170 protein-coding genes, 3 tRNA genes and 4 pseudogenes are annotated in these 212,937 nt (G+C 33.6%); 94 read left to right on the plus strand and 83 right to left on the minus strand.

Going from position 1 to position 212,937, the window contains the following annotated elements:
- Positions 1-35: 35 nt before the first annotated feature.
- The 5 genes from ABD935_RS03930 to ABD935_RS03950 form a co-directional block, all read right to left on the minus strand.
- On the minus strand, positions 36-1,385 hold the full coding sequence (locus ABD935_RS03930) for a DEAD/DEAH box helicase family protein (protein ID WP_345190302.1): 1,350 nt from the start codon (positions 1,383-1,385) through the stop codon (positions 36-38).
- Positions 1,382-1,768, minus strand: coding sequence for a (deoxy)nucleoside triphosphate pyrophosphohydrolase (locus tag ABD935_RS03935; protein ID WP_345190303.1), 387 nt, complete (start codon positions 1,766-1,768; stop codon positions 1,382-1,384). The genes ABD935_RS03930 and ABD935_RS03935 overlap by 4 nt, the downstream gene beginning before the upstream one ends.
- A 10-nt stretch (positions 1,769-1,778) precedes the next feature.
- A complete protein-coding gene (gene polA, locus ABD935_RS03940) occupies positions 1,779-4,658 on the minus strand; it encodes a DNA polymerase I (RefSeq protein ID WP_345190304.1) in 2,880 nt (959 codons plus the stop codon).
- Positions 4,659-4,883: 225 nt separating this feature from the next.
- On the minus strand, positions 4,884-5,435 hold the full coding sequence (locus ABD935_RS03945) for a hypothetical protein (RefSeq protein ID WP_345190305.1): 552 nt from the start codon (positions 5,433-5,435) through the stop codon (positions 4,884-4,886).
- Positions 5,435-5,815 (minus strand): hypothetical protein, encoded by a 381-nt coding sequence (locus tag ABD935_RS03950; protein WP_345190306.1) that lies wholly within the window; start codon positions 5,813-5,815, stop codon positions 5,435-5,437. Before ABD935_RS03950 ends, ABD935_RS03945 begins: the two co-directional genes overlap by 1 nt.
- Before the next feature lie 298 nt (positions 5,816-6,113).
- Between ABD935_RS03950 and tsaB the strand changes: the two genes are divergently transcribed.
- Positions 6,114-6,788, plus strand: coding sequence for a tRNA (adenosine(37)-N6)-threonylcarbamoyltransferase complex dimerization subunit type 1 TsaB (gene tsaB / locus ABD935_RS03955; RefSeq protein WP_345190307.1), 675 nt, complete (start codon positions 6,114-6,116; stop codon positions 6,786-6,788).
- A gap of 61 nt (positions 6,789-6,849) precedes the next feature.
- Here tsaB and ABD935_RS03960 read toward each other — a convergent pair whose 3' ends face one another.
- The 4 genes from ABD935_RS03960 to ABD935_RS03975 all read right to left on the minus strand — a co-directional run bounded on the left by ABD935_RS03960 (position 6,850) and on the right by ABD935_RS03975 (position 11,372).
- The gene (locus ABD935_RS03960; RefSeq protein ID WP_345190308.1) at positions 6,850-7,665 is read right to left on the minus strand and encodes a mechanosensitive ion channel family protein; all 816 of its coding nucleotides are present in this window, start codon (positions 7,663-7,665) and stop codon (positions 6,850-6,852) included.
- A gap of 90 nt (positions 7,666-7,755) precedes the next feature.
- Positions 7,756-8,109, minus strand: a complete 354-nt coding sequence (locus ABD935_RS03965) for a DUF1304 domain-containing protein (RefSeq protein WP_345190310.1) — start codon at positions 8,107-8,109, stop codon at positions 7,756-7,758.
- Positions 8,106-10,211 (minus strand): thioredoxin domain-containing protein, encoded by a 2,106-nt coding sequence (locus ABD935_RS03970; RefSeq protein WP_425550196.1) that lies wholly within the window; start codon positions 10,209-10,211, stop codon positions 8,106-8,108. The genes ABD935_RS03965 and ABD935_RS03970 overlap by 4 nt, the downstream gene beginning before the upstream one ends.
- Positions 10,212-10,469: 258 nt before the next feature.
- On the minus strand, positions 10,470-11,372 hold the full coding sequence (locus ABD935_RS03975) for a NifU family protein (RefSeq protein WP_345190311.1): 903 nt from the start codon (positions 11,370-11,372) through the stop codon (positions 10,470-10,472).
- Positions 11,373-11,546: 174 nt separating this feature from the next.
- On the opposite strand from ABD935_RS03975, the gene ABD935_RS03980 reads away from it, so the two are divergent.
- A complete protein-coding gene (locus ABD935_RS03980; RefSeq protein ID WP_345190312.1) occupies positions 11,547-12,551 on the plus strand; it encodes a PorP/SprF family type IX secretion system membrane protein in 1,005 nt (334 codons plus the stop codon).
- A gap of 146 nt (positions 12,552-12,697) precedes the next feature.
- On the opposite strand, the gene ABD935_RS03985 is transcribed toward ABD935_RS03980, so the two are convergent.
- Entirely contained in the window at positions 12,698-12,838 is a 141-nt protein-coding gene (locus ABD935_RS03985) for a hypothetical protein (protein ID WP_345190313.1), read from the minus strand.
- On the opposite strand from ABD935_RS03985, the gene ABD935_RS03990 reads away from it, so the two are divergent.
- The 3 genes and pseudogenes from ABD935_RS03990 (at position 12,824) to ABD935_RS04000 (ending at position 14,304) form a co-directional block, all read left to right on the plus strand.
- On the plus strand, positions 12,824-13,015 hold the full coding sequence (locus ABD935_RS03990) for a hypothetical protein (RefSeq protein ID WP_345190315.1): 192 nt from the start codon (positions 12,824-12,826) through the stop codon (positions 13,013-13,015). The genes ABD935_RS03985 and ABD935_RS03990 overlap by 15 nt on opposite strands.
- Positions 13,016-13,102: 87 nt before the next feature.
- Positions 13,103-13,608: pseudogene (locus tag ABD935_RS03995) on the plus strand (LytR/AlgR family response regulator transcription factor); the annotation flags it as partial.
- Positions 13,609-13,788: 180 nt separating this feature from the next.
- The gene (locus ABD935_RS04000; protein ID WP_345190316.1) at positions 13,789-14,304 is read left to right on the plus strand and encodes a gamma carbonic anhydrase family protein; all 516 of its coding nucleotides are present in this window, start codon (positions 13,789-13,791) and stop codon (positions 14,302-14,304) included.
- 84 nt (positions 14,305-14,388) lie between these two features.
- Here the strand turns inward: ABD935_RS04000 and arsB are convergent, their stop codons facing one another.
- The 14 genes from arsB to ABD935_RS04070 form a co-directional block, all read right to left on the minus strand.
- Positions 14,389-15,435 (minus strand): ACR3 family arsenite efflux transporter, encoded by a 1,047-nt coding sequence (gene arsB / locus ABD935_RS04005; protein ID WP_345190317.1) that lies wholly within the window; start codon positions 15,433-15,435, stop codon positions 14,389-14,391.
- Between the two features lie 3 nt (positions 15,436-15,438).
- Entirely contained in the window at positions 15,439-16,071 is a 633-nt protein-coding gene (locus ABD935_RS04010) for an arsenate-mycothiol transferase ArsC (RefSeq protein WP_345190318.1), read from the minus strand.
- A gap of 40 nt (positions 16,072-16,111) precedes the next feature.
- Positions 16,112-16,444: an ArsR/SmtB family transcription factor gene (locus ABD935_RS04015; protein ID WP_345190320.1), complete on the minus strand. Its 333-nt coding sequence runs from the start codon at positions 16,442-16,444 to the stop codon at positions 16,112-16,114.
- Between the two features lie 164 nt (positions 16,445-16,608).
- The gene (locus tag ABD935_RS04020) at positions 16,609-17,085 is read right to left on the minus strand and encodes a DUF6155 family protein (RefSeq protein ID WP_345190321.1); all 477 of its coding nucleotides are present in this window, start codon (positions 17,083-17,085) and stop codon (positions 16,609-16,611) included.
- Positions 17,086-17,263: 178 nt separating this feature from the next.
- The gene (locus ABD935_RS04025; RefSeq protein WP_345190323.1) at positions 17,264-18,145 is read right to left on the minus strand and encodes an amidohydrolase family protein; all 882 of its coding nucleotides are present in this window, start codon (positions 18,143-18,145) and stop codon (positions 17,264-17,266) included.
- 283 nt (positions 18,146-18,428) lie between these two features.
- A complete protein-coding gene (locus tag ABD935_RS04030) occupies positions 18,429-20,066 on the minus strand; it encodes an SBBP repeat-containing protein (RefSeq protein WP_345190324.1) in 1,638 nt (545 codons plus the stop codon).
- A 379-nt stretch (positions 20,067-20,445) separates the two neighbouring features.
- Positions 20,446-21,225 carry a glutamate racemase gene (gene murI / locus ABD935_RS04035; protein ID WP_345190326.1) on the minus strand — a complete coding sequence of 260 codons (780 nt, stop codon included), beginning with the start codon at positions 21,223-21,225 and terminating at the stop codon, positions 20,446-20,448.
- Positions 21,226-21,571: 346 nt separating this feature from the next.
- Complete coding sequence (locus ABD935_RS04040; protein ID WP_345190327.1) at positions 21,572-22,072, minus strand: OmpH/Skp family outer membrane protein; 501 nt, start codon at positions 22,070-22,072, stop codon at positions 21,572-21,574.
- Positions 22,073-22,102: 30 nt separating this feature from the next.
- A complete protein-coding gene (locus ABD935_RS04045) occupies positions 22,103-23,101 on the minus strand; it encodes an OmpH/Skp family outer membrane protein (RefSeq protein WP_345190328.1) in 999 nt (332 codons plus the stop codon).
- A 175-nt stretch (positions 23,102-23,276) separates the two neighbouring features.
- A complete protein-coding gene (locus tag ABD935_RS04050; RefSeq protein WP_345190329.1) occupies positions 23,277-25,928 on the minus strand; it encodes a BamA/OMP85 family outer membrane protein in 2,652 nt (883 codons plus the stop codon).
- Positions 25,861-26,601: an undecaprenyl pyrophosphate synthase gene (gene uppS, locus ABD935_RS04055; protein ID WP_345190331.1), complete on the minus strand. Its 741-nt coding sequence runs from the start codon at positions 26,599-26,601 to the stop codon at positions 25,861-25,863. Before uppS ends, ABD935_RS04050 begins: the two co-directional genes overlap by 68 nt.
- A gap of 1 nt (position 26,602) precedes the next feature.
- On the minus strand, positions 26,603-27,289 hold the full coding sequence (porG, locus tag ABD935_RS04060) for a type IX secretion system protein PorG (protein WP_345190333.1): 687 nt from the start codon (positions 27,287-27,289) through the stop codon (positions 26,603-26,605).
- A 317-nt stretch (positions 27,290-27,606) separates the two neighbouring features.
- Entirely contained in the window at positions 27,607-28,491 is an 885-nt protein-coding gene (locus ABD935_RS04065; protein ID WP_345190335.1) for an NAD kinase, read from the minus strand.
- A gap of 167 nt (positions 28,492-28,658) precedes the next feature.
- Positions 28,659-29,318, minus strand: a complete 660-nt coding sequence (locus ABD935_RS04070) for a CBS domain-containing protein (RefSeq protein ID WP_345190336.1) — start codon at positions 29,316-29,318, stop codon at positions 28,659-28,661.
- A gap of 251 nt (positions 29,319-29,569) precedes the next feature.
- On the opposite strand from ABD935_RS04070, the gene ABD935_RS04075 reads away from it, so the two are divergent.
- The 7 genes from ABD935_RS04075 (at position 29,570) to clpX (ending at position 37,072) form a co-directional block, all read left to right on the plus strand.
- Entirely contained in the window at positions 29,570-30,286 is a 717-nt protein-coding gene (locus ABD935_RS04075) for a pyridoxine 5'-phosphate synthase (RefSeq protein WP_345190337.1), read from the plus strand.
- Positions 30,283-31,047 carry an alpha/beta fold hydrolase gene (locus tag ABD935_RS04080; RefSeq protein ID WP_345190338.1) on the plus strand — a complete coding sequence of 255 codons (765 nt, stop codon included), beginning with the start codon at positions 30,283-30,285 and terminating at the stop codon, positions 31,045-31,047. The genes ABD935_RS04075 and ABD935_RS04080 overlap by 4 nt, the downstream gene beginning before the upstream one ends.
- 87 nt (positions 31,048-31,134) lie before the next feature.
- Positions 31,135-33,108 carry an LTA synthase family protein gene (locus tag ABD935_RS04085; RefSeq protein WP_345190339.1) on the plus strand — a complete coding sequence of 658 codons (1,974 nt, stop codon included), beginning with the start codon at positions 31,135-31,137 and terminating at the stop codon, positions 33,106-33,108.
- A gap of 24 nt (positions 33,109-33,132) precedes the next feature.
- Positions 33,133-33,486 carry a phage holin family protein gene (locus ABD935_RS04090; protein WP_345190342.1) on the plus strand — a complete coding sequence of 118 codons (354 nt, stop codon included), beginning with the start codon at positions 33,133-33,135 and terminating at the stop codon, positions 33,484-33,486.
- Positions 33,487-33,620: 134 nt separating this feature from the next.
- A complete protein-coding gene (gene tig, locus ABD935_RS04095) occupies positions 33,621-34,949 on the plus strand; it encodes a trigger factor (protein WP_345190344.1) in 1,329 nt (442 codons plus the stop codon).
- 142 nt (positions 34,950-35,091) lie between these two features.
- Complete coding sequence (gene clpP, locus ABD935_RS04100; RefSeq protein ID WP_345190346.1) at positions 35,092-35,766, plus strand: ATP-dependent Clp endopeptidase proteolytic subunit ClpP; 675 nt, start codon at positions 35,092-35,094, stop codon at positions 35,764-35,766.
- Positions 35,767-35,839: 73 nt separating this feature from the next.
- Complete coding sequence (gene clpX / locus ABD935_RS04105; protein WP_345190347.1) at positions 35,840-37,072, plus strand: ATP-dependent Clp protease ATP-binding subunit ClpX; 1,233 nt, start codon at positions 35,840-35,842, stop codon at positions 37,070-37,072.
- Positions 37,073-37,470: 398 nt separating this feature from the next.
- Here clpX and ABD935_RS04110 read toward each other — a convergent pair whose 3' ends face one another.
- Positions 37,471-38,985 (minus strand): GH3 auxin-responsive promoter family protein, encoded by a 1,515-nt coding sequence (locus tag ABD935_RS04110; protein ID WP_345190348.1) that lies wholly within the window; start codon positions 38,983-38,985, stop codon positions 37,471-37,473.
- 43 nt (positions 38,986-39,028) lie between these two features.
- Here ABD935_RS04110 and ABD935_RS04115 point away from each other — a divergent pair, with 43 nt between their 5' ends.
- Positions 39,029-39,823, plus strand: a complete 795-nt coding sequence (locus tag ABD935_RS04115; RefSeq protein WP_345190350.1) for a DUF2797 domain-containing protein — start codon at positions 39,029-39,031, stop codon at positions 39,821-39,823.
- Between the two features lie 63 nt (positions 39,824-39,886).
- On the opposite strand, the gene rpsU is transcribed toward ABD935_RS04115, so the two are convergent.
- From rpsU to ABD935_RS04130, 3 genes are all read right to left on the minus strand, one after another.
- Complete coding sequence (gene rpsU, locus ABD935_RS04120) at positions 39,887-40,081, minus strand: 30S ribosomal protein S21 (protein ID WP_019387676.1); 195 nt, start codon at positions 40,079-40,081, stop codon at positions 39,887-39,889.
- Positions 40,082-40,153: 72 nt separating this feature from the next.
- On the minus strand, positions 40,154-42,826 hold the full coding sequence (locus ABD935_RS04125) for an AsmA-like C-terminal region-containing protein (protein WP_345190352.1): 2,673 nt from the start codon (positions 42,824-42,826) through the stop codon (positions 40,154-40,156).
- Between the two features lie 150 nt (positions 42,827-42,976).
- Positions 42,977-43,681 carry a queuosine precursor transporter gene (locus ABD935_RS04130; protein ID WP_345190354.1) on the minus strand — a complete coding sequence of 235 codons (705 nt, stop codon included), beginning with the start codon at positions 43,679-43,681 and terminating at the stop codon, positions 42,977-42,979.
- 70 nt (positions 43,682-43,751) lie between these two features.
- Here ABD935_RS04130 and folK point away from each other — a divergent pair, with 70 nt between their 5' ends.
- The 3 genes from folK to ABD935_RS04145 all read left to right on the plus strand — a co-directional run bounded on the left by folK (position 43,752) and on the right by ABD935_RS04145 (position 47,718).
- Positions 43,752-44,882 (plus strand): 2-amino-4-hydroxy-6-hydroxymethyldihydropteridine diphosphokinase, encoded by a 1,131-nt coding sequence (gene folK / locus ABD935_RS04135; RefSeq protein ID WP_345190355.1) that lies wholly within the window; start codon positions 43,752-43,754, stop codon positions 44,880-44,882.
- A gap of 80 nt (positions 44,883-44,962) precedes the next feature.
- The gene (locus tag ABD935_RS04140; protein WP_345190357.1) at positions 44,963-45,709 is read left to right on the plus strand and encodes an NIPSNAP family protein; all 747 of its coding nucleotides are present in this window, start codon (positions 44,963-44,965) and stop codon (positions 45,707-45,709) included.
- 368 nt (positions 45,710-46,077) lie between these two features.
- On the plus strand, positions 46,078-47,718 hold the full coding sequence (locus ABD935_RS04145; protein WP_345190358.1) for a sulfatase family protein: 1,641 nt from the start codon (positions 46,078-46,080) through the stop codon (positions 47,716-47,718).
- A gap of 107 nt (positions 47,719-47,825) precedes the next feature.
- Here the strand turns inward: ABD935_RS04145 and ABD935_RS04150 are convergent, their stop codons facing one another.
- The 4 genes from ABD935_RS04150 to ABD935_RS04165 all read right to left on the minus strand — a co-directional run bounded on the left by ABD935_RS04150 (position 47,826) and on the right by ABD935_RS04165 (position 52,531).
- The gene (locus tag ABD935_RS04150) at positions 47,826-48,443 is read right to left on the minus strand and encodes a methyltransferase domain-containing protein (protein WP_345190517.1); all 618 of its coding nucleotides are present in this window, start codon (positions 48,441-48,443) and stop codon (positions 47,826-47,828) included.
- 50 nt (positions 48,444-48,493) lie between these two features.
- Positions 48,494-49,807 carry a glycoside hydrolase family 117 protein gene (locus ABD935_RS04155; protein WP_345190359.1) on the minus strand — a complete coding sequence of 438 codons (1,314 nt, stop codon included), beginning with the start codon at positions 49,805-49,807 and terminating at the stop codon, positions 48,494-48,496.
- A gap of 22 nt (positions 49,808-49,829) precedes the next feature.
- Positions 49,830-51,854 carry a glycoside hydrolase family 2 TIM barrel-domain containing protein gene (locus tag ABD935_RS04160; RefSeq protein ID WP_345190360.1) on the minus strand — a complete coding sequence of 675 codons (2,025 nt, stop codon included), beginning with the start codon at positions 51,852-51,854 and terminating at the stop codon, positions 49,830-49,832.
- A 128-nt stretch (positions 51,855-51,982) separates the two neighbouring features.
- Positions 51,983-52,531, minus strand: a complete 549-nt coding sequence (locus ABD935_RS04165) for an RNA methyltransferase (protein WP_345190361.1) — start codon at positions 52,529-52,531, stop codon at positions 51,983-51,985.
- A 330-nt stretch (positions 52,532-52,861) separates the two neighbouring features.
- Here ABD935_RS04165 and mutS point away from each other — a divergent pair, with 330 nt between their 5' ends.
- The 3 genes from mutS to ABD935_RS04180 all read left to right on the plus strand — a co-directional run bounded on the left by mutS (position 52,862) and on the right by ABD935_RS04180 (position 55,752).
- Positions 52,862-55,471 (plus strand): DNA mismatch repair protein MutS, encoded by a 2,610-nt coding sequence (gene mutS / locus ABD935_RS04170; protein ID WP_345190362.1) that lies wholly within the window; start codon positions 52,862-52,864, stop codon positions 55,469-55,471.
- A 98-nt stretch (positions 55,472-55,569) separates the two neighbouring features.
- Positions 55,570-55,641: transfer RNA gene (locus tag ABD935_RS04175), tRNA-Gly, on the plus strand.
- 27 nt (positions 55,642-55,668) lie between these two features.
- A tRNA-Leu gene (locus ABD935_RS04180) sits at positions 55,669-55,752 on the plus strand.
- A 371-nt stretch (positions 55,753-56,123) separates the two neighbouring features.
- On the opposite strand, the gene ABD935_RS04185 is transcribed toward ABD935_RS04180, so the two are convergent.
- The 3 genes from ABD935_RS04185 to ABD935_RS04195 form a co-directional block, all read right to left on the minus strand.
- Complete coding sequence (locus ABD935_RS04185; RefSeq protein ID WP_345190363.1) at positions 56,124-57,017, minus strand: IS982 family transposase; 894 nt, start codon at positions 57,015-57,017, stop codon at positions 56,124-56,126.
- 272 nt (positions 57,018-57,289) lie between these two features.
- Positions 57,290-57,490, minus strand: a complete 201-nt coding sequence (locus tag ABD935_RS04190; RefSeq protein ID WP_345190364.1) for an Arm DNA-binding domain-containing protein — start codon at positions 57,488-57,490, stop codon at positions 57,290-57,292.
- 83 nt (positions 57,491-57,573) lie between these two features.
- Positions 57,574-58,398 (minus strand): universal stress protein, encoded by an 825-nt coding sequence (locus ABD935_RS04195; RefSeq protein ID WP_345190365.1) that lies wholly within the window; start codon positions 58,396-58,398, stop codon positions 57,574-57,576.
- A gap of 134 nt (positions 58,399-58,532) precedes the next feature.
- Here ABD935_RS04195 and rimP point away from each other — a divergent pair, with 134 nt between their 5' ends.
- From rimP to infB, 3 genes are all read left to right on the plus strand, one after another.
- Positions 58,533-58,994 carry a ribosome assembly cofactor RimP gene (rimP, locus tag ABD935_RS04200; protein ID WP_345190367.1) on the plus strand — a complete coding sequence of 154 codons (462 nt, stop codon included), beginning with the start codon at positions 58,533-58,535 and terminating at the stop codon, positions 58,992-58,994.
- Between the two features lie 12 nt (positions 58,995-59,006).
- Entirely contained in the window at positions 59,007-60,239 is a 1,233-nt protein-coding gene (gene nusA, locus ABD935_RS04205) for a transcription termination factor NusA (protein WP_345190368.1), read from the plus strand.
- A 93-nt stretch (positions 60,240-60,332) separates the two neighbouring features.
- Positions 60,333-63,110, plus strand: coding sequence for a translation initiation factor IF-2 (gene infB, locus ABD935_RS04210; protein WP_345190369.1), 2,778 nt, complete (start codon positions 60,333-60,335; stop codon positions 63,108-63,110).
- A gap of 67 nt (positions 63,111-63,177) precedes the next feature.
- Here the strand turns inward: infB and ABD935_RS04215 are convergent, their stop codons facing one another.
- Positions 63,178-63,576 carry an SPOR domain-containing protein gene (locus ABD935_RS04215; RefSeq protein WP_345190370.1) on the minus strand — a complete coding sequence of 133 codons (399 nt, stop codon included), beginning with the start codon at positions 63,574-63,576 and terminating at the stop codon, positions 63,178-63,180.
- Positions 63,577-63,795: 219 nt separating this feature from the next.
- Here ABD935_RS04215 and ABD935_RS04220 point away from each other — a divergent pair, with 219 nt between their 5' ends.
- The 13 genes from ABD935_RS04220 to queG all read left to right on the plus strand — a co-directional run bounded on the left by ABD935_RS04220 (position 63,796) and on the right by queG (position 85,617).
- Positions 63,796-65,088 (plus strand): c-type cytochrome, encoded by a 1,293-nt coding sequence (locus tag ABD935_RS04220; protein ID WP_345190372.1) that lies wholly within the window; start codon positions 63,796-63,798, stop codon positions 65,086-65,088.
- 34 nt (positions 65,089-65,122) lie between these two features.
- On the plus strand, positions 65,123-68,218 hold the full coding sequence (locus tag ABD935_RS04225) for a TAT-variant-translocated molybdopterin oxidoreductase (protein ID WP_345190373.1): 3,096 nt from the start codon (positions 65,123-65,125) through the stop codon (positions 68,216-68,218).
- A gap of 28 nt (positions 68,219-68,246) precedes the next feature.
- Complete coding sequence (nrfD, locus tag ABD935_RS04230) at positions 68,247-69,971, plus strand: NrfD/PsrC family molybdoenzyme membrane anchor subunit (protein ID WP_345190374.1); 1,725 nt, start codon at positions 68,247-68,249, stop codon at positions 69,969-69,971.
- A gap of 9 nt (positions 69,972-69,980) precedes the next feature.
- On the plus strand, positions 69,981-70,511 hold the full coding sequence (locus ABD935_RS04235; protein ID WP_345190375.1) for a DUF3341 domain-containing protein: 531 nt from the start codon (positions 69,981-69,983) through the stop codon (positions 70,509-70,511).
- A gap of 8 nt (positions 70,512-70,519) precedes the next feature.
- Complete coding sequence (locus ABD935_RS04240; protein ID WP_345190377.1) at positions 70,520-71,071, plus strand: c-type cytochrome; 552 nt, start codon at positions 70,520-70,522, stop codon at positions 71,069-71,071.
- A 23-nt stretch (positions 71,072-71,094) separates the two neighbouring features.
- Positions 71,095-72,462 (plus strand): quinol:cytochrome C oxidoreductase, encoded by a 1,368-nt coding sequence (locus ABD935_RS04245; RefSeq protein ID WP_345190378.1) that lies wholly within the window; start codon positions 71,095-71,097, stop codon positions 72,460-72,462.
- Positions 72,463-72,491: 29 nt separating this feature from the next.
- The gene (locus ABD935_RS04250) at positions 72,492-73,559 is read left to right on the plus strand and encodes a cytochrome c oxidase subunit II (protein ID WP_345190379.1); all 1,068 of its coding nucleotides are present in this window, start codon (positions 72,492-72,494) and stop codon (positions 73,557-73,559) included.
- A gap of 27 nt (positions 73,560-73,586) precedes the next feature.
- A complete protein-coding gene (locus tag ABD935_RS04255) occupies positions 73,587-75,380 on the plus strand; it encodes a cytochrome c oxidase subunit I (RefSeq protein ID WP_345190380.1) in 1,794 nt (597 codons plus the stop codon).
- A gap of 236 nt (positions 75,381-75,616) precedes the next feature.
- Positions 75,617-80,305, plus strand: a complete 4,689-nt coding sequence (locus tag ABD935_RS04260) for an Ig-like domain-containing protein (RefSeq protein WP_345190382.1) — start codon at positions 75,617-75,619, stop codon at positions 80,303-80,305.
- Positions 80,306-80,331: 26 nt separating this feature from the next.
- Complete coding sequence (locus tag ABD935_RS04265; RefSeq protein WP_345190383.1) at positions 80,332-81,294, plus strand: PorP/SprF family type IX secretion system membrane protein; 963 nt, start codon at positions 80,332-80,334, stop codon at positions 81,292-81,294.
- Positions 81,295-81,313: 19 nt separating this feature from the next.
- On the plus strand, positions 81,314-83,200 hold the full coding sequence (locus ABD935_RS04270) for an OmpA family protein (RefSeq protein ID WP_345190384.1): 1,887 nt from the start codon (positions 81,314-81,316) through the stop codon (positions 83,198-83,200).
- 421 nt (positions 83,201-83,621) lie between these two features.
- Entirely contained in the window at positions 83,622-84,644 is a 1,023-nt protein-coding gene (gene ruvB / locus ABD935_RS04275; protein ID WP_345190385.1) for a Holliday junction branch migration DNA helicase RuvB, read from the plus strand.
- Between the two features lie 52 nt (positions 84,645-84,696).
- A complete protein-coding gene (gene queG / locus ABD935_RS04280) occupies positions 84,697-85,617 on the plus strand; it encodes a tRNA epoxyqueuosine(34) reductase QueG (protein ID WP_345190388.1) in 921 nt (306 codons plus the stop codon).
- Between the two features lie 2 nt (positions 85,618-85,619).
- Here the strand turns inward: queG and ABD935_RS04285 are convergent, their stop codons facing one another.
- Positions 85,620-86,657 (minus strand): LacI family DNA-binding transcriptional regulator, encoded by a 1,038-nt coding sequence (locus tag ABD935_RS04285; protein WP_345190389.1) that lies wholly within the window; start codon positions 86,655-86,657, stop codon positions 85,620-85,622.
- 170 nt (positions 86,658-86,827) lie between these two features.
- Between ABD935_RS04285 and ABD935_RS04290 the strand changes: the two genes are divergently transcribed.
- From ABD935_RS04290 to ABD935_RS04310, 5 genes are all read left to right on the plus strand, one after another.
- Positions 86,828-89,455 (plus strand): TonB-dependent receptor, encoded by a 2,628-nt coding sequence (locus ABD935_RS04290; protein WP_345190390.1) that lies wholly within the window; start codon positions 86,828-86,830, stop codon positions 89,453-89,455.
- 90 nt (positions 89,456-89,545) lie between these two features.
- Positions 89,546-89,920 (plus strand): glutaredoxin domain-containing protein, encoded by a 375-nt coding sequence (locus ABD935_RS04295; protein ID WP_345190391.1) that lies wholly within the window; start codon positions 89,546-89,548, stop codon positions 89,918-89,920.
- A 6-nt stretch (positions 89,921-89,926) separates the two neighbouring features.
- Positions 89,927-91,276, plus strand: a complete 1,350-nt coding sequence (locus tag ABD935_RS04300) for an MFS transporter (RefSeq protein ID WP_345190392.1) — start codon at positions 89,927-89,929, stop codon at positions 91,274-91,276.
- 59 nt (positions 91,277-91,335) lie between these two features.
- Complete coding sequence (locus ABD935_RS04305) at positions 91,336-92,274, plus strand: carbohydrate kinase family protein (protein WP_345190393.1); 939 nt, start codon at positions 91,336-91,338, stop codon at positions 92,272-92,274.
- 10 nt (positions 92,275-92,284) lie between these two features.
- Positions 92,285-94,018 (plus strand): alpha-amylase family protein, encoded by a 1,734-nt coding sequence (locus tag ABD935_RS04310; protein ID WP_345190394.1) that lies wholly within the window; start codon positions 92,285-92,287, stop codon positions 94,016-94,018.
- Between the two features lie 20 nt (positions 94,019-94,038).
- Here ABD935_RS04310 and ABD935_RS04315 read toward each other — a convergent pair whose 3' ends face one another.
- Complete coding sequence (locus ABD935_RS04315; RefSeq protein WP_345190396.1) at positions 94,039-95,883, minus strand: hypothetical protein; 1,845 nt, start codon at positions 95,881-95,883, stop codon at positions 94,039-94,041.
- Between the two features lie 440 nt (positions 95,884-96,323).
- Here ABD935_RS04315 and ABD935_RS04320 point away from each other — a divergent pair, with 440 nt between their 5' ends.
- The 8 genes from ABD935_RS04320 (at position 96,324) to ABD935_RS04355 (ending at position 112,661) form a co-directional block, all read left to right on the plus strand.
- The gene (locus ABD935_RS04320) at positions 96,324-98,627 is read left to right on the plus strand and encodes an NADP-dependent malic enzyme (RefSeq protein WP_345190397.1); all 2,304 of its coding nucleotides are present in this window, start codon (positions 96,324-96,326) and stop codon (positions 98,625-98,627) included.
- Positions 98,628-98,684: 57 nt separating this feature from the next.
- A complete protein-coding gene (gene ruvA / locus ABD935_RS04325) occupies positions 98,685-99,266 on the plus strand; it encodes a Holliday junction branch migration protein RuvA (protein ID WP_345190399.1) in 582 nt (193 codons plus the stop codon).
- 6 nt (positions 99,267-99,272) lie between these two features.
- On the plus strand, positions 99,273-106,547 hold the full coding sequence (sov, locus tag ABD935_RS04330; protein WP_345190400.1) for a T9SS outer membrane translocon Sov/SprA: 7,275 nt from the start codon (positions 99,273-99,275) through the stop codon (positions 106,545-106,547).
- 319 nt (positions 106,548-106,866) lie between these two features.
- On the plus strand, positions 106,867-107,247 hold the full coding sequence (gene gcvH, locus ABD935_RS04335; protein ID WP_345190401.1) for a glycine cleavage system protein GcvH: 381 nt from the start codon (positions 106,867-106,869) through the stop codon (positions 107,245-107,247).
- On the plus strand, positions 107,240-107,617 hold the full coding sequence (locus ABD935_RS04340) for a VanZ family protein (protein WP_345190403.1): 378 nt from the start codon (positions 107,240-107,242) through the stop codon (positions 107,615-107,617). Before gcvH ends, ABD935_RS04340 begins: the two co-directional genes overlap by 8 nt.
- A gap of 60 nt (positions 107,618-107,677) precedes the next feature.
- Positions 107,678-108,397, plus strand: a complete 720-nt coding sequence (locus ABD935_RS04345) for an energy transducer TonB (protein WP_345190404.1) — start codon at positions 107,678-107,680, stop codon at positions 108,395-108,397.
- A 338-nt stretch (positions 108,398-108,735) separates the two neighbouring features.
- Complete coding sequence (locus tag ABD935_RS04350; protein WP_345190406.1) at positions 108,736-110,835, plus strand: gliding motility protein RemB; 2,100 nt, start codon at positions 108,736-108,738, stop codon at positions 110,833-110,835.
- Between the two features lie 440 nt (positions 110,836-111,275).
- A complete protein-coding gene (locus tag ABD935_RS04355) occupies positions 111,276-112,661 on the plus strand; it encodes an ATP-binding protein (protein WP_345190408.1) in 1,386 nt (461 codons plus the stop codon).
- Between the two features lie 382 nt (positions 112,662-113,043).
- Here the strand turns inward: ABD935_RS04355 and ABD935_RS04360 are convergent, their stop codons facing one another.
- A complete protein-coding gene (locus tag ABD935_RS04360; RefSeq protein ID WP_345190409.1) occupies positions 113,044-113,910 on the minus strand; it encodes an MBL fold metallo-hydrolase in 867 nt (288 codons plus the stop codon).
- Between the two features lie 153 nt (positions 113,911-114,063).
- Here ABD935_RS04360 and cyoE point away from each other — a divergent pair, with 153 nt between their 5' ends.
- The 15 genes from cyoE to ABD935_RS04435 all read left to right on the plus strand — a co-directional run bounded on the left by cyoE (position 114,064) and on the right by ABD935_RS04435 (position 127,049).
- The gene (gene cyoE, locus ABD935_RS04365; protein WP_345190411.1) at positions 114,064-114,957 is read left to right on the plus strand and encodes a heme o synthase; all 894 of its coding nucleotides are present in this window, start codon (positions 114,064-114,066) and stop codon (positions 114,955-114,957) included.
- Positions 114,958-114,959: 2 nt separating this feature from the next.
- On the plus strand, positions 114,960-115,541 hold the full coding sequence (locus tag ABD935_RS04370) for a cytochrome c oxidase subunit 3 (RefSeq protein ID WP_345190413.1): 582 nt from the start codon (positions 114,960-114,962) through the stop codon (positions 115,539-115,541).
- A 316-nt stretch (positions 115,542-115,857) separates the two neighbouring features.
- Positions 115,858-116,829: a cytochrome c oxidase subunit 3 gene (locus ABD935_RS04375; RefSeq protein WP_345190414.1), complete on the plus strand. Its 972-nt coding sequence runs from the start codon at positions 115,858-115,860 to the stop codon at positions 116,827-116,829.
- Positions 116,830-116,925: 96 nt separating this feature from the next.
- Positions 116,926-117,306 carry a cytochrome C oxidase subunit IV family protein gene (locus ABD935_RS04380; protein WP_345190416.1) on the plus strand — a complete coding sequence of 127 codons (381 nt, stop codon included), beginning with the start codon at positions 116,926-116,928 and terminating at the stop codon, positions 117,304-117,306.
- A 168-nt stretch (positions 117,307-117,474) separates the two neighbouring features.
- The gene (locus ABD935_RS04385) at positions 117,475-118,191 is read left to right on the plus strand and encodes a hypothetical protein (protein WP_345190417.1); all 717 of its coding nucleotides are present in this window, start codon (positions 117,475-117,477) and stop codon (positions 118,189-118,191) included.
- Positions 118,192-118,425: 234 nt separating this feature from the next.
- Positions 118,426-119,172, plus strand: a complete 747-nt coding sequence (locus tag ABD935_RS04390; protein WP_345190419.1) for an SCO family protein — start codon at positions 118,426-118,428, stop codon at positions 119,170-119,172.
- Positions 119,165-119,695, plus strand: a complete 531-nt coding sequence (locus ABD935_RS04395) for a DUF420 domain-containing protein (RefSeq protein WP_345190420.1) — start codon at positions 119,165-119,167, stop codon at positions 119,693-119,695. The genes ABD935_RS04390 and ABD935_RS04395 overlap by 8 nt, the downstream gene beginning before the upstream one ends.
- Before the next feature lie 173 nt (positions 119,696-119,868).
- Complete coding sequence (locus ABD935_RS04400) at positions 119,869-120,087, plus strand: hypothetical protein (RefSeq protein WP_345190422.1); 219 nt, start codon at positions 119,869-119,871, stop codon at positions 120,085-120,087.
- Positions 120,088-120,178: 91 nt separating this feature from the next.
- Complete coding sequence (locus ABD935_RS04405; protein ID WP_345190423.1) at positions 120,179-120,880, plus strand: ABC transporter ATP-binding protein; 702 nt, start codon at positions 120,179-120,181, stop codon at positions 120,878-120,880.
- Positions 120,873-122,102 carry an ABC transporter permease gene (locus ABD935_RS04410; protein ID WP_345190424.1) on the plus strand — a complete coding sequence of 410 codons (1,230 nt, stop codon included), beginning with the start codon at positions 120,873-120,875 and terminating at the stop codon, positions 122,100-122,102. The genes ABD935_RS04405 and ABD935_RS04410 overlap by 8 nt, the downstream gene beginning before the upstream one ends.
- On the plus strand, positions 122,095-123,345 hold the full coding sequence (locus ABD935_RS04415) for an ABC transporter permease (protein ID WP_345190426.1): 1,251 nt from the start codon (positions 122,095-122,097) through the stop codon (positions 123,343-123,345). Before ABD935_RS04410 ends, ABD935_RS04415 begins: the two co-directional genes overlap by 8 nt.
- A gap of 101 nt (positions 123,346-123,446) precedes the next feature.
- On the plus strand, positions 123,447-124,577 hold the full coding sequence (locus tag ABD935_RS04420) for an efflux RND transporter periplasmic adaptor subunit (RefSeq protein WP_345190428.1): 1,131 nt from the start codon (positions 123,447-123,449) through the stop codon (positions 124,575-124,577).
- A gap of 16 nt (positions 124,578-124,593) precedes the next feature.
- Positions 124,594-125,964, plus strand: a complete 1,371-nt coding sequence (locus tag ABD935_RS04425; RefSeq protein WP_345190429.1) for a TolC family protein — start codon at positions 124,594-124,596, stop codon at positions 125,962-125,964.
- A gap of 228 nt (positions 125,965-126,192) precedes the next feature.
- Positions 126,193-126,516 (plus strand): ArsR/SmtB family transcription factor, encoded by a 324-nt coding sequence (locus tag ABD935_RS04430; protein ID WP_345190430.1) that lies wholly within the window; start codon positions 126,193-126,195, stop codon positions 126,514-126,516.
- Between the two features lie 35 nt (positions 126,517-126,551).
- Entirely contained in the window at positions 126,552-127,049 is a 498-nt protein-coding gene (locus ABD935_RS04435; protein WP_345190431.1) for a DUF6428 family protein, read from the plus strand.
- A 548-nt stretch (positions 127,050-127,597) separates the two neighbouring features.
- Here the strand turns inward: ABD935_RS04435 and ABD935_RS04440 are convergent.
- From ABD935_RS04440 to ABD935_RS04450, 3 genes are read right to left on the minus strand one after another with little or no spacing between them, the layout of a single operon-like run.
- The gene (locus tag ABD935_RS04440) at positions 127,598-129,427 is read right to left on the minus strand and encodes a GNAT family N-acyltransferase (RefSeq protein WP_345190432.1); all 1,830 of its coding nucleotides are present in this window, start codon (positions 129,425-129,427) and stop codon (positions 127,598-127,600) included.
- 26 nt (positions 129,428-129,453) lie between these two features.
- Positions 129,454-130,740 carry an aspartate kinase gene (locus ABD935_RS04445; RefSeq protein WP_345190433.1) on the minus strand — a complete coding sequence of 429 codons (1,287 nt, stop codon included), beginning with the start codon at positions 130,738-130,740 and terminating at the stop codon, positions 129,454-129,456.
- 10 nt (positions 130,741-130,750) lie between these two features.
- Entirely contained in the window at positions 130,751-131,230 is a 480-nt protein-coding gene (locus tag ABD935_RS04450) for a GNAT family N-acetyltransferase (protein WP_345190435.1), read from the minus strand.
- Between the two features lie 121 nt (positions 131,231-131,351).
- Between ABD935_RS04450 and fbp the strand changes: the two genes are divergently transcribed.
- Positions 131,352-132,359, plus strand: coding sequence for a class 1 fructose-bisphosphatase (fbp, locus tag ABD935_RS04455; protein WP_345190436.1), 1,008 nt, complete (start codon positions 131,352-131,354; stop codon positions 132,357-132,359).
- Between the two features lie 64 nt (positions 132,360-132,423).
- On the opposite strand, the gene ABD935_RS04460 is transcribed toward fbp, so the two are convergent.
- The 9 genes and pseudogenes from ABD935_RS04460 to gltB form a co-directional block, all read right to left on the minus strand.
- On the minus strand, positions 132,424-133,329 hold the full coding sequence (locus ABD935_RS04460; RefSeq protein ID WP_345190437.1) for an IS982 family transposase: 906 nt from the start codon (positions 133,327-133,329) through the stop codon (positions 132,424-132,426).
- A 224-nt stretch (positions 133,330-133,553) separates the two neighbouring features.
- Positions 133,554-134,222 (minus strand): annotated as a pseudogene (locus tag ABD935_RS04465) (transposase).
- A 243-nt stretch (positions 134,223-134,465) separates the two neighbouring features.
- Positions 134,466-135,398, minus strand: a complete 933-nt coding sequence (locus tag ABD935_RS04470; RefSeq protein ID WP_345190438.1) for a hypothetical protein — start codon at positions 135,396-135,398, stop codon at positions 134,466-134,468.
- A gap of 33 nt (positions 135,399-135,431) precedes the next feature.
- Positions 135,432-136,388, minus strand: a complete 957-nt coding sequence (locus tag ABD935_RS04475) for a DUF6175 family protein (protein WP_345190439.1) — start codon at positions 136,386-136,388, stop codon at positions 135,432-135,434.
- 16 nt (positions 136,389-136,404) lie between these two features.
- Positions 136,405-136,926 carry a hypothetical protein gene (locus tag ABD935_RS04480; RefSeq protein ID WP_345190440.1) on the minus strand — a complete coding sequence of 174 codons (522 nt, stop codon included), beginning with the start codon at positions 136,924-136,926 and terminating at the stop codon, positions 136,405-136,407.
- A gap of 20 nt (positions 136,927-136,946) precedes the next feature.
- Entirely contained in the window at positions 136,947-139,130 is a 2,184-nt protein-coding gene (locus ABD935_RS04485; RefSeq protein ID WP_345190441.1) for a hypothetical protein, read from the minus strand.
- Positions 139,131-139,173: 43 nt separating this feature from the next.
- Positions 139,174-140,457, minus strand: coding sequence for a hypothetical protein (locus ABD935_RS04490; RefSeq protein WP_345190442.1), 1,284 nt, complete (start codon positions 140,455-140,457; stop codon positions 139,174-139,176).
- A 371-nt stretch (positions 140,458-140,828) separates the two neighbouring features.
- Positions 140,829-142,295: a glutamate synthase subunit beta gene (locus ABD935_RS04495; RefSeq protein ID WP_345190443.1), complete on the minus strand. Its 1,467-nt coding sequence runs from the start codon at positions 142,293-142,295 to the stop codon at positions 140,829-140,831.
- Between the two features lie 4 nt (positions 142,296-142,299).
- A complete protein-coding gene (gene gltB / locus ABD935_RS04500; RefSeq protein WP_345190445.1) occupies positions 142,300-146,814 on the minus strand; it encodes a glutamate synthase large subunit in 4,515 nt (1,504 codons plus the stop codon).
- A 494-nt stretch (positions 146,815-147,308) separates the two neighbouring features.
- Here gltB and ABD935_RS04505 point away from each other — a divergent pair, with 494 nt between their 5' ends.
- From ABD935_RS04505 to ABD935_RS04520, 4 genes are all read left to right on the plus strand, one after another.
- Positions 147,309-148,316 (plus strand): outer membrane beta-barrel protein, encoded by a 1,008-nt coding sequence (locus ABD935_RS04505; RefSeq protein WP_345190446.1) that lies wholly within the window; start codon positions 147,309-147,311, stop codon positions 148,314-148,316.
- Between the two features lie 83 nt (positions 148,317-148,399).
- Positions 148,400-148,738, plus strand: a complete 339-nt coding sequence (locus tag ABD935_RS04510) for a P-II family nitrogen regulator (protein ID WP_345190447.1) — start codon at positions 148,400-148,402, stop codon at positions 148,736-148,738.
- A gap of 23 nt (positions 148,739-148,761) precedes the next feature.
- Positions 148,762-149,982 (plus strand): ammonium transporter, encoded by a 1,221-nt coding sequence (locus ABD935_RS04515; RefSeq protein ID WP_345190448.1) that lies wholly within the window; start codon positions 148,762-148,764, stop codon positions 149,980-149,982.
- A 167-nt stretch (positions 149,983-150,149) separates the two neighbouring features.
- Complete coding sequence (locus ABD935_RS04520) at positions 150,150-150,488, plus strand: P-II family nitrogen regulator (RefSeq protein ID WP_345190450.1); 339 nt, start codon at positions 150,150-150,152, stop codon at positions 150,486-150,488.
- An 89-nt stretch (positions 150,489-150,577) separates the two neighbouring features.
- On the opposite strand, the gene ABD935_RS04525 is transcribed toward ABD935_RS04520, so the two are convergent.
- On the minus strand, positions 150,578-153,169 hold the full coding sequence (locus ABD935_RS04525; protein ID WP_345190451.1) for a phosphoenolpyruvate carboxylase: 2,592 nt from the start codon (positions 153,167-153,169) through the stop codon (positions 150,578-150,580).
- A gap of 300 nt (positions 153,170-153,469) precedes the next feature.
- Between ABD935_RS04525 and ABD935_RS04530 the strand changes: the two genes are divergently transcribed.
- The 3 genes from ABD935_RS04530 (at position 153,470) to nadB (ending at position 158,137) form a co-directional block, all read left to right on the plus strand.
- Complete coding sequence (locus ABD935_RS04530) at positions 153,470-155,278, plus strand: hypothetical protein (RefSeq protein ID WP_345190452.1); 1,809 nt, start codon at positions 153,470-153,472, stop codon at positions 155,276-155,278.
- Between the two features lie 353 nt (positions 155,279-155,631).
- Positions 155,632-156,558 carry a quinolinate synthase NadA gene (gene nadA, locus ABD935_RS04535; RefSeq protein WP_345190453.1) on the plus strand — a complete coding sequence of 309 codons (927 nt, stop codon included), beginning with the start codon at positions 155,632-155,634 and terminating at the stop codon, positions 156,556-156,558.
- A 1-nt stretch (position 156,559) separates the two neighbouring features.
- Positions 156,560-158,137: an L-aspartate oxidase gene (gene nadB, locus ABD935_RS04540; protein WP_345190454.1), complete on the plus strand. Its 1,578-nt coding sequence runs from the start codon at positions 156,560-156,562 to the stop codon at positions 158,135-158,137.
- Positions 158,138-158,178: 41 nt separating this feature from the next.
- Here the strand turns inward: nadB and ABD935_RS04545 are convergent, their stop codons facing one another.
- Entirely contained in the window at positions 158,179-158,511 is a 333-nt protein-coding gene (locus tag ABD935_RS04545) for a single-stranded DNA-binding protein (RefSeq protein ID WP_345190455.1), read from the minus strand.
- Positions 158,512-158,762: 251 nt separating this feature from the next.
- Here ABD935_RS04545 and ABD935_RS04550 point away from each other — a divergent pair, with 251 nt between their 5' ends.
- The 5 genes from ABD935_RS04550 to ABD935_RS04570 all read left to right on the plus strand — a co-directional run bounded on the left by ABD935_RS04550 (position 158,763) and on the right by ABD935_RS04570 (position 160,771).
- Positions 158,763-159,272: a DinB family protein gene (locus tag ABD935_RS04550; RefSeq protein ID WP_345190456.1), complete on the plus strand. Its 510-nt coding sequence runs from the start codon at positions 158,763-158,765 to the stop codon at positions 159,270-159,272.
- A gap of 14 nt (positions 159,273-159,286) precedes the next feature.
- Complete coding sequence (locus tag ABD935_RS04555; RefSeq protein ID WP_345190457.1) at positions 159,287-159,817, plus strand: GNAT family N-acetyltransferase; 531 nt, start codon at positions 159,287-159,289, stop codon at positions 159,815-159,817.
- Between the two features lie 2 nt (positions 159,818-159,819).
- A complete protein-coding gene (locus tag ABD935_RS04560) occupies positions 159,820-160,170 on the plus strand; it encodes a hypothetical protein (RefSeq protein ID WP_345190458.1) in 351 nt (116 codons plus the stop codon).
- A gap of 1 nt (position 160,171) precedes the next feature.
- Positions 160,172-160,417 (plus strand): hypothetical protein, encoded by a 246-nt coding sequence (locus ABD935_RS04565; protein ID WP_345190460.1) that lies wholly within the window; start codon positions 160,172-160,174, stop codon positions 160,415-160,417.
- Between the two features lie 105 nt (positions 160,418-160,522).
- On the plus strand, positions 160,523-160,771 hold the full coding sequence (locus ABD935_RS04570; protein ID WP_345190461.1) for a hypothetical protein: 249 nt from the start codon (positions 160,523-160,525) through the stop codon (positions 160,769-160,771).
- Between the two features lie 120 nt (positions 160,772-160,891).
- On the opposite strand, the gene ABD935_RS04575 is transcribed toward ABD935_RS04570, so the two are convergent.
- Positions 160,892-161,356 carry a CBS domain-containing protein gene (locus ABD935_RS04575; protein WP_345190462.1) on the minus strand — a complete coding sequence of 155 codons (465 nt, stop codon included), beginning with the start codon at positions 161,354-161,356 and terminating at the stop codon, positions 160,892-160,894.
- A gap of 256 nt (positions 161,357-161,612) precedes the next feature.
- Here ABD935_RS04575 and ABD935_RS04580 point away from each other — a divergent pair, with 256 nt between their 5' ends.
- A complete protein-coding gene (locus ABD935_RS04580; RefSeq protein WP_345190463.1) occupies positions 161,613-162,326 on the plus strand; it encodes a hypothetical protein in 714 nt (237 codons plus the stop codon).
- Between the two features lie 287 nt (positions 162,327-162,613).
- Here the strand turns inward: ABD935_RS04580 and ABD935_RS04585 are convergent, their stop codons facing one another.
- On the minus strand, positions 162,614-163,132 hold the full coding sequence (locus ABD935_RS04585) for a hypothetical protein (RefSeq protein ID WP_345190464.1): 519 nt from the start codon (positions 163,130-163,132) through the stop codon (positions 162,614-162,616).
- 318 nt (positions 163,133-163,450) lie between these two features.
- Between ABD935_RS04585 and ABD935_RS04590 the strand changes: the two genes are divergently transcribed.
- The 4 genes from ABD935_RS04590 to ABD935_RS04605 all read left to right on the plus strand — a co-directional run bounded on the left by ABD935_RS04590 (position 163,451) and on the right by ABD935_RS04605 (position 167,724).
- Positions 163,451-164,422, plus strand: coding sequence for an NAD-dependent epimerase/dehydratase family protein (locus tag ABD935_RS04590; RefSeq protein WP_345190465.1), 972 nt, complete (start codon positions 163,451-163,453; stop codon positions 164,420-164,422).
- A gap of 82 nt (positions 164,423-164,504) precedes the next feature.
- Positions 164,505-165,095: a HupE/UreJ family protein gene (locus tag ABD935_RS04595; protein ID WP_345190467.1), complete on the plus strand. Its 591-nt coding sequence runs from the start codon at positions 164,505-164,507 to the stop codon at positions 165,093-165,095.
- A 608-nt stretch (positions 165,096-165,703) separates the two neighbouring features.
- Positions 165,704-166,135 carry a deoxycytidylate deaminase gene (locus ABD935_RS04600; protein ID WP_345190468.1) on the plus strand — a complete coding sequence of 144 codons (432 nt, stop codon included), beginning with the start codon at positions 165,704-165,706 and terminating at the stop codon, positions 166,133-166,135.
- Positions 166,135-167,724: a S41 family peptidase gene (locus ABD935_RS04605; RefSeq protein WP_345190469.1), complete on the plus strand. Its 1,590-nt coding sequence runs from the start codon at positions 166,135-166,137 to the stop codon at positions 167,722-167,724. Before ABD935_RS04600 ends, ABD935_RS04605 begins: the two co-directional genes overlap by 1 nt.
- Before the next feature lie 104 nt (positions 167,725-167,828).
- On the opposite strand, the gene ABD935_RS04610 is transcribed toward ABD935_RS04605, so the two are convergent.
- The 3 genes from ABD935_RS04610 to ABD935_RS04620 form a co-directional block, all read right to left on the minus strand.
- Positions 167,829-168,434: an NAD(P)-binding domain-containing protein gene (locus ABD935_RS04610; RefSeq protein WP_345190471.1), complete on the minus strand. Its 606-nt coding sequence runs from the start codon at positions 168,432-168,434 to the stop codon at positions 167,829-167,831.
- Positions 168,435-168,624: 190 nt separating this feature from the next.
- Complete coding sequence (locus ABD935_RS04615; protein WP_345190472.1) at positions 168,625-168,825, minus strand: hypothetical protein; 201 nt, start codon at positions 168,823-168,825, stop codon at positions 168,625-168,627.
- Positions 168,826-168,904: 79 nt separating this feature from the next.
- Positions 168,905-169,492, minus strand: a complete 588-nt coding sequence (locus ABD935_RS04620) for a MarC family protein (protein ID WP_345190474.1) — start codon at positions 169,490-169,492, stop codon at positions 168,905-168,907.
- 336 nt (positions 169,493-169,828) lie between these two features.
- Between ABD935_RS04620 and ABD935_RS04625 the strand changes: the two genes are divergently transcribed.
- The 3 genes from ABD935_RS04625 to ABD935_RS04640 all read left to right on the plus strand — a co-directional run bounded on the left by ABD935_RS04625 (position 169,829) and on the right by ABD935_RS04640 (position 173,957).
- On the plus strand, positions 169,829-170,392 hold the full coding sequence (locus ABD935_RS04625; protein ID WP_345190475.1) for a DUF3109 family protein: 564 nt from the start codon (positions 169,829-169,831) through the stop codon (positions 170,390-170,392).
- Between the two features lie 484 nt (positions 170,393-170,876).
- Positions 170,877-172,151 (plus strand): ribonucleotide-diphosphate reductase subunit beta, encoded by a 1,275-nt coding sequence (locus ABD935_RS04635; RefSeq protein ID WP_345190476.1) that lies wholly within the window; start codon positions 170,877-170,879, stop codon positions 172,149-172,151.
- A gap of 15 nt (positions 172,152-172,166) precedes the next feature.
- Entirely contained in the window at positions 172,167-173,957 is a 1,791-nt protein-coding gene (locus tag ABD935_RS04640) for a ribonucleoside-diphosphate reductase subunit alpha (protein ID WP_345190477.1), read from the plus strand.
- Between the two features lie 81 nt (positions 173,958-174,038).
- On the opposite strand, the pseudogene ABD935_RS04645 reads toward ABD935_RS04640, so the two are convergent.
- The 4 genes and pseudogenes from ABD935_RS04645 to ABD935_RS04660 all read right to left on the minus strand — a co-directional run.
- Positions 174,039-174,308, minus strand: a pseudogene (locus tag ABD935_RS04645) (transposase); the annotation flags it as partial.
- Positions 174,309-174,468: 160 nt separating this feature from the next.
- Complete coding sequence (locus ABD935_RS04650) at positions 174,469-174,699, minus strand: hypothetical protein (protein WP_345190478.1); 231 nt, start codon at positions 174,697-174,699, stop codon at positions 174,469-174,471.
- Positions 174,700-175,000: 301 nt separating this feature from the next.
- A complete protein-coding gene (locus ABD935_RS04655; RefSeq protein ID WP_345190479.1) occupies positions 175,001-175,291 on the minus strand; it encodes a hypothetical protein in 291 nt (96 codons plus the stop codon).
- A gap of 99 nt (positions 175,292-175,390) precedes the next feature.
- On the minus strand, positions 175,391-176,626 hold the full coding sequence (locus ABD935_RS04660) for a 3-deoxy-D-manno-octulosonic acid transferase (protein ID WP_345190480.1): 1,236 nt from the start codon (positions 176,624-176,626) through the stop codon (positions 175,391-175,393).
- Positions 176,627-176,784: 158 nt separating this feature from the next.
- Here ABD935_RS04660 and ABD935_RS04665 point away from each other — a divergent pair, with 158 nt between their 5' ends.
- Both ABD935_RS04665 and galE read left to right on the plus strand, forming a co-directional pair.
- Positions 176,785-177,939 (plus strand): DegT/DnrJ/EryC1/StrS family aminotransferase, encoded by a 1,155-nt coding sequence (locus ABD935_RS04665; protein WP_345190481.1) that lies wholly within the window; start codon positions 176,785-176,787, stop codon positions 177,937-177,939.
- Positions 177,932-178,957 carry a UDP-glucose 4-epimerase GalE gene (gene galE, locus ABD935_RS04670; protein ID WP_345190483.1) on the plus strand — a complete coding sequence of 342 codons (1,026 nt, stop codon included), beginning with the start codon at positions 177,932-177,934 and terminating at the stop codon, positions 178,955-178,957. The genes ABD935_RS04665 and galE overlap by 8 nt, the downstream gene beginning before the upstream one ends.
- A gap of 93 nt (positions 178,958-179,050) precedes the next feature.
- Here the strand turns inward: galE and lspA are convergent, their stop codons facing one another.
- From lspA to ABD935_RS04690, 4 genes are all read right to left on the minus strand, one after another.
- Positions 179,051-179,572: a signal peptidase II gene (lspA, locus tag ABD935_RS04675; RefSeq protein ID WP_345190484.1), complete on the minus strand. Its 522-nt coding sequence runs from the start codon at positions 179,570-179,572 to the stop codon at positions 179,051-179,053.
- Complete coding sequence (gene fabD / locus ABD935_RS04680) at positions 179,569-180,465, minus strand: ACP S-malonyltransferase (protein ID WP_345190485.1); 897 nt, start codon at positions 180,463-180,465, stop codon at positions 179,569-179,571. The genes lspA and fabD overlap by 4 nt, the downstream gene beginning before the upstream one ends.
- 309 nt (positions 180,466-180,774) lie before the next feature.
- Positions 180,775-182,331 (minus strand): NAD(P)/FAD-dependent oxidoreductase, encoded by a 1,557-nt coding sequence (locus ABD935_RS04685; protein WP_345190486.1) that lies wholly within the window; start codon positions 182,329-182,331, stop codon positions 180,775-180,777.
- Between the two features lie 82 nt (positions 182,332-182,413).
- Positions 182,414-183,361 (minus strand): dihydrofolate reductase, encoded by a 948-nt coding sequence (locus ABD935_RS04690; RefSeq protein ID WP_345190487.1) that lies wholly within the window; start codon positions 183,359-183,361, stop codon positions 182,414-182,416.
- A gap of 319 nt (positions 183,362-183,680) precedes the next feature.
- Here ABD935_RS04690 and ABD935_RS04695 point away from each other — a divergent pair, with 319 nt between their 5' ends.
- Complete coding sequence (locus tag ABD935_RS04695) at positions 183,681-183,977, plus strand: isoamylase early set domain-containing protein (RefSeq protein WP_345190488.1); 297 nt, start codon at positions 183,681-183,683, stop codon at positions 183,975-183,977.
- Between the two features lie 133 nt (positions 183,978-184,110).
- Here the strand turns inward: ABD935_RS04695 and ABD935_RS04700 are convergent.
- The 4 genes and pseudogenes from ABD935_RS04700 to ABD935_RS04715 all read right to left on the minus strand — a co-directional run bounded on the left by ABD935_RS04700 (position 184,111) and on the right by ABD935_RS04715 (position 191,541).
- Positions 184,111-185,465 (minus strand): annotated as a pseudogene (locus ABD935_RS04700) (transposase).
- A 70-nt stretch (positions 185,466-185,535) separates the two neighbouring features.
- Positions 185,536-188,997, minus strand: a complete 3,462-nt coding sequence (locus tag ABD935_RS04705; protein ID WP_345190490.1) for a PPi-type phosphoenolpyruvate carboxykinase family protein — start codon at positions 188,995-188,997, stop codon at positions 185,536-185,538.
- A 147-nt stretch (positions 188,998-189,144) separates the two neighbouring features.
- A complete protein-coding gene (locus ABD935_RS04710) occupies positions 189,145-190,323 on the minus strand; it encodes an acyl-CoA dehydrogenase family protein (protein ID WP_345190491.1) in 1,179 nt (392 codons plus the stop codon).
- A 129-nt stretch (positions 190,324-190,452) separates the two neighbouring features.
- Positions 190,453-191,541 carry an SRPBCC family protein gene (locus tag ABD935_RS04715; RefSeq protein ID WP_345190492.1) on the minus strand — a complete coding sequence of 363 codons (1,089 nt, stop codon included), beginning with the start codon at positions 191,539-191,541 and terminating at the stop codon, positions 190,453-190,455.
- A gap of 74 nt (positions 191,542-191,615) precedes the next feature.
- On the opposite strand from ABD935_RS04715, the gene ABD935_RS04720 reads away from it, so the two are divergent.
- Positions 191,616-192,920 carry an amino acid permease gene (locus ABD935_RS04720; RefSeq protein WP_345190493.1) on the plus strand — a complete coding sequence of 435 codons (1,305 nt, stop codon included), beginning with the start codon at positions 191,616-191,618 and terminating at the stop codon, positions 192,918-192,920.
- Between the two features lie 33 nt (positions 192,921-192,953).
- On the opposite strand, the gene ABD935_RS04725 is transcribed toward ABD935_RS04720, so the two are convergent.
- From ABD935_RS04725 to ABD935_RS04785, 13 genes are all read right to left on the minus strand, one after another.
- Positions 192,954-193,634: a tRNA1(Val) (adenine(37)-N6)-methyltransferase gene (locus ABD935_RS04725; protein ID WP_425550197.1), complete on the minus strand. Its 681-nt coding sequence runs from the start codon at positions 193,632-193,634 to the stop codon at positions 192,954-192,956.
- 59 nt (positions 193,635-193,693) lie between these two features.
- Positions 193,694-194,224 (minus strand): ribosome maturation factor RimM, encoded by a 531-nt coding sequence (gene rimM / locus ABD935_RS04730; protein WP_345190496.1) that lies wholly within the window; start codon positions 194,222-194,224, stop codon positions 193,694-193,696.
- A gap of 178 nt (positions 194,225-194,402) precedes the next feature.
- Complete coding sequence (locus ABD935_RS04735; protein WP_345190497.1) at positions 194,403-194,921, minus strand: 30S ribosomal protein S16; 519 nt, start codon at positions 194,919-194,921, stop codon at positions 194,403-194,405.
- Between the two features lie 224 nt (positions 194,922-195,145).
- Positions 195,146-196,213 (minus strand): lactonase family protein, encoded by a 1,068-nt coding sequence (locus ABD935_RS04740; protein WP_345190498.1) that lies wholly within the window; start codon positions 196,211-196,213, stop codon positions 195,146-195,148.
- Positions 196,214-196,501: 288 nt separating this feature from the next.
- Entirely contained in the window at positions 196,502-197,722 is a 1,221-nt protein-coding gene (locus ABD935_RS04745; protein ID WP_345190499.1) for a glutamyl-tRNA reductase, read from the minus strand.
- A gap of 50 nt (positions 197,723-197,772) precedes the next feature.
- Positions 197,773-198,171 carry a c-type cytochrome gene (locus ABD935_RS04750; RefSeq protein WP_345190500.1) on the minus strand — a complete coding sequence of 133 codons (399 nt, stop codon included), beginning with the start codon at positions 198,169-198,171 and terminating at the stop codon, positions 197,773-197,775.
- 13 nt (positions 198,172-198,184) lie between these two features.
- Positions 198,185-199,057: a hypothetical protein gene (locus tag ABD935_RS04755; protein WP_345190502.1), complete on the minus strand. Its 873-nt coding sequence runs from the start codon at positions 199,055-199,057 to the stop codon at positions 198,185-198,187.
- Positions 199,054-200,373 carry an NrfD/PsrC family molybdoenzyme membrane anchor subunit gene (gene nrfD, locus ABD935_RS04760; RefSeq protein ID WP_345190503.1) on the minus strand — a complete coding sequence of 440 codons (1,320 nt, stop codon included), beginning with the start codon at positions 200,371-200,373 and terminating at the stop codon, positions 199,054-199,056. Before nrfD (ABD935_RS04760) ends, ABD935_RS04755 begins: the two co-directional genes overlap by 4 nt.
- Positions 200,370-201,362 carry a 4Fe-4S dicluster domain-containing protein gene (locus ABD935_RS04765; protein ID WP_345190504.1) on the minus strand — a complete coding sequence of 331 codons (993 nt, stop codon included), beginning with the start codon at positions 201,360-201,362 and terminating at the stop codon, positions 200,370-200,372. Before ABD935_RS04765 ends, nrfD (ABD935_RS04760) begins: the two co-directional genes overlap by 4 nt.
- Positions 201,363-201,384: 22 nt before the next feature.
- Positions 201,385-201,651, minus strand: coding sequence for a hypothetical protein (locus ABD935_RS04770; RefSeq protein WP_345190505.1), 267 nt, complete (start codon positions 201,649-201,651; stop codon positions 201,385-201,387).
- A gap of 5 nt (positions 201,652-201,656) precedes the next feature.
- On the minus strand, positions 201,657-202,571 hold the full coding sequence (locus tag ABD935_RS04775; protein ID WP_345190506.1) for a DUF5777 family beta-barrel protein: 915 nt from the start codon (positions 202,569-202,571) through the stop codon (positions 201,657-201,659).
- Between the two features lie 21 nt (positions 202,572-202,592).
- Positions 202,593-202,952 carry a hypothetical protein gene (locus ABD935_RS04780; protein WP_345190507.1) on the minus strand — a complete coding sequence of 120 codons (360 nt, stop codon included), beginning with the start codon at positions 202,950-202,952 and terminating at the stop codon, positions 202,593-202,595.
- 76 nt (positions 202,953-203,028) lie between these two features.
- The gene (locus ABD935_RS04785; protein WP_345190508.1) at positions 203,029-204,276 is read right to left on the minus strand and encodes an ethylbenzene dehydrogenase-related protein; all 1,248 of its coding nucleotides are present in this window, start codon (positions 204,274-204,276) and stop codon (positions 203,029-203,031) included.
- 241 nt (positions 204,277-204,517) lie between these two features.
- On the opposite strand from ABD935_RS04785, the gene dnaE reads away from it, so the two are divergent.
- From dnaE to ABD935_RS04815, 6 genes are all read left to right on the plus strand, one after another.
- Positions 204,518-208,924: a DNA polymerase III subunit alpha gene (dnaE, locus tag ABD935_RS04790; RefSeq protein WP_345190510.1), complete on the plus strand. Its 4,407-nt coding sequence runs from the start codon at positions 204,518-204,520 to the stop codon at positions 208,922-208,924.
- 5 nt (positions 208,925-208,929) lie between these two features.
- Positions 208,930-209,769, plus strand: coding sequence for a DNA damage-inducible protein D (gene dinD / locus ABD935_RS04795; RefSeq protein ID WP_345190512.1), 840 nt, complete (start codon positions 208,930-208,932; stop codon positions 209,767-209,769).
- A 592-nt stretch (positions 209,770-210,361) separates the two neighbouring features.
- Positions 210,362-210,679 carry a thioredoxin gene (gene trxA, locus ABD935_RS04800; protein WP_298237715.1) on the plus strand — a complete coding sequence of 106 codons (318 nt, stop codon included), beginning with the start codon at positions 210,362-210,364 and terminating at the stop codon, positions 210,677-210,679.
- Positions 210,680-210,826: 147 nt separating this feature from the next.
- On the plus strand, positions 210,827-211,369 hold the full coding sequence (locus tag ABD935_RS04805) for a ClpP family protease (RefSeq protein WP_345190514.1): 543 nt from the start codon (positions 210,827-210,829) through the stop codon (positions 211,367-211,369).
- Between the two features lie 137 nt (positions 211,370-211,506).
- On the plus strand, positions 211,507-212,436 hold the full coding sequence (locus ABD935_RS04810; RefSeq protein WP_345190515.1) for a DUF58 domain-containing protein: 930 nt from the start codon (positions 211,507-211,509) through the stop codon (positions 212,434-212,436).
- An 81-nt stretch (positions 212,437-212,517) separates the two neighbouring features.
- Positions 212,518-212,591, plus strand: a tRNA-Asp gene (locus ABD935_RS04815).
- The last annotated feature ends 346 nt before the right edge of the window (positions 212,592-212,937 follow it).

The following is a 212,937-nucleotide window of genomic DNA, read 5'->3' on the forward strand; positions in this document are numbered from 1 at the left end:
AAAAGCAATGAAATAAATCAGTAAAATGGTTAGATTTAGTGTGTCCAAAATTTATTTAGGACAGGATTGATTACATAATCATAATAATCTTCAGATATGTTGGCTGTTTCAAGTTGATTATTTACTGTTTGAACAGAAGCAAATACACATTCGAAATTTTCAGGAACTAATCCATCAACCCATAATTCACCAATATTATTGTTTCTTAAAACACCTTGAAAAGTTGAAAGTGATTTTTGTAAAATTTCTTTTCTATGTGCAAGAAAAAGAAGTTTTGCTGATTCATTATTTTGTTTGAAACGTTTATAGTCGAAAGCGGAAATTACAGTTTTTCCGGTTCCTGTTGCTGCTACGACAAGGTTTCTGAATCTATTATGGACTGTCCTTTCAACTTCTAATTTTTCTAAAACTTCCTTTTGATAAGGAAAAGGTTTTATATCAAAAAAAGCTGTTGTGTTTTCGTAAGGTTTACTAAACTTACTTTGCTTTAATGCGTCTTGAAGTTTCTTTTTATGAATAGAATCATCAAATAACTCGAAGTCATCACTTTGCCAATAAGCATCAAATGTTTTTTGAAATTTGTCAATTATGTGGCTTACTTCTTTAGTAGTAACTTTTAAATTCCACTCTAAACCATCTGTTAAAGCAGACCTTGAAAAATTAGAAGAACCAATATATGCAGTATGAAAACCTGAATTTCTATAAAAGAGATAAGCTTTAGCGTGTAACCTTTCGTTACTTGTGTTATATGATATTTTAACTTCGGTATTTGGTAGTTTAGAAAGTAACTGGATTGCTTTGTAATCTGTTGCTCCAATATAAGTTGTAGTGATTACGTTTAGTTTTCCACCACGTTCGGTGAAATCTCTTAATTCTTTTTCAAGAATTATTATTCCTTTAAACTTTATAAAAGAAACTAATAAATTGATTTTATCAGAAGAAAGTATTTCTTTTTTAAGTTCACTTTCTAATGATAATCCACCATTCCCACCAGTAAATAATTCGCTTTGAGTTAAAGTTGTATAAGGTGTTATTTCTTTTAGATGTAAATCTAAATTTGAAAAATGTGCATCTGCTTTTGAAAAAACAGCTTTTAGAATTTCACCTTCAATTTTTACTAAATCGTCATCAAACTCTTGTTTGCCTATTTCTTCTTTTAAAAGTTGTATTATTTTATTGGCTATTTGAATCTGTTGTTCAACTTTATTTTTTCCTAAAAGACCAAAGGAGTGCTTTAAAGTTTTCGATAAATGTATTGAAAGTACGTTTGAAGCTTCTTCTTTGTCAATTAAACTTTTCTTTAGAAAGAATCTATCTTTATCAAGTTCATTTAGTTTTTCAGATACTAGTTTTGTTACTAACTCTTCATATATTCCTTGATTCATAATTCAATAAATTCTTTTAAAATTGGTAAGTCAGCTTCAGCCCAATCTAAATTAATCAATTCATCTTTATCGGCAAGTAAAAAGCTACAATGTTCTCTTAATTTTAATTCACCAGAAAGATATTCAGCAATAAATGGAATCAATTTAATTTTAAAATCGGAGTATTGATGAGTAACAGGAGTCAATCTTTCTTTAACTTCAATAAGTATATTTAGTTCTTCTAAGATTTCTCGTCTAATACAATCTATTTCCGATTCTCCTAATTCAATTTTACCACCTGCAAATTCCCATTTCAAAGGAAGTTTCATCGTTTCGCTTCTTTGAACTGCTAAAATTTTATCTTCAAAATGAATGATAGCACAAGTGACAGAAATAGTTTTCATTCTCAATCTTCTAATGCGCCTCCAGCCAATTCACCCCAGTATCCACTTCAACATCAAGTGGCACATCCAAAACAAAAGCACTTTCCATTTCGGTTTTAACCAAGGTTTTAATGGTTTCCAATTCAGGTTTGTAAACATCAAAAACCAATTCATCATGCACTTGTAAAAGCATTTTGGTTTTATAATTTCCGGCTTCCAGTTTGTTGTAAATATTAATCATGGCAATTTTAATAATATCGGCAGCACTTCCTTGTATAGGTGCGTTAACGGCATTCCGTTCGGCAGCTCCACGAACCACAGCATTTCTAGAATTGATGTCTTTTAAATACCTACGACGCCCTAAAACGGTTTGTACATAACCATGATCTCGAGCAAAATCGACTTGCTCACTCATGTAGGCACGTAATTTTGGGTAGGTTTCGTAATAGGTGTCAATGAGTTCTTTGGCTTCACCTCGAGACATATCAGTTTGGTTGCTTAATCCAAAAGCAGAAACCCCATAAATAATCCCAAAGTTTACGGTTTTGGCATTACTACGTTGCTCACGGCTCACTTCATCTAAAGGCACATTAAATACTTTGGAAGCCGTAGAAGCATGAATATCTTCACCATTTTTAAAGGCTTCAATCATGGTTTCCTCTTTGCTTAAAGCGGCAATAATACGGAGTTCTATTTGCGAGTAATCGGCAGCTAATAAAATGTAATCTTCATTTCTTGGAATAAAGGCTTTACGCACTTGTCGTCCACGTTCGGTACGAATAGGTATGTTTTGAAGATTGGGGTTGTTACTACTCAATCGCCCAGTAGCAGCAACGGTTTGCATATAGTCGGTATGTACACGACCTGTAGCTTCTTCAACTTGGGTAGGAAGTGCATCTACATAAGTGCTTTTTAATTTAGCAAGTCCTCTATATTCCAATATATTTCGAATAATTTCGTGGTCTTTGGCTAAATAGCTCAAAATATCCTCGCCAGTAGCATATTGCCCTGTTTTGGTTTTTTTAGGTTTATCAACCAGTTTTAATTTTTCAAATAGAATAATACCTAGCTGTTTTGGTGAGGCAATATTAAATTCCTCGCCAGCAGCTTCATAAATACTTTTTTCAAGATTTAAAATATCACTGTTAAGGGCTTCCGACAAAGAATTTAAGAATTTTTCATCTAAATTAATCCCTTCCAATTCCATAGCAGCCAAAACACGAAGCAATGGAATTTCAATATCATCAAATAGTTTTCGGGTATTGGCTTCGGTTAATTCTTTTTCAAAATGTTCTTTTAGTTGCAGGGTAATATCAGTATCTTCAACAGCGTATTCAGTTAGTTTCTCTAAAGGCACATCTCGCATAGATAGCTGATTCTTTCCTTTTTTACCAATCAATTCTGTTATAGAAATGGGTGTGTAATTTAAATAGGTTTCTGCCAAAACATCCATATTATGGCGCATATCTGGATTAATCAAATAATGCGCTAACATGGTGTCAAACAGTTTACCTTTAACGTCGACATTATATTTTGCTAAAACTTTAATGTCGTATTTTAAATTCTGACCAATTTTTTCAATCGTTTCACTTTCAAAAAACGGACGCAGTTGCTCAATCAGTTCTTGGGCTTCATTTCTATCTTCTGGAAAAGGCATATAGAATCCTTTACCAACTTCCCATGAAAAAGCAATACCAACAAGTTCTGCGGTTAAAGGATTTAAACCTGTTGTTTCTGTATCAAAACATACTGCAGTTTGACTTATTAGATTTTTAATAAAAAGTTTTGTTGCCATCCCTGGCGCCACACTTTGGTAAAAATGTGAAGTCGTTTCAGCTGTTTTTCTTGCAAATGTTGAACTTGTTTCAGTATCTGTTTCATTTGAACTAGAATCTCCAAACAGACTAAATTGTCCAGCACCTGCCGAAGTCCCCTTTTGTCCTGCGGACATTTTCCCCGAAGAGGAAATCGTTTCTTTTTTATTTGAGGTATTAGGGTTCTGAGTCTCAGTCGGTGTTGTTTCTGTCTGAACCGCAAATGTTTTTGTGAAATTATCAATCAACCTTCTAAACTCTAACTCTTGAAATATTTCGGTGACTTTAGGAATATCAGGTTGGTCTAATTCAAAATCCTTAGCATGAAAAGTCACAGGAACATCTAGCATAATAGTCGCTAGCTTTTTTGAAAGTAAGCCTAATTCACCATTGGCTTCAATCTTCTCTTTCATTTTACCTTTAAGCTCGTGCGTATTGGCTAAAAGATTTTCCATACTGCCATAAGCTGCTAAAAACTTTTTTGCTGTTTTTTCTCCAACACCAGGTAGTCCAGGGATATTATCACTAGAATCTCCCATCATGCCTAAAAAGTCAATAACCTGTAAAGGGTCGGTGACTTCAAATTTTTTCTGAACTTCAGGAATGCCCCAAGTTTCGTAACCGCCGCCAAACATTGGGCGATACATAAAAATATTATCAGAAACCAATTGTGCAAAATCCTTGTCTGGTGTTACCATAAAGGTTTGGTAACCTTCTTTTTCGGCTTGTTTTGCAAGTGTTCCAATAACATCATCGGCTTCATAACCAACTTTTTCCATGATAGGAATATGCATAGCTTTCAGAATATCTTGAATAATGGGCACTGCAATTTTTATAGCTTCCGGCGTTTCATCTCTATTGGCTTTATAGGCCTCGAACATTTCAACACGATCTGCACTTCCGCCATTATCAAAACAAACGGCTAAATGGTCTGGGCGTTCTCGTTTTATAACATCTAAAAGCGAATTCATAAACCCCATGATCGCTGAAGTATCTAAACCTTTAGAGTTAATTCTTGGATTTTTTATAAAGGCATAATAGCCACGGAATATTAATGCGAAAGCATCAACTAAAAAGACACGTTTGTTGTCGGACATTGGTTTTGTTTTGAAAGAAACCAAAGCTACGAAAAGTTAGGCGTTTTTGATATTATGAGAATAGATGTTTTACTTGATAATTTAATTTAATCATAGTTACAATTAAATCTAATAACATTTTTATCTTGATATAAAAGAGATAATATGAATATTGACATGCGTAAAGCCCTATCGCCAAGTGATGATTTTGAATAAAAAATGGGTTATTAGCCCCGTATTTTTTATTTAATCAAAAATATGTTTTCCATATTTATATAATATTTCATGAAGGTTCTTATCATCTGTTTCGATTGAATAGATGATACCTTTAAAATAATCTATTCGATAATCTCCTTTAGCTGAAAATATCAATGTCTCTATATTGTTGGATTCAAATTCTTCAGATAAGGCTATTAAATCTGAATCGTGATTTAAATCAAAGGGTATTTCACTACCATCTTCCTTTATACCTATAAAACTAACTTCTCTTGCTCCGTTTCTAACTAAAAATCTTAGTTGAAGAAGCATTCTATAGTCAACATATCGATACATTGGTATTGTTGTGGTTTCTTCGGCAGAAAAAACATCGTCCTCCGTGTAATAAATAGATGTTTCATCCTTATCAACTACACCATTTGAATTAAATCCAGTTGAAGTAAACTCCGCAGCCGATGAAAAAGCAAAACCCTCAATATATCTATCTCCAAAAGTATAACGTTCTATTTTATATTTTTTGTCTTGTGTTATAAAAAGTGTTCCACCACCCTTTTTGTAAAAATAGTAATCTGTTTGCGTCATTACAGCATCCAAGGAATTATAACGTCCGTCACTTCTATAAAGAACCGAAGAGTAGGTTTCTTTATTTTTATTGATAGTTTTTTTCTTGCAATCACCATTCTAAAATCTAATTCTGCGTCTGAATCGTTTGCTCCAAATTCTCCAATAATATCAGAATCACCACGAAATCCAAGAGTTAGATTTGCATTAGGGAAATTTTCTTCATGCCATTTACCATTTTTAAGTTGATTTAAATTATATCCATTACAAGCATTATGGGGAGTCATGGAACGTACCGTTTTTAGCTCTACTAATTCTGCTGATGTTTCATCGTTAACGGGGTTTTCTGAATCGTCATTATCTGGAGAACAAAGGGTTAGAGGAAGTGTCGTCAGGGTCATAAATAAAAATTTGTAGCTGAATAGTAGAGTTTTCATTATTAGATATTTGTTATTGTTTCAGTTTTTGTTGTAAATAACTTTAATAAATAAAAAATATTACATTATTTTGTAGGAATTCGTTTAAAAACAGGATTATTCGTTAAAGAGTTTTCTTCAGAAAGAAAAGAGAAAGAATTTATGTTTAATGAATAATATCACCACTATAAGCTTATCACTTAGACACATTAATAAAGTTGCTCAAAAATATTAATGGGTAAAAACAATATCATAGTTTTGCACATACTTATAAATTGATAGTATGAACGTCTATATACTCAACATAGAAACCGCAACAACCAATTGTTCTGTATCCCTTTCAAAAAATGGTGAAACCATAGTGTTAAAAGAGGATAATGACAAAAATTATTCGCATGCTGAAAGATTACATGTTTACATTGATGACGTTTTAAAAGAAGCTAAAATAACTACTGAGGATATAGATGCTATTGCTGTTAGCAAAGGTCCTGGGTCTTACACAGGTTTGCGTATTGGGGTTTCTGCGGCAAAAGGATTATGTTTTGCGCTCGATAAGCCGTTAATAGCCATACCAACTTTAGAGGCGTTGGCAAATCAAGTTAAAATCAAGGATGGTGTTATTGTGTCTATGTTGGATGCGAGACGTATGGAAGTCTATTCTGCTATTTACGATTCAAATTATAATCAAATACGAGCTACTGAAGCTCAAATTTTAGATGAAATAGCTTTTAGTGATTATCTTGAAAATCAAAAGGTTTATTTTATTGGTAATGGTGTTGGAAAAACAAAGGCTTTAATCAATCATCCAAATGCCGTTTTTGTTGAAGATAAACTGCCTTCTTCAAACGAGATGAGTTTATTAGCTTGCACTAAATACAAAAAAGGCGATACTGAAGATGTTGCTTATTTCGAACCTTATTATCTGAAAGATTTTGTGGCTTTAAAGAAGAAAGCATAAAAAAAGACCTGACAGTTTTTTGAAACGTATCAGGCCTTGATATTATTTAGATAAATATTTTTTATCCTTGTTTTCTAATTTCAACTTGATGTGGGTAAGGAATTTCAATACCAGCCTTGTCAAGTGCTTCTTTTACGTTTTCAGTAATTCCAAAGTAAACATCCCAGTAATTGTCAGCAGTACACCATGGTCTTACTGCAAAATTAATTGAGCTATCTGCTAATTCAGAAACATTTACAGTAGGTGCCGGAGTTTTTAAAACTTTAGGGTGCGATGTTAAAACATTCATTAAAACGTCTTTAGTTTTTTTAATATCAGAATCATAACCAACACCAAAAGTTAAATCTACTCTACGCGTTCCTTCAGTAGTATAATTGATGATATTCCCGTTGGATAAAGAACCGTTAGGAATAATGATCTCTCTATTTGATAAACCAGTTAACTTGGTTGTAAAGATTTCAATTTCTTTAACAACTCCAATTTCTCCTTGAGCTTCAATTAAATCGCCAATTTTAAAAGGTCTGAAAATCATGATTAAAACGCCTCCTGCAAAATTCCCCAATGAGCCTTGTAAGGCTAAGCCAATAGCTAAACCAGCTGCAGCTAAAATGGCAGCAAATGATGTGGTTTCTACGCCAACAGTACCAAGTACAACAACTATTAGAACAATTTTAAACACCCAGCCTAATAGGTTTAATAAGAATTTTTGAAGACTCTCATCATAATCTCTTTTGGACATTAATTTTTTTGTCGTCTTCAGTATTTTTTTAATAACCCAAGAGCCAATAATCCATATTATAATGGCGCCCAGAACTTTTATTCCATATTCTGCGGCTAAATCAATCCATTTTTGTGTGTCAATACTTTCTAAATCCATAATGTGTGTTATTTTTTTGTTTTGCAAAATTAAAAACTAAAGTGTAGCTTTTTTTATTTTAATGATAAAAAATGATTAATTAATTTGAGCTTAAATTAAACTAGAAATAAGTGCTATAATAGCTGGAATAGATTGCACATAAAACAGCTTAATTTGCTTTGTAGAGTAAGACCCATAAATACCTGCAATAGTCACACAAATAAGAAAAAAATTAGCAAAATTTATGTCGTTTTGAATGATTGAAAAAATAAGCCCCGCCGCTAAAAACCCATTATAGAGCCCTTGATTGGCTGCTAATACCTTAGAGTCTTCTGCAAATTGTTTAGATTTCAATCCAAATGTTTTGATGCCTTTTGGTTTGGTCCAATAAAACATTTCTAAGACTAAAAAGTAGATATGCTCAAAAGCCACAAAAGCCACGAGTATAATTGTTAAAATAGTCATTCTTTTAAAAATTTTATGGCATCATTTACTTTTGAAACCGGAAGCTTACAGGCTTTATTTACACAAACGTAAATTAAAGTCTCTTCGGGATCAAATCTGTTTTCTAATAAAGGCATATTGTTTTCTGAAGTACTTCCAGCAATAAGTTTATTAGGAATATAGGTTTTGTTTAATTCTGATATTTTCTGTTTAGCGTCGGTGCCAACAATGGCCACTTCATAATACGGTTGTGCATAATTCAATATTAAATCGAACCAATTGGAGTAGCCAGATGGGTATTCTTGCATTTCTGGTTTTACATTATTAAGCATGGTCATAGCTGTTTTGCTATAATGTTCATTATCATAATAGTGTGATAGTTTAAATAGGTTTTTTGCCATAATTGAATTACTAGCAGGAATCACGTTATCTCGATACTCAATACTTCTTGAAACTAAAGACGCATCATTATTTGATGTGAAATAGAACATTTTGCTGGTATCATCAAAGAAATAATCAAAGGTATAATTAGCTAAATCTCTAGCGGTAGTTAGCCATTTTTCATCTAAAGTATTTTCATAAAGTGCTATAAACACATCTATAGTGGCAGCATAATCTTCAAGATAACCGTTGATGGAGCTTTTGTTGTTTTTATAATTATGATTTAATCCACCGTCTTCTCTTAACTGATTATTTAAAATGAAATTCGCATTTTTTTCCGCGGAAGCAAGATAATCAGCATTACCAAATACACGATAAGCATCAACGTAACCTTTTAGCATGAGTGCATTCCATGAGGTTAATGTTTTATCATCTAATCTTGGTTTTTCTCTTGTGTTACGGGCTTCTAAAAGTATGTCTTTCCATTTTATTTTCTTTTTATCTAAAATATCTTGAGTGATTTCATGTTTTTTAATAATCGATTCGTCATCATCTTTTCGAATTAAAACATAGTTGTCATGTTCCCAGAACCCGTAATTATTCACGTTGTAATAATCAGCAAAAATATTGAAATCTTCTTTTAGTAACACATTAAGTTCGTCTGTTGTCCAAACATAAAAAGCGCCTTCCTCAAGTTCGCCTTCAGATGTATTACTGTCAGCATCGAGTGAAGAGAAAAACGCACCATTTTGAGTGGTCATGTCTCGTTTTATGTATTCTAAAGTTTCGGTAACAACATTTTTATATAATTCGTTTTTTGTGATGAGGTAGGCATCTGCGTATAAACTAACCAGCTGCCCATTGTCATAAAGCATTTTTTCAAAATGTGGAACATGCCATTTAGAATCGACAGAATATCTTGAAAAGCCACCGCCAACGTGGTCGAAAACACCACCATAGGCCATTTTTTTGAGTGTTAGATTAACAAAATCCTGTAGCTTTTTGTCATTGGTTTGATGGGCATAGCGTAATAAAAAATGATAATTATTGGGCATCATAAATTTAGGGGCACGGTTCATGCCTCCAAAATTATGATCAAATTGCTTTGACCAATTTTTAATAGCATCTTCTATAAAAGGTTTTTCAAAAACAGGTTCGTTAGTATTAAGTTCAACAACGTCTAACGACTTGATGCCTTGTTCTAGCTTGTCGGCATATTCAAGCAGTTTTTCAGGGTTTTCTACGTATAATTTTGAGATTTGCTCTAAAGCATCCATCCATTGGTCTTTCTTAAAATAAGTACCGCCCCAAACGGGTCTGCCATCAGGTAAAGCAATAACATTCATGGGCCAACCGCCGCTTCCAGTCATGAGTTGTACGGCACTCATATACACTTGGTCAACATCTGGGCGCTCCTCTCTATCCACTTTTATATTAATGAAATTGGTGTTCATAACTTGCGCGACCAAGCTATCTTCAAAGCTTTCATGTTCCATGACATGGCACCAATGACAAGCCGCATAACCCACGCTAATAAGCATGAGTTTGTTTTCGGATTTGGCTTTGGTAAGTGTTTTTTCGTTCCAAGGATTCCAGTTTACCGGGTTGTGAGCATGCTGTAATAAATAAGGACTGGTTTCGTTTATAAGGGCATTTGTATATTGATGTTCCATAGATTCTGAATTCTGACCTTTACATCCAGCAATTAAAATAATAATGACAATTATTTGGAGATACTTCATAAGTCAAAGTTAGCAAAATAAATAGGTATAGCATAAAAAAAGCGTCCAGAAACTGAACGCTAAGTTTTTATATAGAAGTTGATTTACTCTACTTCAAAAGTGATTTTTAAGTTTACTCAAAAGTCTGTAACCTCGTTGTCTTTTACACTAGTACTTTGGTCTTGCACATATACAGAAGGTTGTTCTTAATGCTTTTAAGTAATAATTAATTTAGCACTTTAAAGCTAACTAATTTTGGCACACATAAATTAAAAAAGGTCACCCATTTATAGCCTCTACCATATCAACTTTTCCTGGAAGCATTTCTTTTAGCATATTTTCAATACCGCTTTTTAGGGTGTAAGTTGAAGACGGACAGCCACTACAAGCACCTTGAAGCAATACACTTACATTTTTAGTGTCCGCATCATAAGAAATAAATTGAATGTTACCACCGTCACTGGCTACGGCAGGTCTTACGTACTCTTCTAGAATGTTTATTATTTCTTTTGAGGTATCATCAAGTGTGTCAAAATGAGAGTCTACTTGTTTTGTTGATTTTTTCAAAGTTTCAGCAGCTTCTGGTAAAACGACTTCTTTTCCGTTTTCAATATAATTTTTAATAAATTCACGTAATTCAATAGTGATGTCTTGCCATTCTGCCATATCGTATTTTGTGATTGACACGTAGTTTTCATCAATAAAAACACTTTTCACAAACGGAAAATGAAACAATTCAGTGGCTAAAGGTGATAGTTTTGCATGATCAATGGATGTAAATTCAAATAACGCGGTTACTATTTTTTTGTTAGCAACAAACTTCATCACTGCTGGATTGGGCGTGCTTTCAGCATAAATAGTTACAGGAACTTTTTTTGGAGCAGCAGTGTCTTCAACAACTACGCCACCATCATTTAAATAGGCTTCAATTTGTTCTGCAACTTCGTCTTGCACATCATTCCATTCAACAATATCATAACGTTCAACAGCTACGAAGTTTCCAGAAATGTAAACTTTTTTAACAAAAGGTAAATAAAATAATTGTTGTGCTAAAGGCGATGCTTTTGCTTCGTCTATATTATTAAACTCAAAACTTTGATGTTGCGTTATAAATTGATTTACTTCGAATTTAACTATGGCATTATTGGATGTTTCTTGCACGGAAACCTTGAAAGTGTTCATTTTAGCTAATTTTTGACAAAAATACTAAAAGAAAACTTTAGATATCCATATATTTGAGTTTTGTTGCCTGTTTAAAGGACTTGAAAGATAAAGGGAAGCTTTATCTTTTTTATGTGTAATTTTTTAAGAATCAAGACGTTTGTATTAAACCAAACCTACTTGGGAATAAAGTTTATGAAATTAAAAAATATCATTTTAGTAGTGATAGTGTCACTATTCACTCATATAGCAACTTCACAAGAAGGTTTGCCAATTTACACGGATTATCTAACAGATAATTATTATTTAATTCACCCGTCCATGGCTGGTATTGCTAACTGTTCTAAGGTAAGGCTAACAGGTCGTCAACAATGGTTTGGGCAAGATAATGCGCCAAAACTTGTTACGTTGAGTATGAACGGACGAATTGGAGATTCTCAGTCTGCAATCGGAGGTATATTATACGCCGATAAAAACGGGTATCATTCTCAAAAAGGGGCTTATGCCACCTATGCGCATCATTTAATGTTTTCACGAAGTGAAGCAGATTTAAACATGTTGTCTTTTGGCTTAAGTGCTGGTTTTATCCAATATCAATTAGATGAAACTAGTTTTTTGTTTGATGGACCAGACCCTATTGTTCAAGGGATTGTACAAAACGAAACCAATTTTAATATAGATTTAGGTTTTTCTTACCATTTTCTTGATTTTTATGCCCATGCTACTGTAAAGAATGTGTTAGAGAATTCTGGTGTTAATAGAGATACCAAAATAACGAGTAATTTAAGACGCTACTTGTTTTCTATTGGTAATGTATTTAGTAAGTATGGGAGTGAATGGAGTTATGAGCCATCTTTGATGTTTCAGTATAGGGATTTGACTGAAGAATCAAGTATAGATGTTAACGCCAAAGTTTATAAGCAAATGGATTTTGGTAAACTATGGGGCGGCTTGTCTTATAGACAAAGTTTAGATGGTGCTGAGTTTTTAACCAGTTCAAATGCTGTGAGCAGCCAAAAGCTTCAACAAATTACGCCTATTTTAGGTGTAAACTATAACGAATTTATGTTTGCTTATACGTATACATATCAAACAAATTCGGTAGTCTTTACAAACGGAGGATTTCATCAACTCACATTAGGGTATAACTTTAATTGTAGCCGTGAAAAATATGCTTGTAATTGTCCTGCGGTAAATTAGAATAGGTTTAAAATAGTTGTCATTGCGAGGAGTTACGACGTGGCAATCTGTTTGTTATTAACTAGCATAGTTGATTCTGAAACCTAAAAATTATTAAGATGACTTCAGTCATAACTTCCTTCGTAAGTACGATAAAATTTATCTTTTTAATTTGAAGTATATTGTTTCTTTTTAGCCTGTTCTTTAATGGCCTTTGTCATAGCATTTTCTAAACCGTTTGCATCTTCTTTTTTATGTTTTAAAATGTAATATCTGCGTTTCGTATTAAGTTCTTGGATTTTTTTCACATTACCATTACAGATGATGGTATAGGAAGAGAAAATTCAAAAGGGATGGGTAATATTAAAAAGCGTGTCTCAATTTTAAATGATATGTATAACGATAAAGTTGATGTGTTCATTGACGATTTTCAAGATGAAGAGGATGCAGGAACAAAGGTAGTTGTAACATTGAAGAATGATTAAAAAAAGTTAGGAGTTGGATGTACGAAGTTTGCTTCGAGCTTCAAACTTATAAATATGAAACCAAGGTCAATAATAGTCGAAGACGAAGAAACCATTTTCGTAACCGCTTATAACCATTATGCTATGGATGCGTTAAACGCCCATGCATCGTATTATTTAATGAAACCCATTTCTATAGACGAACTTATAAAAGCAGTCGATTATGTAACAGAAATGAAAATGAAAGAAGATGCGCTTCAAGACCAAGTACTTGTTCCAAAAACAAATACAGTAAATGGAAAAACAACCATTCAGCAGTTAGACGGATTCGAAATAATAAATACCTCAGATATTCTATATTGTAAAGCAGATGATAATTACACCGAACTATATCTCAATAACAGTAAAAGAAAGTAGTTAGTAAAACCCTAAAGTATTTTGACGAAGCTCTGAACGATTCAAGTTTTGCACACGTACATAAATCATATATGGTCAACGTTAATGAAGTTGTAAAAAATAAAAAAGTAAAAGGTTAAAGTGTCTTGCTGAATAATGGAAAAGAAATTATGGTTTCCGCTTCAAAAAAATCACAAATATTATCGTATTTTAAATAACTAATTTTGTCGTTTCCCGTTAATCCCAATAGCTATCGCGAGGGAATCCCACAAATCGGGATAAAATTATTAATTTTACGATTAATAAAACGATTTTCGAGCGAAGCAAGAAAAAAACATTAACAATAACATAAAGGAGTCTAATATTTAAAGAGATTTCTTTTTTCAAAGGAATAATTTATGCCAATAATAAAACCAGTAAACGGAAAGTCTCCCCAAATACCAGATGATTGTTTTATAGCCGAAAATGCCGTAGTGGTTGGCGATGTTGCCATGGGAAACCAATGCAGCGTATGGTTTAGCGCCGTAGTTCGTGGCGATGTTAATTACATTAAAATGGGCAACAAAGTCAATATTCAAGACGGTGCGGTTATACATGCAACCTACCTAAAATCGCCCACTAATATTGGTAATAATGTTTCTATTGGACATAATGCCATTGTACATGGCTGCACCATTCAAGATAATGTATTGGTTGGTATGGGCAGTATAATCATGGACGATTGTGTGGTAGAGAGTAACAGCATTATTGCCGCAGGTGCAGTGGTTACAAAAAACACTCGGGTAGAGGCAGGAAGTATTTATGCCGGTGTTCCCGCTAAAAAAGTTAAAGATATTAGCGAAGCATTAATTTCGGGAGAAATTAACCGTATTGCCGATAATTATATAAAATACTCCAGTTGGTTTAAAGAATAAAGTTTGGATTTAGCATAGCTAAAGATATACGCTTTTACAATTTTTGCGTAGCGTTGGTTGGTACGATTACAAATGTGTATGGCTTTAAGCGTGTGCTTTTCCATAATATTTTTTCCGCAACCAAAAGGAAACACGAACCAATAAAATCAATGCAGGAACTTCAACTAAAGGGCCAATTACTCCTGCAAATGCTTGTCCAGAATTCAGTCCGAAAACGGCAATTGCAACTGCAATCGCTAATTCAAAATTATTTCCTGCTGCTGTAAAAGCTACTGAAGCTGTCTTGTCATATGCTGCTCCTGTTGCTTTAGTAAAGAAAAATCCAATGATAAACATTAACGTAAAATAGACAAGTAAAGGAACTGCAATAATCAGAACGTCCATTGGGATTTCCACAATCAATTCTCCTTTCAATGAGAACATAACTACAATTGTAAATAACAGCGCAATTAATGTCATTGGTGAAATTGTGGGAATAAATTTTTGTGTGTACCAATCTTCTCCTTTTAGTTTAACCAAAATTAGTCTGCTCAATATGCCCATCACAAATGGAATACCTAAATAAATGGCAACACTTTCTGCAATTGTACCGATTGAAATATCTACAATAGCGCCTTCAAAACCAAAATAGGGCGGAAGAACGGTTATAAAAATCCAAGCATAAAAACTGTATGCAAACACTTGAAAAATACTATTTAAAGCAACCAAACCTGCTCCATATTCGCTACTTCCTTCTGCAAGGTCGTTCCATACCAAAACCATTGCAATACAACGAGCCAAACCAATTAAAATTAGTCCGACCATATATTCGGGATAATCACGTAAAAATGTAATGGCTAAAACAAACATTAAAACGGGACCAATTATCCAATTTAGAATAAGTGAAATGGAAAGGATTTTTGTGTTTCTAAAAACTTTTGGTAACAATGAATAATTGACCTTTGCTAAAGGTGGGTACATCATTAAAATCAAGCCGATGGCAATCGGAATATTAGTGGTTCCGCTACTAAATGAGTTTATGATATTAGGAAATGTTGGAATAAAATATCCAAGTCCAACGCCAAATGCCATGGCAACAAAAATCCAAAGTGTTAGATTTCTGTCAAGAAAACTTAATTTTTTTGTCGCCATTTTTTAAGAGTTTATTTGAGAGAAAACGTAAAATAATTCAGTTGCAATTTGCAGACTTCGTTCATTGTATTTCTCTGCTTGTTGTGGTGTGTTGTCAAATGCTTTTGGGTCTTCAAAAGTTATTGGAATGCGTTTTTCTGCACCTGGAACAAATGGACACGCTTCATTTGCTGAATCGCAAGTCATAATTGCTGCAAATTCAGATTTTGGGTTGAAATCGTCGTCTAATTTTTTTGAAAATCCGATTATGGGATGCGCATTGTCGGAATATTTAATACTGTAAATTGGGTTCTCGTTTTTTGAAATCGTTTTTATCTGAAAACCTGAATTTTGTAAAGTTTCTGCAACCATTGGGAAAAGTGCTGTTGCCTCTGTTCCACCCGAATAGCAAAATACGTTTTTAATATTGAAGTAATTTGCCATTGTTTGAGCCCAAACTTGTGATAAATGACTTCTTCGTGAATTATGAGTGCAGATAAAGTTAATTCTAATTTCTTGATTATTTGAAACTTTTGATTGAATAAAATCAGTTAGCGGTTGTAAAACAGTTTTACGTTCTTTTGAAATTGTTTCGGGCTTTAAAATTTTGATTAGATTTTCTATTTCTTTAAATAGCGTTGTTTTGGTTGTTATCATATTTTTTTATTGTGATTATACGATTAATTGGTGGGATTTTTTAACAGCAATCCGCTTTGTTAGACATATCTTGATTTAGAAACTGCAACATAGTTTCCTTCATTGTAGTCCAATTTTCGGTGTTGATGCAATAGCAAACGCTTGTGCCTTCAACGTTTCCTTTGATTAGTCCCAAATGTTTCAGTTCTTTTAAATGTTGCGAAATTGTTGGTTGAGCAAGTCCGATTTCGTTTACCAAATCTCCACAATAGCAAGCGTCTATTTTAAAGAGTTGTTGTAAAATGGCCACTCTTGCAGGATGTCCAAAGACTTTTGCAAAAAGAGCAATTTGATTTTGTTGGTCGGTAAACATTTCGGTTTTGGCTAATCCCATTTTGCTCTTTATTAATTTATTGCAATATTACGATTAATGATAAAATTAGATACATAATTCTATACTTTTTTAACAACAACTTTTGTTTTTTTGAATTGGCATAATCTGCCTCTCTGTTGGTGGGGCTTTCTGTTATAAACTAAAGATAGTTCATTGCTGTTTCGTTAATACTCTAATTCAATTCCATATTCACTGGCTTTTGAAGATAAAAATATTACTTTCTCGTTATATTTATCTTCCATTCCAAGTTCCGAAATTCCATTTATTGCGTTGTCAAACATTTTTCCTAATGCTAAATAATAATTCTCGTCCCAATATCCAAAATCTTCAATAATTTCTAGACAGCAGCTTACATAATGTAATTCCAATTCAATATTTAGTTCTGTAATTTTCATTTTACGGACTGAACGAATTATTTTTCGAGCCTCAGTCTCGCGCAAATCCATATTTCTACCATTTGGATAAATATATCTTTCAATTTCTTTTTTATATTTTTCTGTCAGTTGTCTAATCTCTCCAGTTGCGAAAATGTCCAAGTAATTTTTTGCCTCTGGGATTTTTTTATACAGTTCCGAAATCAGTTTAATGATTTCAGTTTTGTCCATTTGGTTTAGTTCCTTTTTTAATTCTTTTAGTGCCATGTTTAGCTCTATTATTGTTGTTTTTTAGCTTGTGGCTAACGTGTTTGTGTATGATTTCGTTGCGTGTTTAGTAACTAAATTAGCAAATACAAATCGAATAGAATTCGTGAGGCTTTTTTTAAGTAGGCTAGAACGAAGCAATAAATTTTATACGGCAGTTGCCTTTTTTAGTATAAAATTATTCTTCTATACTCAAAAAATTCTTTGCATTTTTATAGAATATCATTTCTTTTTCTTCTTTTGTTAAGAAGTCTAAATCGTTTAAAAAGTCAATTGAATTCGTAATTGCATCTGGCCAAACCATTTGGTCAGAACCGAACATTACTCTATCCAGAAATCCATAATCTTTTGCGGATTTCAAAAACTTTACAGCGAAGTCTTTAGTCATAGGATGTAACCACATTTCTACACCTAAATCTGCGTGAAGGTTAGGATATCCATCCATCATTCTCAATGTGTTTTCATAGAAGTTTTCTCCAGCGTGCATGAGATATAATTTTAGTTTTGGATATTTTACCAAAACATCTTCAATCAAAAGCGGGTCGCCAAGACTTATTCTGTAATTTGGCCATCCTAACTGTTGTGCATTTGGGAAACTACCACCCGAATGATAGCCAACGGGCACCCCGTATTTTTCGCAAATAGCTAAATATGGCTGATAAATAGGATCAGTAAGTGTTTTTCCTTTGTAAACTGCCATTACTTCTCCAAAGACTTTTATTTTTCCGGATTTTACATATTCCTCAAATTTCTCAATAGGAATTAGTTCTTCCTCGCTGTCTTGATATCCTGGAATAAATCTTTTGTCCGTTTTGGTATAGAGTTCTAAACTTTCGATTGAGCCACAAACAACTGCATATTCAATATCATGCTCATTCATTTTTTGGATGGTTTGTTCAAGTGTTTCTTTCGCTGTTCTGCTTGATTCAAGACCGTTTCGTGCTGTACCAACCCAAAAGTCTTTTTCAGTGTAGCTATGCATATGCACATCTATTATTTGTCCGAAAGAGATATTACATCGAATTGTAAGTAATGCAAAAATCAATATTATTTTTCTCATTTTTAATCTCCTTTTTTTGAATGGATGGTAGTTTTTTTAGGTTACTGCCAACGGTTTTGTATATGGTTTGTTGTTTGTTTGTGTGCGAAGATTTTCCGAAGGAAACTAAGACGTAGCAAATGTAAAACGACCTTTTGTATAGCCTAAAATGAGTAATTTTTTTATATATTGTTAGCTGCTTTTATTTATTATACTATCAATCAATTTTCTTTCGAATCTTCTAAATGAATTCTTCACAATTGACTTAAACTAATTCTTAAGCATACATGGAATACGATATTATTTACTGTTTAATAAGCTTAAAATGTTGTTTCTTACCTTGAAAATTAACCTCAATTAAATAAAAACCTTTTACTCCGTCAAAACTAAATTGATAATTTTTAGTATTGATATTATTTTCATTAAAGATCAATTGCCCATTAACATTAAACATTTTTACAGACACCTCATTATGATTTCTTAATTTAATATTTATAACGTTTTGAAATGGATTAGGGAATATTATAACATCACTAATTAATGTTGATTCTTCAAGTCCTAATGATGTTTGGCCTAACTCAATATTAAATATATCTAAACTACCATTAGAAGTTAAATTAAAAATACTTCCAGTAGGATCAAAATCAACTGTGTTTTGAAAAATACCAGTTAAGTATAAAGAACCTGAGGTGTTAATTAAAAAACCTCTAGGGTATTCGGATCCAGTGCCACCAATAGAAGTGGCCCAAACAAAATTTCCATTTTCATCTAATTTTTGAATAAAAAGATCTCTTCCTCCATTAGAAGTTAAATTAAAAATATTTCCACTGGGATCGAAATCTACAGTGCCCTCAAAAGTACCTGTAACATATATATAACCAGAGTTATCAATAATAATTTCTTCACCTGAATCACTAGAGTTTTCTCCCATAGATTTAACCCACAAAAAATCTCCATTAGAATTTAATTTTAAAATAAAGATATCTGTATAACCAAGAGAAGTTAAATTAAAAATCCCTGCGCTTGGATCAAAATCTGTAGTTAGTTGATAAACACCTGTTACATATACATTGCTTGAAGTGTCTGTTATTATGGAATAACCTTTATTTGTAGATTCTCCATTTACGGTTTTATACCATAAAGTGTTTCCATTTTCATCTAACTTTTTAATAAAAGTAACACTTCCGGCACTAAGGGTTCCTGTTACTAACACATTTCCTAAAATATCAATTTGTATTGCATACCCCTGAGCGAACTTAGGGTCAGTAATTTCATTTGCCCATAAGAAATCACCGTTAGCATCTAATTTTAATATAAATGCTTCATCTCCATTATCATAATTTAGCGTAAAAACTCCTGCTCCTGGATTAAAATCTACCTCTCCTTGATAATACCCTGTTAAATATATATTTCCCGAAGTGTCTGTTACTATTGCCCTTCCTTGATCATTTGCAGTTCCGCCAACAGATTTAACCCACAAAAAATCTCCATTAGAATTTAATTTGAGAATAAAAATATCATCACTACCGTTACTTGTTAAATTTTGTATGCCTGGGCCATGATCAAAATCTACCGTTAGGTTAAAACCTCCAGTTATGAATATATTTCCAGATACATCAGTTGAAATTCCATAGCCTTCATCACTTGATGATCCTCCTATAGCTATAGCCCAGATAAAATTTCCATTTGAATCTAATTTTTGAACAAATATATCAGAATTGCCATTAGAAGTTAGTTCGTAAGTTGATGGACTTGGGTCAAAATCTACTGTATTGTTAAAAAAACCTGTCGTATAAATGTTTCCAGATTGATCATTCGCCATAGATTGACTATGATCTCCAGATGTTCCTCCAAATGAATTTGCCCAACTTAAGTCAACCTCCTGAGAAAAAGACGAGATAAATAACAGGCCAAATACAATACTTAAATAAATATTATTCATTGTAATTAGGTTATTGGTTATAAGTGATTAGAATTATAAAGATAGTATTTTTTTTACAAATACATGATTCTTTAAACGCAAGCTACTTCAGATGTGACATCAGAGCTGCCGATATTTCTCATCTATTTAAAAATAATACACTTAAATTCTTTTTAAAATCGAATTCCATTCAGTATGGAACAATTTTAAATTGCTGCTAACATCTCATAGAACTACTAGTATGTTTCATATCCCGTAAATAAGTCAGGATATGATAAGTTTTTTGTCGTTGTTATCTCGTAAATGTAATTAATTTTTCTTACAACGGTAAACAAAAGATTCTAGGGAGTTTTCTACTGGGTATTTATATTAAAAGATTCCGGATTCTGGAAATCTTCTATTAAAAATCTAGATATTTAACATCAAAATATTTACCTAAAAGTGAAGTCATAACTTCTGGTTTCCCGTTAGTATAAAACTCAGTTTCAGGCTTAATACGATCCGTGTTCAATAGATTATTGCGTTCTAAAACAACTTTTGTTTGTCTAGCAACGGCTTCACCAGAATCTATAATTTTTACTTGGTTTGGTAACAAGTCCGTAAGCAGTGGTATGACATAAGGGTAGTGGGTGCAGCCTAAAACCAAATAATCAATATTGGCATCCATCATAGGTTTTAAATACCCTCTTAAAAGCGATTTCATATCCTCAGAATATAATTGGCCGCTTTCAATATATTCAACGATACCATCACCAATTTGTTCGACAACTTTAATGTTGCTAGCAAATCGGGTTGAAGTTTTAGAAAATAGTTCGCTACTTAGTGTGCCTTTGGTTGCTAAAATACCAATGGCATTTGTTTTAGTTTGTAAAGCTGCAGGTTTTATAGCGGGTTCTATGCCTATAAAAGGGACTTTATAAGTGTTTCTGAGATAATCTATGGCATTGGTCGTTGCAGTATTACAAGCCACTACAATAAGCTTACAACCTTTGCTAAGTAAATATTCGGTGTTTTTAATACTTAAATCTATAATGGCATCTTTACCTTTTGGGCCATAAGGCGCATTGGCACTATCGGCTAAATAGATGGTGTTTTCATTTGGCAAAAGGGCATGGATTTCTTTCCAAATGGATGTGCCTCCAACACCAGAATCGAAAATACCAATAGGTTGTTTACTCATTAAATTATAAATTCATATAAAAGTAAATATTTCAATCGGAATACTTTATGAGTTCCCGCTAAAAATTGGGATTGGTTCAACTAATACCAATTCTGCATGGAAATTACCGCAATAAAACGCCCTTTCTTCCTTTCTACATCAAAATAAAAAGAAACCGTAACTATGGCTATGCTTTATTTTTCTATTTCGTATAAAGAAAAAATCATCATTTTCTTTTACAATAATTTCTATGCAGAATTGGTATAACATTCTAAATTTTTTTGGTCATGTTTAAGATAAGTTTCGCCAATAAAAAAAGCTGTCTCGTAAAAGACAGCTTTAAGTATATTTTATTTAAGATCTAATATTAGATGCCCATTTGTTTTTTTACATCAGCTAAAATATCTTTTCCATCAGCTACAATCAACGTCGCTCTATCGATAACATATTGATAACCTTGTGCTTTTGCAACTTCGTTTATAGCTTTCATGGCTGCTTCTTGAATAGGTTTAAACAATTCAGCTTCTTTTTGAGCTAAGTCTTTTTGAGCATCAGCTCTAAACTGTTGAATACGTTGTTGCTTTTCTTGCAACTCTAAACCTCTTTTTTGATTTTCTTCATCTGTTTTTGTAGACGCTTCAGCTTCATATTGCTTTACCGTATTTTGGTACTCCGTAATAGATGCTTGAATATCCGTTTGATATGTTTTCCCTAAAGCTTCAATCTCTGCTTGAGCAGTTTTTGCTGCTGGCATTGCCGCTATTAATTCTTGGGTGTTTATATGTGCAATTTTGCTTTGTGCTTGTGTAAAACCTATTGTTCCAAGGCATAATGCAGTTGCTAATAAAAGAGTTTTGAATTGTTTCATTTTAAATAGTATTAATTGTGTTATAAATTATTAATTGTTTTTGTTTAAACTGTCTTTTGCTTTTTGTCGGTCTTCTAAAATTTTCTTTTTCCGATCTTCTAGTTCTTTTTTCCTTGCCGCTCTTTCAGCTAATTTCTTTTGTCTATTTTCCTCAATAAGCTGGGCTTTTGTTTTTGTTTCGCCTTCTGGTTTTGTGTCCTCCGTTTTTAAGGTTTCGCTTTCACCTTTTACAGCCTCTGTTGTTTTGGTTCTAGCATCTAGTTTTGCTTGTTTGGCTTTTTCTCTATCATCTATTGTTTTTTGGCGCTTTTCTGCTGCAGCTTTAACTTTAGCTTCACGGGCTGCTAGTTTTTCTTTTCTAGCTTTTTCAATAGCACTTTCTCTTTCTGCTTTCTTTTCTTCTAAAGCTTTTTCTCTAGCCTCTAAATCTTCATTTATCTCAGGAATTAATTCCTCCTTTTCAGCCGCTTTACGTTCTGATTTTGATTGTGCTTGCTTACGTTTTGATGTTCTGGTAATACTCCTTAATATTTGTTCGCTTAGATCAAACTGTTTTGCTGAAAACAACATCACAGCATCCGATGATTTATCAAAAATAAAATCATATTTTCTGCCTGTTGCCATATCTTGAACTGCCGCAAATATTTGATCTTGTATAGGTTGCATCAACTGTTTTTTCTGAATGAACAAATCGCCATTTGGTCCAAAACGTTTTTGTTGATAATCTAAGATTTCATTTTCTTCAAAAGTAATGTCTTCCTCACGCTCATCAATAAGCTCGTTTGTTAAAAGGGCTTTTTCATTGCTTAAATCCTTTCGTTTTTGCTCAACAACCGTCAATTTAGCTTGAATCTCATTTTTCCATTTCTGAGCTTTACCCTCTAATTGCGCTGTGGCTTCTTGATATTCAGGCACATTCTCTAAAATATACTCCGTGTCTATATAAGCAATTCTTACACCACGTTGTGCGTAAGTAGATAAGCTTAGCATAAAAACTAATGTCAGTAAAAAAAGAACGTTATTTTTCATCTGTTTTATATTTTATAATTTATGACTCATAAACTCTAAAACGACAGATGATTTTTTTCTGCCTCTTTGAATCATATTCTTCAAAATTAACGAATTTTAATCTTAAAAATTTTAATTCTTCTTGCAAATCATCAATGTGTCATTAGAAAATATCGTGCCAAAGTAATTTTTATGCTTAAAACTGTTGTCCAATGATGAAGTGCGTTTCCCAACCATGTTTTTCGGTCTGACCTGGTAAAGCGTCAAATCCATGGCCAAAATCAATACCTAATAAACCAAATGCCGGCATAAAAATACGAATACCTACACCTGCCGAACGATTGATATTAAATGGGTTAAAGTCTCTAAAACTATTGTGTGATGATCCACCTTCTAAAAACCCTAATGCATAAATTTTAGCGGATGCTTTTAAGGTAATTGGATAACGAAGTTCTAAAGAGTATTTATTATAAATGGTGCCCCCATCTTGATCTGATAAAGATTGATTTGGGTATCCACGCAGTTGAATGGATTCTCTGCCATCTAAACTATAGTTGCCTAAACCATCGCCGCCAACAAAGAAACGCTCGAAAGGAATAACACCTCTGGCATTATTATAAGCACCTAAAAAACCAAATTCTACACTTGGCCTCAATACTAAGTTTTTTACAATTTGGGTGTACCAATCCCCTTTAAAGCTTACTTTATAAAACTCTAACCACTTATAGCGTTCTTGGTCTATTTCTGCAATTCTTGTTTGTGCGTCCGAGACTTGTAAAGGTGTACTATTAACATCGCTTCTTGTACGAGTGTTTTCATCTCGTTCCGCTTTAAGCGCATCATAATCAACCCCATTAAGTAAAGAATAAGGAAATGAAAATTTAGCTGTAATTCCAAAACTCGACCCTCCTGTTGGAAAAATTGGATCAACACTAGTATTGTTTCTACTTAGCCCTACGGTATATGATAAGTTGTTTGAAAAACCGTCTCCAAATGTAAATAGACCGGTGTTATAGTTGTTTAAATCATAACGTTGATAACTTATAGCTTGAGATAATGTAAAATAATCATCTGGAACGGATAGTCGTTTTGCTAAACCAAATGTAATTCCTGTAATATTGAAACTTCTACTTTTATCGGCATTCCTTGTTGCCGGATTGTATAGAAACTGTTTGGTGTGTGATAAAGATGTTGAAAACTGTACTGGGCGTTTACCTCCTAGCCAAGGCTCGGAAAATGAAAAGCTATAAGTTTGATAAAAACGACTGGCTTGCAAACGCAAAGCTAGTTTTTGCCCGTCGCCCATAGGGATTGGTTTATAGGCATCTTTTTTAAAGATATCTTTTATAGAAAAGTTATTGAATGATAACCCTAAAGTTCCTATAAAACCACCACCACCATAACCACCTTGTAATTCAATTTGGCTAGATCCTGTTTCTTTAACAGCGTATTCCATATCTATGGTGCCTTCAACAGGGTTTGGATTGTTGAAGTTTGGTGATATTTCTTGAGCATCAAAAAATCCTAGTTGACCAAGTTCTCTAACAGTACGAACTACATTGGCTTTACTGTATAATTGTCCAGGGCGTGTACGTATTTCTCGGTATATAACATGGTCATTGGTTTTGTCGTTTCCAACAACACTAACACTATTGAAATATGCGGGTTTACCTTCGGAAATTCTAATTTCCATATCGATAACATTGTTATCTGCACTCACTTCTACAGGGTTAATGCTAGAGAATAAATACCCGTTGTTTTGATATTGATTTGTGATGTCGAAAGCGTCAGGTTTAGAATCGTCTGCAATTCGCTTCTGTAATAAAATACCATTATAAGTATCTCCTTTTCTAATACGTAATAGCCTACTTAATTGCTCGTTTGAATAAACCGTGTTTCCAATAAAAGTAATATCACCAAAGGTATATTGCTCGCCTTCATTAACGTCTATTTTTAAGGATATGGTTTTATCATTATTAACAATGATGCTATCGGATAAAATTCTAGCATCTCTATAACCATTTTCTTTGTAGGCGTCCATTACATGTCCCAAATCTGCTTGATAAGCAGAATCGATAAACTTAGAACGTTTTAATATTCTAAGACGGTTAATTTTCTTAGTGCTTTTCATACTTTTTCTAAGCTTTTTATCACTTAAAACGCTGTTGCCACTAAATGCAATGTCTTTAATTTTGACTTTTTCGCCTTTATCAATATTTAGGACCATATTAACACGAGCAGTTTCAATAGAATCTTTAACCTCTATAGTGTTAATGTGTATTTTGGAATTATAGAACCCTTGTTTCTGGTATTTTTTGGTTAGAAAATTTTTGGTTGTAGTGATGAGGTTCTCAGTAACTTTTACACCTTTTTTTAGTTTATTGTCTTTAATGATGCCTTCTTTTTTACCTTTTTTTACACCATTGATCTTTAGTTCGTTAAGTTGGGGTAAATCCGATAGTCTAATTTGTAAGTAGGCTACATCGTCTTCTATTTTTGTAATGTAAACTTCAATGTCACTAAATAATTTTGAGTTCCAAAGTTTTTTTATGGCGTTACTAATGTCTTCACCAGGAATGGTCATTTCCTTTCCTTTTCTTAATCCAGAATATGCGATTATAGTTTGTTCACTAAACGATGTGTTTCCGGAAACTGAAACCTCACCTAAGGTGTATTTTTTACCACTACTATATTCTAAATCTTGTGCTTGAATAGTAAAGCTGTAAGCAAAAAGTAATATTGCTATGCAGTGCTTTAAGTATGTTATTTTAGGTAAAATATTAACTAAGTTGTTCACTTGTTTTCCCAAATCGTCGTTCTCTTTTTTGATATTCAATAATAGCTTCATACAAATGCTGCTTCGTAAAATCTGGCCATAAAACACTTGTAAAATACAATTCGGCATAAGCAATTTGCCATAGCAAAAAGTTACTAATGCGCTGCTCCCCACTTGTTCTAATCAGTAAATCTACATCTGGCAAATTTCGCGTGTAAAGATGCTCATTTATAATTGATTCTTCAATATTTTCGGGCGAAATTATATTATTTTTAACTTTAATGCTAATCTCTTTAACAGTATTTAGTATTTCTTCTCTAGAACCGTAGCTTAAAGCCAACGTTAAAGTCATTCTAGTATTTTGCTTGGTATTCTCTATGACTTCAAAAAGCTCTTGATAAACTTTTTTTGGAAGTGAGTTTAAATTGCCAATTGCGGCCAGTTTAATGTTGTTGTCTTGAAGCGTTTTTATTTCTTTTTTTAATGAAGACACTAAAAGTTTCATTAGGGTTTGTACTTCTAGTTTTGGCCTGTTCCAGTTTTCTGTCGAAAATGCATAAAGCGTTAGGTTTTCAATGCCAAGTTCTGCACAAGCTTCAACCGTTTGTTTTACCGATTTTGTGCCATTTTCATGGCCAAAAGCACGTAGCATCCCTTTTTGTTTGGCCCAACGCCCATTACCATCCATAATAATGGCAATGTGTTTTGGTAATGATTTAATATGTATGCTGTCTTTTAAATCCATGTTAATTTACGCAATAGCAAGGGTTTTCTCCAAAAGTGTATGTTAGCGTTATGCCCGAAAACACATACCAATCATTATTATTTATGTTTCCAAATCGGAATTGCTGTCTAAACTTACCATCTGGGATACTTCCGTCCAATTCATCTGAAAACGTATATCGTGCGCCAATTTCAATACCTAAAATCAAACTTTCTAAAAAATTTGTTTTAAAGCCTAATGCCATTGGGATCCCATAAGCCCAACTAGAGTTGTTTTCGGAGGTTTGTGTATTATTGAAAAAATAATGATTATCATGATTTGTTACACTTATACCTGTATATAGGTAGGGTGTTCCTATTTTTTCGCCAGAGTGTAAGTTGAAATCCATAAATGTAAATTCCATGCCTAATGAAACTTCCATGATTTTACTTGAGAACTCATAACCTCTTTGAATACGTCTTGGGTCGTCTGAATTTATATCAATACCTTCTAATTCACTGAAAATTAAAGAGGCTCTATAGGAGTGTCTTCTACTTCTATTCCATTTATAAATACCTCCAATGGCCAATTGGTTAGGCGATATATAATTTGTTGCACCCACATCTCCAATAAAATTGCTTCCTCCTACAAAAACGCCAATTTCGTTAATTTGAGAGTAGCTTAAATGTATACTTAAAATGCTTAATATCAATATGGTTAAATGCCTCATAAATATTCAAAAGTTTGCAAATATAATAATAATACCACTCACCATTTAAGTTTACTGTAATAAAACGCCCTTTTTCCCTTTCTATTGCATCAGAAAAAGAAACCGTAACTTAGGCTATGCTTTATTTTTCTGTTTTCATATAAAAAAAAACATCATTTTATTTTACAATAAATTCAAATAGTAATTGGTATAAGATTTGACTGTTACAATTTCAAGTAAACAGTATCTGTGTAAAACAGTTTTTCTTTTGAATTATTGTTTAATCTACATTATTGGTGTTATGATTTTTCGTTATGATAAACCATGAATAATGCTGGTTAATTGCGCTTGTCTTCGCCCCAAAGGAGCTTTTTGCGAAGTGTTACCAAAAAGCTTTCGCCAAGTAAATCAATCATTTTGATTTTAAAATCAGCTTTTTTGATTTTTATTATAGTGCCATTATCTAAAGTAGCAATTCTGGAATCTAATGATACTAAATGCTGTTCTTCACGACCGTCGACTTTTAATTGTATTTCGGTAGAATCAGGGATTATTAAAGGTCGCGCACTTAAATTATGCGGGGCAATGGGGGTTAGTGCAAAGCTTCCTGCTCCTGGTGTAATTACTGGGCCGCCGCAACTCAATGAATATCCTGTTGAGCCTGTTGGTGTGGAAACTATTAATCCATCACTCCAATACGAGGTTAGGTATTCGCCATCTAAATAGGTTTCAACCGTAATCATAGATGTGGTGTTTTTTCTGCTTACGGCTATTTCATTTAATGCGAAATTTAATGATATAATATCCTCATTTTTAGGAGATGTTTCTACAGAAAGTAAGCTGCGTTCAGAAATTTCATAATTACCATCGATAATATCTTGAATAGCCTTTTCAATTTGATTGATTTGAATGGTTGCTAAAAAACCTAAACGTCCAGTATTGATTCCAATTATAGGAATATCTAAATCTTTTACAAATGTTATGGCTCTTAAAATGGTGCCATCGCCACCAATACTCACTAATAAATCAAAGGAATTATCTAAAGTTTTGAAGGTTTTAAATGACGAATAATCTTTTTCGTTCTGTGATTCACTTTTAATAAGATTCGAGAATTCGGTTTCAATATATGCGTCAAAATCTTTTTTCAACAAATAATTGAAAAGTGTTTCTACCGAAATTGATGTGGTTTCGTTATAAAAACGCCCAAAAATAGCAACCTTCATAGATTATAGTAGTTTAATGTTAAAATAGCGTATTCAATCGTCTTCATTTTTTATTCTATTTCCTTGTTCAGGATTTCCGTAAATTAAGTTGTGCAAATCAATCACGACTTTATATAACAAAAAAGCAACTTCGTTTTCTGTTTGCCATTTTTAAAATTAAATTGGTATTACATGTTTAAATATTTCTTCAAATAATCCGAACGCTCTTTTAAGCTTTCAATATAGCTGTCTTCCTCGTGGCCGGAAACTATATTATAACTATATCTGCGAAAAGTTTGTATAATTTCATTAAGCCCGGTATTACTAATTTTTAGAGTTACTTGAACTAAATCATTATTCTGTTTCGAAATGAATGCCCCAAGAAGTTTACCGTCGTTGGATTCTACAATTTGGCTAATCTCACTAAAAGAATAGTCATTAATGCTCTTTTCAACTACCAAAAGCCCGCCAGTTTCGGCAAAAAACGGAGATTCGCCAAATAAGCTAATAATATCATTAAGTTCATAATAGCCTAAATAGTCGTTTTGGTCATTTAAAACAGGCATGATGTTAGTTGAATTTAAAGCAAAAGCTTCCAGAACATCTAATAAAAGTGTGTTGTCGCGGACAAAGAAAGTTTCAATGGAATGTTGATATTCATTTAAGGTTTTATCACTTTCAAAACAATGTGCATCAGTTTCAGAATAACACCCTAAATAGGTTTTGTTATCGTCATTAATAGGTATATGAGAAAATGTGAGTTGATTAAATAGTAATTGCAAATCGCGTATTTTGCTTTTACTATTAAGTGGTTTTATATCATTTAGAATAAATTCTGAAAGTTTCATAGCGCATTTTAAATAGAGTTGCAAATTAATCAAAAAATAGTATGTATGCTCATTCTACTTTGTATTTTTGCCGAACAAATTTGAACTTTTTGCTTTGAAGCGAAAATTTTAGGTTTTGAATTCTTATGAAAAATTTCTTGAATTTCATAGCGTAGTTATGAAGTGATAAAAAGATGAATTATGAATTTAAAAGAAGAATTTTTTAGCCAATGTCAAAAAATTCAAATTTGTTCTATTTTAAAAATGGATTTATGACTAAGTTAAGTGTTAATATTAATAAGATTGCCACGTTAAGGAACTCAAGAGGTGGCGATGTGCCGAATGTAGTCCAATTTGCAAAAGATGTACAGCGTTTTGGTGCCGAAGGTGTAACCATTCATCCAAGACCAGATGAGCGGCACATACGTTATCAAGATGCTAGAGATTTAAAACCAGAGGTTTATACAGAATATAACATTGAAGGCAATCCTGTAGATTCTTTTGTTAAATTGGTTTTAGAAGTCAAGCCAACTCAGGTTACATTGGTGCCAGATGCGGTTGATGCGATTACAAGTAATGCAGGTTGGGACACTATAAAGCATAAGGGTTTTTTGGTTGATGTCATCAAGGAGTTTAAAAATAACGGTATTAGAACTTCAATTTTTGTGGATCCCGTTTTAAAGCAAATTGAAGGTGCAAAAGCTACTGGAACAGATAGGATTGAATTATATACAGAAGCCTTTGCTCATCAATACGGTTTAGGAAATCCCGACGCTATAAAGCCTTATGTAGAAAGTGCAGAATTGGCAAATAAATTAGATTTAGGTATTAATGCAGGGCATGACTTGTCTTTAGATAACATCAAATTTTTTAAAGATGAAATCCCGAATTTACTAGAAGTATCAATTGGGCATGCTTTAATTGCTGAAAGTTTATATTTAGGTGTAGAGAACGTTATTCAAATGTATTTACATAAATTGAAATTATGATATTACATTCAAACATTATTGGCGAAGGAAAACCATTTGTGATTCTACATGGTTTTTTAGGAATGAGTGATAATTGGAAAACACTAGGTAGTCAATTTAGTGAACAGGGATTTCAGGTGCATTTAGTAGACCAACGCAATCATGGTCGAAGTTTTCGTCATAATGAGTTTAATTATGAAGTACTTGCTGAAGATTTAAAGCAATATTGTGATGAACATAGTTTATCTGATATTGTTCTGTTGGGTCATTCCATGGGAGGAAAAACAGCCATGTTATTTGCGGCGGAAAATCCAGAATTAGTTTCTAAATTAATAATTGCAGATATTTCGCCACGTTTTTATCCAATTCATCATGACGCTATTTTAGAAGGATTGAGTGAATTAGATTTTGACGCCATAAAAACTAGAGGTGAGGCCGATAAGGTTTTAAGTGGTTATGTGTCAGATTTAGGCACGCGTCAATTTCTACTTAAAAACTTATACTGGATTGAAAATGGAAGGCTTGCCTTAAGAATAAATCTGGATGTTTTAAAAGAAGAAGTTGCAGAAATAGGAGAAGCATTGCCTAGTTATTCAAGATTTGAAAATGAAACGCTGTTTTTACGTGGAGACCGCTCAGAATATATAGGTGTTGAAGATGAAAGAATTATTTCAAACCATTTTCCAAAAGCTGAAATTATTACCATTTCCAACTCAGGACATTGGTTGCATGCTGAAAACCCAAAGGCCTTTTTTGAGGCTGTGATAGCGTTTGTTAAATGATTTTTTAATGTATTTCTTAGGGTCTAAGCAAGCCTAAAAGGTGTGTTAAAAATAATAATAATTCTATCTTTGCATAAAACAACTGTGATGCAATCAAACACTAAGTGGGGTAAATTTATTAAAGAACTAAGCAATCTTTTCTTTTTTTGGTTTTTTGGAGTATTATTCTTTACCGTTTTTAGAGTCATTTTTATTGCGGTTTTTCAAGAAAAAATGAGTCATGCAGCTGGTTTTAATGAAATAGCAAAAGTGTTGTTTGCTGGTTTTAAATTTGATTGTACTGCCGTTGCTTACTTTATTATCATTCCGTTTCTTCTCCTATTGGTTTTATCTCCTTTTAATCTTTTTAATGCCATAAAAACAACTAGAAAAGTTCTACAATACTTGTTTGTCATACTTTCAACCATAATTTGTGTGGTTAGTATTAACTACTTTAAAGAGTACAACAATCAGTTCAATAATTTTATGTTTTTAGCTTTGTATGATGACCAAAAAGCTGTGCTTAAAACGGTTGTAGAAGATTTCAATCCCATATTGAATCTAATCTCACTAATTGTAATTATAGCTGTAGGGATATTAATTTTTAAAGCTTTTGAAAATAAAAATTTTATAAACAGTAAGCTTTCCAAAATACATTTTAAAGGCAGTCAATTTGTTATCATACTTGTAACGCTATTGCTGTTTGTAATAGGGATTAGAGGTTCGGCATCTACCGTTCCAGCTATTAGAAAATGGGCTGGTGTGTCTAAAGACGAATTCTTAAACAAGACGGTCGTTAATCCATTTAGGTCTCTTAAATATGCTATAAAAGATTTTAATGATTTAAATCTATTGGATGGCAACAATCCGTTTATGCCTAATGGTGACTTTGAAAATTTATTTACTCAGGAAAAAATTACCGATGTCCTATTAAAAAAGGCAAAAGGGGCAACTATAGAAAAACCTAAGCAAATCTTTTTAGTGATTATGGAGAGTTATGACTCTTGGCCTCTAATGGAAAAGTACCTGCCATTTAACTTGTCATCAAATCTAAATAGTTTAGCTAAAAAAGGCACAAATTTCACCAACTTTATTCCAGCTTCAAATTCTACATTCAATTCCTTTGGGTCTATAACAACAAATGTTCCGTATTGTGGTGTTAACATTGGCACATTAGGCGCTATAAATGAGCCTTTTAAAACCTCTATATTTAATCAATTCAAAAAACTGGGTTACGAGATTAATTTTTATTATGGTGGGTTTCTTTCATGGCAAAAAATAGGAGAATTTACTACCTATAATGGCGTTGAACGAAGTTTTTCTGGAGTAGACGTAGAAGGTGGTTTGGCCTCTGGAAGTTGGGGGGTTGAAGACGAAGTATTGTTTAACATGGTTTTAAAAAACACGGATACAACTAAGTATTCTTTGAATGTTATTTTAACGACCAGTTACCATCCACCTTATACGGTTGATGTTTATAGTAAAGGGTTTCCTTATAAAACTATAGATGATTTTCCCAAAGAGGTTTCAAAATATTACGATAATGGCATGACTTTAGACGCCTTAGGTCATTTATGGTATAGTGACAAGGCCATAGGTGATTTTGTAACCAAGGCAGAAAATAGATATCCTGAAAGTGTATTTTGCTTTACTGGCGACCACTATGGCAGACGGTTTATTAATCATCAACCCAGTCTATATGAAAAATCTTCGGTCCCGTTTGTTGTATATGGTAAATCGGTTCAAAAACAAGTTAATACAACACCCGGAAGTCATATAGATATTATGCCAACACTCATTGAAATGATTGCTCCTGAAGGTTTTGAGTATTATAGTTTTGGCACGTCTTTATTTGATGAAAAGATAAAATATGGCATTGGTTTTTGCAAAATTCTAACATCAAACGAGTTGTTGTATTTTCCTAAAGATAAGCAAATAGAAACCTTTGATTTAATCAGTAAAAAGAAAAACTATATAGATGAAACCTCTTTAAAGGAACATGCCGATAAACTAATGGCTTTATCTTGGCATTATATTATGAAAGGTGACCATATAAAAGAGAAAATAGAAAGCCAGCAATAAATTAATAAATCAAAATATAAAACCATGAATTTAATTTTAAGATTATTATTAAACGCTCTAGCAGTATTTGCATTAGCAAACATTCTAACAGGTGTTAGTGTAGATGGTTATATGTCTGCAATAATTGTGGCGCTAGTCTTGTCGATCCTAAACCTTTTAGTAAAGCCACTTTTAGTCATTTTAACCCTGCCGGTAACCATTATTACTTTAGGCTTGTTTTTGTTAGTAATAAATGGATTGATTATTCTTTTGGCTGATGAATTTATTAATGGATTTTCTGTTGATAGTATTTGGTGGGCAATCTTATTTAGCATCTTATTATCTATACTACAATCGTTTTTGCAGTCTTTCTTAAAAAAGGATAAAAAGGTATTATAAATCAAGCGATTAAAAACTTTGTTGGGATGTAAAAATATATTACTTTTGCATCCCGATTTTGGTTGCAAAATTTTTAAGTTTTTAAAAGAGACTTTATTGTTAAATGCCTGATTTAAGGCTTTATATAATTTAAAATGAATATTACAAGAGAAAACGTTGATGCATTAAATGCTGTAGTAAAAGTAGATATCGCTAAAGAAGATTATAGCGATAAGGTTGAAAAAATCTTAGTAGATTACCGTAAAACAGCAAACATTCCAGGTTTTAGAAAAGGACATGTGCCAATGGGTATGGTTAAAAAGCAATACGGAAAAGCTGTTTTAGTTGATGAGGTTAACAAACTTTTACAAGATGCATTAAATAAATATTTAACTGAAGAGAAGTTAGATGTTCTTGGACAACCATTACCAAAAACTCAAGATGAAATTGATTGGGATGCTGAAGGTTTTTCTTTTGAATTCGAACTAGGTTTAGCGCCAGAATTTGAAGTTAATTTAAAAAGTAAAAAAGCCATCACGCAGTATAATATTGTCGCTGATGATAAAATGATAAATGAACAAATTGAACGTATTCAAAAACAATACGGGAAATTAGTATCTCAAGATACTGTTGAAAAAGACAGCGAAATTACAGGAGCTTACACTAACGAAGAAAAAGAGATTGATAACACAGTAACTTTAACTTTAGATAAATTTAAAGGAAAGTCTACAGCTAAACAATTTATTGGAGCTAAAGCGGGTGATGTAATTACATTAAAAACAAAAGGGCTTTTTGATGACGAGCATGATTTAATGCACGCATTAAAATTAAGCCATGATGATGTTCATGGTTTGGATGTTGAAGTAAACTTCACGATTACTGAAATTAATAACCGTGAATTAGCAGATTTAGATCAAGAATTGTTTGATAAACTTTTTGGAAAGGACGAAGTAACTTCTGTAACAGAATTAAAATCTAAAATAAAAGAAGACGCTGAAAAACAATTTGTGCAACAAGCAGATCAAAAGTTTCTCAATGATGTTACTGAGTATTTGGTAGAGAACACAAAATTTGATTTACCAGCAGAATTCCTAACAAAATGGATGCAAACTGCAGGTGAGCAAGAAATGGATGCGGACCAAGCAAGAGATGAATACGAGAAGTCTGAAAAAAGTTTACGTTACCAATTAATTGAAGGTAAATTGATTACAGATAACGATGTTCAGGTTACTATGGACGATATTAAAAATCATGCAAGAGAAATGATTAAAGGGCAAATGGCTCAATTTGGTCAAATGAATCCTTCAGATAAGGAGTTGGATGATATCGCTGCGCGTGTATTATCAAACCAAGATGAGGCACGTCGTATTTCAGAGCAGTTAGTTAGTCAGAAACTATTATCTGTTTATAAAGAAAAAGCAAATATTAAGGTTAAAGAATTAAGTTACGAAAACTTTGTTAAAGAAGTTTATGGTGACAAATAAATAAAGAATAATTGCTTATATTTAGGCGCTTAAATCTATAGATTTAAGCGCCTTTTTATTCAAAAAATAAATCTTAATAAAACAGGTTAGGATCCGCCTTAATGTAAGTCAGGGTTTTAATCTAAATAAATATAAATAGACTATGGATTACGCAAAGGAATTTGAGAAATTCGCGATAAAAGATCAAGGAATTAGCAGTACATATTATAACAAAATTATTAGTAGTATGTATCCAAGCAATTTAACGCCAAATATTATTGAAGAGCGTCAAATGAATATTGCTGTTTTTGACGTGTTTTCGCGTTTAATGATGGACAGAATCATTTTTTTAGGACAAGGCATTAATGATCAAGTCGCTAATATTGTACAAGCTCAATTATTGTTTTTGGAAAGCACAGATGCTAATAAAGACATTCAGATTTATATCAATTCTCCTGGTGGAAGTGTATATGCGGGTTTAGGGATTTATGATACCATGCAGTTTATAAAACCAGATGTAGCAACAATATGTACTGGTATGGCAGCATCAATGGGTGCAGTTTTATTATGTGCTGGAGCAAAAGGAAAACGAAGTGGTTTAACCCATTCGCGTGTTATGATTCACCAACCATTAGGAGGTGCGCAAGGACAAGCCAGTGATATAGAAATTACAGCAAGAGAGATTTTAATTTTAAAGGAAGAGCTATATAAGATCATAAGTAAGCATTCTGGTCAAGAATACGACAAAGTATATGAAGATAGTGATAGAGATTACTGGATGAAAGCTGATAAGGCGAAAGAATACGGTATGATTGATGAGATTTTAGTGCGTAATTAAATAAAAATTTGTAATTTTAAACAATTGTTATAGAGGGATTTATAATATTTTACTTTCAAAATAGATAAGATTAATGGCAAAAGAAGAACTAGAATGTTCGTTTTGTGGTAGGAAAAAACCTGAAACGAATTTATTGATAGCAGGATTAGATGCTCATATATGTGATAGATGTATAGAGCAAGCTCATGGTATTGTTGTTGAAGAATCAAAACAAAGTGATAGTAGCGATTTATCTGCAGAATTAAAACTTCGTAAGCCACAACAGATTAAAACATTCTTAGATGAGTATATTATAGGGCAAAGCATGACTAAAAAGGTTATGTCCGTTGCCGTTTATAATCACTATAAAAGATTATTACAACCAACAACCAAAGATGATATTGAAATTCAAAAGAGTAATATCATTATGGTTGGGCAAACAGGAACAGGTAAAACCTTAATGGCTAAAACCATTGCTAAAATGCTGAATGTACCTCTAGCCATTGTTGATGCTACGGTTTTAACAGAAGCAGGTTATGTAGGTGAAGATGTAGAAAGTATTTTAACCAGATTACTCCAAGCTGCAGATTATAATTTAGAAAAAGCTGAAAAAGGAATTGTTTTTATTGATGAAATTGATAAAATAGCTCGAAAAAGTGATAATCCTTCCATTACACGCGATGTGTCTGGTGAAGGTGTTCAGCAAGCTTTATTAAAGCTTTTAGAAGGAACAGTTGTAAACGTTCCACCAAAAGGAGGACGTAAACACCCTGACCAAAAATTCATTGAAGTTAACACCGAAAATATTTTATTTATAGCAGGTGGTGCTTTTGATGGTATTGAAAGGCATATTTCAAAACGATTAAACATGCAAGCGGTTGGTTATAGTGCTTCTATGTCTGATGAGAATGTAGATCAGAGTAATTTATTACAGTATATAATTCCAAAGGATTTAAAAGATTTTGGATTAATTCCAGAAATAATTGGCCGTTTACCAGTCTTAACATATATGGATCCTTTAGATGCAGAGACGTTAAGAGCCATTCTTACAGAACCTAAAAACGCCATTATTAAACAATATAAAAAATTGTTTTCTATGGACGATATCGACTTTGCTATTACCGATGGAGCTTTAGATTTTATTGTTGGTAGAGCTATTGAGTATAAATTAGGGGCAAGAGGATTGCGTTCGCTTTGCGAAGAAATTTTAACCGACGCCATGTTTGAATTGCCAAGTAGCAATGATAAAAAACTGAACGTAACAAAAGTTTACGCAGAAGATAAATTAACAAAAACAACCTTAAAGAAACTGAAAGCGGTTTCTTAAAAAGTTTGAATTTTATATACAAAAAAACCACGCTATTTAGTGTGGTTTTTTTTATTCATGGAAATTAATTAATAATGGATATCTATATAAAAATGTTTATGTCTGTTTCAATACTTGTGTAAAAGTATACTTAATAAGTAGTTGTGCAATGGCTCTTTATTGCCTTTTAGATTATAAGACGAAATACTCGTTTAAAAACTTTTTAGATTACTGTTTGTCGATTTCATGACATTTAATCGATGAAAATGTAATCTGCAATAACAAATTAAATATTACGGTTAGCTTGTAAATCGTCATCAGAATAATTGGTTTTGTAGTCTACCAATGGTTTAGCCTCTTCTAAATCTTTTGGAGCTAAACGCCTTCTTTGCTTTTTTAGTTAATTGGGATAAGATGTTTTATGAATTTAGTTTTAATAAATCATCCATATAATCACGAGTATTAGAAAGTCTTGGTACTTTATGTTGCCCACCTAATTTGTCATTTTGTTTTAACCAATCATGAAATAAGTGTGTGCGAGCTATGTTAATCTTAGGTTTGTTAAGTGTAATGTTGTTATAGCGTTTGGCTTCGTAATCAGAGTTTAAAGATTTTAAAGCATTGTCAAACAATTCATTAAAATAATGGATATCACTAGGTGGTGTTTTAAATTCAATGAGCCACTCATGAGCTCCTTTTTCTTTACCCTCCATAAAAATGGGAGCTGCTGTAAAATCTACGATTTCTGCGTTTGTGCGTTTGCAGACTTTTTTTAAAGCATGTTCTGCATTTTCAATAATAAGTTCCTCGCCAAAAACATTAATGTGGTGTTTGGTTCTACCAGAAACTTTTATTCTGTAAGGACTTAAGGATGTAAATCGTATAGTGTCACCAATTTTATAGCGCCATAGACCAGCATTAGTAGTAATAATGACAGCGTAATTTTGGTTCAGTTTTACTTCGTTAAGCGGTATGGCTTTTTCTTCAGAAGTCGCATAAATATCCATAGGGATGAACTCATAAAAAATTCCGTAATCAAGCATTAGTAATAATTCACTGGAATTGTTTTGGTCTTGAATAGCGAAAAAGCCTTCCGAAGCATTATAAATTTCATAATATTTAAAACTCTTTTTAGGAAGTATTTTCTTGTACTGATCTATGTAAGGCGAAAAACTTACACCGCCATGAAAATAAACTTCTAGATTTGGCCAAATATCATGTAAACTTTGTTTTCCTGTTGATTCCAACACATTGTTAAGCAATACTAACATCCAAGATGGGACACCTGCAAGACTAGTGACATTCTCATTAATGGTTTCGTTTACAATAGCTTGCATTTTATGCTCCCAATCACTCATCAGCGACACTTTACTACTAGGTGTGCTACTAAATTCTGCCCAAAAAGGCATATTATCAATCAAAATAGCCGACAAATCTCCAAAGACCGTTCCGTTTTCTTTATACAATTCTTTACTCCCGCCCAAGCGTAAGCTTTTGCCAGTAAACAATTGCGAGTCTTCATTGTTGTTAAGATACATGCACAACAAATCTTTGCTAGCAGCATAATGGCAGTCTTCGAGGGATTCTGTACTTACCGGAATAAATTTACTTTTTGCTCTAGTGGTACCGCTAGATTTTGCAAACCATTTTATGGGACTTGGCCAAAAAATATTCGACTCGCCTCTTCTGGAACGTTCAATAACATCCTGCCAACCATCATAATTTTTAATAGGAACCCGTTCGGCAAAAGTTTTATAATTTTTAATAGATGCAAAGTCGTACTGCCGTCCAATTTCAGTGTCTTTTGCAATATCTATAAGGTTTAATAGTAATTCATTTTGTACTTCATTTGGGTATTTTAAAAACAATTCTATTTGATGAAATCGTTTTTTTAAAAACCAAGAAGCAATCGAATTTACTATAGGTATTGGCATATTTTATTTTATCTTTAAGTTCTTAAAAATAATACTTTTTTTTATGACCTACCAAGGTGTGTTAACAAAAATGGAGACCGAGTTTTTTAGTCCTATTCAATATTATCTGATATTTAAAAATGATTTTCTGAATATGAATCAGTTATTGAACAAAAATATCACGATTCAATTTGTTAAATATCAATGTTTAAATTGTGGCTTGGATAAACCTATTTTCCGTCAAGGTTTTGATAAACAGTGCTTTTATGATGTGGCTAAAGCGGGAGATTGGATTATGCGGCCAGAATTGAGTACGGCGCATTTAGATAAAGAAGACCGTGATTTGGAGTATGAAAAAAAAGTGCAACTGCAACCACATATTGTGTATTTGGCTAATTCTAGTAATGTAAAAGTGGGCGTGACTAGGAAAAGTCAAGTGCCAACCCGTTGGATAGACCAAGGCGCACATGAAGCTATTGAAATTGTTGAAGTGCCAAATAGGTATTTAGCAGGAATTACCGAATTGGCTCTAAAAGACTATGTAGGAGATAAAACTAATTGGCGTAAAATGCTTAAAAACGATATTGAAGATGAAAATTTAGTTGAATGGAGAGACCGTTTAAAACAATATATCCCTGACGAAGCTGCGGCCTATTTCATTGAAAGTAATACCGAAACTAATTTAGAGTTTCCTGTGATTAAGTATCCAGAAAAACCTAAAAGTCTAAATATTAAAAAAGAACAACAATATTCTGGGAAATTGGTTGGAATAAAAGGGCAGTATCTTATTTTCGAAGATGAAACCGTTTTTAATATTCGTGCTAATGAAGGATTGGTTGTAAATATTTTTATTAACTAAAAAAGCCCATTTACAAAAATTTGTAAAGGGCTTTTTTATATAAGTTAGAAAACAAAGAGACTATTATATATCTTCTTGGTCTCTTAAATTTTGAATATATGCTGCTTTTTGAACTTCGCGACGTCTTTTAACAGAAGGTTTTGTAAAAAACTGACCGTCTCTTAAGTTTTGCATAACTTTAATATTTCTGTGCTTTCTTTTGTAGCGTTTTAAGGCTCTCTCGATGTTTTCGCCATCTTTAACTATAATCTTTAACATAAATATATTTTATTTTGTGTTTTATGGTCTTCCTAAAAGGGGGACAAAATTCGGGTTTTTTATTATTAAATCCTAATTAATAGTATCTTGTTTCTTCTTTTTATTTCCTAACAAACCACCAAGTATATTTTTAACGGCATCTTCATTGGTATTTGTTTTTGTAGAGTCTGCTTTTTTGCTTCCTTTTAGTATGCTTCTTAAAATATCTTGAACCGCATCATTTTGTTTTTGTTTTACAGAGTCTGTTTTGGTTTTATTTCCGCCAATAACATCGCCTATTAAATCTTTTACTTTGTCCTTGCCTTGATTCAGGAGTTTTTGTTTTTCAATTTCAATCAATTGTTTTGTTAAGTTAGAAACACCACTGGTTAAATCTGTTTTTACTGTTGGGCTTGTGTAGCTTCCTCCGATATTAGCGGTAACAGGAATGGTAATATTGCTAACGTCATTATCATTTATTTTTCCAATGAGCCTATTAACTTCACTACCCAAATATTTTGCTGGGACATTAAAAACAGCACTATATGCCAAAGTTTTATCAAAGCCATGTGAGCCAGAAACGGAAATGGAAATGTCTTCGTATTTTAAATCGAATGGTTTTACGCTTACTTTTCCGTCAGCAAATGCTAATTTGGTTTTCACGTTTTTTAAATCCAATTTGTCAAAATCTATAAAACCTAAAGCGCCTTCAAGTTTATTGAATAATTCACCTTCGGTTGTATTTATTTTTGTGGTTAATAATTCCGCTAGAGCATCACCAGAAACGGTGCTTAAATCAGGAGAGAATTCTTTGTCTAACTTCCCTGAAAGATTAAGGTTTGTGTTTAATTTACCTTGTAGTAATTTTGCGATGGGTGCCAAATTCTGCAGCAATTCTAGGTCTTTGAACGATTTTGAAATATCAAACCCATTTGCGCCTAAATTCAAATTAAAGATTGGGGTGTCTTCTTTAGTTGAAACATCACCAGAAATCGCCAAAGCACCATCGAAAATATTGGATTTCATGTCTTGAAGCGTAACCTGCTGGTCTTTTATAATGAGTTTGCCAGTTACCTCTTTTAAATTTAAGTTATCATAAACTACCGTTTTAGCATCAGCATTTATGATGCAATCTATAAAAGCTGGAATTTTTAATGATTCCGAGTTGCCGGTCGTTTTGTTTTTTGTTGAAGAGGCATCTTCAGTCATAAAATCACTCACTTTAAAGAAGTTTGAAACCACATTAAAGTTTCCTTTTAAAGTATTGTCGCTTAATAAAAAACCGAGTAAATTTTTTATGGTTCCAGTGGCATTTAAATCGCTTTCTCCAGTTTTTGCTTTAAAATTATTAAGTGAAACGGTGCCTGGATTAAACGTCATGTCCGCTTGAGAAATATGAATAGGATTTACAATATCTTCCGATGAAAACACAAAATCGGTAATACTTGCTGAACCATTATTTTTTATACGTGCGTATGCATTGGTTTCAATGGCGTTCATGTCAAAAGCCGTATGTAACTTGGCTTTTAAAATACCAGTAAGTGTGTTGTCTAATTCTACAGGATATGCTTTTGTGATATTGGCTAAATTTAAAACACCATCAATATTAGCGTTTACCAACATGTTTTTTGTGATGTTTTTTAAAGTTGCGGACGATTTAAACACATCATCATCAATTTTGAAATTTAGCGTTTTAATATCAATATAGGTGTCATCTACTTTTCCAGTTGTGTTTTTTATTTCTGTATTTATAACGATATTCTGAACTCGTTTTGGTAAATCTGGATACTTAAATGATGCATTATTTGAAGTGATACTGATATCTAAATTTGGAATAGTTTCATCTGAATTTAGTCCTTTTATGATGCCTTTCACCTTAAAATCACCTGTAGTTTGAACATTTTCGATGTTTTTTGAATATGCCTTTGGAATAACTGCTAAGAAATTTTTAAAGTCAGATTCTGGGTTTTCAAACGAAATATCAATGTCTTGTCCGTTTTCAATTAGTTGCATATAGCCGTGAAATTCTAAAGGCAAGTCATTAATAAAACCTTTATTTTCTTTGAAGGTGTATTTGCTGTTGTTTAAATCTAAACCAATTAAAGCCTCTAATTTTATGGGGTTATTGCTTAAATAACTGGTGCTATCTAGTAAGAAGCTTACATTAGCTTCACTTATTGTGTTTAATTCTGAAGCTTCAGCCGAAAATGTACCATGGCCTTCATGATTAAGTTCGGTAACATAAATTACCATTTTTGAAAGGTTATCAATATAAGTTAAAGCACTGTTTTTTATTTGGTAGTCTTCAATATCAAAAGAAAAACTGCTGGTTTCTTTTTCCGCGGAAGCGTTATTATTTTCGTCTTTAGTAATATCGTAATTATTATTTCCGAATTTATCGGTTTTCAAGGTTAACAAGGCCTCTTCAATATTGATAGCGTTTACTACGATTGGAGCTTCACTTGCTGTTTTAAATAATTCCTTGACCGACATGGTGAAAGAAATGTCTTTAACCGAAGCAAACGTTTCGTCTTTAAAAGGCTCAAAATTGGTAATCACTAAATCGGTTACATTAACATGTGCTTGCGGAAAACTTCTTATAAAACTTAGACTTACATCACTAAATTCTACTTGTGCATTTAAGTTTTGATTAATAAACCGTTTAACCATATCCTTTATTTGCCCTTGAAATGCAAATGGGATTGCAATTAAAAGTGCTATGATGATCAGTAGGGTGATACTAATAATTTTAAATGCTTTTTTCATAAACAATAATTTGTCATTCCCGCGAACCTGCCTACCGGCAGGCAGGGGCGGGAATCTCATTAAATAGATTTCTCTGATGTATCTATGTACGCAAAAATGATGCTAAAAGATGAAATTGACTTTATATTAATGTTAATTCTTTCGGAAATATTAAAGCAAATCAATCTCTTCATTTAATTTTAAATTGAATCGTTTTCTAAATAGATATACGCCTAAATATAGAAATGGTGTATCGCAAGCGGCTACAATAACTTTGAACAAAAAACCGCTAACAAGCAAGCCTTTAAAATTGGCCCAATCAATAATTCCGAAGGAGCATAATAAAAATACAATCGTAAAAGTATCTACAAATTGCGAAAACCAAGTAGAGAAATTATTTCTAAGCCATAAGTGTTTGCCTTTAGTTAATCGTTTCCAAAAATGATAAATCTGGATATCAATAAACTGGGCAAATAAGTACGTCAGCATACTTGCAAAAACAGCAATCATAGAGTTTCCGAATACGGTTTGAAACGTCATGTCGTCTACATAAGACCATGAAGTTGCTGGTACGCTAGTAGCCATAAAAATGATTAATAGTGAAAATAATGATGCAAAAATTCCAACCACCACGACATCATTAGCGCGCTTTTTGCCATAAATTTCGCTTATTAAATCTGTGATTAAAAAGGTAATAGGATAAGGTAATATTCCAACTGAAATCTCAAAAAGCTTGCTTCCAAAAATTTCCATATCAAATGGGTGCCAATAAAAAAATTTCTGAAATATAAGATTTGAAACCACTAAGGAGGTTATAAATAGAGCACCTAAAAGGATGTAAATACGTTGGGCAGCGAGTTTGTCTTTTAGTGTCATTTATAATTGTGAATAAATAGGCTCTGTAAATATACAGGAAACCATTTACTTTTTATTATTTTGCTTTCTCATGATTAAACCAAAAACATATCATATTGCTTTAGGTAGTAACAAAGGCGATAAATTCAAAAACCTTCAAGATGCTATTGAAGCTATTCATGAGCGTATTGGAAATATTAAATTAATATCAAAAGTCTACAAATCGCCAGCATTTGGTTTTGAAAGTGATGATTTTCTTAATTGCTGTTTGGTTTTACAGAGCTATTTAGAACCTCAAAAGGTGTTAGACCATTTGTTGACTATTGAAACGGCATTAGGACGAGAGCGGAAAGAAGGTGCTGGATATGAAGCCAGAACTATAGATTTAGATATTGTTTTTGTGGAAGGCGAAATAATAAACACAAAGACGCTACAAGTGCCACATCCAGAAATGGAAAACAGGAAATTTGTTTTACAACCTTTACATGATATTGCCGCAAAAGTAAAACACCCAAAGCTAAATAAAGAAGTTGCCGTTTTATTAAATGAATGTGAAGATAAATCAGTTTTAGAACCCATTATGATTTGGTTGAAAAACCCAAGTAGGAAATATGATTTTTCTAAGTTTAATTACATGGCTATAGAAGGGAATATTGGGGCAGGAAAAACAAGTTTGGCCACTAAAATATCGCAGGATTTTAATGCGAAACTCATTTTAGAACGATTTGCCGATAACCCATTTTTGCCCAAGTTTTACGAAGATGCCAATAGGTATGCCTTTACCTTGGAAATGAGTTTTTTGGCGGATAGATACCAGCAAATATCGGACGATTTATCGCAACTCGATTTGTTTAAAGATTTTATTGTGAGTGATTATGATGTGTTTAAATCGCTTATATTTTCAAAAATCACATTGAATGAAGATGAATTTAATCTATATCGTAAGTTGTTTTATTTGATGTACAAAGATTTGAGAAAACCAGAATTGTACGTCTATTTATATCAAAACACCATCCAGCTTCAAGAAAACATAAAAAAACGCGGACGTGATTATGAGCAGAATATCGCTGATGAGTATCTGGAAAAAATTAATGCTGGGTATTTGGAGTTTTTAAAAACCCAAAAAGATTTTAATGTGAAAATCATCGATGTTTCCGATAGAGATTTCGTGGAAAATAGACCGGATTATTTGTGGGTTTTGGAAAAAATAATTGGTAGTTAATCCAACTGGGAATTTGGTAATAAATATTTTATAAGAGCAAATTAAACTTATCTTGTAGGTTCAACCATGTTTTTTTAGTCATGAAACGATATACTTTAGTTACAATCATCTTTTTTCTCTTTTTTAATTTTACTCCAGCTCAAGAAGAAGTATACGAGCTAAGAACCTATGAATTTGAGTTTTTTAGACCAGCAAATGTTTTACATACTTATTTCGAGGATGCATTAATTCCTGCGCTGAATAGACAAGGAATAACTAATGTAGGGGCTTTTGAAGAGGCTAGTGAAAGTTTACCTAAGAAAGTGTATTTGCTTATTGCGTACAAAGATATACAGTCATTTCAGGATTCAAAAGATTTGTTACTTAATGACAAAATTTATGTAAACGATGCATCGGCATATTTAAAAGGAGGTGAAGTAAAGATGCCTTATAACAGAATATCAACAAATTTAATTAAATCTGCCAAAGGCTTTCCAAATTTGGTTAAACCTAAAAATAAAGCCAATGTTTTTGAGCTTCGTATTTATGAAAGTCATAATGAGGATGCACTCTACAGAAAGATAAAAATGTTTAATGATAGTGAGTTTGGAATTTTTAACGATGTTGGACTTCCTATTGTGTTTTTTGGTTCTAATATTGCAGGTAGCCAAATGCCGTGTTTAACTTACTTGTTAGCATTTAAAGATAAGGATGCTCACGCTGAGGCTTGGTCTAAATTTGGACCACATCCTGAGTGGCAAAGAATAATAAAGTTAAAGGAATACGCAAATTCGATGAACGATATAACCCGAGTCTTTCTTAAACCTTTGCCTTATTCTCAATTGTAGTTCCCAGTGAAGCTTAGCCGACAATAATCCCAACTTTTTTCATGATGATTACTTAATTTAAGGTTGATTTATTTAGTTAAACCTTGCAAAAGCAGAAAAAAAGAAAGTAAAATTGGGAGCAGTAAAGCTTATTTATTGTTTTCCTGATTTATAATAAAGAAAAACCGCACATAAAAATTTTCAAAAAACCTCTGTCATTCTTATGAAAGTATAATCTGCTTTTTTTAGTCAAAGTTCGTAATAAATTAAACAACCTTAAAACTGGTCGCACATTACCTATCTGATCAGCATCAGGGATTTCCATAGTGTTTCACTAAATAAAGAAAATTCTTTATTATATTTAGCATCTGAACAACTATACTTAAAACATGAAAATCCAACTTACCCCTTTTTTTATTATTGCTTTGGTAATGCTATATTCTTGTAAGCAAAAAGAATCAAAGCAAAGTGAATTTCAACAGCCTAATATCATTTATATCATGTCTGATGATCATACCACACAGGGTATAGGGGCGTATGGTAGTAGGTTGGCTAGCTTAAACCCTACACCTACAATAGACCGTATTGCCAACGAAGGCGTTTTGTTGGGAAATGTATTTTGTACCAATTCTATTTGTACACCATCAAGAGCGAGTATTATGACGGGACAGTATGGACAAGTAAATGGCGTTGTAGATTTAAGTGGGAGTTTAACTCCTGAACACCAGTATCTACCCATTGAAATAGGTAAGTTAGGTTATGAAACTGCCATGATTGGTAAATGGCATTTAAAGCATGCGCCTGAATCTTTTGATTATTACAATGTGTTGCCAGGGCAAGGGGATTATTTTAATCCGACTTTATATGCAAAAGAAGGTAGTGAAAAAATGGAAATACAATTTGAAGAAGATTTAGTTAGAGTGGTGAATGCAACTAAATATAAAGGACATTCTTCGGATGTCATCACAGATATTTCTCTCGATTGGCTTAAAAATAAACGTGATAAAACAAAGCCATTTTTCTTGATGCATCATTTTAAAGCACCCCATGATTTTTTTGAATTTGCGCCTCGATATGAAAATTACTTAGCTGATGTAGATATTCCAGAGCCTGCTAGTTTATGGGACAATAAAAACAATGGGTCTATTGGCACTCGCGGTGTTAATAATTCATTAATGGATACCATAGGGTCTTCAGTAGGACATAGAAATGTTATAAGGAATATGGGGATGCATATGGATATTGACCCTAATATTCCAGATCCTGAATATAAAAGATTAGCATATCAAGAATACTTAAAAAGATATTTAAGATGTGTAAAAGGAGTTGATGATAATGTTAAGCGCTTGTTTGACTATTTAGAACAAGAAGGTCTTATGGATAATACCATTATTGTTTACACGGGTGACCAGGGTTTTATGCTTGGAGAACATGATTATATTGATAAACGATGGATGTATGAAGAGTCTATGCGCATGCCGTTTTTAGTGAGATACCCAGAAAAAATTAAGAAGGGAAGTGTTGTAGATGCTATGATTAACAATACAGATTTTGCGCCAACCCTTATAGAAATGGCGGGCGGTAAAACACCAGATTATATGCAAGGAAGTAGTTTTAAGAATATCATAGAAACGGGAGTAGAACCAGAAGGTTGGAAAAAGGAAACCTATTACCGCTATTGGATGCATATGGCACACAATCATAACAACCCAGCCCATTTTGGTATTCGCACAAAAGATTATAAGTTGATATTCTTTTATGGTCGCGATTATAATGCCCAAAGAAATGTAGAGGCACAGGAATGGGCACATAACCCAGAATCCATGTCGTATTTTGATACACCTCCAGCATGGGAATTTTATGATTTAAAAAACGATCCAAACGAAATGGATAATAAATATGGTGACGAAAAATATGCTACTGTTATTGCTGATTTAAAAGTAAGATTGAAAAAACTCAGAGTCGAAGTAAAAGAAGATGATTCTCAATTTCCGCAGATAGAAAAGGTTGTAGAAGAATATTGGGATTAGAAAATATGATTTGAATGATTTAGATTTGTATTAACAGGTTCTTTTATTTTGGAGTTTGGACTTTTAAATTGGATTCTTGCCTTTGTAAGAATGGCAAAAATCACGTCTTAAAAAGTTTTAAATAAAGTTGTAACAATGCGTCCTCTATTATTTTCCATAACATACTCGTTAAGTTGCTTTTGATCTTTGATTTTTAAATTAAAAGGTGGTACTAATACATCAACACCACTATTTTGTTTTAGTCTAATCCCTTGCCCTGAAATAATATCTTTATTTGGTGAAAAGTCGCCTAATGGTAAGTGTTCCGTTAGAATGATGTATTTGTAAAGGGCTAATTTTTTTGAGATTTTTTCAATGTCTTTATTAGATAAATGCTGTAATACCTGTCTTAATATGATGCAATGCCCAGAGGGAAGTTCATCTTCTATAATATCCAAACAATCAAATTCTAAATTGTTTGCTTTGTATATTTTTTTGTTTCTTTCAATAAGGTTTTTAACAATATCTATGGCAACATATTTTTTGGCGTATTTAGTTAGGTGTTTTCCAATATTAAAATCGCCACAACCTAAATCACAAACTACTAAAGATTTATCATGAGATTTTAAAAATGCAACTAAAACCTTTAAATATGAGTCTATAATTTTTGGGTCATGCGAGCCATATCCAGAATAAAAATCAAATTGGTTGCCGCCCCAAAGTTTCATCTCATAAATCTGGTGCATTACATCCTTTATAGGCCATGGCTTTTTATTTCTCAAAATGGTCTTAATGGTTATTTTCCATTTAAAATTTCATCATTCTCCTTATTGATTCTTTGGCGTTGCTCTTCATTTAAGCCGTACTCAAAATATAAATCGTTTGGATACAGTAGATTAGATTTTTTCATACTTCGATCATTTGTTTTTTGACTTAAATCGCAATCGAAACGTGCCAATTTAGTGTGCATTTTATTCCAATCGTTACCTGCATTTATAAAGTGTGATAACCCCCATGTGATACCATCCGCATTGTTGGAATCTAAAAAGGCATCAGGTGAAAATGGACCTGCTGCAACAGGTAGTAACTTGCTGACTGCTGCAATTTCAAAATTGACCCAATCCTCTGCATACTGTATCGTATAGTGTTCAATGCCATCGGTGGTTACAATGGCAGCTACACCCTTCTTAAAGGGGAACAATATAGTTTCGTGACCAGAATTCATTACAGGGTTTAAAGGATGCTTGACATATGGCCCTTCAGGAGTTTCAGCTATGGCTAAGCCCCAACAATCCCAATGTTTTCTATTGGCATCGCGCTCTCCCAGACCAGATTTATAATAAACATAAATTTTACCGTCATGAATCAGGGGGTAGGGATCATGAATAACCCTGTGATCCCATTCATTTTCTTTTCCAAAGTCAATTACTACCTTGTTCATTGGTGTCCAAGGGCCATCTGGAGAATCTGCATAAGACATTGCTACGGGACAAACATCGCTGCTCCCAGCATTTGTAGGTTTGCCACTAGGTGCACTAAAAGCTTGATAGTATAAGTAATATTTGCCTTTCCATTTTAAAACATCAGTTGTAGAAACCGATCTCCAACCTGGACTAGGTTTTGGGGGACGAGGAACAGCAACACCTTGTTCTTCCCATGTAAAACCATCTTTACTTGTAGCGTACCAAATGTCACTTAAATCCCAGTCTGCCGAGGGAATAGTATCATTACAGTTCTCGTAACCCAAGGGTTTAGTAGGTGTATTACGATACGTGTACCAGACATAATATTTACCATTTTCAAATATAACTTTAGAGGGGTCTCTACGTGTAATTGTGCCATCTCCGTTGTTATAGTCGAACCCTTCTAGCTCTGTATATCTAAAGTTAGAATATAATTCGTTATCTAAAAGTCGCGGAGCTTGATAATGCTTAAAACTACGTTGCATCGCACTACTTAGTTTTCTATTGGGATCTAGGTTTTTTATAAATAAAGGAAAGCCCTCTTGCTTTATTTTTAGAGTATCGGAGTTGTATGTATGGTTGTTTTCAACTTTAGTGTTACACGAATAAACGCATAGTATGGTAAGTAATAATAAAATCGATCTCATATTTAATTTAGTTTAGTAGTTTTTAGTTTAAGGTCCATTCTATTTGGTCGTGTAGCGATTTGTTAGAACTAACTTTTATGGTGTTTTTTCCTTTTTTAAGCGTAACATTTTCAAAAGATATGATGTTAATATCAGACTCCAATTTCTTTTTTCCTACTTTTTTGTCATTTACATAAAGGGTGACATTTTTTTGGTTGGTATAAATCTTAACGTTTACAACACCGGCGTTACGATTGTTATTTCTTCGCTCTGCGATGTATAACACAGGCTCTTCAGACCAGTTAGCTTTATAGAAGTAGAATGCATCTTTTTTGGTGGATCTATCGAAAGTTACAAGGCCTTTATGGTTAGTAAACGGAATACCACCTCTATTCCAGTCGCCAACAGAGAAGTCGAAAAGATTCCATACATAGGAACTCCATACAAAAGGTCTGTCTTTTATAACTTTCCATGAGACCTCATGGCAATACGTTTGGTCTTGTTCAGGAAAGTGCAAGCCAAAGGGTTTGTCTAATTTTGAAAGATCTTGTTGGTATATATTCCCACCAGCGCCATACTCACTTATTCCTAAAGGAATATCAGGATAGGCTTTATGAGATTCATCAAGCCATTTACCAAGATCTTTATAGACGCCGTAATACCAACCGAAATATTTATTCCAAGCCTGTAAGTCGGTAATCCCATTCATGTTCGATTTTATTCCACGATCGCTTGCTGAAACGGTTGGACGAGAATTATCTAATTTATGTGCTAACTCGTTTAGTTCTTTTGTAAGTTGAACACAGGGTTCATCGGGACTCTCATAAGCCCTAACTTCATTCCATAGGCCCCATACGTAAATACATGGATGGTTATAATTCTGGTAAATTAGTTCTTTAAGTTGTTGTTTGGCGTTGCCAGATTCTCGTCCACTATAATCGTGAACAAAAGGTATTTCGCTCCAAGCAAGAATGCCCTTTTCGTCTGCTAGGTTATAGGTCGTTTCAGAATGTTGATAGTGCGATAAACGCACTGTTGTGGCTCCAATTTCTTCAATAAGAGACATGTCTTTAAGATGAGCCTCTTCATTTAAAGCAGGACCATATTGTTTCCATTCCTGATGCATCGCCACCCCATGTAAATTGTAAGGCTCATTATTTAGAAAGAATCCTTTTTCTGGATCTACGCGTGTTGTTTTTATGCCAAATCTCTGTGAAACAAGGTCAATTTCATTGCCGTGTATCACTTGTATATCTGCGGTATACAAATATGGGTTTTTCTTTCCATGCCAAAAAATGGCATTCTTTATTTGGAAAGGAACTTTTATTATCTGGGAGTCTTCAGAAGGCTCAATATCCAAAAGCTTTTCAGCTTGAACCTCACCATTAGCGTCTTTTATAATGCATTTTAGTTGGGAGGCATTCATGACATTTACATGAATCCGTACTTCAAGATCGGTCTGTTCTTCGTTTACTACCGTCGATTCTATGAATACCCCTGGCGACGCATAAAATTCTGGGTTTATACGGTTTTTGGGGGTTGCAAAAATTTGAACGGGTCTATAAATTCCACCATATATATTAAATAGTTTGTCTGTAATAGGAATGGTTTTGTAATCTGGTTCGTTTGTAACTTTTACAGCAATAATGTTGGTCTTGCCAATGTCTACAAAGTCTTCGATGCTATAACAAAAGGCAGAATATCCTCCAGAATGATTTCCTAATCTTTTGCCATTTATATAGACTTCCGAGCTGTGTCCAACAGCTTCAAATCGAATGAATATTTTTTTGTCGGTCATTGATTCAGGAACAATAACTTCACTTCTGTACCACGCTACACCTCTATAGTATCCATTTTCATTTATTGCATCCATCGAATAAGTGTGGGGTACGGTTATGTTTTCCCAGTCTGTGGATTCAAAGTCTTTAGATTGGGCATTATAACTATTACCTTTTGAAAAAGTCCAGTCTGTGAGGTTTATATAATTTCTCGATTTTACAAATTTAGGCTGTCCATGTATAAAAAAGGTGGACATAAGAATCAGCAGAATAACTTGATTTGGTTTCATTTGATTAGTTTAGAATGAAAAAATATGTAAGTTTTTGTTGTTTTGACAAAGTATTTAATAGCCATGAATCGCAAAATTTCCAGTACTTGATTTAAACTTGACAAAGATTTAAACATGAAGATTTACATCTAATTATCTTGGTTCTTGTAAAGTGAAAGCTTGGTAAACAAATCCCAAATCACGACTCCACAACTAACAGATATATTTAGAGAATGTTTTGTGCCAAATTGAGGGATTTCAATAACCACATCACTTTTACTAACTACATCTTGTGCAACACCTTTTACTTCGTTGCCAAAAACTAAGGCGTATTTGTTATTGTGCTCAACAACAAAGTCATTTAGCATCGTAGCGTTTTCAGCTTGCTCAATGGCGCAAATTTTTACGTTTTCAGCTTTCAGTTTTTCAACTAAATCCATGGTGCTTTCAACGTATTCCCAATCTAAAGTGTCTGTGCTTCCCAAAGCCGTTTTATGAATGTCTTTGTGCGGAGGCGTTGCCGTGATGCCACAGAGGTAAATTTTTTCAACTAAAAAAGCATCACTTGTTCTAAATACGGAACCTATATTATTTAAGCTCCTAATATTATCAAGAATTATAATGATTGGTGTTTTTTTAGCTTCTCTAAAAGCATCAACGCTTAATCTGTTTAATTCGCTATTTTTAAGTTTACGCATTGAAAATAATTATTTTTTATTCCCTCGAAAGAGGGAATCTTATTGTTTTACGTCATTGCGAGGAGGCACGACGTGGCAATCTGTTTATTCTTAATTCTATTTTTCAAAAGATTACTTCAGTCATTCTTCCCTCGCAATGACGAATAAATTAATGCTTTAAGATTCAATTTTTGTTGAAATCTCGTTCTAATTGTAGATAACTTCTAAAAAATCAACTTCAAAAAACATGAAATTAATGGTACATTGCGTGCTACAATTTTGTCAAAAATAAGATTTAAAATTCACTTTCACATTGAGATTCCCATCTTCATGGGAATGAAAAAGGACTAAATGAAAAAAGCAAAAAAAGTAACGCCTTTAATGAAACAATACAATGCCATTAAGGTGAAATACCCTGATGCATTATTGTTATTTCGCGTGGGCGATTTTTACGAAACTTTTGGTAGCGATGCTGTTAAGGCAGCGGGGATTTTAGGTATTATATTGACTAAACGTGGTGCTGGTAGTGAGAGTGAAATTGAGTTGGCAGGATTCCCACACCATTCCATAAACACCTATTTGCCAAAGTTGGTGAAAGCAGGTGAGCGTGTTGCCATTTGCGACCAACTAGAGGATCCTAAACAAACCAAAACCATCGTAAAGCGAGGCGTAACCGAATTGGTAACTCCAGGGGTTGCTTTAAATGATGAGGTTTTAATGTCAAAATCGAACAACTTTTTATGTTCGGTATATTTTGAAAAAAAAAATATTGGAATTTCGTTTTTAGATATTTCAACAGGAGAGTTTTTAACCTCACAAGGCAATGCAGAGTATATTGATAAGTTGCTTCAAAATTTTAGTCCGAGTGAAGTTCTAGTATCAAAACAAAAGCGTTCGTTATTTAATGAGACTTTTGGAGAAGATTTCCATACCTTTTATTTAGAAGATTGGGTGTATCAAACCGACTATGCTTACGAAACTTTAATCAAACATTTCGACACTAAAACATTAAAAGGTTTTGGTATTGAAGATTTATATGAAGGGATTATTGCTTCGGGGTCTATTTTGCATTATTTAGGCGAAACACAACATCATAAATTACAGCATATTACATCCATTTCTAGAATTGCTGAAGATGATTATGTTTGGATGGATAAATTCACCATCAGAAATTTAGAACTTTATAATTCTACCAATAATAATGCGGTCACGCTTCTAAATGTGATTGATAAGACCATTTCGCCCATGGGTGGAAGGTTATTGAAACGTTGGTTGGCATTACCTTTAAAAAATGTTGATAAAATCAAGCAGCGTCATGAGGTGGTTAGTTTTTTGACTAAAGAAAACACAGTGCTTCAAAAAATTCAAAACCACATTAAACATATTGGGGATTTAGAACGCTTAATTTCCAAGATTGCCACAGGAAAAGTGAATCCGCGTGAGGTCATTCAGCTTAAAAATTCTTTAGAAGCTATTGTACCTATAAAGTCTTTGGCATCGAATTGCGATAATGAATCCCTTAAAATTATTGGCGATAAACTTCAAAGTTGCAATGTACTTCGTGAAAAAGTAAAAGAGACTTTAAACGAAGAAGCACCCGTAAATGTATTGAAAGGAAATAGTATTGCTGCTGGTTTTTCTTCGGAATTGGATGAATTGAGAGGTTTGTCTAAATCTGGTAAAGATTATCTGGATAACATGTTAGAGCGCGAAAGTGAACGCACAGGAATCACATCGCTTAAAATAGCATCGAATAACGTATTTGGGTATTATATAGAAGTCAGAAACACACATAAAGATAAGGTTCCAGAAGAATGGATTCGTAAGCAAACTTTGGTGAATGCAGAGCGTTACATTACTGAAGAACTTAAAGAATACGAAGCCAAAATATTAGGCGCAGAAGATAGAATTCAAGCTATAGAACAACAGTTGTTTGGTGAATTGATTGGTTGGTTAAATCAATATATAAAACCAGTACAGCAAAACGCCTATTTAATTGGGCAACTAGATTGTTTGTGCGGGTTTGCACAATTGGCAAAGGATAACAACTATATCTATCCAACACTTGATGATTCATTTGATTTGGAGATTAAAGATGGGCGTCATCCTGTTATAGAAAAGCAATTACCTATTGGAGAAGCTTATATTGCTAACGATGTTTTTTTGGATAGAATAGGTCAACAAATTATTATGATTACGGGACCTAATATGTCTGGTAAATCGGCCATATTGCGTCAAACAGCATTAATAGTATTGTTGGCTCAAATAGGGAGTTTTGTGCCAGCTAAATCTGCTAGAATAGGTTTGGTGGATAAGATTTTTACGAGGGTGGGCGCGAGCGATAATATTTCAATGGGAGAATCGACCTTTATGGTAGAAATGAACGAAACAGCTTCTATTTTGAATAATATTTCTGACAGGAGTTTAGTGTTATTAGATGAAATAGGAAGAGGTACGAGTACCTATGATGGTATTTCCATTGCTTGGGCAATTAGTGAATATTTACACGAGCATCCTGCAAAACCTAAAACACTGTTTGCAACCCACTATCATGAGTTAAATGAGATGAGTGAAACTTTTGGACGTATTAAAAATTTTAATGTGTCTGTAAAAGAATTAAAAGATAATGTCTTATTCTTAAGAAAACTGGTTGAAGGTGGAAGCGCACATAGTTTTGGGATTCACGTAGCAAAAATGGCGGGCATGCCACAACAAGTTTTACACCGTGCGAATAAAATTTTGAAGAAATTAGAGCAATCACATTCTAGTGAAGAGCTTACTGATAAGGTAAAAACCTTGAATGACGATATGCAATTGAGTTTTTTTAATCTTGATGACCCTTTGTTGGAAAATATTAAAGATGAAATATTACACATTGATATTGATACACTTACGCCTGTAGAAGCACTTATGAAATTGAATGAAATTAAGCGCATGTTAGTCAAGAAAAAGCAAGCTTAAAATTATTTTTATTTATTTCACTAAAAGGCTTTGGTTTTAGTAGAAATATTTTAAATTTGCATCCGCAATAGAGATATTGCACGTTCATTATAAAGACTGCGAAAGTAGCTCAGGGGTAGAGCATCACCTTGCCAAGGTGGGGGTCGCGGGTTCAAATCCCGTCTTTCGCTCTGAAACTTTCTTTAAAATATACCAATGCTGAAGTGGTGGAATTGGTAGACACGTTGGACTTAAAATCCAATGTCCATTAGGACGTACGGGTTCAAGTCCCGTCTTCAGTACTAAAGCCCTTGTTAATCGATTGATTTTCAAGGGTTTTTTATTTTTGAATAGCCTAATTTGTATGATTATTGTATTATCAGTTAGCTTTAATGCCTTTAAGCTGTAGTTTTGAATTTACTCAACAAATCTTTATTTATTGAAAATTGTTAGTGCTAAATCTGTATCAGTAAGCCTTTTTGCCTGAACAGCATTTTTAAAAAACCCTTCCTTTACTTTAAATGATTCGGAAATGTATTTTTCAAAATCTGATTTTTCAAATGCAGAAATTGGAAAACCAAAAACGTCGCTATAGGGGTCAAAACAAAAATCACAAAATTCTTTATTCGAGTGTGTGCTAATATAGCTATCAACCTGAGTTCGACGTAAGGATTTAGCAAAAAAGTGCTAATTGAGCTGTGTTTTCTGTTTCAAATTTAATACTAGGTTTCTTTTCCTGAAAGGAATAAGCGATAAGACTCGCTACTAAATTGGTGATAAAATTACCAAAACTCCTATGTCTAGAATGTTCAGCTTGGGCTATGTTTTTTAACTGGTCATTTATGGTTTCTATAACGGAGCGTTTTCTGAGCAATATTTTGTCCCTCATAGTCATCATTACGTTTTTCATATTATTTCTAATACCAGCAACTAGATGTAACCCTTGGTCGAATAACAAGGCTGAGAGCTGCTTGGATATATAGCCTTTATCGGCATATAAACTACCGAATATTTTCTTCAAAATGTTGTTTTGTTTTAAAGGCGTTCTATCGTCTACATTTGCCTGAGTGATAATAAAATCAAGTAGTTCTCCTTTATCGTTTATATTAAAGCCATAAAACCAACCCATAGTGGATTTACCAATAGTAGCAATATTCTTAAACACTTTATTTTGCTTTATTCGTTTTTTATTGCACGCACGTATTGGTGTTGAATCTATAAAAGATATGCCGGTACATTGCCCCAAACAACAGGTCTTCATATATAAAGTTAATGGCAGTAAATTAGACTGCATCAATTCAACAAAACGATTGTATGAAACTGTATTTGGAAACTCTTGTTTGAGCTGGCCTTGGACATAGTGAATATAGAAATGTTTAAAGGTCCTTATGCCGCTTAGATGGAATAAAACAGTAATGGTCAATATTTCACTGGTGGACATCTTGAATTTACGGTTTCTTGTCTTTTTTCCTGTAGAAAGTTGTCGTTTTACTAAAGCAGGTTCAAAAACAAGACAAAAATCATCAATAGAACAAAATATTTGTGTAATTTTATCTTTAGAAATCATAAGCAGAATGTTTTTTAAAATATTGGAATTCAACACTTTAATATACTAAATATTCTGCTTTTTCTATGCTAATAAGCCTCTTTTCTTAAGTCGAACTCAGGTTATCAAATATTTCATCATAATTAGCTGTATAATTCAATATGCGCCCAACTATTTTTTCTTTTAATTTGTTGTATTCTTTATCTTCAATTTCTTTTTCATAAGCACATATAACAACTTTTAAATTCTTGTGTTCGGTGTAATCATTTATTAATAAAATATCTCTTTTACAGTTATTTAGGGGATATAAGCATCTTATTCGCTTTAGATAATTTTTTCACCAACAGATTATTAAGATTCGCTGCATTTGGATGTGATTTTCTAACACGAATATTTTTCTCATTCCAATATTCTAATTCTATATAATGACCAATGTAATGATAGTTGGAACGACTATTTTTTTGAAATTCTAATTGCAAAAGGGTATAGATCATTTTTATTTCCCCTCAGTGAATCTCTGTGAAATATTTTTTTATCCTCAATCCTTTGCACTCCTTCGACTTGGCACGATATCATTCTAAATCTTAAAAGTAATCACGGGCCTTTTAGCATGATTTACCAAATCCTCACTAATACTACCATTAAAAAAATGAGAAATACCTTGTCTGCCATGGGTACTCATTCCAATTAAATCAGCCTTGATGGATTGCGAAAAATTCATAATGCCCTTTTCAATGCTTAAATCATTATAAATATTGGTCGTGTAATTTGAAAATTTTGAAGAATCAACAAAATCTTGCATACGCTGTTTTGAATCAGCCGAGGTTGTGAATTTATTTGGTGTATTTACCATGAGCAAATGCAATTTAGCATTCAATACATTTGCGAACTGAATAGCTTTATCATAGTTTTCTTTGCTTTCATTTTTAAAATCTGATGCAAAAACAAAATCATTAACATCAAAAGCATCATGTTCTTTTTTAATAACAAGCACAGGGATTTCAGAGGTGCGTACTACTTTTTCGGTATTACTACCAATCAGCATTTCTTTAAAACCACTAACACCGTTAGAGCCCATAATGATTAAATCGATATCATGTTTTTTGCAAACATGGAAAATGCCTTTAAAAATCTCATGAAAATCAACGGTTTCATGTACAACCAAGTCTTGTAAATAATCTTTATCTTTTAGTTCTTCAAACCTTTTATGAGCTAGTTTCATAAAAAACACAGCCTCAGGTAAATTATTGTAAGAACTTAGAGCATCTACTTCGTGTAATGGGATTTCAAGTATGTGTAATAAGTAAATTTCGCAATTATGCCTTTTAGCTAGTTGAGCAGCTACTTTAAGGGCATTTTCAGCTTGAGGAGAAAAATCAGTGGGTACAAGTATTTTTTTCATAGTTAGATAGGTGAGTTGTATCTAAATTTATGAAAAATTACTTTAAAAATCAATAAAATATTATATATTTGCACTGTTGAAAGGCGAAATTAAAGATATGAGGGGACGGAAAGTCCCCTCTTTTTATACTAAAAATGTTTAAAAAAACTGTAACAGACTTACTTGAAACTGCGTTAATTGAACGACCAGATTTATTTCTTATCGAATTTTCAGTTGGGAGTGATAACCATATTAAAATCATTATTGATGGAGATAATGGCGTTTTAGTTGAAGACTGCATGTTTATAAGTAGAGCCATTGAACATAATTTGGATAGGGAAGAACAGGATTTTTCTTTAGAAGTGATGTCGTGTGGTGCAACAGAGCCATTAGTAAACAAAAGGCAGTATAAAAAGAATTTAGAAAGAACGCTTAAAGTAAAAACAGCTTCAGGTAAAATTGAAGGTACACTTACTAAAGCAACCGATGATACTATTACATTAGCATGGAAAGTTAGAGAGCCAAAACCAGTAGGGAAGGGCAAAGTAACTGTAAAAAAGGAAGCGAGTATTGCTTTCGATGATATTATAGAAGCAAAAGTTATGATTAAATTTTAATTAAGAAGAGTTATGGAAAATATCGCGTTAATTGAATCTTTTTCAGAATTCAAAGACGATAAGTTAATTGACAGAGTTACGTTAATGGCAATTTTAGAAGACGTATTTAGAAGCGCCTTAAAAAAGAAATACGGTGATGATGATAATTTTGATATCATTGTAAATCCAGATAAAGGTGATTTAGAAATATGGAGAAATAGAATTGTTGTTGATGATGGCGAAGTTGAAGAGCCAAACCAAGAAATTTCATTATCAGAAGCTCGAAAAATTGAGCCGGATTTTGAAGTAGGTGAAGATGTATCTGAAGAAGTGAAACTAATAGATTTAGGAAGGCGTGCTATTTTGGCATTGCGTCAAAACCTGATTTCTAAAATTCATGAGCACGATAATACCATAATTTACAAGCAATTTAAAGATTTAGTAGGGGAGATTTACACTGCAGAAGTACACCATATTCGCCACAGAGCGGTTATTTTGTTAGATGATGAAGGTAATGAAATTGTATTGCCAAAAGACAGACAAATTCCTTCAGATTTCTTTAGAAAAGGTGATAATGTAAGAGGTGTAATTGATAGTGTAGAACTTAAAGGCGCCAAGCCAACAATAATAATGTCTAGAAGCTCTCCAAAGTTTTTAGAGAAATTATTTGAACAAGAAATACCAGAAGTTTTTGATGGCTTAATTACAATTAAACATGTTGTAAGGATACCTGGAGAAAAAGCAAAAGTAGCTGTAGATTCTTATGATGACAGAATTGACCCAGTAGGGGCATGTGTTGGTATGAAAGGTTCTAGAATTCACGGTATTGTTCGCGAATTAGGAAATGAAAACATTGATGTTATAAATTATACAAATAATTTACAATTATTCATTACAAGAGCCTTAAGCCCTGCAAGAGTAACTTCAATTAAATTAAATGAAGAAACAAAACGTGCCGAGGTTATTTTAAAACCAGAAGAGGTAAGTAAAGCTATTGGTAGAGGCGGACATAATATCCGTTTGGCTGGACAGTTAACCGGTTATGAAATTGATGTGTTTAGAGAAGGCGCAGAGGAAGATGTAGAATTAAGAGAGTTCAAAGATGAAATAGAAGGGTGGATTATTGATGAATTCAGTAAAGCTGGATTAGATACCGCAAAAAGTATTTTAGAACAAGAGGTTGCTGATTTAGTTAAAAGAACAGATTTAGAAGAAGAAACAATTAATGATGTTATCAGAATTCTTAAAGAAGAATTTGAAGACTAAATTAAATGGTGAGTAAATAATTAATGCAGATTTGCATCATTTTTATGCCTTGATTGGTATAATATTTATATTTGAGTATTTTAAAGGCGATTTATGGCTGAGACAATTAGATTAAATAAAGTATTACGCGAGCTTAACATCTCTTTAGATCGTGCCGTAGAATTTCTAGATTCTAAAGGTGTCGAGATAGAGAAGCGTCCCACTACGAAGATTTCTGAAGAAACATATAGGATTCTTTCAGATGAATTCGAAACTGATGCGAACAAAAAAGTGAAGTCGCAAGAAGTAAGTGAAGCTAAGCTAAAGGAAAAGGAAGATTTACGTGTAAAACGTGAAAAAGAATTAGAAGTAAAGCAAAAAGCTCAAGAAGCCATTGAAAAAGCTAAACAAGAAGAGGTTGTTAAAGCTTCAAAAACGCTTTCTGGACCTAAACAAGTAGGTAAAATTGATTTAGATCCTAAAAAAACAGAAGCTAAGGCCGTTGTTACTAAAGAGGAAGTTGTTGAGAAACCCGTTGTAGAAAAGGTAAAAGAAGCACCTGTAAAAGCATCTACTCCTAAAGTAGAAGATAAAGCAGTTGTTAAAGAAACGGAAACTGCAAAAGAAACAGAACCCGTAAAAGTAATTGCAAAGGAACCAAAAAAAGTAGCTACAATTACCGATGAAGAAGGGAATGTGATTCCTGATGAAAAGGTAAAAACACAATATAAAAAACTTACTGGGCCAAAAATTTCAGGTGATAAAATTGATTTATCTCAATTTAATAAACCTAAAAAGAAGAAAGAAGAGAAAAAACCAGTAGCTAAAGCTGGAGATGCTAATAAGAAAAAGCGTCGCCGTATTAGTAAAGCTGGAGCACCTCAAACTGGTCCTGGAAATAGATCAGGTGGTCCAAGAACAGGAGGAAACGACAGGTTTAAAGGTAAACCAGGACAAGGGCGTCGTAATGTTCCTAAAGAAGAACCTTCAGAAGAAGATGTTAAAAAACAAGTGCGCGAAACACTTGAGAAACTTCAAGGTAAATCAAACAAAGGAAAAGGCGCAAAATACAGAAGAGATAAAAGAGATCAGCATAGGGAGCAGACTGAGATTGATGAGCGGATAGAAGCAGCAGAAAGCAAAATCCTTAAAGTAACTGAGTTTGTTACCGCAAATGAAGTAGCTACTATGATGGATGTGAGTGTAACCCAAATTATTTCAGCGTGTATGTCACTTGGAATGATGGTTACCATGAACCAACGTTTAGATGCTGAAACACTTTCTATAGTTGCTGATGAATTTGGATATCAAGTAGAATTTGTAACTGCAGATATTGAAGAATCTATTGAAGAAGTTGAAGATAGACCAGAAGATCTAGAACCACGTGCGCCAATTGTTACAGTAATGGGTCACGTAGATCATGGTAAAACGTCGCTTCTAGATTATATTCGTCAAGAAAATGTAATCGCAGGAGAGTCTGGTGGAATTACACAGCATATTGGTGCTTACGGTGTTCAATTAGAAGGAGGTCAAAAAATCGCATTCTTAGATACTCCGGGTCACGAGGCCTTTACAGCCATGCGTGCTCGTGGTGCTCAAGTTACAGATATTGCTATTATTGTAGCAGCGGCCGATGATGATATTATGCCACAAACAAAAGAAGCTATATCGCATGCGCAAGCAGCGGGAGTTCCTATTGTATTCGCTATAAATAAAATAGATAAGCCAGACGCTAATCCAGAAAAGATTAAGGATGGATTAGCACAAATGAACTTATTAGTTGAAGATTGGGGAGGAAAAATTCAATCTCATGATATTTCAGCTAAAGAAGGAACTGGAGTTAAAGAATTATTAGAAAAAGTATTGCTTGAAGCAGAATTATTAGAGCTTAAAGCAAATCCAAATAAACCTGCTGTAGGTACTGTAGTTGAAGCCTTTTTAGACAAAGGTAGAGGCTATGTGTCTACAATACTAGTACAAGCTGGAACTTTAAAAGTTGGGGATTATGTACTTGCAGGAAAAAATAGTGGAAAGGTTAAAGCTATGCACGATGAGCGTGGAAACGACGTTGCAGAAGCCGGACCTTCAACACCTGTGTCTATTCTTGGTTTAGACGGAGCGCCTCAGGCAGGTGATAAATTTAATGTATTTGATGATGAGCGTGAAGCAAAACAAATTGCTTCAAAGCGAGCGCAATTGCAACGCGAGCAGTCTGTACGCACGCAACGTCATATAACGCTTGATGAAATTGGACGTCGTATTGCACTTGGTGATTTCCAAGAACTTAATATTATCCTTAAAGGTGATGTTGATGGTTCGGTTGAAGCCTTAACAGATTCGTTCCAGAAATTATCAACTGAAGAAATTCAAGTTAATATTTTACATAAAGGTGTTGGAGCCATTACAGAAAGTGATGTGTTATTAGCTTCAGCTTCCGACGCGATTATTATTGGATTTAATGTGAGACCTGTTGGTAACGCAAGAATGATTGCAGATAAAGAAGAAATCGATATTAGATCATATTCTATTATTTACGACGCTATTAATGATCTTAAAGATGCGATGGAAGGTATGTTATCTCCAGAGCTTAAAGAAGAGATTACAGGTACTGCTGAAATTAGAGAAATGTTTAAAGTTTCTAAAGTTGGAACTATTGCAGGATGTATGGTAACTAATGGTAAAATACTTAGAAGTTCAGGGATTAGATTAATAAGGGATGGTGTAGTAGTTTATACAGGAGAATTAGCGTCGTTAAAACGATTTAAGGATGATGCCAAAGAAGTAACTAAAGGTTATGATTGTGGTATGCAAATTAAAAACTATAACGATATTAAAGAAGGCGATATAATTGAGGCTTTCCATGAAGTTGAGGTTAAAAAGAAATTAAAATAATTAATAAGATTTATTGACGTATTGTTAAATTGTATTGACAATATTTAAGCATAAAAACTTTAATAAACTAATTTTTATCTTTCTTAGGCTTAAAAATAAATGCGCTAGGGAATTTTGTTTTAATACGTTTTAAAGCTCTATCCGCTTCTAATCGCGTTCTAAAATTACCTGCCCAAATTTTAAAATTTGGCGTTTCATATTGCATTGAAGGATGCCAATCGCCAAAAGAACTACTAAATTCATTTTTAGCGTTTTGAGCCCCAGAACGATTCCCAGAATACACCTGTATTTTAAACCTTTCAGAATCAGTTTCATTCTTATTCATTTCTTTTTTAAGATCTAATAAAACGGTAATGTGCTTGTCTTGATTTATAGTAACATGGCCTTGTTGCGAAAAACAATAGGTCGACGTTAGTGCAAAACAAAAAACGCTTAAAAAACTGATTCTTAATTTATATGTGTTCATTTTTTTAAATTTTTTTATACAAATGTATACGTTATAAACTTAATTGTGGTTCTTTTTGTTATTTAGAATTCCTCTAAATTACCAATTATCACTTCTCTAACATTTTTCAAATCGACTTTTAATATTACTTTTGCGACAGATTTTTTTAACTGCGTGTATTTTTTATTTATTATATGATAAAAATCATGCCAAAGTTTAGAAGTTAATTTAACCAACAATATGAGAAAGGTGATTCACCGTAAATTAAGTACAAACTTTCTTCGTTTAAGCTTAGTTGTATTATTAGCGTTTACAACCGCTCTTTCCGCTCAGGAAGGGGATCCAGCAAAAGGAAAATCATTATTTAATGCCAATTGTGCTGCTTGTCATCAGTTAGATAAAAAAATGACGGGACCTGCGTTGCGTCATGTAGAAGCGCGTTTGGATGAAGAGCAAGGTTTAGATCGTGCTTGGATTCAAGCATGGATTCGTAATAGTTCTGGCGTTATTAAATCTGGTGACGCTTACGCAAACAAAATTTATAATGAGTATGGCGGTGCAGCAATGACTGCTATGCCTCAATTATCGGACGAAGATATAAGTAACATCCTTGCTTATACAGCAGAGGAAAAGAAAGCACCTGCTCAAGCTGCTGCTCCAGTTGGAGGAGGAGAAACAAGTGGTTCTTCAAATGGTATCTCGAACGAAATTATTTTAGGTGCTTTAGCAATTCTTTTCATTTTATTAGCAGCTGGTTTGTACGTAGTAAACAAAACATTACGCCGTTTTGCTTCAGCTCAAAATATCGATTTGCCTGAAACTTCGGGAAGAACACCGCTGTGGAAAGCATTTGTGCAAAATCAATTTTTAATGATTATTGTTGCCATATTCTTTTTATTGTCAAGTGCATATTTTGTATTTGGTTTCTTTATGCAAATTGGTGTAGACCAAGGGTATCAACCTGTACAACCTATTCATTTTTCGCATAAGATACACGCTGGCGATAATGGTATTGATTGTAAATATTGCCACTCTTCCGCTAGAGTTAGTAAAACCTCAGGTATACCTTCATTAAATGTTTGTATGAACTGTCATAAATCTATATATGAGTATAACGGAGAAACAACTCCAGAATATTCTAAAGAATTCTATGATGGTGAAATCAAAAAATTATATGCTGCAGCTGGGTGGAGTGATGAAGATCAGAAATATTCGGGTGATGCACAACCGGTAAAATGGGTGCGTATTCATAATTTGCCAGACTTTGTGTATTTCAATCACTCGCAACACGTTACTGTTGGTGGTCAAGAATGTCAAACATGTCATGGTCCTGTTGAAGAAATGGAAGTTATGTATCAGCATGCGCCCTTAACTATGGGTTGGTGTATTAATTGCCATAGAGAAACCGATGTAAATGTAAAAGACAATGCTTACTATACAAAAATACATGAAGAATTATCTAAAAAGTATGGTGTAGATAATTTAACGGTTGCTCAAATGGGCGGTATGGAATGTGGTAAATGTCACTATTAATAAATTTAAATAAGAAGTAATTCAATTATATAATATGTCATCAAACAAGAAATACTGGAAAAGTGTTGAAGAGCTAAACGAAAATAGCTCTATTGTTGAGACGCTAAAACAAAACGAGTTTGTTAATGAGATTCCTACTGATGAATTTTTAGGTGATAAAGATACATTAGAAGCTACATCAACAACACGTCGCGATTTCTTAAAGTATGTAGGATTTAGTACAGCGGCTGCTTCTTTAGCAGCTTGTGAAGGTCCTGTGAAAAAATCTATTCCTTATATAGTGCAACCAACGGAAATTATTCCAGGGGTTGCTAATTATTATGCAACTACAATTGCTGATGGATTTGATTTTGCAAGTGTTTTAGTAAGAACCCGAGAAGGTCGTCCAATTAAAATTGAGAATAATACAATGGCAGCTACCAATGGTAGTGCTAATGCTAGAGTAAATGCTTCTGTTTTAGGATTGTATGATAGTTTAAGAGTTCAAGGTCCTAAAAAAGATGGTGAGTCAATTTCTTGGAGTGACTTTGATGCTGAAACCAATCAAAAATTAACTGATATTGCTGCGGCTAATAAAAACATTGTGTTATTAACACAAACGTTTGCTAGTCCATCTACAAGTAAGTTGATTTCAGAATTTAAAGAAAAATACGGTAATGTTAGTCATGTAGTGTACGATGCTGTTTCAGAATCTACTGCATTGGATGCTTATCAGGCTAAATATGGAGAACGCGGGCTAGCGAATTACGATTTTGCTAAAGCGATGACTATCGTTTCTGTTGGTGCAGATTTCTTAGGAGATTGGCAAGGTGGCGGATTTGATTCTGGATATTCTAAAAATAGAGTGCCTGATCACGGTAAAATGTCAAGACACATTCAGTTTGAGTCTAATATGTCTCTTACTGGTGCAAATGCAGATAAACGTGTACCTTTAACGCCTTCACAACAAAAAATAGCTTTAGCTAAGTTATATAGTTATGTGGTTGGTGGTTCTGTTTCAGGAACTTTACCTGAAAACATCGAAGATGCTATTAAGAAAGCAGCTTCTCAACTTAAGAAAGCAGGAAGTAAAGGTTTAGTGGTTACAGGAATTCAAGATGTAAACGCTCAAACTGTAGCTTTAGAAATTAACGAAGCTTTAGGTAGTAAAGCTTTTGATAAAACATCTCCAATTAAAACAAGGCAAGGTAGTGATATTGCTGTTGCTAGATTAGTTGGTGATATGAAAGCAGGTCGGGTTGGAGCACTTATCATGAGTGGTGTAAATCCAATATACAGCTTACCAAATGCTTCAGATTTTGCTGAAGGATTGAAAAAAGTAGAATTATCTGTAGCGTTTTCTATGAAAGCAGACGAAACGTCTTCAGAAACACAATATATTGCAGCAGCTCCTCATTATTTAGAATCTTGGGGCGACGTTGAAATTAAGAAAGGACATTATGCATTAACGCAGCCAACAATACGTCCTTTATTTGATACACGTCAGTTTCAAGACGCTTTATTAAAATGGACAGGAAATGATGTGTCTTATCATGATTATATCAAAGATGCTTGGGGAGCTGGTATTTTAAGTGGTGATTCTTTCAATAAAGCATTACATGATGGTGTTTATGTAGGACAAATTGCTACTGAAACTGTGGAGACATCTGATGCTGATGAAGCAGTAGAAGCACCTTCAGGGAATGCAGCGAGAGCTTTAGCTTCTTCTGCAAAATCAAACGGAGGTTTAGAATTAACATTATATACTAAAGTAGGTATGGGAGATGGGCAACAAGCCAATAACCCATGGTTACAAGAATTTCCTGATCCTTTAACAAGAGCATCTTGGGATAACTATTTAACCATTTCTAAAGCGGATGCTGATGAAAAAGGTTTAACCAATACACATGTGGCTAACGGTGCATTAAATGGTAGTTATGCTAATGTTTCGGTAAACGGAGCTACTTTAAAAGTGCCAGTAATGATTCAGCCAGGGCAAGCAAAAGGCTCTGTAGGATTAGCATTAGGTTACGGAAAAACTAAAGGTTTAAAAACAGAAATGCAAACAGGTGTTAACGCCTATGCATTTTATCAAAACTTCAATACAGTTCAAAATGTTACTATTGAAGCTGCTGCTGGTGAGCATGAATTTGCTTCAGTACAGTTACACAATACCTTAATGGGGCGTGGCGATATCATTAAAGAAACTACTTTAGAGATATTCAATACTAAAGATAGAAATGTTTGGAATAAAGTGCCTACTGTATCTTTAAACCACGTAGAAACTCCAGTAACATCTCCAGATGTTGATTTATGGGATGAATTTGATCGTTCAATCGGGCATCACTTCAACTTGTCAATCGACTTAAATGCCTGTACGGGATGTGGGGCTTGTGTTATTGCTTGTCACGCTGAAAATAATGTGCCTGTTGTTGGTAAAACTGAAGTGCGTCGTAGCCGTGATATGCACTGGTTACGTATTGATAGATATTATTCATCTGAAGAATCGTTTGAAGGCGATAATACTAAAAAAGACGATATATCTGGTTTAGGAAGTTCATTAAGTGAATTTGCTGAAATGGAAAATGCTTCTGAGAATCCTCAAGTAGCATTCCAACCAGTAATGTGTCAGCATTGTAACCACGCGCCTTGTGAAACAGTTTGTCCTGTGGCAGCAACATCTCATGGTCGTCAAGGTCAAAACCACATGGCTTATAACCGTTGTGTAGGTACAAGATATTGTGCTAACAACTGTCCGTATAAAGTTCGTCGTTTTAACTGGTTCTTGTACAATGGCAATGATGAGTTTGATTATCATATGAATGATGATTTAGGCCGTATGGTATTAAATCCAGATGTGGTAGTACGTTCTCGTGGTGTGATGGAAAAATGTTCTATGTGTATTCAAAAAACACAAAAAACAATTTTGGATGCCAAACGTGATGGTCGTGAAATTAAAGATGGCGAATTCCAAACAGCATGTTCTGCAGCTTGTAGCAACGGAGCAATGAGTTTTGGTGACATTAATGATAAATACTCAAAAGTTGCAAAACTTTTAAAAGATAATCGTATGTATCACTTGTTAGAAAGTGTTGGTACCAAGCCTAATGTGCAGTATCATACTAAAGTGAGAAATACAACTGAAGCATAAATTTAATTAAAGAATCAATTATATAATTATGGCGTCTCATTACGAAGCACCTATTAGAAGACCTTTAGTTACAGGGGAAAAATCATACCACGACGTTACTGTGGATGTGGCTGCTCCTGTAGAAGGAAAAGCAAATAAGCAATGGTGGATAGTATTTAGTATCTCACTTGTGGCTTTCCTTTGGGGAATCGGATGTATTTTATACACAATATCAACAGGTATTGGAACTTGGGGTTTAAACAAGACCGTAGGTTGGGCTTGGGATATTACTAACTTCGTTTGGTGGGTTGGTATTGGTCACGCAGGAACATTGATTTCGGCGGTACTTTTATTGTTCCGTCAAAAATGGAGAATGGCAATTAACCGTTCTGCGGAGGCTATGACCATTTTCTCGGTAGTACAAGCAGGTTTGTTCCCAATTATTCACATGGGTCGTCCATGGTTAGGATATTGGGTATTACCAATTCCTAATCAATTTGGCTCGTTATGGGTAAACTTTAACTCGCCATTACTTTGGGATGTATTCGCGATTTCGACGTATTTATCGGTATCATTAGTATTCTGGTGGACTGGATTATTACCAGATTTTGCTATGCTTAGAGATAGAGCGATTAAACCTTTTCAAAAGAAAATTTATTCATTATTAAGTTTCGGATGGTCTGGTAGAGCAAAAGATTGGCAACGTTTTGAAGAAGTATCTTTGGTACTTGCTGGTTTAGCAACACCATTAGTACTTTCTGTACATACTATTGTATCGTTTGACTTCGCAACTTCCGTTATTCCAGGGTGGCATACAACGATTTTTCCACCATACTTTGTTGCTGGAGCGGTATTCTCAGGATTTGCCATGGTAAATACGCTTCTTATAATTATGAGAAAAGTATGTAGCCTTGAAGATTATATTACAGTACAACACATCGAATTAATGAACATAGTCATTATGATTACAGGTTCAATCGTTGGTGTAGCATATATCACAGAGTTATTTATAGCATGGTATTCTGGTGTAGAATACGAACAATACGCATTCTTAAACAGAGCAACCGGACCTTACTGGTGGGCGTATTGGGCAATGATGACTTGTAATGTTTTCTCTCCACAGTTTATGTGGTTTAAGAAATTAAGAACAAGCATTATGTTCTCCTTCTTTATCTCAATTGTAGTAAATATTGGAATGTGGTTCGAGCGTTTTGTAATTATTGTAACATCATTACACAGAGATTATTTACCATCATCATGGACGATGTTCTCTCCAACATTTGTTGATATTGGAATTTTTATCGGAACGATTGGATTCTTCTTTGTGTTATTTTTATTATATGCAAGAACATTTCCAGTAATAGCGCAAGCTGAGGTTAAAACAATTTTAAAATCATCTGGAGAACGTTATAAAAATATTAGAGAAGCTGGAAACAGTTTGGTAGGAACAGGCGCCGATGCAAGAACATCAGGAGGAACTGTTATTAAACCTGCTGCAACTTCAAAAGGTGATAATTCAGAAAAAGTGAGTAACCTTTTGGGAAGTATAGGTGCTTTTGATGCAGCTACGCAAACTGCCGATGATTTAAAGAAAATAAATGGTATCGGTCCAAAAATGGAAGAAGTACTTAACAGTATTGGTATTTATACCTTCCTTCAGGTTAGTAAGATGACGAAAAAAGAATACGATTTGTTAGACAGTATTACAGGTACTTTCCCAGGAAGAGCCGAACGTGATGATTGGTCTGGACAAGCTAAAAAATTAATAAACTAAACATAGTCAATGGAAGCTTCAAAAGTTATTCACGCTATTTATACTGATGATGATATTTTAATGTCGGCCGTTAAACAGGTTAAGGCAGAAAGACATCACATTGAAGAAATATATACACCATTTCCAGTTCACGGACTAGACAAAGCCATGGGACTTGCTCCTACACGTATTGCTATTACAGCATTTATGTATGGTTTAGTTGGTTTAACCGTAGCGATTGTGATGATGAATTTCATTATGATTGAAGATTGGCCTCAAAATATTGGAGGTAAGCCAAGTTTCAGTTATATAGAAAATATGCCAGCGTTCGTGCCAATTATGTTTGAACTTACGGTGTTTTTTGCAGCGCATTTAATGGTAATTACATTTTACCTGCGTAGTAGAATGTGGCCATTCAAAAATGCTGAAAATCCTGACCCAAGAACTACCGATGACCATTTTTTAATGGAAATTGCTGTTCATGGAAATGAAAAAGAACTAGAAAGTTTGCTAGCAGAAACTGGAGCCGTAGAAATTAATTTAGTTGATAAAGCCCATTAATGATAAAGATGAAAAGCTTAATTAAAATATTAGTAATAGCAGTTGTTTTTGTTGCTGTATCTTGTAATAAGAGCACAGCACCTAACTATCAATTCATGCCGAATATGTATGAATCTGCTGGATATGAAACGTATGGTGAAGCTGCATTTCCTAACGGAGTAGAGGCGCAGTTGCCAGTTGATGGTTCAATACCTAGAGGTTATGTGCCTTTCGATATTGAAAATTCTACAGCAGGATATGAGTTAGCAAAAGCGACTTTAATGACTCCTTTAGATTCGACTCAGGTGGATTTGAATCGAGGAAAAGAATTGTACGATATTTATTGTGGAATTTGCCACGGAAATAAAGGAAAAGGGCAAGGTAACTTGGTGAAACGAGAAAAGATTCTTGGTATTCCTAGTTATGATGATGCAGGTAGAGCGATAAATGCAGGAAGTATTTATCACACGATATATTATGGCAAAAATGCTATGGGTTCTTACGCTAACCAATTGAATGAGGAAGAGCGTTGGCAAGTGGTATCGTATGTGTTAAAGTTGAAAGCAGATTTAGAAAAGTAAGATTGATAAGATTATTATAAGATATGTATACATTTTCAAATAAATTAAAGACATTTTCTTTCATTTTAATGATATTAGGAGCATTAGGTGTTGGATATGGTTTTATGACATCTCATAAATCTTTTGAGGAAGTTGAGCACTTACTTGCAGAAGAATCACATCACGGTGGAGGACATGGTGAAGAGGCTACTCATGATGAAGCAAGTCATGGTGCACATGCAACAGTAGATTCACACGCTGAAAGTCACGGAGAAACTGCTCACGCAGAGGTAGACGAACATGCAAAACATATTGAGCATGTTCAGCATCAAATAGCAAATAGACCTTGGTCTGCGCTTTATGTTGCCGCATTTTTCTTTATGATGATTGCACTTGGAGTTTTAGCATTTTATGCTATTCAAATTGCATCACAAGCAGGGTGGTCTCCAGTATTGTTTAGAGTTATGGAGGGAATGACTGCGTACTTATTACCTGGCGCTTTGATCGTTTTGGGAATAGCAGCTGCATCTCACTTTATTGGCCATAATAACTTATTCATCTGGATGGATCCAGAAGTTGTGGCTCATGATAAACTTATTGAAGGAAAAACAGGATGGTTAAACATTTGGGGTTTCATCATTAGAGGTTTAATATTTATAGGAGGTTGGAGCTTGTACCGTCATTTTTCACGTAAATTCTCTATTGCTCAAGATACAGCAGAAGATAAAAGTAACTTCAAAAAATCATTCCGTATTTCAGCAGCATTTTTAGTATTCTTTATATATACAGAATCTATGATGTCTTGGGATTGGATTATGAGTGTAGATCCTCACTGGTTTTCAACATTATTTGGATGGTACGTATTTGCTAGTATGTTTGTAAGTGGTATTACGGTTATAGCTTTAATTACTATTTATTTAAAATCTAGAAACTATTTAGAGTTTGTAAATGAAAATCATTTACATGATGTTGCTAAGTTTATGTTTGCTTTCAGTATTTTCTGGACTTACTTATGGTTCTCACAGTTCATGTTAATCTGGTATTCGAATATTCCAGAAGAAGTAACCTATTTTGTAACACGTTTCCAAGATTATAAATTACCGTTCTTAGGTATGGTGGTTATGAACTTTGTATTTCCAATATTAATGTTAATGAATGCCGATTACAAACGTATCCCTTGGTTTGTGGTTATGGCAGGTTTAGTTATTTTGTTTGGACATTATATAGATATTTTCAATATGATTATGCCAGCAACTGTTGGAGACAGATGGTTTATAGGAATTCCTGAAATAAGTTCAGTATTACTTTTCGCAGGCTTATTCATATTTGTAGTGTTTACAGCGCTTACAAAAGCTCCATTGCTAGTAAAAGGATATCCTTTTAGAAAGGAAAGTGAAGAATTTCATTATTAATTAGATATAAATAAAGACGAACGATACCAATGACTGCTTTATTAACAATTATAGTTTTAGTATTTATTTTAGTTGCCATTTGGCAAATGGTTAAGATTTTCGATTTAGCGCAAGCTAAGACTGAAAATTCACAAGTTGCCACCGATAAGGACAATACCTTAAATGCATATTTAATGATAGGCTTTTTAGCATTCATTTATATCATTACCATTGTATGCTTTGTAAAATGGGGTGATTTGCCTTTAATGTCGAATTCCGCTTCAGAGCATGGACCAACTATTGATAATTTGATGATTATCTCTATGGTAATTATTTTCATAACTCAAACCATAACTCAATTTTTATTACATTATTTCGCTTTTAAATATAAAGGTGAAAAGGGTAAAAAAGCATTGTTCTTTGCAGATAATAATAAATTAGAAGCTATTTGGACAATCATTCCTGTAATTGTTTTAGCAGGTTTAATTATTTATGGATTAAGTACTTGGATTAATATCATGGGTGTTGATGAAAGCGATGACCCATTAGTAGTAGAGCTTTATGCACAACAGTTTAACTGGAAAGCTAGGTATGGTGGAAATGATAATACTTTAGGTAAAGCCAATGTGCGTTTAATAGATATTGACCGCGCTAACATCTTAGGTTTAGACGAAGCTGATCCAAATGCGCAAGATGATGTGATTACTACAGAATTGCATTTACCAGTTGGGAAACCAGTATTGTTTAAAATGCGTTCCCAAGATGTATTGCACTCAGCATATATGCCACACTTTAGAGCACAAATGAACTGTGTTCCCGGTATGATAACTCAATTTGGGTTTACACCAACTGTAACCACTGCTGATATGCGTGAAACGCAGCAAATGCAAGAAAAAGTTAAAAGAATTAATGAGATTAGAGTTGAAAATAGTAAACCATTAATTGCTAATGGTGAAGAAGCCTTAGAGCGTTATGAGTTTGATTACTTATTACTATGTAATAAAATTTGTGGTAAATCTCACTACAACATGCAAATGAAAATTGTAGTAGAAACTCAAGAAGAATATGATGCTTGGATTGCAACCCAAAAACAATTCAAGAACTCTCTAGTTAACTAATTAAAAAGATAAATACGATATAAGATTATGTCAGCACACGCAGATAACCACGCTCACGACGACGACCACGGACATCATCATAAAGAAACGTTTGTAACTAAATATATATTTAGCCAAGACCATAAAATGATTGCCAAGCAGTACCTAATTACAGGTACTATTATGGGAGTTATTGGTGTAATAATGTCAATGATGTTCCGTATGCAAATTGCATGGCCAGAGGAACCAAACGTATTATTCGAAGCTTTATTAGGTAAATGGGCACCAGGTGGTGTTATGGATGCTGATATTTATTTAGCATTGGTTACCATTCACGGTACTATCATGGTATTCTTTGTATTGACGGCTGGATTAAGTGGTACGTTTAGTAACCTATTGATTCCGTTACAAATTGGTGCACGTGATATGGCATCAGGTTTCTTAAATATGGTATCGTATTGGTTATTCTTTTTATCAAGTATAATCATGGTAATTTCATTATTTGTTGAGGCTGGACCGGCATCTGCAGGATGGACTATATATCCTCCGTTAAGTGCTTTGCCAATGGCACAAGGTGGTTCTGGTATGGGTATGACTTTATGGTTAGTATCTATGGCTATATTTATTGCATCTTCATTATTAGGATCGCTTAACTATGTTGTAACAGTGATTAACCTGCGTACTAAAGGCATGTCTATGACAAGACTACCTTTAACAATTTGGGCATTTTTTGTAACTGCTATTATTGGTATTATTTCATTTCCAGTATTATTATCAGCAGCCTTACTATTAATAATGGATAGAAGTTTTGGAACATCATTCTTCTTGTCAGATATTTTTATTCAAGGTGAAGTATTACATTACCAAGGGGGGTCTCCAGTATTATTTGAACACTTATTTTGGTTCTTAGGGCATCCAGAGGTATATATTGTAATTTTACCTGCAATGGGGCTAGTTTCCGAAATTATGGCATCCAACTCACGTAAGCCTATTTTTGGTTACCGTGCTATGATTGCTTCTATATTAGCCATCGCGTTCTTATCAACAATTGTATGGGGACACCATATGTTCATTTCAGGAATGAATCCATTTTTGGGATCGGTGTTTACATTTACAACGTTGTTAATTGCAATTCCATCAGCGGTTAAAGCTTTTAACTGGATAACCACGCTCTGGAAGGGTAATTTACAGATGAATCCAGCCATGTTGTTTTCTATTGGTTTTGTGTCAACATTTATAACAGGTGGTTTAACAGGAATTATATTAGGAGATAGTGCTTTAGATATAAATGTACATGATACATATTTTGTTGTAGCTCACTTTCACTTAGTAATGGGTATATCTGCATTGTATGGTATGTTCGCTGGAATATATCATTGGTATCCAAAAATGTTTGGACGTATGCTTAATAAAAACCTTGGTTATATCCACTTTTGGATAACTGCAGTTTGTGCTTATGGAGTATTCTTCCCAATGCATTTTATTGGTATGGCAGGTTTACCACGTCGTTATTATACGAATAGTAACTTTCCGTTATTTGATGATTTAGCAAACGTTAATGTTATCATAACCATATTTGCTTTAATTGGTGGAGTGGTGCAAATAGTATATTTATATAACTTTTTCAGCAGTATTTTCTTCGGAAAAAAAGCTGTTCAAAACCCTTGGAAATCTACAACTTTAGAATGGACGGCTCCTGTAGAACACATGCATGGAAACTGGCCAGGAGAAATTCCTCATGTACATCGTTGGGCTTACGATTATAGCAAACCGGGACATGATGTAGATTTTATTCCACAAAATATTCCTTTAAAAGATGGTGAAGAAGAACTTCAGCATTAATTAATAATATCACTCTTATATGTAAAAACTCACCTATTTTAGGCGAGTTTTTCTGTTTAAAAGCATTTATTTCCGATGAAATACAAAATAATGTAAAATATTTCGACAAAATACAAAAAAATCAGTTAAATTGCATACGTAAAATAATTTGTGTGAATAATTCTACTGTATAATTGAATATAGAATTTAAACAGTTTTATTTTAAGCTATTATATCAAGATTCTAAATTTTCGATTATGAAAACAAAACTAATGTCAAGAAATACATTATTTATTGGACTCTTTACTTTATTGTTATTTGGGACATTATTTACAGCTTCTGCCCAATGTCCTTCAATACCCAATCCGACCCCAGCACCTATTTGTAATGCATCAGGCTTCACATTTAATGATTTAAATGTTTATGCTACTGATGGGGGTAGTAGTATTGTTTGGTATGATGTACTAACAGGAGGTAGTCCGTATAATATTAATCAGTTAGTTGCTGAAGGTGTCTATTATGCAGATGATAATACTGGAAGTTGTGGTACGAGATTATCTATTACTGTTGATTTTCAAGTGGATGCTTCGGGTCATAATCTGGATCGTTTGTATTGTAGTAATGAAAATGCTACTATTCAAACATATATAGATGATGTTTTACAACCAAGCATTTCTGTTGGAGGATCTGTAGAAATCTATAACGATGTTGGTTTAACGGACCAAGCAAACCCTACTGATATGATTCCTAGTGGTGCATCGAATTACTTTATTGTATTTTTAGATAATGGAGGCTGTAAAAGCCAGTTAGAAATTGGTCAAATAGGAGTTTTTAATGCACCACCTGATCCAACACCAGAAAATCCTCAAGCATTCTGTTCAGATACTAATCCAACTGTTGGGGATTTAGATCCAGGAACTACGGCTACTAATTTTAACTGGTATGAAAATCTAGACGGTTTTGGAGATCCTATTCTACCCGCATTGTCTTTACTTGCTCCGTTAGTAGACGGAAACACATATTATATTCAAGTGAATGATGTGTTTTGTGTGAGTAATCCAGCTGAAGTAACAGTAAATATTGATGATCCTGTAGCCCCAGGAACATCTTCAAATTTAGAATATTGTGATGATAGCCTACCTGCGTCAGATTTTAATTTATTCGATGAGTTGGGAGGCCCAAAAGATTCTTCAGGAACTTGGTCAGGACCATTAAAGACAACTAACGGCAATTTAGGAACAGTAAATATTTCAACATTAACAACAGCAGGAACTTATACGTTTACATATACGGTTCCTAGTAATGGTGTTTGCCCCGATGGCGTATCAACGGTAGTCATTACGGTTTATGAAACATTAAATTCAGGAACAGTATCAGTAGGAAGCCCTATATCGTTTTGTGAGTCAAGTTTACCTTCAGATTTAGATTTATTTTCGCTTTTAGGAAATGAAGACCCAAATGGTCAATGGACACAAGGCACAACAAGTACAGATCCTATAGTGTCATCGCCAATTGATTTAACAGGTTTTACGCCAAATACATACAGTTTTACATATACTCAAAACCTATCGCCAAATCCTTGTCCAGAAGAATCTACAACGGTTCAAGTAGTGGTTTTACAAGATCCAAATGCTGGTGTTGCCATAAATCAAACATTTTGTGAAAATGATTTGGCTGCAAATTCACCTTTTAATTTATTCGATGCCTTAGATGGTTCTCAGGATAATAACAGTGGGACTTGGACAGATGTGAGTAATGCAACAATTTCTAATTCTTTAGATATAACAAGTTTTATTGTTTCAGGAAGCCCATATAGTTTTAATTATACAATTGATAATGGCACATGTTCTGATACAGAAGCAATAACCATAACGGTTGAACCGTCCCCAGAATCAGGAATACCAGTTACCGCTTTCCCAGAATTTTGTGAAGGTTCAGCACCATCTAGTTATGATTTATTCGATTTGCTAAATGGTGAAGATCAAACAGGAACCTGGTTTTCAGGAACAGATAATACAGGAACCGTAGCAGCCAATCCATCGGATTTATCTGGATTAACTCCAGGGACTTATAATTTTACTTTTGATGTCGATGCTATCGGAACCTGTGACGATGCCTTAGTAACAGTTCAAGTAACAATCAACCCTTTGCCAGATACAGGAATACCAATGCCTGCTACGTTTTGCGAAAATGATTTAGCTTCAAATTCTCCATTAGATTTATTTGGTCAATTGACAGGTGAAGATTCGGGAGGAACGTGGACAGACGATGATGCATCAGGAGCGCTAACAGGAACTAATGTTGATTTAACCATACTAACTATTGGTTCATACAACTTCACTTATAGTATAACAGATGCAAACGGGTGCTCAAATAGTAGCACGGTGGCCATAATTGTTGAAGACGCCCCAGAATCTGGAACACCAGTGGCAACCTTCCCAGAATTTTGCGAAGGAACAGCACCGGCTAGTTACGATTTATTCGACCTGCTAAATGGTGAAGATCAAACAGGAACCTGGTTTTCAGGAACGGACAATACAGGGACCGTAGCAGCCAATCCATCGGATTTATCTGGATTAACTTCAGGAACTTATGATTTTACTTTTGATATAGATGCTATTAGTAGTTGTGATGATGAACTAGTAACAGTTCAAATAACAATTAACCCTTTACCAATTACAGGAACTCCAACACCAGAAACATTTTGTAAAAATGATTTAGCCGCAAATTCTCCATTAGATTTATTTGGTCAATTGACAGGTGAAGATTCGGGAGGAACGTGGACAGACGATGATGCATCAGGAGCGCTAACAGGAACTAATGTTGATTTAACCATACTAACTATTGGTTCATACAACTTCACTTATAGTATAACAGATGCAAACGGGTGCTCAAATAGTAGCACGGTGGCCATAATTGTTGAAGACGCCCCAGAATCAGGGACAGTAAATACACCGGTTGCATTTTGTATTGCCGATATAACAACAGGTCAAACATATAATCTGTTTAATTTATTGACAGATGAAGACCAAACAGGTACATGGAATGATGATGATGTTTCTGGAGCGTTATCTGGTAACATGGTAACTTTAGATGGTCTAGCAGCAGGAGCTTATGACTTCACCTTTGATGTAGACACTATAGGAACTTGTGATGATGTGAATGTTACAGTAAGCATTGTTATTAATGATACACCTGCACCAATGGCATCGACACCACAAGAATTTTGTGATACAGCAATTGCGGCAGATTTAGTTGCTACCGGAACAACCATTCAATGGTATGACGCTTTAACTGGTGGTAATCTTTTAGCAGGCACAACAGCTTTGGTAGATGGTCAAATTTACTATGCAACTCAAACGGATGGAACATCAAGTTGTGAGTCTTCAGTACGAACAGCCGTAACCGCAATAATTTACCAATCACCAAATGCAGGAGTAGCAAATACAACTGCAATTGTAACTTGTAATGATAATAGCAGTATTGATTTATTTACAGGATTAGATGGGACAGAAGATACAGGTGGGTTGTGGACAAATGATGATGGCGTAGGCAGCTTAGCAGGAAATGTTTTTGATGCCACTGGAGTTTCAGCTGGGACATATAATTTCACCTATTTAGTAACAGCTTCATCACCATGTATTGATGATAGCACAATTATAACAGTAACTATTGAAGAGCCATTTAACGCTGGAACAGATAATACTTTAGGTATTTGTAGTAACAATGGAACAACCGATTTATTTACACTTTTAGGAAGTGCGGATACAGGAGGAACTTGGTCGCCATCCTTAACAAGTACTACAGGAGTTTTTGATCCGTTAGTAGATCCAGATGGCACGTATACTTATGCATTTACAAATGCCTGCGGAACATTTAGCAGCGATGTTGATGTAACAGTAACTCTGGCGCCAAATGCGGGAACAGATAATACAGCTTCATTCTGTATGATAGATGCCCCAACAGATTTATTTACTTTATTAGGAACAGGTGCACAAAGCGGTGGTGTATGGTCCCCAGTATTGACAAGTGGAACAGGGGTATTTGATCCCGCCGTTGATGCTGCAACTGTTTATACTTATACCGTTACAGCTGTAGCGCCATGTTCACCAGATTCAACTGCTGAAATTACAGTAACCATAAATGATAGTCCTACAGTAATAGTCAATGATGCAAATCCAGAATTTTGTTTAGTAAATAATCCGACTGTAGCAGATTTAGCAACTAGTATAAGACCAACAGGAACGGTTAATTGGTATGAAGATATGGCACTAACTTTACCTTTAAATTCTGCAGATACTTTGGTAGATGGCGAAGATTATTACGTTACCCAAACTAATAGTTCTGGTTGCGAATCTTCAACACCAGCTCTAATTAATGTGTCAATAAATGATGCACCAACACCAACATTAGATGATGCCAGTATGGAATATTGTATTAACGACAGTCCTACTATTCAAGCATTATCAGATAATATTTTAGAATATGATAACAATCTAGATAATTTAAGTTGGTATGATACTTCAACAGGAAGTTCCTCTATTTCAAGCAGTTCGCTATTAACCAATACTACGTATTATGTGGCTCTGATAGATCAAGTAACTGGTTGTGAAAGTAGTGTGCGTTTAGAAGTTGCTCCAGACCTAACAGCTTGTGGTAAATTAATAATTCCAGACGGATTTTCTCCAAATGGAGATGGCACTAATGATACATTCGATGTTGATAACCTAGCCATATTATATCCGAGTTTTGAAATGGAAATTTATAACCGAAACGGAAACATTGTTTATAGAGGAAAAGCAAATTCACCAAGATTTGATGGCACTTCTAATCAAGGAAGAATCGTCTCAAAAGGCGATTTGCCCGTAGGTGTTTATTTCTACATTTTCAACTTTAATGATGGTGTAAATAAACCAGAACAAGGGCGCTTATATTTAAGCAGATAATTTATAGATAAAGTAAATTTAGAAACATGAAAGATTTAAATATATATCATAAAATAGCTGCTTTGTTAAGTTTGACGCTTATGTCATTACAAAGTTTTGCACAACAAGACCCGCAGTTTACACAATATATGTACAATATGAGTGTGATTAATCCAGCTTATGCAACAGCGGAAGAAGGCATATTAAATTTAGGAGGATTATACAGAACACAATGGGTAGGCATAGAAGGCGCTCCAAAAACGGGAAGCTTTTTTGCCCATACACCAATAAACGAAAAAATAGAAATAGGTATTTCTTTTACCAACGATAATATTGGCGATGTTGTAAATGAAAATAATATTTATGCAGATTTCGCCTATGTGCTACCGGTAGGCTTAGAAAGTAAAATATCATTTGGTTTAAAAGCAGGAGTTACGCTTTTTGATACTAATTTTGATGGTTTCATATTACAGTCAGGAAATGTAAATAATGGTCTTGACGTTGCTTTCAGCGAAAATACTAGTAAAGCCTTTCCAAATTTAGGAATTGGTGCTTTCTTTTTTACGGATTCATATTATTTAGGTTTGTCGGCACCAAACATGCTTTCAACAAAGCATTTAGAGGATGAAAATGGTATAAAAGCAACAGGTGTTGAAAATATACACTACTTTTTTACAGGAGGCTATGTTTTTGATATTAATGAACATTTAAAACTGAAACCTGCCTTTATGGGAAAGGCTGTTAATGGAGCCCCTTTGGCTTTAGATATTACAGCAAATGTATTAATCAACGAAAAATTAGAAGCTGGTTTGGGGTATCGTTTAGACGATGCTATCAGTGCTTTAATTAATTTTAAAATCACACCAGAACTTAGAGTAGGGTACGCCTATGACTATACAACGACTAACTTAGGCGAATTTAATTCAGGCTCGCACGAAATATTTATTTTGTTTGATGTCGATTTATTTGGATTCAGAGGTGGATATGACCGTTCACCAAGATTCTTCTAAAATTTAATAATAGGAAAACATGAAAAAACAGATATACATACTTGCAGGCCTTTTATTAGTTAGTGGAATGGCATTAGCCCAAAAAGGGAATTTAAAACGTGTCAACAAGCTTTTTGAAATGAGAGCTTATACTGAAGCTTCAGAAATCTATGAAACTAAAGACAGAAATCAGGAAGTGCTTCAAAATTTAGCAGATAGTTATTATTACAACACCAGTCTTCAAAAGGCTGTTAAAACTTATAGAGAGTTGTTTGTTGAATATGGTGATTCTATCGATATTGAATATCACTTCAGATTTGCTCAAGCTTTAAAAGGAGTAAAGCAATACAAAGAAGCTGATAAGCATTTAAGCAGATACTACAACAACCCCATTAATACACTTAGTTTTATAGAAAACACAGATAAAACTACACCACATATTTTCAAATTAAAACAAATAGAAAATAGAAATTCCAGTAGTGATTTTGGATTGTCGTTTTATGGCAATGATAAAGTAGCGTTCGCATCGGCAAGAAATTCTGAAAACCCATCTTATACATGGAATAATTTGCCATATTTAGATTTATATAGCGCAACAATAACGAGTCAAAATGTTTTAGAAAATATTCAACCATTTTCGGAAGCTGTAAATACGGGTACACATGAAAGTAACGCTGTATTTACTAAAGATGGAAAAACCATGTATTTTAATAGAACAAATACAACGCGTAAAAAAACAGATGCCGAACGTATTGCACATATTAAGATATATAAAGCTGAATTGATTGATGGTGCTTGGACAAATGTTACCGCATTGCCATTCACCTCAAATACATATAGTACGGAACATCCTGCCTTAAGTAAAGATGAAAAAACACTGTATTTTGCAAGTGATATGCCTGGGACTCTAGGGAGTTTTGATATTTATAAAGTCACTATTAATGACGACGGGACTTACGGCGAACCAGAAAATTTAGGAGACAAAATCAATACCAAACACAGAGAGCAATTTCCGTTTATTAGTGAATTTAATGTGTTGTATTTCTCATCAATTGGTCATCAAGGTTATGGCGGATTGGATGTGTTTAGAAGTAATATGGTAAATGGTGGTTTTGATAAACCTGTCAATTTAGGAAGTTCAATCAATAGTAATTTAGACGACTTCGCTTATGTGGTTAGAGAAAAGGATAATAAAGGTTTTGTGTCTTCAAACAGAACAGGGTATGATAGGTTATTTGGTTTTGGAAGAGAACAAAACCCATTAACTATGTATCAAGTTGAAGGGATTGTCCAAGATTTAAATAGTAAAGCATTATTAGGCGGATCATTAGTTACTTTGTTTGACGAATCAGATAATGTAATCCAAGATACTATTGTAGGAGATGATGCTTATTATATCTTCAAAATCGAACCTAATAAAAAGTATAAAGTTCGAGGAACACGAAAAGCATATATTCCACAAGATGTCGAATTTTCTACAGATAGTAAAGGAAAAATACAATATGATATTTACTTAAATTTAGAATCTTTTGCTGATGCTGAAGAGCGTGTAAAAGAAAATGAAAAAGGCGATGTACAAGTGAAATTAGATAAGATTTATTTTGATTTTGATAAATCTATTATTCGTGAAGATGCTGCTGTTACTTTAAATGTTTTAGTGGATTTAATGAAGAAATATCCATCTATGGAAGTTGAAGTGTCTGCTCACACCGATGCTCGCGGTCCAGATCAATATAATTTAGAATTATCTAAACGACGTTCCGCTTCAACACTTGAATATTTAGTAAGTCAAGGCATAAGAAGAAACCGATTAAAAAGTATTGGTTACGGCGAAATGCAACCACTTAACGCGTGTGTTAAAGAAGGCATTTGTGATGATAGAGAATATGATATTAACCGACGCTGTGAGTTTACAATTTTGAATTAACCAACCATTTTTATACCAACCAAAAGCCTGAAGAGCCTTTCTCTATAACATTGTTAGAGTTGAAAGGCTCTTTTACATATGCTTTCTTTTATCATTGATTAATTTTCAAGTAAGTCATTTGTTTTGCTTATTTTTATCGTATTAAATTGATAAGGATATGGTTTATTATATAGCTGCAATAATTTTGTTTGTGTTAGTTGGTTACATTATCCACAAATTAGCCTACAAAAGATTTGAAAAAATAAAAGGTAGGATACCAAATAGAAGAGAGCTTTGGAGTATCTATCACTGGGAGGGTGTTCTAGGTTTAAGCGCTGTAATTGTCCTTGCCTTTGTATATATTCTAAAAGCCTCGAATGTTTTGCCCTTTTAAATGTTCTAAAAATCCGAACGGTAAATCGGGTTAAGTCACACCATAAATATGAACGAAAACCTAGATCCAACAGACGACAATTTTTCACCCGAAGAATTAGATGTAGAAAGAAAGTTAAGACCGTTGTCATTTGATGATTTTACAGGTCAGGATCAAGTATTGGAAAATCTTCAAATATTCGTTCAAGCGGCAAATCTTAGAACAGAAGCTTTAGATCACACACTATTTCATGGGCCTCCAGGATTAGGAAAAACAACTCTAGCTCATATTTTAGCTAACGAATTAACCGTTGGCATCAAAGTAACATCAGGTCCTGTTCTGGATAAACCAGGGGATTTAGCAGGTTTATTAACTAATTTGGATGAGCGTGATGTGTTGTTCATTGATGAAATTCATCGATTAAGCCCGATAGTTGAGGAGTATTTATATTCAGCCATGGAAGATTATAAAATCGATATCATGATTGAGTCTGGACCAAATGCACGTTCGGTACAAATTAATTTGAATCCGTTTACTTTAGTTGGTGCAACAACGCGTTCTGGGTTATTAACGGCGCCAATGCGTGCACGTTTTGGTATTCAAAGCAGATTGCAATATTATAAAACCGATTTACTTACCACCATTGTACAACGAAGTGCTGAAATTTTAGATGTTCCCATCTCCATGGAAGCGGCTATTGAAATTGCAGGCAGAAGTAGAGGTACACCAAGAATAGCCAATGCATTATTACGTCGTGTTCGCGATTTTGCTCAAATAAAAGGCAACGGACGTATTGATATTAAAATTGCAAAATACGCTTTAGAAGCCTTACATGTTGATGCACACGGGTTAGATGAAATGGATAACAAAATTTTAACCACGATTATTGAAAAGTTCAAAGGTGGCCCCGTTGGAATTTCAACCATTGCAACGGCCGTAAGTGAAAGCCCTGAAACTATCGAGGAAGTTTACGAGCCTTTTTTAATTCAACAAGGATTTATTATGCGTACCCCTCGAGGACGTGAAGTTACAGAGCAAGCTTATAAGCATTTGGGAAAGGTTAAAGGACCAACTCAAGGCGGATTATTTTAGCTTAATTTTTGCAATGGTGTCAGGCTGAGCGCAGTCGAAGCCAAAAGGATTAATGAATTCAAAATCAAAATACACGCAACTCATTAAAACCGAAGCTAAACGCCTCGGTTTTTTGTCATGCGGTTTTAGTAAAGCACAATTTTTAGAAGAAGAAGCGCCAAGATTAGAAAAATGGTTGAACCAAAACATGCATGGGCAAATGCAGTACATGGAAAACCATTTTGATAAACGTTTAGATCCAACAAAATTGGTTGAAGGTTCAAAAAGCGTGGTGTCTTTATTATTGAATTATTACCCATCGGAAGAACAAAATCAAGATAGTTTCAAGCTGTCAAAATATGCTTACGGAGCTGATTATCATTTTGTTATAAAAGACAAACTAAAATCCCTTTTACATTTTATTCAAGAAGAAATAGGCGATGTACATGGGCGCGCCTTTGTTGATTCCGCACCAGTTTTAGATAAAGCTTGGGCAGCAAAATCTGGATTGGGTTGGATTGGTAAACACAGTAATTTATTAACACAACAAGTTGGGTCTTTTTATTTTATTGCAGAACTGATTATAGATTTAGAACTAGACTATGATAATTCGGTTACCGATCACTGTGGAACTTGCACCGCCTGTATCGACGCATGTCCAACAGAAGCCATTACTGAGCCTTATGTGGTGGATGGGAGCAAGTGTATTTCCTATTTTACAATAGAATTAAAAGAAAATATCCCCACAGAGTTCAAAGGCAAAATGGATGATTGGATGTTTGGCTGTGATGTGTGTCAAGATGTTTGTCCATGGAATCGCTTTTCAAAATCACATAACGAACCACTTTTCAATCCGCATCCCGAATTATTATCCATGACGAAAAAGGATTGGGAAGAAATCACGGAGGATACTTTTAGGAAAGTATTTAAGACTTCGGCTGTTAAGCGCACCAAGTATTCAGGTTTAAAAAGAAATATCAATTTCTTAAAATAACTTTAATTAACAAGGGTTTTAGTAGATTCTCTCTTTATCAAAGCTGTTTCAAGAGTAATTATTTTTGGTGTACTAGCTTTCTTGTTTTTAATAGCTTTTATTTCCTTGTAAAGTTGTTTGAACGCTGTTTTCCCCATTTTGTAACCAGGCTGGTCAATAGTTGTTAAAGTTGGAGATATGACCGAAGACATAAACCAATTACTAAACCCAACAATACTAATATCTTCAGGAACTTTAACCCCCTGTTTATTAAATTCTGTCATAGCCCCAATAGCTACTAAATCGGTATTTATAAAAATGCCATCTACATCATTATGGTCTTTTAATAATTGTTGCGCATTTTTCTCACCTTCTTGAAAGCTCATATCCCCACATTCACAGATATAAACTAAAGAAGGGTCGTAGGGCAAATTATTATCCAATAAGGCTTTTTTGTAACCAAGAAATCTATCTATAGAATTCTGAGGCAAAAGGGCTCCTCTAAAATGTGCAATACGTTTACAACCTATGTCTATTAAATGTTGTGTAGCTATATAAGCCGCTTTCCTATCATCAATAATTACTTTAGAACATTTTACTATTTTGGCAATCTTATCAAACATAACCAAAGGTTTGTCTTGAGCTAAAACTTCATTTAGGTGATTAAAGTTTGCGGTTTCATTTGCTAAAGATATGAGTATACCATCAACACGTTGGCTTAGTAATAAGTCAATTTGTTTTTTTTCAAGAGCATAAGATTCATTAGATTGAAGTATGATAACCAAATACCCTTTTTTTTCAGCCTGCGAAATAATACCTTTAATAACATTTGAAAAAAAGTGATGAACAATTACGGGGATTATTAAACCAATTGTTTTAGATTCTTTAGTTCTTAAGTTAACAGCAAAAGTATTGGGTTTGTAGTTTAATGTTTTTGCTAATTCCCTAACCAACCCTCTAGTTTTTTTACTAACATCGGGGTAATCTTTTAGAGCCTTCGATACTGTTGTGACAGAAATATTTAATTGTTCGGCAATGTCTTTTAAGGTTACAGGTTTCATAAAAAAGTAGTTATTTTAAAATCTAAATATAAGGAAAAAATAAAATCGAAAACGTTTTCGTTGAAATCGAAAACGTTTTCGTTATGAAAAAATAAAAATTTATATGTTATAAATATAGATTTGCTAAATATTAACTAAATAATTTATCGAATAACTTAAATTAAGACAAAATGAATTTAATTAGAAAAAATGGAATTTTATTGATAATGTTGCTGCTTTCAGTTAGTACTGCAATAGCACAATCAATATCAGGAAATGTAAAAGACAATACAGGTATGCCTTTACCAGGTGTTAATGTTATTGTAGATGGAACTACTAAAGGAGCTGTTACAGATTTTGATGGGAACTACTCTATTAGTAATTTAGAAAACGGTACTTACACATTGTCTGCAACCTTTATAGGGTATGCAAAAACTTCGCAAAGTGTTACTATTGATGGTGCAGATGTTACTGTAGACTTTGTAATGGCAGAAGATGCACAGTCCTTAGATGAAATTATTGTAACGGGAGTTGTGAATCCTAAATCTAAAATAGAATCTAGTATTTCTGTTTCTACAATGGGAGCTAAACTTATTGAGCAAGCCGCACCACGAAGTGCAGGTGAGCTTTTTAGAAATATTCCAGGTATACGTGCAGAATCTTCAGGTGGTGAAGGTAACGCTAACTTTAATGTACGTGGTGTACCAGTATCTTCTGGTGGATCAAGATATTTTCAAATTCAAGAAGATGGTTTGCCATTAAACTTATTTGGTGATACGTCTTTTGGAAACGCTGATAACTTTTTAAGAATTGATTCTAATATCGGTAGAGTTGAAGCGATTAGAGGTGGTTCTGCATCAACGCAAACATCAAATGGACCAGCAGGTATCATTAATATGATTAGTAAAACAGGTTCAACTGAAGGAGGGTCTTTAGCAACAACTTTTGGTTTAGATTACCAAACGAGTAGATTAGATTTTGAATATGGTACACCAATAGGAAATGGTTTATCTTATCATATTGGTGGATTTATGAGAACTGGAGAAGGCCCAAGAGATATTGGATACCAAGGGAATAAAGGGGGGCAAATTAAAGCCAACCTTACGAAAACATTTAAAAATGGATATGTACGTACATATTTTAAGTTTTTAAACGACCAATCTGTTATGTATTTACCAATGCCAATGCGATTAGAAGGTGATAATTCAGACCCAACCTATTCTAATTTACCAGGTTTTGATATTACTTCAGATTCTCAACACTCTGCGTACTTACAGCAAAGTGCAGGAACATCGCCTTTCAATGGTGAAAGACATGTAAATGATGTTAGAAAGGGAAATAATCCTATTTCAAAAGCTTTAGGTGCTGAGTTTTCTTTTAGCTTACCAAAAGATTGGAAAGTTACAGGTAAAGCTAGATACTCTAATAATAGTGGACAGTGGATTGCACCGTTTACAGCTGCTGTAGGTACGGTTGCTGAAATTGATGCAACAGCAAGAGCTGCTGCTGGTGCTGGTGCTGAGCCTTTGGTTTATGCTGATGGTGATAGAGAAGCTTTTAATCCATCAAATGGATTAGCTCAAATTATACACATGTTTGATGTTTCAGTAGAAGATTTAAGTAACTTTTTTGGTGATGTAAAAATAAGCAAGAAAGTAAGTGACAATGTTGGGATTACAGCAGGTTTATTTACAGCTACTCAAAACACTAAAATTGGATGGCAATGGAATTCGTTCCTATCTGAAGTTAAAGGTGGAGGAGATGCAAGATTAGCTGATTTTGATGGTTTCTCTAGAGGAGGTCAGTACTCTTATGGTACTCCAGTTTGGGGTAACTGTTGTCAGCGTAAATATAATACAGTACATAATGTGAACTCTCCGTATGTAGGTATTGATGCTGATATTAATGATAAATTAAACTTTGACGGTAGTGTGCGTTTTGAAAATGTTCGTGTAAACGGTAACATTCAAGGTGGTCCAACAAGTCAAGATAGTTTTGATTACAATGGAAATGGTACTATAGAAGGTGTCGAAACAAGTGTACCGGTTATTATTGGTAACGCTGGTCAAATTGTAAATGATGATTATAATTTTGTTTCTTATTCTGCGGGACTTAACTATAAATTTAATCAAGGAGCTGCTGCTTTTGCTAGATATAGTTCTGGTGCATCAGGAAGGGCTGCAGATAGAAATAATTATGGAACTAATGGTTTAGCTGATGTTCAGTACGATCAATTGTCTCAACTTGAAGTTGGTTTCAAGAAAAGACTTAACAACGGAACACTTAACTTAACAGGTTTTATGAGTAATACTGATGAAGGTTTAAGTAATGAGTTAAATAGATCTGTTGGTAATCCATTTAAAGCTTTAGGTTTAGAGGCTGAAACAGCTTTAGCTTTTGGTGAAAACTTCAACTTTAATGGTTCTTTTACTTGGACTAAAGCAGAAATTGATGGTGGTGCTAACAAAGGAAATACTCCTAGAAGACAAGCTGATTTAGTTTACAACTTATCTCCATCTTATAATTTTGGTGACACTAGACAGCATAGTTTAGCTTTAAGTGTATTAGGAACATCAAAATCGTATGCTCAAGATGATAATGATTTAGTAATGCCAGCTTATGCATACTTTAATTTAATTGGAAGAGCTGGTTTAACAAAAGGCCTTTCGGTAGTGTTAAGTGTAAACAATCTTTTTGATACGGTTGGTATTACTGAAGTTGAAGGAAATGGAGATGGTGCTTTTAATGGCGATCGTTTAGTAAGAGCTAGAGCAATTAGTGGTCGTTCTACAACATTATCTTTACAATATAAATTTTAAAAAACAAGTTTAGTTTGATTTGAGTTTGTTAACAAAAGGGTTGGGGTTTTATGCTAAGTCTCAACTCTTTTTAATTAAAAATTTTATAGAATGAAAGCTTTTATTTTTTCAATAGTATTTATCATAACTTTAAGTGAATTTAGTTTTGGGCAAGTTGTAGAATCTGGTTTAAAGGATAACTTGACTTCTCAAAAAGACTTGAAAAAAATAATAGTATATGGAAGCGATACGTGTCATTATTGTATCGATACAAAAGCATATTTAAAAGAAAAGAAGATAGATTTCATATATTATGATGTCGATGTAAATCTTTTGAAGCAAAGAGAAATGCTGATTAAAATGCAAAAAGCAGGTTTGTCAGTAGATAATTTGTCATTACCTGTTGTGGATTTGTATGGCAAACTTATTATGAATAGTAATGATTTTGATTATTTTCTTAAAAAACTAGACACCTCTAAAAACTAAATTAAGATGAAAATTAAAAAACCAAGCTTATCCTTTTGGCAAATTTTTAATATGAATGTAGGATTCTTAGGAATTCAATTCAGTTTTGGTTTGCAGCAAACAGCCGTTAATCCTATATTTTCATTTTTAGGAGCACATCATGAAGATTTGCCTTTATTAAACCTTGCAGGTCCTGTTACAGGTTTGATTATTCAGCCCATAATTGGCGCTATTTCAGATAAAACTTGGTCGCCACGTTGGGGAAGACGTAAACCTTTCTTTCTTATTGGAGCAATAATAGGTAGTTTATGTTTGTTTGCGTTTCCTTTTAGTCCAACGCTTTGGTTTGCAGTTGGTTTGTTATGGATTCTTGATGTTGGAAATAATATGGCTATGGAACCTTACCGTGCCTTTGTAGGTGATAAATTACCTAACAAGCAATTGAGTTTTGGTTATCAAATGCAAAGTTTGTTTGTAGGTGCTGGTATTGTTTTGGCAAATGCCTCCATTTTTCTTTTTCAAGATTGGTTTGGTGCTGCAGAAGTAGTTGAAGCGGCTAGCGGTATTCCTAAGTGGTTATATTATTCGTTCTTTATTGGTGCGGTATTATCGGTTTCCACCATTTTGTGGTCGGTTTTAAAAACCCCTGAAATTCCGCCTTCTGATGAAGAATATAACGAAATAAAAAGGCACAATGCGTTACCTTTAATAGACAGAATTAAAACACCTTTTAAAGAAATTGTTGATGCTATAAAAGATATGCCCAAATTTATGTGGAAATTATCTGCTGTTTATCTTTTTCAGTGGTATGCCTTATTTGTGTATTGGCAATTTATAGCGCCAATGTTTAAAGAAAGTATGGGTTTTAACAGTTCTGAGGCTTTAAGTCAAGCAGCAAAAATGAATACCACATATAACGTTTCTACTATCGTTTTTGCATTGGCATTAGTGCCATTAGCGTTAAAATATGGGGGTAAAAAAGTATATGTGTTTAGCTTGTTTTTAACAGGAATTGCCATGCTTAGCATTCCATATATTAAAGACCCGCTTTTGGTCGTTTTACCAATGATTTTATTTGGTATAGGTTGGGCGGCTATGATGGGCATTCCGTATTCTATGGTTTCTAAAATAGTACCTCAAGAGCGGCGTGGTGTTTATATGGGGATTTTAAATATGATGATTGTTATTCCCATGGGAATTCAAACATTAACATTTGGTCCTGTGGTAAAAAATCTATTGGATAATAGTGCGGTTAATGCCATATTATTTGGAGGCATATTTTTTATCATAGCAGGAGTACTCGCGTTACGCCTTAAAGAGCCTAAAACTGATGAGGACAATGAAAACATTGTTATTGCAGGTGGTGGCGGACATTAATTTAAATTAAGTTTGAGCTAATTAAATTACAATTAGGTCGATATAAAACACTATCCATTTTGGAAAAAAATATAAAAGATATAGATATTTTATGCGTTGGGGAGGTGCTTGTTGATTTCATTGGACATCAAACAGGAGTACTTATTAACAATACAAGAGATTACCATAGGTATTTAGGAGGTTCTCCAGCTAATGTAGCTATGAATTCGGCAAGATTAGGGTTGAAATCGGTAATGGTAGCTACAGTTGGAGATGATGGTTTTGGAGATTATATTTTTGAAAGACTAGGTGAAGTTGGCGTAAATACTAACTACATTAAAAAAATTAATCACAAACCAACAAGTGTTATTTTTGTGTCGAGAACAGATAGTACACCAGATTTTATTCCCTTTCGAAAAGCTGATTCTTGCATTATAGAAGAGCAGATGTCATCAGACCTACTCTCAAAAACAAATATTTATCACACAACGTGTTTCGCTTTAAGCAAAAATCCTGCACAGACTACCATCTTGAAAAAGGCTGAAGAAGCATTTAATCTGGGCTGTAAATTAAGCATAGATGTAAATTATGCTAAGAAGTTATGGAGTAGTCAAGAAGAAGCTTTAAAGGTTATTAAAGCATACTGCAAATTTAACCCTTTGGTTAAAATTAGTGAAGATGATATGCTTAGGCTTTTTGAGCAAAAGTTACCTCACGAAGATATATTTAATTTTTTCCATGCAGAAGGTGTAGATACGGTTTGTTTAACTCTGGGAAGCAAAGGCGTTAAGTTATCTCAAAAAGGGGAAGAAGTCATTCAATTGCCAGCAATTCAAATCGATGTGGTACAGGATGCAACGGGAGCTGGTGATGCATTTTGGTCTGGATTTTTGTTTGCATATATCAAAGAGAAACCTATTGAAAAATGTTTAGAAGTAGCTTTGCAATTAGCAGCTTTAAAACTTCAAAATGTAGGTAGGTTACCAGACAACATTAATATATTATCTGAACTTCTATAGCTTTTAAACAATGTCAAAAGATTTTAATATTAGTAACGGTGTTATGCTAAACGCATATCCTGATAGCATTGGAAAAAACTTGCGTGACATGGTAACCATGTTGCAAATGCCTCAATTCAAAGATGTTTTTTCGTTGTTTTATGTGCTACCAACATTTTTTAATAGCGATTTAGATAGAGGGTTTTCTGTTATAGATTATAATCTAAATGAAGACTTAGTTTCTAAAAATGATTTAAAAGCATTAGAAAAACTTGACATACAGTTGAAATTTGATATTGTTTTAAATCACCTGTCGGTAGCATCGCCTCAATTTAAAGATTTATTAAAACACGGAGACCAATCAAAATATAAAGACTTTTTCATTAATTGGAATACCTTTTGGGAAGGGAATGGTACCATGGGCGATGATGGTGTTATAATCCCTAAAGAAGAATTTCTCAATAAATTATTTATGAGAAAATCTGGATTGCCAATATTAAAAGTGCTTTTTCCAGACGGTACAGAAAAGCCTTATTGGAACACGTTTTATCAACAAATTACATATAATAAAATAGGTGTTGAAGATTTAATTAAAGTTGAGGGATTAACTTTAGAAAAAGCTGAATTGATTTGTAATAAAGTCAATTCAGCTATTCAAAAAAATGAAGATTTCACAACTTTAAATTTTGAAGATAACAATCATTTTAAAAATGAAATCATAAAAATCGTTAACCAAAAACGTTCGTATTTAGGTCAAATGGATGTGAATGCTAAATCTGAATTGGTTTGGAGATTTTACGAAGAGACCTTACAAAAAGTAAGTGGTTATGGTTGCAAAATATTGAGATTAGATGCTTTTGCCTATTTGCACAAAGAAATTGGGCAATCTAATTTTTTCAATAAACCTGGCACTTGGGAATATTTAGAGCGTATAAAACAAATAGCTAAAAAAAATGATTTAACGCTTTTGCCAGAAATTCATGCAGAATACGGATTGCATTTACATGATGAGGTAGCAAATGAAGGCTATAATATTTACGATTTTTTCCTACCAGGTTTAATGGTTCATACTCTTGAAAAGGCGAATAGCAAAGCACTTATAACTTGGGCTAAAGAAATTATTAGCAAAGGTTATAAAACTGTAAACATGTTAGGGTGTCATGATGGTATCCCAGTACTAGACTTAAAAGGAAAAGCCGTTAATTCCACTTATAATAAAGGGCTTCTGGAAGATAATGAGATTGAAGCCATTATGAACACAATTATGGAGCGAGGCGGCAGAGTTAAAAACCTTTACGACCCCTCGGGAAATAAGATTTCTTATTATCAAGTAAATGCAACATTCTTTAGTGCATTAGGTGAAGATGAACAAAAATTAGTATTAGCCAGAGCCATTCAAATGTTTATGCCTGGGATGCCTCAAGTATGGTACTTGGATATTTTTGCAGGTAAAAATGATTATGAAGCTGCCGACAAAGGAGGAAATGCTGGTCATAAAGAAATCAATAGAACTACGTTAACAATGCAAGATGTGGAAGAAGGACTAGAGAAGCCTATTGTTGTTAATCAGCTAGAACTAATTAAGTTAAGAAATACATCAAAAGCATTTTCTGGAACAGTTAGAATTAATGAAACTTCGGATAGAGAGATAGATATAAAATGGGTAAACGAAAATGAATTTGCGCATCTAAAAGCAAATCTTAAAAATCACACCTTTACTATAGATTATACAGAAGATGAGGTTGTTAAAACAATGACATTTTGATGTTTTAAAAGCATGATTGTTTATTGGTACCAAACGGTAGAAGGTTTGCCAATTCCAATAGATTGGATGCCAGAATCTTCAGTTTGAAAAGTATTTATTTTAAATATATTATTACCATCGCCAGGGATTTTAGGATAATATGATAGCGATAATTGAAAAGAACTAAATACTAAATAGTCGTTTCTAACTACAAAACCAAGACTGAAAGCGGAATATACCTTATTATTCAAAGCAGTATTGTTAGCTTGGCCTATAATTCCTGAAGTTATATCAATAAAAGGATTCAGTCTAAACCCAATAATGTTCCAAGGCGAATAAAATTGTGTTTTTAGACTTAATAAGGTTTTTCTTGCACCATATAACTCAGCTTCAAAACCATTAATACCAGTTCGTCTATTTGATCTAAAATTGTTTAAATCATAACCGTAAGTGGGTGTGTTCCCATTTAAACTCAAACGGTCGGCTATGCTATTACGTCTGTTAAATCCAAAAAGGAGCTGTGGTTTGATAAACTGGCGCATTTTCCAATGATTACCAAGATTAATCAGGTTTGTAAAATAGTTTAATTCCAAAGTAAATGCAGATTGTTCGGTTTTCATATGTCTTAAGAAAGTGCCATACCCTAAATTGAAGTTGAAATAGCCCCATTTTAGATGTTTGGCCATAGCAAAATGACATCCAATATAGCTTCTGCCTTTCTGGTTTTTTCTTTGAAAACCGCTGGTTATAGAAGATGAAAAACCAATAGGTAAATCTTCAATGATGCCATCTCTAAAAATATAACTACCCTGTACAAATTGCCTAGAAGCAATGCCAATACGTCCTAGGTAAAAATGCTCGTTTGAAAAGTAATTGATAGAGTCAAATACTTTCTGCGGTTTTTCATTATATTTCACATGAACTTGGCGGAGTGATGCAATTAAATTAGTGGTGCGTCCATAAAGCGATTTTTCTTTTAAAATCTTAAAAGCATGTCCGATCCAAATGTCTTGCGTTTTAAATTTAAGCGTTTGGTTAGTAAATTCTTGCGAGTTATCTGGTAAGAGACTTTGCTTAAACTGATCGTTAAAATATAATCCTCCAGCCCATCTGGTTAAGGGGGATATAAATCTTCTTTCAATATTTAAATGCTTGTTAAAAAAACCATCAGGTGTTTTTTGAGATGCAATTGTTGTGCTTATATATGTGTTTTTTATGGTTGGTACAAAGTATTCGAAACTATGTGATGAATTGCCGTTATTTAAGTTTTTTGAGTATCTGTTGTTGAATTTATGGCCAAAACCCAAAAAGTTTCGTTCGTTAAGGGCTAATTTAAACCCAGATGAAGAGCCCGAACCTTTGGGGATAATGCTCCATGAATCCAAAACCCTTACGGTCACATCTACAGAATCATTGGCAGTACCAATATCTTTGACATCAATTTTTACACTTCGTATAAAACTTTGAGAACGCATTAAGCGTTTAGATTCATAAATTAATAGCGTGTCTAATGCTTGCTTTTCTTTAAACAGCAATAAATTTTTTATAACAAATCCATAGGATTTTATATGAACAGAATTTCCAATTTTACCAAGTAAATTTTTTGGGCGCTTATTGGTGTCATATACGGAATATCCAAACGGGTCTAATGTTTCAATAAATATGTGCCTGATGGGTTTGTTGTGAAAGTCTTTGTAATAATCCTGAAGTCGCTCGTCTTTTTTTGAATAATCTAGATTTGTTGATTTAAAGATGAGATTATGAATGGTTTTTGCGAATTTATTTCGTTTAGAGTAGATTTCAGCTTTGGTGTAAAGCCCTATGGAATTGCTTTTAATATCTTTCTTTTGTCCATAAAGCGCTATGCCGTTTGTGAGCACTATCATAAAAAAAAGACATTTAAGATTCATTGAGTTTTTTTTGTTACCAATGTTTTTGGCTAGGCGATATGATAATCTAAAATAACTATTATATAATTATGATACTATTTAGATTCAATTTTTTAACATAATGAAAAAACTTAAATGCGTTCCATATGAATTGTAATCTGCTCGTTTTAAATAAATTAATAGTGTCTAGTTTAAATTTGTAAAACAGCACGAACAATAGATTGAGCCTAGGCTAAAATATTTTTTTTAAACATAAATTTTATTTTGTATTGATTATCAGTTAGTTATAATTAAGTCTTGGATCTATATGCTATCAGTGCAGCGGTCTTGGTTCTTTTGTTAGACAAGAGTAAAAAGAAACATCAATTTTTTTAAAGATTAGCAGTATGCTTTCATAGGATTATTATCTTTGTTAGCTTAGTTAAACATATCCATTTATGAGCGAAGAAAGCAAACGTAGAGAGGCCCTTATATACCATGCAAAACCAACTCCAGGAAAAATAAAGGTTGTACCAACAAAAAAATATGCTACCCAAAGAGACTTGTCTTTGGCCTATTCACCAGGAGTAGCAGCCCCTTGTTTAGAAATAGAAAAGGATAAGGAAACCGCTTATAAATACACAGCTAAAGGAAATTTAGTAGCCGTAATTTCAAATGGAACAGCCGTTTTAGGTTTAGGGAATATTGGGCCAGAAGCGTCAAAACCTGTCATGGAAGGTAAAGGTTTGTTGTTTAAAATTTTTGCAGATATTGATGTGTTTGATATTGAAGTAGATACTGAAAATGTTGAAGAATTCATTCAAACGGTAAAAATGATTGCGCCTACTTTTGGAGGTATTAATCTGGAAGATATTAAAGCACCTGAAGCTTTTGAAATTGAACGACGTTTAAAGGAAGAGCTGGATATACCAGTGATGCACGACGACCAACATGGTACAGCTATTATTTCGGCGGCAGCTTTATTAAATGCCGTAGAAATTGCAAAAAAGAAAATTGGCGATGTTAAAATAGTAATTAGCGGTGCTGGTGCTGCAGCTATTTCATGTTCTCGTTTATATCAAGCTTGTGGTGCAAAGCGCGAAAACATGGTCATGTTAGACAGCAAAGGTGTTATAAGAGATGACCGGGAAAATTTAACTCCAGAAAAAGCCGAATTCTCAACCCATAGAAAAATAGATACACTTGATGAAGCCATGAAAGATGCCGATGTTTTTATTGGTCTTTCTATGGCAGATATTGTAACTCCAGACATGTTACTGGTTATGGCTAAGGACCCGATTGTTTTTGCCATGGCTAATCCAAATCCAGAAATTAAATACGATATTGCTGTTGCTACTCGAAAGGACATTATTATGGCTACAGGTCGTTCAGACCATCCTAATCAAGTTAATAATGTATTAGGGTTTCCGTTTATTTTTAGAGGTGCATTAGATGTTCGAGCAACCAAAATTAACGAAGCTATGAAAATGGCAGCGGTAAGAGCTTTAGCTAGATTGGCCAAAGAGCCTGTGCCAGAACAAGTTAATATTGCTTATGGTGAAACTCGGTTAACATTTGGTAAAGATTATATCATACCAAAACCTTTTGATCCACGTTTAATCGCCGAAGTGCCGCCAGCAGTTGCAAAAGCTGCTATGGAAAGCGGTGTGGCTAAACATCCAATTAAAGATTGGGAAAAGTATACAGATGCATTGTTAGAGCGTTTAGGGTCTGATAATAAACTGGTTAGATTGTTGTTAAATAGGGCTAAGTTAGATCCAAAGCGTGTGGTTTTTGCAGAGTCAGACCAGCTGGACGTTTTAAAGGCTGCACAGATAGTTTATGAGGAAGGTATTGCAATTCCTATATTGTTAGGGCGAAGAGAGACTATAAAAACGCTGATGGCAGAAATTGAATTTGATGCCGATATTCTGATCATAGACCCTAAAGAAGAAGAAGAAAACGATCGTAAAAATAAATACGCTAAAGTATATTGGCAACAACGTAAGCGCAGAGGTGTAACGTATTATTCTGCACAACGATTAATGCGAGAACGTAATTATTTTGCGGCCATGATGGTTAATGAGGGCGATGCCGATGCATTAATTTCAGGGTATTCTCGTAACTACCCATCGGTAGTAAAGCCTATGCTAGAACTTATTGGTATGGCAAATGGTGTGTCTAAAGTAGCTACAACCAATATCATGATGACTAAAAGAGGTCCGCTTTTTTTAAGCGATACCTCAATTAATATAGACCCAGATTCAAAAACTTTAGCTAAGATTACTCAAATGACATCTAAAGTTATAAAAATGTTTGGTTTAAATCCAGTATTAGCCTTGGTGTCTTATTCTAATTTTGGTTCTTCAATTAATAATAGAGCATCAAAAGTTCGTGAAGCAGTGTCTATTTTGCATCGGAGTCATCCAGATATGGCAGTAGATGGGGAATTGCAAACCGATTTTGCTTTAAATGATGACATGCTTCGCGAAAAATTCCCGTTTTCGAAACTGGTTGGTAAAAAAGTAAATGCGCTAATTTTTCCAAATTTAGATTCAGCAAATATCACTTATAAATTATTAAAAGAGTTGAATGAAGCCGATTCTATCGGGCCAATTATGATGGGTATGAGAAAACCGGTACATATTCTGCAATTGGGAGCTAGCGTAGATGAAATTGTAAATATGACCGCTATAGCTGTTATTGATGCTCAGCATAAAGAAAAATGGGAATTAGAAAACCCTGAAAAAGTAGGTAAATGAGTTCAATTGTAATGAAAATAATTTTATTACATTTGGTTGGTTAATGAATTGCTCTAAATGATAACACATATTCAAGGAAAACTTACTGAAAAGAATCCAACACATGTTGTTGTAGACTGCCATGGTGTAGGGTATATGCTCAATATTTCATTGCATACCTATTCTCAAATTCCAGACAGTGAGCATCTAAAATTATATACGCATCTTCAGGTTAAAGAAGATTCGCATACACTCTATGGGTTTTCATCTGTAGCCGAACGCGAGATTTTTAGATTATTAATATCTGTAAGCGGTATAGGTGCTAGTATTGCACGTACCATGTTATCATCATTAACTCCAAAACAAGTTCGAGAAGGCATTGCTTCTAGCGATGTGGCTTTAATTCAATCTATAAAAGGCATTGGAGCAAAAACAGCACAACGTGTTATCATAGATTTAAAAGATAAGATTTTGAAGATTTATGATCTTGATGAAGTTTCGGTTTCTAAAGGCAATACCAATAAAGATGAAGCGTTATCTGCTTTAGAAGTGCTTGGGTTCATGAAAAAACAAGCTGAACGTGTTGTGGATAAAATTGTGATGGCACAACCAGACGCAGATGTTGAAACAATTATAAAACAGGCCTTAAAAAATTTATAATATATTTTGAATCGAACTAATCAAAAACTATTTAAACCAACTAAGCAATCTCTCCTCGTAGCATTTTTGTTGTGTTTTTCACTTGTAGCTTGGTCACAACAACCCGTTCAAGATTCAGTAAAAACAGGGTTTAGTTTAGGTAAAATAAGGGTTCCAAACCCAAATAGTGTAGAGTCTAAATATACATACGACCCACAAACCAATCGGTACATTTATACCGAAAAAATAGGAAGTTTCAATATTAATTACCCCGTTATTTTAACGCCTAAAGAGTATGATGCTCTAGTAGCTAAAGAAAATTTGCGAAGCTATTATAAAGAAAAAATTGATGCCTTTGATGGAAAGAAAGATGGTGCAGAAGAAGGGCAAAAAAACTTATTGCCCGAGTTTTATGTGAAATCAGATTTTTTTGAAACTATTTTTGGAAGTAATACCATTGAAGTCGTTCCACAAGGGTCGGTTGAAATGGATATGGGAGTCCTTTTTTCAAAACAAGATAATCCATCATTTTCTCCAAGAAACAGAAGTAATTTTACTTTTGATTTTGATCAACGTATTAGCTTAAGTTTATTAGGTAAAGTGGGGACTAGGCTGCAAGTAACAGCAAATTACGACACCCAATCTACCTTTGATTTTCAGCAACTTGTTAAATTAGAATATACACCAACCGAGGACGATATCATCCAAAAAATTGAAGTTGGTAATGTAAGCATGCCTTTAAACAGTTCGTTAATTACTGGCGCACAAAGTTTATTTGGTGTTAAAGCCCAATTACAATTTGGGAAAACAACCGTTACCGGAGTGTTTTCTGAGCAAAAATCTCAATCAAATACAGTAGTTGCACAAGGGGGAGGTACACTTGAAGAATTTGAATTATTTATAAGAGATTATGACGAAAATAGGCATTTCTTTTTAGCACAATATTTTAGAGATACCTATGACACGTCCTTAAAAAACTATCCTTTTATAAATAATCGTGGGTTACAAATAACCAGATTAGAAGTTTGGATGACCAATAGAAGCAACAGGACCGATGATGTTAGAAATATTGTTGCCCTTCAAGATTTAGGTGAAAGTGAAAAAGTAGGTTCAACCGTAAATATATTGGCTCCTGGAGCTCTGCCAAATAACCCAAATAATGCATTTGACCCAACAAATATTGATGGAGCTGGGCCTAATTCACAATTAAATCAAAGCATTAGAGATGTGGCTACCGTGCAAAATGGTATTGAGGTTCCTAATACAACCGAAGGGTTTGATTATGCTAAACTCGAAAATGCTAGAAAATTAATCAACGGACAAGAATATACATTAAATACAGAGCTGGGTTATATTTCCTTAAATCAGCGTTTAAATAATGATGAGGTTTTAGCCGTAGCATTTCAATATACTTTAGGCGGAGAAGTGTATCAAGTAGGAGAGTTTGCTAATGATGGTATTGATGCCACTCAGGTTGATACTAATGCGCAAGGTCAAGTAACAAATGTTATAAATTCAAACCTGATATTAAAATTATTAAAAAGTAGCATCACAAATGTAAATCAACCAATTTGGGATTTGATGATGAAAAACATCTACGATACTGGGGCATATAATTTAAGTCAAGACGATTTTAAACTTAATATTTTTTATAACGAAGCCTCACCATTAAACTTTATTTCGCCCGTGGGTTCTAGTTTTGATGTTGATATTAATGGAAATCCAATATCGGGATCTACAGATGATAAGGATTTAATACAAAACGTACCATTATTGCGCGTATTTAACCTAGATAAATTAAACTTCAATAACGATCCACAGACAAGAGGTGATGGTTTTTTTGATTTTTATCCAGGCATAACCGTGATTCCGCAAAACGGAAAAATAATATTTACAAGTGCTGAGCCTTTTGGAGAATATCTTTTTGATGTATTAGGAGGAGGTGATTATGATAATGATGTATCATATAATGCAGACCAAACAAAATATGTTTACGATATTCTATATAAGGAAACAAAAACAGCAGCTTTGGAAGAAGTTGAAAAAAATAAATTCAAATTAAAAGGGCGTTATAAATCTACTGGAGGCGATGGTATACCAATTGGGTCGTTTAATGTGCCTAGAGGGTCGGTAAGAGTAACCGCAGGTGGGCGTGTTTTAGTGGAGGGGATTGATTATACCGTTAATTATCAATTAGGACGTGTTCAGATTTTAGATGAATCATTAAAAGCATCAAACACACCCATTCAAGTTTCTACTGAGAACAATGCGGTTTTCGGACAACAAACAAGACGTTTTACGGGCTTAAATGTAGAACATAAATTCAATGAGAATTTTGTTTTAGGAGCGACTCTTTTAAACCTTAACGAACGCCCTATTACCCAAAAAGCGAATTATGGTTCAGAGCCTATAAACAATACTATTTTTGGTGTTAATGGTAATTATTCCACTAAAGTGCCTTTCTTAACTAGATTAGCTAATAAGTTACCCAATATTGATACCGATGTAGAATCTAATTTGTCACTTAGAGGTGAGTTTGCTTATCTAGCACCAGGCGCTCCAAAAGGAACGAATTTTAATGGTGAAGCAACGTCTTATGTTGATGATTTTGAAGGCTCTCAAAATGCGATTGATTTAAGATCTCAGCAATCTTGGTTTTTATCGAGTAGACCATTCGATTTAAACGGAAATGGGCAAGAAGATGATGAAGATAGAAATGGTATTCAAAATGGTTATGATAGAGCCTTGTTAAACTGGTACAGTATAGATCCTATTTTTTATAGTAGCCAACGTCCAGGAGAAATATCGGATGATGATGTATCTAGTTTATATACCAGTCGTGTATTTATCAACGAACTTTTCCCAGATAGAGATTTAGTTCAAGGACAAAACTCCGTACTTTTCACATTAGATTTAGCATATTACCCACAAGAAAGAGGACCGTATAATTTTGATCCAGATGCTGAAGACGGAATTGATGCTAATGAAGCAGCTGATGAAAGTTGGGCAGGTATCACAAGACAATTAACCTCTACAGATTTTGAACAACAAAATGTAGAATATATTGAGTTTTGGTTACAAGATCCTTTTCAAGAAAATCAAAGTAATACAGGAGGAAAACTTGTTTTTAATTTAGGAAATATATCAGAAGATATTATTAGGGATGGCAGAAAACTATATGAAAACGGCCTGCCTAAGGATGGGAACATTAGTTTGCTACAAAAAACAGATTGGGGTACTGTAGTGCCTCAAAATCAATCTTTAATTTATGCGTTTGATAGTACTGGTGATGAGCGTATCAATCAGGATGTTGGATATGATGGGTATAATGATGCAGAAGAGAAGGGTTTTGCTGATACTTTACCTGGTAATTTTGGTGTATTGCCAGATCCAGCTAACGATAATTACACATACTTCTTAAATGCAGAAGGAGATATTTTTGAGCGTTATAAAAAGTACAATGGTGTAGAAGGAAATACACCTGATAGTTTTTCAAATACCGATAGAGGTGCCAATACACAACCCGATGTAGAAGATATTAATCGTGATAATACCATGAACACGATTGATAGTTATTTTGAATATGAATTAGAAATTACACCGTCTACATTAAACATCAATAATGAATTTATTGTTGACACGAAAAACGTTGAAGAAGTAACGGGCAGAAATACAAGAGTATTGCCAAATGGAGAAACGGTAAATCCTAAATGGTATTTATTTAGAATCCCTGTTGAAAGCGAAATAGCTAAATCTGTTGGAAATATAGCCGATTTTAGATCGATTCGTTTTGCCCGTATATATTTAAAAGAATTTGTGGACCCAACGGTATTTCGTTTTGGTACATTAGATTTAGTTAGAAGTGATTGGAGACGCTATAAGCAGACATTAGATGAAGAAACTAACAATGATAATGATGATACTGAGTTTTCTTTAGGTATTATAGGAACCATTGAAAATGGTGATGATGGAACTTATGTTAGTCCACCTAGCGTGGTGCCAGAAGAGTTATTTAACAATAATACGGTAGTACGCCAAAACGAACAATCATTAGTCGCTAATGTTTGCGATTTAGAATCTGAAGATTCTCGTGGAGCATTTAAAAACATCAGTATAGATATGCGTCAGTATAAACGTTTAAGAATGTTTATTCACGCAGAGGAAGATGGTGTAGGTTTTCCAGATAGTGAAGGGTTAATCGGTTTTATTAGAATGGGTAATGATCTTACAGAAAACTATTATCAAATTGAAATCCCTTTATTAAAATCACCAAAAAACTCTGCCAATGAATCTGATGTATGGCCAACTGAAAATGAAATTAATTTATCATTAGATGTTTTAGGGCAAATAAAAGCTCAAGCCATTTCAGATGGGCCTTTGCCAAATAATGATCCAAGATTTTATGATGTTGTCAATGGCGGTATTGTTGAAGTCAGTAATCAATTTGCAGGATATGTAACAGGTCAGCATCGTGTAGCTATAAAAGGGAATCCGAATTTTGGAGACGTTAGGACCCTGATGGTGGGTGTTAAAAATGCACATACGTCTAATGTTTGTTCAAAGGTTTGGTTTAATGAGTTGCGTTTATCAGATTTAGATAACGAGGGCGGTTGGGCAGCTGTATTAAGTGTGGATACAAATATTGCAGATTTTATGAATATCAGCGCTACAGGAAGACAAAGTACGTCTGGATTTGGCTCACTAGAACAAGGCCCTAGCCAGCGTAGTTTAGAGGATGTAAAGCAATATGATGTCGTAACCAATATAAATGTTGGGCAATTATTACCAAAAAAATGGGGAGTTCAAGTGCCTTTTAATTACGGACAAAGTGAAGAGCTAATTACGCCTAAATACGACCAGTTTTATAAAGATTTAACTTTAGACTCGAGACTATCAGCAGCAGAAACAACTGCCGATAGAGATCGGATTAAAGAGCAATCTGAAGATTATACCAAACGACAAAGCATCAATTTTATAGGTGTTAGAAAAACCAGAACTACAGATGCAAAACCACGTTTTTATGATGTAGAAAATGTAACGTTCAACTATTCATATAATAAAGTAGAGCATAGAGACTTTGAAATTGAAAACTCAGTTAATAAAACATTACGTGTCGGTGCTAATTATGCACATAATTTCAACCCCGTTACTATTGAGCCGTTCAAGAAAAATGATTCGCTATTTACCGGGAAATATTGGAAAATTTTAAAAGAGTTCAATTTGAATTTAATGCCTACAAGTTTTACAATTAATACAGATATTAATAGGCAATTCAACAGGCAAAAATTTAGAGAAATAGATTTAGGAGGCTCTAATATTGGTATAGAGGAGTTGTTTAGAAGAAATTACACCTTCGATTTTCAATACGCCATTAATTATAATTTAACGAAGTCGCTACAATTTAACTTTACGGCAGCTAATAATAACATTGTTCGGAATTATTTTGTTGACAACGATTTAATAGCTGGAGAACAAGATAACGAATTAGATGTGTGGGATGGTTTACTAGATGTTGGAGATCCAAATAGGCAAACTCAAAATTTGGGGGTGACTTATCAATTACCAATAAATAAAATTCCGACTTTTAGTTTTATTGACGCTACGTATCAATATACAGGGAGTTTTCAATGGCAAAAAGGTTCAGATTTATTTGGGAATTTAGAAGTTGAAGAAACTCAACCAGATGGTAGTATTGTAAGTAAAAATGTTAATTTAGGAAATACGGTTCAAAACTCAAACGTGCATAATATCAATGCGTCTTTGGATATGAAACGCTTTTATAAATACATAGGCTTGGTTAAAAAACCAATTAGAACGGTTAGAAAAAGATCGACGCCTGGTGGTGCACCTCCGGGAGCAAAACAAAAAGATACTAAACCACCAAAATCAAAAAATAAATCGGTTACTAAATTATTAAATGCAGGCGTCGACATTTTAACAAGTGTAAAAAGAATTCAGGCTAATTATTCTGAAAACAACGGGATATTTTTACCGGGCTATTTACAGACTCCAGGTTTTATAGGAACTTTAAAACCAACCGTTGGGTTTACGTTTGGTAGTCAAAGCGATGTTAGATATTTAGCGGCAAGAAGAGGTTGGTTAACAACATTCCAAGAATTTAATCAACAATATACGTCAACCAATACCAAACAATTAGATGTGTCAGCAAGTTTAGAACCTGTAAGAGATTTAAAAATAGATCTTGTAGGTAATAGGGCCTACTATGAAAATTACACAGAAAATTATAGAGTTACTGATGGTGATTACAATTCGTTAACGGCAAATACCTTTGGGAATTTCAATATATCAACAGTTTTAATAAAAACGGCATTCAGTCAAAGTGATGAAATAACCTCTGAGGCTTTTGATGAATTTAGAGCAAACAGATTAAAAATAGCAGATAGGCTTGCCGAAAAATTCTATGGCAATTCAACTTATGCTAGAGATGCAGAAGGTTATCCGCTAGGGTTTGGAAAAAATAATCAAAAGGTACTGTTACCAGCATTCTTGGCGGCATATTCTGGACAAGATGCCAATAAAGTAAAAACCAGTGCTTTTAGAGATGTCCCAATTCCTAACTGGGATTTAAAGTATACCGGTTTCATGAAATTCAAATGGTTTAAAAAGCGTTTCAAACGTTTTTCATTAACTCATGGGTACCGTTCAACCTATACCATTAATCAGTTTAGTACAAATTTGAATTTGAATTTAGATGAAAGTGCTAATCAAGCACCTATCCAAGGAACACCTTATGCTGGCCAACCACAAGAAGCTCTAGATCAATCAGGTAATTTTAAAAACGGGCGACTATTCAGTAATATTAACTTAACAGAAATGTTTAGCCCATTAGTAAGACTTGATTTTGAAATGAAGAACTCGGTTAAAATCCTGGCTGAAATTAAAAAAGACAGAATGTTGTCGCTTAGTTTTGATAATAATTTAATGACCGAAGTTCAAGGAAACGAATACATTATTGGCTTGGGGTATAGAATTAAAGATTTACGCATACGTTCTAAGTTAGCAGGGCCTAAAAAACGTATTGTAAGTGATTTAAATATGAAGGCCGATGTGTCTGTTAGAGATAACAAAACCATCATCCGATATTTAGATTTAGAGAATAATCAGATTACTTCGGGGCAAACCATCTGGGGTTTAAAATATTCAGCAGATTATGCGTTTAGCAAGAATTTAACGGGAATCTTTTATTTTGATTATACGTTCTCTGATTATGCGATATCAACAGCATTTCCGCAAACCACTATCAGGTCAGGATTTACCATCCGATATAATTTCGGGAATTAATTGGAGGAATATCCCCTTGGGGGATTATATGGGTGTAACTCATCGAGAGAACACAGCCGCAAATCGCCGAATTTTAAAAACCTATAATCATTAAAATCAACCTTAATAATTTCTAGCCTTTTTTAAGGGGAGAATCTGTGTTGAATTAATTTCGGTATGCCGATAAGTGGAGAGGTCATCTATGTTAGTCCTTTTCTTATTGAAAAATTAGTTAATTCGTGGTTAAAAGAGATAGATTGAGGTTTAATTGATCATATCTATTTGAATTTAAGATTTGAATAAATACATTTGCTGAATAAATGAATTTAAAATAATAAAAATGAATATTCCATCAGAATTAAAATATACAAAAGATCACGAGTGGATCAAAATAGAAGACGATGTTGCTACTATAGGTGTTACGGATTTTGCGCAAAGCGAATTAGGTGATATTGTATATGTTGAGGTTGAAACACTTGATGAAACTTTAGAAGCAGATGAGATTTTTGGAACCGTAGAGGCGGTTAAAACAGTGTCAGACCTGTTTTTGCCATTATCTGGTGAAATTATAGCGTTTAATGAATCTTTAGAAGATGAACCAGAAAAAGTAAATACCGATCCTTATGGTGATGGTTGGATGATAAAAGTAAAGTGTTCTGATTTATCTCAAGTTGATGGATTGATGTCTGCCGATGATTACAAAACGCTTATAGGTGCTTAAGACACTGGCGTTTTTATCAGCTATAGTTTATACAGCTATCCTTACAGCCGCCAGCTTGATGACCATAAACGAGATGCCTAATTTAGGATTTTCTTTTAGCGATAAGGTCTTTCATTTTTTTGCTTACTGTATTTTGTGTTTTCTTTGGTTTTTGGCATGTTTGTATACTTTTAAATTCACAAGAAAACAGTCTGTTTTTTATGCATTAATCTTTTCTGTAATATTTGGTATGTTTATTGAGGTATTACAAGGAACTATGACAGTTTCAAGAGCTTATGATGTATATGATATGTTAGCAAATTCTCTAGGAGCTTTATTAGCATCAACAATATTGTGGTTTAAGTTTAGATTACACGTTAAAAATACTTAAACGCTTGCTTTTTTGATAAATAAATAGTTATTTTAGCAATCTTGATAAACGATTTAAATTATGGAACTTAAAAAAAATCCTAAGGCTAATGTTGGACGTAACAGTTCACTTTACTTTGCAATTGGCCTAGCGCTCATGTTATTTTTAACAAATTTCGCAATCAATTACAAAACTTACGACAAATCTGATATTGACATAGGTCAATTAAATTTAGATGAGTTAGATGAAGAAGAAATTCCAATTACAGAACAGATTCAAACACCTCCACCACCTCCACCACCTCCTGCTGCGCCAGAAGTGATTGAGATTGTTGAAGATGAGGTGGAAGTTGAAGAAACAGTTATCGAATCTACTGAAGTCGATCAGGAGACTGAAATTGTTGAGGTAGAAGAAGTAGAAGTAGAAGAAGTAGAAGAGGATATTGATGTGCCATTTTCTGTAATTGAAAATGTTCCAATTTTTCCAGGTTGTGAAAAAGGAAGTAACACTGCAAAAAGAGATTGCATGTCTAAAAAGATAGCTCAATTTGTAAATAAAAAATTCAACACGGAGTTAGCTAGTGATTTAGGTTTGTCTGGGAGACAACGTATTAACGTTATTTTTAAAATAGACAAAAAAGGTGATGTAGTTGGCATCCGAGCAAGAGCGCCGCACCCAGGTTTAGAAAAAGAAGCAAAAAGAGTTATTGGGTTATTGCCAAAAATGAAACCAGGAAAACAACGTGGTAAGCCAGTAAACGTTCCTTATTCGTTACCAATTATTTTTCAAGTTCAAGATTAAGAATATACATCTATATTTATAAGTATTAAAACCTCGAAGTTAATCTTCGAGGTTTTTTATTTTTCATCCTTTAAGAAAGACTAAACTGCTATTTTATGGTTTTTGTTAAATCATTATAATACCAAAAGAATCTACATTAATTAATTTTTAAAAAAAATCTATAGATTTTTTATTCGTGACAATTATATTTTTACTTGTTTTTTTCGGTTTATTCGTGTATTAATGGTAAAAAAATAATTCTAAAATAAAAGTATGATTTTGTCCTATTGCCACTGTGGAAACAAGAATCTAAAAAAATATAGTATCTTTCAACCCTAAATCAATTCTTAACAAAAAGCATGAAGCAATTCATTGTACTACTCCTACTTTTAGTCCAATTTAACAGCTATTCACAAGGTGAATTTTTATCTGAAAAACCACCAGTTTTTTCAAATTGCGATGCCATAGCCATTGATTCTTTACAAACATGTTTTGATAAGCAGGTTTTCAAACATATTTATAAAAATTTTAAAGTACCAGAACGCGTTATTAAAGAAAATTTTAAAGGCGAAGTGGTGGTGCTTTTTGAAGTAGATACTACAGGGCAATTTAGGGTTATTTATACAGATGCATTATTTAATGAATTAAAGGATGAAGCTAAACGTGTATTTTCAATATTTCCGAAAATAATACCAGCAACCTATAATGGCAGAAAAACATATAAGCAATATGCAATGCCTATTAAAATACCTTTAGTTAATCAAGCTGTTGCAACTCAAGATTTAGCAAAAGAAAATAAAATATCAAAATTAGAAGAACAGGCAAAACAAGAGTTTGATAGTGTTACTGACAGTTTGAAAGATTTTGAAAATCAAGCGTTTAGTAGTCAATTAAATATTCAGTTTACACATAGTGACTATGCAAGGTTCGATAGACAAATGAATTTAATAGGAACAAATAGTCATACGGCTTCAAAGCCATTTGTTTACGAAGAGGTTTCCAAGTATTACGATTTTAAATCCGAAAAGGAGAAATTACAAAAAGAAACAGATACTTGGGCAGGTAGAAAACTTTGGAACGAACATTTAGTACAGTTACAAAGTGATGATTATTGGTTTACAATTGATCCTATATTAGATTTAGAAGTTGGTAAAGATACTGATGCTGATTTTAGTTCAACATACAACAATACTAGAGGCTTTTTAGTGCAAGGAGGTTTAGGGAGAAAATTGAATTTTTACGCTTCTGTTTTTGAAAGTCAGGGGCGTTTTGCCGATTATGTAAATAGATATGCAGAGAGCTTAAAAGCTTTTGGACCAGATCCGGCTATTATTCCTGGGCGTGGTATTGCTAAGCGTTTTAAAACCGATTCTTATGATTATCCAGTGGCTGAAGCCTATTTATCCTATGCGCCAGCTAAATTTATAAACATTCAATTTGGTCATGGTAAAAATTTTATCGGCGATGGATATCGTTCGTTATTGTTGAGTGATGTAGCAAGTCCTCACCCATTTTTAAAATTGAACACCAAATTTTGGAAAATCAAATACACCAATACTTGGATGTGGGTGAAAGATGTCCGCCCGGAAGCAGAACAGGACAAAGCATTTTTAACTAAATACATTGCAAACCATTATTTGAGTTGGAATGTGTCTAAACGCTTAAACATAGGCTTGTTTGAATCGGTATTATGGACTAATTCTAACGACAGAGGTTTTGATGTGAATTACCTAAACCCTATAATATTTTATAGAGCTATTGAGTTTGAAACAGGTCAAGGTGCTGGAAATGCCTTGTTAGGAGCTTCGGCTAAATACAAATGGAATGATAACGTAAATTTGTACAGTCAATTTATTTTAGATGAATTTTCGCTTAGCGATGTAAAAGGAGGCGAAAAGAGTTGGAAGAATAAATTTGGATATCAATTGGGGGTTAAATATTACAACGCTTTTAAGGTGGATAATTTAATGCTTCAGTTTGAATATAATCGCGTAAGACCATACACGTATTCGCATAATACGATAGTGCTTAATTATGCGCATAACAACCAATCTATGGCGCATTTATGGGGAGCAAACTTTAGTGAAACTATTATAATTGGTCGTTACCGCTATAAACGTTGGTTTGCTGATGCAAAACTTATTTTTGGAACTCGGGGATTAGATTTTAATGATGGCACCGATGATTTTAGTTATGGTGGCGATATTTTTAGAAACTATAACGAAAGACCTTCTGATACTGGAGTTGAAGTTGGGCAAGGCATACAAACAAAAACTTTTAACGGAAATTTACAGGCTGGTTATTTAATTAATCCGGCATCAAACTTAAAGCTGTTTACAGATATAACCGTTAGGAATTTTAATCCAGAAGCCACAACCATTTCAACTTTTAAAAACAGCACGGTTTGGTTTAACTTTGGCATTAGAACCGATTTGTTTAATTGGTATTTTGATAATTAAAATGACTTTGTATGTCATTCCCGCGAAGGCGGGAATCTTAAGAATTGAAATTGTTATTTGAATTAAATCTATAAATAAATCAAACCTTTATAAAAGTTTACAAGTTTTACATTAATCCTAAATATAGATTTACAGTTAATATAAGCCCTTAGATAATGCTGTATAAAATTTATATTTACGGGATAACAGTTGCGAAAAATATACTATATCCTGACTTATTTATGGGGTTTGAGTCATAAAATCTCCTATATAATACGTTGGCGGTAATTAAAGATACATCTTCCAATCTTATTTGATAAAATATTGTATTTTTGTAAAACAAACAAGAAACCCCTTTAAAATAAAGGGATTCTAATTTGATGCTTATTTGATAAATGACCGAAACAGAACTAAAATCACTTATAAAAGAACTTGTTAGTTACTCACAGGAAACCGAATGGTTGGAATTTAAATTAAACTTCCATTCTAACGAAGAAATTGGTGAAAGAATATCAGCGTTAGCTAATGGAGCTTGTTTAAGTAAGAAACCATGTGGTTTTTTGATTTTTGGAGTTGAAGACAAAACACACAATATTAAGGGAACTACTTTTAAGGTAAAAACAGCAACTAAAGGTAAAGAAGAATTAGAGAATTGGTTAATTCAAAGATTAGACCCAAAAATTGACTTTAAGACTTATGAATTTGAATATTCAGAAGGAATAAATATTAGTATGTATGTAATTCCAGCTGCGATAAACAGACCTGTTAAATTTATCAACCAAGCATATATTAGAATTGGAAGCTATACTAGACTACTTAAAGAATTTCCAGAGAAAGAATCAAAGATTTGGAATAGAAAAGACCATGTGAAATTTGAGCTTCAATTAGCAAAAGAGAACATAGATGCTGACTCAATTGTTTCCCTTTTGGACACCCATACTTATTTTGATTTGCTAAAATTACCGTATCCTTCAAATAGACAAGGTGTTCTTGATAAGTTTATTTCAGAGAATTTAATTATTAAAAAGTCTAATAAATACTCAATTACAAATTTAGGAGCAATTTTATTTGCTAAAAACCTAGAAGAATTCCCTGGTTTAAAAAGGAAAGCAATTAGGGTTATTGTATATAAACACAATAATAAAATTGAAACTGTAAGAGAACAAATTGGAGGAAAAGGATATGTTGCAGGTTATCAAGGATTAATAGATTGGGTTAATAGTCAGTTACCCGCTAATGAAGAAATAGGAAGAGCCTTTAGGGACGATAAAAGAATGTATCCTGAAATTGCTGTTCGTGAATTATTAGCTAATGCCATAATTCATCAAGATTTTGAAGAAAAAGGCTTTCCTATGGTTGAAATATTTTCTGACAGAATTGAAATTACTAATCCAGGAATACCCCTCATAACACCTGAACGTTTTATTGATGAATATCAATCTAGAAATGATATACTTGCAGATTTGATGAGAAGATTAGGTATTTGTGAAGAAAAGGGAAGTGGAATTGATAAAGTAATTTTCTATAATGAAATATATCAATTACCTGCACCAGATATCCTAATTCAAGAAAAGCACACAAAAGTAATTATGTACTCTTATAAAACTTTGAATCAAATGGATAAAAAAGACAAAATAAGAGCTTGCTACCAACATTGCTGTTTGAAATATGTTTCTAATGATAAAATGACCAACCAGTCCCTAAGAGAAAGGTTTAAAATAGAAAGTAAAAATGCGGCAATTGCATCAAGAATTATTAAAGAGGCTCTTAAAGAAAATGTCATAAAGGAAGATGACCCTGAAAGCAATTCAAGAAAATATAAGAAGTATATTCCTTTTTGGGCATAATTCTTATTTGATGGTTATTTGATAATAGTAAGCAGAACCATGTGCAATGAGCTGATAAACAAGGTTGTCTTATTTGACGATATAAAATAACTACCGTCAATATGCCTGAATTAACAAATAAAACACAAACTAATATGTATTCGAATATCTGTATTCTAAACTGTGAATTTAGCCGATATTAATTGATCTATAACTAAAGACTGTTTAATGCAAACTTGCCTGCGTTAAGAGATTGTTTGAGCTCGCCGCCGCAGGAGGAAGCGAGTAGTGAAATATTTATATTCATGAGTTTAATAATTTAAAATAGAAGCCAACGAATAAAGCCCGACCGCCTGCCCTGAGCGCAGACGATGGGTGGGGTAACACCCAAAACAAATACCAACTACTTCTTCAAACTCTTATAAAATGTTCGGCGTATTTTTTCTGAAGATATAAAACAGCAGCCATAATCTAAATCGTCATACGTTTTAGTTAACGACGTGTTTGAAACAACATGTTCTTCAGTTTTACCATTTTTGATTTCAGTTAAAACCGAAGCTTTTAACGTTTCAAGCATGTTTAAAAAGGACGTATATTCTTTTTTATTGGATAAGTTTCCGTGACCAGGAATTATTTTGGTGTTATCGTCAACCAAAATCATAGCGACTTTTACCGCTTTAATATAGCCGTCAACACTTCCACCAGAATTCAAATCGATATATGGGTACCGTCCATTAAAGAAAGTGTCGCCTGTATGTAGCACGTTGCTTTCGGTAAAATAAAGTAAGGCATCGCCATCGGTATGGGCGTTATCTACATGAAAAATAATAACCTGTTCGCCGTTTATGTATAAGCTTAACGTATCGTTAAAGGTGATTATGGGCAACGCTGCATCAGATTGTTTATCGTTGTTATTAATGCGTTTGTAAACATTGTCATGTGCGATAATAGCCGTGTTTAGTTTTGAAATATTCTCGTTTCCGCCAGTATGGTCGCCATGGTGATGTGTGTTGGCTAAAAACTTGATGGGCTTATCGCTTAGTTTTTTAATAGTCTCTAAGATTTTTGGTGTTAAGCGAGCAAACTGACTGTCTATCATAAAAACGCCATCGTTGCCAACCGAAATACCAATATTGCCACCTTGCCCTTCGAGCATATATATGTTTTCGGTGAGTTTATGAATTTTAATAAGGGCTTCTTTATTTTGAGCACAAGCTCCAAATGTTAAGCTAAAGATTAAAAGTGAGAAGATTAATTTTAAAAGTTTCATAACAGAATATGGATTGAAAAGTTTAATGGATAATAAAAATACAAATTTTTAAATCAGATAGGTATTCAAATTTACCATTAAAAAGCATTGCTCAAAATGCTTTAATAAAGTATCTTTGCACTCGCTTATTAAGGCGACCAATTAAATAACACATTGAGCAACTCAAAATCTTCATTAGCAACACCTTCTGTAATTTCAGATTTTAAGGAAATCACTAAAATGCGTTTAGCATTAAGCGTGGTGTTTTCGTCACTCGCAGGTTACATGTTAGGTGTTGAAACGGTAGATTTTAAAACATTGACTTTACTTGCTTTTGGTGGTTATTTTATGGTAGGCGCTTCCAACGCATTCAATCAAATTATTGAAAAAGATTTGGATGCCTTGATGAATCGTACAAAAAACAGACCCATTCCCGCGGGACGCATGTCTGTTAACACGGCATTTATTATTGCATCTATTTTTACGGTGTTGGGAATTATTATTTTATACACCATTAATAAGCAAACCGCTATGTTTGGTGCTATTTCCATCTTTTTATACACTTGTGTTTATACGCCATTAAAAACCAAAACCCCTATAGCTGTTTTTGTAGGTGCTATTCCAGGCGCCATTCCGTTTATGTTGGGTTGGGTGGCTGCCACAGACGATTTTGGAATTGAACCAGGGACTTTATTCGCATTACAATTCTTTTGGCAATTCCCTCATTTTTGGGCTATTGGTTGGTTTTTATTTGAAGATTATAAAAAAGGCGGGTTTTTTATGTTGCCAACAGGAAAACAAGATAAAGGCACAGCAGTACAAATTATAATGTACACCATTTGGACATTAATAGTTTCTATAATCCCTGTATTTGGATTTACTGGAAAGTTACAATTATCAATAGTGGCAGCCATAATCGTTTTTATATTTGGATTAGGGATGCTGAACTATGCCGTAAGATTATTTAAAGAGATGACTGAAAAAGCTGCAAGACAGTTGATGCTAGCAAGTGTATTGTACATCACACTTGTGCAAATTGTTTATGTCGCAGATAAATTTATAAGATAACCATGGATTTAACACAGGGTACTAAAGAAGAGAAAAATAGCAGAGCAAAAAAGATGATGCTTTGGTTTGGTATTATTTCGCTTGTCATGTCTTTTGCAGGGTGGACAAGTGCATTTGTTGTGAGTAGCTCTAGACCAGATTGGTTAAAAGATTTTCAATTGCCAAATGCATTTATAGTTAGCACAATAGTTATCGTTATTAGTAGTTTTACTTTTATTTTAGCAAAAAAGGCATTAAAAAGCGGGAATAGTAAAGCAACATCACTTTGGTTATTTATAACGCTTATTTTAGGTGTTGTTTTTGTTTTTAATCAATTCTCAGGTTTTCAACAAATCATAGATTTAGGATATAATTTTACGGGACCAACCAGTAATGTAACCATGTCTTATATCTATTTAATAGCTTTAGTGCACATTTTGCATGTTGTTGTAGGGTTAATTTGTTTGTTGGTTGTAATTTATAATCATTTTAAACAAAAGTATAATCCATCGAAAATGCTAGGGTTTGAACTGGCTGCCACATTTTGGCATTTTATAGATATACTATGGGTTTATCTGTTTCTGTTTTTGTATTTTGTTAGATAATAAATGGTATTATATATAAATTATTATAAAATCTAACTCATAATATTTAGTAGAACTGATAATTGTCATAGTTTAAAATTTACTAGTGTATATTTCGTCAGATAAATAAATTGATTATTTTTGTCCAACTTTTAAACAATATCAGTTTAAATTTATAATGAAGTAAAGGAAACGACATTGCTTTTTTGTTATATCACGCCGTGATTGATTTGCATAGCCAAAGCTATGGAAATTTATGAACAAGGAAATAGAACAGAAAACGAACGAGTTTGAATACTTTTATTCTAAGTTTAAAATGATATACTAACCATTATATATGAGTACAGCAGTAGCAGAAGGTAAAGCTTGGGGCGGAGGTTCAAAACCTCTTAAAGCAAGTTATGGTAAAATGATGATGTGGTTTTTCATCGTTTCAGATGCTTTAACATTCTCAGGGTTTTTAGCAGCCTACGGATTTTCAAGATTTAAGTTTATTGATTCATGGCCAATTGCCGATGAAGTGTTTACTCACTTTCCATTTTTACATGGTGTAGATGCACCAATGTATTATGTGGCATTTATGACGTTTGTTTTAATCATGTCGTCCGTAACTATGGTATTAGCCGTAGATGCCGGTCATCATTTAAACAAAGGAAAAGTGACCATTTACATGTTTTTAACTGTTATAGGTGGTTTAATATTTGTAGGGTCTCAAGCTTGGGAGTGGAATACATTTATTAAAGGCGATTATGGCGCTGTACAAACTAAAGGTGGAAATATTCTTCAATTTGTTGACACTGATGGTCATAGAGTTGCGCTTAGAGATTTTGTAGTAGCCGATGCACATGCCGATAGAACACAACACGAAGATAAAAGTGGTTTATGGTTTGTTTCAGAAGGTGCTTTGCCAACTTATACTGTTGAAGAAGTTATTCATGGTTTAGAAGCTCACGACAATGTTTTAGTGAGAACACAAATTATTAATGAAGCAGGTGAAAAAACAGTGCTTTCAAGAGGGGAGTCTTTAAAGCAACTAAAAGATAATGGTAGAGTAGTTGTAGAAGGCGCAAACTTACAGGTAAACGAATATGGTTCACCTCTATTTGCAGACTTCTTTTTCTTTATCACAGGGTTTCACGGATTTCACGTATTCTCAGGAGTAATTATTAATATTATCATTTTCTTTAATGTCATATTAGGTACTTATGAAAGACGTGGAAGTTACGAAATGGTTGAAAAAGTTGGTTTATACTGGCACTTTGTAGATTTAGTTTGGGTATTTGTATTTACATTCTTCTACTTAGTTTAATTGAAAAGGTTAGTTTTTCATGTCCTTGATGAAGGAAATCAATTAAAAATTAGTATTGTCATTCCCTTGAAGAAGGGAATCTAAAAAACACATAAAATGGCACACGAACATAAATTAGAAATATTTAGAGGCTTATTAAAGTTTAAATCAAATACTCAAAAAATTTGGGGTGTTTTAGTCTTTTTAACTTTTGTAACCATAGTTGAAGTTGCTCTAGGAATACTTAAACCTGAAGCTTTAATGGGGCAAGTTCTAGGTATGAAAGCTTTAAACTGGATATTTATCATCTTAACCATTGTAAAAGCATATTATATTACTTGGGATTTTATGCATATGCGGGATGAAACTAAGTCCTTAAGACGCATGGTGGTATGGACAGCTATATTCTTAATATTATATTTAATATTCATTTTGTTACAAGAAGGCGGTTATGTTTTTGATGTATATAAAGATGGATTTATAAAAAGAGATTTTTAACTATTTTAATGTGCTTGAATTGAGCGCAGTCTAAGTGTTAAATAAAAAGATAAAGGCGGTTTTTAAACCGCCTTTTTTTATTTTTGCTAAACACTTTTTTTGCAATATATTTCCAAACGAATTTAATCGGTTATTTTGAAGTTTGTTTGGTGTAAATACTTTTAATTAATGGATTATAAGAAAGTTAGTCGATATGTGGTTTTAGGGATTTTATTCTTTCTTCCTGTAACATTTTTATTGTTTTTATATCCAGCAACCCATAATTATACACCACTTGATATCGTAAACGAATCGGTTTTAGACATAGATACCTTTACTTCTAATACCGAAGAAAAAATTGTTCTGGAAGATTATATAACCGTTCTAGGTTTTTTAGGAAATAGCCCCATTGAAAATAGTATTGCAGCTTCTAATTTAAAGGAGTTAGTGTATGATAATTTCATAGGTTTCAAAAAGTTTCAAATCGTTATTTTAATGCCAAAAGGAACTGAAAAAGCTGTTGAACAACTTAAAGCAGAAATAGGTTCTTACGAAGGTTTAAGATTTTGGCATTTTGTATTTGGAGAGCCAACTGATATTCAACGTGTGTTTTTTAGTTTGAAGAGCAAAACAAATCTTAATGAGGATTTGTCATCTAATGATGTATATCTAGTAGATAAAGATTTGAATCAAAGAGGACGGCTAGATGATAGAACAGATAATGAACTAGAAAAAAAGAAACCTGTTTATGGTTTATATGCCTATAACTGTATTGAGGTAGCGGAAATTAAGAATAAAATGAGTGACGATTTACGAATTTTATTCACGGAGTACAGACAAAAACGAAAAGGCGAATTTAATTCTGATACCAGAAGAGCAGATGATTTAAAAGCTGAAATAAATTAAATTTGATTTGTCACACTGAGTGCAGTCGAAGTGCCAAATTAAAATTGTAAAAATGAGTTACAAAAGATATCAAAGATAGTTTACGGAATAGTTTTTTATAAACTCTATGTTGTGTTTCTTGGTTTGGATTGTCCCCTCGAGGGGACTTTAGGGGTGTTTTCTAACACGCTAATGAATAAATAGTTGTAAATAAAGTCAATGGTAGCAGAGTCGAAATCCTTTTAATTAAAAAAAATGAGCAACAAAACCAATTATTCGTACATAGGTATTGCTTTTATCATTCTTGTTTTTGGAATTATATTTATTCCGAAAATTGTGGATAGAATCTCTAATAAGGATATTATTAGAAACGAAAGCAGAAGCGATTTTTCAGATGATAAAAAAACCACTGTTTCAGATTTAGCGTTTATTGAAATTAATGGTGTGCCTAAAAAGGTGCCTGCATTTTCTTTTGCTAATCAACATGGTGAAATCATAACCAATAGAGATTACGAAGGTAAAGTGTATGTTATAGAATTCTTTTTTACAACCTGCCCAACTATTTGTCCTAGAATGAATGCCAACCTTATTCAGATTCAAAACACATTTAAAGATTTTGAGGACTTTGGAGTGGCATCATTCACCATAAATCCAAATCATGATACATCGGAAGTTCTTAAAGCGTATGCCGAATATTACGGTGTAACCAATCCTAATTGGCATTTAATGACTGGAGATAAAGAAAAAATTTATCAATTATCAAACGAAGGATTTAATTTATATACTGCGGAAGAGGAAGATGTTGCCGGTGGTTTTGAACATTCTGGAAACTTTGCTTTAATTGATAAAAATGGATTTATACGCTCACGACAAGACCATTTTGGAAACCCTATAATTTATTACAGAGGTATAGTTTCGGAAGAAGAACAAGTTGATGACGACGGCGTGAAAGAAGAAATTAGCGCACTAAAAGAAGATATTAAAAAACTGCTTAATGAATAAGTCTAAACCTATTTTAAACGATAAAAAATATAATAAGCTAATAGTGGTTTTATCTATCGTAATTCCGCTTGCGGTTGCTGCACTTTTCGGTATTAAGATTGATGTAGAACTACCCGTGTTTTTGCCTCCTATTTACGCAAGTATAAATGCGCTTACGGCATTGGTTTTAGTTTTAGCATTCATAGCCATTCAAAATAAAAAAATAAAACGTCACGAAAGATTAATGAAGTTTGCCATTGCATTATCAATCTTGTTTTTGGTGCTGTACATAGCTTACCACATGACGAGCGATTCTACAAAGTTTGGGGGCGAAGGTTTTGTAAAATATTTCTATTATTTTGTGTTATTAACACATATAGTCATGTCTGTAATTGTAATTCCTTTTGTGTTAATTACATATGTAAGAGCTATTACTAATAATATTGAAAGGCACAAAAAAATAGCAAGAATTACATTTCCGTTATGGTTGTATGTCGCAATAACAGGCGTAATAGTCTATATTATGATTTCGCCATATTATTAATGAAAGGCTGTTTTAAGAAGTAGGTACTGTGAACTAAAAATAGTAAATTGAATTAATTCCGCTGAATAGCGGGATATTTAAAATTCATTCTCTTTTTAAGGGAAGGTGGATTTAATTTCCTAAGAAATTAAAGTCGGAAGGGTTTTTAAATACAAAAAGGTTTAAAATTTAAAATGAAACGTAAAATCATCTTTTTTCTTTTTTCGTTACTCTTTATTATAGAGACCAATGCCCAATGTGCTATGTGCAGGGCGGTTTTAGAAAGTGAAGAAGGTCAAGCCACAGCTGAAGGTATCAACGACGGCATCGTTTACCTAATGGCAATCCCTTATATCCTTGTAGCTGGCATTGGCTATTTCATTTATAGAAAGTACAATACGTTAAAAAAGTAATAAAAAGTTTTATATCCTTTTTTTGTAACATTTCTTTGCATTGCAAGTCTTACTACAAAGACTATTTTGCTTCACTAAATATATTAAGATAATGTTAGAAATTCGTCAACTTCATAAATCCTATCCCATAGGTGATTCTAGTCTTCATGTTTTAAAAGGAATCGATTTAAAGGTTGAGGATGGCGAGATGGTTGCTATTATGGGGTCTTCGGGGTCTGGAAAATCTACTCTGCTTAACATCATCGGCATGTTGGACGAAGCAGATTCAGGAGAATATATTCTCGATGGCTTACCTATCGTTAACTTAACAGAAAAAAAAGCAGCTGTTTATCGTAATAAGTTTTTAGGATTCATCTTTCAGTCTTTCAATCTTATTAATTATAAAAATGCATTAGAGAATGTAGCACTGCCTTTGTACTATCAAGGGATGAAACGTAAAGAACGCCAAGAATTAGCCATGTTTCATTTGGAAAAAGTTGGGCTAGCAGATTGGGCACACCATTTACCAAAAGAACTTTCTGGAGGGCAAAATCAACGGGTTGCTATTGCTAGAGCATTAGCTTCAAACCCTAAATTATTATTGGCAGACGAGCCTACGGGAGCTTTAGATATGAATACTTCATATGAAATCATGGAATTTATTCAACAATTAAATGATGAAGGCAAAACTATTTTAATGGTAACCCATGAAGAAGATATCGCTAATATGTGCAAGCGTATTGTAAGACTGCGCGATGGGGTTATTATGGAAGATAAAAAAGTAAATCAAGTTAGGGCTTCAGCGTATGTTTGATCTAGACCTTTGGCGGGAAATATTTCAAAGTATAAATAAGAATAGAACTAGAGGTTTGCTTTCTGGTTTTACCGTGGCTTTTGCTATTTTGTTATTTACTATTCTTTTTGGAATTGCCAATGGCTTGGAAAACACGTTTGATGCACTTTTTATTAAAACTGCAGATAATATCATTAATATAGAAAAGGCGAGTACATCAAAACCATATAAGGGACTTCAATCGGGACGAGAAATTTTATATGATAATACAGATTATGAATATATTAAAAATGAGTTTAAAGATAAAATAGAATATATCTCAGGAAAGTTAGGGAGTTTTCGTGATGTAAAGTCAAACTACGAAAAAGGAAACTATAATTTAACTGGTGTATCTCCAGACTATCAGTTTATTGAAAAGGTTGAAATTAAAGAAGGCAGATTTATCAATCTAAATGATTATAAGAACAATAAAAAAATAATAGTAATTGGTCGATTAGTCGAAGAAGATTTGTTTTTTAAAACCTCGGCAATAGGACAATATTTGGATTTAGAAGGTATCCAATTTAAAGTAGTAGGCGTTTTTACGGATAATGGCGGTGACCAACAAGAGCGTTTAATGTATATACCTACTACGACACTTCAGAATCTTTACATCGGAGATGATAAGCTACGTAATATCAGTTTAACCTATAACCGAAATATGAGCATAGATGATGCCTTAGCATTCGGTACGGAGCTCACCAAAGCATTAAAGAAACGCAAAATAGTTGCACCCAGTGATCAACGTGCTATTAGGGTAAATAATATGGCACAACGCACCAAAGGCATAGATATGATGACATCAGGATTGGGGCTTTTAATCATTATAATTGGTTTGGGGACTTTAATTGCGGGGATTGTTGGGATAAGTAATATCATGATCTTTATTGTTAAAGAGCGTACTAAAGAAATTGGGATTAGAAAAGCCTTGGGAGCATCACCAAAATCTATTGTGTCTATAATATTATTAGAATCTATAATTATAACTGCCATTTCTGGTTATGTGGGATTGCTTATTGGTGTTGGCGTATTAAAGTGGATAGGGCCAAGCTTAGAAGCATATTTTATAACAAATCCAGAAGTGCATTCTAATATTATAATTACAGCAACTTTTATTTTAATAGCAGCAGGGGCTTTAGCAGGGTTTTTTCCAGCTAAAAGAGCATCTAAAATTAAACCTATAATTGCATTAAGGAATGGTTAATTGGTTTAAATTTTTATTTGACAAAGATACTTGGGCAGAGGTGTCTTCTAGCCTAAGAAAAAACATGCTTAGAACCGTTTTAACCATGGTTGGTGTTTGGTGGGGCATATTGTTGCTTATAGGGTTATTGGGTGCCGCTAGAGGTATTGAAAATAACTTCAATTTAATATTTGAAGATTTTGCTACCAATAGTGTTTTTGTTTTTGGAAGAAAAACAAGTATGCCCTTTAAGGGTTATGAGACTGGACGACCAGTAATTCTTAAAATTGAAGATGTTATAAAAATTCAAGATAACATAGAAGGTGTAGAATTTGTTGTTCCAAGAAATATGGGAAATTCAACCATAACCCGTAAAACGTTGTCAGGCTCATTCACAGGAACTGGGGATTTCCCCCTTTTAGACGTTGTTGCAAAACAAAATTTACTGTGGGGGCGCTTTATTAATCAAAGTGATATTGATGACCATAAAAAAGTAATACTTATATCTGAGGATGTTTACAAGCAGTTGTTTCAAAAAGATGAGTATCCTATTGGGGAAATCGTTCTTGTTGGAAGTATAAATTTTAAGGTTATAGGCGTTTATACTGTTGTGAATTTTGGTGGGCCACAAATAAATTATATGATCCCATTTACAACCTTTCAACAAATTTATAATCGTGGAGGAATAGTGGATTGGATGATGGTTACAGGGCATTCGGATTATGATATTAATCAGATAGAATCAGACACTAAACTGTTGCTAAAAAACATGAATGATGTACATCCTGATGATAACAGAGCCTTTAGTGGTTTTAACCTTGGAGAACGGTTTGGTAGGATAACAGGGTTTCTAACAGGCATGCAATTTTTAACTTGGTTTGTAGGGATAGCCACATTGATAGCAGGCGTGTTTGCTATTGGAAGCATATTATTAATTACTGTAAAAGAACGGACCAAAGAAATTGGGATAAGAAGAGCGTTAGGAGCAACCCCAATAGTTATTAAAAGACAAATAATAGTAGAATCTGTTACCATGGCTTTAGTCGCTGGGTTTATAGGAATTATAAGTGGTGGATTAATTTTAATATTGATGAATAGAGCCATGTTAAATAGCGATAATCCATGGATGCGAAATCCATCTGTTTCTATTGCTATAGTGTTTTTTGCATTATTTATTGTGGTCATACTAGGAACATTAATTGGTCTAATACCAGCAAGTAAGGCAACTAGCGTTAAGCCCATTGACGCATTAAGAGAAGAATAAAAAACAAATAAAAATGAACCTTCTATAACTTGAATATTGTTATTATAATCAACTCGATATAGAAGCACCATTTGACAAATTAATAAAATAAGAATAACCAAATGAATAAATCAGTAAAAATTATTATCGGAATTATAGCATTACTTTTATTTGCGGTGGTATTAAAATATTTTAAAGATGCTAATGCAAAAGATATAGAAGACTTTATGGTTGAAGAACCTTTCTATACTTCAATTAACTTAAAAGTGGTAGCTACTGGAGGTTTAAATCCTGAAGAAGAAATAGAGCTCAAACCCCAAATTTCAGGTATTGTTGATGCTATTTTAGTAGAGGAAGGTAATTTTGTTGAGAAAGGAGATTTAATTGCAAAAATAAGAATAGTTCCAAATGAGCAGGCCTTGACTAGTGCCAATAGTAGGGTAAATTCATCAAGACTATCTTTTGATAATGCCAAAACACTCTTTAAAAGAAATAAAATGCTTTTTGATAAAGGTGTGATATCAAAACAAGATTTTGAGAATAGTGAGTTATCATTAAATCAAGCAAAGGAGAATTTAAGCCAAGCACAAAATGATTATCAAATTATTCGTCAAGGGTCTATTTCTGGTCAACGATTAGCTAATACCAATATTATTTCACAAATCTCTGGAACTATATTAGAAATTCCTGTAAGAATGGGAGACCAGGTTATTCAGAGTAATAATTTTAATGCAGGAACAACCATTGCTACAATTGCTAATATGAATAAAATGATTTTTGAAGGGCAAGTTGATGAGTCTGAGGTTGATAAGTTAGAAGAAGGAAAGCCTATTAACATTGTTATAGGTGCCCTTGATGAAAAAATATTGCCAGGAAAATTAGTTTTTATTGCACCTAAAGGGATTAAGGATGGTGCTGGAGCTGTACAATTTAAAATTAAGGCAGATGTAAAAATTGAAACCTCTTTAAATATTAGGGCTGGTTACAGCGCTAATGCGGAAATTGAGATTGAAAGTAAAGACAGTGTGTTTGCTGTTAAAGAAGCTTTATTGCAATATAATAGAATTACTGAGAAACCTTTTGTCGAAATAAAAGGAGAAGATGGCAAATTCAAAAAACAAAAAGTTGAATTAGGTCTTTCTGATGGTATTAACGTTGAAATTACTGAAGGCCTTAAAGATGGCGACAAAATTAAAGTTTGGAATAAAGCATCAAAAGATAACGACGATGAGGAAGGTGAAGAGAATGACTAATTTTATAAAACCAAGGATGAAAAACTGCTTAATTATATCAATATCTTTAATCACGTGTTTTTCTATATCTGCACAACAAAAAAAATGGACATTACAAGAGTGTGTTGACTATGCATTAGTAAATAATATTACTGTTAGGCAAATGCAATTGGACGGGTTAATCGCAGAGGAAAATATGACTACTGCTAAGGCCAATTTTTTACCAACCGTTAGTGGCTCAGCGTCACAAAATTTTAATTTCGGGTCATTTATTGGGAATGATGGTAGCAGGATATCAAGAGATTCAAGAGGGAATAGCTTTGGAATAAGTTCTGGAATAACCATTTTTAATGGTTTTCAAAATGTAAACCTATACAAACAGGCACAATTAGGATTAAAGACCAGTCAACTTCAATTGGATATTTTAAAAGACAATATGTCATTAAATGTTGTTAATGCTTATCTGAATATTTTGCTGAATAAAGAGGCATTAAAATTAGCTGAAGAACAAATAGCAATTAGTCAAAAAAGTTTAGACCAAATACAGGACTTAGTTGATGCTGGGGTAAGACCAAAAGCAGACTTATTGGTGTCTCAATCTCAATTAGCAACGGATAATGAACGTTTGGTGAACACACAAAATAGCGTGGCTTTATCACTTTTAAATCTATCTCAAATATTGCAAGTATCTAAAGATGGTTTCGATATAGAAAATATTCTCATAGATTTAACTAATGCCGTATTAACTTATAACCGTACAAATGAAATTCTATCTTATGCTTTAGCTAACAGACCGGAAATAAAAAATGCTGAATTAAATGTTGAGAATGCAGCATTTAATATTGCTATTGCTAAAAGTTCATATTATCCTACTTTAACTTTTGGAGCTGGATTAGGAACGTCTTACCAACATATTCAAGGTCAAGATGATATTATTCCTGTTTTTGATCAGAATACAGGAATGATTACAGAGCTTAGACCAAATGGCTTTGGCGAACAATTAGAAAATAATTTAGGATATAACTTTGGATTTAATTTAAGTATTCCCATATTTTCAGGATTTAGAAAGGACGCCAATGTCAATAGGTCTAAAATTAATAAAGAAAAATCAAGCTTGGCTTTAGAGCAAGAAAAGCAGACATTAACTACCAATATAGAACAGGCTTATGCCGATGCTAAAGCGTCTTTAAAACAATATGAAGCTTCAAGTACATCCATGACGGCTCAAGAAGAAGCTTTTAAAAACGAGCAAGAAAAATACGATTTAGGAGTAAGCACGTCTTTTGAGTTAGACCAAGTTAGAAATAGATTGATTAACGCGCAATCTTCTTTTTTAAATGCCAAGTATAATTTTGTTTTTAAGACTAAAGTCTTAGACTTTTATATGGGGAAATCTTTAGCTAATTAAAATTATAGAGTTAGTATTAAAAAAAACCTTGCTCAATCTCTTGAACTAATTGTAATTTAAAGGTTAAACTGTAATCTTTTTATATAATAATTTTTGGTGTAAACTATTTCAGGACGTGACATTTGTAAAAAATAAAAAAGTGAATTGTTTTTGGTTTTTTTTAATTTATATAATTGTAATATTGCAATATTACTTTTTATTTATATATTTGTAAATAAAATTAAAGTTATGGGAGCATCAAAACTCAATATTTATTCGGAGAGTATTAATAAAATGGCAATTATTGCCAAAGTATTTGCACATCCTGCTCGTATTTCTATTTTACAATTCATAAGTAAACAGAAGTCGTGTATTTGTAATGATATTGTAGATGAAATAGGGCTGTCACAACCTACCATTTCTCAGCATTTAAAGGTTATAAATGACGCAGGTTTATTGAAAGGTAATTTTGAAGGAAAGAGTATTTGCTATTGTTTAAATTTAGAACGCTTTCAGGAATTCCAATCATTATTTAATTCATTTTTTAACAAAACTACATCCAACTGCTGTTAGGCACTAATTGGTATATGGTATAAAATCCAATAATTATGAAAACTCAAGAATTTTTTAACGTACTAGAGAAACATAAAGACAAATCTTTATTGTTTGAATATGCTCCAAATTTATTTGTTGGTGCTAATTATCATATTACAGAAGTAAAGCACATTACAGTAGACTCTGTAGATTGTGGGTCGCAAACAGATGCTTGGAAAGAAACTATTATTCAACTTTGGGAAAGTCCGAACGAACTGGATAAAACGGAATACATGACCGTTCACAAAGCATTGGCTATTCTCAAAAAAGTAGGAACCATGAAACCCTATGTTTTGGATTCAGAATTAAAATTGGAATACAGTAACGCAATCTTTAATACAGCACAACTATTTGTTAACGATTTTGAAATACAAGAAAACAACTTAATAGTTAAATTGGCGATCGAAAAAACAGACTGTAAAGCCAAAGAACTTTGTGGAGTTCCTGAAGTTTTAGATCCTGCTTTAGATAGTGATGAGCCTTGTTGTTCTCCAAATGGAAATTGTTGCTAAGTAAAACGTGAATACAGAGTCTCACTTTTTTTTAAGGACGTGAGAATCTGTATATCAAAATCTTAGCTTAATATATAAGATTCCTGTCTTTGCAGGCATGACAAAAAATTATTATTGACAAACAATTGGTATTATGCACAGGAAACTTTTGTAGAAGCCAAATGGCACATGGCTATTTAAACAATTTTTTGATAATAGAAAAGTAAACGTGAATAGTGCAGGTATTGAAACCCATGGTTTAAAGCCTGAAACTTTGTCTATCATGAAAGAGATGGTTTAAATATCGACCACCATACTTCTAATCATGTTGATTAATACGCTGAGGTAGATTTTGATTATATCATAACCGTTTGCATTCATGCTAACGAAAACTGTCCGTACATAACAAGTAAGAACGCCCATACGATTACATCATAATTTCTACAATATTTCTAAATTGTAAGGGTCAGATGAAGAAAAACATGCTGCATTTTAAAAGCAAGAGAAAAAATTAAAGGGTATTTTAATGCGTTTGTTAAAGAAAATTTAAGTTTAGAGAAAGTAATAGATTAGCCCTCATTATTCTCCGTAAACTTTCGTTCCAATTCGGCTTGAAACTCTTCCATTACCGGTTTTACAGTGCTTTCGGGCAAGTCGGAAATCCGGATGTACATCAACCCATCAACAGAGTTATTAAAAAGAGGATCGACATTAAAAGCAACTAAACGGGCATTTTGTTTAATGTACTTTTTTAGTAGCACAGGTAGGCGCAAGGCTCCTGGTTCAATTTCGTCAATAAACTTGTCAAACTTATTTAAATCGGCTTCGGCTTCATCAAAAACAAAATCTTTATCGGCGTCTTTTAATTTTACTTTAAACTCTTTTTTAGGGTGTACGTATTGTGCTATGTAAGGATCGTAGTAATGCGATTTCATAAACTCAACCATCAATGATTTTGAAAAATTTGAAAACTGATTACTTATACTTACGCCACCAATTAAATACTTGTGTTCAGGATAACGCAATGTAGTATGCACAATACCTTTCCAAAGTAAAAACAACGGCATGGGTTTTTGTTGATATTCTTTGATGATGAATGCACGACCCATTTCAATGGATTGGCTCATCATTTTGTATAGTTCAGGTTCAAACCTGAATAAATCTTGCAAATAAAAGCCGTCTATACCGTGTTGTTCAAAAATCTTAGAGCCTAGGCCCATTCGGTAAGCCCCAGTAAGTACTTTACTTTCATTATCCCATAAAAACATGTGGTGGTAATAGTTGTCAAATGTATCTAAATCAATAGCTTCATTGGTGCCTTCGCCAACTTCTCTAAATGTGATTTCACGTAAACGCCCTATTTCACGAAGGATATTCGGTATTTTATCTGCTTGAGCTAGAAACACTTCATAATTTTTACTTTGTAAAAGCCTAGAATCTCCTTTTCTAAGCGCATCAACTTCTTTGGTCATTAACCCGTTTTCAACAGGTGTTACGATGCTTTTTGGTGCCTTAGGTGTTTTTAATGTTGATGAAATGTTGTCTAGTATTCTTGGTTTATCTTCAAAAGCATGAGATAGCATATAGGTTTTCCGTCTTAAAAATTCCGAAAACTCATCTAATGTGCCATGCTCTTTTTGGTCGGTAATCGAAATAGGTTTTCCAATTCTAACCTTAATGGTTCGTCGTTTTTGTGTGAGTACTTCAGATGGCAATTTTGCGGTTCTAAACGTGTCGCTAATTTTGGATAGCTTATAAAATAATTTACTGTTTTTTGCATGAAAGTAAATAGGAACTACTGGAACTTCAGCCTTTTTAACTAATTTCATGGCAGCTTCTTCCCAAGGTCTGTCAATCACTAATTTACCATCGCGATATGTTGACACTTCCCCAGCAGGGAAAATACCCAATGGGTGACCGTCTCTTAAATGTAAAAGAGAATTTTTAAATCCTGCTATACTTGATTTCACATCTTTTCTGTCTTCAAAAGGGTTTACAGGCATGATAAAAGGTTTCATAGGTTCTATTCTATGCAACAAAAAATTGGCAATTATCTTAAAGTCACCGCGTTGTTCCAGCATCAATTTTAAAAGTAAAATACCATCTATTCCTCCAAGTGGATGATTTGATACTGTTATATATGGACCTTCTTTTGGTAAACGTTTTAAATCTTCTTCAGGAATTTCGAACTTAATTTGGAATTCTTCTAAAATGCTATCCAAAAAGTCTACACCTTCAAGATGCTTATTGCGTTTATAAAATTTATTTAAAGTAGATATTTTAAGGGCTTTCATTAAAAGCCAACCCATAAAAGTACCAATAAAGCCATATTTGTCTAGTTGGATGGCTTTGGCAACTTCCTTGGCGGTTACTAACCCTGTATCTTGTCGTTTGGTCATGTGTGTAAATGTACTAAATAAACCATTTAGTTGCTACTGGTTACTACTTGAACAGTTTCTTGTGTTAATTGTTTTAACAACACGGTTTTACCAGTTTCAATTTGATTTATAGCATTTTGATCATAATGACGAATGGTGTAAAGCGATACGTTTTTATTACAATCGACTTTAAATTTTGCCTTTAAATGATGCAATAGTTTGTCAAGATTGTTATAAATATTATCAACGCAAACCGAAAAGCTAATGGCTGAATTTTGAATGACGTCAACCTTCATTTTGTACAGATGCAAAATGCTGAAAATTTCGCTAATATTTTCTTCAACAATGTATGAGAAATCTAAAGAGGATAATGAAATCAAAACTTGATTTTTCTTTACAATAAAACATGGAATCATAGGGTCCAGGGTCACGTTTTTGCCAATTTTTGTTCCTGGTGCTTCTGGATGTAAAAAGGATTTTACATATAAAGGAATTTCTTTTCTTTGCAAAGGCTGTAAGGTTTTTGGATGAATTACCGAAGCACCAAAAAAAGCTAGTTCAATAGCCTCTCTATAGGATATCTCATTGAGCAATTGCGCATTTTCAAAATAACGAGGGTCTGCATTTAAAACCCCCGGAACGTCTTTCCAGATCGTAACACTTTCAGCATTTAAACAATAGGCGTATATGGCCGCTGTATAATCGCTACCTTCTCTGCCAAGTGTTGTTGTGAAATTATTAGCATCGCTAGCTAAAAACCCTTGTGTAATGTTTAATATGCCCGTATTGAATTTTGATGTTATTAAATGTTGTGTGTCTTCCCAATTTACATTAGCTCGCCTATAATAGTTATCTGTTTTGATCTGATTACGGACATCAATCCAATTATTTTTTAAGCCTATAGTGCTTAAATATTCGCTAATAATGGTTGTGGAAACTAATTCGCCATAACCGATTACTTGATCATAAACAAAATTATAATCAGGCGATTTATTGGTTTTTAAAAAGTTGTTTAGTTCATCAAAAAAAACAGCTATTTTTTTAAAGGATGGATGATTTTCGTTCCGATCCCGATAGCTATCGAGACTATCGGAATCGAATAAGTCAAACAAAATCTCATTATGGTATTTTTTTACATCTTGGAGGGCACTTTGTAATTCAGATGTATTTTCAAAATAATTTTTGATTACTACTTCTAGAGCATTTGTTGTTTTTCCCATAGCAGAAACCACAACCAAAGTGTTTTTGTAGCCTATTTTTTGTAAAACCGAGGCTAAATTCCTTACTGCTTTTGCGTCTTTTACAGAAGCGCCTCCAAACTTAAATACTTGCATGTTATACCAATTATAGTTTTGCTATATAATTTTTAATGCCTGTTTCGCTTAATTGGACCACGTCCCAATCGCGCATAACATTTGCCCCCTTTTTTTCATAAAAGGCAATAGCAGGTTCATTCCAATCTAAAACTTCCCAATTAATGCGTTTAACACCTAAACGGTGTCCGTATTTAATCACCTCGTCCAAAAGTGCTGTTCCCATTCCGGAACCTCTCATGGACTTGCTGACAATTAGATCTTCTAGGTGCAGAATTTTGCCTTTCCAAGTAGAATAACGGTTATAAATTAATGCAATGCCTTCTATTTTTGAATCGGCTTCTGCAACAAAACAATGGAAAGCAGGATGCAAACTAAAACCATCTTTCTGTAAATCTTCAACAGAAACTTCAACAGCATCGGGTTCTTTCTCAAAAACAGCCAATTCTTTAATTAAATGAAGCACTTGAGACATATCCTTTTTTCTCGCGTCTCTAATTATATAATTCATAGTTTTTATAATTAAGTCAAATATAGTTGAAAGTTCATTATCTAAAAGTAATAATATTACACGAAAACGTTATAGTTTATTAAAATTTTTGGATATTTGTACGAACAAAAAAATAATCTTTATGTCTCACAAAAAACAAACTTTAGGAGAGTTTATTATTGGAAATCAATCGTCATTCAAATATTCTTCAGGCGAATTATCTAGCCTTTTGAATTCGATTAGATTAGCCGCTAAAGTAGTAAATCATGAAGTTAACAAAGCTGGATTGGTTGATATAATAGGTGCGGCCGGTGATACTAATATTCAAGGTGAGGATCAGCAAAAGTTAGATGTTTATGCCAATGAAAAATTTATCCAAACGCTAACCAAAAGGAATATTGTTTGTGGAATTGCTAGTGAGGAAGAAGATGATTTTATAGCAATAAATAGTCAAGATGAAAACCACCAAAACAAATATATTGTATTGATTGATCCTTTAGATGGATCTTCTAATATTGATGTAAATGTTTCAGTTGGAACCATTTTTTCGATTTATAGACGTGTAACTCCAGTTGGGACACCAGTAACACTAGAAGATTTTTTACAAAAGGGAAGTGAACAAGTTGCAGCAGGGTATATTGTATATGGTACATCTACGATGCTTGTTTATACCACAGGTGATGGCGTAAACGGATTTACTTTAAATCCAGCAATTGGTTCATTTTATTTATCACATCCTGCAATGCAATTTCCTGAAGACGGCACTATTTATTCGGTTAATGAAGGGAATTATATCCACTTTCCTCAAGGCATAAAAAATTATATAAAATACTGCCAGCTTGAGGAAGAAGATAGACCGTATACCTCTAGATATATTGGGTCTTTGGTTTCAGATTTTCATAGAAACATGATAAAAGGTGGGATTTATTTATATCCACAGAGTTCAAAAAACCCTAACGGGAAATTGCGTTTGTTATACGAATGTAATCCTATGGCATTTTTGGCTGAACAAGCTAATGGTAAATCTAGTGATGGTTTTATAAGAACCATGGACATTGAGCCAACCGAATTGCACCAGCGTGTACCTTTTATTTGCGGTAGCAAAAATATGGTTGAAAAAGCTGAGGAGTTTATGCGGAAAGCTAAATAAAGATAAAAAATGCGAACTGAAAAGTTCGTGTTTTTTATTATAAACCTGAGTTCGACTTAAGAATTTAGTAAAAAAGAGCTAATTGCGCTGTATTTTGCGTTTCAAATTTAATACTTGGTTTCTTTTCTTGAAACGAATAGGCAATAAGGCTGGCTACTAAATTGGTAATGAAATTACCAAAACTTCTATGTCTGGAATGTTCAGCTTGGGCTATGTTTTTTAGTTGATCATTTATAGTTTCTATAACAGACCGTTTTCTGAGCAATATTTTATCTCTCATGGTCATCATCACATTTTTCATATTGTTTCTGATACCGGCAACAAGGTGCAGTCCCTGATCGAACAACAAGGCTGACAGCTGCTTGGATATGTAACCTTTATCGGCATATAAACTACCTAATATTTTCTTCAGAAAGTTATCCCCTTTTAAAGGCGCTCTATCATCCACATTGGCTAGAGTGATAACGAAATCAAGTAGTTCTCCCTTATCGTTTATAATGATGTGAAGCTTAAAACCATAAAACCAGCCCATGGTGGATTTGCCTATGGAAGCAATATCCTTAAATACCTTGTTCTGCTTTATTCGTTTTTTGTTGCAGGCACGTATAGGGGTAGAATCTATAAACGAAATACCTGTGCATTGGCCTAAACAACAAGTCTTCATATAAAGGGTCAATGGTAGCAGGTTGGACTGCATTGGCTCAACAAAACGATTGTATGAGACCGTGTTTGGAAACTCTTGCTGGAGCTGTTCTTGAACATAGTTTATATAAAAGTGTTTAAAGGCCCTTATTCCGCTTGAATGGAACAAAACCGTAATGGTCACTATCTCGCTGGTTGACATCTTGAATTTGCGATTTCTGGTCTTTTTTCCTGTGGAAAGCTGTCGTTTTACTAAAGTAGGTTCAAAAACAAGGCAAAAATCATCGATAGAACAAAAAATTTCTGTAATTTTATCTTTAGAGATCATAAGTAGAATGTCTTTTAAAATATTGAAATTCAACACTTTAATATGTTAAATATTCTGCTTTTTCTATGCTTAAAACTTGCTTTTCTTAGGTCGAACTCAGGTTATAAATGATTGCTGTGAATTACATAGCTACCAATAATTAGGAATTGCAATTTACTTCTTTATGATTTTAAAGGAGCCTTTACCTTGATTGGTTTCTAAATTTAAATTATAGAGGTCAGTAGTTAGTTACTTATTAATTCTTTGTGATATATTTTATCTCCTAGAACCATTTTCGTTATTAGGTTGTTGAAGATCGTAGATTTGCTTTGAGACCTGTTTATTCTGAAGCAAAACTCATTAAAATATCTATTTAGGTTCTCATCGCTTACCCAAGAATAGGTTGTCCTGATCCAAGATTTAACCTGGTGTATCATCGTATGGAGAGCTTTAAAGTTCATCCCGTTATTGCTCGGTATTTGGGTAATGTTATATGCCTTTTTGGCCTATATCCCCTCCATTGGTCAGTTGTTACATTAGCCTTACGGCTAATATGGTCAACAAAAATGTATTGTAAGGATTGGGCAGAAAAATCATTGATTTTCATAGCGTACGCCCATGTAGCTAGCGGATAGGCTCTTTGTGGTCGTCGACATCTCAAAACAAATGAAAAATGCTTTTCTAACCCCAAACTTAACCTTATGGAAGAGCGTATTGGCAGTAGCCGATTCAATATGCCCACATATATTACATTGTCTTGCAAAATCCTTTCGGACCTGGCAAGCAGTGTGATTGCATTTCAAGCACTTATAATTAGATTTAGACTTCACTGAAGCTAAGTATTCCTTACAATCTTCGTCGGTTTTGAACCGATCAGAGAACTCTAGAAGATTTTGACCCTTAAAAATATCCATAAAACTATCACTTTGTTGATTTAAAGATACGTATTTAAATACTGAGCTCTATTAAAATATATATCCCACCTATAAGATGTGATAATTCTAGAGTGTTTTTATCTTCTAAATCAGCATAAACTGTTTGCCCGATGTTGTTATAAATTGTTGTTTTTAAAACTTTGGTATTATCAGGTAATTTGATTGATAATGTGTTTTCAAAAGGACTAGGCTATATTTTTGTAGATTTAAATAAACGATCTTTTAATACCACCCTCTAACATTATAAGTAACACTTTCTGGTTGGTTTTTACCATAAGCCATGCCTACATCTCTAGCTGCTTGAATCGTATCGGCTTCTACCTCTAAAACTTTTAAAGCATAATTCCAGTCTCTGTCTCCTAAATCTTTAACACGTGTAGCTATTTTAGCATACAATGCTTTTACTTGAGAAAAACAAGAAGCCGTTGGTTCTATTGAAGACAATAAAAGTCCTGCTTCGTTTGCAGCATTTATATCTTGGTTGGCTGCCCAAATAGCAGATGCTTCATTTAATTTTATTTTACAGTCCCTATCAATTGTTTTTGTGTAGAGTGGTCTGATTTTGGACTTAATGGTATTAAAGCAATCACTAGCTTCAGGAACACTGGTTAATGTTAATAAAGCATCTTCAAAATTATTTTGAGCTTCAAAATTTTGAGCCTTTTTCACCATAAGTCCACAATTTGAATTGTAGTAATCAATAATTTTTTGTTTTCCATTAGAAATGAAACGTTGTATTTCTGGATTCTTTGGCTTTAATTGTTTTAATGCAGCCATATATGCTTTGTTCTCATTTGTTCCAACACCTTTTAGTGAAAGTGATTGACTAGTAAATAAATTTCCGGCAATCCCATCACCAATATAAAGTGTTAAGTCTAAATTTAGAACAATCATAGCTGGTGCTGTACCTGTTATGTTTTTGCTAAGCACATTTATATTAGGAGTTATTATAAACCGTGAATTATAAACATTATCACTTATGCCATTTTCTGTAATAATTCGACCTAATTTATTTTTAAGCATGTTTTTGGCATGGCTTGGAATACCTTCAGATTGTTCTGGTAAGTAAGCCCCTAGAGTAATGCCATTATCTTTTTCTTGTGCTCCTAAAAATGGAGCAACAAAAAACATTAGAGTATATATTATTTTTTTCATCTTAAAATTGTTTATTAAATACCTTTAGTTATATTATTTTCCACCTAAAATGATGGTAGCTCTACCTAGCCCTTTCATTACCAATTTGTTTGGTATGTTATAAGGTGCATTTTTTAAGAACTTACTTAATCCGCTTGTGTAACGTCTTGCATCGATAGCTCTATTTTTTTCATTGTATAATGGAATTCTCACTTGCTCAAACAATGCCATACTCTCAGTCATATCGGTAGTGCTGAATCTGCCTTGAACTGTATTTTCGGCTAACCAATCTTCAATAATAAAACCCAGTTCTTCATCGCCAAATTCAGTTTCTAAATCACCATCCCAATCATCCCATTTTTGAATGCGAACAATTATTTCTCTTCCGTTTTCAAACATATCATCAAAATGTATTTGTAATGATTCGGTAAAATTATCCATATGTGCTAGTACAGCTTCTGAAAGCAATACTGGTAATTCTGCAGAAAAAGAAGGAGCACCTGTTCCAACAGCAGTTGCAACTTGTTTGTCAGTATAAGAATCTAAACCTTGAAGATTAAATGTAACAGATTTTTTAGGCCCCGTTTTATTAACTGTCCAGGTTAGTTGTAAGATAATATCTGCTTTAGCAACTTTCTTGAAAGCATCAATAGGGCTTTCATTAATTCCGCTCCCAGAGTTTTTAGAACTTCTTAAATTATCTTCAGCCATATTAGAATTTAATGTTTTAATAACAGACTCCATGTTTTTTAGTGGAAAACCTCTTTCGCCCATCATACCATTTATATGGCTTATAACTTGGATTACTTCGGCATTTTCTTGAAAAGCTTTTTTGTAATCGGGTACTTTAACAGAGGAGCCTTGGTCGTTAAAAGTCATCATGTAACCATTTGTGTTACACCATACATCGCTAGGTACTACCATAAGTGTTGGTTTTTTAGCTTGACTAAATACCATAGCACTTGTTAATAAAAATAAAATTGAAAATATTAGTTGTACTGTTTTTTTCATGATTCCGTTGTTTAAATTAAAATCCAGAAGCTAAGCCTCTAACAATGTTTTCTTTTTCTAGACGCTTTCTAAGTTGCTCAAACTGAACGTTTACAATAATGCCTATTTTGTATTCTCGCTTACTAACTTTTAAGCGGTCTCCTGGTGCTATACTGCCATCAGTTGCAGCGGAAACGTATTTTAGATACTCACCGCCATCAGCAAAAAATGCTTCGAAGAATTCTTTAAATTCTTCTTCAGTGTCTACGGACTTTACTAGGGGCTTTAATGAAGTGCATCCTTGCCCACCACCAGCATAACCTTTAAAAATAACGCCATGAACGGCATTTTTCATGCCTCTAGATATGGCATGTTTAGGGTTTTTTGAGTATGACCATACTTTTACCAACTTTGAGCCTTGTTTTGCTATACCTTCACATTCTAAATCATAACGCCAGATTTTTGTGTCTTCATTGGCTTTGTTTTTTTTCCATTGGGCGTTAGCTGTCATACCTAGCAGAACAATGAATAATATTGCAATTGGGTGTTTTAGTTTCATATTAATATAATTTAAGTGAATTAATTTAGTTGTCTGATTAGCATTCCTGAGAAATACTTATTCTTTGATCCTGTAAAGGTGGTATATTCAAATTCGGAATTAGACTCCTCTTCATCAGCCATAAATCTATTATCCCAAATATGAGCTTTGTCAACTTTTATTACCCCTATACGTTTGTATTCTGTTAGGCCTTCTTTATTAATAATTTGTTCTAAAACTTCATATTTGTCCCCTTTTTCTATACCTTCTTTTAAGCCTATTTTTGCAGATAAAGGGTCGCCACTTAATAAAGGTGATTTAGTCCTAAAAACCTCATATTTACGTTGTAACTTTGCTATGGACTTATTGGTAGATTTCACCGTAGCTACAGAAATCAAATCTGTATCGGATTTTTTAGTAAAAACAGAACTTTGCAAATCTGCCCATGCACTTTCTGTTCCTACTAGCTCTAATCGAAATGCATCCGATTTATCAAAAGCTTCCTTTTTATTAGCTTCAAATTCATTATCTGTTGTCCAGTAATCGTTATAAAAAGTAGCTGCAACTTCTTCGTTCCAAACTAATTTGTATAAATACGTCGTAGATTTTATAACATAACCTTTACCTGCAATAGAGGTTCCTACTTGAACAGCTGTTGCAATGTTAGAAACATTGCTTCCACCTGGGACAAATGATGCTGCAGTTGATAAAAAACCTAATGCTTTGCCAGCTTTTTCTGCAATTTCTTCTTTATCAGTATATTTATAGTCATTAACAACTACAAATGTGTTTTTAATTAACTCCTCTCCTGCGTCTGTTAATAAAGCGAATCCTCTTTCATTATTTAAGGCTATACTAACATCTAAATCAGTAGCGTTGTAAGAACCTCTTTCAGAGATTAAATCCATATTGAAACCTCCTTTTTCACTTCTATTAAACCATTTTGAAACTAATTCCTTTGCGATATTATTTGTAGATAGAAAATCATTAATAATATAAGTTTTGTCTTTAGCTTCATTAGGAGTACTTATAATATATGGGCCTACATTGTGATCATTAAATTTTTCAGGAACATCAATATTACCAAATGTATTTTTAATAGTATTGGTGTGTTGATGAACAGGGTTGTTTATCATAAGTGTATATAAAGAACTACGCCTGTATACAGCTGTATTAGTACTATCTGACGCATCTTTTTTTACCCCTCTTTTTGTTATAGAAAATGCATTACTACTAATTGTATTTTTGTCATGCTTTATAGAATGATTTTTAGGCTTGTTTGCTATTAAATCTGTTAGGGCTTTATCTCGTTTATTAGTTCCTCCAGAAATACTTACTAATGACGGATCGTTTTTATCCTCCTCAGCTTTTTTTCTTAGGCCTATTTTACGTTTTAAAATTTCTGCTTTCTCATAATCTTCTTCGGCAATTGCTTTTTGTTTTTCAACCTCTAAATCAGATACGGTAATCTTCTTTGTTGAAATATAATCTTTTAAAATACTTGCCAATGTATAATTCTCTTCAGAAACTGCTTTAGTTTTGGCAGCTTTTAATTCTTCTAATGTCATGTTTGAATAATCTACACTAGAAGCTACACTTGTTTGACTTTGCACAGCATAAGAGTTTATAGCCAATAGAGAATTTGCTTTATCGAAATTCCCTGGGTTAAGGCTGTTAACTCTTGCTGTTAAAATTTGCTTATATTTAATTTGTGGCTCCTCTAGCTCGGCATAATCGACTTCTACTGGTTCTTTCTTTTCGATTTTTTCTTTAAATTCAATTAATTCTTTTGAATCAAATGATACATCAATCAAATGAATACCTTTATCAACATTCGTTTTTAAATAATATGTATTGCCTGCCTTTAAATAAATCTTTTTAGAACCAATAGATTTTCTTGCCTTTCTTGCCTTTTGACTATTTACAGGAGGAATAAAAGCACTAAAAACATGTTCTCCAGGGGCGCAATCATATTTTAAATAATTCCCTCTGGAAATTTTTCCAATAATATTAGAATTGTCTGCTATAAAATAATTAGTAAAAGTATTAGGATTACTAGAAGAAGCCTTAGCTGCTAAAGTGTATGGGTGCAAAGCCATAAGAACACCACCAATTTTTCTAGATTCTCGAGCTATGTATATAGTTGCATTCTCAGAATTTTCGTCTTCTTGAGAAAAAGAAAATGAACTGAACAAAACTATTATAGTAAATAAAAATTGTCTCATTATAGGTTAGTTTGTTTTTTCATATTAATATGATTTAAGTGAATTAATTTATTTGTCTGATAAGCATTCCTGAGAAATACTTGTTTTTTGACCCTGTAAAGGTGGTATATTCAAATTCGGATTTGGACTCCTCTTCATCAGCCATAAATCTGTTGTCCCAAATATGAGTTTTGTCAACTTTTATTACCCCTACACGTTTGTATTCAGTTAGACCTTCTTTGTTAATAACTTGCTCTAAAACTTCATATTTATCACCTTTTTCTAGACCTTCCTTTAAACCTATTTTTGCTGATAAAGGGTCGCCGCTTAATAATGGTGATTTTGTTCTAAAAGTCTCGTATTTTCTTTGAAGTTTTGCTATAACATTATCTACAGCTCTTACAGTTGCTACAGAAATTAAATCTTCATTAGATTTTTTTGTTAATATAGTACTTTGGATGTCTGCCCAAGAAGTTTCTGTTCCAACCAATTCAATTTTAAATATATCGGTTTCATCAAAGGCTTTTTTCTTTTCCAAATCAAGCGAAGCATCGTCAGTCCAAAAATCATTATAGAATGTTGCAGCAACCTCTTCATTCCAAACAAGTTTATATAAATAAGCTGTTGTTTTTATGATGTAACCTTTGCCCATAGCACCCACACCAAGTGAGGCTGCATCCGCCGCCAAGGCAATATCACTGTTTCCAGTGTAGGTTGCTACCATAGAAAGTAAGCCTTTTGCTTTAGAGGCCACTTCTTCTTTATTGGTATATTTAAAATCGTTAACAATTACAAAAGTGTTATTGATTAACTCTTCTCCAGCATCAGCAAGAAGGGCATAACCTCGTTCTGTGTTTTTTGCAATTTTAATATCTAAATCAGATGCGTTATAAGATCCTCTTTCGGCAATTAAATCCATATTAAAACCACCAGCGTCACTTCTATTAAACCACTTGGTTACCATGGATTTAGCAATGGCGCTACTATCTAAATAATTAAAGACCGCTATTTGCTGATTTTCTTTTAATTTCTTTTTTCCTCCAAATTTTGGCATTCCAGACAACAAACTTTTTTTTTGAGTATTAGCCTCATCAGACTCCTCAATAGATAATGAATCAATTTTAGAAATAGTTCTGATGTCGATAATATGGTCATTAAATTTATCGGGAATAGGGGCATTCTTGAAAGTTGTTTGAATAATTTCACTGTGCTCTCTATTGCTATCACTAAGCATAAGGGTGTATAATGAACTTCGCTTGTATTTAATATCAGTAGCGGTTTCTTGTGAAAATGATAAAATACTAATTAGTAGAGCCGAGAAAGTAAACAGCTTTCTTGAAATTTCCATTTAGATGAATTTTTGGATGGTTAATAACAATGAAATTAAATTATAATTTCTTTTTTCATTTATTATTAATTTGAACTCTTAGGGAATGTTAATTTAAATAAAAAGAATAAACACGAAAGCTAAATAGGTCGAACTACATGAATTTTCGTTGAATTGTTTTTCTTTTTCCTGTAATTTAATAAGAAAATAATGATGTAATTTAATAAAACACTTATTCTAATATTAGTTAATCAACTAAGAAATAAGTTTTTTTAAAAAATGAGTCAGCTCTAAGGGTTTTTAAAAGCATTGACTGGGTTGTAGGAATTAGATAATAAAAAAAATGCGAACTGAAAAGTCCGCGTTTTTTTTATTAAATATATTGTTATCTATTAATGCACTCCTAATAAATCGCCAGTAACATCTTTTGATGTTAAATCAGATTTGCCCATTAAGTAAATATCTACTTGTCTAGCGGCTTCTCTACCTTCAGAAATAGCCCATACAATTAATGATTGCCCTCTGCGCATATCACCAGCTGTAAAAATGTTTGGAACATTTGTTTGGTATTTGCCATATTCCGCTTTGTAATTAGAACGTCCATCTCTATCTAGTCCTAATTGATCTGCGATTGTACTTTCAGGGCCTGTAAATCCTAGTGCCAATAATGCTAAATCACACGGCCATGTTTTTTCAGTGCCTTCAATTTCTATTAATTTAGGACGCTCTCCAGGAATCATTTCCCACTCCACATTTACTGTTTTTAAAGCGGTAAGTTTTCCCTTGTCGTCAGTAATAAATTCTTTTGTGTTTATTAACCAGTTACGTTCAACACCTTCTTTATGAGACGATGATGTTTTTAACTGTAATGGCCAATATGGCCAAGGCGTAGTCGGTGAACGATGTCCTGGGGGTTTCGGCATAATTTCGAAATTAACTACCGATTTAGCACCGTGACGGTTTGATGTTCCAACACAGTCAGAACCAGTATCTCCACCACCAATAACAATCACGTTTTTATCTGTAGCCATTACTTGATTTTCAACCTTTTTACCAAACAGCACTTTAGTTTGTTGGGTTAAAAAGTCCATGGCTTGTACAACGCCATCAGCATCTATACCAGGTGTTGGTAAGCTTCTTCTTTCCGTAGCACCACCACAAAGAACAGTGGCATTAAAAGCTTTTAACTCTTCTACTGGTACATTGCCACCAATGTTAGCATTAACTCTAAACGTAATACCTTCTGCTTCTAAAATGGCAACACGACGATCGATGATGCCTTTTTCCATTTTGAAATTAGGAATTCCATAGCGTAATAATCCTCCAACAGCATCATCTCTTTCAAAAACAGTAACGGTATGCCCTGCTCTATTTAATTGTTGGGCAGTGGCTAAACCGGCAGGGCCAGAACCTACTATGGCAATGGTTTTTCCTGTTCTGGTTTTTGGAGGTTGTGGTTTAATCCAGCCTTCTTTAAAAGCACGCTCTACTATATTTTTTTCAATATTTTCAATAGAAACAGGGTCTTCAATAATCCCTAATACACAGGCTTGCTCACATGGAGCAGGACACAAACGACCAGTAAATTCAGGGAAATTGTTTGTTGAATGTAATATCCAAGAGGCTTTTTGCCATTCGCCTTGGTGCACCATATGATTAAAATCTGGAATTAAATTACCAAGTGGGCAACCACTATGACAAAATGGAATACCGCAATCCATGCAGCGAGACCCTTGTTCAGTGATTTCTTTATCGCTTAATGATACTGTAAATTCATTATAATGCTCTACACGCTCTTCTACGGGCTTGTATGCTTCATCTTTTCTTTCGAATTCTTTAAAACCTGTTACTTTTCCCATTGTGCTATGCTATTTCTAATTCTTCAACCATTACTTCTCCTTTTGCTAAACGTGCTAATGCTTTCTTGTATTCCGTAGGCATTACTCTAACAAAATGTTTTAAGCTGTTGTCCCAATCCATTAATAATTTTCTGCCAAGATCACTATCCGTATATAGAACATGTTTCTCAATCCACCCTTTTAAGTCGGCAGCATCCTCGGCTAAAATATCTTCAAAATCGATAGTTTCTGTATTGCACAATCCGTTTACAAATTTGTTTTCTGGATCGTATACATAGGCAATACCGCCACTCATACCTGCAGCAAAATTTCTACCTGTACTTCCAAGAACGATTACTTTACCTCCTGTCATGTATTCGCAACAGTGGTCTCCAACACCTTCAACAACCGTAGTTGCTCCAGAGTTACGAACTGCAAAACGTTCGCCTGCAATACCGTTAATATAAGCCTCTCCTTCAACCGCGCCAAATAAGCATACATTACCAACTATAATGTTGTTTTCTGCAATAAAATCTGCTTTGACTGGTTTCTTAATAATCAGTTTTGCTCCGGATAGACCTTTACCTAAATAATCATTGGTATTTCCTTCAAGGTTGAACGTCAATCCGTGAGCACCAAATGCTCCGAAACTTTGACCTGCTGATCCTGTGAAGTTAATGTTCAATGTGTTTTCTGGTAAACCTAAGTGGCCGTGCGCTTTAGAAATTTCGTTACTTATAATAGCACCAACCGAACGGTCTATATTATTAATAGGGAATTCTAAAGTTGTTGGTACTTTATTTGTTATTGCTGTTTTAGAATGTTTTAAGATTGTAAAATCTAATACATTAGCTAAATTATGGTCTTGTTTTCCTGTATTCTTAACAGTCATCTCATTATAAGCTGCAGGTCTGTGTAAGATTGAGGATAAATCCAATCCTTTTGCTTTATAATGTGTAATGGCTTTATTGGCATTTATTTTATGAGTTTGACCAATCATTTCATCCATGGTTCTAAACCCTAACTGTGCCATAATACCTCTTAGCTCTTCAGCAATATAGAAGAAGAAATTAATAACGTGTTCTGGTGTGCCTTTAAAGTTTTTACGTAATTCTTTATCTTGAGTTGCGATACCTACTGGGCAAGTATTTAAATGACACTTACGCATCATAATACATCCTGAAGCTACTAATGGTGCTGTGGCAAATCCGAATTCTTCGGCTCCTAATAAACAAGCAATTGCTACATCACGACCTGTTTTTAATTGGCCATCACATTCTACAACAATACGTGAACGTAAATCGTTTAATACTAATGTTTGTTGTGCTTCTGCTAATCCAAGTTCCCAAGGAAGACCGGCATGTTTTAAAGATGTTAAAGGAGAAGCACCAGTTCCGCCATCATAACCTGCAATAAGTACAACATCTGCTTTTGCTTTTGATACACCTGCAGCAATAGTGCCTACACCAACTTCTGAAACTAATTTTACATTAACTCTAGCTTCACGATTTGCATTTTTTAAATCGTAAATTAACTGTGCTAAATCTTCAATAGAATAAATATCGTGATGTGGTGGTGGCGAAATCAATCCTACAAAAGGTGTTGAATTACGTGCCGCAGCAATCCAAGGCAATACTTTTTCGCCCGGTAATTGACCACCTTCTCCAGGTTTTGCACCTTGAGCCATTTTTATTTGAATTTCTCTAGCATTCGTTAAATAATGCGATGTAACTCCAAAACGACCTGAAGCTACCTGCTTTATAGCAGAGTTACGGCTATCGCCATTGGCATCAGGAATAAAACGTTTTCTATCTTCTCCACCTTCACCAGAATTGGATTTCCCTCCAATTCGGTTCATGGCAATGGCTAAATTTTCGTGCGCTTCTCTTGAAATGGATCCATAAGACATGGCTCCCGTTTTGAAACGTTTTACGATATCTGTCCAAGGTTCTACTTCATCTATAGGAATTGGATCTAAATTATCAAACTCAAATAAACCACGAATGGTCATTAAGTTTTCAGCTTGATCATTAACCGCTTTTGCGTAAACATTATAACTGTCTTGGTCGCTCAATCTAACTGCTTGCTGTAATTTAGCAACGGTTGTTGGGTTGAACATGTGGCGTTCACCATTACGTCTCCATCTATAATCGCCACCAATATTTAGTCCTAGACGTTTATCGATATACGTATCTGGATATGCGTATTTATAACGTTCTGTTATTTCTTTTTCAATTTCATATAAACCAATACCTTCAATTCTTGAAGCGGTATATGGGAAATATTTTTCTACAAATTGCGAGTTGAAACCAACAATTTCGAAAATTTGAGAACCTCTGTACGAGTGTAGCGTAGAGATCCCTATTTTATTCATGACTTTTAAAATACCTTTTCCAATAGCTTTATTGAAATTATCAACGGCTTTTTGCTCGTCCATACCAGTAATGAAGCCTTCTTTAACTTGCATTCTGATTATTTCGTTTACCATATAAGGGTTAACAGCACTTGCGCCATAACCAAATAAGGTAGCAAAATGATGAGGCTCACGAGGTTCTGCAGATTCGATAATAATGTCGAAATATGAACGCTTGCGTAAACGGTTCATTTGATGGTTAACATAAGAGCAAGCTAATAAAGATGGAATAGGAGCAAACTCCTTATTTACACCTCTATCTGATAAGATAATAATGTTAGTTCCTCTTAATAAAGCTTTTTCTATTTGTACAATAATATCATCTAAAGCATCTTCAAGTCCGTTAAGGCCTTTCACTTTTGGGTACAACATCTCGATAGTTTCAGCTTTAAAGCTTTCTACGGAAATATTTCTTATTTTTTCTAAATCGGCATTAGAAATAACAGGGTTTTGAATTTTTAGTTTTCTACACTGTCTTTCTGTAATGCTAAATATATTTCTATCTTTTCCTAAAGATAAACTAATATCGGTTACAATTTCTTCACGAATTCCATCTAAAGGTGGATTGGTAACCTGTGCGAATAATTGTTTGAAATAGTTTGAAATTAATTGAGGTCTATCGGATAAAACAGCCAAAGGCGTATCAATACCCATAGAACCTAAAGCTTCTTTACCAACAACTGCCATTGGTGTGATAACTTCTTGAATATCTTCGAATGTATAATTAAATAAACGTTGTCTTGTTTTTATATCGATAGTCTCGATAGGGCACGTTTCATTATTATAAGGAATGTCTTTTAAATGTAATCTTGTTTTGTCAAGCCACTCTTGATATGGTCTTTCTGAAACAATTTTACTTTTAATTTCTTCATCATTAATAATACGTCCCTCGTTCATGTCTACCAAGAACATTTTTCCTGGCTCTAAACGTCCATGGCTTTCAACGTCTTCTGGAGCAACTTCAACGACACCAATTTCTGAAGACATGATTAATTTGCCACTTTTTGTAACCGTATATCTTGAAGGTCTTAAGCCATTACGGTCTAATAATGCCCCTACATAATCGCCATCTGTAAACGGTACAGAAGCAGGGCCATCCCATGGTTCCATTAGGCAAGCGTTATATTCGTAGAACGCTTTACGCTCTTTAGACATGGTTTTGTGTTTCTCCCATGCTTCAGGAATCATCATCATCATGACTTCAGGTAATGAACGTCCTGTATGCGTTAATAATTCCACAACCATATCCATAGAAGCAGAATCTGACTTTCCTGGTAATATAATAGGGAATAATTTATCTATTTGAGGTCCGAAGACATCACTTTTCATTATTTCTTCACGAACACGCATTCTACTTACGTTACCTCGCAAGGTGTTAATCTCACCATTCTGGCACATGAAACGGAAAGGCTGTGCTAACTCCCATGCAGGCATGGTGTTGGTTGAGAAACGCTGGTGCACTAAAGCTAAACGTGTTACTAAATCTTCTTGTTGTAAATCTGTAAAGTAAGGCCCAATATCTTCGGGCATTATAATACCTTTATATATTAAGGTCGTATTAGATAAGCTTGGCAAGTAGAAATAATCACTTTGGGACATTTTTGAATTTCTAATGGCATGCTCTGTAATTTTACGAGCGGCATACAGTTTAGCTTTAAAAATGGCTTCGGTAATGGCTTCGGTTTTGCTAATGAAGATTTGCTCAATATTTGGTTCGGACGCTAAAGCTATTTCTCCTAATTGCGAAGAATCTACAGGAACTTCTCTCCATCCTAAAATAGAAAGGCCTTGTGCTTTAATTTCTTTTTCAAAAACAGCTTTACAAAATTCATATTGGTTTTCAACTTTAGGTAAAAACACCATACCTACAGCATATTCTCTTTGTTCAGGAATATCAAATTTGCAAACACGTTTAAAATAATCGTGAGGAATATCAATCAATAAACCAGCCCCGTCACCTGTTTTTCCATCTGCACTAACACCGCCTCGGTGTTCTAATTTCACTAGAATTTCTAGCGCATCATGAATAATTTGATTTGTTTTCTCTCCTTTAAGATTACAAATAAAACCAGCGCCACAGTTTTCGTGTTCAAATTCTGGTAAATAAAGTCCTTGTTTCTTCAGCATAATCGTTTAAAAACTTGAGTTGAAAGGTAAAGATAGGCACTAGAACTTGAATTACAATAAAGGGTATTTCATTATTTCGATTTTTGAAGTTATCACGAGTTAAAAATAATTATATATCAATATTATACAGGTTTATTAATAAATATTCAATGCTTAAATTTTAGTAATATATAAGGATATATGAAATAGTTATAAAGAATAGTGGAATTAATGAAAATAATAGCATATAAACTTAGAAAATACTGACAATAATTCAATTAAGGGTGTTGTTGAAAAATCAAAAAAGATATAAATAAACTGAATACCTATAAAAAAATAGGGTAAAAACTGAAATTTTGATAAAAGTAAGTCAATTGACCCTATTTTTTATGGGGGTTAAAGTTTTTTGCCATAGTTTCGCCTCGTTCTTAAGGAAAATGTAGGTCTGAAAAACACTAAAAATAAAAACTAATTAATTAGGCCTATTTAACTAATAACTTAAAATGAAAACAATTATGAAAAAATTTATTACACTTTCAATGCTTTTTATGGCAACAGCGTTATTTGCTCAAGAAGAAGCTACAGAAAAGAAACTTTCAATTAGTGGTAGTGTTGATACTTACTACAGAACAGTACTAACAGCATCAGATGCTTTAACACCAGCAACTGAGTCTTCATTCGCTGATCAAACAGGGTTTGCATTAGGTATGGCAAATATTATTGCTTCTTATGAAGGAGAAAAAACAGGAGTTGTTGCAGATTTAGCTTTTGGTACTAGAGGTTTACAAGCTGTAGGTGGTGGTACTGATGTATTCATTAACCAATTATATGCATACTGGAATGTATCTGAAGGAACAACTTTAACTTTAGGTCGTTTTAATACGTATTTAGGGTATGAAGTAATTTCTCCAGTTGGAAACTTTAACTACAGTACATCTTATATGTTCTCTTACGGGCCTTTTAGTCATGTTGGTTTAAAAGCTGATTTTGCTTTATCTGATGATTTTAGCTTAATGACAGCTATTATGAATGTTACAGATGTTAACAACAATACTACTGGTGATTATGCTTTAGGTGCTCAATTAGGGTATTCTGGACAATTCTTAAACTTTTATTATGATGGTGGTGCAGGAATTGGATTTGAAATAGATTATACAGGTGGTTTTGATTTGTCAGATGATTTCTTTTTAGGTATAAACGCAGCTTATCAAGATAATGATGGTGCTGGTTTTTATGGAGCAGCATTATATCCACAGTTAGCAACTTCTGATTCATTTACTATCGGTTTAAGAGGAGAGTATTTTCAACAATTAGAAGATGGTGGTGTTTTAGCTAACTTGTCAGCTGATGAGAGTATTTTAGGTCTTACATTAACAGGTAGCTATACTTTAGAGAACTTAATTATTAAGCCTGAATTACGTTTAGATAGTGCTTCTGAAGAATTGGCTAACTTTCCAGATAGTGATGGTTTAGCATCAAAAAGTTTAGCAGCATTTACTTTGGCTGCGATTTACTCTTTCTAAAAAAAAAGAAGAAACATTCCTGAACTATAAGTTCAGGAATGTTTCTTATTCAAATTAACTAATCAATAAAACATATATATAATATGAAAAAAATTGAAGCAATTATTAGAAAATCCAAATACAGTGCGGTTAGAGATGCCTTGCACAATGTTGGAGTAAACTTTTTCTCTTACTGGGATGTTACTGGTTTAGGAAATGAAAAAGAAGGTCATGTGTACAGAGGAGTGTCATATAGTACAAGCGATATTCAACGTAGACACTTATCAATCGTTGTAAATGATGATTTTGAAGAAATAACCGTTAAAACGCTTCTTGAGGCTGCTAGTACAGGCGAAGTTGGAGACGGTAAAGTTTTTGTATCGGATATCAATGAGTGTTACAGAATACGAACAGGAGAAAAGGGTGGAGACACTTTAAAATAATAACATTAAAATAATTTAAAATTATGGAAGGATTATTTACAGCTAATAACGTATGGATGATGGTCTGTACGGCACTCGTTTTCTTTATGCATACAGGTTTTGCATTTCTTGAAATTGGGTTAACAAGACAAAAAAATACAATCAATATTTTATTTAAAAATATTTTTATTATCACAGTTGGTCTATTGCTATACTATTTAGTAGGATTTAACTTGATGTATCCAGGTGAATTCAATGGGTTTATTGGGTCAATTGTTCCTGGTATCGGGGCTCCAGAAAATGGAATGACTCCAGATTATGCTGACGGAGGTTATACTTGGTGGACAGATTTCTTATTTCAAGGTATGTTTGCTGCTACTGCTGCAACAATTGTATCAGGAGCTGTTGCTGAACGTATGAAAATTGGATCATTTATGATTTTTACTGTAATCTACGTAGGGTTTGTTTATCCAATCGCAGGTTCTTGGAAATGGGGTGGTGGATTCCTTGATGAATTAGGATTCTACGATTTTGCAGGTTCTACTTTAGTGCATTCTGTTGGTGGATGGGCAGCTTTAGTTGCTGTATATTTATTAGGTTCTCGTATCGGGAAATTTAAAGACGGTAAGCCACAAGCTATTCCAGGGCACAATATTCCATTAGCTACTGCAGGTGTTTTAGTACTTTGGTTAGGATGGTTCGGATTTAATGGCGGGTCGGTACTTTCTGCAGATCCAGAATTAACATCATTAACTTTAGTTACGACATGTTTGGCCGCTGCTGCGGGTGGCGTAGTTGCTATGTTAGTGTCATTCTTGAAATATAAGAATTTAGATTTAACTATGTTCTTAAATGGTATTTTAGGTGGATTAGTGGGTATTACAGCTGGGGCAGATGTTATGACTCCTGAAAGTGCTATATTAATTGGAGCTATTGCAGGAGCGCTTATTGTATTTGCAGTTAGTTTTGTAGATGCTATTAAGTTAGATGATCCCGTTGGTGCTATTGCAGTACATTTAATTTGTGGTATTTGGGGAACTTTAGCTGTTGGAATATTTTCAACTAACCCAGATCATACATTTATGGCACAATTAACAGGTGTAGCTTGTTATGCTGTATTTTGTATTACAACTTCATTTATTATCATATTTACTCTTAAGAAAACTATTGGAATAAGAGTTTCTGAAAAAGAAGAATTAGAAGGATTAGATGCACATGAACATGGAATGGATGCATATCCAGATTTCAGGTTAAATGAGCATTAAAATTTAGTTTAGTTAGTTTGTGTTAAAAAGGGTGTTTTGCTTTATGTAAAACACCCTTTTTTTTGTTTAATTGGTATTACATCATAACCCATTAGAATCATGTCAATACTTTGAAATATTGCTAATATTTTTTACTTTTATAGAAAGTAATTAATAATTAGGTCATCATGAAGAAAATAGAAGCCATTATAAGAAAGTCGAAGTATAGTGCAGTTAAAGAAGCCTTTCATGACGTAGGGGTTAATTTTTTTTCCTATTGGGATGTTACCGGGATTGGAAACGAAAAGGAAGGGCATGTGTATAGGGGTGTTTCATATAGCACCAGTGATATCCAACGTAGATATCTCTCAATTGTTGTAAGCGATAGTTTTGAAGATGCTACAATTAAGGCTATTATTAGTTCTGCTGGAACGGGGAATGTAGGCGATGGCAAAATTTTTGTTTCAGATATAGAAGAATGCTATAGAATTAGAACAGGCGAAAAAGGTGCAGATACTTTGAATTAATGATTTCCTCCATATCAGTTCTATAAAAAAAAACGCTTATCCTGGATATAGGATAAGCGTTTTTTTGGGTTTAAACGTAATGGTTCTAATTAAGCAGAATTTCTACTAGCATTAATATTACCAAATAAAGAACGTGTTACAATCTTTTCAAATATTTTCTTTTCTTCGTCATCAATAGCAACACCGGCTTTTTCTAATTCTTGAATCTTTTTAAGTGCATACTGTTGTATGGTTAGTAAGGGCAGGACTATAGATTCTCTAACTTCAATAGAGGCTTTTCCAGAAGGTTCATTTTCCATTAATTCTTCGTAGCCTGTTAGTTTAAGCAGTAACCTTTTAGTGGTAAGATATTCTGTGTAAATAATAGTCCAGAAATCTCCAAATTCCTCATCTTTAGACATGTACTTTGTTAAATCGAAAAACGATTTGGTTAAAGACATCATGCTGTTTTCTAATAGGGTTTTAAAGAATTTAGAGTTTTTATAAAGTTGTTCAACTTTGTGAAATTCACCTCTGTCTTCATATTGCTTTAAAGCAGTGCCTACGCCGTAAAATCCAGGAACATTTTGTTTTAATTGACTCCATGATCCAACAAAAGGTATCGCTCTTAAATCTGAAAACACTAAGCCTTCAGAATTACCTCGTTTTGAAGGTCTACTGCCTATATTAGTTTTAGCATAGTATTTTAAAGTACTCATGCGCTCTAAATACGGAATAAACATAGGGTGGCTTTTAAAGTCCTTGTATGTTTGGTAGCTTGTTTCAGCTAAATCATTCATAACAACTCTGTCCTCATCAACCAATTGGTTTTTTTCTTTACCAATTCTGTTAGAAATACCTGAACTTATTAATTGTTCTAAGTTGTATTGAGACGATTCTAAAGTTCCAAAATTAGAGCTAATAGTTTGTCCTTGTATTGTCAATTGTACTTCTTTGTCTTCAATTGTTGGTCCTAAAGAAGAGTAAAATTGATGTGTTTTTCCGCCACCACGAGCTGGAGGGCCACCACGACCATCAAAGAATATAGCGGTAATATCGTATTTTCTAGACATTTCTGTAAGCAATTCTTTGGCTTTGTAAATACCCCAGTTTGCCATTAAATAACCACCATCTTTAGTGCCATCAGAAAAACCAAGCATAATAGTTTGCTTGTTGCCTCTGGCTTTTAAGTGCGCCATGTATTCTGGGTTGGTATATAACTGTTCCATAACACCAGGTGCATTTTCTAAATCAGGAATAGTTTCAAATAAAGGAACAACATCAACCGTTAATTCTTCCTTAAACGCTACTATTTTTAGCATAGCAAAAAGTTGCATAACGTTCAACGCTGTTTGGTTGTTGCTTATAATGTATCTATTGGCTCCTAATTCACCATTGCTTTCTTGGATATCTTTAATAACAGAAATAGTTTTTAAAGTGTTATAAACCATTTCATCTTCAAATACATCTAAATCTGTAATATTATCATTGGCTTTTGATAAGATTTTAATTTGCTCGCTTTCAGATAGATCATTGTAATTATCTGGGAAAGATGAATTGCCTGTTGCAATTAAATGATCTATTACGGTTGAAAAAACAGCGTGGTGTATTCTGCTATCTTGTCTAATATCTAGGGTTGCAAAATTATAGCCAAAGAGGTGCACTCTATTAATTAGGTCATTTATTTCATTCTCGTAAAGTGAATGGAAATCTTTAACAACCAGGCTTCGTATGCTTAATAACTCTAAAATAAGTTCCTTAGCGGTAATTGCTTTTTTAGTTTTTAAATTGATGCTGTAATTATAGAGTATGGTTTCTAATTTTACGATGCGTTCTTCAACACCTCTAAAAGTAAGTTTTCTTCTTAAGTTTTTAAGGTCAGTATAATATTTTTTAAGTATGGCTTTTTTTAGTTTCTTAGCAACCTTTAAAGTTGTGTCTGGCTTAACAAAAGGGTTTCCATCTCTATCGCCACCTGGCCAAAATCCAATATTTATAATTTCATTATGCTTCCTGCCGTCAGAATAGATATTGGTTTGTATGTAGTTGTATATTTCTCCAAACGATTGGTAAAACACGTTTTCTAAGTACCAAATTAAGCTTTTTGCCTCGTCATAAGGAGTTGGTTTTTTGTGTTTAAAGAACGGTGTTTTTCCTAACTGCCCAAATAAATTATTAATTTCAGATAAGTTGTTGTCTTTAATAGCCTCGGTTAAATCTGTAATAATCCCTAAAACAGAACCTGGGTAAAATTGTGTTGGGTGCGCCGTTAAAACAATACGAACTTTAAACTCTTCTAGATAATTTTGTAATTCTTCTAAAGTATTATTAGCAATTGCAGCACCTTTAAGGTTTCTTAAAGTACCAATACCGTCCATATTGTTTACTACTGGGAATGCAGCATCTTCAATAGCATCAAATAACACCACTTGTCTTTCAATATATTGGATGAATCTGAAAAGTAAGTTTATTTGGCTTTGTTTATCCCGGCGTGCTTGATATTTTTTAAAAAATGCCTCAACTATGGTTGTTGGGTCGTCACCTTGTTCAAATCCTTTTTTACAAGTTTCATGAAATAAAGGGAGGAGTACTCCAGTTTTTGTTACGGAATCAAAAGGTAAGGTCATGAATATACTGTTGTATATCTGATATTTTGACAAAACATTTTGATTGAATCGTGCTATTTTTGGTGCTACAGACATGGTATCGTTCTATTGAAAATTAACGATAAAAATAGTGAAGCTTAAATTAAAGAGCGAAGTCATCTCGAAGTTTTATCAATTTTTGTTGTTTGATGAATTCTTATTAAGAATAATTAAAAAAAACAGCATCTATCCCCGTATCTTTCTAATTAAATCATTGCTATAAAAAGGAATATTTTTATTTTTCAATAAAAAAGCCATAACTCAGAGCATGACAAATGTCATATTCTATACTTGTCAGTCATTCTATCTTTGCACGTTAATACCGTTCAAAAATTAAATGGTGTAAAAATAACAATTATGAAAAAAGCACATTCGTTTCACATTCCAGTAATGGGTATTGGTTTTACAATCGATACGCCTTTAAAAGTGGCGCAGTATGGTATGGATTCTGTTATTTCTTTAGTTGATGATATTCTTCTAGAGAAACTAAGAAAAATGTATAGTGAAAAATTTGAAGTTCCTTATAATGAGATTACAGATAAGATAGATGATTTTAGAGCAAAAAGAATTACATCTTATTTGAATTTGATAAGTGATTTGGCTCATGAAAAATTTGAATCATTAAAGCATATTACTTCCGAAAAAAGTGATGAGCTTCTTGCCTATATCAATATGCTTCCCAACAGTTCTAAATTAAAAACCGAATATTTAAAATTAACGGAAAAAGGTTTTAATGTTTCTGATGTTAAAAAGTGGGCTGTCAATAATTTAACTATGGGGAATATTGATGTTAATATTATGACCAAAGTTGATAAAGACAATTATAAAAAGGATGAAAAACTACCTGTAGAATATAATGATGCACACGCTGCATTAAGAGGCTTTGCGAATAGTAAATTAAATTCTTCGGTAGTGCTTTCTGCAGGAATGAATCCTAGGTTGTACGCCTATATGTCTCAATTTGATGATTTTTTTCCAGATGAAAACGGCGTCTTTAAAAAGCGTATTATTTTAAAGGTAAGTGATTATAGGTCAGCACTAATTCAAGGTCGGTTTTTAGCAAAAAAAGGCTTGTGGGTTTCAGAATATAGAATTGAGTCTGGGCTTAATTGTGGCGGACATGCATTTGCTACAGATGGTTATCTTTTAGGACCTGTTTTAGCAGAATTTAAAGAAAAACGTAACGCGTTAAAAGACGCAATTCAAGACGTGTTGAACCAAGAGCTTTTAAGACAAAACCGTAGTGTTCCAACAGATGGATTGTCTATTGAAATTACGGCTCAAGGAGGCGTGGGGACAGAAGAAGAACATGCTTTTTTATTAGACCATTATAATTTAGATTCTGTGGGTTGGGGAAGTCCTTTTTTATTAGTTCCAGAAGCCACAACAGTGGATGACGTTACTCTTAATAAATTAACAAAAGCCACCGAAAAGGATTTGTATTTAAGTGATATTTCTCCACTAGGTGTGCCATTTAATAATCTGAGAGATAACACAAAAGATGCAGAAAAGGAAGCGAAGATTAATAAAGGCAGACCAGGCAGTTCTTGCCCAAAAAAGTTTGTAGCATTAAATAAAGAGTTTAAAGAAACGGGTATTTGTACGGCGTCTAGAGAATATCAATTTTTAAAAATCAAGGAATTGGAAAGTCAAGAGCTTTCGCCAGAGGTATACCAAAAGGAATTCAATAATATTATTGTAAAATCGTGTACTTGCGTTGGTCTTGGCACTTCTGCTTTGTTAGCTTATGGATTAGATACTAAAACTGAAGGTAAGGGTGTTTCCATTTGCCCAGGGCCAAATATGGCTTATTATTCTAAAGTTATGAGTCTTGAAAATATTACCGATCATATTTACGGAAGAGCAAATATGGTGTCTAGGGCAGACCGGCCAAATCTATTTGTTAAAGAATTGCATATTTATATTGACTTCTTAAAAAACAAATTAGAAGATGCTAAAATTTCTATGAATAAGAAGGAAGAGAAGTATTTGCAAACCTTTACTAATAATATGAAAATAGGTGTTTCCTATTATCAAGATTTGTTTAAAGGTGTTAAGGATACTTTTGAAGATATTAAAACAGCTGTTTTAAATGAATTGGAACGAAGTGAAGCGGTCTTGAATCAAATTCAAATAGATATTCAGAATTTAGCGGTTAAAGCCTAAACGTTGATTTATGTATAATGGTTTTCTGAGTACATGACAGAAATCAAAATGTGTCACATTGAGTGCAATCGAAATGCTTTTGAAGTCGATATTTCCAAATGGCTTCGACTGCACTCAGGCTGACACCCAACGTGCTATCAGTTTTTGTCATGTCATAAAAACGGTTTTAGTAATTATTAAAGCGTTTAGTTAACAATAGTTTAATAATTTCATAAAAAGGTTAAAGGTCTTTAATTCATGGGTTTTTTTAAATGAATCTCATTTCATTAAAATTTTTAATTAAGATATTTGCATTAATAATTTGGTTATATTGAACCAAAGTTTGTTTTTGTAATTATTCTGAAGATTTTAAAATGGATTTAGTAAAAGAAATACAACGTCTTAAAAAAGAAAAGAACGCAGTTATTTTAGCACATTATTATCAAGTGCCAGAAATACAAGATATCGCAGATTATGTAGGGGATAGTTTAGGCTTATCGCAAAAAGCAGCCGAAACAGATGCCGATATGATTGTATTTGCAGGGGTGCATTTTATGGCAGAAACGGCCAAAATTTTAAGTCCTGAAAAAACAGTTGTGTTGCCAGACTTAAATGCAGGGTGTTCGTTAGCAGATTCTTGTCCGCCAGAAGATTTTGAGAAATTCACTAAAGCACATCCTGATCATGTGGTGATTACTTATGTTAATTGTTCCGCAGAAATTAAGGCGTTAACTGATATTGTTTGTACATCATCAAATGCTTTAAAAATTGTAAATTCAATTCCAAAAGAGACCCCGATTATTTTTGCCCCAGATAGAAACCTTGGACAATACATTATCAATGAAACGGGAAGAGACATGTTGCTTTGGGATGGGAGCTGTATAGTTCACGAAGCGTTTTCTATGGATAAGTTGATAGAGCTGCATAAAAAATATCCAGATTATAAAATTATAGCACACCCAGAGTCAGAAACCCATATTTTGGATACTGCAACGTATATTGGGTCTACTTCTGGAATGATAAATTATGTAAAAGAACATCAAGATCAAAAATTTATTGTAGCAACTGAAGCTGGTATTTTACACAAAATGCAGCAAGAAATGCCTAATACAGAATTGATTCCCGCACCAGCAAAAGAAGATAATACTTGTGCTTGTAGCGAATGTCATTTCATGAAAATGAACACACTTCAAAAATTATATGACTGTTTACTTAATGAGTCCCCACAAATTGATGTGGAGGAAGCCATAAGAGAACGCGCTTTATTGCCTATTGAACGCATGTTGGAGTTATCAAAATAATATGGTGACTACAGATTATTTAGTAATAGGTTCTGGAATAGCGGGGTTAACATTTGCGGTTAAAATTGCAGAACAATTTCCAGATAGAAACGTAGTTATTGTTACCAAAGCAAGCGAAGACGAATCGAACACTAAATATGCACAAGGCGGTGTTGCAGTAGTTTTAAACAAAGAAGAGGATTCCTTTAAAAAACATATAAAAGATACTTTAATAGCAGGAGACGGTCTTTGTAAAGAAGCTGTTGTAGAGATGGTGGTTAAAGAAGGTCCAGGCCGATTAAAAGAGTTGTTGCTTTGGGGTGCAAATTTTGATCTTAACGATACTGGTAAATTTGATTTAGGTAAAGAAGGTGGTCATTCAGAATACAGAATTGTACACCATAAGGATATAACAGGTTACGAAATTGAACGCGCCTTGTTAAGTAGGGCGCATCAATTATCAAATATTACTTTACTACCATATCACTTCGCAATCGATTTAATAACAAATCATCATTTAGAGCGTGAGAAACCTAAAAGCGATGCTTGTTATGGTGCTTATGTTTTAGATCAAAAAACAGGACAAATTTTCACTATTAAAGCGAATAGTACCTTGTTAGCTTCTGGAGGTATTGGCTGTGTTTATGGGCATACTACAAATCCGGTTATAGCCACAGGAGATGGTATTGCTATGGCCTATAGAGCCAAAGCACGTATTAAGGATATGGAGTTTGTGCAGTTTCATCCCTCTGCTTTATATGAAGCAAAAGGTGAATCCTCTTTTTTAATATCTGAAGCCGTTAGGGGTTTTGGTGCCTATCTTAGAAATAAAAAGGGTTACAGGTTTATGCCAGATTATGATGAGCGTGCCGAATTAGCATCACGAGATATTGTGTCTCAAAGTATTGATAGCGAATTAAAAAAATCAGGGGAGCCTCATGTGTATTTGGATTGTACGCATTTGGATATTGATGCCTTTAAAAATCACTTTCCAAATATTTATAAAAAATGTTTAGAGCATCATATTGATATAAAAATCGATTGGATTCCTGTAATTCCAGCTTCTCATTATTTGTGCGGTGGTATTAAAGTGAATAAAAAAGGTAAAACAACCATCGATAATTTGTTTGCCTGTGGCGAATGTTCTAGAACAGGGTTGCATGGCGCTAATAGGCTTGCTTCTAATTCCTTATTAGAAGCTTTGGTTTATGCACATAATATCTTTAAACACCATTCTAAAAACGATTATGAATCTTTAAATATTAACATTCCAGATTGGAATGATGAAGGGACAGTTATTCCAGAAGAGCATATTTTAATACAGCATAACCTTAAGCAATTACAAGCCTTAATGCGGAATTATGTGGGCATAGTAAGAAGTAATAAGCGTCTAGAAAGGGCCATAAAGCATTTGGATTTGATATATAATGAAGTAGAAGATCTTTATAAAGAATCTAAAATAACCACATCACTTTGTGAACTGAGAAACATGGTTAATGTAGCGCATTTAATTATTCAGCAATCTTTAGATAGGACTGAAAACAAAGGCGGTTATTTTAACATTGATAATATGAAAAAAATAGAAGAGACTCTATTGTAGAGAATCTCTTCTAAGTCTTTCTTTGGGCAAAAAAAGGTTATCTATTTACCAAGCATCAACAATTCACTACAAACCACTTCTGTAATGTATCGTTTGTTACCCTCTTTATCATCATAACTTCTAGAGGTTAGTTTGCCTTCAATAGCAATCTCTTTTCCTTTGGTTACATATTTTTCAATAATTTGAGCCGTTTTTCCCCAGGCAACTACATTGTGCCATTGGGTGTCTGTAATCTTTTCACCTTTATTATTGGTGTAGCTTTCATTTGTAGCAATATTAAATTTTGCTAAGGTTTTTCCTGATTCTAGATTGATGATTTCTGGATCGTTTCCTAAGTTACCAATCAACTGTACTTTGTTTCTAAGTGTGTTCATAATTTTAAATTTTTATCGTTAAACAGTTAATGCATTGCCTTGAACTCGTTTCAAGGTCTTTTTAATTTTACTTAATTGTCGTTTTGTAAATAAGTTACTGAAACAAGTCCAGTATAAATTCGACACTGCAAAGATGCATCAGCTTCCAAATTTTATTCGGTTATTACTTATTTAAAATCGTTTGTAAATGTTTGTAGTCGTTTGTAAATGGATAATTTTTATGTATATTGGCATCATAATTATTTGAAAACATGACCGTTGAATCCATAATAAGTCAATTAGAGCGAAACAGGAACGTATTTGAAACTCTTCTAACAGGCATGAAAGAAGATCAATATTTTTGGCGGCCAGCCCCAGATACATGGTGTTTACTTGAAATAGTTTGCCATTTATTTGATGAAGAACGTGAAGATTTTAGAGCTCGAGTCAAGCATACTCTTGAAAATCCATCCGAAGAATTGATACCCATAAATCCTGAAGGTTGGGTTGTTGAACGGGATTATGTTTCTAAACATTATAAGGAAACACTAAAGGCGTTTTTATCTGAACGTGATACCTCTATAATATGGCTAAAATCATTAAATAATAAAAATTGGGAACTGGCAGTTAAACACTCAGTACTTGGTGATCTATCTGCTAAATTATTTTTAAATAATTGGCTGGCTCATGACTATTTGCATTTGCGCCAAATAATTAGATATCAATATTTTTACTTAAAAGAAAACAGTGGGACTAATTTGCAATATGCCGGGGATTGGTAGAAAATAAAGAAGACATGAAATTGCATATAGAAACCGAAAGGCTAATTTTAAGAGAACTTAGGTTAACCGATTTAGAAGGTATGTTCGAACTCGATTCTAATCCTTCTGTTCATAAATATTTAGGAAACAAACCAGTTAAAACCAAAGAAGAATCTCAAAAAATATTAGGTAGTATTATCAATCAATATAAAGAACGTGGTATTGGTAGATTTGCAGCTATTGAAAAATCTTCAGGCCATTTTATTGGCTGGTCCGGGATACGACTTAATACAGAATATAACATGAATGGCCATGTAAAATATTATGATGTTGGTTACAGGCTCATATCAAAATATTGGGGAAAAGGCTATGCGACTGAATCCGGAAAAGCAGCCGTAAATTATGCGTTTAGGATTCTAAAATTACCTGAACTATTTGCAATAACCGAAATAGGTAATCAAGCATCGCATAACGCGTTATTAAAAATCGGATTAGAATATGTAGAAGACTTTTATTTTGAAGAAGAAAAACTAAACCTTCGTTGGTATAAAATAGAAAACAAATAATTATGCAAAAACAATGCTTAGAGTGTGGCGATAAAATTATAGGCAGAATTGATAAAAAATTCTGTAGTGATGGTTGCAGAAACGCCTATAACAATAAAGTAAATAAGGATAGTAAAAATTTAATCCGAAATACAAACAATCGACTTCGCAAAAATTATAGAATTTTAGAAAGCTTAAATCCAAATCAAAAAACAAGAACCTCAAGAGCAAAACTTATTGAGGCAGGTTTCGATTTTAATTACTTTACAAGTATTTACACGACCAAAGCTGGAACTATATATTATTTTGTCTATGACCAAGGTTATTTGCCTTTAGAAGGTGATTACTATGCATTAGTAAAAAGAGAAAGCTAATTTGGAAGAGGTTCTGTTGTTTCTAAAAGAAAATTTTAATGTATTAATTCCAGTTGCTATGTTTTCTGCATTTGGAGCAATAGCTGTTGTAGCTCATTATTTTAGCAGTAAGAAAATAATGCTCCGTGAGTTTAAAAAAAGCAGAAAGAAATCTATTAATAGTATTAGGGAAACCGAATATGCTAAAGTTATAGGAAAAGCAAAACATGTAAACGAACCTTTAATAGCGCCTTTAAGCGGCAGGTAATGTGTTTATTATCATGTTGTTGTAGAAGTAAAAGGGGGTGAAAGCTGGAGAAAAATTATAAACGATGAAAAAGCGCAGGATTTTTTTATTGAAAGTAATTCTGAAATGGCTATTGTGAAAATTTCAGGAATACAAAAAAGTATGAGACGATTGTTTTTAGTAAAAGATTACAAGCGAAATTCTGGATTTAGATATGACGCTCCAGAAAAATTAAAAGCTTATTTAAAGCAACATAATAAAAAAAGTACTGGTCTTTTGGGTATTAATAAAACCATACGTTATACAGAAGGTGTAATAGAACTGAATGAACCCATTCCATTGCAGTTAAAGGAATTGCTAAATGGAAAGTTTTAAAAAATGCTATTGAAGGCTATTCCTATTCAAAAATATTAACACTAGGGGGCACAAAAAAAGAAAAGCTTTTGATTACGGATGAACCAAAAGCTTTATTGTGGGTAATTGATAGACTTTAGTCTATTTCCAATTTTGTCCTTTCAATTTCATGGCTGCTTTAAGTACATCTTTCTGACTTATTTGTCCAACCAGTTTGCCGTTTTCTACAATAGGGAATCTACGGCGTTTAGCTTCTAAAAACTTATTGGCAGCATCAAAAATATTCATATTACCATCAATGGTTTCAACATTCATAGCCATATGCTTTTCAATGGTTTTGTCTTGCATGGGCATATTATAATAACGGCTTTCGCTAATTTGTTTTATACAATCACCTTCAGATATGATCCCAATCAACTCATTTTTGTCATTAACTACCGGACCACCAGAAATTCTGTTATTAATTAAAGCTTGCATAACGCTTTCAATAGTCTGGTCTGGAGTAAATGTTATCAAATCCCTGGTCATATAATCCCTAACCGTTAAAGAGGTGTCGTCGGTTGTATTTTGCTGTCTTCTAGCCCCTTGAAAACTTTTTATTCCCATAATTTATAAATATTTTAATCTTAAATATACTTATTTAATTTTAGATTTCCTAAATAAATAAGCTTTTAGATTTAATAAGTTCTTGTATTTGGGCTTTTGTAAACTGGTTATCAATATTTTAAAATGTTCAAGATATTTGGGTTTTCACATCCTAATTTAATAGATTATTCACATCTCTTAAAATAAATTAGCATTCTTTTAAGGGTTTAAATATTAATTTTTTATAGTTTTAGCCCACAAAAAATAAACATTTAAGATGAAAAAATTATTTGGATTGCTTTTATTGGTAAGTAGCTTTATGTTGAGTGCTCAAACGAGCTCAGAATTAATAGCACATTATGAGACTTATTATAAGCAAATGAGGGCGCAAGGAGATGTGCAAGGGATTATAAATGGGATGACACATTTAAATATATTGTCGCCTTCTCAAGCAAGAGAAGATACATTAGCTTACATATATATGAATGAAAACAAGTTCATGCAAGCACTTAACACCATTGGAATTGAAAAAAACGCTACGGATTCTGATATTTCAGTTGAGGTTAAAGCCATATCGTTAAAATCTGTAAAGCAGCCAAAATTAGCAATTGGATTCTTCGAGGAATTATTTAAAAGAGGGCCAAACGCATTGATAGCTTATGAATTGGCAGAGCTTAGCATGCAAATTCAGAATTTAACTGAAGCAGAAAAACATATTGCTTATGGTTTAGCAAATGCTAAAGATGATGAGAAGAAAGCGTTTTATGAAACTCAAACCCCTTATGAGGTGCCTTTGAAATCAGCTTTTATGTATTTAAATGCAATACATATTTTTAATAAGGATAAAAAAACAAATATTGATGCAGCAGTTGATGTTTTGGATGCCGCTTTAAAAACAGCACCTAACTTTAATTTAATTCAGTTAACAAAAAATGAGTTATTAAGACAAAAACAAGTCTTACAAACTCAAGCAGCACAGTCTAAAAACTAATAACTTTAATATATAAGCAAAAAGGTCGGTTCTAATTTAGAACTGACCTTTTTGTTTGAAATACAATTATTTGGGGCAAGGTAAACTCATGCTTTTACTTAATGGCCATTTTTGCCAACTAATAAACAAATAAAACAGAAAGGGGGTAAAAAGAATATAATTAACACGAATAAAAAATCTTTAGATTTTTTAAAAATTAGTGTAGATTACTTTTGTATTTAATCCATAATAAACAAAAGATTAGTGTATTCATGGCATTTTTAATAAAGTATGCGTTTGCCAGTTATTTATGGTTTTTCAATAGAACGACTGTCAAATTCTATTTTTTTATTCATTTGCATATTCAGATTGGAAAAAGACACCAAAAACTCTTTAATAACAGCTATAAGCTCTTCCTTACTTGTTGTAGATAAATTTGATAAACTTTCAAGTTTATAAAGTTTCGTTTCTAATACTAAAATTCTTGCCGTTATGGATGCAGAGTTAACTTGCTCTGGTATATTGCTTTTTAGTTCTTTTAAAAGTAATTTAATAACGGTTTTATTATCATTAAAAAAGCTTAAATCCCCTTTTTTAACATCTGTTATAAGATCTTGTAGTTGCGAATATTCTACCCAATCTTCAATGGTGTCCTCGGTTTTCAAATCTAAAGCATACTCAACATATTTTATTTTAGAAATGTCTTTTTCGGTTATTTCTTGTCTAATACTTTGCTCAGTGGCATCTGCAGATGTGTTTTCTTGAGTCTTTTTACAGGAAAAACATAAAATAAATAGACTAATTACAAATAAGATTTTATTGTGCATGGGTTTCATTTAAAATGATAGGATACAAAGATATAGTAATAGAACTCATTTAAACTTTTTCAATTGGCTAAAAAATTGCCCTTTAGCACCCATTTTTTGTCTTTTTTTCGTTCCGTAGCGATGCTATGCAACTCAAAAAAACCTTCAACTGGTCACAAAACGACTAATTTTCGCCTCAATCCAAAAAGTTTAATTAGTTCATAGTTTATTTTTTAACTAAATAAGACATTAGCAAATTAAAAATATTTGCACTTTAAAATGTGATATTATCAATAAAATCTTGTTAATTTTGAATAATTCTTACAATAATGATTTTAAATGGGTTCTAAAATATTAATTATTGGTGCTTGTGGGCAAATTGGTTCGGAATTAACATATAAGTTGCGACACATTTATGGTGACGATAATGTCATTGCAAGCGATATTAGTTATAGCAATAAAGAAATTGTTAATTCTGGTATTTTTGAAATTGTTGATGCCCAAGATTATGCAAGCGTTAAAACGTGTATTGAAAAATTTAAGATAGATACCGTTTATTTAATGGCAGCAATGCTAAGTGCAACTGGCGAAAAATACCCGGTCAAGGCATGGGATTTAAACACCTCGTCCTTATTTCACGTATTAAACCTTGCTAAAGCTAAGTTTATTAAAAAAATATTTTGGCCTTCTAGTATTGCGGTTTTTGGCCCGACAACCCCAACAGAATACACCCCGCAATATACCGTTATGGAGCCAACAACGGTTTACGGGATTACTAAACAAGTTGGGGAGCGTTGGTGTGAGTATTACCATAATAAATATAATGTAGATGTAAGGAGTCTGCGTTATCCAGGTATTATTAGTTGGAAAACATTACCAGGCGGAGGCACTACGGATTATGCTGTTGAAATTTATCATAAAGCTATAACCGATAAATTTTATGATTGTTTTTTGAAAACAGATACCAAACTTCCTATGATGTTTATGGATGATGCTATTAAAGCGACTATTGATATTATGAAAGCTAAACCGAGTGCCGTTAAAATTAGGTCGTCATACAATCTTGCAGCCATAAGTTTTACACCAAGAGAAGTTGCGGCATGTATTAAAAAACATATTCCGGAGTTTAAAATAGTTTATAACCCAGATTACAGACAGCAAATTGCCAACAGTTGGCCAAAAAGTATAAATGACTCTTATGCAAGACAAGATTGGAGCTGGAAACATGCCTTTTCTTTAGAGGGTATTACGGAAGAAATGCTTTTTCAGCTGAACAAAAGGTATAATGGAATTTTAAGGAAGTCTCATTAGTTCAATATAAAGCACACAATTAAAGATGAAGTTTTTATTAAAATTCTTTAGTTGTATATTTGGAACCCAAATCTTAATAATTATGCTTCAAAATTTCTGGTTTAATGTCGAATATGGTATCAATCATGTACTTGATATTAATGCTTACGACCACGTTTTATTTTTAATTGTATTAACCGTTCCTTACGTTTTTAAAAACTGGAAACGTGTCTTGTTGCTCGTTTCTATGTTTACCTTGGGGCATACGTTGTCTCTGGTTTTAGCAGCCTACAATGTGGTAACAGTAAATGCTGCAGTGGTTGAATTTTTAATACCCATCACAATATTGATTGTCGCCCTTTTTAATGTATTTACCTCTGGAAAAGGTGCGCAACGAGAAAAAGTAGGTGTTTTGTTTTTGTCTACACTATTCTTTGGTTTGGTACATGGATTAGGCTTTGCGCGCGAATTTAAAATGCTATTAGGAGACACCGATAATAAATTAGTGCTATTATTAGAGTTCGCCTTAGGTATAGAGCTGGCTCAAATCATTATTGTGTTCATCGTTTTATTTTTAGGATATGTGGTGCAAACTATTTTTAGGTTTACAAAGCGCGACTGGATTATGGTTATTTCTGCTATTGTTGTTGGTTTGGTTATTCCTATGATTTTGAATAGCGACTTTTTGTCTTAAAATTTTATTTGGGCGTTACCACAAGGGTCGGGCTATCCGTTACAATCTTTTCATGTGCTGAACTTGTTTTAGTATCTTATCAAGTGTGTCAATCACATAATAATTATATTTCAATCAAATATTTAGTAAGCACATAAAAAGGATTTCCACTGCTATCCCTAACGCGTTTGTTTGTCATGTTCAGTTCTTAATTCGAAGATTTTGTATAGTCAGCTATAAAACCTTTTTTTTTCTCTGTGAATCATTGCGAATTCTCCGAGGAACTCTGTGAAATAAGAATTTTAATAATATCTCAATCTCTAACGGGAAACCAGTTCAAGAACAAACTTTCGTAAAACTTTAACGAACTTACGTTGTAATTAAAATACGAACTAACTATATTCGTTATATTGAGTAGCGTTAAGGATAGAAGCGGCATCCTTTTTTGTGTTGTACTAAAAGTTTTAAGCAATATCAATACTTTAATGTACAGAATTCCCTTGATGAGATACTGAAACAAGTTCAGCACAAGAAAGATATAGCGTATAGCCTGACCCGAATTGTTCTAAAGTTTAAATGATAACTTAAAGCTTTGAATGAGGGTAACGCCATAATTATAAAATAAATTAATGCCAGAAAACAAACAACTTAAGTACGATAAGGCTTATTTGAGAATTGCACAGGAGTGGGGTAAATTGTCTTACTGCAACCGCAGACAAGTTGGAGCTATTATTGTAAAGGATAGAATGATAATTTCAGACGGGTACAATGGTACGCCATCAGGGTTTGAGAATTTTTGTGAAGATGATGAAGGCTACACCAAATGGTATGTATTGCATGCCGAGGCCAATGCTATTTTAAAAGTGGCATCATCAACACAGTCGTGCAAAGGTGCAACACTTTATATAACCATGTCGCCTTGTAAAGAATGTAGTAAATTAATACACCAAGCTGGTGTTGTAAAAGTGGTTTATAACAAGGCTTATAAAGACGATTCTGGATTAAAATTCTTGAAAAAAGCAGGAATTGAACTTGAATTAATCGAAGATTTAAAAGCGTAATGTCCAATAAAAAAAAATATTTCCCTTTAGTTTTAGGTGTTGCTATTGCAGCGGGCATTTTTATTGGTGGAAAATTGGATTTTACCGATTCCCCAGATAGATTATTTTCTACCAATAACAAAAAAGACAAACTAAACAGGCTTATTGATTATATCGAATATGATTATGTCGATGAGATAAATACCGATAGTATTGTTGATATTACTGTTAATGGTATTTTAGAGCACCTAGACCCTCATTCTGTCTACATTCCTAAGGATATTATGCAGAGTAATGTAGAGGAGATGCGAGGAGATTTTGTGGGGATTGGCGTTAGTTTTTATACCTATAAAGATACTATTGCCGTAATTAGGGCTATTGAAAACGGTCCTAGTGCTAAAGCAGGGATTAAAGGTGGCGATAGAATTATTATGGCTAATGGCGATTCGCTTTTTGGTAAGAATTTAAAAGATGGCGAAATTATTGAAAAACTAAAAGGGTCTTACAATTCGAAGGTAAAATTAAAAGTCTATAGAAAAGGCGAACCAGAACTTTTGGATTTTACTATAAAACGCGGAAAGATTCCTATTAAAAGTGTGGATGCGGCTTATATGCTAACCGAAAAACTAGGCTATGTGAAAATTAACCGTTTTGCTGAATCTACTTATAAAGAATTTAAAACAGGAATAGAAAAACTACAAGCTTTAGGAGCAACTGAAATGGTTATAGATTTACGAAATAACCCAGGCGGTTTTTTAGGTATTGCAGAACAGATAGTTGATGAGTTTCTTGAAGATGATAAACTGATTTTGTTTACAAAAAACAAACGTGGTAGTATTGAAAAAAGCTTTGCAACCAGCAAAGGCGATTTTGAAGACGGAAAAGTATTTGTGTTAATAGATGAAAACTCGGCATCTGCAAGCGAGATTGTTGCAGGAGCTTTACAAGACCAAGACAAAGGCACTATTGTAGGACGTCGTTCATATGGAAAAGGGCTCGTGCAACGCGAAATGGATTTAGGCGATGGTAGTGCGGTACGCCTAACCGTATCTCGTTATTACACACCAACAGGACGTTCTATTCAGCGGCCATATAAAAATGGACATAAAGATTATTACGATGAGTATTTTGAACGACTGGATAGCGGGGAGCTTTTAGACCCAGAAAACATTCAAGTAGATGATTCTTTAAAATTTACAACCCCAGCCGGAAAAATTGTTTATGGAGGTGGCGGTATTATTCCCGATGTATTTGTGCCTATTGATAATAGCATGGAAAACGAAACACTTTCCTTTTTACTGCGTCGCGGATTTTTTGGAAATTTTGTATTTGAAGAATTGGAAAAAGACCGGCATGTTTACGATAATGCTTCCAGACAGGATTTTATAGACACTTTTGAAGTGGGCGACGATTTGGTATTTGCTTTTCAAGATTACTTAAACCTAAGAACCGATTCTAAAGTCACCTTTGTGGCATATCATGAAGAAGTGAAACAGTATATTAAAGCCACTCTTGCCGATCAACTTTTTGGCAATGGTGCTTTTGAAGAAGTGTTCAATCAACGCGATATTATGATTGAAGAGGTCATTAAGTTGAGTGATGGGGAGTAGCTTTGTTATGCCGAAGATGTCAACTTGAGCGCAGTCGAAAGATTGTCTCAGTGTCTTATAAACTCAAACTGATTTCACCTTAATTCTTGTGGCTATAAAATTGTTTATACAATCTTATCATGCACCTTAACGTGTTTCCCACCATTCCAAAGCGTTAAAATATCAGTAGCCACATGCGCGCCACTTCCAGAGGCTATAGAAAATTGACTGCGCCATCCCGCCAAAATACCAGCAACATAAAGGTTGTCTTCAATTAAATGGTCGGTATTTTTTAACCAAATACGTTTTTTATCGATTGCTGCTCTCGGGTGAGGTTGGATATGTTGGTCTAATCCTTTTATGGTCATTAAATTAGTATACCCAACGGCTATAACAACAATTTTAGATTGGTAGGTGTTTTTGTTTGTTCTAACCTCAAAGTAATTATCACTTCTTGAAACTTCTAAAACTTTTTCATTTTCAATTTGCTCAATATGAGGATACAATCTTAAAAGCTGTTTTTTGCCACTTTCTAAAATAGAAGCACCAGTAGTTCCTGGAGCTAATCCTAAAACATTATTAAATAAAGCCGTTTGTAAGTGTGAGGTTTTTTGATGTGTTATAATACCAATGCTTTTGTTTGTGGCAAAAGGTTTGTCTTTAGCAGAACCAAGAACCAATGCACAAGACATACCTGCAGCGCCACCACCAATAATTAAAATATTGTACATTAAAAGTAAAATTCTCCGACCCTTAGGTCGGGTTTCCTATTCACCTCTCCTTCGGAGAGGTCAAAACTGACTTTTTTTGGCAGTTTTGGGTGGGGCAAAAATACAAAATTTCGGTTTTGGTCAAACTACCAAATCTAACTGCAAAATACCATCTCTCATTGTTTTGGAGGTAATCAGTTTTAAGAAATTTTTATTCCCCTTTTACTTTTTGTTCAATACGCTTTGAAATTCTTAAAATACCCATCATCACGATCACGCAAAGTGCTGCTGCTATTGTAATTAAAGCAATCATGCTGTCACCTTCAAAAGGTGTGTCAAAATTCACTTTCGTAAAATTAAAGATGATTAAACCTAAGGCCATTACGCTAAGAATTATGCTGAAAATTTTCATTCGTTTTAAATTTTTAATTAGTTTTTATTTCTTGTTTTAAGATAATCTTTGTTGGTTAAACGTCTACATGTTATGGACTTTAAGCAATGTCAAACAAGGCCTTTATGTTATGAGCAAATAGTTTTACAGCAATGGCTAATAAAATAACGCCAAACACCTTGCGTACAATATTGATGCCGTTTGCTCCTAAAAAACGCTCAATTTTAGACGATGTTTTAAGTACTATGTAAATAATGACAACATTCATTAAAACAGCGACTATAATATTTTCTGTACTAAACTCAGCTCTTAACGATAGTAAAGTTGTTAAGCTGCCAGGTCCAGCAATTAAAGGAAATGCTAAAGGAAACACGGCAGTTGTCATAGATGCGTTTTCATCTTGTTTGTAAAGGGTAATTCCTAGAATCATTTCTAAAGCTATAAAAAACAAAATAAAGGCGCCTGCAACGGCAAACGAATTTACGTCAATGCCAATAAGATTCAAGATGCTTTTTCCTAAAAACAAAAATACAATCAAAATGACCCCAGCAATTATAGCCGCTTTTTCGCTTTGAATGTGACCAGCCTTTTTTCTTAAATCAATAACAATTGGAATATTACCAACAATATCTATCACGGCAAATAGCACCATGAAGGCAGTGAATATTTCTTTGAAATTTAGTTGCATACCTTAATTTTTAAATTTAAAAATTCTCATAAATATGGAAATCTAAAAAAATATTTCATTTTGATTTCAATGTATTCTTGAATTTTCCGCAAAAATATAGCATTAATATCTAATTGTCTTAAAATTTTCAATCAAAGTTTATCTATTTTTGCACGAGTCTATTTAATAGTTTGTGATTAAAATTTTTATAGATCATTTTTGATGCTGTATACGGCGAAATTTTGAAGCATAGTATTGGCTATGGTTCAAAATTTTAACGAAATAATGCGCAAAAACGGGTGTAAAAAAATAATTGACAAATTATTATATAGGTTCTAACTATTTAAAATACGGATTATGTTCCAATTAGGAAAAACTATAGTCTCTGAAGATATTATAGAAAAAGATTTTTTGTGTAACCTGTCGGCATGCAAAGGCGCATGTTGTATTGATGGTGATGCCGGTGCGCCATTAGAAGCTGATGAAGCAGGAATTCTTAAAGAAATATATCCTAAGGTGAAACCTTTTTTACGTCAAGAAGGTATAGATGTTATTGAATCTCAAGGAACTTATATTACAACAGAGGATGGAGAGTTAGAGACCCCACTGATTAACGGAGCAGATTGTGCTTATGTTATTTTTGACGAGAAAAAAGTAGCGCTTTGTGCTATTGAGGAAGCATATAATCAAGGCGAGGTGTCATGGAAAAAACCAGTATCCTGCCATTTATATCCTGTCCGAGTTCAAGATTACAGTGAGTTTTCTGCAGTAAATTATCATAAATGGCAAATTTGTGATGATGCATGTGCCCTGGGCAAAGAATTACAAATTCCTATCTACAAATTTGTAAAAGAAGCCCTCGTACGTAAATTTGGTGAAGATTGGTACGCCGAATTAGAAAAGGTTGCAGAAACTTTTTAACACCTCAAAATTTATTTAAAAAAAACCTGTAAAAAGCTATATAAACAAAGGGTTTGTGCTTCAGAAACCTAACTTTTTTTTGTAAACAATTCGAAATTTAAAATTTAATAAATAATTGATAATCAATTGTTTGAATGTTTTTTTATGTAAACTTCAGAGTTTGTAGGGGTTTTGTTGTTTGTTAAAAACTTGTTGAAAACGTTTCAGATTTTTTTTATAATGTATCAATCATTTTACAATCTTTGTGTTGCTGAAATTGAAGCAAATTATAGTTAATTTTTTTAAATCCATCAAATTCTCATGTCTCAAGCAATTGAACCCTTCCTTCAAGAAGATAAAAATCGTTTTGTTGTTTTTTCTATTAAACAGAATAATATTTGGGAAGGATTAAAAAAGCTAGAGGTTAGTAATTAGCTTGCTGAGTAAATTTCGAAAACCATTAATATTCTATTGACTAATTAATCCTTTTAAATTAAATTTTTTTATGGAGATTACCCAAATAATAAAAAGAGATTACGAAACAAGCCCTTTTGTTTTAAATAAAATTTCTAATGCTATTGAGAAAGCAATGCTTTCAGTTGGAAACGGCACTAAAGAAGATGCAAACACAATCTCTGTAAATGTTTTACAAGCATTATTAGAAAGAAAAGCAAAAGATCACAACTATTTGCCTACCGTAGAAGAAGTGCAAGATCTTGTAGAGGAAACATTAATGGTAAGCTCTTTTCCTAGTGTTGCAAAAGCCTACATATTATACAGAGACGAACAGGCTAGAAGTAGAAAAACAAATATTTTTGAAAAGCGTATTAACTTAAAACCTTACGAATATCCTGCGCTTAATGACTATGTAGATGCTATTAGACATTCGTATTGGATCCATTCGGAATTTAATTTCACAAGTGATATTCAGGATTTTAAAACAAGATTGACCGTTGTAGAGCAAAACGCTATTAAAAATACCATGCTTGCTATTTCGCAAATTGAAGTTGCAGTAAAATCATTTTGGGGCGAGATTTATAATAAAATGCCAAAACCAGAAATAGGATCGGTAGGTGCAACGTTTGCGGAAAGTGAAGTGCGTCATCACGATGCCTATTCACATTTATTAGAAATTTTAGGTCTTAATAATGAATTTAAGAACCTAAAAAAGAAGCCAGTAATAATGAGACGTGTTCATTATTTAGAAACCGCTTTAAAGAATGCAAAAAGTGAGGATAACAAAGAGTATGCAGAATCTATTTTATTGTTTTCTCTTTTTATAGAGCACGTATCTTTATTCTCACAGTTTTTAATAATTATGGCTTTCAACAAGCATAAAAATATGCTTAAAGGTGTTTCTAATGTTGTTGAAGCAACTTCGAAAGAGGAGCAGATTCATGGTGATTTTGGAATAGATATTATTAAAATTATAAAGGATGAAAACCCAACGTGGTTTGGTGAAGAACACAGTGCCATAGTAAGGGAATTATGTGAGGAAGCCTTTATATCTGAAAGTAAACTTGTCGATTGGATTTTTGAAGCTGGCGAATTAGAATTTTTACCAAAAGATGTTATTAATGAGTTTATAAAAAACAGATTTAATAATTCATTAGAAAGCATTGGCATCGAAAAAGTGTTTGATGTAAACGAAACGTTATTATTGAAAACCGAATGGTTTGACGATGAGATAATTGGAACAAAACATGGAGATTTCTTCGTGAAGCGTTCTGTAAATTACAGTAAAAGAACAAAAAGTATAACTAGCGACGACCTATTTTAAACCATGAGCAACAACATGAACTTAGACATTGACCAAAAAGTAAATTTAGAAACAACAAAAACTTCTAACCAAGATGAATTATTAAAAGCCAGAAAAGAAGCTATAAAAGAAGCTAAGGCAAATACACAACCAGAAATAAAATGGTTAACAGAACACAGTCGTCAATTTTTAGCATCCGGTTATCTTACAGAAGGCACTAATCCTGAAGAACGCATTAGAGAAATTGCAGAAAATGCAGAGGCAATTTTGAAAATTGATGGTTTTGCAGACAAATTTTATGGTTATATGGCAGAAGGCTATTACTCATTAGCATCTCCAGTATGGTCTAATTTTGGTAAAAAACGTGGCTTACCTATTAGTTGTTTCGGGTCGCATATTTCTGATGATATGGGAGATATCCTTTATACACAATCGGAAGTAGGAATGATGTCTAAATTAGGAGGTGGTACGTCTGGTTATTTTGGAAAACTTCGTCATAGAGGCGCTCCAGTAAAAAATAACGGAAAATCTTCTGGTGCTGTTCATATCATGCAGCTGTTTGAAAAAATGGTAGATGTAGTTAGTCAAGGCTCTGTGCGACGAGGTCGCTTTTCACCGTATTTACCAATTGAACATCAAGATATTAATGAGTTTTTAGAAATAGGAACAGAAGGAAATCCAATACAAGAGTTAACACATGGTGTTACTGTTGGTAATGAATGGATGGAAGAAATGATTGCTGGTGATGCCGATAAAAGAGCAATTTGGGCAAAAGTTTTACAACGTAGAGGAGAAATAGGGTATCCATATATATTCTTCAAAGACAACGCTAATAATAATGCGCCAGACGTGTATAAAGATGAAAATCATGAAATATACGCAAGTAATTTATGTTCTGAAATTATGTTGCCTACAAATGAGAAATGGTCTTTTGTATGCGTTCTGTCTTCAATAAACTTATTACATTACGATAAATGGAAAGATACTGATGCGGTTGAAACCATGGTGTACTTTTTAGATGCAGTTCTAGAAGAGTTTATTACTAAATTAGAAGCTTACAGAGATTCTTCAGATAGAGATGATAGAAAGACATTTATGTTTATGGAAAAAGCCTATACGTTCGCTAAAGAAAATAGAGCTTTAGGAATGGGAGCTTTAGGTTGGCACTCATTATTACAATCTAAAATGCTAGGTTTTGATAGTCAAGAAGCGTTTAATTTAAATAGTGAAATATTTAAAACGATTCAAGATAAATCAAATAAAGCATCTAAGGAATTAGCAGTATTGTTTGGTGAGCCAGAAGTATTAAAAGGCTATGGAAGACGTAATACAACGTTAAACGCAGTAGCGCCAACAACATCTTCGGCTTTTATTTTAGGACAAGTATCTCAAGGTATTGAGCCAATTTGGTCTAATAGTTATGTTAAGGATATTGCGAAAATTAAAACAACGATTAAGAATCCTTATTTATTAGAACTTTTAGAAGAGAAAGGTTTAAATACACCTGAAATTTGGAGAAGTATTCGTGATTATGATGGTTCTGTTCAACATATAGAAGGTCTTACAGATCATGAAAAAGATGTGTTTAAAACCTATTCTGAAATTGATCAAATGACTATTATTTATCAAGCAGCCAACAGACAAAATCATATAGATCAGGGGCAGTCCTTAAACATTATGGTACATCCAGATATGCCAGTTAAAGACATTAATAAGCTTTATGTTACCGCTTGGAAACTCGGGGTTAAATCATTGTATTACCAACACAGTATGAATGCAGCACAGAAGTTTAAGCAAAAGAAGGAATGTGCTAGTTGTGAAGGGTAGCAGAATTTAATTTGTGAACCACAAATAATATTGTTATTGGGTTTGTTCCCCCGAAAGGGGGATTTCCTAGATTGTGGCAAATTATCTTCTTTGTTTTACAATCTTAGTTATCAAAAGACTAAATAGGTTCTTGCCTTTGTTATTGAATTTGAATGCTATTTCATCTAAATAACTTTGTAAATGTTCAGGGCTTACCTGATGGTATTGACCAACAATGGCTCTTTTTATGGTTGTCCAGAAAGAATCCAATCTAGAAGTGTTGTATTTTCCAGATATCATTATATGTTTTGAATGGTTCAGCTTAACGTGTTTTGCGTGTGTCTTGTTAAGCATCCTGTAAGCCCCAAAACCATCGGTAACAACCTCCTAGAGGAGTCTATATGCTGGTCAAGTAGTGGTCTTATGGTCTTTGAGTCCGCTTTATCTATAACCATGACCTTTTTTCGTAAAATGACAGCATTTAAAACTTCTTACTTCAGTTATGCTGTTATGTTCTGAATTATAAAGAACTCTAATTATAAAAGTTAGGTTTATTCTTTTTAAGAAGTCTTGTTTCTATAATAGTTAATCTGTCTAATATGGATAAACATATTCTTTTTTCATTACAATTAGTAATGTCAAAGCTTTCGTAATATTCAAAATCTTCAAGTTCATCTTCACGCATTGAAGGTTTCAATGGTTGCATTCTAGAAATCGCTTCTTCTATTAAGGTCCTTAATTTAATTATTTGTTCGCTATTCATTTGCTGGTGTTATTTTTAAATATAATCGACTTTAGAATGTCGGGGCATATTTCTCTGAATGTCTCCAATTTTAAAACTCCTTACTTCAGTTATGGTGTTATACTCTGAATTATAAACAACCTTAACAAAGAAGTTATCTATGGCATAACAGTTAATGCGAATATTTTATAATCGAACCGTTAGGTACACTAAAGCCTTATCAAATTTTGAGGATGCTTTTCTTACATTTAAAATTTAAGTTTAATGTACAAAAAAACCACCTAATAGGTGGTTTTTTATAAATTTAAAATTTTAATCTTAATTAGTGACCAGCTTTTAATTTATCTGCTTCTTTTTTTACAGCATCAGCGGCATTGTCAACGGCATCACCTGCAGCATCTACTGCATCTCCTGCTGCATCAACAGCATTATCTACAGCGCTTTCAACAGCTTCGCCAGTTGCTTCTACAGCGTTTTCAACAGCGTCACCTGCTGCTTCAGTTGCGTTTTCAACAGCGTCTTCAATTGAATCTGCTTTTTTAGTATCTCTACAGGAAGTAAAAGATAAAGCCAGTGCTAATACAAGTGCAATACTTAAAAATGATTTTTTCATCGGTTTTTGTTTTAGTGTTAATTATTTATAGTCGAATGCCAATTTAATGACTTAATTATTAAAAATAAGAGTTTTTAAACAATTCTTAAAAGAAACACCCTATATGCGTAGGTAATCGAGTATTTGGATGACAGCACCCTTGTTTTTCTTGATATGCTCTAAGTTTTTAGACCCACATTTTAGCCTAAAGTCACTATTACTAATTAATTTGTTTAAAATTGAAGTGAAATCATTTTTTGTAGAAACAGAAAACAGGCCTCCATTGTCTATCAAAGCTTTGGCTTCAGGGAATTTATCATGATTAAAGCCAATAATAATTGGAACACCAAATACTGCAGGCTCTAAAATGTTATGTAAGCCTGTATTTCCCATGGCACCACCCACATAAGCAATATCGGCATAGCTGTAGATTTTTGAAAGTATCCCAATAGTATCTATAATAAAAACTTGATTATCAACTAGCTGTTTTGTGTCTTTTTCAGAAAATAGAATACTATTTCCAGTTATTTTTTCTTGAAAACTTTTTATCTGAGACGTTTTAATATTATGAGGTGCAACAATAAATTTTATGTCTTTTGATGATTCAGAATTAATGAAGTTAACAAACAAGGTTTCATCTTCAGGCCATGTACTGCCGGCAACAACACAGCATTTGTTGTTTTTAAAAGTCTCAATAAAATCTAAGGTATTGTCTAATTCTAGCTGACTATAAACACGATCAAAACGTGTGTCACCAGATACAGTAACACGATTATAATTTATAGAAAGTAATAAGTTTTTTGAAACTTCATTTTGAGTAAAAATGTGTTCAAAGGCAAACAACGCGTTTTTTAATTGCTTTCCATAGGATTTAAAATAAGGTTGATTTTTTCTGAAGTTTGCGGAAATTAATATGGCACGTAAGTTTCTTCGCTTTAATTCATTTAAAAAATTAGGCCAAATATCATACTTAACAAAAATGGTGAGTTCCGGATTTACACTGTCTAAAAAACGTTTTGCATTTTGTTTTGTGTCTAATGGTAGATAAATAACAAAATCTGCAATGGTCGAATTTTTACGAATTTCATAACCTGAGGGTGAAAAAAAGCTAAGTACAATTTTATGTTTTGCATAATGTTCTCTAAGTTTTTTGAAAACAGGTAAGCCTTGTTCATACTCACCTAAAGACGCACAATGAAACCATAATGTTTTGTCGCCTTTATTTAAATTATCTTCTAAAATTTTAAACGATTCTGCTCGTCCTTTTACTCCACTCTCTATTTTTTTGTTAAAATGCGACGCGCATTTTAACGCAAAATGTGTCAATTTAATGCCAATGTTATAAAGAAAACTCAATTTTGTTTGTTTGTTGCTAAAATACATTTCTTTGAAATAAAATCATTGCTTAGCGTTAACGAATTTCGTAATTTCGTAAACTAATATCCACAATGGATATGCATAAAAAAGGGTCTTTCTTGTTTTCTCAAAATAGAATGGGCTATAATTTTTTTTAGATGAATAAAATTCAAATGGTTGACCTTAAAGGTCAGTATAACGACATAAAGAATGTCGTTAATTCTTCTATTCAAGAGGTAATTGAAACAACAGCATTTATAAATGGACCTAAAGTTCATGATTTCCAAAAAAACCTTGAAAGTTATTTAGGTGTAAAACACGTTATTCCATGTGCAAATGGCACCGATGCCTTGCAAATAGCTATGATGGGATTAGGCTTAAAGACAGGAGATGAGGTTATTACTGCCGATTTTACTTTTGCTGCAACAGTAGAGGTTATTGCATTGCTTAATCTTACCCCTGTTTTAGTAGATGTTAATGTAGGTGATTTTAATATTGATATCGAAGCTATTAAAAAAGCGATTACTCCTAAAACTAAAGCTATTGTTCCTGTGCATTTATTTGGTCAGTGTGCCAATATGGAGGCTATTATGGAAATTGCAAAAGCAAATAATTTATATGTTATTGAAGATAATGCCCAGGCCATAGGAGCAAATTATACTTATAAGGACGGCACTAAAGTAAAAGCCGGAACCATTGGGGATGTTGGTGCAACTTCATTTTTTCCTTCTAAAAATTTAGGATGTTATGGCGATGGCGGCGCTATTTTTACAAATGATGATGATTTAGCCCATACTATTAGAGGTATTGTAAACCATGGCATGTATGAGCGTTATCATCATGATGTGGTTGGTGTGAATTCACGTTTAGATAGTATTCAAGCTGCGGTGTTAGATGCTAAATTACCAAAGTTGAATAGTTACAACAAAGCAAGGCAAACTGCTGCAAAAAAATATAATGAAGCCTTTAAGAACAACAATAATATTATTATACCTAAACTATCAAATGGATGTTTAGAAATTTGTGACACTTGCGATTGTCATGTATTCCACCAATATACATTAAGGGTAAAGGGTATTGATAGAGATGCTTTGGCGAAACATTTAAGTGAAAAAAATATTCCTTGTGGAGTGTATTATCCAATTCCGCTTCACAGACAAAAAGCATATGTAGATGCTAGGTATAATGAGGCTGATTTTGAAGTAACCAATCAATTGGTAAAAGATGTTATTTCATTACCGATGCACACAGAATTAGATGACGAACAAATAGAATATATTACATCAACAATTATAAAATTTATAAATGGATAAAATATTAGTTACTGGCGGATTAGGATTTATTGGATCGCACACGGTTGTAGAATTGCAAAATGAAGGTTATGAGGTCGTTATTATTGATGATTTATCAAACTCTTCAGAAAAGGTCTTAGATGGTATTACAGCTATAACAGGAAAGACTCCAATTTTTGAACGGTTAGATCTTAAAGAAAAAGATAAGGTTGAGTCCTTTTTTGCAAAACATAATGATGTAAAAGGTGTGATTCACTTTGCTGCAAGTAAAGCCGTTGGGGAAAGTGTTAAAGAACCTTTATTATATTACGAAAACAATATTAGTACATTAGTTTATATCCTTAAAGAACTTAGAAAATTGCCATCGGCAGGATTTATTTTTAGTTCATCTTGTACGGTTTACGGTCAAGCCGACGAATTGCCAATTACCGAAAATGCACCTGTAAAAGAAGCAGAGTCCCCTTATGGAAACACCAAACAAATAGGTGAGGAGATTATTAAAGATACCTGTAAAGTGTCTCCTAATTTAAAAGCTATTGCTTTGCGTTATTTCAACCCTATTGGAGCTCATGAGTCTGTTGAAATAGGTGAATTGCCAATAGGAGTACCACAAAATTTAGTGCCTTTTATTACGCAAACAGCCATTGGACTTCGTCAAGAATTATCTGTATTTGGAGATGATTATCCAACACCGGATGGCACTTGTATTCGTGATTATATTCATGTGGTAGATTTAGCAAAAGCACATGTTATTGCTTTAGGACGATTACTTAAAAATAAAAACAAAGACAATTACGAAACTTTTAATTTAGGTACAGGAAAAGGAAGTTCCGTTTTAGAAGTTATTAAATCTTTCGAAAAAGTTTCAGGGAAGACATTGAATTATAAAATTGTAGGCAGAAGAGAGGGAGATATTATTTCGGCGTATGCTGACACGAATAAAGCCAATGATGAACTAGGTTGGAAAACAAAGTTGTCGCTTGATGACGCTATGCGTTCTGCTTGGAAATGGGAGCAGAAAGTAAGAGCAACTAAGTAGTTTTACTTTGATGATTTATTGGAAAGGTTGCTATATTTTAGCAACCTTTTTTTTTATTTATACCAAACGGATTTATCTTCATAATTTTGAAGTTTAATTAGTACTAGTAGTTTCCTTTTTCTTGCTAAAACTAGCAATAACCAAAATGATCATCCCAGTAGTTACAGACATATCCGCCAGATTAAAAATGCCAGTCTTGAAAACACCTCCTAAATCTATAAATAAGAAATCGGTAACAGAGCCATAAACAATTCTATCATAAACATTAGCAATACCACCGCCAATAACACTGGCGAAAGCAAAAAGTGACCAATTATCTATGGTTTTGTCTTTTAAAATATGACGAAGCACAAATCCTAAAACAAGAATAGGTAAAATAAGTAATAAAATGATTCTTAGCGTAGGGTTTAAATCGCTGCCCATACCAAGAAAAGCTCCAGTGTTTTCAATATTCATCATAACGAAAGCATCGCCAATTAAAGGAATACGTTCACTAGGGGTCATGTCCGTTCTACCAACTATGTTTGCTCTAACTAGTATTTTTGAAATCTGATCGGCTGCAATAGTTGAAATAATAACTAAAAAGATGTAGACGGAGCGTTTTGATAACTTCATTTAGTGTTGGTGTCTAAAGTTGCAGAAACAGTTTCAGCGTCTCTATTAATCTTTTTTACTAAGCCTTGTAAAACTTTCCCAGGACCAACTTCTGTAAATAAGGTAGCACCATCAGCAATCATTTGTTGTACAGACTGCGTCCAACGAACAGGAGCAGTAAGTTGCGAGATTAAATTTGCTTTTATTTCAGATTCATTAATAACAGCGTTAGCCGTTACATTTTGGTAAATGGGGCAGTTGGGTTTACTAAATGTTGTGTTTTCAATAGCTGCAGCTAATTCTTCGCGTGCTGGTTCCATTAAAGGCGAATGAAATGCACCGCCAACGGGTAAAACTAATGCGCGACGAGCGCCTTCTTCTTTTAATGCTTCACAAGCTTTATTAATGGCTTCAATTTCGCCCGAAATTACTAATTGCCCTGGGCAGTTATAGTTTGCTGCTACTACAATGCCATCAGTCGTAGCACATATTTTTTCTACAATATCATCATCTAGGCCTAAAACAGCAGCCATAGTACTTGGTTGTAATTCGCAAGCTTTTTGCATAGCGATGGCACGCTGGGAAACTAACTTTAGCCCATCTTCAAAAGTCAAAGCACCATTGGCAACTAAAGCAGAAAACTCTCCAAGAGAGTGTCCGGCAACCATATCTGGTTTAAAACTGCTGCCTAATGTTTTGGCTAAAATAACGGAGTGTAAAAATATTGCGGGTTGTGTAACTTTAGTTTCTTTTAGGTCTTCAGCGGTACCTTTAAACATGGTATCAGTAATATTGAAACCTAAAATATCATTGGCTTGTTCAAATAATTCTTGAGCCAAAGGTGAGTTTTCGTAAAGGTCTAAACCCATTCCTGAGAATTGTGCGCCTTGTCCTGGAAATATGTATGCTTTCATGTTAGTTAGTTTTTTTGATGTCGCAAAAATAGGAATTTTATAAGACTTTAATCATTAGAAGAATTAATTGTTATACAACAGGGCACAGAACCGCAGAGTTTCTTCAGAGTGTTATCTGCTAAAACTGAATCGAGAATTTTTATTATAGAAATAGGAAAATGATTTATTACAGATTTTCCAGTAAAATTCTCAGTGAAATATTCTTTTTATTCTCAATCCTTTGTGTCTTTGCACGACAATATTTTTATTTTTTCTCCGTGAGCTAATATGAATCATCTGTGAAAACTTTGCGTTTCTCTTTGCAATAAATTACAGTCCAGCACTTGCAGCCTCGGCACAACGCTCACCATCCATAGCTGCTGAAATTATACCACCTGCATAACCACCGCCTTCTCCGCAAGGATATAAATTTGAAATTTGAGTATGTTGCAATTGTTCGTTTCTTGGAATAGAAACAGGCGATGAGGTTCTGGATTCCACACCCACAATATTAGCTTCTTCGGTATAATAGCCTTTCATTTTTCTGCCAAAAGCTTCAAACCCTTTTCTTAGCCTTCCCCCAATAAATTTTGGTAATAAAGAATGTAAAGGCGCTGATTTTAATCCAGGTTGATAGGAGCAGTCATTTAAATCAGTTGACAATCTACCTTCAACAAAATCGGTTAATCGCTGTGCTGGAGCTACCTGACTTCTGCCGCCAGCTGTGAACGCTAGACGTTCTAAGTTTTTCTGATATTCTAAACCTTTTAATGCGCCAAACTGTTCGTATTTCGGTAAATCTTTATTAACATCAATTTCTACCACTATACCTGAATTGGCAAATAAATTATTTCGTTTTGAAGGCGACATACCATTTACAACCACCTCACCATTGGCCGTAGCTGCTGGCACAATAAAACCTCCTGGACACATACAAAATGAATAAACACCACGCTCATTTACTTGCTGTACCAAATTATAAGATGCGGCTGGAAGTAACTCATGACGTTTACCAGAACAGTGATATTGGATAGTATCTATTATATGTTGTGGATGTTCTACTCGAACGCCCATAGCAAAAGATTTGGCTTCTAGAGCAATTTGCTTTTTATGGAGCAAATAAAAAATATCGCGAGCAGAATGTCCAGTTGCTAGAATGACTTTGTCTACAGGTAGGTCTTCACCATTTTTAAGTTGAATGGCTTTAATTTTATTGTCTTTTAAAATAAAATCGGTAACACGAGTTTCAAAATGAATTTCGCCACCGTATTTAAGAATGGTTTCTCGAATGTTTTGGACTACTTTTGGGAGTTTGTTTGTCCCGATATGTGGGTGTGCATCAACCAAAATTTGGTCGGTAGCTCCATGAAACACTAAGTTTTCAAAAATACGACGAACATCGCCACGTTTTAAGCTTCGGGTGTATAATTTGCCATCACTATACGTTCCTGCTCCGCCTTCACCAAAACAATAATTAGAATCTTCGTTTACAAAATGGTCTTGATTTATGGCTTTTAAATCGCGTCTGCGGTCTTTTACATTTTTACCACGCTCCAAAACAATAGGTTTAAAGCCTAACTCGATACAGCGTAATGCCGCATACATACCCGCAGGGCCAAAACCTATAATATGTATAGGTTTTGCTTTTGAAACATCTTTATAATCAAATTGATATGCTGAAGTTTCAGGAAGCGGTTCTTTAATATAAACGGCTACTTTATAATTAAGTATGATTTTAGGTTTTCTGGCATCAATAGACTTTCGAAGTACTTTAACTCCCGTGATATCTTTTCTGTCAAAATCTAGCTTAATCGCAGATTTTATAACCAAAATTTCAGGTTGTTCTTCCTCTTTTAATGTAATACGAAGTTGTATTTCTTTTACCATGAAGCAAAATTACTGAAATTTGGTAGAGAAGTTAAAAAAAGAATTTTAAGTTCGTTTTTTTTCTGATAAAAACCAAATCAAATTACTTCTTCTCATAGGTCAAAAACGAGAACTCATAATCGTGTTCTGCATCTTTTTCATGAAATATATTTGCCGTTTCTTTCCAAATGGAAGTATCTATTTTTGGAAAATAAGTGTCAGCTTCAAAATCATGGTGTACGCGAGTCAGCTCTATTTTATCTGCTAAAGCCATAGCTTGCTTATAAATTTGTCCACCACCTATAATGAAGGGTTTTGAGTCGTTTTTTGCTGCATCAATGGCATCTTCTAAATTATGAACCACAATAACACCTTTAGGCACTTTATAGTCGCTTTGTCTTGTAATAACAACATGAGTTCTATTTGGTAACGGTTTTGGGAAACTTTCAAAGGTTTTGCGCCCCATAATAATATGATGCCCGTTGGTAAGTGCTTTAAAACGTTTTAAATCGTCACTTAAATGCCAAATCAGTTTATTGCCTAATCCAATAGCATCATTTTCCGCGGCAGCGACAATAATAGTAAGTTCCGATTTAGAACTTTTGGGAGTTGTGTTTTGATCCCGATAGCTATCGGGATTTGGATTTGTTTCATTATAAATTTCGCTTTGCGCTATTAGGGTTTCCTCTTTTATAAAACCTGCTTTAAGTTTGTCTATGCGTTTCTGCTGTTTTGCCACCAGTTTTTCTAACTGTTGTTTTTCCCAAGATTTACCCATGAATTTTTGAGTAACAAAAACATTAAAGAGGTGATAAATAAAAAAGAATAACCAAAGTAATATTGCAAATAAAAACCACTCTTTACCTAATATGGTAAATTCTTTACCAATGCCAAGCACTGTGTTTGCTATAATTAAAAAAATTGCACCTATTAAAAAGATAACAAAATGAATGTATAAACGTTTTTTTTGTTTAATGCGTCTTTGAGCATTTTCAATCAATTCTAATTGATCTTTATCTATTTGTGGTATGGGTTTCTTTTTTCCGAACATATTGATGAAATAATGACTGTAAAGTTAAAGTTTTTTAGTGATATTCCACGAAATAATAAAGTACTTAAAAATAAGATACTTGCGAAAACGTTTTCGTTCAAAAAATGTTGATAATCAGACAGAAACGTAAATTTTAGGTTGATAATAATATAAATATTTAGCTAATTTTTTGCTTACTTTAATTCTTAGTTGAATGCAAATTGTCAAATCGATAATTTTTAAAAGTTAAGAGTGTTAAATAGTTACGGGTTATAAATTGTTTTTAAATTTGTACTATAAAATAGAATTTTAAAATAAAACAGATTTAAATAATAAAATTATGGCAATTAAAAAGCAATTTTTAAAAAGTAAACCAGTTTGTAAAGTAACTTTTTCTTTACCTGCTGAAGACGCAAAAAAAGTTTCTGTTGTTGGGTCTTTCAACGATTGGAATGCTAAAAAAGCACCGCTTAAAAAATTAAAGAACGGAACATTTAAAGGGACTCTTGATTTAGAATCAGGGAGCTCTTATGAGTTTAAATATGTTGTTGACGGTGTTTATGTTAATGACGATGCTGCTGATGCGTACGCATGGAATGATTTTGCAGGTGCGGAAAACGGTATTATAAACCTATAATTACTGTAGCTCTAAAAGTTTAAGAGGTCGTCTAAAAATTACTTTTTAGACGATTTTTTTTGATTATTTTCAAGTTTAGTTTTGATTACAAGGATTTTCTTTAAAAAAGCAATTTTAAAATAACTAAAGTGGCTTAGATACCTAAACTATACCTTTTAAGGTTGTGAGCCATTGCAATAAGTCCTATTTCAATATTTACCTTTTCGATTCCTCTTAGCATGAAGCGTTTAAAGTTCATGTTTTGCTTTATATTTCCAAAAACAGCTTCTATGTCCCAACAGCGTTGTTTTCTTTTAGCGATGCCTTGTTCGCTGGTCAGCAGTGTTCTGGCTTTAGACTTTAATCGTGTCAGGTTGTAATTGTGTTCTATTATACGGTTGCCTTTATATTTGTGACAGAGACTTCTAAGGGGATAACCCTTACAGTTTTATGCTTGTTATCTGTGGAGTTCTTGCTCAAAACCATTTTTGGTTTTCTTCGCTTCCATAACCTGCATCTGCTGTGAGTGTTTCTGGTTTTTCATCGTAGTTTTCTATATGATCTTCTACATGGTCTATTAATAATGGTGGTGTCTGCGCTGGTTTGCCCTGTTGTGTAATTGGTAAGATATTGATTGTTGGTAGAAGCTTGAACATTATAGGTAGCTTAGAGTTGCCCGTTTTGCATGTGGTTGTCCTTCATACGCATAAAGGTGGCGTCTTTGTCGGTCTTGCTATAACTGTTCCTTTCTTTTAAAATGGCATCTTGTTTTTCATACTTGGCCATATTGACAGACCAGTTTTTCTTGGCGTAATTCAGTTTTTGCTTAATTTTATTATCAATATCCTTACCTTTCAAGGCATTATTGATCTGAGCAATGTCAGCTTCAACTTTATCGGTTTCAATAGCTTCAAAGTCTGGTGTGTTTGGTGTGTTTGGGGTGTGTTGTTCTTCTTTATAAACCTTTTCCACATAAGACCACAGTGCTTTTAGCTATTTTTTGATACGCGCTTTACTGGTCTTTATGCTCTTGCCCCATACAAAGGTATAACGATTGGCATTGGCTTCTATCTTGGTGCCATTTACAAAAATGTCCTTTAAACTGATAAGACCTTGTTCTACCAAAAGCAGCATCACCTGATGATATATTTTCTTTAAATGACCTTGTAGGTGTTTACCTCTAAAATCATTTAAAGTATTGTGGTCTGGTTTGCTTTGTCCACTGAGCCACATAAAATGAATGTTCTCATGTATAGCTTGTTCTATTTTTCGTGAAGAATATAATTTACGTAAATAGGTATATATTATAACCTTGAGCAACATGCGCGGATGGTAACTTGATGTACCGCCTCCTTTGTGACTTTGCTCTAAAGCACTAATATCAACATGGTCTATAATCGTGTTTACAATACGAACGGTATGATTAACTGGGACCAGATCATCATAGCTTGCCGGTAAAAGACTTAACTGATCTTGGTCATAGGTCTTGAAAACTACTTTTCTGCTTATTCTTAAAGTTAATCAATAACTCAAAAATTTGCAAAAAAAAGACTGCCTTTTCAGACAGCCTCTTTAGTTTCTAATTAGTAACCTGTTTTTTGTATAACAAATCTGCGCCAATTGTGCCGACTAAGCGCTTCAAATAATCAGGAGATTTAACAATATTGTATAATTTTTTAGTAGCATTTAAACGTTCATTTATTCGCAAATCATCTACTAAAATTTCATTGTGCGGATTTTTAATAAATGATTCTAAATAGTCTATTTGAGTACCATAATATTTAATGTCCTTTTCTTGTTTTAATGCTAACCTTTTTTTGTACCAATCTGAACTTAGTACATAGCTTCTGTTAAAATACTTTCTTAATTCCGGATCGCTAATGCTTTTGCCTTCGTAATTTCCATAAGCCATAATGTTCAATAGAATTTTTAAAGGTGGAATAGCGGCTTCAATACTACCGTCTTCAAAATAGTTTAATGCTACTTTTTGCTGTGCTTCAGTAATGTTTTTAATACCATCTGCAAAATCTTCTAAATTTTGCAACTCTGGTTTTAGCATACGCTCACTAAAGACAGCGGTAGGTTCATCAAACAATCTGTTTAAGCATAATAAAGAGAATTTTTTGGTAATTCTATATCCTAAACGGCTAGCGAATATTTTTTCACCGTTATGTTCGAAATCTTCAAGCTTTTCTAAAGATCCATTTGTAATCAAATTATTAGGATCTCTATCTTCAGGTGCCATTCTTGCCCAAATCTCTGGGATTAATAAACTAACATCATGGTCTATTTTGTTTTCAGCACCAACATAGCCTGCTGCGGTACTAAATCCGTTAGATTCTGTTAAGATATGAGACAATAAAGCATTATTTAAATCTGTTGTTGGTGTCAACATATTAAACGGGGCTTTAGTTAGTGCTCCTTCAGATCCTGCTCCTGTAGTTGATGGCGATTTACCCGTTAAACTACAAATAAAGTCCATAAATAATTCTGGAGTTTCCTGATAATGGATTGGACTGTATACTGCTAATGGTCTAATACCAGCTTTTCTGTCTGCTGGGTTATTTCTTCTACCAGGTAAAACAGCATTTACAACATGAATTACAGGGTCTTCAGGCTTAATTCTTCGGCATAAACGCACACCTATATCCGAGATATAAGTAGCTTCAGTTTCGTTGTAAAATTTATTTGGTTCTAAATAACGAGGGTTTTTAGTTGGCTCACCATCTACAATTCTAGGGTGAGAAGGTAAAACAAACTGTACATCTTCATCATCAGAATCAATAATTTCCTTTATAAAATCTTTAACGGGTTGGGTGTACTTGTCATAACTTATAGTGTCTTCATATATGGCAATAGCATCCTTTTTAGTTAACATTTCGTAATTTGTTAAGAATCTGCCATCTGAGATTATGTCCAATTCTGCAAGCTTATCATAACCTCTAACAATAGCTTCATCTGGTCTTTGGAATAAATGAGCTTCACAGTTTGTTAAAACTTTTACACTTTGGTTAGTATATTCTGGGTTTAAATTTTTAAAACGTTCTTTCGGAAGTGTAATCGATGCTGTAATATCATCTTCCGTTTGAATCTTTTCACATGCTGAAAAGTCAGAACGCAATTTATTAAGCATCCAGTAGCCTTCTTCATTAAATCCGATACGAACATAACTACCTACTACAGGTGTATGGTCATATCTCAAAGAAGTACCTTTAGCGCCATTGATAAATTCTACAGACATCATGTCTTTCCAGTTAAGGTTGGCTCCATGTGCTTGTCTGAATAAACGCTTTACAAATAATACTAAAGAACGAATATGAACAGGAATATTGTTTAAAAACTCATTGAATTCATCTGAGTTTTCGTCATTAGGCGTTAGCAATTTCACAACAGATCCTAAGGTCCTTTTTTCACTTAAGAACGATCTTGATATGGGTCTATTAGGATCTTTCGTTTTCCATCTGGTTGAGTAATTAAACTCAATTATTTCATCAGCTTTCTTAAAATCTTCGTCAATGTTATGAATGTTAAATGGGCTATATGTAATAGCATTTTGCATAGATTTAGAAATCTCTGATTTACCTCCACCAGAAACCGTACAAGGCTTATGGCAAAAAACACCTTCAGGATAAGTTTCTACAATACGCCATAAATTGACAGACTTGTGTTTTTCTAACCTTAATTTATTTCCAGAAGGATGTATATAGGTTTTAAAAGGTGATAGAGTTAGTTTTTGTTCTTTGCCTTTGTAATTCCAAGTTATACTATTAGTAGCGGTATTAAAATAAGACGATTCTGGTATATAAACTAAATTAGGATAATTTTTGTCAATCGCATAATTTTCGGGTTTAACCTCAATTCTGTCTGCTATTAAGGTTTTAACGTCTTCAAAAGTATGATTTAATCCATAATATATAGAATAATCATCGCAATTTACGGTATTCCCCATAACACGTCTAGCATAGGCAATAGCACCACCCGCATGTTCTTCTTCTGCTAGGCCAAAAAGATTTGCTGAATAACTTATTTGAGTTTTTATTTCTTTTTTCGAATACCCATAATAGTTGTCAGCAATTAGTGTGATTACAACACCTCTTTCATCTCTACAAGTAATTTTAAATGCACCGCCTTCATTATAAAGTTCATTTTCATCTTTCCAGCACATACCATCTTTTTTCTGACGGTCTGTAGCGTCCTTATAATGAGGAAGACCCACGTCTTTCTTTTTAAGCGTTAATAACTGTGGCGCAAGAATAATACATCCTGTATGGCCTGTCCAATGTACTGGGTCTAATGCAGCATCATTATGAGCTAAATTAGGGTCACCTGCATTTCCAAAAATAGATTCAACAAAATCTAAATTACTTACTAAAGAGCCAGGGGCAAAAAAGCGAACTTCCAATGATTTTTTTGAAATAACACCTTTCACTTCTGGGCATACAGTAGGTCTTAAAAGCATTGAAACCATGGTTTTAGCCTGCTCTTCTTGATTTGATGTAAACGGAAGCGTTTTTAATTCATCAGAAGGGTTGAAAGCTGCATGTAAAAAGTGAGCTAATACGACTCTAGGAACTTCTTTTTTATCTAAAGGAACGGGTAATGGCCCTTCAACAATATGAAAGGTGCCTTTGGTTGTTCTTTTGTCGTGTAAAGGGTTGTTTAAAACACCTTGTTTAAGACGGTTAGATGTTACTAAATCACTTTTAAAGGACGTGCCATCTGGTGGTAAACTCGCTTCTCTCGCTTGTCCTTTTTTTGAAAGAATTAATGTGTTATTTTGAATATTATACGATTTATCGATACTTACATCTTTTAAATAATCGTCTATAAAATTTTGGATTCTTGAGTCTGCTGGAGCTAGGTGATTTGCTAAAAGCCTTGATTTTTCTCTAAGACTCATTATTAATGGTCTCGTTGTTTTTTCAAACTCAGGGTCGCAAAATTTTTCTTTGCTATCCTCTTTGTCTTTAAAAACAGGTTGTCCTATTGCTGCTAAGCGTAAATTAATAAATTGAACTATGTCTTTTCTTGATTCTTTCATAATGTTCACTGATATTATATAATAATTTCTGAAGCAAAACTATAGCTTGAACTTCATAAAAAACATGTCAAAAGTCATGTTATCTGTATATTTCTGCTATAACGATATAGTTAAAAAAGATGATTTTAACATAAGACGCTAACGGTTTTATTTAAAAGCATTCAATCCTGTAATATCCAAACCAGTTATCAGTAAATGGATATCATGAGTGCCTTCATAGGTAATGACGCTTTCCAAATTCATTGAATGGCGCATAATAGAGTATTCGCCAGTAATGCCCATGCCACCAAGCATTTGCCTGGCTTCTCGAGCTATATTAATAGCCATATCCACATTATTGCGTTTTGCCATAGATATTTGTGCGGATGATGCTTTACCATCATTTCGTAAAACACCCAAGCGCCATGTTAGCAATTGTGCCTTGGTAATTTCAGTAATCATTTCCGCTAGTTTCTTTTGTTGTAACTGAAATTGACCAATAGGTTTTCCAAACTGTATCCGTTCTTTGCTATAGCGTAAAGCCGTATCGTAACAATCCATAGCGGCACCTATAGCGCCCCAAGCAATTCCATAGCGAGCAGAGTCTAAGCATCCAAGGGGTGCGCCTAAACCAGATTTGTTAGGTAGTAGGTTTTCTTTTGGCACTTTAACATTATCAAAAATAAGTTCGCCAGTAGCCGAAGCACGAAGCGACCATTTGTTATGTGTTTCAGGTGTTGTAAAGCCTTCCATGCCACGCTCTACAATCAATCCATGGATACGTCCCCTTTCATCTTTAGCCCAAACTATCGCCACCTGTGCAAATGGCGCATTGCTTATCCACATTTTAGCACCGTTTAGCAAATAGTGGTCACCTTTATCCTTAAAATTAGTAACCATGCCACTTGGGTTGCTACCGTGGTCTGGTTCGGTTAAACCAAAACAACCAATCCATTCACCGCTTGCTAATTTTGGCAAATATTTTTGACGTTGTGCTTCGTTTCCATATTTCCAAATGGGATACATAACTAATGATGATTGTACTGAAGCAGTAGAGCGTATACCTGAATCACCACGTTCAATTTCTTGCATGATTAAACCATAAGAAATTTGATCTAAGCCTGCACCACCATATTCCATAGGGATATAAGGGCCAAAAGCCCCAATTTCTGCCAATCCATTAATAATTTGAGTTGGGAATTCTGCTTTTTGGGCATATTCTTCTATAATAGGAGAAACTTCTCGTTTTACCCATTCGCGTGCTGCATCTCGTACTAATTTATGTTCATCGGTAAGTAGCTCATCTAAGTTATAATAATCTGGAGCTTCGAATAAGTCAGGTTTCATATAGATTAGATTTTGATATGTTTTACAGTAAAATTAGTAATAAAAACATTGTTTTTTTAATAATTCAACATTTTAATTGTTCAAATTTAATTAAACCAACTGAATCATTCAGTATTTTGTAGGATAAATTTATCGATTTAGAAATCGTGCAAGCAGGCTATGAAAATGATGAACGCCTTGTTCTCGGGTTGGAGAATATCGACCAGATTTATAGAATGACGAATTAACGCCTTTTTGAACATTTTCCACAATGGCTTCGTCTTCTTTTTCTACCTTGTCCAAACCACTACCTGCGCCTTGTTCTAATTTAGTGGCATCAAGCACATAGGATATAAATGAGACTTTAGTTTTATTGAGTGCTAGTGGTTGAACAATATTTAGTGATAAACCCCAAGGATAAAAATTAAACATTATATTTGGGAATACCCAATAATAATAAGCTGCAACATTTTTGCCGTAATCTATATGGTTTTTTGGTAAATTAAAAGTATGGGTTGATTCGTCTGAGTATCCAATTTGGAGGTTGCAATATTGGTAAATTTCTGTTTTGTAACTACTATAGTCTAATACAGCATCCAAATCGTTGTGCACAAATGGCACATGAAATCCTTCTAAGTAATTATCACAATATAAGGCCCAATGCGCGTTCACAATAAAGTCTTTTTTTAAAGTTTTTGATATTTCAAATTTATCAAATGGAAGAAACCCGATGCGTTCATTCATTTTATCAATGACTTGTTGAAAATTGAACACTGGATTTAAACCAACAAATAATAAACACCCCCATTTTATTAAAGGAAATTCAAATAAATTATCACATGGTTTTGGAAAATTAAGGGCCTCTTTAAACTCCGGCATAAATTCAAATTCACCTTTAAGGTTAAACCTTCTGCCATGATAACCACAAGTGAGTTTTTTTTGCTTTCCAGATTTTAAGACTACTAAGTTGCCACGGTGTGTGCAAACATTGGATAAACAGTTTATGTCTTGATTTTTATCCTTGGTAAGTAATAATGGTTCAGAAAGATAGTTTTCCAATAATGTAAAAGGATGAACAGATTGATTTTCATTTAATAAGCTTTCATCTCCAATAAATTGCCATGATTTTAAAAATACATGTTCTTTTAAAGCTTCAAAAGTACTTTCGTCTCTATAAAAGGTAGCTGGAAGTGTTTCTGCTTTTTTAATGTCCGAATCAATATTGTATTTCTTTGGCATAACTAATAAAATTGTAAATTGGCTTTTCGTCCCTAATTTACTCAATTAAAATTTGCTGCTTTTAAATTAGCCAAATGAATCAGAAGTCAGAAAAAATTGGATTGATAACAACAACGTCATTAGTTGTTGGAAATATGATAGGTGTAGGCATTTTTGTGCTCCCAGCTGCTTTAGCAAAATACGGAAGTATTAGTCTTTTAGGATGGATTTTTACTGCAATTGGAGCCATAATACTTGCTAAAATATTTAGTAATTTTAGTAAAATAATAGTAAGTAAAAGTGGCGGCCCATATGCCTATTCTAGAGCAGGATTTGGCGATTTTATTGGGTTTTTAATGGCTTGGGGGTATTGGGTTTCATGTTGGGTTGGCAATGGAGGAATTGCAATTGCAATTGTGGGTGCCTTAAGTTTCTTTTTCCCGATTTTAGAAACACATTCTCTGTACCAAGTAAGTATTGGTTTAGCATTAATATGGCTTTTCACCTGGGTAAATTCAAGAGGGATAAAAGAGTCTGGTAGGGTGCAAGTTGTAACAACAGTATTAAAACTATTGCCTTTAGCATTTGTAATTATAGTAGGTTTGTACTTTTTTAAATTTGAAAATTTTCCAGCTTTCAACTTAACCAATGAAAGTGATTTTGCTACAATACCTGTGGTTGCAGCTTTAACTTTATATGCCTTTTTAGGTATTGAATGCGCTACTATTCCAGCTGCTAATGTTGAAAACCCAGAGGTAACAGTTCCTAAAGCGACAATGATTGGGACAATTTTAACAGCCACAGTTTATATATTAAGTACCATTATTTTGTTTGGAATATTGCCAATGGAGGTGTTACAAAATTCCGCAGCTCCATTTGCTGAAGCTGCTCAGCTAATTGCTGGGGATTTTGGAGGGTATTTTGTGGCTATTGGTGTTATAATATCTGGCTTAGGAGTATTAAACGGTTGGGTATTAGTAACTGGGCAATTGCCTATGGCTACAGCTAAGGATAATTTATTTCCAAAGTTTTTTAAAATGGAAAATAAAAATGGCGCACCAGCAATAGGTTTGGTTGTTGGGAGTTTATTGTCTTCTCTAGTAATGCTTATGAATTTTACTGAAGGGTTGGTGAATCAGTTTCAAATTATTGTAGAGATTGTTGTATTTGTGGCTTTAATGCCTTATTTCTTTACTGCTGCAGCTTATATTTTGGTAATTATTGAGAAAAAGCTTCATGCCGATAGCTGGGTAAAAACACTGGTTTTAGGAAGTTTAGGCATGGCGTTTTCTGTTTGGGCCATTTATGGTACTGGTTCGGAAACTGTGTTTTATGGGTTTTTATTATTAATGTCTGGGATTCCATTCTATATTTTAATGCAATGGAATAAAAGAAAATAATACCAATTATATTTTGACCTTAAAATAGTATAACTACATTTTTAAATAGAAATCTTTGGTTAAATTTATGTAATCTTCAGTGTATTGATGTCTTCCAATCTCAATAATCAAGTTGTCGGTTTTTATAGGGCTTTCCTGTCTGCCGGCAGGCACGGCCTGGAAAGAAAATTCAATTAAACTTCTTTTTGTTTCTGATGTTGGATTGCCTTTTATATGTAAAATGTTATTAGGATAGAGTTTGACTTTTGAAGCCAATTCAATAAAATTGATTTCTTCACTAAACGGAATAACAACTGAAAAAGTGCCATGTTCTGAAAGTAGTATGGAAACACTTTTAAGTAAATGCTCAAAGGGCATGGCATCTTGAAAACGAGCTAAATCTCGTTGTTCGTTTTTAGTTTTGTAATCTTCATTATAAAAAGGAGGGTTACAAATAATTAAATCATAGTTGTCTTCAATGTCATCAACAAATTCTTCTAATGATGCATGGTAACAAAATAACCGGTCGCTCCAAGGTGATTGTTCAAAATTATCAACACATTGTTCGTAAGCTGCATCGTCAATCTCAATGGCATCAATCAATTCTGCACTGCTTCGTTGAGCAAGCATAAGAGATAAAACCCCCGTTCCGGCACCAATATCTAAAATTGAAAACGGATTATTTTTTAATGACACCCAAGCGCCTAGTAAAACACTATCAGTACCAATTTTCATAGCACATTGGTCTTGATTAATTATAAATTTTTTAAACCTAAAGGCTTTTACAGACATTACTATTCTTCTAAGTATAAATCAATTAAGCCTTCAGGGGTTTTAACAAGAATGGTTTTATTAGCTCTGTCAACCTTAACTGTAAATTCATCATTCATTGGAATTAGAATTTCAATGCCATCTCTATCAATTTCAAAAAGCGATTGTGCCGTTGAATCGTTTATAGATTTTAGTATACCTACTTTTCCGAAGTTTACATCTTCAATAGTGAAGCCAATAACTTCGTGAAAGTAAAATTTATTGCCTTCTAATTTTGGTAATAAATCAAGAGGTAAGTATAATCCGCTTTTCATGATGGCATCGGCATCAGCTTCGGTATCTACATCTTCAAATTTTATTCGAAGCAATTCAGACTTATGTAATTGCGAGCTTTCAACAAAAAAGGGTACAAGGTTATTTCTTAATTCTAAAAATATAGCATCTAAATTCTCGTAAAGTTCAGGTTGATCGGTGTCTAATTTAGCTAAAATTTCACCTTTAAAGCTGTACTTTTTTACAATCTTACCTAAGTAAAAACAATCTTCTTTTTTCATCGAAAAAGGTATTTTTTGTCATCCTGAACTTGTTTCAGGATTTTTAAAAGTAATAATAATTATGAGATTCCGATTTTCATCGGAATTTGTTCAATGACGTATTTTGTAAACCAAAATACTATTTCACAAAAAAACTCCGATATTTCTATCGGAGTTTAAAAGTATAAAAAAATATTTTTTATTCTTCTTCGTTTGAAGCTTTTGCTTCAGCTTCAGGAGCCTCTTCAGCTACTTCTTCTTCAACAGGAGCAGGAGCTGCAGCAGCAATTCTTGCTTCGTTAACAGCTTTTTCAGCAGCTAGAGCATCAGCTTTTGCTTTTGCTTCAGCATCAGATAAACCATCAGCTTTAGCTTGAACTTTACCTTCTTTTTCTTCTAACCAAGCAGTAAATTTAGCTTCTGCTTGCTCTTCAGTTAAAGCGCCTTTTCTAACACCACCTGCAAGATGATTTTTTAATAAAGCACCTTTATAAGACAATAATGTCTTAGCGGTATCAGTTGGTTGTGCACCATTCTGTAACCATTGTACAGCACTATCAACGTTTAATTCAACAGTTGCTGGGTTTGTGTTTGGATTATAAGCACCTAATTTTTCTAGGTATTTACCATCTCTTTTTGAACGCGCATCAGCTGCTACGATCCAGTAGTAAGGTTTTCCTTTTTTACCGTGTCTTTGTAATCTAATTTTTACTGGCATAATAATTAATTATTTGAGGTTCTCGACCTCTGTTATTAATGAGGGCGCAAAGATACTTTATTATTTTTAATTATCAGCGTTTTATTTATGTTGAAATAAGGGCAAACGCATACAGGTATTTGAGAGTTGTATTTGCCATGAATACACTAATTAAACTAGAAATTGGGACAAAAATAATTATCACGAACAAAAATCTATAGATTTTTTAAAAATTAGTGTATTTTTTAGAACAGTAGACAGACAGGGGTCGGTACTTTAATGTCGTGTAAAAAGGTGAGTTTTCCAGAAGAAGTATCGATACTGAAAACGGAAATATTATGACTCTTTTTATTGGCGACCAATAAGAATTTACCAGTAGGGTCTAGTGTAAAGTTTCGTGGCCAATCCCCATGTACGCTTATGTTTTGAATTTTATCAAGCATTCCCGTTTTTAGGTTTCTTTTAAAAACAGCAATAGAATTCTCGCCGCGATTTGAGCCGTATAAAAAGCGCTCATCTTTTGATAAATGAATATCGGCGCACGAATTGTTTCCTTTGTAGCTTTCACTTAAAGTAGAATCATGGTCTATTAGCTCAAAGCTATCGGATGTTCTTTTAACTGAAGTTATTGAACTTCCATATTCATTGATGATATAAATAAACTCACCGTTATTGCTTATTGAAAAATGTCTTGGTCCCGGATTGCCTTGCATTGTAACTATTGCCGAAGATTTAAGTATGTAATTATTGTTTTTTAATTTGTATTGATAAATTGCATTTCGCCCCAAATCGGCTACAAACAAATCATCCTTAAAAAATTGAGCAGAATGGGCATGCGATTTTTTGTCTTCAGCATTATGATTAAAAACTTGTGAAGCCTCACTTAGGCTACCGTTAGTATTAACTGGATATATAGAAACAGTGCCGCCACCATAATTTGAAATAGCAACTTTGGTACCTTCTTCATTAATAGATATATGGCATGGCCCTTTTCCCTGACTGCTAACACGCGTTAAAAGTGTTAAACTGCCATCGTTATTTATTTTATATGAAGATAAAAAACCACTATCTGTTCCGTTCGTTGAGTATAAATATTTTCTGTTAGGAGAATATGTTAAAAATGAGGGGTTGTCTATGTTTATCGCGAGCTTCTGGGTGTTTAATTCCCCGGTTTCCGTATTGAATTGAAGTTGGTATAGACCTTTACTGACTCCATTGGTGTATGTGCCAACATACATTGGGATGTTTTGAGCTATACAGCTATAATTGAAAAGACTAACAAGAATTCCTAAATACAGTAATTTAAATTTCATATTAAACATTTTTAGTTTGCTCTAAAGTAGTTTAATTTATAGGAATTATTAAGAGAATTGTTCTTTAGGGCAAAAAAAACAGAACACTTTTTGCTGTTTTGTTTATTATAAGTTGTTCAGCTCATTTAATTTTTTTAAAGGGCTGTAAAATGATGTTTTTCACTCACTTTTTGTCTTTTTATAACTCCGTAATTCCGATAGCTATCGGAACTGTGCAGTTTAAAAAAGTCTTGTATTGAGCAAAAAAAACTGTTTTTTGCTTCAATCAAAAAAGTTTAAACCAGTTCGTTAATAAAAAAATGAAGCTTCTTTAGATATTATTTTATTTAATTCATTTTCAGGTATTAATGCTAATGTTTTTGTTTGATAGATTAGTTTTTTCATGACCTGATTAGTAACCAATTTGATTTGAGGGTCTTCAGTTTTAGATTGATAATGATTCGTGACAACATTTTTTATTGAGATTTTTAACTTTGCTAATAAAGCTCTTAATGGCGCTTCTTTAAGCCACTCGTTATACGATGCAAGTTCTTCTAGAATAATGTTAATTACGTCACTTTTGGAAGCTATACGCATCTCTTTATTTTCTTCGAGTTCTTTAGAAATAGAATCTAAATCATGAAAAATTACGTTATTTTGGCGCGTCAGGCTTTTGTTGATATTACAAGGTACAGCTAAATCAAGAAGTAATACTTTAAGGTTTGAAACAGGTAAATTATGTATTAGATTTGAGCAATTGCTAACGGCGCTAATGATAACTTCAAAATCATCAAAACTATTGGCCAGTACGTTCTTCCAAGGAAATGTTTTACACTTATTATTTTGCGCCAAAAAAATAGCTTTTTCTTCACTTCGGTTACTTATGTAAATATTACTGTAATTAAATTTCGAATTATATTTAAATAATTGTTTTACAATATCACCAGCTCCAATAAAGAGCATTTTTTTTGACGTTGATGTGGCGTTTTTAAAATTATTTTGAATGACTTTTAAAGATTTATATGCTACTGACGTTGTTCCATCTCTAAAATTGGTTTCATTACTAATTCGCTTATGACTTTTAAAGACACTTTGGAGCGCACGTTCTAATAAAGACCCTTGTAATTTGTGGGTCATTGAAAACTGATATGATTTTTTAATTTGATGTATAATCTCTGAATCACCAAGTACAGAAGATTCTAATCCTGATGACACTTCCAAAAGGTGTTTTACAGTGGCTTCAGTCGTGTCGCTAAATTCAAATAATTTTTCATCTACAGAACTGTTTTTAGGCGCTTTTAGATTTATTAAAAAATCGCGAATACTTTTTGCAGAATGTGTTTTTGTTTCAAAATATATTTCAGTTCTATTACAAGTCGTTAAAAGCAATAAGCCAACAATGTCTGGAAAAGCATTACATATAAATTGAGCATAATCGCTTTTCTTTTCCATAGGGATATGGAAAACTTCCCTCTGTTTAACAGACGCTGTTTTATGTGAAATGCTAATATAACGTAATGACTGGCTCATTTTAGGGTTGTTTTAATAGCTTAATTAATAAGGTAATTTCACACCTTAAGTTATTCTTCCAAGGTTCTCATATAATTTACAATAAGCCATCTGTCTTCGTCATCAGGCATTTTTTTTGTGTATTCCGGCATATCATCTCTTCCAAAAGTAGTCTTGTAAAATAAGGCTCCATCAGATTGTGCTTGAAATTCTGATGTTGAGAAATCTCCTAAGTCGCCTTCTTGTTCCTCAGCTTTTGGTCCATCACCATAGCCTTCCTTGCCATGACAAGATTTACAGTGTTTACTGTAAAGAGATTTTCCTATAGCTAAATCCTCACTTGGGTTGGTTGGATTTTTCATGTTTTCGTACTCAGCAGGGACAACCCATTCATCTTGAATTATTGAGGTGAAAGAAACAAGAGCTAGTGACAAAATTGCTATAAAGATTAGATTTTTAAATGTTTTCATAATGTCAAATTTTTTAAGATTTATTGATTCTAAATAAATTGGTTATTAAATATATAATGATGCCCCATATTGTAAAAATTAATAAATTAGCAAATATTAGGATGAAGATAGGGGTTTTATTTCTTGGTGACCATAATGTTCTGTTTTCGAAGGAATTATCAATAACTGCGGATTTTCCAAAAGTAGTGTTTACCAGAGCTTTAACAGTTCCATAATCATCACTGTCATTCAAAATCACTTCAATTACTAATTTACCATCTATACATGGAATCCCTCTTTCTATAGGAACAAGAATAGTGCCATTTTCATCGGTATAATTAAATTGTTCTCCTATAGGTAGTGACTTAAATAAACGTTCCACATTTACTTTAAGAGATGTTTTAGTTAATACGCTATCTGAATGTACGTCTTTAAGGGTTGCACTCACATAATTAACACTGTCTTTTGTAAATGATTTTGTCTCAATATGGGCGTCTTTAAACGACAATGTTTTAGAGGCTTTCTTAAAACTATCATCGCCCATAAACTTGACCCTTAAGTTGTAAAACCCGAGCGTGTCTTTTAGTAATTTATTTAGATCATTTATAAGAAATCTAACTTTTCCATCGTGGTTTGTAGTCGCTTGTCCTAATTCTACTTCATCATCATCAGTCTTACTAATAATTGTTAAATTTAAATTAGCAATACCTGCATTTTTTTTGTTGATTTTAGCGATGGTTGATAAATCAATAAAGCTTGAATGATCTATTACCTTGGTATAATCCGCTTTAATTCTAAGCTTTATCTTTTTCTTATCCTGTGCTTCTAGTTTTTGGCTTAATAGTGGACTAATAAACACACTTAAAAGTATAAAAAGTACAAGATGTCTAGGGTTTAGATATTTCATGACTCAGTGTTTTTATTATTAGCTTCCGAAGCTTCCATTTCGTCAATTGTTCTTTGAATAGGGATTACTGGTAAGTAACGCACACAAACTGTAATAATTAAAAAGGCCATAGCTAATGTAGCTAACGTAATGAGCCATTCGTGTAAGCTAGGGAAATAGTGATGCCATGATTCTGGGACTCCTTGAATTGGTAAAAATGGATGCAATAGAGTAGGTGTTACAATTACAAAGCGTTTCCACCAAGATCCAATAACAACAATCAGTCCTATAATAAACATGGAATTTGGTTTTCTTCCTTTTTTAAACATTAAAACAATTATTGGTAAAATCAACCCGATTACAGTAACTGCCCAAAATAATATTGAATAACTTCCCGTGAATAAGGTTTCTAAATGAACAAGTTCTCCTTTTTTTGCTGTAAATAGAGGGATGACATATTCGTTAATATTAAAATAGAGATAAATTAAGCAAGCTAGTGCTAGTAATTTACCAAGTTTATCGAAGTGATAATCTGTAATGTAATTTTCTAACTTTTTCGCTTTTCTAATAATATAAATTAGAGTTACGAGTGCGCCAACACCAGCAACAAAAGCTCCAGAAATAAAATAGGGTGCAAAATTAGTACTATCCCATCCAATTCTGTAGGTTGTAGAAAACAACCAAGCATCAATAGTTTGAAGTAGAAGACCAACAGGAATAATCATGATTGCAATAATTCTGATGGATTTTTCCTGTAATGATTTTTGAGCTTTACTTCCTGTCCAGTTTAAAGCTAGTCTGCCATAAAACTTACTAAGTTTTGGTTTCTTTTTTTTGAAATGAGTTTTAAGTATCGCAAAATCCGGTATCAAGGGGAAGTATAATAATAACAAACTGATAACAATGTAAGTTGGAATAATGACTACATCCCAAGTAATTGGAGATTGAAGTCTTGCATGGATGAATAGATTTAATAATCTATCAGGTCTTGCCATATCAATCATGATGGTAATGCCCGCCATAATAATAGCTGCAACAGAAATAATTTCAGCAATTCTAACTAGTGGTGTTCGCCACGAGTTTTTGGTTAAACGTAATATAGCAACCGTTACCGTTCCTACAAAACTTGTTGCTACAAAGAATACAAAGTTTGAAATATAAATGCCCCATAGCGCATAATCACGCATGTTGGTAACTTCTTGTCCTTTAATGAGTTGGTCTATATAAGCAATTAAACCAATGATTATTATTACAATGAGTGAAATAGTCCAGATAGAATCTCGTTTACCAAATTTTTTTGGCTTTAAATCTCGCAGTATAGTTTTATGAGTTTTCATAACTGTTCTGGTTTTTCAACAGGTGAAACTGGTTCAACAGATTCAAATTCTTTGAAATCTTCCAGACCATCTTCAAAATCGACCAATCTATCTACAGGAGGTAAATAATAAACACTAGGAGAAGTTCCTAATCCTTCCATCAAACGGTATCCTGATTTATCTTCAAGCAATTGGCTTAGTCTAACTGTTTCTTCACCATTGGTAACGGTGTCTTCGTATTTATCCCCAAAATAGAAGACGCCATTTGGACAAGCAGTAACACAGTGTGGTAATTCACCATTATCAATGGCATGTGGGCAAAAGTCACATTTGTCTACTGTTCCTTTTATACTTGGAATTCCTGCATGTTCTGGAGATGGTGTATGATGAGTCATATCCATATTTAAAGTGACTTCTTGACCTGGTTCCCCCCAATTAAAAACACGCGTTGAGTAAGGGCAAGCAGCCATACAGAATCTACAACCTATACAACGTTCGTTGTCAATTAATACGAGTCCATCTTTTCTTTTAAACGTGGCATCTACAGGACAAACAGTAACACAAGCAGGTTGGTCACAATGCATACACATCATAGGCATCCAATAGGGTGCTGTGTCTTTCTCTTCCTGCATTTTGTATACTTTAAGCCAAGCATTTTCCCCTGTGATATAATGATGTTTGTTACAGGCACTTTGACATTTTAAGGCATTTTTACATTTTGCAAGATCAACCACCATAACAAATTTCCTGTTTGGGTTGCCTTCCCTAACATTGTATTTTTTATCGTGTTCTTTGGCATGTTCTACTTCTATAACTTCAGAGGTGTCTACTTGAATAAGCGTCCCATCTGTAGTCATTAATTCCATTTTCTCTCCAGAACTATCATCGTTAGCTGCATTTAATTTGGAGGTGATTTTAGACAAGCCAAGTCCGCCAATTGCGCTAACAATTCCCAGTTTTAAGCCATTGTCAAGAAATTTACGTCTTGAGCTTTTGTTCTTATCTTCCATAATTATATTGAGTTAAAGGGAATTATAGTTTTTTACCAAGCCAGTTTAGAAATGATTTATTTGATATGTTTTTCTTTACAATTTTTGATTTATTTAGGGTGCTAGTTTTAATTTTTACAGCAGTACCGTCTGCCTTTAAAAGTGTTGTGAACTCCTCGTCTTCAGGAATACTATTAGTATCGATATCTGAGTTACTAAAACCTAGAAAAGGAATTAGTAAACCACCTCCTAAAAGTGGCAACATGCCACGACGAGAGATTTTTGTTCCTTTTCTAGATTTATTTTTCATAATGTTTAAAAATTATAGTTTCTAGTTATATTAAATCCAATTAAGTATTGACCACTCTTCTTTTGCTTGCCAAAACCAAAGTTACCCTCTAATCCAGTAGCCTTTTTATTAAACATATAGTTGTCCTGAGGAAGAATGCCCCAATAGTTTGTTGCAAATAATTGGAAGGTATGTGCCGATGTGCCAAATTCAAACCCTAAGCTAATTCCTGGGTAAGGATTATCTTGCCTCATTTTAGTAAGTGGTTGACTATAATCTGCTATTACAGAGGTTTGAGAACTAATTTTATAACGTCCTCCAAAGGCGATGGCAACCATGTCATTCCTCATTGTTGTAGCAACTGAATTATAATGAGAAACACTAGGTGCTACTTGTAAAGAAAGTTTCGGGTTAAATCGGCGAGCTATTATCAGTTGATTGAAAAATGAGTATCTATCTTCTGTATTTATAAACTTACTTACCAAGACATCATTCAAAACAACTTTTGTGTCTTTACTTAATGCACTTATTGCGAAATTCCCATAGTATGAAACACTTACAGGTATTTTATTTGAGCGTGTTTGTTGCAGGATTGAAGCTTTCCAATTGAAATCTTGGTAGTTTTGATTTTTAGTAGTACCGAACCCTATGGTTAATCTTTCGTGAATGGCATATGTTAACCCTATACGTATATTTGCTGCACCATAAAATCCAGCCAAATTATTTTGATCGTCATTAAGTTCTCCAAATCTATGAGACATTTGTACCTCTAGAGTGTTTTTACTAAATAAAACATTTGTTGGGTTATCAAATAAAAAGGAGCTTTCAAACGCTGGACGCTCTGGTTTTTCCTTTACAATTGTATCATTAACCTGTTCTTGAGAAAAGACTGATAGTGGTAAGGCCAATGCGGCTAAGAGTAATATTTTATATATTTTCATGTCTGTTTTCTTAAAGGTTGATTATTCTAAAGCGCCTTGGTCAATCCAGGTTTTAACTAATTCTATTCTACTCGCTGGTTGATTTTGGTGACCATCTTCTAATTTAATATATAGAGGGCTAGCCTCTGCATCGAAAGCTGTAACGTAAGCTGGAACCAATGAATTGTAAGCATTTCCTTCGCTTAAATCAGGATCTTGACTTCCATTATGACAATTACTACAGAATCCAAAAATTGGTGCTATATCATTATTGTAAGTAACCTCTTCTATGGTGCTTCCATCGTCATCATCGGCTATTGGCTCATAAATAGAATCATAATAACATGAGTCTAGAGATAAACAAATACCTATGATTGCTAAAATTTGAAATAGTTTTTTCATATTATACATTTTTATCAGGTATACTTATTATCAAATAGTGCAGACAAAATATAGCCTGCACTATTTGACGTTAAGACTAATTTTCAATTTTCATTGACAGGTAGTTTGTTTGACCATGCGCAATAGCAGCATTATTAAATATTGCTAAGCCAAATGGGATGCTTTCTCCAATCTTAAATTCAGCATCTGTAGGGTCTCCAGTATAAAGTAATCTTCTAATTTCTAATTGCCATCCAGAACCAGTATGTATAGCTTTAACTTGTACTTCAGATCTACCATCATTTCCTTGTCCACCTGGATTAATAATAACACTTGGTATTCTTTTGCTACCAAAGCCTTGAGAATAAGCAGGATCTCCATTAGGATCAATGGTTCCTCCTTCATAAGAAATAATACCATTTTCATCTATACCCGTAACTTCTTTTGCAACAGTACCAATTTCAGATTTTACAATCCAATAGTAGTTTTCTGCACCAGGTACTACATATAATGGTCCAACCATTCCAGTATCAGTATCTGTAAATTTTTGATTATTTGCGTAAGGTCCTGCTCCTTCATCATTTCTTCTGGCGTTAGCAGCTGCAGTACCAGATAGGTCAACTCCATCTTTCCAAGGATAATCAATATAACCATCATCACAAGCTTCTGCTAATGCATGTCTGTCACGTTTCCAATGCCAGAAATCGGTTAATTCACCATCATTTTTCATGTAGTGTCTAGTTACTTTTTGACCTGGTTGTGGGTCAGTTAAACCACCATGACAAGTCACTGTACAAGTGCCTTCTGAGAATCCAGCAGGATTACCTATTGGGAACATAAAACCAAATTTATCTTCATAAAATTTGTCATTTTTATGATTGGCGTATTTGTTTTCTTGTTGCCATTGCTTTGTAATAGGGTTAAAGAACCAAGACTCTCTTTGTTGACTATCAGTATCATCTTCCCATTCAAATAATAGGTATAAATATTCACCGTCATGACCACCTCTTAAAGAATAGCTGTAGCTTTCACCAGTGTAGGGATCCATTAAATCTGTAGGTTCTAATGATAAGTTGCCTCCACTTGATCCATTTAATGTGATTTCTCTATCACCTGCTCCAGTAACAGTAGCCTTATTTATTAAAGGTCTGGCTTCACTCCAAATATCATCAATGTCTCCATCGAAAACAGGAGCTGTAGAGAATTTTTTCACTAGTAATTCATCAGGGCTTTCGCCAATACCAACATCCCCTGTTCCATTTGCTGGAACATAATCGTCATGGGTGCAACCTAAAACAAATGTTACTGTAATAATTAGCGCGGTAATTAATTTAAAAATTTTCATAATAATATATTTAGTTTAATAAATTGATCTTGAAATTCTAGATAAAATTATGTAACAATTGTTACGTAGAATATGATTTTTGTCATAAAAATCTGCTATTTTATTTGTGATTAACGGGTTGGTTTTTTGCTTGTTCACAACTCTTCAAAACTTCACTTTAAAAAAGTGTAAATTCTATGTATTTTTATACACTGCGTTTATATTTTATAAACGACTTAACAACAGACAACTTTACGAAACCATGTACTTAATTTTTGATACTGAAACTACAGGATTACCAAAACGTTGGGACGCACCTATAACAGATACTGATAACTGGCCTAGGTGTATTCAAATTGCATGGCAGTTGCATGATGATTTGGGGAACTGTATTGAGCATCAAGATTATTTAGTACAACCTGAGGGTTTTAATATCCCTTATGATGCTGAGAAAATCCACGGAATTTCAACAGAATTAGCCCAAGAACAGGGAGTTTCATTAGCTGAAGTTTTAGAGAAATTTAATATAGCATTAGGTAAAACAAAGTTTGTAGTCGGGCAAAATGTAAAGTTCGATTTGAACATTATGGGCGCTGAATTTGTTCGAGGTAATGTTGTAAACCCACTCCAAGAACTTCCTGTTTTAGATACCTGTACAGAGCGCACTGCCAATTTATGCCAAATTCCAGGGGGGCGTTACGGAAAGTTTAAATTACCAACATTATCCGAGTTACACGAGCATTTATTTAATAAAGGTTTTGCAGAAGCACATAATGCTACTGCAGATGTTGAGGCAACTACACGTTGCTTTTTTGAGCTGTTGCGTTTAGGTGAATACACTAAAGAACAATTAGACGTACAGCCTGATTATTTTCGGAATTTTAAAGAAGAAAATCCAAGTGAAATTCAACTTATAGGATTAAAGCATATTAATCTTAAAAGGGAAAGCGCAAAAATTCTTGAGCGCATCAAGAAAAGCGAATCAAGCGATTTATCTTCCGAAGACATCCAACAAAATGTTTCAGATTTAGAGGCTGTCGATTTTGTGCATTTACATAATCATTCACAGTTTTCAGTATTACAATCCACTATGGGCGTTGCTGATATTGTATCGGCAGCAGCCGAATATAATATGGAAGCGGTGGCGCTAACAGATCATGCTAATATGATGGGAGCATTTCACTTTGTGAATGCCGTAAATAAGCACAACAGTGGTGTTAAAGCTAAAATTAAAGCAGCCGAAGAAACAGGTGTAACGGTCACGGCTAAAGAAATAAAACCCATTATTGGTTGTGAGTTTTTTGTTTGCGAAGACCACTTAGATAAATCTAGAAAAGATAACGGTTATCAGATTGTCTTGTTGGCAAAAAATAAAAATGGCTATCATAATTTGGCAAAATTATCATCCCATGCCTTTGTTAATGGCTTTTATTATTTGCCACGAATTGATAAAAAACTCATTCAAGAATATAAAGAAGATCTAATTGTACTCACAGGGAATTTATACGGCGAAGTGCCAAGTAAAGTCCTTAATGTAGGCGAAAAACAAGCAGAAGAAGCATTACTTTGGTGGAAAGATGAGTTTGGTGATGATTTGTATGTAGAGTTGATGCGCCACAATCAAGAAGATGAAAATCGTGTCAATCCAACATTAATTACGCTGGCAAGAAAGCATGATATTAAGTTGGTGGCATCCAACAATACGTATTACAGAAAGCAAGAAGATGCCAATGCACACGATATTTTGTTGTGTGTAAAAGATGGCGAAAAGCAAGCCACTCCAATAGGTCGAGGTCGAGGGTATCGCTACGGAATGCCAAATCAGGAGTATTATTTTAAGTCGCCTGATGCTATGAAACAACTGTTTAAGGATGTTCCTGAAGCGATTTCGAATGTGCAAGAGGTAGTAAATAAAGTGGAAGGATATCAATTAGCACGCGATGTGTTATTGCCTGCTTTCGATATTCCGGATGAATTTAAACATGATGAAGATTTAGCAGATGGAGGCAAACGTGGTGAAAACGCTTTTTTAAAACATTTAACTTTTGAAGGTGCTAGAAAACGTTATGGTGAAGAACTTTCTGAAGAAGTTGTTGAACGCCTTGATTTTGAATTAAGTGTTATTGAAAACACAGGATATCCAGGATATTTTTTAATTGTAGAGGACTTTATTCGTGAAGCCCGTAATATGGATGTGTCCGTAGGTCCTGGTCGTGGTTCGGCCGCTGGTTCGGTAGTGGCGTATTGTCTTTGGATTACAAATATAGACCCGCTTAAGTACGATTTGCTTTTTGAGCGTTTCTTAAATCCAGATCGTATTAGTATGCCCGATATTGATATTGATTTTGATGATGAAGGGCGGAGTCGTGTTATGGATTATGTGATTGAAAAATATGGCTCTAATCAAGTAGCCCAAATTATTACTTATGGGACCATGGCAGCAAAGTCCTCTATTCGTGATACGGCACGTGTTTTAGATTTACCATTGTTTGATGCCGATAGAATTGCGAAATTGATTCCAACCATGTCTAAGCTAGGAAAGATTTTTGGCTTAGATGAAAAAGAATTGGGGAAAAAGTTTAGAGCGGAGGATTTAGAAAAAGTTAACGAACTTCTAAATATTGCTGACGGAAGTGATTTACAAGCTGAAACGGTAAATCTTGCCAGAACGCTTGAAGGTTCAGTAAGGAATACGGGAATCCATGCCTGTGGAGTCATTATTACACCAGACGATATTACCAAATTCGTCCCTGTGTCGGTTGCTAAAGATTCCGATTTGTATGTTACCCAGTTTGATAACTCGGTGGTGGAAGACGCTGGTTTGCTTAAAATGGATTTCTTAGGATTAAAGACACTAACTTTAATAAAGGATACCGTTAAAATTGTAAAAGCAAAACATGATATTTTGCTCGATCCAGATACCTTTCCGCTTGACGATGAAAAAACCTATGAGTTGTTTCAAAGAGGGGAAACTGTTGGGGTTTTTCAGTATGAATCTCCTGGGATGCAAAAACACCTTCGTGATTTAAAACCTACAGTGTTTGAAGATTTAATTGCTATGAACGCCTTGTATCGTCCAGGGCCTATGGAATATATTCCAAGTTTTGTTAGGAGAAAACATGGCGATGAAGAAATTGAGTACGATTTACCAGCCATGGAAGAGTACTTAAAAGAAACTTATGGTATTACGGTGTATCAAGAGCAGGTGATGTTGTTATCCCAAAGTCTAGCGGGTTTCACCAAAGGTGAAGCCGATGTTTTGCGTAAGGCCATGGGTAAAAAGCAAATTGCGGTGCTTGATAAAATGAAACCTCAATTTATTGAGCAAGCCAGCGCCAACGGACACGATGCCAAAGTACTTGAAAAAGTATGGAAGGATTGGGAAGCCTTTGCAAGTTACGCCTTTAATAAATCGCACTCCACTTGTTATGCTTGGATTGCTTACCAAACGGCCTATTTAAAGGCGCATTATCCTGCGGAATATATGGCGGCGGTTTTGTCTAATAATATGAATGATATCAAGCAGGTTACCTTCTTTATGGATGAATGTAAACGCATGAAATTAGATGTTCTTGGTCCAGATGTAAACGAATCGTTTTACAAGTTTTCGGTAAATAAAGACTATGCGGTGCGATTTGGAATGGGTGCCATAAAAGGCGTTGGTCATGGTGCGGTAATGACTATTGTTGAAAACAGGAAAGAAGACGGTCATTATAAATCTATTTTCGATTTTGCCAAGCGTATTGATTTACGTGCGGCTAACAAAAAAGCCTTTGAAAATTTAGCCTATGCAGGCGGTTTCGATGGTTTTGGAGATATACATCGTGCACAATATTTTCATGATGACGGCGATGGGATTACTTTTTTAGAAAAAGCGATAAAGTATGCCCAAAAGCATAAGGAAAATGAAAACTCCGCACAGATAGATATGTTTGGTGAACAAAGTAGTGTGCAGTTTTCTGAACCCGAAGTCCCACCATGTGAAGAGTGGGGCACTATGAAAACCTTAAGTAAAGAGCGTGAGGTTGTTGGAGTTTATATTTCTGGTCATCCTTTGGATGATTTTAGTATAGAAATCAAGGCTTTGTGTAATGCTAATGTCGCTATGTTTAATCATTTAGAATCTTATTTAAATAGCGAACTTACTTTTGGAGGTGTGGTTACCGATGTGCAGCATCGTGTTAGTAAACAAGGAAAAGGTTGGGCACTATTTACTATTGAAGATTATACCGATAGTTTCGAGTTTAGGATGTTTGGGGAAGAGTATTTAAAATTTAGACACTTTCTACTACCGAACAATTTTGTTCAAGTGAAGGCATTTATTCGTGAAGGATGGACAAATAAGGATACAGGAAAAAAAAGTGACCCAAGATTGCAGTTTAATAATTTCCATTTACTACATGATATTTTAGAGAAAGAAGCAAAAAAGGTATCTTTTCATTTTAAATTAAAAAGTGTTGAGAATGAATTTATAAGAAGTCTTAACGAGTTGTTGAATCAACATGAAGGAGATTGTAAAATAGATTTTGTAGTATATGACGATGATATTACTGTTGAAGCTTTAAGTAGAAATACTAAAATTAAAATGTCTAAAGAGCTTTTAGATGAATTGACAGAAAAAGAAATAGTTTGTAAACTAAATAAGGTTTATTTGAACAAGATAAATTAGAAAAAATGAAAACAGAAATAATTAAATCTTTAGCAAATAATTTTGAGAATCACTCTCAGACAACAGAGAATGGTATTGAATTTTGGTTTGCTAGGGATTTACAGCATTTATTAGGGTATTCAAAATGGGATAATTTTGTGAATGTAATTAACAAATCTAAAACTTCATGTGAAGTTAGTGATAATAATATCTTAGACCATTTTGCCGACGTCGGGAAAATGGTTTCAATTGGTTCAGGAAGTAGTAGAAAAATAGAAGATATAATGTTAACAAGATATGCATGCTATCTGATTGCCCAAAATGGAGACCCGAGAAAAGAACAAATTGCATTTGCTCAAAACTATTTTGCAATTCAAACCCGAAAATTTGAGTTAATCGAACAACGTATTAAAGATTGGGAACGATTACAGGCAAGACAAAAACTGACGTTATCTGAAAAAGAATTATCGGAATTAATTTATGAAAGAACAGGAACCGATAAGAATTTTGGGTTAATAAGAAGTAAAGGTGATCAAGCTTTATTTGGAAGATCTACCAGAGAAATGAAGAAGAAGTTAAATGTGCCTCAAACTAGAGCATTAGCTGATTTTTTACCAACGATTACAATAAAAGCAAAAGATTTCGCTACTGAGATTACCGTTTTTAACACTAAAGAAAAAGGATTGACAAAAGGTAATAGTATTTCGGCAGAACATATAAGAAATAATAAAGGTGTTAGAGGTTTATTAATGGATAGAGGTATTAAGCCAGAAGAATTACCTGCTGAAGAAGATATTAAGAAATTAGAAAGGCGTGTCACTTCTGAATCTAAAAAATTAGGAAAAAACCCAGATAAGCTTAAATAGGTAAGTTAATCTTACTTTCCCTTAAACTCATTACAATCAATCCTAATTTCAGAATTCAATAATTCTTTTTCCAATAAATTACAGAAATGTTGATTGTCATTTTTTTGATAAAACCTGCAAGCATAACAAGTACGTTGTACTGTTAAAACACTTATTTGATTTAATTTGTAAATGAGTTGACTTATAGTTTGAAACGTTTGTTCTAAATCATCATTATTAATCTCAGCTCCGCAAAGTCTCCCGACTTTGAGAAAATGTAAAGATCTAGTTGGGTTTTATGTGATAATTTAAGCCCTTTAAAAAAATAATAAGCATGCACCCAGAAAGCCAGATGCTTAATTTTTCTTTAGTACGATACTAAAGAAAAAATAAAATTAAGCATGTCGAGTAGAAAGCAAAAAGTAAAAGTGTGCCAAGAACTTATAAGCAAGTAGTGAGAGCCCGACCCTAAGGGATGCGCCCAAATTCTTAAAATAGTCGCAACCAATATGGCTATAAGGAAAACAAATTGTTGCTTTGTAAGCTTTCGAGTTTTTTTTGACTAAATTTGTGTTGTTAAAACGAATTAAGAACATATTAAAAGATAAATATTATGGCATTAGAGATAACAGATGCAACGTTTGAAGAAACGGTTTTAAAAAGTGATAAACCAGTTTTGGTTGATTTTTGGGCAGCTTGGTGTGGACCTTGTAGAATGGTTGGTCCAATTATTGAGCAAATTAGTGATGAATATGATGGTAAGGCCGTTGTTGGAAAGGTTGATGTAGATGCTAACCAAGAGTTTGCTGCCAAATATGGTGTGCGTAACATTCCTACGGTTTTGGTTTTTCAGAACGGTGAGGTTGTTGGTCGTCAAGTTGGTGTTGCGCCTAAAAATGCTTACACAGATGCTATTGATGGGCTTTTGTAACAGATAAGAAAAAAGAAAATTGAAAAGGTTTGCCGTAATGGTGAACCTTTTTTTATTTTAGATGCAAATTAAAAATAAGAGCGCTGAAAATGGTTGCGAGCGTTCTCAGCGTATCAAATAATTAAACGATTTAAAAATTTAAAAGATATGAGTGAGCATAAAAAAATCCAAGATGCTATTGATAGTAAATTAATAGAACAACGTAAAGTGTTTTTATGGGGACAGGTTGATGATAAATCGGCTAAACATGTAATTGATAGGTTAATGTATTTGGATGCATTAGAAACTAAAGATATTCATTTATACATTAATAGCCCTGGAGGCTATGTAACGTCTGGTTTTGCTATTTATGATTGTATGAAATCCTTAAAAAGCGATGTATCTACCATTTGTACAGGTTTTGCCGCATCTATGGGGTCTCTAATATTGTCTGCTGGCAAAAAAGGTAAACGTTTTATACAACCGCATGCGCGTGTTATGATACATCAGCCAAGTGGAGGCGCTAGAGGGCAAGCCAGTGATATAGAAATTACGGCTCAAGAGATAATAAAAACCAAAGAATTGAGTGCGCAGTTGCTAGCTGATAATTGTAATCAAAGCGTTGAGAAAATCATGAAAGATTTTAACCGTGACCATTGGATGGGAGCAGAAGAGTCTGTGGCTTACGGAATTGTTGATAAACTGATATAAGCCCCCTAACCCCCGAAGGGGGAATTCTCACTGTTATGGCAAATGTGTTCGCATAATTAAAATGAATTTTTAAACATTAAACAAAAACTTTTTACCTCAGGAGTTTTCCTCCCCTTTGGGGAGGCTAGGAGGGGAATATGAACTTACAAAACGAACTTAATAAAGCAGAAGGATTTAAAAATCTTGAGCTACTTGCAAAACAAGTGGTCGAGGGTTTTATTGCCGGTATGCATAAGAGTCCGTTTCATGGGTTTTCGGCAGAATTTGCGGAGCATAAAATTTACAATCAAGGCGAGAGTACACGACATATAGATTGGAAACTGTTTGCTAAAACAGATAAACTTTACACAAAGCGATATGATGATGAAACGAACTTACGCTGTCATATTATTTTAGATAATAGTAGCTCTATGCATTACCCAAAATTGGATACGTTTTCTATTGATAGATTCAATAAAGTTGGCTTTTCGGTACTTGCAGCAGCCTCGTTAATGCATATTTTAAAAAAGCAACGTGATGCTGTTGGGTTAAGTATTTATAGTGACAACTATGATTATTATGCGCCAGAGAAGGGGAGTGAACGCCACCATCAAATGTTATTGAATCATTTAAGTGAAGCTGTTATTTCGAAACCCTTAAATAAACAAACTGAAACGTATAAGTATTTGCATGAGATTGCTGAAAAAATACGTAGACGTTCTATGGTCTTCTTGTTTACGGATATGTTTCAAACATCAGAAGATGAAACAAAGTTGTTTGAGGCATTAAGGCATCTTAAATATAATAAGCATGAAGTGATTCTATTTCATGTATTTGATAAAGCAAAGGAGCTGAATTTCGATTTTGATAATAAGCCTAAACGTTTTATTGATGTTGAAACAGGCGAGTATATCAACTTATATGCCGACTCTATAAAGGAAAATTACAATAAAGTCGTTGAGGGTTATTTTACAGCATTACGTTTAAGATGTGCGCAATACAAAATAAAATATGTTGAGGCCGATATTAATAAAGATTTTAATAACATCCTCACTACCTACATGATAGAACGGCAAAAGTTTGCTTGATGAAAGTTTTCTGTAAAAAAGAGAAAAAAAGATTTGAGATATAAAAAAAGGCGTGTATATTTGCAACCGCAATAATGCAACGGTCTGGTAGTTCAGTTGGTTAGAATGTCGCCCTGTCACGGCGAAGGTCGCGGGTTCGAGTCCCGTCCAGACCGCAAAAAATTGCAAAAGAAAGCTCTGAGAAATTAGGGCTTTTTTTGGTAATTATAATGATGTTGTGTTGTCCTAGAGGTGTCTAGGATGTAGTTTGCCAAAGTTAATTTGGTAATCCAATGGAAAGCTTTCCTTTTTTCTGAATAAGAAGATTGGGATGCTTTTTTGTTTTAAGGCTATTTGTTCAAATAGTTAAAACGGGTCAAGTCAAAAAGGGGTCAAGTCAAAAAGTTGTGGGATTTTAGGGTTATGCAAAAATAGTAGTAAGCCTAAACAGGGTCAAGTCAAAAAGTTGTGGGATTTTAGGGTTATGCAAAAATAGTAGTAAGCCTAAACAGGAAGAAATCT

Source organism: Algibacter agarivorans, from assembly GCF_039543245.1.
GTDB lineage: Bacteria > Bacteroidota > Bacteroidia > Flavobacteriales > Flavobacteriaceae > Algibacter_G > Algibacter_G agarivorans.

Excerpts from the sequence above, each read along its gene's own strand:
- ABD935_RS03930 (WP_345190302.1), bottom strand. The coding sequence starts at position 1,385 with ATGAATCAAGGAATATATGAAGAGTTAGTAACAAAACTAGTATCTGAA.
- ABD935_RS03935 (WP_345190303.1), bottom strand. The coding sequence starts at position 1,768 with ATGAAAACTATTTCTGTCACTTGTGCTATCATTCATTTTGAAGATAAA.
- polA (WP_345190304.1), bottom strand. The coding sequence starts at position 4,658 with ATGTCCGACAACAAACGTGTCTTTTTAGTTGATGCTTTCGCATTAATA.
- ABD935_RS03945 (WP_345190305.1), bottom strand. The coding sequence starts at position 5,435 with ATGACGCAAACAGATTACTATTTTTACAAAAAGGGTGGTGGAACACTT.
- ABD935_RS03950 (WP_345190306.1), bottom strand. The coding sequence starts at position 5,815 with ATGACCCTGACGACACTTCCTCTAACCCTTTGTTCTCCAGATAATGAC.
- tsaB (WP_345190307.1), top strand. The coding sequence starts at position 6,114 with ATGAACGTCTATATACTCAACATAGAAACCGCAACAACCAATTGTTCT.
- ABD935_RS03960 (WP_345190308.1), bottom strand. The coding sequence starts at position 7,665 with ATGGATTTAGAAAGTATTGACACACAAAAATGGATTGATTTAGCCGCA.
- ABD935_RS03965 (WP_345190310.1), bottom strand. The coding sequence starts at position 8,109 with ATGACTATTTTAACAATTATACTCGTGGCTTTTGTGGCTTTTGAGCAT.
- ABD935_RS03970 (WP_425550196.1), bottom strand. The coding sequence starts at position 10,211 with ATGAAGTATCTCCAAATAATTGTCATTATTATTTTAATTGCTGGATGT.
- ABD935_RS03975 (WP_345190311.1), bottom strand. The coding sequence starts at position 11,372 with ATGAACACTTTCAAGGTTTCCGTGCAAGAAACATCCAATAATGCCATA.
- ABD935_RS03980 (WP_345190312.1), top strand. The coding sequence starts at position 11,547 with ATGAAATTAAAAAATATCATTTTAGTAGTGATAGTGTCACTATTCACT.
- ABD935_RS04000 (WP_345190316.1), top strand. The coding sequence starts at position 13,789 with ATGCCAATAATAAAACCAGTAAACGGAAAGTCTCCCCAAATACCAGAT.
- arsB (WP_345190317.1), bottom strand. The coding sequence starts at position 15,435 with ATGGCGACAAAAAAATTAAGTTTTCTTGACAGAAATCTAACACTTTGG.
- ABD935_RS04010 (WP_345190318.1), bottom strand. The coding sequence starts at position 16,071 with ATGATAACAACCAAAACAACGCTATTTAAAGAAATAGAAAATCTAATC.
- ABD935_RS04015 (WP_345190320.1), bottom strand. The coding sequence starts at position 16,444 with ATGGGATTAGCCAAAACCGAAATGTTTACCGACCAACAAAATCAAATT.
- ABD935_RS04020 (WP_345190321.1), bottom strand. The coding sequence starts at position 17,085 with ATGGCACTAAAAGAATTAAAAAAGGAACTAAACCAAATGGACAAAACT.
- ABD935_RS04025 (WP_345190323.1), bottom strand. The coding sequence starts at position 18,145 with ATGAGAAAAATAATATTGATTTTTGCATTACTTACAATTCGATGTAAT.
- ABD935_RS04030 (WP_345190324.1), bottom strand. The coding sequence starts at position 20,066 with ATGAATAATATTTATTTAAGTATTGTATTTGGCCTGTTATTTATCTCG.
- murI (WP_345190326.1), bottom strand. The coding sequence starts at position 21,225 with ATGAGTAAACAACCTATTGGTATTTTCGATTCTGGTGTTGGAGGCACA.
- ABD935_RS04040 (WP_345190327.1), bottom strand. The coding sequence starts at position 22,072 with ATGAAACAATTCAAAACTCTTTTATTAGCAACTGCATTATGCCTTGGA.
- ABD935_RS04045 (WP_345190328.1), bottom strand. The coding sequence starts at position 23,101 with ATGAAAAATAACGTTCTTTTTTTACTGACATTAGTTTTTATGCTAAGC.
- ABD935_RS04050 (WP_345190329.1), bottom strand. The coding sequence starts at position 25,928 with ATGAAGCTATTATTGAATATCAAAAAAGAGAACGACGATTTGGGAAAA.
- uppS (WP_345190331.1), bottom strand. The coding sequence starts at position 26,601 with ATGGATTTAAAAGACAGCATACATATTAAATCATTACCAAAACACATT.
- porG (WP_345190333.1), bottom strand. The coding sequence starts at position 27,289 with ATGAGGCATTTAACCATATTGATATTAAGCATTTTAAGTATACATTTA.
- ABD935_RS04065 (WP_345190335.1), bottom strand. The coding sequence starts at position 28,491 with ATGAAGGTTGCTATTTTTGGGCGTTTTTATAACGAAACCACATCAATT.
- ABD935_RS04070 (WP_345190336.1), bottom strand. The coding sequence starts at position 29,318 with ATGAAACTTTCAGAATTTATTCTAAATGATATAAAACCACTTAATAGT.
- ABD935_RS04075 (WP_345190337.1), top strand. The coding sequence starts at position 29,570 with ATGACTAAGTTAAGTGTTAATATTAATAAGATTGCCACGTTAAGGAAC.
- ABD935_RS04080 (WP_345190338.1), top strand. The coding sequence starts at position 30,283 with ATGATATTACATTCAAACATTATTGGCGAAGGAAAACCATTTGTGATT.
- ABD935_RS04085 (WP_345190339.1), top strand. The coding sequence starts at position 31,135 with ATGCAATCAAACACTAAGTGGGGTAAATTTATTAAAGAACTAAGCAAT.
- ABD935_RS04090 (WP_345190342.1), top strand. The coding sequence starts at position 33,133 with ATGAATTTAATTTTAAGATTATTATTAAACGCTCTAGCAGTATTTGCA.
- tig (WP_345190344.1), top strand. The coding sequence starts at position 33,621 with ATGAATATTACAAGAGAAAACGTTGATGCATTAAATGCTGTAGTAAAA.
- clpP (WP_345190346.1), top strand. The coding sequence starts at position 35,092 with ATGGATTACGCAAAGGAATTTGAGAAATTCGCGATAAAAGATCAAGGA.
- clpX (WP_345190347.1), top strand. The coding sequence starts at position 35,840 with ATGGCAAAAGAAGAACTAGAATGTTCGTTTTGTGGTAGGAAAAAACCT.
- ABD935_RS04110 (WP_345190348.1), bottom strand. The coding sequence starts at position 38,985 with ATGCCAATACCTATAGTAAATTCGATTGCTTCTTGGTTTTTAAAAAAA.
- ABD935_RS04115 (WP_345190350.1), top strand. The coding sequence starts at position 39,029 with ATGACCTACCAAGGTGTGTTAACAAAAATGGAGACCGAGTTTTTTAGT.
- rpsU (WP_019387676.1), bottom strand. The coding sequence starts at position 40,081 with ATGTTAAAGATTATAGTTAAAGATGGCGAAAACATCGAGAGAGCCTTA.
- ABD935_RS04125 (WP_345190352.1), bottom strand. The coding sequence starts at position 42,826 with ATGAAAAAAGCATTTAAAATTATTAGTATCACCCTACTGATCATCATA.
- ABD935_RS04130 (WP_345190354.1), bottom strand. The coding sequence starts at position 43,681 with ATGACACTAAAAGACAAACTCGCTGCCCAACGTATTTACATCCTTTTA.
- folK (WP_345190355.1), top strand. The coding sequence starts at position 43,752 with ATGATTAAACCAAAAACATATCATATTGCTTTAGGTAGTAACAAAGGC.
- ABD935_RS04140 (WP_345190357.1), top strand. The coding sequence starts at position 44,963 with ATGAAACGATATACTTTAGTTACAATCATCTTTTTTCTCTTTTTTAAT.
- ABD935_RS04145 (WP_345190358.1), top strand. The coding sequence starts at position 46,078 with ATGAAAATCCAACTTACCCCTTTTTTTATTATTGCTTTGGTAATGCTA.
- ABD935_RS04150 (WP_345190517.1), bottom strand. The coding sequence starts at position 48,443 with ATGCACCAGATTTATGAGATGAAACTTTGGGGCGGCAACCAATTTGAT.
- ABD935_RS04155 (WP_345190359.1), bottom strand. The coding sequence starts at position 49,807 with ATGAGATCGATTTTATTATTACTTACCATACTATGCGTTTATTCGTGT.
- ABD935_RS04160 (WP_345190360.1), bottom strand. The coding sequence starts at position 51,854 with ATGAAACCAAATCAAGTTATTCTGCTGATTCTTATGTCCACCTTTTTT.
- ABD935_RS04165 (WP_345190361.1), bottom strand. The coding sequence starts at position 52,531 with ATGCGTAAACTTAAAAATAGCGAATTAAACAGATTAAGCGTTGATGCT.
- mutS (WP_345190362.1), top strand. The coding sequence starts at position 52,862 with ATGAAAAAAGCAAAAAAAGTAACGCCTTTAATGAAACAATACAATGCC.
- ABD935_RS04185 (WP_345190363.1), bottom strand. The coding sequence starts at position 57,017 with ATGATTTCTAAAGATAAAATTACACAAATATTTTGTTCTATTGATGAT.
- ABD935_RS04190 (WP_345190364.1), bottom strand. The coding sequence starts at position 57,490 with ATGATCTATACCCTTTTGCAATTAGAATTTCAAAAAAATAGTCGTTCC.
- ABD935_RS04195 (WP_345190365.1), bottom strand. The coding sequence starts at position 58,398 with ATGAAAAAAATACTTGTACCCACTGATTTTTCTCCTCAAGCTGAAAAT.
- rimP (WP_345190367.1), top strand. The coding sequence starts at position 58,533 with ATGTTTAAAAAAACTGTAACAGACTTACTTGAAACTGCGTTAATTGAA.
- nusA (WP_345190368.1), top strand. The coding sequence starts at position 59,007 with ATGGAAAATATCGCGTTAATTGAATCTTTTTCAGAATTCAAAGACGAT.
- infB (WP_345190369.1), top strand. The coding sequence starts at position 60,333 with ATGGCTGAGACAATTAGATTAAATAAAGTATTACGCGAGCTTAACATC.
- ABD935_RS04215 (WP_345190370.1), bottom strand. The coding sequence starts at position 63,576 with ATGAACACATATAAATTAAGAATCAGTTTTTTAAGCGTTTTTTGTTTT.
- ABD935_RS04220 (WP_345190372.1), top strand. The coding sequence starts at position 63,796 with ATGAGAAAGGTGATTCACCGTAAATTAAGTACAAACTTTCTTCGTTTA.
- ABD935_RS04225 (WP_345190373.1), top strand. The coding sequence starts at position 65,123 with ATGTCATCAAACAAGAAATACTGGAAAAGTGTTGAAGAGCTAAACGAA.
- nrfD (WP_345190374.1), top strand. The coding sequence starts at position 68,247 with ATGGCGTCTCATTACGAAGCACCTATTAGAAGACCTTTAGTTACAGGG.
- ABD935_RS04235 (WP_345190375.1), top strand. The coding sequence starts at position 69,981 with ATGGAAGCTTCAAAAGTTATTCACGCTATTTATACTGATGATGATATT.
- ABD935_RS04240 (WP_345190377.1), top strand. The coding sequence starts at position 70,520 with ATGAAAAGCTTAATTAAAATATTAGTAATAGCAGTTGTTTTTGTTGCT.
- ABD935_RS04245 (WP_345190378.1), top strand. The coding sequence starts at position 71,095 with ATGTATACATTTTCAAATAAATTAAAGACATTTTCTTTCATTTTAATG.
- ABD935_RS04250 (WP_345190379.1), top strand. The coding sequence starts at position 72,492 with ATGACTGCTTTATTAACAATTATAGTTTTAGTATTTATTTTAGTTGCC.
- ABD935_RS04255 (WP_345190380.1), top strand. The coding sequence starts at position 73,587 with ATGTCAGCACACGCAGATAACCACGCTCACGACGACGACCACGGACAT.
- ABD935_RS04260 (WP_345190382.1), top strand. The coding sequence starts at position 75,617 with ATGAAAACAAAACTAATGTCAAGAAATACATTATTTATTGGACTCTTT.
- ABD935_RS04265 (WP_345190383.1), top strand. The coding sequence starts at position 80,332 with ATGAAAGATTTAAATATATATCATAAAATAGCTGCTTTGTTAAGTTTG.
- ABD935_RS04270 (WP_345190384.1), top strand. The coding sequence starts at position 81,314 with ATGAAAAAACAGATATACATACTTGCAGGCCTTTTATTAGTTAGTGGA.
- ruvB (WP_345190385.1), top strand. The coding sequence starts at position 83,622 with ATGAACGAAAACCTAGATCCAACAGACGACAATTTTTCACCCGAAGAA.
- queG (WP_345190388.1), top strand. The coding sequence starts at position 84,697 with ATGAATTCAAAATCAAAATACACGCAACTCATTAAAACCGAAGCTAAA.
- ABD935_RS04285 (WP_345190389.1), bottom strand. The coding sequence starts at position 86,657 with ATGAAACCTGTAACCTTAAAAGACATTGCCGAACAATTAAATATTTCT.
- ABD935_RS04290 (WP_345190390.1), top strand. The coding sequence starts at position 86,828 with ATGAATTTAATTAGAAAAAATGGAATTTTATTGATAATGTTGCTGCTT.
- ABD935_RS04295 (WP_345190391.1), top strand. The coding sequence starts at position 89,546 with ATGAAAGCTTTTATTTTTTCAATAGTATTTATCATAACTTTAAGTGAA.
- ABD935_RS04300 (WP_345190392.1), top strand. The coding sequence starts at position 89,927 with ATGAAAATTAAAAAACCAAGCTTATCCTTTTGGCAAATTTTTAATATG.
- ABD935_RS04310 (WP_345190394.1), top strand. The coding sequence starts at position 92,285 with ATGTCAAAAGATTTTAATATTAGTAACGGTGTTATGCTAAACGCATAT.
- ABD935_RS04315 (WP_345190396.1), bottom strand. The coding sequence starts at position 95,883 with ATGATAGTGCTCACAAACGGCATAGCGCTTTATGGACAAAAGAAAGAT.
- ABD935_RS04320 (WP_345190397.1), top strand. The coding sequence starts at position 96,324 with ATGAGCGAAGAAAGCAAACGTAGAGAGGCCCTTATATACCATGCAAAA.
- ruvA (WP_345190399.1), top strand. The coding sequence starts at position 98,685 with ATGATAACACATATTCAAGGAAAACTTACTGAAAAGAATCCAACACAT.
- gcvH (WP_345190401.1), top strand. The coding sequence starts at position 106,867 with ATGAATATTCCATCAGAATTAAAATATACAAAAGATCACGAGTGGATC.
- ABD935_RS04345 (WP_345190404.1), top strand. The coding sequence starts at position 107,678 with ATGGAACTTAAAAAAAATCCTAAGGCTAATGTTGGACGTAACAGTTCA.
- ABD935_RS04350 (WP_345190406.1), top strand. The coding sequence starts at position 108,736 with ATGAAGCAATTCATTGTACTACTCCTACTTTTAGTCCAATTTAACAGC.
- ABD935_RS04360 (WP_345190409.1), bottom strand. The coding sequence starts at position 113,910 with ATGAAACTTTTAAAATTAATCTTCTCACTTTTAATCTTTAGCTTAACA.
- ABD935_RS04370 (WP_345190413.1), top strand. The coding sequence starts at position 114,960 with ATGGATTTAACACAGGGTACTAAAGAAGAGAAAAATAGCAGAGCAAAA.
- ABD935_RS04375 (WP_345190414.1), top strand. The coding sequence starts at position 115,858 with ATGAGTACAGCAGTAGCAGAAGGTAAAGCTTGGGGCGGAGGTTCAAAA.
- ABD935_RS04380 (WP_345190416.1), top strand. The coding sequence starts at position 116,926 with ATGGCACACGAACATAAATTAGAAATATTTAGAGGCTTATTAAAGTTT.
- ABD935_RS04385 (WP_345190417.1), top strand. The coding sequence starts at position 117,475 with ATGGATTATAAGAAAGTTAGTCGATATGTGGTTTTAGGGATTTTATTC.
- ABD935_RS04390 (WP_345190419.1), top strand. The coding sequence starts at position 118,426 with ATGAGCAACAAAACCAATTATTCGTACATAGGTATTGCTTTTATCATT.
- ABD935_RS04395 (WP_345190420.1), top strand. The coding sequence starts at position 119,165 with ATGAATAAGTCTAAACCTATTTTAAACGATAAAAAATATAATAAGCTA.
- ABD935_RS04400 (WP_345190422.1), top strand. The coding sequence starts at position 119,869 with ATGAAACGTAAAATCATCTTTTTTCTTTTTTCGTTACTCTTTATTATA.
- ABD935_RS04405 (WP_345190423.1), top strand. The coding sequence starts at position 120,179 with ATGTTAGAAATTCGTCAACTTCATAAATCCTATCCCATAGGTGATTCT.
- ABD935_RS04410 (WP_345190424.1), top strand. The coding sequence starts at position 120,873 with ATGTTTGATCTAGACCTTTGGCGGGAAATATTTCAAAGTATAAATAAG.
- ABD935_RS04415 (WP_345190426.1), top strand. The coding sequence starts at position 122,095 with ATGGTTAATTGGTTTAAATTTTTATTTGACAAAGATACTTGGGCAGAG.
- ABD935_RS04420 (WP_345190428.1), top strand. The coding sequence starts at position 123,447 with ATGAATAAATCAGTAAAAATTATTATCGGAATTATAGCATTACTTTTA.
- ABD935_RS04425 (WP_345190429.1), top strand. The coding sequence starts at position 124,594 with ATGAAAAACTGCTTAATTATATCAATATCTTTAATCACGTGTTTTTCT.
- ABD935_RS04430 (WP_345190430.1), top strand. The coding sequence starts at position 126,193 with ATGGGAGCATCAAAACTCAATATTTATTCGGAGAGTATTAATAAAATG.
- ABD935_RS04435 (WP_345190431.1), top strand. The coding sequence starts at position 126,552 with ATGAAAACTCAAGAATTTTTTAACGTACTAGAGAAACATAAAGACAAA.
- ABD935_RS04440 (WP_345190432.1), bottom strand. The coding sequence starts at position 129,427 with ATGACCAAACGACAAGATACAGGGTTAGTAACCGCCAAGGAAGTTGCC.
- ABD935_RS04445 (WP_345190433.1), bottom strand. The coding sequence starts at position 130,740 with ATGCAAGTATTTAAGTTTGGAGGCGCTTCTGTAAAAGACGCAAAAGCA.
- ABD935_RS04450 (WP_345190435.1), bottom strand. The coding sequence starts at position 131,230 with ATGAATTATATAATTAGAGACGCGAGAAAAAAGGATATGTCTCAAGTG.
- fbp (WP_345190436.1), top strand. The coding sequence starts at position 131,352 with ATGTCTCACAAAAAACAAACTTTAGGAGAGTTTATTATTGGAAATCAA.
- ABD935_RS04460 (WP_345190437.1), bottom strand. The coding sequence starts at position 133,329 with ATGATCTCTAAAGATAAAATTACAGAAATTTTTTGTTCTATCGATGAT.
- ABD935_RS04470 (WP_345190438.1), bottom strand. The coding sequence starts at position 135,398 with ATGAAAAAAATAATATATACTCTAATGTTTTTTGTTGCTCCATTTTTA.
- ABD935_RS04475 (WP_345190439.1), bottom strand. The coding sequence starts at position 136,388 with ATGAAAAAAACAGTACAACTAATATTTTCAATTTTATTTTTATTAACA.
- ABD935_RS04480 (WP_345190440.1), bottom strand. The coding sequence starts at position 136,926 with ATGAAACTAAAACACCCAATTGCAATATTATTCATTGTTCTGCTAGGT.
- ABD935_RS04485 (WP_345190441.1), bottom strand. The coding sequence starts at position 139,130 with ATGAGACAATTTTTATTTACTATAATAGTTTTGTTCAGTTCATTTTCT.
- ABD935_RS04490 (WP_345190442.1), bottom strand. The coding sequence starts at position 140,457 with ATGGAAATTTCAAGAAAGCTGTTTACTTTCTCGGCTCTACTAATTAGT.
- ABD935_RS04495 (WP_345190443.1), bottom strand. The coding sequence starts at position 142,295 with ATGGGAAAAGTAACAGGTTTTAAAGAATTCGAAAGAAAAGATGAAGCA.
- gltB (WP_345190445.1), bottom strand. The coding sequence starts at position 146,814 with ATGCTGAAGAAACAAGGACTTTATTTACCAGAATTTGAACACGAAAAC.
- ABD935_RS04505 (WP_345190446.1), top strand. The coding sequence starts at position 147,309 with ATGAAAAAATTTATTACACTTTCAATGCTTTTTATGGCAACAGCGTTA.
- ABD935_RS04510 (WP_345190447.1), top strand. The coding sequence starts at position 148,400 with ATGAAAAAAATTGAAGCAATTATTAGAAAATCCAAATACAGTGCGGTT.
- ABD935_RS04515 (WP_345190448.1), top strand. The coding sequence starts at position 148,762 with ATGGAAGGATTATTTACAGCTAATAACGTATGGATGATGGTCTGTACG.
- ABD935_RS04520 (WP_345190450.1), top strand. The coding sequence starts at position 150,150 with ATGAAGAAAATAGAAGCCATTATAAGAAAGTCGAAGTATAGTGCAGTT.
- ABD935_RS04525 (WP_345190451.1), bottom strand. The coding sequence starts at position 153,169 with ATGTCTGTAGCACCAAAAATAGCACGATTCAATCAAAATGTTTTGTCA.
- ABD935_RS04530 (WP_345190452.1), top strand. The coding sequence starts at position 153,470 with ATGAAAAAAGCACATTCGTTTCACATTCCAGTAATGGGTATTGGTTTT.
- nadA (WP_345190453.1), top strand. The coding sequence starts at position 155,632 with ATGGATTTAGTAAAAGAAATACAACGTCTTAAAAAAGAAAAGAACGCA.
- nadB (WP_345190454.1), top strand. The coding sequence starts at position 156,560 with ATGGTGACTACAGATTATTTAGTAATAGGTTCTGGAATAGCGGGGTTA.
- ABD935_RS04545 (WP_345190455.1), bottom strand. The coding sequence starts at position 158,511 with ATGAACACACTTAGAAACAAAGTACAGTTGATTGGTAACTTAGGAAAC.
- ABD935_RS04550 (WP_345190456.1), top strand. The coding sequence starts at position 158,763 with ATGACCGTTGAATCCATAATAAGTCAATTAGAGCGAAACAGGAACGTA.
- ABD935_RS04555 (WP_345190457.1), top strand. The coding sequence starts at position 159,287 with ATGAAATTGCATATAGAAACCGAAAGGCTAATTTTAAGAGAACTTAGG.
- ABD935_RS04560 (WP_345190458.1), top strand. The coding sequence starts at position 159,820 with ATGCAAAAACAATGCTTAGAGTGTGGCGATAAAATTATAGGCAGAATT.
- ABD935_RS04570 (WP_345190461.1), top strand. The coding sequence starts at position 160,523 with ATGGCTATTGTGAAAATTTCAGGAATACAAAAAAGTATGAGACGATTG.
- ABD935_RS04575 (WP_345190462.1), bottom strand. The coding sequence starts at position 161,356 with ATGGGAATAAAAAGTTTTCAAGGGGCTAGAAGACAGCAAAATACAACC.
- ABD935_RS04580 (WP_345190463.1), top strand. The coding sequence starts at position 161,613 with ATGAAAAAATTATTTGGATTGCTTTTATTGGTAAGTAGCTTTATGTTG.
- ABD935_RS04585 (WP_345190464.1), bottom strand. The coding sequence starts at position 163,132 with ATGCACAATAAAATCTTATTTGTAATTAGTCTATTTATTTTATGTTTT.
- ABD935_RS04590 (WP_345190465.1), top strand. The coding sequence starts at position 163,451 with ATGGGTTCTAAAATATTAATTATTGGTGCTTGTGGGCAAATTGGTTCG.
- ABD935_RS04595 (WP_345190467.1), top strand. The coding sequence starts at position 164,505 with ATGCTTCAAAATTTCTGGTTTAATGTCGAATATGGTATCAATCATGTA.
- ABD935_RS04600 (WP_345190468.1), top strand. The coding sequence starts at position 165,704 with ATGCCAGAAAACAAACAACTTAAGTACGATAAGGCTTATTTGAGAATT.
- ABD935_RS04605 (WP_345190469.1), top strand. The coding sequence starts at position 166,135 with ATGTCCAATAAAAAAAAATATTTCCCTTTAGTTTTAGGTGTTGCTATT.
- ABD935_RS04610 (WP_345190471.1), bottom strand. The coding sequence starts at position 168,434 with ATGTACAATATTTTAATTATTGGTGGTGGCGCTGCAGGTATGTCTTGT.
- ABD935_RS04615 (WP_345190472.1), bottom strand. The coding sequence starts at position 168,825 with ATGAAAATTTTCAGCATAATTCTTAGCGTAATGGCCTTAGGTTTAATC.
- ABD935_RS04620 (WP_345190474.1), bottom strand. The coding sequence starts at position 169,492 with ATGCAACTAAATTTCAAAGAAATATTCACTGCCTTCATGGTGCTATTT.
- ABD935_RS04625 (WP_345190475.1), top strand. The coding sequence starts at position 169,829 with ATGTTCCAATTAGGAAAAACTATAGTCTCTGAAGATATTATAGAAAAA.
- ABD935_RS04635 (WP_345190476.1), top strand. The coding sequence starts at position 170,877 with ATGGAGATTACCCAAATAATAAAAAGAGATTACGAAACAAGCCCTTTT.
- ABD935_RS04640 (WP_345190477.1), top strand. The coding sequence starts at position 172,167 with ATGAACTTAGACATTGACCAAAAAGTAAATTTAGAAACAACAAAAACT.
- ABD935_RS04650 (WP_345190478.1), bottom strand. The coding sequence starts at position 174,699 with ATGAATAGCGAACAAATAATTAAATTAAGGACCTTAATAGAAGAAGCG.
- ABD935_RS04655 (WP_345190479.1), bottom strand. The coding sequence starts at position 175,291 with ATGAAAAAATCATTTTTAAGTATTGCACTTGTATTAGCACTGGCTTTA.
- ABD935_RS04665 (WP_345190481.1), top strand. The coding sequence starts at position 176,785 with ATGAATAAAATTCAAATGGTTGACCTTAAAGGTCAGTATAACGACATA.
- galE (WP_345190483.1), top strand. The coding sequence starts at position 177,932 with ATGGATAAAATATTAGTTACTGGCGGATTAGGATTTATTGGATCGCAC.
- lspA (WP_345190484.1), bottom strand. The coding sequence starts at position 179,572 with ATGAAGTTATCAAAACGCTCCGTCTACATCTTTTTAGTTATTATTTCA.
- fabD (WP_345190485.1), bottom strand. The coding sequence starts at position 180,465 with ATGAAAGCATACATATTTCCAGGACAAGGCGCACAATTCTCAGGAATG.
- ABD935_RS04685 (WP_345190486.1), bottom strand. The coding sequence starts at position 182,331 with ATGGTAAAAGAAATACAACTTCGTATTACATTAAAAGAGGAAGAACAA.
- ABD935_RS04690 (WP_345190487.1), bottom strand. The coding sequence starts at position 183,361 with ATGTTCGGAAAAAAGAAACCCATACCACAAATAGATAAAGATCAATTA.
- ABD935_RS04695 (WP_345190488.1), top strand. The coding sequence starts at position 183,681 with ATGGCAATTAAAAAGCAATTTTTAAAAAGTAAACCAGTTTGTAAAGTA.
- ABD935_RS04705 (WP_345190490.1), bottom strand. The coding sequence starts at position 188,997 with ATGAAAGAATCAAGAAAAGACATAGTTCAATTTATTAATTTACGCTTA.
- ABD935_RS04710 (WP_345190491.1), bottom strand. The coding sequence starts at position 190,323 with ATGAAACCTGACTTATTCGAAGCTCCAGATTATTATAACTTAGATGAG.
- ABD935_RS04715 (WP_345190492.1), bottom strand. The coding sequence starts at position 191,541 with ATGCCAAAGAAATACAATATTGATTCGGACATTAAAAAAGCAGAAACA.
- ABD935_RS04720 (WP_345190493.1), top strand. The coding sequence starts at position 191,616 with ATGAATCAGAAGTCAGAAAAAATTGGATTGATAACAACAACGTCATTA.
- ABD935_RS04725 (WP_425550197.1), bottom strand. The coding sequence starts at position 193,634 with ATGAAAATTGGTACTGATAGTGTTTTACTAGGCGCTTGGGTGTCATTA.
- rimM (WP_345190496.1), bottom strand. The coding sequence starts at position 194,224 with ATGAAAAAAGAAGATTGTTTTTACTTAGGTAAGATTGTAAAAAAGTAC.
- ABD935_RS04735 (WP_345190497.1), bottom strand. The coding sequence starts at position 194,921 with ATGCCAGTAAAAATTAGATTACAAAGACACGGTAAAAAAGGAAAACCT.
- ABD935_RS04740 (WP_345190498.1), bottom strand. The coding sequence starts at position 196,213 with ATGAAATTTAAATTACTGTATTTAGGAATTCTTGTTAGTCTTTTCAAT.
- ABD935_RS04745 (WP_345190499.1), bottom strand. The coding sequence starts at position 197,722 with ATGAGCCAGTCATTACGTTATATTAGCATTTCACATAAAACAGCGTCT.
- ABD935_RS04750 (WP_345190500.1), bottom strand. The coding sequence starts at position 198,171 with ATGAAAACATTTAAAAATCTAATCTTTATAGCAATTTTGTCACTAGCT.
- ABD935_RS04755 (WP_345190502.1), bottom strand. The coding sequence starts at position 199,057 with ATGAAATATCTAAACCCTAGACATCTTGTACTTTTTATACTTTTAAGT.
- nrfD (WP_345190503.1), bottom strand. The coding sequence starts at position 200,373 with ATGAAAACTCATAAAACTATACTGCGAGATTTAAAGCCAAAAAAATTT.
- ABD935_RS04765 (WP_345190504.1), bottom strand. The coding sequence starts at position 201,362 with ATGGAAGATAAGAACAAAAGCTCAAGACGTAAATTTCTTGACAATGGC.
- ABD935_RS04770 (WP_345190505.1), bottom strand. The coding sequence starts at position 201,651 with ATGAAAAATAAATCTAGAAAAGGAACAAAAATCTCTCGTCGTGGCATG.
- ABD935_RS04775 (WP_345190506.1), bottom strand. The coding sequence starts at position 202,571 with ATGAAAATATATAAAATATTACTCTTAGCCGCATTGGCCTTACCACTA.
- ABD935_RS04780 (WP_345190507.1), bottom strand. The coding sequence starts at position 202,952 with ATGAAAAAACTATTTCAAATTTTAGCAATCATAGGTATTTGTTTATCT.
- ABD935_RS04785 (WP_345190508.1), bottom strand. The coding sequence starts at position 204,276 with ATGAAAATTTTTAAATTAATTACCGCGCTAATTATTACAGTAACATTT.
- dnaE (WP_345190510.1), top strand. The coding sequence starts at position 204,518 with ATGTACTTAATTTTTGATACTGAAACTACAGGATTACCAAAACGTTGG.
- dinD (WP_345190512.1), top strand. The coding sequence starts at position 208,930 with ATGAAAACAGAAATAATTAAATCTTTAGCAAATAATTTTGAGAATCAC.
- trxA (WP_298237715.1), top strand. The coding sequence starts at position 210,362 with ATGGCATTAGAGATAACAGATGCAACGTTTGAAGAAACGGTTTTAAAA.
- ABD935_RS04805 (WP_345190514.1), top strand. The coding sequence starts at position 210,827 with ATGAGTGAGCATAAAAAAATCCAAGATGCTATTGATAGTAAATTAATA.
- ABD935_RS04810 (WP_345190515.1), top strand. The coding sequence starts at position 211,507 with ATGAACTTACAAAACGAACTTAATAAAGCAGAAGGATTTAAAAATCTT.